We start from the raw sequence: 229,870 nt of genomic DNA, 5'->3' as shown, positions 1-229,870 counted from the left end.
AGCCTGATCGTCAACAGCAACAACACGATCATCGACCACATCTGGGCCTGGCGGGCCGACCACGGCAACGCGGGCACCATCGGCTGGACGACCAACACGGCGGACACCGGAGTGATCGTCAACGGCGGAAGCGTGCTGGCGACCGGGCTGTTCGTCGAGCACTACCAGAAGCACGAGGTCGTCTGGAACGGCCAGAACGGCAAGACGATCTTCTTCCAGAACGAGATGCCGTACGACGTGCCGAACCAGGCCGCGTGGATGAGCGCGGCAGGGGTCAACGGGTACGCGGCGTACAAGGTGGGCGCGGGCGTCACCACGCACGAGGCGTGGGGGCTCGGCAGCTACTGCTACTTCAACGTCAATCCGGCGGTGAACAGTTACCACGCCTTCGAGGTGCCCAACACCCCGGGTGTGCGGTTCCATGACGCGCTGACCGTGTCGCTCGGCGGCGTGGGCACCATCACCCATGTCATCAACGACACAGGGGCGTTGACCGCCTCGAACACCACTCCCAGCAATGTGGTCGCCTACCCGTGACCCTGCGGCGGTGACCTGACACGGAACCCGGCCCCGGGGCCCTTCGCGGATGCGCGAGGGGCGCCGGGGCCGCTTTCGCGTCAACCGACCGGATTTCGACCCGGACCGGAAGGAGCTGGCAGATCGTGGTGAGGGGCGCTACGATCACCGCGATGATGACTCACTCTGTTCACAGATTGGGGGACCCGTCCGCGCAAGGTGAGTGCTGATGCTCACTGAGACCGCGAACAGGGATTCCCGCCTTACCCTCTGGCTGCGCGTGCGCGAGTTCGCCGTGCCGCCGTCCATGATCGAGACTGCGACCGCCCGCCGTCGTGCCGGGGACTGGGCAGGCGCCTGCGCTGCCGCAGGCATCGATGTCGATCTCCGTCTGCGTTCCTTGGCGCGCACTCATGGCCACGAACTCGCGGCACGGGTCCGTTCCGATCTCCGCCATCTGGCCCCTGACCTGCTGCGCTGGCACCTGCCGCGGATCGCCCCCAACGGGCTGCTGCGCCCGGGCCTGACCATGGCCCTGGCTCGGTACGACGACCCGGGGCGCAACGGCGCACGGCCGCTGTACCTCGTGGCCCGGACTCCGCCGGCCTGGGCGGACGCGGGTCAGCGGATCAGCCTCGCGCTGTGGGACGGATCCCACTCCGGGGCCGGTGCCGCCCGCCATCCGCATCCCCATCCCAACCGGCGGTTCCGCCTCGACCTGCACCGCCATCTGTGGGACGCGCGCAGGACCGGTGAACTGCGGATCCGGTCCGGGGCCGACCGGTGGACCTCTGACGGCCGCCCCGTACCGGAACTCGACGTACTGGCAACGGAGTTGCCGGAGGCCGTGTTGCCTCCGCGGCACTGCGCCGTCGACCGGTGGGCAGCCGAGGCCGGGATCCTGCTCCACGCCGACGGGAGACCCACAGGTCCCGTCGCCGTGCGGTTCAGGGGCCGGCACCGGTTGGTCCTGGACCTGGTCGCCGACAGGGACCGCGGCGGGCCGCCCGCACTGCGGATCGCGGCGGCGTCCCTGGACGGCGGGGATCCGACGCTGCCGGTCCTGCCCGACGCGGCGGCCTGGGTGCCACCCGACCTGGAACTGATCCGCAGCGGTTCGATCGAGGTCGACCGGCTGCATCCGCTGGTCGCCTCGGCACTGGTACCGGATCATGCGCCGGCCGGGCCGTCCCCGTCTCCGCACCGGCCGGGACGACCGCGCCTCGTGGAGTGCCGGGGAACTCAGCACCGGATCGCCCTGGTCGACGGGGTACTGGCCCCGCTGGATCACGACCCGGCCGAGATCCGGCGGGAGGAGCTGCTGGTCGCCCTGACCGGCACCCCGCTTCCCTGCCTGCAGGCCATCGATGCGGCGCACCGCCGTCCTGACTGCCTCACCGGAGTCCGCGAACGCCTGGACCACGGCGACACCGCCGGTGCGCTGGCCGTCGTCGAGGGCCTGTTGGGCCCCGACGCACTGCTGCGGGCCGGCGCGCTGCGCGACGAACTGGAGACGGCGGCGCAGCGGCGGATCACCTACGGGCTGTACAGGTCAGGGCTGATCGGCCCCGGTCCCGGCCGCATTCCGCCGAACCCGGAACGTCCCCGTGACAACCGCTCCCACCCGCGGCACACGACCCCCCGCTGACCTCGGGGATCGCCCTCCCCGTCCCCGCTCGACCCCTCACGAACCCAAAGGTGATCCACCATGCCCACATCCACGCCGTTCGCTGCCACCGACACCCTCTCCGACCCGGTTCGCACCCCCCAACTCGACGTCGCAGGCGACCTGCTGACGCTGCTGCGCGACGCGACCACCGAACCGCGCCCCGACAACCAGCTGGAGGCCCTGACGCTTGCGGTGGCCGCCGACCTGCCCGTCCTCCTGTGGGGTGAGCCGGGGATCGGCAAGACCGCGGCCCTGACGCAGCTCGCCGCGGCGCTGGACCTGCCGCTGACCACCGTGATCGCCAGCGTGCACGAGCCGTCGGACTTCTCCGGGCTGCCCGTCATCGGAGATGATCCCGCGGAGCAGGGGGTCCCGATGGCCCCGCCGGACTGGGCCGTACGCCTGGTCCGGGCGGGCCGGGGACTGCTGTTCCTGGACGAACTGTCCACCGCGCCGCCGGCCGTTCAGGCCGCCCTGCTCCGCCTCGTGCTGGAGCGGCGGATCGGCTCCCTGCAACTGCCTCCCGGGGTCAGGATCGTGGCCGCCGCCAATCCGCGGTCCTCGGCCGCCGACGGCTGGGAGCTGAGCCCGCCGCTGGCCAACCGTTTCGTCCACCTTCACTGGACCCACGACCACGAGGTCGTGGTGCGCGGTCTGGGCGGGACCTGGCCCCGGGCGACCCTGCCGCTGCTCGACCCGGAAAGGCTGCCGGAGGCCGTGGACTTCGCCCGTCGCGCGGTGTGCGGGCTGCTGTCCGCCCGCCCCGCGCTCGTGCACCGGCTGCCCAGCAGTGAAACGCGCCGTGGCGGTGCCTGGCCGTCACCCCGGAGCTGGGAGATGACGCTGTGCCTCATCGCCTTCGCGACCGCGGCCGGCTCCTCCCGGGAGGTGCTCTCCCTGCTGGTGAGAGGCACCGTGGGAGACGGTCCGGGGCTGGAGCTGCTGGCGAGCCTGGACCGGATGGACCTCCCGGACCCCGAGACGCTGCTCGCCGACCCCGCGAGTGCCGTGCTGCCCGAGCGGGGAGATCTGCGCCAGGCCGTGCTCGACGGCGTGGTGGACTCGGTCCGCAAGCGCCCCGAGAAGTCCCGCTGGAACGCGGCGTGGGAGATCCTGGCCCGGGCGGTGGAGACCGGGGCCCCGGACCTGGTGGTCGTCCCCGCTGCCACGCTCGCGGCCTTGCGCCGGGAGGACTGGGACGTTCCGGCGTCGATCGAGGGGCTCGCCGGAGCGGTGACCATGTCCCGGCGGGCGGACGAGGCGGCGGCCCGGGCCTCGGTCACCACGAAGGTCGGCCGGTGATCCCGGACGCGACGGGGACCCTGGACCTCGACAAACTCTTCACGGCCCGGCTGCACGCCGCCCGGGCCCGGCCGTACCTGGCGACCGCCCTGTTCGCCCTGCACCCCGTCGAGTCGCAACGGGTACCCACCATGGCCGTCGACCGGCACTGGCGGTGCTACATCTCGCCGGGGTTCGTGGACCGGACGCCGGTGGAGGAGCTGGCAGGGGTGTGGGTGCACGAGGTCTCGCACCTCCTGCGCGACCACCACGGGCGCAGCGACCGGGTCGCGCGGGAGCAAGGACTCACCGGCCCCGGGGAACGGCTGCGGATGAACATCGCCGCGGACTGCGAGATCAACGACGACGCGTTCGGCGACGGACTGGTCCGGCCCGAAGGTGCCGTCGAACCGGGCTCCTTGGGGCTGCCGGAAGGCAAGCTCATGGAGGACTATCTCCCCCGGTTCAGCCTCGGGCCGCTCACCCTGGCCGCGGCCTGGCTGGACTGCGGCAGTGGCGCCGACGGGCTGGACCGGGAGTGGGACCTGGGGCCGGACGGCGCGCACGGCCTCAGCGAGCAGGAACGGGACGCGGTCCGGTTCCGGGTGGCGCAGGGCATCACCGGCCGTCCGGGGAACACCCCGGAGGGGTGGAAACGGTGGGCGGAGGAGGCTTTCCATCCGCCGCAGCCGTGGCGGGAGTTGCTGGGAGCGGCGGTCCGCTCGGCCGCCTCCGGTACCGGCGCGGGCGAGGACTACAGCTACGGCCGGCCGTCGCGGCGCTCGACCGCGGTCCCCGGCACCGTGCTGCCGAGCCTCCGGCGCAGACCGCCCAGGGTCTCCGTGGTCATCGACACGTCCGCGTCGGTCAGTGACGCCGAGCTGGGCAGCGCGCTCCTCGAGGTCTCCGCGATCTCCCGTGCCGTGGGCGGCCGTCGCGACCTGATCACCGTGGTGCCGTGCGACGCGGCGGCCCGCATCGTGCACCCGCTGTGCCAGGGCGAGGGCATCCCACTGCTGGGCGGTGGGGGAACGGATCTGCGCACGGGTTTCGCCAAGGCGCTCCGGGCGCAGTCCCGGCCGGACGTCATCGTGGTCCTGACCGACGGCCAGACGCCCTGGCCGAGCACCCGGCCGCCGTGCCGGACGGTGGTGGGTCTGTTCCCCCGGCAGCGTTCGGTCCGGTCCTGGGACCGGCAGGACGATCCCGACTACGTACCGGACACCCCGCCCGACTGGGCACGCGTGGTGAACATCGGGGCTGCCTGACGTCCCGCCGAGTCCCGCCGCGCTCAGCTTCTGCCCGCCGCCTCCGCGCAGGCGGCGTGGCCCCAGCCGCCCGCCACCTTGGCGATCAACTCGCCCTTGGCGTAGGAGCCGGAGCAGTGGCACCGTCCGGGGTACCTCGCCTCGATGGTGCCGGAGGAGGCCTTGCCGGTCCGCGGCTTCGACGCGGCGGCCTTGCGACCGGAGCGCGGACCGTCCGGGGACTGGGCCGCGGCATCCGGCACGGGGAGTTCGGCGCCGGTACCGCTGCTCGCCTGCTGGCTGATCGCGGCGTCGCTGGCGGCCTTGTCGGCGATCGCGTTGAGCGGATCCCCGTTCACCTGGTGCGCGGGAACGTACACGAACTCGACGTCGCGGCCGGTCAGCAGGGCGTCGATGCGCTGAATGATCTCCCGGTTCGCCACCGGCTTCCCGGCGGCGGTCTTCCAGCCGTTCTTCTTCCAGGCGACCAGCCACTTGGTGGCGGCGTCACGGGTGTAGGTGGAGTCCAGCCGGACCTCCAGGGGCACGGCCGGATCCGTCGCGGTCAGGAGCTGCTCGAGCGCCGTCAGCTCACCGACGTTGTTCGTCGAGTGCCCCAGCGGCCCCGCCTGCCAGCGCTGCGGCCGTCCCTGGGCGTCCGCGACCACGAAGGCCCACGCCGCCGGGCCCGGGTTCCCCTTGGCGGCTCCGTCACATGCTCCAATAACGCGTTCCATCCCCTGATGATGTCAGGTGTTCGCCGCCCGCCGAGCACGGCGCATACGGCCGGCCGGCCGAGTCCTCCCCGCCACGGCCCCGCCGGCCCTGCCCGTCCCGGAGAGAGTCCCGGAGGAGGACCCGGCGTTCCGGATCCTCCCCCGGGGACCGGCTACTCGGTGCGCAGCGCCGTCGCGGTGCGGGTCCCGGCGGCCCATCCGGCGGGGAGCAGCGCGCCCGCGGTCGCGATGACCAGTCCGCCCAGGAAGAGCGGGACCAGCACCGGAAGGTGATAGACGGCGAGGTCCTGCGCCGGGAACCTCGTACCGGCGGCGTCACCCATCACCGGCAGCACGTAGTCGTGCAGCGCGATGCCGACCGGGACCCCGACCACACCGGCGACCAGTCCGATCCCGGCGACCGAGGTGATGACCATCGTGACCGTCTGCCGCGGCGACATGCCCAGGGCCTTGAACACCCCGAAGTCATGGACGCGTTCGCGGGTGTCGAGTACGACCGTGTTCAGTACGCCCAGGCCCGCCACCGCGACGAGCATCAGGGTGAGCAGCGCGGCCAGCGTGTCCATGGCGATCACCGTGCTGCTGGTCTGTGTGGAGTTGCGCTCGGCGGTGGTTCCGAGCGGCTGCAGGGCGGTGTTGAGCGCCCGCAGATAGCCCTGCGGGTCGGTGCCCGGCGCGAGGTCGATGTGGAACTCGACCGACTCCGGGGCGACGACGGTGCCGAGACCGGCCAGGGACGCGTTGTCGGTCAGGATGCTCATCCCTTCGTCCCGCAGGTCGAGGGCCTCGCCGACTATCCGTACCGGGGCCGTGCGGCCCTCGTTGGTCAGGTTCCCGGCCCTGTTCGGCCCCGTTCCCCCTCCGGCGTCGTCGGGGGGCGGACCCATGGTCCGGACGAGGACGTCGCCGGCCGTTCGCTGGTCGAGGCCGCTCTCGATGCCGTTGAGCGACAGGGCGAGCCCGACGCCGAAGGTGACCCCGACCGTTCCGAAGATCACGGCCGCGGCCATCGTGCCCGACCGCCCGGGCCGGGCGAAGGGGTTGGCCAGGCCGAGGCTCACCGGGCGCGGCAGCGGCAGCCGGCCGAGCAGCTGCCGGACCAGCCGCCCGCGCCCGGCCCGCGGAGCCCGGCCGACGGCGATCGCCTCGACCGTACGCAGCCGCCCGGCGCGCAGGGCGGGGGCCAGCGCGGTGGCGACGACCGCGGCGAGGGCGACGGCGGGCACGGCGATGTCGATCCACGGCGCGACCGTCATGGTCCCGGTGCCGTAGGCGCTGCCCTCGATGCTCATGACCGGGATCGCCAGCAGATTGCCGAGGACGACGCCCTGACGGCGCGGCCGGCCTCCGCTGCAACAGAGCCCGGCAGTTCCCCTGTTGACGAGTGGCAACGGCCGGGGTCAGCCATGAAAAACGACCGCTGTCGGCCTCCGGCACCCACTCGGGTGCCGCACAAGGCATTGATCCGGTGGAACCGGATTCAGCGCGGTCTCATCAACAATGTCAGCAGATCATTTTGCTTCGCGCAAGCCCTTAACCACTTGGATGCCGCCGTCGAGCAGGTCGGCCGATATACGTCACGCATGCCCACCATCCCCTGCGACCTGGGGTGTTGGCGGTTCGATCGACGATCCGCGGTCATGCGTGGCTGAAACACCCCTCTTCGGACTCGGGGATCGGCGTCAATTCGCGATATCCGGTGGACGGCTCTTTCCCCGGCGCCCCATTCTTCTGAGAAGCCCTACGGGCGGAAGGCTGCAACCTTCCGTCCGACGTATTCAGGGCCGACGAGTGGCAACGAGCCATGGAGGTAACCGCCGAGTGCCAATACACAGGCACACTGACCAACAGACCTGCGAACACCGCCACCAGCCCCACCGCGGATTCCGGCTGCGAGGAGCACTCGTCCTGCTTCTCGCCGTCGCCATCCTCGGCGCCGAGCTGGCACCCCGCATCCACATCGACATCGCCTTCCCGGCACCGACCCTGCCGGCCCTGATCGCCGCCGAGCTGATCCGCCGGTTCGTCGGCGCATTCCTCACCAAGGACCACTGATCACGCGGGACCACGCGAAACGCCGGCCGGGACCGATCCCCCGGCCGGCGCCGCGTCCAGGTCTCGCCCCCTCAGACCGGAGGGACACCGTAGGATCCGAACATGGTCACGCCCGGTACATATCAGCTTCTCGATCCCGATCGGCCGAGCTGGGAGTCCGACGGTCCACGTCCGGTCCGCGCCTACCGCTGGGAACCCTCGCAGCGTCAGCAGACACCGCCACCTGTGGTGTTGCTTTCCCATGGCACCGGCGGCAGCGCTCTTGACCTGGCCTGGCTCGCGGAGCCGCTGGCCGAGGCGGGATATCTGGTCGCGGGTGTCGATCACCACGGCAACAACTCCGTGGACGGCTACCTGCCCGAGGGGTTCGTGTTCGCCTGGGAACGTCCGCGCGACCTCGCTTTCCTGTTGAGGGAGCTGGAGCGGGAACGGGATATCGGCCCGGTGGGAACAGCGGGATTCTCCCTCGGCGGTTTCACCGCAGCTGCCATGGTCGGCGCGCGGCTCGCACCGGATCGGCTGCGCGCGGTCGTCCGGGGACTCGTCCCGGTGCCTCCGCTGCCGGAGTTCCCCGACCTGCTCGCGGCCCTGCACACCCGGGTACCGGACGACATGTTGGAGCGGCTGCTCGAGCAGTCAGGCGTGGACACCTCGCTCCCGCAGGTCCGCGCGGCGTTTCTGATCTGTCCCGCCATCGGACAGCTGGTCGACGAGGAGAGCCTTGCCGGGATCGACCGCCCCGTCGCCATCCGCTGGGGAGGCGCGGACGACAACGCCCCAGGACCGGAGAACGCCCTGCGCTACGGAGAGTTCATCCCGGGTGCGGACGTCCGCTCCGCCGGCGAGGACGTGGGGCATTACGCCTTCGCCAACGACGACGCGGCGGACGCACCCGTACGTGCTCGGGTCGCGGCCGACGCCGTCGAGTTCTTCACCCGTCACCTGCCGACGGGTCCTCAGTTCTGATCACCGCCGAGCCCGGCTCGGACCGGCGGGGGCCCGGGGATCAGGTCGGGTGTTCGACCGGCGGACCTGGAAAGGGCTTTCTCCGCGCTCGAACGCCCATGCCGGTCCGAACACGGCGGGATCCTGAGAATATCCGACTGTTCCCATAACTTCCGGATGAGTTTTGCGGGACACTCTGAGCAACCACGACGGCGGGGCGCGGACTGCCTGTGGCGAGCCAGGGACGGAAGCCGTGAACAGGGGGCGGAGTGCGGACTCCGATAAGTGATCCGCTAATGGTGGGGCCTTACCGCATTGTCGGTCGGCTCGCCTCGGGCGGCATGGGGTGGGTGTACCTCGGCAGGTCTGCGAGCGGCAGGGCGCTGGCCGTCAAAGTGGTGCGTCCCGAGTTCGCCTCCGACGCGGAATTCCGCCTCCGTTTCGCCCGGGAGGTCGAGGCGGCGCGTGCGGTCAGCGGGGCCTTCACCGCGGCCGTCGTCGACGCCGACACCGAGGGCGATCCACCGTGGCTGGCCACACTGTACGTCCCCGGCCCGTCACTCGCCGAGGCGGTGCGGGCGGACGGGCCGCTGGCCGAGTCGGCGGTCCGGCTGATGGCTGCCGGCCTGGTCGAGGCGTTGCAGGCGATCCACGCCGCGGGCGTCGTGCACCGCGATCTCAAGCCCGCCAACGTCCTGCTGGCCGAGGACGGCCCCCGGGTCATCGACTTCGGGATCTCGCTGTTCGGCGCGGCCGCGAACACGATCACCCAGGTGGGAACGGTGATGGGCACCCCGCCGTTCATGTCGCCCGAGCAGTTCAGGGGCGAGGTGGCGAAGCAGGCCAGCGACGTCTTCTCCCTCGGGGCGGTGCTGGCCTTCGCCGCGACCGGGGTCGCACCGTTCGGCTCGGGCGTCGGCGTGATGTACCGGATCATCCATGAGCGGCCCGCGCTGGACGGCGTCCCGGAGGCGCTGCGCCCCCTGCTGGAACGCTGTCTCGCCAAGTCCCCGCAGGACCGGCCGGGCCTTGCCGAGCTGCTGGACGAGGTCCTCCCCCGCGAATCGGCACCGGAAGCACCGGAGCCGGCACCGGCACCCGTCCCCTCGTGGCCGCCGCCCGCCGTCGCCGAGGGCATCCGGGTGCGCACCGACGACCTCAACGCCCGGAACCACAGCCGGGGATCGGTGCTGTCCGTACCCTCCTGCCTGCTGCTCCACGCGCAGACCCTCCTCGATGCCGGGCTGACCGACCGCATGGTGGCAGAGGCGGTGGGCCGTGGCGGATTCTGAGTCCACGCCGACCGGCGAGATGGAGCTCGGGTCCAGCTGGCGGACGTTGGTACGCGGCTGGGCGGTGCGCAGCCACTACCGGTCGACCGAGGACGCTGCCGCGATCTCGCTGGAGTTCGACCTGGCGGGCTCGGACCACCCGGTGACCGTGCGGTTCATGGCGACGAGGGATCTGCTGGTCGCCTTCATGACGGACGGTCATATCCTCAAGCCCGACCAACTGGCCCTGGCCGCCGCGGCGTCCAACGCCTGGAACACCGAGCAGCTGATCCCCATGCTCTCGGTCTGGGACGTACGGGGGCCCGGCCCGTGCCTCGCCGGTGTCTGCACCCTTCCACTCACCTGCCGGATGACCCATCAGCAGTTCGGCGTGCTGGCCACCAAGTGGACCGAGCACGCACGCCAGATGTTCACCCGGTGCCACCGCGTCTTCGAACTGTAGATATCCGCGAGCAGAAGGAGCTGGGGAGCCTCTCGTGCCATCCGACACGGCGCAGCGCGGTCGTCCGATCGCCATGATCCTCACAGCGGTGCTGCTGCTCGGCCTCTCGGCCGCCGTGCCGGCGGCAGCGGCACCCGCCGACCCGCCGGCGCCCTGCACGACGGCCCCGGCGAAGCCCGGCGACCCGAAGGCGCACTGCCCGGCCACCTCGCCGACGTGCGTGACGCCGTCCGCCGGTGTGACCGCACCCAAGACGACGCCGCCCGCCGGACAGCCGCCCGGCGGCAAACCGACGACCGGCAAACCGGCCACCACCAAACCGGCTTCCGGTGCCACGAGCCCCTGCCCGGGCGAGAAGAAGTCGGCCGGCGAGCACACCAACTGGCTGCTCATCGGTTCCATCACCGCCCTCCTGGGGGTGCTCCTCGCCCTGCTCGCGGTCGCCGTCCGCCGTTCGGGCACCGGACGCCACTCCGCCCACGCCCCGGCACACCGCGACGCCCCGGCATCCGGCCACGACGCCGACCTGACGGCATCCCACGCCCCCACCGTGCCCACGCACCTCCCGGGCGGCCGCCGGGCACCTCGGCCGGGAAACCTGCGGCGCGCCACGGTCGCCACCGACCTGCACCCGCAGGGGTACGTCGAGATCGACGAGTGCCTGTTCCGCGCGGTGTGGTCGGAGCCCGCGGAGCCCGCGCCCGGGGCGGGCGAGCCCGTCGACGTGGCACGCCCCGGCCCCCATGACGATTCCCACAACCCGCACGACCCGCACGTCCTGCTCGCCTTCCCGGCCGACACCCGACGGAGAGACCATGCGCGATAACACCCACCCCATGACCGTGCGCGTGAACCAGCAGGCCAGCACCCTGCCGTACCAGTACGCGGACATCGAGATCGAGAACAACGCGCAGCGCCTCCCGCTCGTCCTGTGTCTGGACACCTCGCACTCGATGCTCGGCGCGCCCATCGCCTCCCTCAACGAGGCGCTGCGCGACTGGACCCGGGAACTGCACGACGACGTCAGCCTCAGCTACAGCGTCGAGGTCGCCGTCCTCACCTTCGGCGACGCCGGGGTGAGCGCCTGGCAGGGCCCCAATCTGCTGCCGTACAACAGCCCGGTCAGCCCGTTCGTCCCCGCGCACCTGTTCCAGCCGCCGCATCTGAAGGCGGCCGGGGTCACGTTGATGGCCGAGGCGCTGGAGCTGTCGATGCAGATCGTCGCCGCCCGCAAGGCCGAACTGCGCCAGCTCGGCCTGCAGTTCTACCGTCCGCAGATCTGTCTGGTCACCGACGGCCTGCCGACGGACGCGACCGGGCATCCCACCGATGCCTGGCGGCGCGTCGTCCCGGTACTCACCGAGGAGCAGCGGGCGCGGCGGTTCCGGCTCTACGCGATCGGCGTCGGCGGTATCACCGACCGGGGCGAGGAGGTCCTGCGGGCCTTCGCCCCGACGTTCAACGCCCGGCTCCACGGATTCCCGTTCCGCGAGCTGCTGCAGATGATGTCGGCCAGCGCCAACGCCGAGCAGAGGGGTGCGGGGGACGAGGTTTTCGAGAAGATCTTCAGTCAGTTCAAGACCCAGCGGCCCGCCTGGGAATCCTGATCCCGGCAGAACCGACGGGATCCGAAGAGTACTGACGGGTACTGGGAGACGACACATGGACGATGACAGCAGCGGCGGCCCCGGCGCGCAGTGGCGGGTCCGCGGCGTCAGCGTCGAGGGCTACCGCCACCGGCGGACCGGCACCCCGTGCCAGGACGCCTGGCTGTACACGGTCTCCGGACCGCCGGAGGATTCGGTGACGGTACTGGCGGTCGCCGACGGAGCAGGCAGCCGCGCCCGCTCCGACGAGGGTTCGGCGCTCGCGGTGCAACTGGCCGTCGAGTGCTTCACCCGGCGTTCCGCCGAGTTGCCGCCGACCGCCTCGGGCGTGCGCGAGGCGCTGCGCGATGCGTTCCTGGACGTCCGCGAGGAGTTCCTGCGGCGCACCGGCGACGAGTCGAACGACTTCGCCACCACGCTCACGGTGGCGGTGCTCACCCCGCGGTGGATCGGCTATCTCAGTGTCGGCGACGGTTTCGTCGTCCTCAGGGCCGGGACCGTGGACGGTGTGCGGCAGTTCCATCTGCTGCCCCAGCCGGCCGCGGCCAGCGAGTACAGCAACGAGACCGTGTTCCTCACCTCGACGGACGCGGAGCGGTGGGTGCGTACCGCCTGTGTGCGCGACCCCGAGGTGGACGGTGTGCTGCTGTCGACGGACGGACTCGCCCAGATCGCCCTGACCTGGGTGGACGGTCAGCCGCAGCAGCCCAGGGCGTCCTTCGTCGCCGCGATGCTGCGAACGCTGGACTCCCCCGGTGAGGACCCCGACGAGGACGACGAGGCGCTGGCCGCACTCCTGCGGTCGGACAAGCTGACCGCGGTCAACGCCGACGACAAGACGCTGCTGAGGGCGGTGCGCCCATGACCGGGCACAGGATCCTGCTGAACGGCCTGCCGGTGGAACTGTCCGAGCAGCCGCTCAAGAGCGGCGGCGAGGCCGCCGTGTACACCGTCGTCGGCAACGACGGGATCGTCGTCAAGCTCTACCGGGACACCCCCGGGCCGGAGCAGGAACGACGGCTGGCCCGGATGCTGACGATGACCCCGCTGGGCGGCCGGCCCACCGACCGCGCCCAGCCGTCCGAGCTGGCCTGGCCGACGGCTCCGGCGCGCAGCCCCGGCGGGGAGTTCCTCGGCTACGCCATGAACCGGTTCGGCGAGCCGGAACACATCCGCCTGGTCGGGCTCTTCACCCGCGCGCAGCGGCTGCGGCTGTTCCCCGAGCGGGTGGACTGGCGATTCCTGCTGGGCGTCAGCTGGAACCTGGCCTTCATGACCGCCCGGATGCACCATGAGGGCCTGGTCGTCGGAGACTTCTCCAGCAACAACGTGGTGGTCGACGCGAACGGCTTCGTCACCTTCCTGGACTGCGACTCCATCGCCTTCACCGATCCCGCCACCCAGGAGTACTTCCCCTGCCTGATGCAGACCGCCGACTACTGCGCCCCGGAGCGGCAGAAGGGCGGGCCGGCCACCCCGGCCAGCGACGACTTCGCGCTCGCGGTGCTCGTCTACCAGCTGCTGACGGTGGGGAACCATCCCTTCGGGGGTGTGCCGCACGACAGCGACTCGCAGTCGACGGTCAAGGACAACATCGCTGCCAGCTGCTCGTACGTGGTCCAACCGGAGCGGATCATCGTCCCGCGCGGGGTCATCGACCCCGCTGTACTGCCTCCCACTCTGCTGAACCTGGCCCGTGCCGCCTTCGGCCCCGGTGTGTCGAACCCGCAGGCCCGCCCCTCCGCCGAGGACTGGCTGCGGGCGCTGGACCACGAACGCGGCCGGGTCCAGAGCTGCCCCGTCCGGCCCCGCCACACCTACAGCTCGCATCTGTACGCGTGCCCCTGGTGCGAGCGCGCGGGGCGGACCGGCCAGGACGACTTCAACGTCGTTCTGCCGCCTCCACCGCCGCAGCCGATTCCGAAGGAGTCGCACGCCCTCCGCACCTCCATGATCATCGTGGCGGCGCTGATCATCCTCCTGATCCTGCTGGGAGCGCTCGCCAACTGACCTCGTGATGTGATGTGGCACAGCAGCGAGGCCGCGGGAGCGGGCCGGGATGATCGCTGCCGTGCCGTTCGCAATGCGAGGAGAGTCGATGGCCAGCCGGGTCCACCAACCGATGGAGAACGAGGAGTTCGACTTCATTCTCGCGAGGGCCGACGGACCGGTGCTCGCCTACTTCTGGGGGATCTGGTCCGAGGCGTGCAAGGAGCTGGACCCGCTCGTGCGTGAACTGGCCGGCGTCTACGGGGACCGCCTCACCACCGTGAAGACCGACATCACCCGCTGCCCCGCGGCCACCAAGCGCTACGGCGTGACCGGCGCGCCCACCTTTCTCCTGCTCGTCCAAGGTGAGGTGACGGCGACGGGGACCGGGCCGATGACCCGGGAGCAGCTCACGACGTTCCTTGACGCGCACCTCTGAGCGCTCCACCGCCGGGCCATACTGGCCGGACGGGAATCGCCGGGTCCACCGCCGGGCACACCGGCAACGAAACGGGAGGGCGACGCGTGTCGCGCTATCGCGAGCTGAAGTTCCGGACCGTCACATCGCTCCAGCGGCGGATCGGCAACCCGGTCCTCGTCCGGCTGCCGACCCAGACCGTTCTGGAGACGACCGGACGGACGTCCGGGGTCCCCCGGCGGACACCGGTCGGCGGGCGCCGTATCGGACAGGAATTCTGGCTGGTCTCGGAGTTCGGTGAGAAGTCGCAGTACGTGAAGAACATCCAGGCCGATCCGCAGGTACGGGTCCGGATCAGGGGGCAGTGGCACACCGGCACCGCGCATCCGATGCCGCAGGACGACGCTCGCGCGCGGCTGAGATCCCTGCCGCGGCTCAACAGCGCCGCGGTGCGAACCGTCGGCACGCAGCTTCTGACGGTGCGGGTCGACCTCACCGGCTGATCCCCTGTGGGAGGCCGGGAGATTCGGCCCGTCCGCCCGGAGCGCTCAGCGCATCCGGGCGGACTTGATCCGACGCTCTCCTCGGCACCGCTCAGGCGGTGCCGAGGGACGGCGGCCGGCTAGCGCTGACGGCGCTGGCGCCGGGTCGCCACCACGAAGACACCGCCGGCGACGAGGCTGGCGGCCGCGGCGATCTCCAGCCCCAGCTCGTTGCCGCCCAGACCCGTTTCCGCGAGCCCTCCGGTGGTCCCACCGTGGCTGCCGCCGGTCGTGCCACCGTGGCTGCCACCGGTCGTCCCACCGTGAGTGCCACCGGAGGTACCGCCCGTGGACGTGCTGCCGCCGGTCGTGCTGGTGCCGCCCGAAGAGGAGGAGGAACCGCCGGAGGTCGAGGAACCGCCGGAGGTCGAGGTGCCGCCCGTGGACGTCGTGCCACCGGAGGAAGAGGAACCACCCGAGGACGTCGTGCCGCCGTGCGTCCCGCCGGTCGTGCCACCGTGGGTGCCACCGGTCGTCCCACCATGGGTGCCACCCGTGGTCCCACCGTGGGTACCGCCGGTCGTCCCACCATGGGTACCGCCGGTGGAACCGCCCGTGGACGTGCTGCCACCGGTCGTTCCACCGTAGGACCCACCGCTGGTGCCACCCGAGCTGCTACCGCCCGAGGACGTGGAGCCGCCGGTCGTTCCACCGTGCGTCCCGCCGGTGGTCCCACCGTGGGTCCCGCCCGAGGATCCGCCGTTCGACCCGCCGGAAGAACCGCCGGACGAACCGCCCGAGGTGCTGCCGTAGCCGCCGGTGGTCGAGCCGCCCGTGCTGTGGCCGCCGGAGGACCCGCCGGAACCACCCGACGAACCGCCGGAGGAACCGCCGGAGGTGCTTCCGTAGCCGCCGCCCGAGCTGGAGCCCCCGGTACTGCCACCGGAATCGCTGCCGTAACCGCCCTTCGCGTGCTCGTCCTTGTGAGTGTCACCGGCGTGACCGGTGGGACCGCACGGACCGTGGCCGCAGTCCTTCCAGAGGTTCCAGTCGCTCCACCCGTTCCAGTCGGTCCAGGAGGTGTCGCCATGGCCGGAACGCGGGAGCACGCTGCTGTGATGGGAGGAGCCGGAGTCGGTGACCAGGGGTACGGCGATGGCCACGGTGGGGGCCATCGCCGCGGCGGCAGTGAGACCCAGGACGAGGGCACTTCGAATTTTCTGCATGCCAGACCTTTGCTGTCGTGCTGTATGGGCTTCGGCTCGGGACGGTCGCATCGACACGGGCCGTCGAGCGGGCAACGTTCCACCGGCACGCACACTCGGACCGCTCATGGGGCAAGGCACACCCTCATGCAGGGCAGATTTCACCCGGACAGGCCAGCCTTCGTGACATTCGGCGAAGCCACGGGCGCACCCCGGTCACACATCCCTATTGCATGACAGGGCCCTTCGGCCTGCCTGCGCCGAAGGGCTCACTACGGGCGCGGACCAGTCACCGCCGATCCCGCGTCAGGCCGTACCGTCCGGATCCTGCTCCGCCTCGGCGAGGAGGCGGTCGATGTCCGCGGGTGTCCCGGCAGCCGTGCCGGAACGGGCCGGCCGCGCGGTTCACCGCCCCGGCCGCTGGGGTCGTGATCGTCGAACGCGGAGTGCAGCCCGTCGACCACTGCTCCGGCTCGCGGCCGTCCGCACGGCGGAGCCAGCCGGGCGCTGTCCGCTCATCGGGCGGGGACCCATCGGCGTCGGCCAGCGGCCCACGCTGCCGGACGGGAGGACGGCACCGCCCACGGTAAGAATATCGGCCGCATTCCGCGCCCCTGACCAGTGACGATGCGTCCCGCGGCCTGGCGGCGGCCGGATGGCGCCCCCAACCTCTGTGCGCGGCGCGGAATCTGCGGCAGGCTGATGCCATGAACTCTGCCAGACATGCCAGGGAACAGCTGATGAGCTGGCCTGGTCTCACCGGTGGCCGGGCCAGTTGCGGCAGTGAGTACTGCGTGCGCACGGGCGCCCAGGAGATAGTCCATTTCCACAGCGAGCAGGAAGCCGAGGTGCACCTGTCCCGCACCATGGTCGCCAAACTGCTGCCGGCTCTGAGCGAGTCCACCGCGCTGAGGGTGCACAACGGTTCCGGCTGGGTGACCGTCCGGCTCGACTGCCGCACCGACATCGACCTGCTCATCACCCTGGTCAGCGCCGCGCTCCAGGCCGGCCCGGCCGTCGCGGAGGAAGAGCTCACGGGTCTGGCCGCGGATCCCTGTACCCATCAACGTCAATACGCCGCCTGACAACGCCTCAGCACGCAGGGCCCCCGGGGCCCCTGGGACTTGGATTCCAAGTCCCAGGGGCCCCTTTCGTTTGCCTCCATACGGGTGAAGCCCCATAACCAAATCCGCGCGGGACAGTTGATCAGGCAGACCCGGTACCAGGTCAATTTCGCACAAAAAGGACTTGTGATGATCAAGAAGTTCCTCGCCACGGCCGCGGTGGCCGTCACCGTCGTCGGCGCCACCGCCGCGATGGCCGCGCCCGCGATGGCGATCGGCGACTCGGGCGGTGCCAGCACCACCAACGGCAACGGCGCCGAGCAGTCGTACGGCAACACCTACACGAGCGGCTACATGAGCCCCTCGTTCGGCCTCATCCAGGGCTCGCTCAACAAGCCCTGCATCGGTCTGCCGGCGAAGGCCAACGTCGGTTCGCTCGTCGGCCTGGTGCCGATCAGCGTGCAGGACATCAACGTCCTGTCCTCGCCGCAGAACCAGCAGTGCACCGAGAACTCCTCGCAGATCAAGGGCGACGAGCCGCTGTCGCACATCCTTGACCAGATCCCGGTCCTCTCGGGCAACGGTGTCGAGAACCACTGACACACCCCGCTCGAAGGTTCTGGCCGCCGGTGACCACCGGCGGCCAGTGCCGTTTTGAGGGGCTGTCAGGGGCTGGGGGCCAGGTTCCGCGCCGGCCGCAGGCCGAACCGGGAGAGGAATCGCCGCAGGAGGAGCCCCGCGATCCCGAGGGGGACCATGACGGCCGAGATGACCAGCAGCACCACGTCCAGCGAGTTCCGGACGAGTGACTTCCAGTAGCCGAGATCCGAGGGGCGGGCGACGACCGACGTGTCCTCCGGGTCGTACACGATCGTCATGGCCGTGCCGCCGCCGACCCGCTCCGTCTTGAACGCGAGGGGCGATTCGACGGAGTGCCCGCCGGACGGGGTGAACCGTACCCAGCAGGTGACGGGTTGCTCCACACCGTTCTCGTCGGTGGTGCCGTGCTGGCACCTCGTCACCGCACCCTGCGTCTGAACTCCGCGACTTTTCAGGGACGATGCCACCTTGGCGTGGCCGGGGATGGTGAACACCAGGGTCAGGACGAATCCGCCCAGCCCCACGACGATCATGACGACGGACATGACGGTCAGCTGGCGGAAGGCCTGGGGCGGACGTGCCGACCGCGCATTCATCGGCTCCCCGTCGTGCTTGGTATCAAGACGAACACCCCTCCAGCCGGTCCGGGGCATCAGCATCGCAGGTGTGATCACTTCGATGCCAGGTTCGGCCAGGCGACCTGGGCACGGCGCCGCCAACAGGTGTCAGGTTCGGCTCCCGCCAGGGTCAGGTCGAAGGCGGCAGGTGCCGAACCATGGCCGAAGGCCATCTCGCGGGCGACCTCGGCGTCGCCGTCCGCACCGCCGCGAGCACCGCGCGCTCGGCCTCGGTGCGCCGCGTGGACTGCTGCGAACGGGGACGGGTGATCGAGGCCATCCGCCGCTCCTTCCGATCCTTCATTCCCCTAGGCCGGATATTTCCCACGTCAATGGCGGTCGGACAGAGCGTCCAACATCATGTCGGACACACTGTCCGAATAGGGCCGTCGGCATGGCACAGCAGAACCTACACATAACGGCAACTTAGGCGCACAATGGACTCGCGGTAGATACCGCAAACGCGGTCAGACTTGCACAAGCCGAAGGAGGCGAGTCGTATGGCCGACGTGTCACACCGCTCAGGGGATATCGCGGCACACCCGGACGTATCGGAAATGCGTGATCGCTACGCCCGCGTGCTCGGAGGCCGGGGAATCGTAGGAGTCGACGGACTGCTGCTCCTGGCCGGGCTGTACGCAGCCATCTCGCCCTGGACGGTGCACTTCGCGCCCACGTCCCCGCAGTTGGCACAGAACAACCTGATCATGGGCATCGCGGTCGCCGTGCTGGCGCTGTGTCTGACCATGGCCCCGGACCGCATGCAGGGCATGAGCATGGCGTGCGCGGCGATCGGCGTCTGGCTGATCGTCTCCCCCTGGGTGGTCACCCGCCACCCCGATACCGGCGCGATGTGGAACAACATCATCACCGGCGCCGTCATCTGCCTGCTCGGCCTCGCGGCGGCAGGAATGATGATGAGGAACAAGAGAGAGTCCTGACGCCGGGACCACATCCGACGCGGACAAGGTACTGATGGTCGTCCGGGAGGGGCCGGCGAAGGCCGGGGCGGCCATCCGTGCGCGCGGCGGAGACCGACCTGAGCGACGAATGGACGCCCGGCCCCGGCCGGGCGTCCATTCGTGGGGACGTGGTGTCCGCGGCGGCGTCCGCTCCTGGATTGCGGGTACCAGGACAGCGTGAGTGGATGCAACCAGGAGGTGTCGCCCACCATGACCGCTTCGGATCAGGACCACGCGTCGCAGAACCGCCCGTCGCAGGACCACCCCCAGGGTCCGCACGAGATCAACCAGCACGGGGCGGAATTCAACGCCAACGCCGAGAAGCGCCGGCACGACGAGGCGCAGGCGCACGAGATTCACACCGCCGCGACGGACGCTCTCATCGCCCGCAGCCGCGCCCTGCGCGCCACCCTGCAGGACCTGCACAGGGTTCCCACGGGCGCGCCGGAGGGCCTGCCCGCGTTCCGGGAGGCGTTCCAGGCGCACTACGCGGCGAAGCAGGCGACCGTCCACCCGCTTCTGGAGCGGCACGACAAGGCCTCCGTGGCGGTGGTGCGCGACCGCGAGGACGGCGCTCAGCTCCTGCGCCGCCTGGACGACGTCATCGCCGGCAAGGTGGCCGTCGAGGGCATGACGCTCACCACGCAGCTGGTGCTCGGCGAGGTCGACCAGTACCTCCTGCACGAGGAGCGCGACCTCGTGCCGTGGATGCAGCGCAGCCTCCACTAGGGCCTGTCCGGGTCGGACGCGGCCGCCCGGGGGCACCGCCACCGGTCTCCCCCGGCGAGCCGGCGGGCCGGCCCACCGGCGCCCCGGGACCGCCGCGCGAGAAAACATCGGCGCGACCGATGAGTTCCACTGGGCCACGCCGTCTACCTCTTCGTTGCCACGCATACTGCGAACACGCGCCGAAGGAGTCCTCCCATGACAGCGATGCTCGACCTCGGTCCCGCGGCCCAGCGACTGGCGGACCTGCTGGGCGCCATCCCCGACGAACAGCTCACCGCGCCGACACCGTGTGCCAAGTACACCCTCGGCGACCTCCTGGACCATGTCGACGGCCTCTCCCACGCCTTCCTCATCGCCGCCCGGAAGACACCGCTCAGCGAGGGTTCCCAACCGCCTTCCCCCGACGCCTCGCGGCTCGGCGCGGACTGGCGCACCCGCATCCCCGAGCAGCTCACCGCCCTCACCGAGGCCTGGCGCGACCCGGCCGCCTGGGAAGGGATGACGGAGGTAGGCGGCGTCACGATGCCCGCGAGCATGATCGGCAGGGTGGGCCTCAACGAACTGACCATCCACGGCTGGGACATCGCCCGCGCCACCGGCCAGCCGTTCACCGCCGACGTCCCAACGCTCGAAGGCTGCCGCGAGTTCGTTGAGCCCCTCTCCGCACCGGGACAGACCACCGCCCGCCAGGGCATCTTCGGCCCCGCCGTCGACGTCCCCACCGACGCCCCCCTCCTCGACCGCATCGTCGCCCTCACCGGACGCGACCCGGCCTGGGCCGCCGCCTGACGCGGCCACTGCCTGCCCGCCTCCGCGGTGGACCGGCTGAAGCAGAACCCGGGCAACCGTTATTCGACCCGGGCACATACCCGGCGACGATCACCGACTCCTGGATCGCGCTCGGCGCCTGGGTGTGGGTGTCGGTGGTCGTCGCCATCGTTGTGGTGCGGCGCCGGGACGTGTGAGCGGGTTCAGCGGCGAGGCGCTCGAGCGTGGACGGACCGGACGCCACTGCGCGAGTCCAGCTGTCTCGGTGCGTCCGGGCGCATCAGTCCCGTTGTCTCCGGCAAATTCATTTACGGATCGATCCGTTTCGTTTATGCTCGGAGCATGAACCGAGGGCGCCCGAGGGACGGCAAGGTCGATGAAGCGGTCAGTGCGGCCGTGCGGGCGATCCTGGACGAGGTCGGGTACCAGCAGCTGAGCATCGACCGCGTCGCGGCCCGGGCGGGGGTCGGGAAGGCGGGGATCTACCGGCGGTGGCGGTCCAAGGCTGAGATGGTGTTCGTCGCCGTGGTGCACGGGACGGAGATCGCTCCGCCCGCCGACCTCGGCTGTGTGCGGGCCGATCTGACCGCTCTCGTCGAGCAGATCATCGTGCTGCTGTCCGCGCCGCACGCACGGAAGGCGCTACCGGGCCTGATCGCCGACATCGCCGCCGACCCGGAGTTGGCGACCCGGTTCGCCGGCACCTTCATCGACCGGCAGCAAGCGGTACTGGCTCGGATCCTCGAACGGGCCGCCGGGCGGGGTGAGATCCGCGGTGGGTCCGATCCGGTACTGGCGCACGCGCAACTGCTCGGCACCGTCTTCGTCCATCTCTTCATGCTCGGCGGCACACCGCCGTCGGATCTGCCCCGGCGGCTGGCCGACGCGTTGGCCGCCGGGCTCGACACTCCGGAGTGACCCGATGGAACTCGACCGTCTGCTTCCGGCCTACGACTTCCGCTCCTGTTTCACCCGGCGCATCGCGGCGGACCCGGCCACCGTGTGGCGGGCCCTGCTCGACGTCACCGTCGAGGAACTCCCGCTCTCGCGCCGGCTGGTGCTGCTGCGGTCGGGCGGCCGGATCCGGCTCGAAGGCCCGCTTCTCGCCACGTTCCCGATGCCGACCTTGAGCACCGTGGAGGGAGCGGAGCTGGTGAAGGGCAAGGTCGCCAAGTTCTGGCGGCTTCGGCCCGAGTCCGCACCGATCGAGCCGGGCGACGCCGATGCCTTCACCCGATTCGCGGAACCGGGGTGGGGGAAGGCGGCGATGAGCCTGCGTGTGGTGCCCGACGGTGACACCACCGTCGTCTCCTTCGAGACCAGGGTGCAGGCCACCGACGCCCGCTCGCGACGCGTCTTCCGCCCCTACTGGCTCCTCATCCGGCTGGGCGGTGCCGCGTTCATCCGGATCGAAGTGCTGCGCGCCGTGGCGCGCCGGGCCGAGCGCGCTGCCGCCGATGCCGGCGAGACCGGCGAGACCGCCTAGAGGAATGATGCGAAGGGTTAGTGGTCATAGGCGGTCAGCGAGCGCATGACGGGCTGGCCGGAAGGTGCGGCCGTAGTAGTGCCGGTCGGCGATGGGGGTCTGTCCTGGGCGGGAGGCTACGAGGTCGGGCTCGGCCGCGAGGGAGTCCAGGTCTGGCGTCACAACCGACCCTTGGACTCCCTCGCTTCATGTCATGCGCGCCAGCGAACCCTTCCGTGACGTGCCGAGGTGGCTCAGCGGTCGCGCCACTTGTCACCAGATGGTCGGCCTTGTTGCCACCAGATGTGTGGGCGCAGCGGCATCGGCCTGGCGGGTGATGGCCGCCGTGCACATCACCAGGGCACTACGCCGGCGTCGTCGAAGAACTGTCCGGTGGGGCCGTCGTCGGGCAGGGTCGCGAGTTCGATGGCGATAGCCGCGCCCTGTTCGGGGGTGCGCACGCCGCGGAAGCCGTTGAGGTCGGTGGCGACGTAGCCGGGGCAGCCGGTGTTGATCAGGATGTTCGTGCCGCTCAGCTCCCGGGCGTATTGGAGGGTGACGGCGTTCAGGAACGTCTTCGACGGCGCGTACGCCGCGGACACCGGACCTGCCGTCTGCTCGGCGGTGGGTCCTGACTGCCGGGTGAGGGAGCCGACGCTGCTGGACATGTTCACGATCCGTGGTGCGGCGGAGCGGCGCAGCAGCGGCAGCACCGCGTTGGTGACGCGGATGACGCCGATCACGTTGGTGTCCACGACCGTGTGGATGGTGGCGGGGTCGATCCGGGTGGGCTCCTGTGGCATGTCGCCTGCGATGGCGGCGTTGTTGACGAGCACGTCGAGGCGTCCGGCCCGTTCGTCGATCAGCCGTGCGGCGGCGGTCGCGCTCGCGTCGTCGGTCACGTCCAGCGGTACGGCGAACGCGTCGATGCCGGCGGCGCGCAGTTTCTCCACCGCGGTGCTTCGGCGCTGGTCGTCGCGGGCGCCGACGCCGATGCTCCAGCCGAGGGCGCCCAGGCCTGCGGCGATCTCGTAGCCAATTCCCTTGTTCGCGCCGGTGACCAGCGCGATCGTCCGTTCAGTCATAGGGACGATGCTGCCTTGGGGCCTCGGCGGGGGTCCAAGACCGATCGGGTGCGCAACGATACCGTCAGGGTATTGATCCGGGATAGCGTGGCCGGATGGAGACCCGGGAACTGCGGTATTTCGTCGCTGTCGCTGAAGAGCTGCACTTCGGGCGTGCCGCACAGCGCCTCGGGATCGCGCAGCCACCGTTGTCACGGGCGATCCAGCGGCTCGAACGCCGGCTCGGTGCAGTGCTGTTGGATCGGACCAGTCGCGCTGTCACGCTGACCGAGGCCGGCTCGGTGCTGTTGGTCGAGGGCCGGGCGGCTCTCGACGCGGTCGAGGCCGCCGAGCATCGGACCCGCCGCGCCGCCCTTTCCGTGACCGGCCGCCCCGGCCTGGTCCTGGTCACGAAGGCCAGCGCGTCCAGGGAACTGCTGGCGAGACTGCTCGACGCGTACGCCGCCGAACCCGGCGCGGTCCCCGTCGACGTCATCCTGTGCGGTCCGGCCGAGCAGGAACGACTCCTGCGCGATGGCCGGGCCGACGTGGCGCTGCTGCACCGGCCGTTCGACTCGACGGCCGGATTCCACACCGAGGAGCTCAGCACGGAGAGTCAGGTTGTGGTCCTGCCGGCCGGGCATCCGCTCACCGCCCGGGCCCATGTGCACATGGCCGACATCACCGGGCTGCCGGGCCTGCCCCTCCCCCGCTGGCCCGACCCCGACGGCACCTACCCGCCCGGCCCCGGCCCGCAGGTCCGCGACCATGCGCAGTTGTTGCAGCTCGTCGCGCTCGGCCGTGCCTGTGCGGTCTCACCGGAGTCGTGCCGAGCCCAACTGCACGGTGACCTCGCCGCCGTGCCCGTGCTGGACGCGCCGACGGTCACCACCGTGATCGCCTGGCCACCGCACAGCCGGTCCAGAGCCGTCGCCGACCTCATCCGGACCGCGACAGGTCTCCAGTAGCCCCCACCCGCCCGGCCAGCTGCCGTGGCGGCTCGCTCGCGAACGCTCAGGGTGAGGTCGAAAACCCGCCGGATCGCAGCGGGCGGCGGCTGTTCCATGGGCCCATGGCCTTTCGAACGAACAACACTCAACAGGGCCTTGGGCCCGTCACGGCATCATCGGTTCCGGTTCCGGCTCCAGCTCCAGCTCCAGCTCCAGCTCCAGCTCCAGCTTCGGCTTCGGCTCCGGCTCCGGCTCCGGCTCCGGCTCCGGCTCCGGCTCCGGAAAGCACTGCGGTAGCAGGACGGTCGTCGCTCGTGAACCGGCTCGCCGTCCTGGCGGTCACGATGGGGATCTTCTCCATCGTCACCACCGAGATCCTGCCGATCGGTCTGCTGACACCCATCGCTTCTCGCTTCCATGTCTCCGAGGGCGCGGCGGGTCTGATGATGACGATGCCGGGCATCGTCGCCGCCATCGCGGCTCCGGTCGTCACCGTGACGACCGGACGGTTGGACCGGCGACTGATGCTGGGTGTCCTGATGGGGCTGCTGGCCTTCGCCGACTTCCTCGCCGCCGTCGCGCCCGCCTTCTGGGTCATGCTGGTGTCCCGGGTGCTGGTCGGCATCACCATCGGCGGGTTCTGGTCGATCGGAGCCGGCCTCGCACCGCGGCTGGTCCCGGCGGCGTCCGTCCCCCGCGCGACAGCCGTGATCTTCTCCGCGGTTCCGCTGGGTTCCGTGCTGGGCGTTCCGGCCGGCACGCTCATCGGGAATCTGGCGGGATGGCGGGCGTCGTTCGCCGTGATGGGCGTCCTGAGCATCGCGGTGCTGATCGCGCTGACCGTCCTGCTGCCGCCGCTTCCCGCGGTCCAGGTGACCCGGCTGAGCGCACTGCGCGGCATGCTGAGCGACCGGCACATCCGCATCGGGCTGCTCGCCACCTTCCTCGTGGTGATCGCCCACTTCGCCGCTTACACCTACGTCGAGCCGTTCCTACGGCAGGTCACCCACGTGAAAGTGGGCCTGATCAGCGTGTTCCTGCTCGTCTACGGTGCGGCCGGGGTCATCGGCAACTTCGTCGCGGGGTGGGCGATCACGCGTGGTCTGCGGGCCACCTGGATCGTGTGCACCGCCCTGCTCGCCGCCGCGACCCTGCTGCTGCCCGTCATCGGTGGCGGGTCGATCGGCGCGCTGACGCTGCTCGTCGTCTGGGGGCTCGCGTACGGTGCGGTGCCGGTCTGTTCGAGCACGTGGTTCGCCCGCTCGGCCCCTGACACCCCGGAAGCGGCCACCGTCCTCTTCACCGCTTCGTTCCAGGCGACCCTGTCGCTCGGCGCACTCGTCGGGGGCGTGATCGTGGACCGCACCTCCACCGCGACGGTCATGACGCTGAGCGGGTCGGTGGCGGTCGTGATGGTCGCGGTGTTGTGGGGTGCCGGCGGCGGGGAGCGCCCGGTTCGGCCCGCACGATGAGATCACCGACGCCCCCACGCGGGCGGACGGAAACCCACTCGCCTCGCCCCGTCGGCAGCATCCGACGGGGCGAGGCAAGTCCTACGGGCAGGGGTTCACTGCGCCAGGCGCCGGAGCTTGAGGGTGTTGTCCGTGCGGGTTGCGGGCTGCCCGTCGGGGCCGGTCAGCCCGCTCTCATGCACGTCGGTGAGGAGTACCTCCCACTGTCCGGCGGGGAGATCGAGGTCCGCGAAGACCTCCTCGGGCGTGGGGAAGTGCAGGTCGTGACGGTGGTCGGCCACCTCGGTCACCCAGGACGGGGATCCGGCGTGCCCGACGACCAGCAGCACGCCGCCCGGGGCGACGGCCGCCGCGGCGCTGCGCAGGATCTGCTCCCTGGGCATCGTGACGGGCGAGTGCAGGAAGTGGGCGGAGACGAGGTCGAAGGTGCCGCCGGGGAACGATGCCGCCAGGTCGCACCACTGCCAGTCGATCCGGTCGGCCACACCCGCGGCCACCGCATGTTCTGCCCCGCGCTCCAGTGCCTTCCGAGAGATGTCGACGGCAGTGACGTTCCACTTCTGCTGCGCCAGCCACAGCGCGTCGGCTCCCTCTCCGCATCCGAGGTCCAGGGCGCTGCCGGGGGTCAGGCCGACGGCTTCACGAACCAGGGCGGCGTTGGGGTTGCCGCTCCAGATCCGGTCGCTGGAACCGTAGCGGGCGTCCCAGAACTCTTGGGCGGAGGCGTGGTCGAGGTGGTCGGTCATCGGAGCATCCTTCGTCAGATCTGCGGTGTCGTTGAGGGTGGTGCGCAGCCGGGCCGAGTGAGTTCGGATCCGGTGGGGCCGGATCACAAGCCGTGCCGGCGGTCGCCGAGAACGCGTTCGCACACCTCGCGCTCCACGTGCGGGGAGAAGGGGGCGCGGCGGGCGGCGACGGCCCGGTCGGTGTCCTCGGTCGTCAGGTCGGCGTTGATCGCCGAGCCGGCTCGCACACCCGCGGCGGCCGAGCCGATGACCTGCTCGAACAGGGTGGTGACGTTGCCGGCCACCCACACGCCGGGCACCGCGGTGGCACCCAGGGGATCGGCGGCGACGTAGCTGCCGAGTACGTGGCCGTTCATCTCCTGATCGGTGATCTCGAGGCCGAGGCCGGCGAGGATCCCTGAGCGGGCGGTGAATCGCGGAGCGATCACGAGCGCCTGACACGCGACCTCCCGGCCGTCGGCCATCCGCACGCCGGAGAGCCGGTCGTCGAAGGGACGGTCGCCGGACGGAGGACCGTCGGACGGACGGTCGCCGGACGGACGGTCGCCGGAAAGCCGGTCGGCGCCCGTCACCAGACCGGACACCTCGCCGGTGACGACCGCGATGTCGCGGGCGGCGAGCTTCTCGTACTCCTCCGCACCCGGTTCCGGCGCGGTGTGCAGGAAGAGGGTGATGCGGCTGCTCCACTGCCGCCACATCAGAGCCTGATGGACGGCGAGGGGACCGGTCCCCAGAATGCCGATCCGCTGGTCGCGTACCTCCCAGCCGTGGCAGTACGGGCAGTGCAGCACCTCACGCCCCCACCGTTCGGCGACGCCGGGGACCGTGGGCAGTTCGTCGACCAGGCCCGTGGTGACGAGGAGCCGCGCCCCCAGAACCGCGGTCCCGTCGGCGAGGACGACCCGGAACTCCCCGCCCGGGCGGCGCTCGGCGGTCGCCGCGGTGCCCGACACGATCTCGCCGCCGTAACCGGTCACCTCCGCGCGGCCGGCCGCCAGGAGTTCGCCGGGTGGTGTGCCCTCGCGCCCCAGATAGCCATGGATGCCGTCCGCCGGGGCGTTCCTGGGCTGCCCTGCGTCGATCACCAGGACCGACCGCCGTGCGCGCGCCAGAGTCAGCGCTCCGCTCAGTCCCGCGGCCCCGCCTCCGATGATCACGACGTCGTAGCGCTGTTCCCCGTCCATGGCAGCGGCGGTCGTCGTCTGCTGTGCGTCTGTCGTCATTTCGCTCGCCTCCGTTCACCGCGATCGTCACCCCAGCGCCGCCCGCTTGACAAAGTTTCTTGCCAGGATGGCAAATAGAAACATGGCAGACGACGACATTCCCGGTGTGCTGACCGCGGTGGGACCGCGACTGCGGGCGCTGCGGCAGGACCGCGGTACCACCCTGGCGCAGCTGAGCGAGATGACCGGCATCTCGCTCAGCACCCTCTCTCGCCTGGAGTCGGGGAAGCGCAAACCGACCCTGGAACTCCTGCTGCCGCTGGCCAAGGCCCACGGTGTGGCGCTGGACGAACTGGTCGGCGCACCGGACACCGGCGACCCCCGCATCCGTCCCCGCCCCTTCACCCGGCACGGCCAGACCTTCGTCCCCCTGACCCGCCACCTCGGCGGTCTGCACGCCTACAAGCAGATCCTCCCGGTGGGGACCGGGAGCGACGTCCGCCCCGAGCAGGGGACGCACGAGGGCTACGAATGGCTCTACGTCCTGTCCGGCAAGCTACGGCTGGCCCTGGGCGAACACGACCTCGTCCTCACCGCCGGCGAGGCCGCCGAATTCGACACCCGCACCCCGCACGGCTTCGCCAACGCCGGAACGTACCCGGTCGAGTTCCTCAGCCTGTTCGGAGCGCAGGGCGAACGCATGCACGTACGGGCCCGCCCCACGATCACGTGACGCGACAGTGCGTTGGCGGGTTGGAAGACCGGCTGTCCGACCCGTCCCGAACTCCGAAAATAACCTCCCAGTAGAGGGCTGATGCCTGAATATCCGCCTTCTTCCCTACCTTTCCCGGTTTTTTGTGTCACGGACTCGCAACTATGAGTACTGGGTGACATGTGGGGCGAGATGCTTCAATCCTCAACTTTTTGAGACCTTGGGGGCATCGTGTCGTATCAGCAACCACAGGGCTGGGGCCAACCTCAACAACCGCAGGCACCGCAGGCGCCACCGGCCAAGCGCAAGAGAAGCGGCTGCCTGACCGCCTTCATCGCGGTCGCGGCGTTCTGCGTCGTGATCGGCGTGATCGCCGCGGTGGCCGGCGGGGGCAAGAAGGACAGCGACGACAAGGCCGGCACTCCGACCGTGTCCGCACCTGCCGCAGCGCCCGGTTCGCAGAAGGCCGCGACGACCGGGCCGGCGACAGAGGCGACGCCGAAGGCTCCGGCCGCCGAGACGAAGGCGGCCGCGGAGACGGTGACGTACGTGGTGGAGGGCAGCACCGCCGAGGTCACCTACGGTCCCGCCGGATCGAGCTTCTCGGGGAAGGTGCCGTTGAAGGTGACGAAGCCGCTGGGGACGCCCATGTACTACTCGATCACCGCGCAGTTGCAGGGCGGGGGCCACGTGAAGTGCTCGATCCTCGTCAACGGCAAGGTGATCTCCAAGGCTGAGGCGTCGGGCAGCTGCAACATCGCCATGTGTCAGATCAGCCAGGACTTCGGGGGCGACGGCTGGGTCAACACCAACGGATGATCGGCACGCGACGCGGCCCCCGACCGTGCTGCACGGTCGGGGGCCGCGTGGCGTACGGGCGGGAGCGCCCGGCGGCCGGGACGGTCAGCTGAGAATGTCGTCGAGCTCCTGGAGGAGCCGCCGCTTCGGGCGGGCTCCGACCATCGACTTCACCGGCTGCCCGGCGCTGAAGACCATGAGTGTCGGCATCGACAGCACGCCGTACGCCGCCTGCGTCTCCGGGTTCTTGTCCACGTCGAGCAGCACCACCTTGAGCCGGCCCGCCTGCTCCTCGGCGACCGCCTCCAGGACCGGGGCGATCATGCGGCACGGCCCGCACCAGTCGGCGGTGAACTCCACGAGCACCGGCCCCTCGGCCGCCAGCACCTCCTCGGCGAACGTCGCATCCGTCACCGTGGCCACTCCTGTCGCCTGCGCCATCTCAGCTCCTCATCCCCTCGTCGTCCGGGTATCCGGCCCATTCACACCGCGGCGGTGAGCTCTCCGGTGTCTGCGCGGTGGCCTCCACCTCCGCGCGCGCCAATTGCGCCCCGACCTGCTCGCGCACCTCGCGCAGCCGCGCGATGACGTCGTCGAGCTCGGCGAGCTTGCGCCGGTAGACGTCCAGCGAAGCGGGACACGAGTCCCCCTCCGGATGCCCGGCACGCAGGCATTCGACGAACGGGCGGGTCTCCTCCAGCCCGAACCCGAAATCCTGCAGCGTGCGGATCTGCGCCAGAAGGCGCAGATCGTCCTCGCCGTAGGACCGGTATCCATTCCCGGCGCGCCGCGCGGGCAGCAGCCCGAGCGACTCGTAATACCGCAGGGCACGGGTGGTCACACCCGCCCGTTCCGCCAACTCACCGATCCGCATACCCAGACGGTAGACCTTGACCCTGACGTCAACGCCAGGCACTCGTCACGACCGCTCCAGCCGGCCTTGCCGGACCCGGCACAGCGCTCCCCACTCCTCTCCGGCCCGGCGGGCAACTGCTTGACCTGCGGACTTCCGCCCCATAAATTCATTTCTTTGGCTTGGTCCGCACGGACAGGCGCCATCGCTGTCCTTGGAGGACCCCATCAACTGGTACCTGGAAGCACTCCGGAACCATCTGAATTTCCGCGGGCGGGCACGCCGCAAGGAATTCTTGCAGTTCTACCTGGTCACCATGATCATCAGCTTCGCATTGCAGGTCGCCGAGTGGTCGCTCGGCGCCGGCCCGTACTTCTCCACGGCGTACGGCATCGCCACGCTCCTGCCCTGCATATCCGTGATCTGGCGCCGACTGCACGACACCGACCGGTCGGGCTGGTATCTGCTCGCGGGCGTCATTCCGCTCGTCGGCTGGATCTTCGTGACCATCTACCTGGCGAGTGACAGCAAGCCCTACATGAACGCCTACGGCCCGTCCCCGAAGCCCGTCCCGGCGTCGGACCACGAACGGTTCGAGCCCGCGCGATAGACGCGACAAGAGCGCCACCCGAACGGGGAAACAGCCCCTTCGCAAAGGCGGCGGCAATTCCCCGCCGCCTCGAATGCGCCGCCCCCTTTTGTTACTCCGATTGCCTGGCAGCAACGTCCACGGATAGGGCCAACCACCGCCCTGACATGCCCTCTTGACTGCCGCGCTTCTGTACGTTCTGCACCGAATGGGTGTACGCGCGCGCCCTATCGGCGCCCCGCCCGTGACCCGACTCCGTTGGCGACAGGCCTTGTTGACTTTCCCTCAGAGGGCGGCTTCACTATTTGTTGATCCGGTCTGACAACGTTGTCAGTCGGTGGATGGACCGCTCTGAAACAGTTCACGACTCTGCCTTCGGCAAGTGCGCACGTATGTCACCTAGAAGATCCTCAATCGTCTCCTGGAGCCACGTGATGACACGATATGGGCGCACTGGCGCGCCCGTCCTCCGTACCGCTGTGGCCGCGTTCTCCGCGGCCGTTCTGGTGGCGCTGCCGGTTCAGGCGCTCGGCGCCCCCGCGGCCCATGCGGCCGGACTCGTCGACGATCCCGCCTCGCTGGTGAACCCGATCATCGGAACCTCCGGAGCGGTCGACACCTTTCCGGGCGCCGACGCGCCGTTCGGGATGGTCCAGTGGAGTCCGGACACGACCCCGCACCGGCCCGACGGCGGCGGCTACGAGTACACCGACAAGAAGATCTCCGGCTACAGCCTGACGCACCTGTCGGGGCCCGGGTGTCCGGCCGCCGGCGATCTGCCCATCCTGCCGTTCACCGGTGCGCTGACCGGCGATCCGGCCGCGACCTCCGTCGGCTTCGACCACGCCGAGGAGACCGCGCGGGCGGGCTACTACGCGCTCACCGACGGCGCCGGGGTGAACACCGAGCTGACCGCCACCGCCCGTGCCGGCATGGGCCGCTTCACCTTTCCCAGCGGCTCCGACGCCCATCTCCTGCTCAAGCTGAGCGGCGGCGCCACCAAGATCGACGGCACCCGGGCGCAGATCGTCAACGACCACGAGGTGACCGGCGCGATCGACAGCGGCCACTTCTGCGGCGCGAACAACACGTACACCCTGCACTTCACGATCAGCTTCGACCAGCCGTTCAGCAGCAGCGGCACCTGGGTCGGCAGCACCATGAACCCGAACGCCAAGGCGCTGAAACTGGGGGCTCCCCAGCAGCAGCTGTCCGCCGCCACCACCCGGGCGGCCACCCCCGAGGCGCACTTCACCCTCCCGTCGAAGCAGCAGCCGACGACGCACGGCGGCGCCGGCGCGTCGAAGGCGAAGGCTCCCGCCGGTCCGCCGGTGGTCGGCGCCAACGGCGTCTATCTCGGATTCGACACCTCGAAGTCCGCGACCGTCACCGCGAAGGTCGGCATCTCGTACACCTCGGACGCGAACGCCGCGGGCAACGTCGCGAGTGAGATCCACGGCTGGAACTTCGACACCGTCAGGCAGGCCACGCACAACGCGTGGAACCGGACGCTCGGACGGATCAGGATCGGCGGCGGCAATGCCGACCAGCAGACGCAGTTCTACACCGCGCTCTACCACTCCCTGCTGCACCCCAATGTGTTCTCGGACAGCAACGGGCAGTACATGGGCATGGACCGGCAGATCCACAGGACCGCCAAGGGGCATGTCCAGTACGCCAACTACTCGGGCTGGGACACCTACCGGTCGCAGACCCAGCTGATGGCGCTGGTCGCCCCGGCCGTGGCCTCCGACGTGGTGACGTCGATGCTCAACGGCTACCACCAGATCGGGATCCTGCCCAAGTGGGCGCAGAACAACGGTGAGAGCTATGTGATGGTCGGCGACCCCGCCGACGGCATCATCGCCGGCGCCTACGCGTTCGGTGCCCACGGCTTCGACACCGGGGACGCGCTGACCGCGATGACGTGGCAGGCCACGCACCCCAACGGCGACCGTCCGGGCCAGGCCGTCCGCGATGCCAAGGGCTATCTGCCGATCGACAACGGCACCTGGGGCTGCTGCAACTTCTACGGGCCGGTCTCGACGCAGCTGGAGTACGACAGCGCGGACTACGCCATCGCCGCCTTCGCCAAGTCCCTCGGGAAGAAGGACCTCTACTCCACCTTCGCCGGCCGGGCGCAGGACTGGCAGAACGTCTTCAACCCGCAGACCGGCTACCTGCAGGCGAAGCTGGCCAGCGGTGAGTTCGCCGCCGGCTTCACTCCCGGCACGTCCAACGGGTTCGTCGAGGGAACCTCGGCGCAGTACACCCCGATGGTCCCGTTCAACCTCCAGGCGCTCATCCAGTCGCGCGGCGGGGCCGCCGCCTACAGCAGCTATCTGGACGGCCTGCTGTCCGCTCTCACCGAGCCCGACAGCACCCACGCGGATCTGAGCAACGAGCCCAGCGTGGAGATCCCCTGGGAGTACGCCTACCTGGGCCAGCCCTGGAAGACGCAGAAGGCGGTGCGGGACGTGCAGCATCAGCTGTACTTCAACGCCCCCGTCGGTTCCTTCGGCAACGACGACCTGGGCGCCATGTCGTCCTGGTACGTCTGGTCCGAGCTGGGCATGTACCCGGAGACCCCCGGCACCGACACCCTGGTGCTCGGCAGCCCCGTCTTCCCGACCGCGAAGGTGACCCTGGGCAACGGTCGCACCGTGACGATCAACGCCCCCGCCGCGGCCACCGGCAGCCCGTACGTGCAGGGACTCAAGGTCAACGGCGCGGTGTGGGACAAGCCGTGGACCAGCTTCGGCAAGCTGTCCGGCGGTGCGACCCTCGACTACACCCTCGCGGCCACCCCGAACACGTCCTGGGGCGCCGCGGCCTCCGCCGCACCGCCCTCCGACAGCACCGGGCAGCGCGACGTCATCGCCGCGACCGGGCCGTCCGGCGCCGGACTCGTCCTGGCACCGGGCGCGAGCGGGACCGGCACGCTGAACCTGGCCAACATCTCCGACCGCCCGGTGACCGTCGGCTGGACCGCCACGCCGCCGAGCGGAGTCACAATGGCGACCACCAACGGCACCCTGACCGTCCCGGCGCACTCCCCGGCCGAGCAGCAACTCCAGGTGACGGCGGGCAGTACCGAAGGCGCGTACTCGATCCCGATCAGCCTCACCGGCAGCGACGGCGGCTCCCTGCCGTCGACCGCGCTGCACGTGGCGGTGGCCGCACCGGGTGCGCTGTGGCCGTACGCGACCGGGACCGGTGTGTACCCCGACGGCAAGACCTTCGGCAGCGGCTTCGACGAACAGGGCTGGGCCTACTCGCAGAACGCGCTGGACGCCGCCGGAGTGAAGACGGGCGGCAGCGTGACGTCCGACGGCATCGCCTATCCCTGGCCGGCCGGCAGCGGCAAGCCGGACAACATCGCGGCGGCGGGCCAGACCATCCCGGTCGCCGCCCCGGCGAACGCCACCGCGATCGGCTTCCTGGGAGCCGCGATCAACGCCCCCTCGACCGGGACCAGCGGCGCCGTGACCGTCACCTACACCGACGGCTCCACGGAGAAGGTCACGCTGGCCATGTCCGACTGGACGCTGAACGCCGGGGGGAGCACACCGCTCCCGGGGACCACCACGGTCGTCAGGACCCCGTACCGGAACGTCGGCGACGGATCCAAGGACACCGTCGGAACGTACCTCTTCAGCAGCAAGCTCCCGCTGACCGGAGGCAAGCAGATCGCCAGCGTCACCCTGCCGGTGACGGCCGACGGCACACTGCACCTGTTCGGGATCGGCTTCGCCGGCTGACCGGGCCGGAGCGAACGACCTGAGGAGGGGCGGACGGCGAGCACTCTCGCCGTCCGCCCCTCCTCACTTCCCGTTGATCGACTCCCAGCAACGCACATCGATCTACCAACTCGAACACACATGTGTTAGAACTGTCGGCATGAGTACTGCGAACCGCCTCGACGTCACGCTGCGCCTCGTCCAGGGGGCCGAGCGGATGGGGGTCGCCGAGCTGGCCCGGCGGCTGGGCGTGTCGGAGATGACCGTGCGCCGGGACCTGGACGAGCTGGAACGCCAGGGGATGGTGCGGCGGGTGCACGGCGGCGCGGTCGCGGTGGGTCTGCCCGAGCAGGGTTCCGGCTTCGCGGCGCGCGAGCCCTGGCAGGCCGCCACCAAGGACCGCCTGGGTGCGGCCGTGGCCGAGCTGGTGGAACCCGGGCAGACCGTACTGCTCGACGCGGGCACCACCACCGTGCACGTCGCCGGACATCTGATCGCGCGCGCACCGCTGACGGTCGCGGTCCTCAGTCTGCAGGCGGCCGTACGGCTGGCGGACCAGCCCGGTATCCGGCTGCTCGTGCTGGGCGGGGAGTCACGTCCCGGCGAGCGGTCCCTGATCGGACCGCTGGCGCTGCGGGCCGTGGACGGACTGGCCTTCGACTGCTTCATCATGTCGATCGGCGGCGTGCACGCCGATCACGGCTGGTCGGAGTTCTCCCTGGACGACTGCGCGGTCAAACAGACCGCGCTGGCCCGCGCCAGCCGCACCGTCGTGGTGGCCGACGCCACCAAGCTCGGAGTGCAGGCGTTCAGCCGGGTCGCCCCGCTGAACGCCGTGGACACCTTCGTCACGGACGCGGCCGGCGACGACCCGGACACCCACCCCGCCGGACCCGCCACCCTCGCCGCCCTGAGCGACGCCGGCGTCCGCACCCGCCTGGTCTGACCGGGCCGAACCGACCAGGTCCGACCGAACCGACCAGGTCCGACCGGTCCGACCAGGCCCGATCCGACCGGGTCCGCCGCTCGCCCCTGCCACCCAACGGCCGCCGCACCGCCCCTGCCGTGGCAAACGCACCCCACGCACCACACGCACGGACCGCACGCACCGACGAAAGGCGCCCGATGCCCGCCCCGTTCCACCCCTTGATGATCCTGGTCGCCGGCCCCTACCGATCCGGCACGGGAGACGACCCGGCGAAGCTCGCCGCCAACGTCGACGCCATGAACCAGGCCGCCCTGACGTTGTTCCGGGCCGGCCACCTGCCCGTCACCGGTGAGGCGCTGGCGCTGCCGCTGATCGAGACCGCGGGTTCCGCCGGGATCGGCGACCCGGCGTTCGACGAGATCTTCCATCCCGTCGCGGAGCGCCTGCTGGCCCGGTGCGACGCGGTCTGGCGCATCGGCGGGCCTTCGGCGGGAGCGGATCTGATGACCAGTCAGGCCGAAGCGCTGGGCAAGCAGGTCTTCCACCACCTCGACGAGATCCCCGCGGCCCGATGACGGCCGGCATCGACGTCCCCGACCGCCGTGGCCGGACCCGGCTGGACCGGGACGGCCTCGACCTGACCGGCAATCCCCGGGTCGTGGTCCGTGACGTCACGCTGCTGTCCTGCCACTGGTACGTCCTGCGCACCACCACGTTCGACTACCGGCACTCGGACGGCCACTGGAGCACCGAACAGCGCGAGACCTACGACCGCGGCAACGGCGCGACCGTGCTGCTCTACGATCGCGACCGCGCCACGGTGCTGCTCACCCGCCAGTTCCGCTACCCCGCCTACGCGAACGGCCACCCGGACGGCATGCTCCTGGAGACCGCCGCCGGTCTGCTCGAGGAGGACGACCCCGAGACGGCGATCCGGCGCGAGGCCGCCGAGGAGACCGGTCACACCATCGGTGCCGTGGAGCATGTCTTCGACGTCTACATGAGCCCCGGATCGGTCACCGAACGGCTGCACTTCTACGCGGCGCCGTACAGTTCCGCGACGCGCGACACGGGCGGCGGCGGGCTCGCGGAGGAGGGCGAGGACATCGAGGTCGTCGAACTCCCTTTCACCCGGGCCCTCGGCCTGATCCGGTCCGGCGACATCGCCGACGCCAAAACCATCATGCTGCTTCAATGGGCCGCGCTGGACGGGCCATTCGCTCCGGACCAGCCGAAGGGAAGTTAATGCCAGGGTCGCCCGTCCGGCTGTCGCTCATTTCAAGAGGGCTTCTCCGGCGGGCTTCTCAGGAGGGCTTCGCGCCCTTGAGCTCGAACCAGACGGATTTGCCGCGGTCGGTGAGGTCCACACCCCAGTCGCTGGCGAGTTGGTCGACCAGGGCCAGGCCCCGCCCGAATTCGTCGTCGGGACGGGCGTTGTGCAGCCGGGGAAGCAGCCGGCTGCCGTCATCGATGTGACAGCGCAGCGCGTGGCCGCCCCGGGCGGTCAGATGGATGGGGCCCGGCGCGTAACGCACCGCATTGGTGACCAGTTCGCTGACGAGGAGTTCCGCGGTATCGGTGAAATGCTCCATCCCCCATTGCCGCAGCACCTGACGGAGCGCGGACCGGGCCTGGCGACACGCCGTCGGCGTACGCGGCAGCGGCCAGGGGCCGCCGGTCAGGAGATCCTGCCTCGGCACCATCGGCAGGGACTGGTCCCGGTGCAGGGCTGGACCTTCATACTGCCGCCCGCTACCCAGCTGCCCCGGCAGATCTGCCTCGGCGGGGGCGCCCGTGAAAGGGCGAGGTCGGCGCATAGGGGCCTCCACTTGGCCCGGGTCACCCTCGCTCAAGGACGGCCGGGACACGGGATGGGGCCACTTCCCAAAGGGGAGTGGGTCGTGCCGAGTACGGGATACCTGTGCGCACTCGAATGATCTTGACGGCTTTACCGCACAGGGCAGCATTACCGCGAAGTAAAGCCTATGTCGACTTTACCGTGGAGTAAAGTGCCATTCATGATCGATGCGGGGAGCGCCACGCCATCACCTGAAGACCTCTCCGTAACCGGACGGCCACGCCCGCGCGCGGCGTCCCATTCCAGAGAAGCGCACATGCTGGACGCCGCATGCGCCATCTTCGCGGAGGCAGGCTATCTGGCCGCCACCATGGAGGCCATCGCCGCGCGCGCCCATTCCACCAAACCGACGCTGTACGCGCATTTCGGAAGCAAGGAAGACCTCTACAAGCACTGCAGCGAACGGGCCGCCGAGAGCCTTGCCCGGCAGCTCTTCGCTGCCAACGTCGCGGCCGAGGGCCTTTCACTGGAACACCAGGTGCGGGCGGGAACCCTCGCTTTCTTCGACCATGCCGCCGCGCACCCCCATGAGTTCCGCCTCCTGTTCGGCTCGGAGGCCTCGGGCACCGTGCCGGCCGCCCGGCACCGGCTGATGACCGCCGCCACCGACCGGATCGCCCACCTGATCAGGGAATTCGCGGCATCGCACGGGCAGCCGCCATGGGGGGCCAGCGCGACCTTGTGCGCTTCCTTCATCGTCGGCCTCGCCGTGGAGGGCGCGCGGTGCGCTCTCGGCACCGGCTCGCTCAGTCCGCGGCTGGCCGGCGAGTTCGCGACGTCGTTCACGGTGGCCGCACTGCGGCACATCGACATCTCCCTGGCCGCCGCCGTCGACACCGGGTGACCGCCTCGGTGCGGCCCGCCGGTGAGTGCGGGCCGCACCGGCGTGTGCACGGGGGTCAGGCCCCGGGCCGGGCGCGTTCGGGAAGCCGGAAGGAGAGCAGCAGGGCGCCGGCGAGCAGGGTGACGGTCAGGGCGGCGGTGCCCGCGAGTGCGGTGGTGGGTGACCGGCCATGGTCGGTGAAGGCGGAGTAGGCCGTCACCAGCAGGGCGACGCCGATGGCGTTGGCCAGTTGCTGCACCGCGTTGAGGACGCCGGAGGCGGAGCCGACCTCGGCCGTGGACACGTCGGCCAGGATCACGTCGAACAGCGGCGGGATGACCATTCCCATGCCGAGTCCGGCGACGAAGGTGCCGGGCAGCAACTGCCAGGTGTCGACGGCCGGTCCCGACCACAGAGCGGTGCCGCCCAGGACGGCCAGGCCCACCGAGGTCAGCACGATGCCCGTCTGGATCACCGTCCGTCCACGCCGCTGGGCCAGCGCTCCCGCCGGGCCGGCCGTGATGGCGATGCCGAGGGCGAGCGGTGCGATGGACAGGCCCGCGTTCTGCGGGGACAACCCCAGCGGCCCCTGCAGGAAGACCGACAGCACCAGCATCAGCCCGGTGAACGAGGCGAAGAACGCCACGGCGACCAGGATCCCGCTGGTGTAGCCACGGTTGCGCAGCAGGCTGGGGTGGACCAGCGGTGACGGCCGGCGGAGCTGGTACCGGGTGAACAGCCAGAAACCGGCGGGTCCGGTGGCCGCCAGGACGAGGCTCCAGGCCGGCCAGCCCAGTTCACGGCCCTGGACCAGTGGGTACACCAGCGCGGCCGAGGCTGCTCCGACCAGCAGCATGCCGGGTATGTCCAGCCGCTGTCCGGCGGTGGGTGTGTCCCGTGGGATCCAGCGTGCCGCGCCGGCCCAGGCGGCGAGCCCGAGCGGCACGTTGACCAGGAAGATCAGCCGCCATCCCGCGCCGAACGCGTCCGCCTGGGTGAGCACTCCGCCGACGACCGGGCCGCCGACCGCGCACAGGCCCATCACCGGGCCGAACAGGCCCAGCGCCTGCGGCAGTTCCGCCGCAGGGAAGACCTCCTTGAGGATGCCGAACCCCTGCGGGATGAGCAGCGCTCCGAGCGAGCCCTGGAGCACGCGGGCGGCGATGAGCCAGCCGGGCCCGGGAGCGAGCGCGCACAGGCCCGAGGCCAGGGTGAATCCGGCGGCGCCGAGCAGAAACAGCCGGCGCCTGCCGAACCGGTCGCCCAGCCGGCCGGCGGTTACCAGCAGGATCGCGAAGGGCAGGGTGTAGGCGGCCTGGAGCCATTGGGTGACATCCCGTCCGCCGCCCAGGTCAGCCGCGATGGCGGGGGCCGCGACGCTGGTGATGGTCGCGTCCAGCAGGTCCATCACCTCGGCGAGCAGCACCACCGCGAGCACCAGCCAGCGGTACGGATGCGGGGTCGGCGCCTCAGCCGGTGACGGATCCGGGAGCCGATCCGGTGACGAATCCAGTGACGGATCCGGCGACGGGATCGGTGACGGGATCGGCTGCGCTGCCGCGTGCGGTTCGGACGGCGGCATGGAGAGTTCCACGACGGGGGCCTCCTCGGGTTCGCCGGGCCGCCATCTCCCGGCCCGGAACATGATGACGAACGCCGTTCGTCGCGAACAGTGTTCGTAACGAACTGCGTTCGTGTCAAGTGTTAGCCTGGGTCCCATGACCGCCCCGCACCGCAGCACCAGAGCCCGCCCGGCCAAAGCCCCGCTGAGCGCCGAGGCGGTCGTCACCGCCGGGCTGCGGGTGCTCCGCCAGGAGGGCCTGGCCGCCGTGACGATGCGCCGTGTGGCGGCGGAGCTGGACACCGGGCCGGCCTCGCTCTACGTGTACGTGGCCCATCGCGAGGATCTGCTCCTCCTGCTGCACGACGCCGTCATCGCCACCGTCCCGCTGCGGCCGGTCGACGCCGGCCGCTGGCGCGCGCAGTTGGCGAGCACCATCACCGCGGCCGTCCACGCGTTGAACGAACACCCCGGCATCGGCCGGGTCTCACTCGGCCGCATTCCGACGGGCCCGGCGTGGGCGGAGATGTTCGACCGGATCCTCGGGCTGCTGCTGGCCGCCGGCCTGCCCCGGCAGAAGGCCGCCTGGAACTGCGACCTCATCGCCATGTACATCGGCGCGGTCGCCTACGAGGCGAGCATCCACGACTCCCCCGCCGCACCGCCGGACCCCCTGCAGCAGGCGCAGGACCGCCGCCACGCCGACTCCGGCATCGAGGCACGACTGGCCGCCCTGGACCCCGGCCGCTACCCCCATCTCGCCGCCAGCGTCACCGAGTTGACCTCCGGTTCGGCCGCTGAGCGGCTCGCCAACGGCATCGACGTACTGATCACGGGCATGGTGGGCGGCTGACGCGGCCGGCCGGATCCGTCCGGCGGTGAGCACCGGCACGCCCGGAAAACTCCGTGCGCCGGCGCGGGGGCTGGGATACCGTCGACGCCCATGACTCCTCCTCCCCGTACCCGCCCTCCCTACGACGCCGACGAACGCACCCAGCTGGTCGGCTGGCTCGACATGCAGCGCGCGATCATCCGCTGGAAATGCGAAGGCGTGTCCGAGGAGGACGCCCACCGGTCGGTCCTCCCGACCTCTCCCTACATGACGATCGCGGGCATCGTCTCCCACATGCGGTGGGTCGAGCACTGCTGGTTCGAGGTCCTGCTGCTCGGCAGGAAGGCCGAGGGTCCGCAGTTCGACGACGGGCCCGAGGACGCCGACATGATGGTCGACGGCACCCCCCTCGCACAGCTCCTAGAGGAGTACGAGCGCAGTTGCGAGGTGTCCAACGAGATCATCGCGTCCCTTTCGCTGGACACGGTCGGCAAGCACCCGGACTTCGGCGCCGCCGCCGCGTCACTGCGCTGGATGCTCCTCCACATGATCGAGGAGACGGCCCGGCACGCCGGCCACATGGACACCGTCCGGGAGCTCGTCGACGGCGAGAAGGGCTACTACTGACCGGTGTGACGGCCGGAGCGGCGGGCCGAAGCGCGCCAGGCAGTGCCAGACCTTCTTGAGTGCCTGCGCGTCGTAGCGGCCGGTGCGTGCCGCGTCGCCGATGATGCGGGGATCGAGCCGGCCGCCGACCGCGATGGCGGCGCCCAGATCGACGTACTCCTGGCCGCGGAAGTCCGGGTGCCGCCGCAGGTTCTCGACGGTGAGCCGGAAGCCGCCGTGCCACTCGACGGGGCACGGAAGCCGCGCGGCCTCGGCCTCCACGTCCGTGCCGCGGTAGCCGGGATCGAGGACCAGCGCCTCCACATCCCGGTCGAGCCGGACCGGCCCGTGGATCTGCGCCTCGACATGGCCGTCCAGGGCGTCCAGGCCGCCGGCCGTGGCCAGTTCGACGAGTGCGCAGCGGGTGGCGACGCCGAAGTCCGACGGCTCCGTCGAGCTGTCCGGATAGCAGAACGTGGACCGGGCCACGGCCTCGGCGGTCAGCCGGAAGTGCGAGGAGCCGAACCGCGGTGCCGCACCGATGTGCTCGTGACGGAAGTTGAGCGCACCGTAGACCGGGCGCTCGTGCGCGGCGGCATCATCGTAGGCGCCGCCGAAGATCCGGCTCTCCCAGCGCCACCGGTCCCCGCCGGGGTGGGCGGTCAGACCGCCGTTGCTGGTGCCCGTCACGAACTGCGAGGAGTAGACGCCGTCCCGCGCCAGTCGCCGCAGGATCGGCAGGCCGCCCGTCCAACGGTCGGGGTGGAAGTTCATCGTCACGCGCAGCCCGGCGTCGAGCGGTCCGCCCGCGGACCGGGCAGCGACGTGCCGCAGTGCTCTCGCCTGCGGCGATCCGGAGGTGTCAGCGCTCATCCGTGAAGTCTGCGCGAAGGCCGGCCGCCGGCGCATCCGGATTGAACGGGCTGTCGGCGAGCAGGCCGTAGAGGAGATCGTCCGTCCACTCGCCCTTGATCCAGGTGAACGCGGGACGCCGCCCCTCCAGCTGGAACCCGAGCCGTTCCAGCAGGTGCGCCGAACTCAGGTTGCGGGCGTCGCACTCCGCCGACATCCGGCGCAGTCCGCCGGCGAACCGGTCCTTCAGCACGGCGCTCACGGCCTCGGTCGCATATCCGTGGCCCTGCCGGTCGCGAGCGAGGGTGAAGCCGAGGTCGGCCTGCATGCGGTTGTCGTTCAGGTTCACCCCGACGTCGCCGATCAGACAGCCGTCCTCCTTGAGCTCGATCGCGTACTGGAACCAGCCGGGCCGGGTCGGATCGTCGCTGAAGTTTGCGATGAGCGCGGCTGCCGAGTCGACGGACACCGGGGCGGACCAGCCCTGATAGCGGGCCACCTCCGGGTCCGAGCGGTACGCCGAGAGCGCCGGCGCGTCGGCGGGCCGGAAGTGGCGCAGGCGGAGCCGGGGCGTGTCGAGAAGCATGCGAGGAGGATCCCACGGGGTGCCCACGCGTCAGGTGGCGAGCCGAGTGCTGAGCGCGTCAGCGCTGTGGATGCAGCACTGCCTCGGCGATCTGCCGCACCCGGTCCATGGTGATGCCGGTGCGCTGTTCCACCGCCAACGGGTGCTCCGTGGGCTCGAGTTCCACCCTGGGTCGCCGGCCGACGGGGCGCGTGTGCGCGTTCGTCTTGAGGTCGGTCGTGCTCTCCGGGTACAGGCTGAGCTCCGTCGACAGCCAGCCGAAGTACGGCCGTTCGGTCTCCCGGCCCGGCGTCTCCCACAGCTCGCTCGCCCGCGCGAAGCTCTCACGGCTGAGGGAGATCCACACGCCCCAGGCGAAGACGTCCGTGCGTCCGATCACGGGTATCTCGATCAGCCCCCGCACGAAGAAGGCCTGATTCCTGATCACGCACTGGTCCAACGACAGGATGCTGTCCGGGTCGTTGGTGAAGGCAGGCTCCCAGATGTCCGGGGCCATGGTGGAGTAGCTCATCGGGAGCTCTTCGTGGTGCTCGCCGCAAGTGGAGCAGAGGAATCCGAGATCGACTGACATGGCGGAGACAATATCCGCTCCACCATGGCCCGGATCCGCGCAGGGTGCCGGTACGGCTCGGCAGCCGCTGGGCACCGTCGCCGGTGAAGGGGCGTAGGTTCGCCGTAGATCTTCGGTGCGGTGGAAGGGGCGGTGCTCGCGGATGCGCTCGACGGACGACGTGAACGACGTGAACGACGGGGCGGGCACCGTACGGCCGGCCGTTCTGCTGGGCCATCTCGGCTACGGACTCCGGGCGTCGAAGGCCGTCGTGGCGGTCCTGCCCGACGGCCGCGCTCCGCGACGGGTCGAGCTGCTGACCGCCGACGCGTCCGTCGTCCGCCGGCTCACGGCCGGTCCCGTCCAGGCGGTGCCCGGATGGCGGTGCGGCCCCTTCGCGCGCGTGGAGCTGCCAGAGGATCTGGAGCCGGGCCGCTACGCGGTCCGTGTCGTCGGCGGCGGCGGCCGCCCGACCGTCTCGGATCCTTTCGAGGTCGCGGAAGACCGGCTGCAGCGCGCAACGATGTCCGACGTGCTGGCGTACTTCAAGGCGATGCGATCCAGCGGCGAGATCGACCGGAAGGACCGGCACGCCGCGCTGTGGGGCGATGACACCGGCCGGGAGGTCGACGCGCGCGGCGGCTGGCTCGACGCGAGCGGCGACACCAGTAAGTTCCTCAGCCACCTCACCTACACGCGCACGATGAGCCCGCAGCAGATGCCGTTGTGCGCGTGGGCCATGATGGCCGCCCGCGACGCGATCACCGAGCACCACCCCGCCCTGGTCCGCTCCCTCGGCGCCCGGCTGCGTGACGAGGCGCTGTGGGGCGCCGACTTCCTCGTCCGCTTCCGGGCGCCCGAGGGGTACTTCTACACCGGTGTCTTCGACGCGCTCACCAAGGAGCTCGACGAGCGCGTCGTTTCCGCGCCACTGGCGGAGTGCGTGCGCACCGACCGCTACCAGGCCGCCTACCGGCAGGGCGGTGGCCTGGCCATCGCGGCCCTGGCGCGCGCCGCGGCCCTGGACGACCACGGGGACTTCACCGGCCCCGACTACCTGTCGGCCGCGGTCCAGGGCTTCGTCCACCTCGAAGCCCACAACCTGGAGTATCTCGACGACGGCACGGAGTCGATCGTCGACGACTACACGGCGCTGCTGGCCGCGACCGAACTCGTGGCGGCGGGCGCGGGCGGGGAGGACGGGGCCCCGGGGACCGGTGCCCGGGAGGCGGCCCGGCGGCGCGTCCGGTCGCTCCTCTCCCGTTACGTACGGCCCGCCGACGGCCCCGGATGGTTCACCGGGGACGCCGAGGGACGCCCGTTCTTCCACGCCGCCGAGGCCGGACTGCCCGTGCTCGCGCTGACCCGGTTCGCCACCGTTCTGCCCGGCTCCCCCGAGGCCGGTCCGGCCCGGGCGCTGGCCCTGGAAGCCATGCTCGACACGGTGCGCCGCACCCACGCGGTCCCCAACCCGTTCGGCTATCCGCGCCAGCGGGTGCGGCCCGCCGACGCGTCGGCCAAGGACGCGTTCTTCTTTCCCCATGCCAACGAGACGGGCTACTGGTGGCAGGGCGAGAACGCCACCATCGCCTCGCTGGCCGCGGCCGCCTCCGCGTGCGCCGCCCTCGACGACGCCGGCGAGGACGACCGCGCCCGGCTCGGCGCGTTCGCCGACGACCAGTTGGCGTGGATCACCGGCCGCAACCCGTTCGACGCGTCGATGGTCCAGGGCCGCGGCCGCAACAACGTCGACTACACCTCGGACTTCCCCAACATCCCCGGCGGGATCGTCAACGGCATCACCTCGGGGTGGTCCGACGAGGAGGACATCGCCTTCCTTCCGCCCGACGCTCCGCCGGGGGACGTCTGGCGCTGGGCGGAACAGTGGATCCCGCACACGGGGTGGTTCCTGCTCGCCGTCGCGTCGGCCCGCTGAGCGCCGCGGCGACCGGTCTCCTGATGACGAGCCCCATGGTCACCGCTCCTCGGATCCGAGGAGCCCCAGGACCAGTTCACGCGGCAGCCCATGGGTCTCGTGCAGATAGCTGTAGTCCTCCTCGCGCAGCGGCCCGTCGAAGCCCTGCCGGGACAGCACCAGCCGGCCCCGCTCCAGCAGCTTCGAGAAGCGGCGTTCCTCGTCGAGCAGCACCTCGCGCACGGGTCCGACCTCGCCCGGCTGCCGGAAGTGGTCGAGAGTGTGCTCGAAGAGCTCTGTGGGGAGGTCGGTCAACGTGCGCGAGGGGTCGTCCCGCCACAGGGTGGTCAGCACCCGGCGGGTCAGCCGGCGCAGGACGTAGCCGCGGCCGGTGTTCGACGGGAGGACGCCGTCGCCGATGACCACGATGCTGGACCGCAGGTGGTCACAGACGACACGGAGCGAGAACTCGTCCAGGTCCCACAGACCGGGGATCGTGCTCGTCCACGGGCCGAAGATGTCGCACTCGTAGACCGACGGCTTGCCCTGCAGCACGGTCAGGAGCCGTTCCAGGCCCAGGCCGGTGTCGATACCGGGCCGGATCAGGGGTTGGAGGCTTCCGTCGTCGTGGCGGTGGTACCGCATCTTCACGTGGTTCCACACCTCGACCCACCGCGGATCGCTGCTCGGGGTGCCCTGCGGTGGGGTGTCGCCGGTCCACACGAAGATCTCCGAGTCGGGTCCGCACGGCCCGGTGGGGCCGTTGGACCACCAGTTGTCCTCGCGTGTCAGCTCCACCGGCACCCCCAGGTCGTTCCAGGTACGGAGGGATTCGGTGTCGGGGCCGATCTGGTCGTCACCGCCGAAGACGGTGACATGCAGCCGGCCGGGCTGGATGCCGAAGCCGTCGCGCAGCAGTTCGTACCCCCAGCGCAGGCTCGGCGGGCCGCCGTAGTCCCCGAGCGACCACGAACCCAGCATCTCGAAGACGGTGAGGTGCGTACGGTCGCCGACCTCGTCCAGGTCGGTCGTGCGCAGACAGCGTTGGAGACCGACCAGACGCTGACCGAGCGGGTGCGGGCGGCCGAGCAGGTACGGGGTGAGGGGGTGCATCCCGGAGGTGGTGAACAGCACCGGGTCTCCGGGTGGCCGGAGCAGCGAGTCGCCGGTGATGCGCTGGTGTCCGCGGTCGCGGAAGAAGTCGATGAACGTGCTGACGGTCCGGTCGGTGTTCATGGCGGCGGTTCCTTCGGGTCGTGGGGACCGGAAAGGAACCGTGGGCACGGACTGCGAAACAGGAGTCGTACAGCGCACCGGCGGCCGTTTCCGGTCGCCGGGGGTGAGGAGTGGGGTCAGGCGGCGGCAACCGACGAGCTGGTAGCTCGCGCGGTCGCGGTGGTGCTGTGCCTGGTGATCTCCATACGTCAACGGTAACAGGGGTGCCCGCCGAGGTGCCCGGCATTTCCGGCGGCGCGGGCCCCTGAGCTCGGTTGGTGCGCGGGAGGAACGGGCTCGGTGATGTGGGCCACCACGCGGCGGTTCGCTGTCACACTCCGGGCCGCCGGGGGCTCTCGGGAGGGACAGGGAAACAGCTTCCCCCACCGACTCACCAGAGGACGACACATCATGATCATGGTCACCGGTGCCACCGGGAACTTCGGCCGCCCGCTCGTCACGGAACTGGCCGCGCAGGGACGGAAGGTGCGGGCCCTGACCCGGACGCCCGAGCACGCGGAGCTGCCGGCCGGAGTCGAGCCGTGCGACAGCGCCGCGCCCGACTTCGCGGGCGTGAGCGCGCTGGTGCTGAACATCGCCGGGGCACCCGGCAGCACCCCGGCCCTGCTGGGTGCCGCGAAGGCGGCCGGCGTGCGCCGGGTCGTCACCCTCTCCTCGTTGCTGGTGGCGACCGACGGCGAAGCCGCGGCCGAGGGCAGCACCGCCGCGATCCACCGGGACCTGGAGGAGGCCGTGGAGGCGGACTTCGAACAGTGGACGCATCTGCGTCCCGGCGCCTTCGCATCGAACGCCCTGCAGTGGAAGGCGCAGCTTCAGGCCGGCGATGTCGTGCACGGGCCTTACGCCGGTGCCTGCACCGCGCCGATCCATGAGGCGGATCTCGCCGCGGTCGCCGTCCGGGCCCTGCTGGGGGATGAACTGCTGGGGCTGGCCCCGTCGTTGACCGGTCCGCAGGAGCTGACCCTCGCGGAACAGGTGGAGATCCTCGGTGCGGTACTGGACCGGCCGCTGCGGTACCAGGAGATCAGCCCGGAGGCCGCGAAGGCGGCGATGCTCGCCCACAACTCCTGGGTCCAGGAGGAGATGATCGACTCACTGCTGAGTTTCCTCGCGGACACGGTCGGGCGTCCCGCCCTGGTGACCGGTGAGGTGGAGCGCATTCTGGGCCGCCCCGCCCTGACCTACGCCCAGTGGGCCGAGGCGAACGCCGCCGCCTTCTCCGCCATGGCCTGACGACCCGACAGGTGTGCCCCAGGACCGGGGTCCCGGGGCACATCGGCGCGCCTACAGCCGGGCACTCGGCACGGGACTCAGCAGGGACCAGCTTCTGCCGTCTCCCCAGAATGACGACTCATCGACATACGGTCGCAGCAGCGCGGTGAGCTCCGCATCGCCCCGCTGATTCAGTTCGTCCGACGCGATCTTCCGCGCCACACCGGCGAGGAAGTCGGCGAGTTGAATGCGGGCGTCCGAACGGGAGCTGACGAGCGTCACGCTCGTCAGCCGGCCGCGCGGCCCGTACCCGGGGTCAGCGGGGTGGGGCTTGCTGAAGATCGCCTTCAGCTGCGCGATCCGCTCGTCCGTCAGCGTGTTGTTTCTGTCGTGAACGATGGAGACAGGCCTGGTGCCGTCGCTCCAGTGCGCCACGGTCCGGACGATCGAGGGGATCAGCGGGTCCAGCGCGGGGATCACCGTCGGGTCGTCGAGGAGCCGGGCGCGGAAGGAGTCCGCGGGCGATCGGGCCGCCGCGAGCTGTTCCATGATGGCGTCGACCGGCTCGGCAGCGCCGGCCCCGCGCAGGTTGTCGATGGTGCGGAAGAACGAGTCGACCGGGGTCCGGGTGCCCCAGAGGTTCTTGGTGCGCATCAGATTGTTGGACGACTCCAGGAACTCCCGCCACAGGTCCGGCCCGAAGGACCGGGGGCCCTCGCGGTACAGGGCGACGGCCAGCGCATGGGCTTCCTCGTCCCGGCTCAGACCCGCGCTGGCCGCGTGCGTGGCATTGCCGACGAGCAGGTCCACCGCCCGGCCGACGACGAAGAACGCCTTGTCGGTCAGATGGACGTGCGCGTTGCCTTGGATCGGTCCCAGTGGCCCGAGCAGCCAGGTGAGAACCGGCCGGTGTTTCTCGCGGAGCAGATGGTTCGCCTTGTACTCCTGCGCGGGAGAGCGAATTCTGTTCCGTATCTCCTGGATGCTGTCCGCGGCGACCTCGACGTCCAATCGCACGCTGGCATGGGCGAACACATCCGTGTTGCCGCCCAGGAGATTCTCACCGTCGGAACCCGACTCGTCGCAGGCGATCTCGACGAGCCGGCCGGCCGGCGCCGCCTCGAGGGATTCCTCCCGCTCGCCTGTCACTGCCTGGTCCTCCCACGGATGGACATGCCAGCCATCATCGGTGATCAGCCCGGGATCCACCACGAATTATCCGGCTGCCGTCACTCCGGAGCACCGTCCGGAGTGACGGCGGCCGGGCGGGCGGCGCCGCGCAGCTCCTCGGTGGCCTCGTGGTACGCCGCCGCCGCCTGCTCGAAGTAGTCGTAGAGGACCTCGAGTTGCTCCGGGGTGTAGGAGGCGAGAACCGCTCCGACCCGGCGGCGGGCGGGCCCGGCCACCGCTTCGACGTCCACCCCACCGGTGGCTCCGGCCACCGGCTCGATGATGACCTTGCGCCGGTCGGCCGGGTGCACCGCCCGGCGCACCAGACCCCGGCGCTCCAGACGGTCGATCAGCCGGGTGGTCGCGCCCGTGGTCAGTCCGGTGCGCTCGGCGAGTTCGCCGGAGGTGAGGCTGCCGGCCAGGTCGAGAACGCTCAGGGCACGCAGGTCCGTGGTGTGCAGCCCGGCGGCCTCGGCGCTCGCCTGCCCGTTGAGCACCACCGCGTCCACGTAACGGCGGTAGATCCGATGAGCGTCCTCCCGGCGAACGGTTGACATCCCGGGCAGCCTCCCCTTCAATTATATCTGCACGCATGCAGATACTTCAGTCGTGCAGATTCTTTGACAGTGTAGCCAATCAGGAGGCCCGAGATGGACGCCAACAGCATCGACCGCACCGCCGACCTGCTCGACATCACCGCACTGTTCGAGGGCATGAACACCGCCTGGGGCCGCGGAGACGCCGACGCCTACGGCGAGCACTTCACAGCCGACGCCACCTACACGACCTACGTCGGCACGCTCTACCAGGGGCGGACCGACATCGTGGAGGCACACCGCGCCCTGCTGGCCACGTTCCTCAAGGGCACACAGCTGGCCGGCCAGACCACCGACATCCGCTTCATCGGTGCCGACACCGCGGTGGTGCTGTCCCGGGGCGACGTCCACAAGGGCAACAAGCCGCCCAGAAAGCTCCGGAAGGTGCAGACGTCCACGGTGGTCCGCGATGCCGACGGGCAGTGGCGGGTGGCCGCCTTCCACAACACCAAGCGGCACACGGTCATGGAAGCGGTGTCGTTCACCTTCGCCCCCGCCACCCGGCCACTCGCGCACCAGTAGCCGAACGCGTGAGTGCCGTGACCCCGAGAACCCGCCGGTTTGATCCCGGCGGGCAGCCGTCCCGGTTGGCATGATGACCCGATGCAAGATCACGAGAGAACCGAGCCGCCGTGGACCGCGGACGAGCGCGCGAGCCTGACGGCGTTCCTGCAGTACCAGCGCGAGACGCTGGAGATGAAGTGCACCGGACTGACCACCGGGCAGCTGCGGAAGAAGGCGGTTCCGCCCTCGGAGCTGTCGCTGCTCGGACTGGTCCGGCATCTGGTCGAGGTCGAGCGGGGCTGGTTCCGGAAAATACTGAACGACGAGAACGTCCAGCCCTACTGGCCCCGTCCGGAGCCCGGCCCGTTCAGCGAATGGGACGTCGGCTCGGCCGATCCCGACGAGGCGTTCCGGGCCTGGCACGAGGAGTGCGCCCGGTCCCGCGCGATCGTGGACGCGGCCGGATCCATGGACGACACGGGGCACTACGGCGACGAGGTGTACTCGCTGCGCTACATCCTCACTCACATGATCGAGGAGTACGCGCGGCACAACGGTCAGGCCGATCTGCTCCGGGAGTGCATCGACGGCACCACCGGAGAGTGAACCGAGGTGCCCTGCGGGTGGGCTCAGACCGCTCCCGGCTCATCCGCCGCCTGACCCGTGGCGGCGACGGGGCGGCCGTATCCGGGGAGGTCCGCATGATCCTTGCCGTGCGCGTCCCAGGAGTAGAGGTGCAGGGCCAGGCCGTCCGGGTCGTCGAAGACCAGGAGCCAGCCGATGGACGCCTCGATGACGGGCGAGTGCGGGATGTCCAGCCCGTCGAGATGGGCGGCCCATGCCTCGATGTCGGCCAGGCCCCGGACGGCGAAGCTGACCGGGTCGAACCCCTGGCAGCCCTTCGCCGCCTCCGCGTTCTCCCGGAAGGTGATCATCGTGTCCCCCAGTCCGGCCATCTCCCCTCCCACCCCGCGGACGACTCCGTCGGCGTCGGCGAACTCGATGGTCGTCCTGAAACCGAAGACCTTCTCGTACCAGCGCAGCGAGCGGGGAAGGTCCGTCACGGGGAGCTTCACATGATGGATTCCGGCGAGTTCCGGCATGGCCTCGGCCCTCCTACATTTCACCGCACCTTCACTGCGGCTAATAAGTTCTAGACTGCTCCCCATGGCCGACTCCGTCAAGCACAACCGGCAGTACCGCTCGGCGAAACGCGCCGCGGCGGCCGCCGGCACCCGTGCCCGTATCCGCGAGGCGGCCGCCACGCTCTTCGCCGGGCAGGGATACGTCGCCACCCGGATGAAGCAGGTGGCGGTGCTGGCCGGGGTCGGCGAACGCACCCTCTACGACGCCTTCCCCACGAAGGCGGCCCTGTTCGGGCACACGCTGGGGATCGCGATCGCCGGCGACGAGGAACCGGTGAGCATTCCCGAACGGCCCGAGACACTGGCGATCCGCGCGGAACCCGACCCCGGGGTGGCGATCGGCCGTTCCGTCCGCCAGATCGCCGAGCTGCTGGAACGGGCCGGTGACCTGATCATGGTCAGCGTCGAGGCGGCGGGGGCCGACCCGGACATGCGCGCCGCGGCGGACGACGGGGCGCAGGCCACCCACCGGGTGCATCTGCTGCTCACCACCGCGCTCCACGAGCGCGGCGCCTTGCGGCCCGGCCTCGACGCCGTCACCGCGGCCGACATCTGCTACGCCCTGGCCTCACCGCACATGCACCAGCTCCTGCGCAGGCACCGGGGCTGGACGCCGCAGCAGTACCGCACCTGGGTGCAGCGGGTCATGACCGAGGAGCTGCTGGGCGGGCCACGCTAGGGGCCATGGTGCCGCTAGGGGCCGTGGTGCCGCAGGTGGGTGTCGCCGCCTCGGTCCGGCCGGTACGGCGGGACGTCCCGGCCCGGCTGGTAGTGCGCCCCCTGGTGGATGTGCCGGCCCACCACGAGCATGTCCGCGACGGCCACCACTCCCACCACCACGAACGTGACCGCCCACGCCGTGTGACCCGCCACCGCGAACCCCACCGCGCCCACCACCGCCCAGGCCAGTCCGAACGCGGCCAGCCCCAGCCGCAGGCGCAGGGCACTGCGCGCGGTCAGCGGTTCACTCCCGGTACGCATGGCGACGCATCTCCTCCCCTCCAGCATCCACCTTCGGAGCGCTGAGCGGGGCGGGGGTGCGGACGGGATCGCACCGTTCGCCCTGCAGGACCGTCAGACCAGCCGCCGGACTCCGTCAGGCCCGCGTGGCCGAGACCCCGCGGGCCGTCAGCCGTCGGAACCGAAGACCGTGTTGGCGCAGGTGTCCTGGTCCGCGGAGCGGGCGTCGGCCACGACGGTGGAGGGGAGCGCGGTGGGCGTTCCGGTCGGCTCCGCGGTGTCCTGGCCGAGGGTGTAGTTCTTGCCGAGGACCAGCCTGATCCCGGCGGTGGAGACCGGTGACAGGGTGGCGCCGGGGAAGAGGGCGGCGACCTTCCGCGCGTCCGCGCGCCCGCCGGCCCCGTACTCGACGACCGTCGTGTCGTACTCCTGGGAGGTGGCGGTGACCGTGCCGCTGACGCTGAAGCCGGCCTTCTCCAGGGTGCTCGCCGCCTTGCCGGCGAGACCGGTGGTCGCGGTGCCGTCGAGCACGACGAGCTTGACGCCCGCGCCCTGGGTCCCGGACGGCGATGCCGGAGCGGACGGTGCCGACGCCGCGGGAGGCGTGGTCGGCGACCCTGCCGCGTTCTGCCCGTCGATGGTCCGGTCGGCCTTGAGGGTGGCCCACAGGGTGTCGACGGCGGGGTGGACCAGCTCGACGCGCTCACCGCTGAAACGCCAGGGGGTGGTCAGGAACTTGAGGTCGTGCAGGTCGATGTTCTTCAGCGACGAGCCGAACTCCAGCAGCTTCGCGACCGAGGCGAGTCCGGGGTCGACGATCAACGACCTGGTCGCGGCGTCCGCGAGCGGCAGCAGCGTGGTGGGGTTGATGCCCTGCCCCTTGATCTTGGACACCAGCGAGCCGAGGAAGGCCTGCTGGCGCAGCATCCGGCCGATGTCGGAGCCGTCGCCGATGCCGTGCCGCAACCGCACGTAGTCCAGCGCCTGCTGGCCCTGGACGTTCTGCTTGCCCTTGCTGAGGAGCAGATTGCCCCTGGCGCCCAGGTTCGGGTTGACGTCACCTTGGTAGATGTCGTTCGGCAGACAGACCTCCACCCCGTGGACGGCCTTCGTCATCGCCGCGAAGCCCTCGAAGTTCGCCACGATGGTGTGGTCCACCCGCAGGCCGGTGAGCTTCTCGACCGTGTTCTGTGTGCAGGCCGGGTTGCCCGCGTCGGTCTCCCCCACCGAGAACGCCTCGTTGAACATGGTGTGGGTCCGCTCGCTGGTCCAGCTCCCATCCGGCAGCCGGCAGGCGGGGATGGTGACCAGGGTGTCGCGGGGGATGGAGACGCCGATCGCGTGCTTGTGGTCGGCGTAGACGTGCAGCAGGATCGTGGTGTCCGAGCGGGCGGTGCCGCTCTCTCCGCCGCCGAGGCCGCTGTTGGCGCCACCGCGTGAGTCGGAGCCGATGAGCAGGACGTTGACCGGGGTGTTCCCGGTGGCGTCGGGTACGGCGGCGGGCGGGCGCTCGGCGCTCATCGCCTCGGCGGGGAAACTCTTGATGTTGCTGTTGAGGCGGTAGTAGATCGCGCCGCCCGAGACGACCAGCAGCACCAGGGTGCCGACCGCCGTCCAGGCGACGATCTTCTTGGTCCGGCGGCGGGTTCCGCGCGCTGCCGCGGCGGGCGGGCCGTCGACCGTGGCCTCGGGTATCTCCTCGGGTGCGGCCCCGTCGTGTTCGTGCGTCTCGTCCCGCGCGCCTGACATCTGCGTCCCTCTCCCCTGGTGTGCGGATCCTGAGTCGCACAGGGATGAGCGTCGCAGACAGTTATGAGGAAAATGTTAGATCTCTCGAACAGTTCCGAACAGTGACATACGGCTGACGCCGGGCCCGGTCGGGCCCGGCGTCGGAGCGTCGGATTCCGAGTTCGGCACCGGCTCAGGACGGCGCCGGCCCGGCGGAGTTCAGCGGGTGCACCGCAGGCCCGTCAGGTCGACCGAGTCGGCCATCGCCTGCATGCCCTTGTCGTTGGGGTGCAGATGATCGCCGCCGTCGAAGACCGGAAGCAGCCGCTCCTGGTCGTACGGGCTGCGCAGCAGTTTGTCGAAGTCGGTGACGGCGTCCAGTGCGCCGCCGTTCCTGATGAAGGAGTTGACGCCCTGGCGTACGGCCTCGCCGGCGGGATCGAATTCGGACCACCCCTTGAAGGGCAGCACGGTCCCGCCGACGACGCAGACGCCCGCCGCGTGGGCCCGGTCGATGATCTGCCGGTAGCCGGCGATCATGTCGTCGACCGTGACGCCGCTGTGCGCCTTGATGTCGTTGATGCCCTCGAAGAGGAACACCGTGCGGATCCCGGGCTGGGAGAGCACATCGCGCTGCAGCCGGTTGAGGGCGCTCTGCCCGGCGCCGTCGGCCAGCACCTTGTTGCCGGAGATCCCCTCGTTGGCGACGCCCTTGATGCCGATGCCGGACGCGCCCTGCAGCCGCCGGGAGAGGTAGTCGGGCCACCGGCGGTCGGTGTCGGTGCTCGACTGCCAGCCGTCGGTGATCGAGTCGCCGAGCGTGACCACGGCGCCGGTGCCCGCCGCGGTCTCCACGCTGACCGCGTCGAGGTAGAACCAGGATCCGATCCGCTCGTTCCAACTGCCCGCGCTCTCCTCGCCGGCGTGGTCGCCGCCCGCCGCGTAGGACGTCTGCATGGCCATGCCGTGGCCGGTCGCCGGACCCTCGGCCGTCACCACATGGAGGCTGACGACGAGATCGCTCTGCGCCGCCAGCGATCCGGACAGCGGATCGCTGTACACGGTGGCGCCCGGCGCTACCGTGACGGCCTGCCCGCCGCCGAAGGTGATGCGGCGGTTGCTGCCGGGCAGCAGCTGGGCGCCGTCCTTCTGCTGCCCGGCGTAGACGCTGTCGAACGTCACCGGGTGGTCGCCGAAGGCGTTGGAGAGCCGGATGCGCGGGCTGCCGCCGCCGACGCTGGTGCGGACGACGAGCCGGTAGCTGTGGTCGGCGACCGCCGTTCCCATCCGGTCGGCGCTCGCCCCCCAGGTCACCACCTGATGGGCGGACGTGCGCACCGGAGGAGCTGCCGCGGCCGAGGACAGGGCGGCCGGTGCGCACAGCGCGACGACGAGGGCGCCGACGACTCCGGCCGTACGGCCACCGTGCGCGAACCACGGACGGCGGCTCACCGGCTGAAGTCCCGCAGTGTGACGGAGCCGCCCGGCTTGAGGCTCAGAGCACGGGACACTCCGCCGTACGACACCGTTGTGCTGCGGCCGCCGACGCTGCGCAGCCGCGCCTCGGTGACCTTGCCGTCCCGCCAGCGCAGGTCGATGACGAAGCCGCCGCGTACCCCGACGCCGGTGACCGAGCCGGAGCGCGCCCAGGCCTCGGGGAGCGCGGGGAGCAGTTCGACGTGGCCGGGGCGGGAGTAGACCAGCATCTCGATCATGGCGGCCGAGGTGCCGAAGTTGGACTCGATCTGGAAGATGCCGCGGCCCGTCGACACCTCGTAGATGTCGAACAGGTTCATCGCGGTGCCGTTGGTCCCGCCGATGGAGGGCCGCAGGTTGTTCACGACCAGTTGGTACGCCTTGTCCGCGTTCTTCAGCCGGGCCCAGCACAGGCTGCGCCAGGCGTTCGCCCAGCCGAAGCTCTCCATCCCGCGCGCGGTGAGCAGCGCGGTGGCGCCGTCGACCACGGCCTTCGGGGTGGAGCCGTCGGGGCGGATCCGGTCGCCGGGGAAGAGCCCGATCAGCGGCGAGAGATGCCGGTGGGTCGTCTCTCCGAGGTTGTCGGGTGACATCCACTCCTCCAGCCAGCCCGTCTTCGGGCTCACCTGCGGCAGGTACAGCCGCTCCTGGAGCGAGGCGATGGTCTTGCTGTGCCCGGTGTCCCGGCCGAGGACGGAGCACGCGGTGCGGTAGTTCTCGAAGAGCGACCGCACCAGTTCCTGCGCGTAGGTGATGCCCTTGGCGTCGAGCGGGCCGTGCTCGGGCGACCAGTCGCTGTCGGCGATCAGGACCTCGCGGTCCTTGCCGGTGGCCGGGTCGGTGACGGTCGTGGTGAGCAGCCGGGCCTCCCAGAACTCACAGGCGCCCTTCAGGAGCGGGTGGATCCTGGCGAGGTAGGCCGCGTCCTGGGTGTACTCGTAGTGCTCGAAGAGCGAGTTGGACAGCCAGGCGTTGCCCGCCGGGTGCCACCACCAGCCGCCTCCGCCATGGATGTTGGTCGAGATGGCGACGGTCCAGCCGGCGATCTTCCCGCTGGAGTTGCGGTAGCGGTTGCGCGGGTCGTTGAAGAGGGTCCGGGTCAGCTCGGTCCAGGACGGGAGCTGCGCCAGGCAGTAGTCGGCGTAGGCGTCGAAGCTGCTGGACAGGCCGGCCCGGTCGGCCATCCAGTAGTTCATCTGGATGTTGATGTCGGTGTGGTAGTCACCCATCCAGTCCGGGTCGTTGCCGTCCAGCCACAGCCCCTGGAGGTTGAGCGGCAGACTGTCACGCGATCCGGCGATCATGAGATAGCGTCCGAACTGCAGATAGGACGCCTCGAGTTCGGGGTCGGCCTCGCCGTCCCGGGCGCGGGCGCGGATCCGCTCCCAGGTGTCGAGCCCGCGCTGCACGGAGGACGACTCGCCGAGCGAGATGCCCATGCGGTCGAACAGCGCCCGGTGGTCGGCGACATGGGAGTGCAGGAGCGAGGTGAACGGGTGGCGGGCCGCCGTGAGGACCTTGTTCCGGGCCAGTTTCTGCGGGTCCAGGGCGGGGTCGCGGTACCCCGCGGCGGCGTCGGGCGCGTAGTTGGTGCCGCCGCTGACGACGACGGTGAGGTCCTTGCAGCCGGCGAAGGAGATCCGCGCACCGTCGGTGGCCACCGTGCCGGTGGAGCTGTACGCCGTCACCGCGGCGCCGTAGCGCAGTCCGCCGTCCGGGAAGGCGGCACCGAACGACGCGTACGTACGGGCCCGGTCCGCGGTCGTGGTCTCGTCGTGCGTGCCCGCCAGGGTGACCGTTCCGCTGTACCGGCCGCCGCCTCGCTGGGAGAAGTGCAGGACGATGGCGTCGTCCGGGTGGCTGGCGAAGATCTGGCGCTCGTACGTCACTCCCGAGCGGACGTAGGACGAGGAGACGATCCCCTGGCTGATGTCGAGGTCACGGCGGTAGTCGGAGACCGCCGAGAGGTCGTGGTCGGGGATGTCGACGGTCAGCCGGCCCAGGAGGGTGAAGGAACCGAAGTTCTCCCGGGCGTAGGGGAACTGGCCGTCCGCGTCGAGCACGGCGTTGCGGCCGCCGGTCCACAGGGTGGCGTCGGTGAGGAGCAGCAGCTCGCGTGACGGGTCGTTGCCGGTGAGCGCGCCCAGCCGCCCGTTGCCGATGGGCAGCCCCTGTTCGATCATCGCGGTGTCGGACGCGGGCGCCGGGTACCGGAATCGGGTGGTCGACGCCTCGGGAAGCAGGGGGGACTCGGACGGTCGCACCGCCGGCGTGGTGGCCGCGAAGGCGGGCAGGCCGCCGAGTGCGGTGAAGGCGCCCGCCGCGGCGGCGAGGGAGAGGATGTCCCGCCGGCTCGGCCGGCGGGGGGATGAGTCGGTGTTCTGGTCGTCCACGGTGCACTCCGTTTTGTGGCGGGACGTTGTGTGGGGGGTGCGGACGGGGGTGCGGGGTCCGGAGGAGGTCGGACCCCGCACCCGGTCGTCACGACAGCTTCGGCACGTCGATCCGGTCGATGTCCGGGGCGTAGCCGTCGCCGCTGTCGAAGGTGACGGTGTTGGCGCCCGCCTTGAGCGTCACGGGCACGCCGACGGTCTCGACGGTCCCCCAGTCACCGGTGGAGGGGAACTTCAGCCCGGTGGCCCCGTTGCCGTTCGCGGAGACCTGGGCCGGGCGCGCGTCACCGCTGATGTAGGCGACGTTGATGACGTAACGGCCGGCCTTCTGCACCACGATGTTGTTGAACTGGAGCTTTCCGCCCTGGTAGAGGTTGCCGACCTTGTGGCCGCCCGAGCAGGCCGCGCAGTCACCGATCCCGGCGTTGCCGCTGAGGGTGTTGGCCGCCGACTCGGCCTCGTAGCCGGTCATCCGCTGCGCGGGGCCGTGCGGGGTGACGGTGAACAGGCGTGAGCCGTGGGCCGGCAGTGCCTGCGTCACCTTGTCCTTGTAGGTGCCGAGGTTCTCCTTGTTCCACAGGTCACGGACCGCGCCCTGGCCGGAGAAGCCGAGGGACGACCAGTCGGCGGTCACGGCGGCGGGCCCGTTACCGAGGTTGAACAGGGCGACGGTGTAGCTGCCGTCGGCGTTCTTCGCGCTCCAGACCTGCTGGTCCCCGGAGGCGGTGATGGGCCGGGCGGGCGGGGTGCTGCCCTGGTTGAGCGCGATGACCTCGCGGTTGGTCAGCAGCGAGACGCCGTAGTCGTCGAGGCGGGTGAGGTCGTCACCGGTGTAGAGCGGGGACTTGGCGATGGCCCACAGGGTCGCGTAGCTCTGCCGTTCGGCCTTGGTCAGGCCGTCCATCGCGCCGTTGCCCACGTCGAGGGAGTCGAGGTCGTTCCAGCCCCCGGGGCCGGCGTGCCGGGTCCAGCCGGCCACGTCGTCCCACCGGTCGTCGACCGAGTTCTCCCACGACACCAGGGTGTTGCAGTAGCACTCGACGTCGGTGTCGATCCGCCAGCCGTTGGAGTACTTCTTCCAGTCGGCGGCGTGGTTGATGTCCAGCGACCAGGACAGTTCGAGGTGGATGGGGCGCCCGGCCGTGGCGATCGCCTTCTGCCAGGCGGCGGTGTCGGCGACGTTGTCGTAGTTGTCACCGCTCTTGAAGGAGCCGGGTCCGACGCCGTCCAGCTTCAGGAAGTCGTAGCCCCAGTCGGCGAACGTCTGCGCCTGCGAGTCGATGTACTTCTGCGCGCAGGGCCGGGAGAAGTCGAGTTTGTAGGCGCTGTCCCAGCCGTTGGTGGTGCGCAGGTCGCCGTAGACGATGTCGGCGGTGGTGCAGCCCGGTGCGTTCCAGACCGGGACCTTGCCCGCGCCGTACGCCTCCTTCTCCAGCCCCGCGGGCAGGTAGATACCGGCCTTGAGACCCTTGGCGTGGATGTCGTCGGCTACCGGCTTCATGCCGCGCGGGAACCGGACGGGGTCGGGTGCCTGGCGGCCGTACGCGTCGAACTCCGGCTTCCACGTCGTGTCACGCCACCAGCCGGCGTCGATGTTGACGTACTCGTACCCGTACTTCTTGAGCTTCGACGCCAGCGCGCCCGCCTGCGTGAGGACGTTCTTCTCGGTCAGGTAGCTGTAGTCCCCGTCGGGGTTGAGCCCCGGGTACTTCGAGGACTGCATGCTCCAGCTGGACCAGCCCATGAACGGCTTCTGGGCGGGCGCGGCGGGCGCGGCCTTGGCGGTGGTGGGAGCGGCGGAGGTTCCGGCGGCCGCGGGAGAGGAGGCCATCGCGGCGGGGACGGTCGCCGTCAGGCCGCCGGCGAGGGCCAGGACGAGCAGGGCCCGGGTGGCACGGCGGGCCGGCCGCGTGGTGACGGGTATGGGGGGCGTGGAGGGGTACGAGGATGACCGCATGGGTCGGACCTCCTGTTGTGAGGGCATGGGCGTGCGCAGGGCGTTGCGGAGCGGCTCGGTGGTCTGAGGTGCGTGGGGGTCATGCGTGGGTGGGGGGTCATGCGTGGGGGCATGCCGTGGGGGTCGGGGGACGTGCGTTACGTGTCGATGCCGATGAAGGACTGGATCGCGGTGGCCGCGGCGCCGCGCGCCCACTCCTCGAAGGGCAGTGGACGTGTCATGACGTCGCACTGGGCGGCGGTACCGAAGGCGGACGCGGTGAAGGCGTCACGGATCTGCTCGGCGAACAGGTCGTACGCCGCCAGTCCCTCGCCGGAGATGATCACTCGTTCCGGTCCGAGGACGTTGACGACGGCCCCGATGGCCCGGCCGATCGCCTCTCCGGCCCGGGCGTACACCTCTCGCGCGCCGGGGTCGCCCTGGTGCGCGAGCTCCAGGGCCTGTGCGGAGTCGGTGACCGGCAGTCCGGTCACCTCACGGACCCGGCGGATGATGGCGGCGTCACCGGCGATCGCCTCCACACACCCGGTGTTTCCGCAGTGGCACAGCGGCCCGAGCGGATCGATGGACAGATGGCCGATCTCACCGGCGACGCCGTGCGCGCCGGAGACCACGCGTCCGTGCACCACGAGTCCGCAGCCGATGCCCGCACCGACGGTCACCAGCGCGAAGTCGGACACTCCGGCCCCGGCCCCGAACCACTGCTCGGCGACGGTGAGCGCGCGTACGTCGTTGTCGACGGTGACCGGCAGGCCGGTCACCGTGCCGGCCAGTTCCGCGAGCGGCACGTCGCGCCAGTCGAGGAACGGTGAGTAGCGCACCACTCCGGCCACCCGGTCCACGTCACCGGAGACCGCCAGCCCCAGCCCGCTGACCTGCACACCGAACCCTTCGGCCTCCGTGAGGAGCTCCTGCACGAGTCCGCCGATGGAGGCGAGCACGGCGCCCGGGTCGCGGGCGGTGAGCCGGACGTGACGGGCCACCCGGATGCGGCAGCACAGATCGGTGAGCACCGCGATGATCTCGTCCCCGGTCACCTTGACGCCGATGAACAGCGCCCGGCCGCCGTCGACGCGGACGGGATTGGCGGGCCGTCCCAGCGAGGCCCGCGCCTCCTCGTCCACGCCTTCGACGAGATAGCCGGCCGCCATCAGCGGCCGTACCGCCTTGGTGACCGCCGCCGGCGACAGTGCGGTCCGCCGGCCGATCTCGATCCGGGTGAGCGGGCCGTGGGACAGCACGGTGGTGAAGACCAGGGAGGCGGCCGGCGTCGCTGCCGGAACCACGTCGGTACGAGGCGACGAGTGCATGGCCGAAACGTAAGGGGGTTCTTTTCCGCTGTCAATGAAAGAAGTAAGCTCCTTTCAAGATGTCGCTCCAGTGGGATCACGGCCTCCAAATACAGCCTCCGTCATGAGTATTGACAGGTGATCGCAAGCGGGGTTGGCTGCCGACTGCTCTCAAGGCGCTATCTGAACGTAAGGATCAATGCCTGTGATCTCCTTCGCCCCCGGCACCGGGGTCTGGCTGCTCCGCACCCCGCGCACCTCGTACGCGCTACGCGTCGGCGGAACGGGAGCGCCCTGCCACCTCGCGTGGGGACCGCGGCTGACCCTTGCGGAGGCCGAGGAGCTCGCCACTCCCCCACCCCCGCCGGCCAGCAGCTTCGAGGGGCCGCCACCCGTCGGCGAGGAACTGCCCGTCGACGGCGGAGCGCGGTTCGGGGTCCCCTCGCTGCAGGTCCGCTTCGCCGACGGGACCCGCGCCTTCGAGTGGCTCGCGACGGGCCACCGCGTGGACGAGCCGGCGTCCGGCGCCGCCGAACTGGTCCTGGAGTTCCGCGACCGCCACTACCCCCTGGAGATCGCTCTCCACTACCGCGTCCACGACGACAGCGATGTGATCGAACGCTGGACGGTGCTGCGCAACACGGGCGACGACACCGTCGCGCTGCCCCGTGCCGACTCCGCCGCGTGGACCGTTCCGGCCCGGGAGGACCACCGGCTCAGCCATGTCACCGGCCAGTGGTCGGCCGAGACCCAACTGCACCGCGACCGCGTGCCGTTCGGGGAGACGACGCTCACCAGCCGCCGGGGCATCACCAGCCATCACAGCAACCCCTGGGTGATGCTCGACGCGGGTGACGCGACCGAGGACCACGGGCAGGTGTGGAGTGCCGCCCTCGCCTGGAGCGGCGGCTGGCGCATCACCGTGCAGCGGTCCCCCGATGGCCGGGCGGGGTTCACCGGCGGCGCCGGGCACGACGGTACGGTCCTGCCGCTCGGCCCCGGCGAGGAGTTCACCACGCCCCGCTTCGCCGGGCTTTACGCGGACGGCGGCTTCGGCGCGACCAGCCGGGCCTGGCACGCGTACACCCTGGCGCACGTGCTGCCGCACCCCGACGAGATCCGCCCGGTGCTCTACAACTCGTGGGAAGCCACCGCCTTCGACGTCGACGAGCCCGGCCAGCTCAAGCTGGCCGCCCGCGCGGCGGCGCTGGGTGTGGAGCTGTACGTCATGGACGACGGCTGGTTCGGCGCGCGCCGCAGCGAACACGCCGGACTCGGCGACTGGACCCCGTCCCCCGACCGTTTCCCCCAGGGCCTCACCCCGCTGGTCCGTGAGGTGCACCAGCTCGGCATGCGCTTCGGCCTGTGGGTGGAGCCCGAGATGGTCAACCCGGACAGCGACCTCTACCGGGCGCACCCGGACTGGGTGCTGCACTTCCCGCACCGCGCCCGGACCGAACTGCGCAACCAGCTGGTGCTGAACTTCGCCCGCCGGGACGTCGCGGACTGGGCGTACGACTGGCTGACCCGGCTGGTCGGCGAGCACGGCATCGACTTCCTCAAATGGGACATGAACCGCGCGTTCAGCGAAGCCGGCTGGCCGGCTGAGCCGGACGGCGCCGACCGCGTCGGAACGGCGTATGTCCACCACCTCTACGAGGTCATCGACCGCCTGCGCGCCGACCACCCCGGCCTGCGGATCGAGACCTGCAGCGGTGGCGGCGGCCGGGTGGACCTGGGCATCCTGTCCCGCACCGACCAGGCCTGGACCTCGGACAACACCGACGCCGCCGACCGGATGCACATCCAGCACGGCTTCGGCCAGATCTACCCGGCCCGGACCATGGCCGCCTGGGTGACCGACGTACCCAACCAGCTCACCGGCCGCACGGTGCCGCTGCGCTTCCGCTTCCATGTCGCGATGGCCGGGGTGCTGGGCATCGGAGGCGACCTCACCCGCTGGTCGGACGACGAACTGACCGAAGGCGCGGCCCTGCTGGCGCGGTACAAGCGGGTACGTCATCTGGTGCAGCACGGCACTCTGCACCGGCCGCGCGGTCCCGTCGACGACGGCCCGGCCGCCGTGCAGTACACCGCGGCGGACCGGAGCGAGGCGCTGCTGCTGGTCTGGCGGCGCACCCCGCGGCACGGCGGTCCGCGGCTGCCGCTACGACTGGCCGGGCTCGACCCCACCGCCCGCTACCGCGACGCCGACAGTGGCTCCGTGCACTCCGCGGCGGTGCTGACCGGGTACGGCCTGCTGCCCGACCTGCCGCACGGTGACTGGGCGAGCACGGCGGTCCACCTGGTCCGGATGCCCTGAGCCGCGAGCGGCCCGGGGCTCACCGGCGTCCGCTCCGCGGTGGTCAGGCGTTCCGCAGCGGTCAGGCGTTCCGCTCGCCGTTGCGGCCGCTGCCGCCGTCGGCACCGTCCTTCTCGACCCAGTAGTCGCCGTACGCGAGATTGCGGGACGGGGTGTGCTTCCCGCTGGGCGTGGCCGCCGCCGTCCGGTCGCCGTCCTCGCGGGGCCGGGTGGGGGCGCCGGGCAGCCATTCGTCGCCGACCTCGCCGAGCGGGTGGCCCATGGGCAGGCTGAAGGGGGCCTCTACGGCTCCTTGGCGACGGCTGCGCTCCGACATGACCATCCGCTCCTCACAGCAGGGGCTACCGAGCCGATCCTGACCCGGGTGCCCCGGTCGCGCCACACCGGCAGGCCAATCGAGGGACGCGGACCACCCGGGCGGCGGACACCGGCGGAGCGGACAGCGGCGGGCGGACAGCGGCGGGCGGACAGCAGCGGGCGGACATACTGATGGGCCCGGAGGGAGCCCGGGCCCACAGCTGGACCCAGTGTACGGAAGCACATCGCGGCCATCAGGGATCCGGTGGAGGATCTCCGGCAGACACGGCCTAGCCGGGTACCAGATCCACCCACACCCGCTTGCCTCCGGCCCGGGGGACCACACCCCAGCCGCCGGAGAGCCGCTGCACCAGGTTCAGACCGTGCCCACCGGGCAGGTCCGGCCGCGCCGGCCGCACCACGGGCAGGACCGTGGAGGAGTCGTCCACGGCGATCCGCAGCCGCCGCTCGTCCCACATCAGCCGCAGGCCCACGGCGCCGGAGGCGTGCCGCACCGCGTTCGTCACCAGCTCCGACACCAACAGCGCCACCACGTTGTAGTCCGGCCGCCAGTGCGCGGGCCAGCCGAACCCTTCCAGCTGTGCACAGGCCCAGGCCCGCGCCTCCGCGACGCCGCCCTTCCCGCAGGAAACCTTCAGAAACCGCTCAACCATCATCGAGAATCACCCTCGTCAGCCTTCCTTCCTGGGACCGGCGACCCCACCACCCAGCGCCTCCCGGCCGATTCACGCCTGTCCTGCGCCTGCCCGCCCCGGCGCGATCCACCACCCCCGCACTCCCCCCGATTGCCCCGGACGCTTCCCTTCCGCTCCGGAACCGGTGGGACGGGAACAGGTGATCGAGCCCAGTGGGGCCGAATGCCGCCCCTAAGGTGTGCCCATGACAGCAGCGATCGCGGCCGAAGGCCTGCGCAAGCGGTACGGGGACGTGCAGGCCGTCGACGGCGTCGACCTGGAGGTGAGGTCCGGGGAGTTCTTCGGGGTGCTCGGGCCCAACGGGGCCGGGAAGACCACGACCCTCGAAATCCTGGAGGGGCTGCGCAAACCGGACGAGGGCAGCGCGCGGGTACTGGGACTGAGCCCGTGGCCGCGCAACTCCGCGCTGCTGCCGCGCATCGGGGTGCAGCTGCAGGCGTCCGCGTTCTTCGAGCGGCTGACCGCGCGCGAGCAGATCGTCACCTTCGGCTCCCTGTACGGGGTCGGGGCGGCGCGGGCGGACGCGATGCTGGCCCGGGTCGGGCTCGCCGACTCGGCGGGCACCGCGGCCGAGAAGCTGTCCGGCGGCCAGGCCCAGCGGCTGGCCATCGCCTGCGCCCTGGTCCACGACCCGGAGCTGCTGTTCCTCGACGAGCCGACCACGGGTCTCGACCCGCAGGCCCGCCGCAATCTGTGGGATCTGCTGCGGGAGATCAACGCCGGGGGCCGGACCGTCGTGCTGACCACCCACTACCTGGACGAGGCCGAGATCCTCTGCGACCGGGTCGCGGTGATGGACCACGGGCGAATCCTGAAGACCGATCCGCCGGCCACCCTGGTCAGGGAGCTGGACGCACCGACCCGGCTGACCGTGGAGTCCGGCCGGCTCACGGCCGACCGGGCACGTGAGCTGCTGGCCGGGTCCGGAACGCGGGCCGATGTCGCCGACGACGGCGTGACCCTGACGATCGCCACCCGCACCCCGGCTCCGGTGCTCGCCCTGCTCGCGGAGCAGGACGCGCTGCGCGGCCTGGAGGTGCGCGGGGCCACTTTGGAGGATGTGTTCCTGCAGCTCACCGGACGGGAGTACCGCGCATGACCGCCTTTCGCTCCCTCGCCAGGGCCCAACTGCTGGGCTGGAGCCGCGACCGCGCCGCGGTCTTCTTCACGGTCCTGTTCCCGCTGCTGTTCCTGCTGCTGTTCGGCTCGCTGTTCAAGGGTGCCTCCGCACCCCACATCACGCTGCTGCAGAGCGGCCCGGTCGCCCTCTTCGACTCCATGACGCCGGACCAACGGGCCCAGCTGAACGAGGAGGTGACCCTGGTCCGGGACGACGACCAGGCCGGCGCCCTCGAAAAGGTCAGGAACGGCGACGACGACGGTCTGGTCGCGCAGGGGCCCGACGGCCGGCTGGTGCTCCGCTACTCCGTCGCCGACGCCACCCGCGCCGCGACCGTGCAGGGCGTCGTCAACGGCATCGTCCAGCAGGCCAACCAGGAGGCGAGCCACGCTCCGCCCACGTACGTCCTCCAGGCGTCCCAGGTCGAGGATCTGTCGACCAAGCCGATCCAGTACCTCACACCGGGCCTGCTGGGCTGGGCCATCGCCACCTCCGGCACCTTCACGGCCGCGCTCACCCTGGTGGTGTGGCGCAAGAAGTTCATCCTGCGCCGGCTGCGGCTGGCCCCGGTGCGGCTGCCCGCCGTGGTGGCCGCCCCGGTCGCGGTGACGCTCCTGGTGGCGCTCGTGCAGACCGCCGTGTTCCTCGGGGTGGCGACGCTGCCGTACTACGGACTGAAGCTCACCGGACAGTGGTGGATCGCGCTGCCGCTGGTGCTGTCCGGGTCGTTGGCGTTCATGTCGATCGGCCTGCTCGTCGGATCCTGGGCGAAGACCGAGCAGACGGCCACGGCGGCCGCGCAGTTGATCGTGCTGCCGATGGCCTTCCTGTCCGGATCCTTCTTCCCGCTGGACAGCGCTCCCGGCTGGCTCAAGACGGTCTCGACCGTGCTGCCGCTGCACCATCTGTCCACCGCCATGCAGAACGTGCTGACCAGGGGCGGCGGCTGGGGCGACGCACTGCCGACGATCGGCGGGCTGCTGCTGTTCACCGCGGTGCTCACGCTGCTGGCGGTGCGGCTGTTCCGCTGGGACGACGCGTGAGCGGCGACGCGGCGGACGGGCCGTGCCGGCTGCTGCGGAGCGCGACCGTCAGCGGATGACGCCCGCGGCCGTCGCGGCGGTGATCCAGGAACCGAACTCCTGCGTGAGCCGCTGATAGAGCTCGGCGTCCGACAGCGCGCGGGGATCGTCGCCCGCGGGGAAGAACCCGGCGTTGTCGACCACGCGCTTGGCCGGTACCGGCAGGTCGTCGAGCTTGCGCAGGAAGTCGAACTGGCTGTCGTCGGGGTCCCCGAAGGCCACGAACTGCCAGAAGATCGGCAACCGGGCGGCGGTGCACAGGACATGCTCGGCGGCGGTCCTGGAACTGGGGCTGCCGTCGGTCTGGAAGATGACGAAGGCCGGATCGGTGGCGCCCGAGTCGGCGTAGTGGTCGATGACCGCCTGCATGGCCAGGTGGTAGTTGGTGCGGCCCATGCGGCCGAAGCCCGCGTGCAGGGCGCCGATCCGGCCCTCGTAGTCGGTCAGGCCGAGGTCGGCGACACCGTCGACCTCCGTGGAGAAGAAGACCACCGGCACCACACCGTCGTCGTCGAGGTTCGCGGCCAGGCCGAGCGCCTGCTCGGCGAGGTGCTGGACGGTGCCGTCCTTGTAGTAACGGCGCATGCTCCCCGAGCGGTCCAGGACCAGATAGACCGCGGCGCGCTGCCCGGCCATCCCGGCCTTCTCCAGCGAGACCCGGGCCGACTTGTACAGGTCGACGAGCCGGGGCGCGCTGTCCCGCACCTTCACGAGATCGATCGCCGGGCCGGCGGCGGGGCGCTTGACGTAGTCGATGGCCATGAGATTCCCCCGTGCGAGCTGCGAAAGCGACCTTGGGAGAACGGTACGTCCAACCCGCCGGGCACCGGACCCCGTTGGGATCCTGCGCGGCTCGGCGCCGCAACAGGTCGTTGGTCCAACGCGAGCTCCTGCACGGAGTGCCGCGGCGAACAGCTACGCCGTGTGACGAGCGTCAGCCAAGCTCCTCGAAACGTTCACCCAGAGTGACGTCTCCTATCACCTGAACAGGTGAATCAACCCCGCAAAGGGTGTTCCCACCAATCCGGGCAAACAGACTGCAACGAACACCTATTGGTGATCGAAGCGGCGATCGGCCCCTTGTGCGCGGACGCCGCGCACGGCGGGCGCTGGGCGTTCGCTCTTCGTCACCGGGCCCTCCGCCGACTCCTCTCGGGTCACGTCATACAGGCGGAACGGTCCGGACGCCGTTCCCGCCCGCCGCGGACGGGGACGGCGTCACACCGCCCTCCCTGAATTCTGGAGCCCTTCATGTCCACCGACACCGCACCTCCCCAGGACCGTGGGGCGGACCGGCTCGGCGCCACCGCCACCCTCCCCGGACAGGCCCAGGCGGCCTACGGAGTCCTGGGGGTCCAGGGGACGATCCCACCCGTCCGGGTGGAGGAGCGGGATCTGACCTTCGACGGCTTCCGCTTCACCTGCCGCATCGTGCGCCAGGGCACCCCGCGCACCGAGCCGGTCCTGGTCCTCGGCGGATCGTCCCAGGACCGCAACTCCTGGGTGCGCCACGAGAAGTGGCTGGCCCCCCTGGGCCAAGTGATCACCGTCGACCTCCCCGGCTACGGCACCGCCGACTTCCTGCCCGCCAAGTACGGGGTGGACTTCCTGGCGGCGGCCGTCCGCCACCTCGTCGAGGAGCTCGGCCTGCCCCGGATCAACCTCGTCGCCGCCTGTTACGGCGGGGCCATCGGGCTGCGCTTCGCGCAGCACTACCCCGCACTCGTCAAGCGCCTCCTGCTGGTCGGCATGACCACCCGCATCCCCGCCGGCTACGCCGAGGCGATGGAGCGCTGGTCCGTCATGATCGAACGCGGCGAGACGGAGCCGATCGCACGCGAACTCGCGGACCGCTTCATGTCCCCTCCGGGCACCGGCCACGTCCGCAAGCACGCCGCCGTCGCCCGGCTGGTCTATCAGCAGATCGTCGGCCAGAGCCCCGAGGAACTGCGCAAGTCCGCCGAGCACAACACCCGGTTGATGCGCCACGAGTGGTACCGCCCCGAACCGGCGCCCGCCATCCCCAGCCTGGTGGTCACCGGTGAGTACGACACGCTGACCACCCCCGAGATGGGCCGCGAGGTGGCCGCCCAGCTGCCCGCGGCGTGGTTCACCACCATCAAGGAGACCGATCACCTGGCGCCCGTCGAGCGCATCGCGGACTTCGCCGACCTCGTCACCCGTTTCTGCACCGATCTGTCGCTGACCGACCTGCCCTACGGGAACACCACGGAGCGGCTCGGGACGAGCCTCACGCCACGCTGAACCGCGGGTCGTCGCGCATGACGAGGAGCCCGGCCCCCCCGTGCGGGCCGGGCTCTCCGCCGGGTTCTGCACCTGACACTTCCCCGGCCACCGGCCGGTCACATCACCGGCCCTGTCGGCCGGCGCACTCAGCCGGCGATGCCGATCGCCCGGCCGGCCGTCTCGGGGCGCTCCAGGACGTCGAGCATGCAATGGGCGACGTCGGCGCGCGAGACCGACCAACCGCCCCGTACGTTCTGTTCGTACGCGGTGCGGTAGGTCCCGGTCAGGGCCTTGTCGGTCAGCTTCGGGGGCCGGATCACGGTCCAGTCCAGCGTGCTCTCGCGCAGGATGTCCTCCATCCGCGCGAGGTCGGCGTAGTGGTCCCGCAGTGCGGCCTTCACCAGCCGGCCGAACACCTGACGCATGAGGAATCCGTCGCCGGGATCGTGCTTCGGCGGGTTCGGGATTCCGGGTGACGGCACCGTGCCGATCGGGGCCGCGCTGACGACGACGATGCGCCGGACGTCCGTCGCCCGCATCGCCTGGACCATGGCCCGGGTCCCCTGCCAGGCGACGCCCGCCTCGGACTTCGAGCGGGCCCCGAGGCCGGAGAGAACGGCGTCCGCGCCGCCGATCGCGGACTGGAGTGTCGCCGGGTCGGCGGAGGCCAGGTCGGCGGTGACGATGCGGATGGGTCCGGACACCTTGTCCGGGTTCCGCACGACCGCGGTGACGTCATGGCCCGCCCCGACGGCCTGGTCGAGGATCTGCCGGCCGATCCCGCCGGTCGCGGCGAAGATGGTGAGCTTCACTGGGTGCTCCCTGTGTCGTGGTCACCATCTGAGAGCGGCCCGGCCACTCGCGATGTGACATCCACGCCAGGGATGTGGCCCACGTCTCGTCCGCTGCCCGGGACGGCCCGCGGGAGAGAGCGGGGGTTCCGGGAAGAGGCCGGGCCGGCGGGGCGCCGGCCTCCTCCCGCACCCGGGGTGTCAGCCGCGGACGATGTTCTCCGCCTGCGGTCCCTTCTGGCCCTGCGTGACATCGAAGGTCACATGCTCGCCCTCCGCGAGCTCGCGATAGCCGGTGCCCGAGATGTTGGAGTAGTGGGCGAAGACGTCGGCGCCGCCGCCGTCCTGGGCGATGAACCCGAAGCCCTTTTCCGAGTTGAACCACTTCACCGTGCCGCTGGCCATCGTTTCTGCATCCTTCGTCCGTGACAGTGCCGCCCGCAACGGGCGCCGCGGACACCCCGGATCAGGATGTCCGCCACCGTTCTACCCCACCTGCGGCCCGCTTATACGACCGCTTCGGTGCGTGATCACGCCGCCGCGGACGGCCCGCGACCGCCGCGTCCGACCGGTACGGTGACCGAGCGTTCTCACCTCACCGGAAGGCGTCCGCGTGGGTGCGGGGACGCCTCACCGCTGGTCGAGGGTGCCCATGGCGACGCGGTGTTGGTGGACGCGTAGGTGCAGGGTGGCCAGGTCGAGCAGGGGGGTGCCGATCTGAAGGGCGCGGGCGTGCACGAGGAAGTCGCCGAAGAGGTGCTCGACCTCGGTCGCCCGGCCGGCCACGACATCGCGGTACAGGGAGGGCGCGAACGGCCCGTCCTGCTTCACCATCCCGGTGATCACGCCGAGTTGGCTCTCCGGAACGGGGAAGCCGGCGGCGTCCGCCACCGCGGCCGTCTCGGCCAGGACGGCGAGCGCGAAGTCGGATCCTCCGGGGACGGCGTTGACGTCACCGACCGTGCCGCGCATCAGGCAGGTCACCGCACCGACGGTGGTGATGAAGACCCACTTGTGCCACATCGCCGCGACGATGTCCTCCGGGACGCCCACCGTGATGCCGGCGCCGTCCAGCAGGGCGCGGACTTCGTCCAGCCGGGCCGAAGGACGGCCGTCCTGTTCGCCGATGTCCAGGTTAGCCAACGGGGCCAGCCGGACGATGTCCCCTTCCGCGTTCAGAGTGGTGATGACCTTCGCCACCCCGCCGAGCACCGGCTGCGCGCCGAAGCGCGCGGTGAGCTCTCCGAGATGGGCCATGCCGTTGAGGAGGGGCACGATCGTGGTCTCCGGGCCGATCGCCGGGGCCACGTCGTCGATGGCCTGCTGGAGAGCGGTGGACTTCACCGACAGCAGGACCAGGTCGTAGGGCGTGGTCAGTTCGGATGCGGTGATGAGCCGTGGCGTGATCACTTCTTCCTCGCCCAGGCCGGTGATCCGCAGACCCCGCTCCCGCAAGGCGGCGGCGCGGTCGGCGCGGACGAGGAAGGTGACGTCACGGCCCGCCTTGACGAGGAGGGCGCCGAAGAAGCCTCCGGTGGCTCCGGCACCGACGACCAGGATCTTCATGAGGAGCAGCCTTTCCTTGACGGCGATCAGGCGACCAGTCTCACAGCGGGGCGCACCCAGCGGTGAAAGGGGGTGCGGGTGTGGCGCCTACGAGGATCGCCGGCGCAGGCGCGGGATCCGGTCGAAGACGGCGGCGATCCGGGCGGCCTGGTCGAAGAGGGCCGCCGGACGCGACCGGTCGCCGTCGAGGTGGGTGAGCGTCTCCATGCCGAGGTAGAACGCCACGGCCGCGCTGGCCACCACGGGCACCCGCACCACGGATGCAAGCGGTTTGCCGCGCAGCAACGTGGTCAGCAGCTCCTCCGCCAGTTCCTCCCATCGCCGGGTCTCCAGCGACAGTTGGGCGGCCAGCCGCGACCCGGGCCGCGCCCCGGCGTAGATCTCCTGGACGGCGGCGATGTGCCCCACCGCGGTGTCCTCGTCGTAGAGCGTCCGCAGCATCTCGACCGCGCGCCCGGCGCGGTCCACGTCCGACAGCTCGGCCCGGTACCGTTTCGCGCGCGCCTCGCAGGTGTGCGCCAGCGTCGCCACCAACAGGTCGTCCAGATCGGTGAAGTGGTAGTAGATGACGCCGGGCGCGAAGCCGCCCGCCTGCGCTATCGCCCGCGCGGTGGTGCCGCCGAAGCCGTGCGCAACAAGGCAGGACAGGGCGGCGTCGAGTACCCGGCCACGGGTGTCAGACAACGCGCACCACCCGGACGCCGTTGGCGGCGAGGTACGTCTCGAGCCGGCGCGCCAGCTCCGGCAGCTGATGACTCGGCACCTGCGGGTACAGATGGTGTTCGAGGTGGTAGGTGAGCTCCAGGAAGACCGCCGGGATGATCCGGCCCCGCAGCGTACGGGTCTGGGTCAGCGGCGTGTCGCCGTAGTCGTGGTGCGGCAGATACACCGTCAGCAGTGGGTACACCCAGCTTCCGGCGATCATCATGACCGCGTAGGCCAGCACTCCGGGCGTGTACGGCCAGAGCCATACGCCGCCGCCGAGCACCGTGACGGGCACGGCCGCCTCCGCGAGCAGCCAACCGCGGTCGCGGCCGCGCCGGTAGGACCAGAACCAGAGGCGGACCAGGAACACCGGTCCGTGCAGCAGCGCACCGAGGAACGACAGGTCGGCGGGGTGTCCCTCCGGGTCGTCGGGGTGCGGGAAGAGCCGGTGGTGCTGGGTGTGCGTGGCGCGGTACGCGTGCCCGCTCTCCAGCAGCACCAGCCCGGTCGCGAACAGCGCCCAGTCGGTGGCCCGCGCCGACAGGCCGATCGTGCGGTGCACGACGTCGTGCGTGACGGTGACGACCGAGACGAAGACACCGAAGACGATCACCGGTGTGAGCCACCACCAGCGCAGCCACGCCGCGACGGCGAAGAGCGACACCCCGGCGAACGGACGGCACAGCGCGATCAGCCGCCGCCTTCGCGAGGTGACCAGCAGGTCCGCACCGAGGTCGGCCAGGCTGGGCTGGCGGGTGGCGTCGGGCTGGTCCACGGGGTGGGACTGCTTCACCGGGTCGGTCCCTTCTCGCGCAGCATGCCCTCGGCGACGATGCGGCTGCCCAGCACACAGGCGACGGTGCCCAGCCCGGGCCAGGTCGAGTCCCCGACGAGCCAGAGGCCGGGTCCGCCGAGATCGTGCGGGACGGCGTGTTGATTGGTGTTGCGCAGGTGCTGGCGCGGGCCGCCGACCGCGCCGCCCGGACGGAACCCGAAGCGTTCGTAGCTGCGGGGTGTACCGGTCTGGGCGATCACCGCCCGTTCCCCCAGCCGCGGGTAGGCCCGCCGCGCACAGCTGACGAGCCGTTCGCCGATCTCCTTCTTGCGCTGCTCGTACGCGGTCGCGTCGAGCCCGGCCCAGTCGGCCAGATCCGTGTGCGTGGAGATCATCACCGCCCGGTGGCCCGGCGGGGCGCTGAGCGGGTCCCCCGGCTCGGAGACGGAGACGAACATGTTGTTCCCGTCGCCCAGCGGCCGGTCGTACGACTGCAGCAGTTGATGGTGAGTCAGTTCCTGGCCGGACACCTCGGCATCGGGCACCCCGAGGAACACCACGCAGGCACCGCCGGATGCGTCCGCGTCGCGCTCCAGGAACGGCCGCAGCCTGCGGGCGACCGGCAGCGTTGCGCAGATCCTGGCGGTGGTGACGGCGGGTATCGCGCACACGACGCGCCGGGCCAGGAGATCGCCCTGCCGGGTCGTCACCCGATAGCTCCCGGCCTCGCCGTCGACGCGGGACACCTCGCACCCCGTGCGGAGCCGGCCGCCGAGTCCCCGGTAGTGCGCCACCAGGACCCGCCAGAACCCGTGCATACCGCCGGCGTGCCGGCTGAGTCCCGCGCCGCGGATCGTCACACCGAGCGCCGCGTTGATCAGCGGCGCGTCGTCGACACCGGTGTGCACGGTGTCCTCGACGAGCATGCCGAGCAGCCCGACCAGCGCCGCGTCGTCCCGCAGACCGTGGGCGCGCAGCGCGTCCCCGAGGGTCCGGTTCACATGGCGGGCGAGCGGTACCCCGGCGAGGCCGATCGCCCGCAGGTCCCGCAGCGCGTCGGCGGGACCGCGGACCGGCAGCCGCACACCCGACCGGCTCGCCCGCCAGAAGGTGCCCGCCAGCCGGTCGAGCAGGTCCCAGAAGCGCCGGTGCCGGTCGGTGTCACCGAGCATCCGCAGCCGCTCGGCATGCCAGGCGGCCGGATCCCGGTGCAGCACGACCTCGCGGTCGGGCAGGAAGGCCCGGTAGCCCGGCAGTTCGTGGGCGTCCAGTGGTGCGATGCCGGTGCTCTCCAGCAATTCGGAGCCGACCCCGCCGGGTGCGAAGTCGACCAGCGTCGTCGCGCCGACGTCGAAGGAGAAGCCCCGCTTGCGGTAGTAGCCGGCACACCCGCCGGCGTGGCCGTGCGCCTCCAGCACCACCGTGGACCGTCCGGCGGCCTGCAGTCGCAGCGCCGTCGCCATTCCGGCCATACCGCCGCCGATCACCGCGACGTCCACCGGCCCGAGTTCGTTCTGAACGTTCGTTCTGAACATGCGTTCAGGATGGTGGGCAGCACTGCGCGGGTCAATACCCGGGCACGGGAGGTTCTTCAGGACAAGGGTGGCCGGCGGGTCCGGCAGGCAGAGTCCCGCGAAAGCCGGGGGCGGGAGATAGGTACACTGGCCACGTATCCGGTGAGCGAGGTCAGAGCGAGTGGTCAGTGCCTCAACCCGCCCTCTGGGAACGGTTGATGGCATTGCGCCGGCGCCTCCTGCGCACACCTCCTGACCCCGACAGGAGACCACGTGGCGTCCCTTCCCCCGAAGCAGTCCTCCGAGCGACCCGACAGCTCCGAGCCCCGCTTCTCCGACACCTTCGCGCGCCGCCCCACGGTGCCCCGGCGCGGGCTGCTGCCCGGCCGGCGGGTCTGGGCGACCACCGTCGCCGCGGCGGCGGTGGTCGGCATCGCCGCCCTGACGGTGCCGCTGATCAGCCATATCGATCTCACGATGGAGACGGCGGCAGCCGACCGTCCGGTGGTCACCGCATCGTCCAAGGGGACCCCGACCACCCCCGCCGCGACCCCGTCGCAGACGTCCTCCGTGACGCAGCCGCGGTCCCAGGCGACGGCACAGCAGCCCGTCGCCCCGAACGGGCCCGGTTCGGTCGCGGCCCCGCCGGCCCCGCCCGCGGGTCAGCCGCAGAGCAGGCCCCGGACGAACCCGCCCGTCGCGGTCCCGCCCAAGGCCCCCGCGCCGAAGCCCAAGCCCTACATCGCTCCCGGCTCCGCCGTGGTCGGCACGGGTTCGGGCCGCTGCATCACCGTCCCCGGCGGCAAGGGGACCGACGGCCTCGCTCTGCAGATCGGCACCTGCAACGGGGCCAACAGCCAGCGTTGGGACTTCCAGTCCGACGGCACGGTCCGGTCGATGGGCTACTGCATGGACGTGGCCTGGGGATCCCATGACGACGGGGCCCTCATCCAGCTGGCCCGGTGCAGCGGCAACCCGGCCCAGCGCTTCATCATGAGCGGCGCCGGCGACCTGGTGAACCCGCAGGCCGACAAGTGCGTCGACGTGGCGAACAACGCCACCGCGAGCGGCTCCAAGGTGCAGTTGTGGACCTGCAAGGGCACGCCCAACCAGAAGTGGCGGCTGCGCTGACCCGAAAGGGGCAGCCGCCCGGCCGCTACGTCGCGGGCTGGGTGTCGAGTTCCGGCAGGTCGAGCTCGGACAGCGTCACCAGATCGTCCTCGGTCGGTTCGTCGATCTCCGCGACCCGGTAGGCCTGCCGCTCCGTCATCGCCTGGAACGCCTGGCGGGCGGAGCGGCCGTTGCCGAACCGGCCGTCCCTGGGCACATGGGCGAAGTAGGTGTCGAGCATCGCCCGTGCCGCGTCCGTGAGGTCGTACTGGTGCGAGGCGGCGTGCTGTTCCACGATCCGCACGAGTTCGGCGGTGTCGTAGTCCTCGAACAGCAGCGTCCGGTTGAACCGCGACGCCAGCCCGGGGTTGGAGTCGATGAAGTGCTCCATCTCGGCCGGGTAGCCCGCCACGATCACCACCACCGAGTCCCGGTGGTCCTCCATGAGCTTGACCAGGGTCGCGACGGCTTCCTGGGCGAAGTCGTTGCCCGCGCTGCCGCCGACCGGGGCCAGCGAATACGCCTCGTCGATGAACAGCACACCGCCCATCGCCTCCTGGAACACCCGCTGCGTCTTCGGCCCGGTGTGGCCGACGTACTCGCCGACCAGCGCCGACCGGTCGGCCTCGACGAGGTGGCCGCGCTCCAGCAGCCCGACCGCGGCCAGGATCCGGCCGTACAGCCGGGCCACGGTGGTCTTGCCGGTCCCCGGGTTCCCCGCGAAGACCAGGTGCCGGCTCAGCGGGGGCGCCGCGAGTCCCGCCGCACTGCGGCGCTGCACCATCCGCATCAGTTTGACCAGCGACGCGACGTCCTGTTTGACGCGGGCCAGTCCGATGAGTTCGTCGAGTTCACCCAGCAGGCTGTCCAGGCTCTCCTCGGTCTCCGCGGCCGGCTCGCTCTCCCCCGAGCCCTCCCCCGAGCCCTTCACCTCCGGTGCTCCCGACGGTCCGGACGCCATCACGCCCGGAAGCGAGGCGGCGGGCCAGAGGGGGGACTTCACCCGGACCGAGACACAGTCCTCCACCACGGGATCGGCGCCGGGGTCGGCGCTCAGGTCCTCGCCCGCGTCATGGACCCGGATCCGCCGCAGCACGGGGGTAGCCCCGGCGCCGAGGTGCACCGCGGGAAACCCGGGTCCTGCGATGTCGCAGTCCTCGAACAGTCCCGCTCCCCCGGCCTCGACGATGAGGCCGTTCTTGCCGGGCCGGACGATGCGGACCCCGCTCAGCCGCGGCTCGGCGTCCCCGGCCACCACCACACCGGAGCCGGCCGCCTCCCGGACCTCCAGATCCGTCACCCGTGGCCGCGCGCCCGCCTCGACGACGAGCCCGGCGGTGCCCGGCCGCAGCAGCCGCCCGCCCGTCAGCTCGATGTCGCCGGGCCCCAGCACGACGGCGGCCCGCTCCCCGTCGGTAACCTCGCAGTCGAGCAGCCGCACCGGGCCCCGGGACGCGGACGTGATGCCGTTCCGGCAGCGCAGCACGCTCAGTCCGCGTACCTCCGCACGCGACTCACCGGCGACGTCGAGACCGGACATCCCGCACTGGGCGATCGACCCGTCCGTCATCTCCACGGTCGCCTCGCCGACCACGTGCACACCGTGCTCCGGGGAACCGGACGCCCGCAGCCTCGTGAGCACGACGGTGGCCCGCCCTCCGATGTGCACAGGACTGAACCGGCACTCGCCCACCTCGCAGTCCTCCAGCCGTACCGTCGCGTCGTCCGCGGCGAGCAGGCCGTTGGCGGCCGAGTCCCGTACGGTGCTCTGCCCGGCGGTCAGCCGGGCGGAGCCGTGCACCCGGAGCGCGGCGGCGGACGTGCGGGCGATCCGCGTGTCGGCGAGCCACACCCGGGAGTCGTCCCCGGCGCTCACGCCCGAACCGCCGCTGTCGCGCAGCACGCACGCGGTGAGCAGCACATGGCCCTGGCCGGTGACGCTCACCGTGTCGGTGCCGGAGTCCGTCAGTTCGCAGCCGTGCAGGCGTACGCCGTCGTCGGCGCGGACCGTCCGGTCGTCGGCCCCGGCGGGGTCCGCGGGGGCGGGCGAACTGCCCAGGACGCGCACCGCCTCGGCGCCGCAGTCCCGGATCCGGCAGTCCGTCAGGAGCGCGGAGCCCTGGTCCTCGACGAGCAGACCGCTGCGGCCCGCGCGGTCGATCCGGCTGTCGCGCAGGAGGACCCGGGCACTCTCGCGGATGCGCAGCGCCGAGCCCGACGCTCCTCGTACCGTCGTGCGTTCCAGTTCGAGGTGGGTGGAGCCGCCGGCCACCAGTCCGGTGCCGTCGGTGTCGGCCAGCACGCAGTCGGTCAGGTGCACGGTGCCGGTGGTGCGCAGCAGGGCGCCGGTGAGGGTGGCTCCGGTGAACGTCGTGTCACTCAGCCGGGCCGCCGCGTCACCCAGGACTTCCAGCCGGCCGCGGGTGATGCCGCCGCCGGACCATGTGGTGCTGCCGCCGGCGAGCCGCACGGCGGGACGGTTCGCCGCGCCGCCGCGGACCGTCAGCCCGCGCAGCACCACTGTGGTGCCGGCGGCGACTTCGAGGCCGGGCCGGTCCTCGTCGGGGGCGGTGACGGTCACCAGGTCGTGGTGGCCGGACGGGTGCTGCCCGTCAGCCGTCCAGGCCAGCAGCGAGACGCTCCGTTCGACGCGCAGTGCCTCGGTGTACCCGCCGGGGGCGATCCGGATCTCGTCGCCGTCCGCCGCCGCGTCCAGGGCCGCGGCGATCGTCGGATGCGCCGCCGGCCGCTGTTCCGGATCGGCGACGTAGTGGATCGCCGGTGGGGCGGGGGGCGGGGTCACGGGGCGTCTCCGGAGGGCGGTGGCGGGCGGTGGCGGCCGGGGTTGATGGTGAGATTGTGCATGGCGGCCTGCAGGTCGATACCCAGTCTGCCGAGTTCCGCCTCGGCCCGGTTCAGGGCCGCGTTCGCCCGGCGCACCAGGTCCATCGCCTGGTGGTAGGCGTGCGACCCGCTGGAGGAGCCGCGCGAACCGCTCGCGCCGGTGTTCCCGGGCCCGGGCTCCAGCGCCTGCAACGCCCGCTGCGCCCGGTTGAGTTCGCCGTTGGCCTCGGTGTAGGCGTCCCAGGCGGCGGTCTCGGCCTCGACGCGGGTGACCTGGGGAGCGGCGGGAACGGATCCGCCCGGCCCGAAGCCCCGGGTGGAGGACGAGGCGGTGGTCGCTGCCTTGCCCTTTCCCTTGACCGTCGTGCCGGGGTCCGTCGGAGGGGTTCCGTGGTCCGGCCGGCCGGGGCCGTGCGGTGTCCCGCCGCCGGGCGCGTCGGTGCGGGGTCGCTTGGTGGGCCCGCGTCCGTCGGCACCCGGCGGCGGGCCGCCGCGCTCAACGGGCGGCACCGGTGCGTCCGAGCCGTCGGACAGCCGCGCGTGCCAGCCGCCGTTCCCGGGGCTGTCGTGCCAGGTGATCTCCAGGAAGTCGCGGGCGCGCTTGCCGCCGGTGGGGCCGTTGATCAGATGGGGCACACCGTCGCCGCCCGTCACCCGGATGTCCCGGCCCACGGCGTGCGCGTAGAAGCTGAGTACGTGCAGACTGCCCTGGTCCATGGCGAAGTGCGCGCCCATATCGGCCCCGCGCAGGCCCTGCAGGGTGTCCGTGGGCGGGTGGATCCGTCCCTGGACGAGCCGTACGAAGAAGTCCTCGACGCCGATGTTGTGGGCGTTCAGCCCGTCCGTGAACAGCTTGAGCCGCTTCTGCGCGGTCGCCGCGGTCACCCCGCCGACACTGTCGATCCGGTCGAAGACCCGTTGCAGCATCCGGGCCGGGTCCAGGTCGCCCGCCGAGACGGCGGCGCGGTCGAGCGCCGCGAAGAGTGAGCCGGGCGACAGGTCGATGGCCCGGGTCGGCAGGTGCTCGGCGGCGAAGTACCGCAGGTGGCGCAGGAAGTGCGTGGTGTCCGCGCTGAGCGCGAGGCCGTGCGAGACCAGCCGCAGCTCGGCGGGGTTGATCCCGGCGAACACCGACGCGCCCCCGCCGGGCAGCGGGGTGGAGACCGCGGTGCCCACCGGGTGCGTTCCCGGGGTGCCCAGCCTGGGGTCGAGGTCGCGGGAGAGGTCCGCGGCGGTTCCGGTGCGCGGCAGGTCGCCCGCGCCGTGGTGGACCGGCCACAACGGGTCGAACGGATTGCCGTTGTTGAGGTCCGGCGGCAGCTTCGCGTAGTCCTTCGCGATCCAGCTGTCGCGGTGCGGGGCGAGTTCGAGCCCGCTGCGGCCCGCCTGCGCGTTGCCGCCCGACGCGTCGGTGTTGAAGAGCCGGTCCAGCGGCTTCTTGATGTGCGCGTGGTCCTGCGGGAGGGTGCCGTCCTTCCACAGGTCCTTGAGCAGGCGGGACACGTCGGTGGGGATCGCGGCGCCCTGGAAGTCGGTGAGGAACGCGGTTCCGCGTTCCGGCAGGACGTGGTTGGCCGCGTTGAGCTCGCGCAGGGTCAGCCGCGCGTCGAGGGCTTCCTTGGTGTGCCACAGGATCTGCCGCGCCTCACGGGCCATGGCGGCCGGCACACCCGGCAGATGGGCGCCCTGGCCCAGCGCTTCGGCGAGGCCGTGCAGGACCACCGGTGCCCGGTCGGCCCTGAGCCCACCGACCAGCGGGTCCCCGTTCCGCACGGCGTTCGCCAGGTCGTTGAGGACTCCTTGTGCGTGGTTGATCTCCACCTGGTTCAGCGGTGGGCGATCCGTCCGGAAGGCATCGTCGATCCGGCTCAGGATCTCCGGCAGCTGGGTGTGGTGGAGGCCTCCGAAGGCCGGCAGCGGCAGGTTCCGGTCCAGCTCCCAGGCGTTGAGCAGGTTGAGCCGCTCGCTGAGGGTCTGGAACTCGGCGCCCCCGTTGCCGAACCGCACCGGCGGCAGGCCGGGGCGGTTCAGCAGGACGGCGGACGCGTCGACGAAGAGGTTGGGCTCCGGGGAGTAGGGCAGCTGCGGGTGCATGCCCGCCAGCCGGTCGCGGATCCGCATGTCCAGGCGGATCCGGGCATCGAGGGTGGGCAGGAAGTCCTCGCCGACATCGCCCTTGACCTTGACAACCCGCGGCCTCTTCACGGCCCCGGCGGCAGCCGCCTTCACCGGCTTCGGCGCCTTCGCCGCGTCCCCGGCGAGCCGCTCGTTGGTGACCTTGATCAGGTCCTCCGAGACGCCGGCCACGGCCATGTCGGGCATCCGGTAGCCGCCCGACATCATCAGTGGCCGCAGCGGCGGGAAGTCGGGCGAACCATGCGCGCCGAGGGCCTCGTCGAAGTGCCGGAAGACGTGCTCGCCGCCGGGCACCGTGTGCGGGTGGGCGTCGAAGTCCATGATGGAGAAGTAGGGATGGTTGCCCTGTTTGATCATCGTCTCCGCCAGATGGGTGCTGGCGGCACTGGTCATGGTGGCGTTGCGGGCCGTGCCGTACGCGAACTTGGCGGCGGCGGGCATCGGGGTGGCGACCAGGGCGAGCGGGTGCGGGAACGACGCCCCGCCGAGCGCGCTGTCTATGGCGCCGCGGATCGCGGCGACATCCTGGCCGTTGACGCCGATGACGACGGCGACCCGGCCGTCGAAGCCGGTCAGGTTGTGCGTGACCGAGTCCAGGAACGACTGCAGGCCGCCCAGTTCCCGGTAGTTGACGATCGCGTTCACCACGTACGCGATGGGCCGGGAGTCCTCGACGCTCCCGTGCACCAGGGCCGTGTAGCGGTCGGCGGTCATCGGCCGGGCGGTGCGCGCGCCCAAGTGCGCGAAGGCGTCGTTGACCGCGGTGTGCGGAGAGGCCGTGACGCCCGCCGGCGGGGTCGGCGGGGTCCAGGTGTGGACGCCGCCGGTGGGGGCGGGCGTGTCGACCCGCATGGCGTCGTCGCCGTGGCGGGTCGGCGGGGTCATCGTGACGTCGTGGCCGGGCGGGTGCGGCACGGTGTGCGGCACCGGCCCACCGGCGGTCTGGCCGGGAACATGCGTTCCCGTGGCGGGCACGTCGATGTCCATCGCGTCGTCGGCGGCGGTGTGCGAGGCGGCCGGTGACGGTGTGTTCAGGTCGGCGGCGCCGGGGCGCGGCGCGCGGGGGCGGGTCGAGGGGGCGCCGCCGAGCAGGCCGCCGCGGTCGGTGAAGATCTTGCCGGTGACGGAGCGGATCTCCATGCGGGTGGCACGGGCGTCGATGCCGAGCGCGATCAGGGTGTCCTCGGCCTTGTCGACGGCCGCTCCGGTCCGCTCGACGTCGGCCAGCGCCGTCCGGTAGGCCGCGGTGGGCCCGGTGGAGGCGCCCTGGCCGGGCGGCGGGGTCACGTGGTCGAGCTGTTGCTCGGCCTTGCCCAGCTGCGTCGTGGACCGCTCGTACCTGGCCCAGGCGTTGAGCTTCGCGACGGCCTCGGAGCCGCTGGAGCCGCCGATGACGATCTGCCGGGCGGCGTGGATCCGCTGGTTCATCACCAGCTCCGCGGCACGGCCGCCCCGCCCGCCGGGCGGCAGCGGGGTCACCACTGCGGGCTGATCGACCGCTATGCCCTTGCCCTTGTCCGCGCGCACGGGAAGGTGCGGCACCGGGACCTCGGCCGCCGCCACGTGCAGGGAGCTGCCGGGCACCGGCACCCCGTCGGCCTTGACCGGGGTACCGGGCCGGGCGACCAGGTCGAGCGCGCCCTTCTCGGAGCCCGGGTGGCCGGCGCCCGCGGCGTCCAGTCCCGGCTTGGCGGAGACACCGGCCGGGGCGCCGGTGTGGGCGCTGAGCCCGGTGGGAGCGGGCGCACGGAGCTCGTCGTCACCACGTAGCAGGCTCATCGCCAGGTCGTGCGTGGACAGGGTGGGTTTCGGGAGCGGCCCAGGGGTGTTGAGCACGCGCGGCGCGGGGGCGGGGTGCACCGCGGCCCCGGTCGTGACGGACGGCGCCGGGCGGTCCAGCAGACCGGTGGGCGTCGTCCGGACGCCCGGCTGCGTCGGCACCGTGAGCGCGTGCTCGCCCTGGACGCCGTGGACCCCGGCCGGCGGCACGCCCGGCACGGAACCGGTCGTCACATGGGCGACGGGCGCCGGCGGGACCGGCGCCGTGTTGGCCACCGCGTGCGCGTCGATCGTCTTCGGCGCGGAGTCCCCGATGCGCAGGGTGATGCCGTCGGCCCGGATGCCGGTCACGGCGACGTCCCCCGAGGCGAGGGCGCGCAGTTCGGGGAAGGTCAGGTCGTTCAGCGCCTCGGCGTGGCCGACGGCGCCGCGGGCCATGGTGACGCCCTCGCCCATGCCGACGGTGTGCGGCACGCTCGTCGTTCCCGGGTGCACCCCGGAGACCGCCTGGTCCACGTGCACCATCGGGGACGAGCCGTGCGCGTCGCGCAGCAGGTCGATGGCGGTGTGGCCGGGCAGCAGCAGATTGCTGTCCAGCCGTACGTGGCCGGCCGCGAGGTCCGCGTTGTGGACGAGCTGCGACCCGGCGGAGATGCCGGCGCCGTGGGTGAGCGGCACGCTCAGACCGCCCGGCAGTGTCGTCATGCCGTGCGGCAGCGGCGGGGTGACCAGGGACGCCCCGCCGACGCTCAGACCGCCCGGATGCGGCGCCCCGAGACCGGTGACGTGCAGGCCGGGCGCACCACCGGCGTGCCCGACCACCGAGGGGGCGCCGATGCCGTGCGGACCGCCGATGCTGAGCGCGCCCGAACCGGGGTTCACGGCGGTGGGCACGCTGAGGGAGGCCCCCGGCGCGTGCAGGCCGTCGAGCCCGGCACCGCGGATGGTGCCGATCGAACCGATCCCGAGGTGGCCGAGGTTGACGGTGGGCATCGAGCCCAGCGCGAGGTGGACGAGGTTGGTGGTGCCGGCCGAGCCGAATCCCGTGCCCGGCCGGAAGAGCGCGCCCAGCGAGGAGTTGGGGCTGAACGTCCCCGGCGAGAAGTGCAGTCCGCCCGGCGACACCATCGGGGACGGCACCATCGTGCCGTGGCCGCCGCCCGCCAGCGGCGAGCCGAAGTGCAGCGCGGCGTCCGTGCGGCCCGCGTTGACGAGCAGTTCGTGCAGCTCGGGGTGGGGAATGCCCAGGACGCGTTCGCCGAACGCGAGCCGGGCCGCGCCACCGAAGCCGAGGACGCCGATCTCGGTGGCGTTGAGCGGCACCAGGGCGGCGATCCCGAACCGTCCCATCCGCTGGATGTTGACCAGCCCGTACGTTCCGGCCTTCGCCCAGTCGCCGACGACGTTTCCGGTGAACTTGGCCCAGTCGCTGTGGATGGCGGTGACCATTGTGTTCCAGCCGCCCTTGGCCCCGTTGCCGATGCCGCGCAGCAGACCGGCCAGGTCGATCTTGAGGGCCGGGCCGAGGTGGGCGCCGATCACCATGGGCGCGATGACGAACTTCGGCAGACCGGTGAGCGTGGAGAAGTGGCCGATCTGCGACCAGATGTTCTTCCCCGCCATCGTCAGCCCGTTGATGCCGCCCTTGAGGCTGTTGCCGAGCCCCTTGAGCAGCGCGCCGACGTTGATGCCCTTGGTCGTCGGGAAGAGCACCCCGAGGAAGGCCAGGCCGAGCTCCAGGCCGCTGGCCTTGCCCTGGCTGAAGGCGACGATCGTCTTGATCAGCAGGACGGCGTTCATGCCCCAGGCGATGACGGCGAGGATGCCGCCGGTGAAGACCGCGAGCACGGACAGGATGATCGTCAGCCACTGGAAGACTTCCCAGAACAGGTCGCAGTCGCTGACCGGTTGGACCATCAGCTCGCCGGCCGTGTGCAGCTGCTTGCGCAGTTCCTTCGCCGCGGTGGACACGTCGCCCTGGGCGTCGCTGGCACGCTGCTTGAGGCCGGGCAGCTGCGCGTCGTCCTGCGGCAGCCCCTGCGCCGCGGACAGCGCCTGGTCCGCCTCGGCCTGGGCGTTGGTGACGACGGTGCTGTAGGTGCGCAGCGCGGTCTCCGCCGTGTGGAAGGACTCCTCCACCCGCCCGACGAACTTGAACAGGTGGTCGTCGACCTTGTCGCGCAGCGCGTCGGCGGTCTTGCCGATGAAGCGCTGGCCGTCGCCCGCGGTGACCTGCAGTTCCTTCAGGCCGGTATTGATGGTCCCGGCCGAGGTGGCGAGATCGCGCATCGCGTCGGCGACGACGATGAGGGTGGCGGGGTCTCCCGGGGTGGGATCGCCGTCCAGGCCGAGCGCACTCCAGTCCCCTGGACGCGTTCCCACGTTCAAGCACCCCCTGGCGGCGACCGGCCGTAGGCAAGAGCCGGGCTCCGCACGGCCCGGACATCATGTCTACGCAGAGCGCGACTGATCGGTTCACTCTGTGAACGACGTCACAGGCCGCGAAGACGGGTGTAATCCGGATCACTGAACCGTTCGGGTCCCGGGTGCGTTTGATCTTACGTACGCGTCCCGTCCCCGACTCCGTCCCCCGGGAGTGACTGTGCCCGACATCGCGGTCGACTACGAACTGCTCAACCAGGTCGCCCAGAAGGCCCGCACCCTCAAGGGGCAGGTCCAGGCGGCGCGCGAGGGCAAGCAGGACTACACCGTCAACGAGACCGGGGCGGCCTCGGTCTCCACGGCCATCCGCGCCTACTACTCCGTGTGGAAGAGCTCCTTCAAGCGCTCCGAGGAGAAGCTGGAGAAGCTCGGCAACCTCTACGACGGGGTGGCGCGCGGCTGGGCGGACTGGGACTTCCGGCTGGCCGGCGAGGCGAGCAAGCAGGAAGCCTCCCTCGCCGCGGACCTGTACACGACCCAGAAGAAGATCTGGGACGACTGGCAGGCGGCGGTCGCGGCCGGCAACGCCGACCCCAACGACCCGCACGCGCCCAAGCCGCCCGCGGACCGGCCCGGCACCTGGACCACCGACGACGGACACGGCAACACCACCACGACCACGTACGAGTACGGCCCCGACGGCAAGCCGACGAAGATCACCACGACGCAGCACACGAACACCGGCCTGACCAGTACGGACACCACGAACTACCACGCCGACGGCACGTACGACTCGTCCGCCACCGATGTCTACGGCAACGTCACGTCCACGACCGGCAACAGCCAGACCACCGAGTCGGGGAACACCAAGAACACCAACGACCACTTCACCAGCACCACCAAGGATCCCGACGGCAAGGAGAGCACGACCACGGGCACGACCACGTCGGTCTACGACACGACCACCGGTCACCGTGACTCGGACACCACCTACACCACCGTCGGCCCCGACAAGGACGGCAACCAGGAGACCGTGAAGGGCACTACGCACTCCTCGGTGGACCTCAACGGCCACGAGGTCGTCACGACCGTCGAGGTCAAGGAGGACGGCAGCGGCACCAAGACGGTGGTGACCGACGGCCGGACCGAGGAGTGGAAGAGCGACAGCGCGGATCACGACAGTGGCTGGACGACGTCCGACGACGACTAGCACCCAGGGCCGGAACCGGCCCGACCCGTGAGCCGGCAACGGCACCACGGTCACCCCACAACCAAGGGAGCGCACCATGCCCGCAGGCAACATCAACCTTGATTACACCGAGATCCTGCGCGTCTCAGGCGTGATGAACCAGGCGGTCAACGACATCAACCCGCACCTGCTGTCGACGAAGACCTCCGTCGAAGGGCTGCTGGACAACGGCCTTTTCATGCAGCAGAGCAGCCCCGCGATGAAGGCCGCCTACGAAAAGCTGACCGCCTCGCTGCAGCAGGCCGTGGAGAGCATCAACAGCTTCGCGATGCAGTTCACCAAGATCAAGGAGTCCGTCGAGAAGATGGACGCCGACATCGCCGCGAGCACCAACCAGGCCTGACAGCGACTGCCGCGCCCGCGGCCACCTCTTCCGGTGGCCGCGGGCGCGCGCGTTTCCCGCGACGAGCCGGACGACGGGTCAGACGTCGTCCGCCCGCAGCACCGTCTCCGGGACGAGCACCGACACCAGCAGACCCGACACCGGGTCGACGGTCAGCCCGCGACCGGGTGTCGGCCGGCCGCGCAGCAGGTCGTACGGGACGCGGATGCCCAGCAGGTCGCCCTCGGCCGGGGACTGCGGGGACAGCAGGACGCCCTTGCGCACCCGTCGTACCTGGCCCAGCCAGCCGATGCCCGCCGAGGTGAGGGTCTCCGCGGTGGCGGCCACCGCCAGCCCGTAGCCGCGGTCGCGTCCGGTGGCCGCGATGTCGCGGAGCACCGAGTCGGCGGCCGGCATCTGGGCGAGCAGGTCCGCGTCGTCCACCAGCACGACCGCGGGCCCGGTCCCGGACTCCAGCGCCTCGCGGACCTCGTCGGCCATCGGGTCGGGCGACTCCAGCACGACGGCCTGCGGGTGCCTGCGCAGCCCGCGCAGCGGCGACTCGCGCGGGGTGATCGCCACCACCCGGGTCCCGCCGGCCAGCAGCGAGACCGCGAGACTGGCCAGCGCGGTGGAACGGCCCGCGCCGGGAGGACCGCTGATGAGGAACGACGGCGAGTCCGCCGCGAAGTCCACCCCCACCGGCTCCAGATCGTCGCCGCCGATCCCCAACAGCCCCCACAGGGGACGCCGCTGGGCCGCTGGCACCTTCGCATAGGCATCGGTGAACGTCACCTGCTTCGGCAGCGTCATCACCCGGGCCGGGCGCCGGGCGGCCGGGACGTCCCGGTCGCGGCGTGTCGCCTCGGCGCCGATGCGCTGCAGCGCCTCCGCCTGTTCCCGGCCGGTGGGCACGCCGCCCGACACCTCGCCGAGCAGCGCCACCTGCACCTCGGAGGCGCTGCCGCCGCGCCAGCCGCGCCCCGGCGGGACCACGGCCGGGATCAGCTTCGCCGGGATGCCCGCCAGCATGTACTCGCTGCGGTCGGTGAGCCGCAGCAGCAGCCGCTCGTCGTTGAGGGAGGCGACCTTGCCGGACAGCAGGGCACGCTCCGAGGTGGCGATCACGTGCACGCCCATCGGCGCGCCCTCGCGGATCAGCGCGGTGAGCTCCTGGACGGGCCGGCCGCCGTCGTGGTCGCCGAGCAGGGCGGTCAACGAGTCCCAGCCGTCGATCAGGACCACCAGGTGGGCGGGCCGCTCGGCCGCCGGCAGCAGGGTGCGCAGCTCGGCGAGGTTGGCCACGCCGTACTGCGTCAGCAGCTCCTGACGGCGGCCCATCTCCGCGAGGAGGCGGGCCAGCAGCCGGTTGAGGCGTTCCAGGTCGGCCCGGGGGACGACCGCACCGCAGTGCGGCAGCGCGCTGAGCGCCGCGAGCGCGCCGCCCGCCGCGTCGATCCCGTACAGGTGCACATCCGCCAGGGAGTGCCGGCGGGCGAGCGCGCCGCCGATCGTCCGCAGCGCCTGGGAGCGCCCCGACCGCGGGGTGCCGATGATGTACAGATGCCCGAACTGGGAGAAGTCCAGCTCCAGGGGCTCCTGGCGCTGGATGCCCGGCAGGTCGGCGAGCGCCCAGGGGACGGCGGCCAGCCGGCCGTTGGGCAGGTCGGGGCGGTCGGGCAGGTCGTGCAGCGAGACGGCGTGCTCGAGGGCGGGCAGCCACGGGCTGGGCTGGTGCGGCACGTCCAGTTCCTCCGCCGCCTCCCGGATCGCTTCGACCAGGGCCGTCAGATCGGTCGGTGCGTCGGGGTCGTCCGAGTGGTCCGGGGCGTCGGCGTCCGAGGCGTGCTCGGGGCCGGGCTCGGCGGCCGTGCGCCCCAGCAGCGACCAGTTGACCTCGCTGGTCCAGACGGGAGGCTCCGCCGCCGGCTGTGCCTCCGCCCCGGTACCGGCCGCCGCGTCCGGACGCGGCGGCTCGCCGTCGGCGTCCTTCCCCGCGCGGGGCGCTCCGACGAAGGCGGTCTGGAACGGCAGGACGGAACGGTGTCCGATCCGGGCCAGGGCACGGCCGGGGGTGGCCGCGGAGATGGTCACCGCGTCGTTGACCTCGAGGACGTCCTGGCTGTCCATGCTGTCCGTGACGCGCAGCGAGATCCGCAGGTTGGTGTTGGCGCGGATGTCGGCGGTGACGACACCGGCGGGCCGCTGCGTGGCGAGGATCAGGTGCAGGCCCAGGGAACGGCCGCGCTGGGCGATGGAGACCAGGCCGGGGATGAACTCCTGGACGTCCCGGGCCAGGGTGGCGAACTCGTCGATGATCAGCAGCAGCCTGGGCAGCGCGGCCAGCGACGGATCGCGCCGCCGCATGGCGCGGTACTCGATGTGGTCCTTGGCGCCCACACCGGCCAGGATCCGCTCGCGCCGGGTGAGTTCCGCGCCGAGGGACGCCAGGGCGCGCTCCACCAGGTGGCTGTCGAGGTCGGTGACCATGCCCAGGACGTGCGGCAGTCGCACGCAGTCCTGGAAGGCGCTGCCGCCCTTGTAGTCGACGAGCACGAACGTCATCTCGTCGGGCCGGTTCACCGCGGCGAGCGAGGCGACCAGCGTCTGCAGCAGCTCGGACTTGCCGGCGCCGGTGGTACCGGCGACCAGCCCGTGCGGGCCGTCCTTGACCAGGTCGAAAGTGACGGGGCCGGTGTAGCCGACGCCCAGCAGTGCCGCGGTGGAGGCCGGCCGGTTGGACCACCTGCGGGCGAGTTCCTCGCCGCGCGGCGGCTCCAGCTCCAGCAGGCCGAGCAGTCCGACCCGGTCCGGCAGACCGTCGGAGCCGTCGGGAGTGACGTCACGGACGGGCGCGAGGGCCCGGCCGATCCGCTCGCACCAGTCGGTGTCGACCAGGTCGGGACGGATCTCGGTGAGGTCGGCGCTGCCGGTGCGGCGCAGCGTCACGTCCCGGGCGTTGACGACGCAGACCGAGACGCACTCCTCGGGGAGCATCCGCTCCTCCTGGTCGATGCAGATCAGGAAGACCCGGACGGCCGGGCCCTCCTTCAGCACCTGCACGACACCGGGAACGTCACGCAGCCGCCGCGCCCCGTCGAGCACCACCACGAGGTCGGGTTCGCTGAGCAGCGCCCCGCTCATCGCGGAGTTGCGGGCGCGCATCCGGGCGCGGACGGCCGAGACCAGTTCCGAGACCCGGTTGGCGACGGTCTCCGGGTCGTTGCCGAGAGTGACGGCCGGGCCGCCGGAGTTCTCCGCGGAGACGCCGCCACGGCCTGGCCGGGCGTGCGGCAGCCAGCGCACCCACTCCCAGGCCGGGGCTCCCGCCGTGTCGGTGAGGACGGTGATCCGCACATCGCGGGGGCTGTGCAGGATCGCCGCCTGGGCCACGGCCCACCGGGCGAGCGCCCGGGCCGCGTCGCGCTCGCCGGCGATGCCGAGCACACCGTCACCGGCCAGGTCGACGCCGACCGGCATGTCGGGGATCCGCCAGTTGACGGAGCGGTGGTTGTCCTCACGGGAGGTGTCCTCGACGGTGAGCAGCGAGGACTGGCTGACCGTTCCGACCCGCAGGACGAGATGGTCGGGGTGACCGCGGCGGCGCTCCCACAGGCGGGCGCCGGGGCCGACCGCCCACAGTCCGGCGTCGGCCGGGTCGGGCCCGCCCGCGACCCGCAACCGCCGTTCCCGGTCGACCTTCTGCTGGATGTCCTGTTCCAGGGAGGCGCGCCGGGCCCGGTAGCTGGCGACGCCGTCGGTGTACTCCCGGCGTCCGCTCTTGCGGCCGCTCATCCAGTTGCCGATGGCCAGGACCGGACTGAAGACCGCGAACATCAGGTAGAAGTACGAATGGAGGATGGTGACCATGGCGACGCCGAGAAGGAGCGGCGCGAACACCACCAGCAGCGGGACCGGGCGCTTGGTGGGCGGGCTCGGCGGCGACGGCAGGACGAAGCGTTCGGGCAGCAGCGGCGGAATGATCCGCGGCGGCCGGTTGAAGTCGAGGAACGCGCCGTCGGCGGAGACGGTGACGGCCGCGTCCGCCTCGGTGGGCTCGGCGACCCGCAGCAGGTACTCCCCCAGCACCAGTTCGGCGCCGAGCGGCCACTCCTGCCAGCCGCGTGGCAGCGGCTCATGGGCGTCGGCGTACGGATCGGGCAGTTCCGGGGCCGGGGCGGGGGGCAGCGGGACCGCGTCGGCACGCGGCCGGGCCGGCGGCGGCTCGGGCGCGGACAGCGCGACGCCCTCGGCCTGATGGGTGTTGAGCAGGACGGTCCCGTTGGGACGGACGGTGATCCTGACTCCCTGGGACGGAACGTCCCGGCCCTCCAGGAATACCGCGCTGCCCGGCAGCGGGCCGGCACCGTGCGTGCCGGGCTCCAGCAGCCAGACCCGCCCGGCGTCCCGGCCGCCGACCAGCTGGACCTCCACCCGGGGGCCGCGCGGCAGCCGTTCGCCGTCCGCGGACCGGGACGGCGGCGGCAGCAGGTCGCGCAGCGGCCCGTATCCCCCGTTCTCCGGCGCGGCAGGTCCGCCGAGGCCGAGCCTGGCACCGTCGCGCACCCCGGCGGCGGACAGCGGGAGCTCGGCGGGAAGCCGGCGGTCCCCCAGATACAGCGGGGGCGGTTCATCGCCGCAGGCCGCACCCGTCGACTCCCGGTCGGCAGCGGCCAGCCTGGCGACGAGCGCGCCGACGGTGGTGGCGCCGGTGGCGTCGATCATGAGATCGCGGCCCTGATCCGGCGTTTCGGCCGGAGTGATGCTGAGGAAGAGTCTCACGGGGTGGAAGAAGTCCGATCCGGGATTTCGCCGGGGGCGGCGGGCAGGGGACGTGACGCGGCGGAGATGCCCGCGGACCGCGCGGGCGCGGCGGCGGGCTCGGGCTCCGCGAGGTCGAGGTCCGGGTCCAGGGCGAGCGCCGGGACGGCAGCGGGGACGGGGACGGGGGTCGGCGCGGCGTCGGGGGTTCGAGCGGGTTCCGGGTCCGGGTCCGGGTAGGAGTCCGGTGCGGGCGCGGGGGCGGGCACGACGGCCGTCGCGGGGAGCTGAGCGAGCCCGCCCCGGGACGGGTCCGCGGTCCGGGGCGAGGAACCGGAGGTGACAGCGGGTGATACGGCGGGCTCGGTGAAGTCCGGGTCGCCGGCACCGACCGCCGCTTCAGCGGTCGCCACCGGCGCTGTCTCCGCCGTTGCGGGCGGCGCGGTGACGGAGCGGATCGTCGCAGGAGCCGTGGCACGAGCACGCGACCGGAGGCGCCGGATGGCGCGGCCCACGGCCCGGCCGAGCGAGGCCGCCTCGACGTCGATCTGCATGCCGGGACCCAGCAACCGACCGTCGGACTCCGCGTGCAGGGTCCAGCTGGAGCCCGGGAGGCTTCCGCCGACCAGTACCCGGGCCCGGCCCTCGGCGCTCAGCAACGCCAGCCGTTCCGCCTGCTCGGGCGTCGGCATCCAGCACGCCAGGACCGGCGGCAGCCCGGCGTACGGACCATTGTCCACGTCCGTCTCCAGGTCCGGATCGGCTTCCGGCGGAGCTTCCGTGCTCTCGCGAACGGACAACTCGTCGATGAGTTCGTCGAGTTCAGGACCGGGAAAGCGCGGGTGCAGACCCCGTGCGACGAGGACCTCCGGACCGTCCGGGAGGCTGTCGAGCTGCGCGGTCAGCGCGTGCACGACGCTGCGCGCCACCCGCCCGTCGCCTTCGACCACCAGCGAGGGCGGGCCGCTCAGCCAGTCGACGAGGACGACCCCTGGCACTCTGCGGTCGACACCGACGACGAGCAGCAGCCGGTCCCGGTCCTCCTCGATCGCCGCGGACGCCGGCGGCTCCGCCTGCGCCGGGGCGGACCAGGTCCACTCCCCCGGCCCGGCGGTGGCATCCGCCCACTCCCCGGACGGGCCGAGCGGATCCCGGCCGGCGATGACCACCCGCGTCCGGTCGCGCGACGGCCCGATCCACACGGTCGGGGCGTAGCAGCCGACGCCCTGGGCCGCGTCGGCGCGGTCGAGCGCCGCGCCGGCGAGGACCCGGGCCTCCGGGTCGGCGAGGAAGGACGTCAGCATCCGCGCGCAGCGGCGGTGCAGCCGGTAGGCGCGGAACGGCTGGGAGAACGCGAGGCGGGTCATCCGGGTCTCCCAGACGACGCGCCGGCACGTTCGCCGGAACCCGCCCTGGGACTTGATGATCCGGGCGGCCACCCAGATCAGCAGGACCAGCGCGATCAGCAGGCCGATGATGGTCAGCCAGGAGTTCCGGTCCGGCATCGGGAGGGCGAGCGGCCGCCGGCCGGCGACGTACCCCGTCCGGCCGGTCACGCGCACTCCCGCGAGTAGGCGGCCGAACGTCGCAGGTCGCGCATCGCGTGGTGCAGACGGGACTTGACGGTTCCGGTCGGGATCCCCAGGGCGAGTGCCGTGTCGGGGCCGGAACATCCGAGCAGGTACGTGTACACCAGAACCTCACGGTGGGGGCGGGAGAGTGGGGCGAGCAGCTCGACGAGGTGGGTGCGGTCGACGACCCGGGCCTGGTCGTCCGCGACGGCGGCGGTCTCGGGCAGATACGCGGTGGGCAGGGCGGGGCGGACACCGTCCCTGCGACTCCAGTCGATGACCACGTTGCGGGCCACGGTGCAGAGCCAGGGCAGACCGGGCTGGAAGCCGTCGGCCCGCCGCGCCCCCGATCCGGTGGGGGACGCCAGCCAGGCCCGCAGCAGCGTTTCCTGCACGGCGTCCTCGGCCCGCTGCGGGTCGCTGGGGAGCAGCGAGCGCACGTAGCGCAGCAGCGGTTGGCGGTGGGGTCCGATCAAAGCGGTGAACCGCTCGTCCGTCTCGCGTGTCGCAAAGCGCGGAGCGGAGAGTGCCGCTGAACTCATGGTGCTGCTGCCTCGGAGTGTTCGGGGTGATCGGGGCGCCTGGCGCGCGGGGAACCGGGCAGGGAAGGGAGCTCCGGATAGGTGGATCCACCACAGACCGCCCACCCTAGTCACCGGACGCGCGCGGAGGCAAAGGCGCCAATTGGCCAAATCACCCTTGAGGACGGCAGTTTGCGCCATCTTCGCGTGATGCGTCACCCGGCCGCGCGAGGCCGCTCAGCAGGCGTCCGGCCGTGGCCCACACCCCTTCGGGCCAACGGACACAAGGCCTCGGAAGCAATCACCCGGCCCGCGACGGCTTCGCCCGGGAATGAGTCGGCCATCACACTCGGTAGCCGCGCGGGCGGGGAGCGAATTCCCTGACCCGACCTGCGGAAAGGCGCGGGAATAGACCCGCGGGCGCACCCGTTCACGGTGATAGTTGAATCAGCAACTACATGGATGTGGTGAGCACAGTGCAGTTCGGGATCTTCAGCGTCGGCGACGTCACCGCCGATCCCACCACGGGGGCGACGCCCACGGAGAACGAGCGGATCAAGGCGATGGTCGCCATCGCGCTCAAGGCCGAGGAGGTCGGTCTCGACGTCTTCGCGACCGGCGAGCACCACAACCCGCCCTTCGTGCCCTCGTCGCCGACGACCATGCTCGGCTACATCGCGGCGCGTACCGAGCGGATCATCCTCTCCACCTCGACGACGCTCATCACCACCAACGACCCCGTGAAGATCGCCGAGGACTTCGCGATGCTGCAGCACCTCGCCGACGGCCGCGTCGACCTGATGCTCGGGCGCGGCAACACCGGCCCGGTCTACCCCTGGTTCGGCAAGGACATCCGCCAGGGCATCCCGCTCGCCGTCGAGAACTACGCGCTGCTGCATGAGCTGTGGCGCAACGAGGTGGTCGACTGGCAGGGCACGTTCCGTACGCCGCTGCAGTCCTTCACCTCCACGCCCCGGCCGCTCGACGGCGTTCCGCCGTTCGTCTGGCACGGCTCGATCCGCAGTCCGGAGATCGCGGAACAGGCCGCCTACTACGGCGACGGGTTCTTCGCGAACAACATCTTCTGGCCGAAGGAGCACTACGTACGGCTCATCGAGCTCTACCGGGAGCGGTTCGCCCACTACGGCCACGGCACGCCCGAGCAGGCCGTCGTCGGACTCGGCGGGCAGGTCTTCATGCGCAGGAACTCGCAGGACGCGGTGCGGGAGTTCCGCCCGTACTTCGACAACGCGCCCGTCTACGGCCACGGCCCCTCGCTGGAGGAGTTCACCGACCAGACACCGCTGACCGTGGGCAGCCCGCAGGAGGTCATCGACAAGACCCTGACCTTCCGTGAGACCTTCGGCGACTACCAGCGCCAGCTGTTCCTGATGGACCACGCGGGCCTGCCGCTGAAGACCGTCCTGGAACAGCTCGACCTGCTCGGCGAAGAAGTCGTGCCGGTCCTGCGCAAGGAGTTCGCCTCGGCACGGCCGGCCGAGGTACCCGCCGGCCCCACCCATGCGGCCCTGGTCGCCCGCGCCCAGGCAGCGGACGCGGCCGGCGCCGCCCGAGCCGTCTCAGCCGACTGAAGCGCTCAGGCCGCCCGAAGCGCCAGGCGGCGCCCGGGCGGCCCGAGCCGTCGAACCCGCCGGACCCCTGTTGACCCTCCGGAGAGAAGGAGCCCATGAACACCGTGCATCTCGTCGTCGTCTCGGCCGGCCTGAGCCAGCCGTCCTCGACCCGGCTGCTGGCCGACCGGCTCGGTGAGGCGACCCGGCGCGCCCTGAGCGACCGGGACGAGGACCGTACGGTGACGGTCCGCGTCATCGAACTGCGCGAACTCGCCGCCGACATCGCCAACCACCTGGTGACCGGATTCCCCGGTCCGGCACTGCGGGACGCCATCGAGGCGACGGAACGGGCCGACGGCCTGATCGCCGTGACCCCGATCTTCAGCGCCTCGTACAGCGGCCTGTTCAAGTCGTTCTTCGACGTGCTCGACAACGGGGTGCTGGCCGGAAAACCCGTACTCATCGCGGCCACCGGCGGTACCGCCCGGCACTCGCTCGCACTGGAGCACGCGATGCGACCGCTCTTCGCCTATCTGCGGGCGCTCGTGATGCCGACCGCGGTCTACGCCGCCTCGGAGGACTGGGGCTCGGGCGGGGACGCGACGACGGACGGTCTCGCCGCCCGGATCGCCCGTGCGGCGGGAGAACTGGCCGACCAGCTGGCCGGCCGGCCCGCCGCCGCCCCGGCCGCGTCCGAACAGGTGGTGCCGTTCGCGCAGCAGCTGGCGGCACTCCGGCCGGCCGGCCGCTGACGGCATCCACCCCCTCGATGAACCCACCGCCGGCCGCCCTCTCCAGGGCGGCCGGCGGTCGGGATTCCTCAGGCGGACGGCAGCAGCTGGAACACCGGATGAAGGACGGACTCGGCGGCGAACTCCGCATCCGCCGAATCCTGAGTCACATCGAAGTACGCACGGGTGACCGGGACTTCACGCAGGTACTGGCGCAGCACCGGGACGCTCTCCGCAGGACCCAGCTCGACGGTGCGCAGGTGCTCGGAGCGGCCGCCCCGACTGATGGTGACCTGCCCAGCGGCCCGGGTGTTGTGCACCCAGTTGGTGACTCCGTACGCGGCGACCAGCCAGCGCCGGCCGTCGGACGCCATCACATCGACGGGCGTCGAACGCGGCTCGCCCGACTTCCGGCCCCGGACGGTCAGCAGGTACCGGTACCCCTTGCCGATCCCGAAGCGGGTCATCACCGTGAACACCCGGTTCACCGCCCGCGTACCGGTACCGACCCGATAGCTCTTCGCCATCACCGCTCCTGCTCTCAGCAGAGGTCCAACCGGTCCCGCAGCACTGCGGAACAGACCCCATCACGTTCCTGGATACAAGCACATCCGCGGTCGTGGCATGTCCTGGCGGGTCCCGACGGGTGCGCTGAGCCGTGGTTCAGCCGGCCGCGGGGGTGTAGGTGCCCACGACGGCACTGAGATCGGCCGCGAGTCGCACTTCGGCCGCCCGGAGTTCCGGGTGTTCCAGCCAGTGCAGACGGGCCAGGTCGGGCGCGCCGCCGAACAACGGCGGCCAGGTGCCGGCCGGGGTGAAATCGTCGATGACCACCGTGCCGCCCGGGGCGAGGAGTTGCGACGGCTCGGCCGCGTCGCCGTTCTTGCCCTGGCCGCCGCCATCGAGAACCAACAGGTCGTAGGGCCCGCGGTCCGCGATGCGGCGCCAGTCGGCGTGCAGGATCTCGACCTGATCGCAGCCCTTGAAGACCCCTGCGGCGATACGCGCCCGCTCCAGGCCGCGTTCCACGCTGACGAGCCGGACGCCGTCGGCGGCGCCCGAAGCCAGCCAGGCCAGTCCGACGCCGCACCCCGTCCCGGTCTCGCCGATCGACCGCTGCGCTCCCCCGGCCAACACCTGCAGCAGTCGGCCCTGTTCCGGTCTGCACGAGTACGCGAAGCCATGGCGCCTGGCCGCTGCCACGGCCCGTCGGACGAGCGGTGGCAGGGCGTCGATCTCGTCGTACCCGTCGGTGCCCCGGAGAGACATGGCACGACTATCGCAGCTATCGCGGTGCGTTCTCCGGTTCCTGATCGAAGTCGCCGTCCGACTCCGCAGCGGTGAACGGAAGAAGGGCCGGGGAGAGGAACGGATCCGTCGACGGTCCCGGGGACTGCTGGTTCGGGCTGGATTCCGGGCGGAGCGTTTCGGAGAACAACGAAGACATGGGCACCTTCTGACAATCGGTCCCGTCCGCTGAGGCGGACGGGCAGCGCTACCAGAAAGGTACACGCGTACGAATCGACCGAGATCACACCACGCCGCCGTGGCCGGTCCCCGTCCATTCATGGATCATCGTGTCCGGCCACATTGAAGCGCGGAGGCGACAGCCACGGCGGCTGGACCGACCGCGGGCGTGTCTTCGCGGGAATCCCCATCGGCTGACCTGCCGGAAACGGCCTTCTGACCCCTTGTTCGCCTCGGTGTTTGCCTTGCTGTTTGCCTTTGCGGTCCCTTTGCATTCGCCTTTGCGATCACCAAGTTGACAGGAGCCGCGCAGGCGTTGACGATGAGTGACGCCCCCAAAGCCCGCGTGCCCGAGACCGGTTTCTGACGGTCTCGACGTTCACGCGATGGCGCGGGGCACCGTGCGGACACCGTTGCCTTTGGCGCGCCCGCCGTCATGAACTGTGTGGAGGAATCTGTGATATCCAAGCGCGGACTGGTCGCCGCCACCGCAGCCGGGGCGGGCGCGCTTCTGCTCGCCACCGGTCCCGCCGTCGCCTGCAGCATCGGTGACTTCACTGCGAACGCCGTAGCGGCGTGCGACACGAGCACCGGTACGCCGATGGCTGCGATCACGGTCACGGACAAGGACCCTTCCGGTACCCCGGCCGACATCTCCGTAGTGCTCCGCATGGCGGGACCGGTGGTCGGCACCGTGCACATCGCCCACCCGACCGCCGCGGGTGTCACCAGGAAGATCCTCGTGGAGTGGGCTCCCGGGCGTCAGTGGTACGTCCAGGTGACGGCCGGGAACCTGGTCGCGCAGAACCTGGACGTTCTCCCGGTGTCCCCCGACACCGCCTGCACACTCCCCACGAAGCCGACGACCACGCCGGCGAAGCCGTCGTCGACCCCGACGAAGGCCACGCCCGTCTCCGCGGGGCCGTCCACCACGCGTCCCGCCACACCGTCCCCCGCGGACTCCCCCAGCGCAACCGTCCTCGCGACGACCGGTGGTGGCGGTGACAGCACGACGATCGCGGCGCTCGCCAGCGCGTTCCTCCTCGTCGGCGCCGGCGGCCTGTTCGTCCTGCGCCGCCGTGCCGACACGGGCCGGCACTGACACAGCACCTTCCGAAGCTTCCGACGACACGGCTCGCGGACGGCACCTTCCCCCAGGCCTTCCGGGCGGTGTCATCCGCGAGTGGTTGACTGGTCACTGTCCGTGACTGATCAGTGAGCGGCCGTCAGGCCCTGTCGTCGAGGAGACTCGTATGTCGACGCCTGGGCCGAGACGAACATGGCCGACCCGGTCTTCCGCGCGCAGAACACTCCGGCGGACCGGTCCGTGCGCTACGAGGGCAGCGGAGCCGGCCACGCCACGGTGGTCGTGACCGAGTACTGGGGCGCCGGCTCCCCCACCGAGGTCTGGTACCGGGCGCCACTCGACGGCTCCCGCATCTCCGACCTCACAGGCCCGCCTTCCGCCTGACCCGGATACCCCAACGGCTCTTCGTCAGGTCCCCGGAAGCTGTTCCTGCTCGACGTCATTGACCCCCGGCCGGGGCGCACTGCGGGTATCGAGCTTGTTCCGGCACCCCTCGCCCAGCCCCCACAACCGGGATTCCGGATCGTTCAACGGCCGCCCACAGAGCCGGCACAGCACCCGCGGCCGCCCGGCGACCGGCTCGTCGGAGGTGGCGAAGCCGGGCAGGGTCGCGGAGTCGGAGTCCGGTTCGTGAAGCATGGAAGCAGGTCTATCAGCTCGCGCCCCGGGCCACCCGCAGCAACTGCTCGAAGGCGGTGGGGGTGAGCCGCCGCGGCAGGAAATCCTTGATCTGCCGGGCGCAGTCGAGCGGACCGGCCGCACTGGTGTCGCACTCGACGTCGTAGATGCCATGGGCGTGGACCTGGGCGATCTGGCCTGCGGCAAGACCCGGTGGGCGGTCACCGCGCTCCTGCTCACGTCGTTCCAGTTCCTGCACGGGGCAGTGCACCCCGACCAGGACGACGTCCTCGGGGCGAACAGGTCGAGGCAGTCGAGCAGCCGCCACCGGGCGCTCAGGACGTGGTCCACGACCACGTTGTTCCCGGCGGCCGCCATGCCGGCGACAGCGCGGTGGTACCCCTTCCAGGTGCGTTCGAGCATGGCCGGCAGATGTTCCGGGCCGAAGTTCCGCCGCGATCGCATGGCGTGGAAGGCATCCACCGGCATGTGGAAATACGTTTCGTCAAGGATGGCCAGAAGCTCCTTGGCGATGCTCGTCTTCCCTGAACTCGACGTGCCGTTCAAGAAAATGATCAGCCCGCCGGGCGTCCTCGACACTCCGACCGGGTCGGCGGTCACCTGGGGCCGGGCCTGTGGTGGAGCCGCCATCGTGTCTTCTCCCCCGCTCCGTGCGCTGCTGACGTCCGATCATGATGCCGGTCGGCGCCCCCGGAAGGACAGCGGCGTCCACGATGGATGCCGGCGAGAGCTCGCGGCGACGCCCGAGCGGTCCGGTGACGTGATCACTGGTCACTACTATCTGGCCTATGTCCAGTGACAGCGGGATCGTGGGCGCCGAAACCGGCCTTCCGGCGAAAAGGGTCTCCTGGGTCGAGCTCTACTTCGACCTCGTCTATGTGTACGTCGTCTCCCGGTTGGCGCTCGGCATCGTCAAGCACCCCGACGTCGGCGGCGTCTGGCTGACGGTCTTCCTGTTCGCCGTTCTGTGGTGGACGTGGATCGGCTTCGCCGTGCTCTACAACCGTCACGGCGACGAGGAACGCCGCGGGGAACGCCTGGTGATCCTCGCCGGGACGCTGCCCTGCGCCGTGGCCGGCGCCCAGGTTCCCAACGCGGTGGACGGGCACTATCTCGGCTTCGGCCTGGCACTCGCGGCAGCCCGGTTGCTGCTCGCCGGCGCCCATCTGGCCGAGACCGACCGCGCCCTGAGATGGCGCCCGCTGGACGTGTGGAGCGGTTACGTCGTCTCGGCCCTGGCACTCACCGTGTGGGGGGTGTGGGGCGAGGACCACGTCTGGCTCTTCTGGCTCGTACTGTTCTCGCTCGGCTACGAGGCCGCGCGCCTGCTCGCGCCACGGCACTCGGCCACCGAGCAGCCCGGCGCCGACATCGAGCCGCGGCATCTCGCGGAACGCTTCGGCCTCTTCATGATCATCATGCTGGGGGAGGTCGTCGCCGTGGGGGCCGGGGCGGATCCCGGCACAGGAGAGGACTTCGGCTACTGGTGCGGGCTGGTCGGCGGCCTGGTGCTGGCGGCCGCGCTGTGGTGGATCTACTTCGACGCCGTCGCCGAGGCCGTCGAGCACGCCCTGACCTCGACCGACCGCGTGCTCTCCACCGCCCGCACCCTCTACGCCGGCGGACATCTGCGCCCCGCGTTCGGACTGCTCCTGGTCGCCGCCGGGCTGGAACTCAGCCTGGCGGAGCAGCCGCACGGGCATATCGAGTCGACCGGCTCCTGGCTGCTCACCGTGGGGGTCGCCCTCTATCTCTCCGGCAACCTGCGCTTCTTCCGGCGTCGTCCCGGGAGGACCCGGCGCTACCTCATCGGCGCGTCGGTGACCGCGGCGACCGTCTGCCTCGCCTTCCTCGTCGGCCCGGAGAGGCTCACTCCACGGCAGCTGATCCCGCTGCTCGCCCTGTGGACGATCCTGACGGCCGTGTTCGTCAGCCACCGGCAGCGAACGCACTCTCCGGCGGCGTGACGGCGCCGCCGACCCGACGACCCGCCGACAGCGACAGCCGCAGCCGCAGCCGCAACGAACCGCCGCCCGCCCGGGGGCTTCCGGGCGGGCGGCGGTACTGCGACGACAGGATTCAGGACCGGGCCTAGGGTCTGTCGTCTGGATCTCCGTGGGGGAAGGAGCGGTGTCCGGTGCGTGCAGCTGCAAGGCGGAGGAGGGAGGCGACGCGGAGCGTCGTCGACCGACGACAACGCGGCAGATGTGCGTGCTGGACACCGCGACGCCGCGGAGATCCAGACGACAGACCCTAGTTGAACGGGTCCAGAGTGATGTACGCCTGCTGCGGGTTGGAGTCGTTCACCAGCGACTCGTGGTTGCCGACGTCGTCGAAGGCGAAGGCGTACGCCTTGCCGTCGACCATCTGCGCGTGGATCTTCCGGGCGAAGTGGTTGGTCACCGCGTCCTGGTAGAAGCTCGCCGAGCTCGTGTCGGGCTGGTTCGCGTTGACGAGCAGCGTCGAGCGGTTGTACGCCGCGCACAGGGTGCGGGAGATCGGGCCGCGCACCAGGTCGTTCGGTGCGTCCAGCAGCTTGTAGCAGCCGAAGATGCTGTCGGCGTCGGGCTTCTGGAAGGTGGTGACCACCGCGCCGGAGCTGTTGGTGAAGTTCATGACGTTGCCGGAGACCTTGCCGAAGTACTTGGTGTTCGGCTGGTCGGCGAACGGCGTCACGGTCAGCGTGGAGCTCGCGTACTTGCTCCACACCCGGTTGATGTAGTCGTTCATCACGGTGGCCGGCAGGGCGCCGGACTCGATGCCGTGGCCGGGTGCGAGGGCGCGCAGCACGGTGCCGTCGGAACGGGTCTGGATCAGATTGGCCCAGCCGCCCGGCTGACCGCGCAACGCACTGTAGAAGCCGTTGTATCCGCCGGGCTTGAGGTGGCCGGTGGACTTGGTCGAACCGTTGGGGAGCTTGACGCCGACGGCGTAGGGGGCCGAGAACATGTCGACCTGGGTGCTGTTGATCCACAGCCCGGAGTCGTTGAGCGTGTATTCGGACCAGTTGAAGAGAATGTTGTGGTTCGGGTCGCTGGGGTTCTGCACCGCGGGCTGCACCAGCCCGCCGAGGGCCAGTTTGAAGACGAGCTTCTGCCCGTAGGAGAAGTAGACCCGTCCGGAGAACTTCGGCATCTGGAGCGTCATGGACTTGCCGTTGGCCGGTCCGGTGATCGCGGCGTCCGGCGCCGGGGCGGGGGGATTGGCGCCGCCGGGCCAGGCGTGGAACGTACCGTTCGCGTCGGCCCAGCCCTGCCGGCCCGTCGAGAGCTGGGTCCCGAGGTTGTAGATGTAGATCTGCTCGCCGCGGCCGGAGTTGTTCGTAAAGGTGAGCGGAATCGTCGCCGGTATCGCGGCTCCGGCGGGCGCGATGGGCCCGATGGTGGCGATACCCGTGCCGATGACCGCCGCCGATATCAGCGACACCAACAGCTTCCATTTTTTGGCGAACACGCTTGCTCCTAGCTCTGCATACCACGTGGGGGGAGGTGGGGGGGTCGGGGCCGATACGGCCGGCCCGGGGCCGGCTCCTGGCCGGATGGTCCGGACCATCCGGGCTGAGAGCGCTCTCAGAATGCGAGTGCGGCAGTGCCCTGTCAATGGTCCAGACAGAAACTGCTCCAACTCCGACAAGCCCACCGGGGTTGGATCCCGGTTTGACGAACTGCCCGCCCGGACCGTTAGGTCGACACGGTCGTCGACCCGATCACCAACGCGATCGCCGACGCGATCGACACCCTGCCGAGCATCTACGAAGGAGCCTCACCCGTGGCCAAGCCGATCGTCGGGATCCTCCACCCGGGCAGCATGGGCGCGGCCGTCGCCGCCCAGGCCGCGACCCACGCGGCGACCGTGCTGTGGTGCAGGGCCGGCCGCAGTGAGCGGACCATGGCCCGCGCCACCCGGTTCGGGCTCGAACCCGTCCCGACACCGGCCGAGTTGCTGGACCGGGCCGACATCGTCATCAGCCTGTGCCCGCCGGCCGCGGCCGAGGACGTCGCGCGGGAGGCCGGTACGCACGGGTTCGAGGGCCTGTACGTGGAAGCCAACGCCATCTCGCCGGAGCGCATGGAGCGGATCGTGGGCCTGCTGCCGGAGGCGCTGGTTCTCGACGGCGCGGTGACCGGGACTCCCCCGTCCGGCGGTGAGGCACCGACGCTCTACCTCGCAGGGCTCGCGCCCGCGGCGGCCGTCGTGGAGAAGCTCTTCGCCGGAACGGACGTGACGACCAAGGTGCTCGGGACCGAGGTCGGCCAGGCCTCCGCACTCAAGCTCGCCTACGCGGGGCTTCGGAAGACGTCCCAGGTGCTGGCCGCACTGTCGCTCGGGATGGCGCAGGAGCACGGCGTCGGGCCGGAGCTCATCGCCCTCGCGTCGGGCCTCACCGACTCCCGGCTCGCCGAACCGGGGCACATCGCGGGTACGGCCGCCCGTGCCTGGCGCTGGGGACCCGAACTGGAGGAGGCCGCCGACCTGGCGGCCGCCGCCGGCCTGCCGGACGACATGCTGCGGGCGGCCGCCCGTACCCTCGCCCGCTGGAACGACAGCAAGGACGACGACTCCCTCAGCACGGAGGAGGCCCTGCGGCGGCTTCGCCACGCCTGACCGCCGTCACAGCACCAGGGAGCGGACGCGCGGGTGCGCGGGCGGGCACGAGCACCCCGCCGCCGTCCGCACCGTCAACTGCCCGCCGGCCGCGCCGTTCAGTGGAGTGGGATCGTGAAGTCGTCCTCGACCGGCGGGGCGACCTCCTGCTCGCGGTGGCCGGTGGCCGCGAAGCACCGGATCCTCAGGTCGTGCGGGGTGACGTCCAGGCACAGGAAGCTCTTGAAGAACGGCGGGGTGTAGGTCACCGAACCCGGCGAGAGAACCTGCGTGTAGATCTTGCGGACCGGGAGCCGGAACCACGACCTGCCGTGCGGACGGGAGGGCACCCCGAGAAGGGTGGCGACCAGTCGGGTCCGCAGGGTCACCGCCGCGTTCGTCGTACGCGTCGGGGGAATGCCGAGCCTTTTGGCGATGACCGCCGCCGCCTGCTCGGAGGTCAGTGCGAAGAATCGTTTCATCCGCAACCGCCGACCGTAGAGCCCGCTGTAGAAGGCCAGCGAGTCCCCTCGCAGCGGATAGCAGCGGAAGTCCTGCTCGGTGACTCCGGCGACCGTCACCCGCGGAATGATGTGGGTGGCGTGCATGAACGCTCCGCCGCCTCCGGAGACGATGTACTCGATGGTGCGGCCGTCCACATCCACCGGATAGTGCTGGTAGTTGTGGATGTCACCGCCGATGGCCGCCACATAGTGGCAGTCCGCGTCGCGGACTATCTCATCGACGGTGCCGCCGCCCTCGATGGCGCACGGATGGTATTGGTCGTCCACGTATATCGGTGAACCGGTCACGAGGATCTTGGGCCTGGGGCCCTGGGAGACCCGGCGCAGCCACTCGCCCTGCTCCCGGTCGATCCCGCCCAGCAGCCCGGTGTCGATGCCGATGATCCGCAGCGGCCCCGAGTCGATGGCCCAGTACGGTCCGGGCTGCTCGGACTGTTGCGCGGGGGCGGACCGCAGCGACCGCGCCGCCGCCAGCCGCTGCTCGTCGGCGGCCGCCGGGCTCTTCCACAGCAGCGTCCGCCACCAGCCGGCCGACAGGACCTTCGGGCGGGCGGCCCCGGGCAGCGCCAGTGCCTCGCAGAAGACCCGCATGAATCCCGTCAGGCCGTCGTACCAGTCGTGGTTGCCGGGTATCGCGTAGATCGGCGCGTTGTAGTCCTGGTAGGGCCGGAAGAACTTCGGCCCGTAGTCATTCGCGCTGCCGACGGGGTAGATCACGTCACTCGACAGCACGGCGAACCGGGAGCCCTCGCCCGCCTCCAGCAGCCCGGGAACCACGGCGTACTGGGGCGCGTCGCCCTCGCCGGTGTCCGCGATGAGCATGAAGGAGTACGTCTCCGGGTCGTCCCGCTCGATGACGAGATCCGCCGGGACCCCGCGATCGCGCTGCCCGGCCACCCAGCGCCGTCGTTCGTCGTTGGTCGGGTCGCCGAAGAGGGCGGCCAGCGGTCCGTTGCGGGCGCTCCACAGGGTCGCCGGGTTCAGCCAGGAGAGCTTTTTGACCCGATCGGTCATCAGACTCTCGAAGTGGCCGGGCTCCTGGCCGTGCCATCCGGCACCGGTCGCTGAATCGCGCGAAGAAACTGACACCGGCGCACCCTAGCAACCCCCCCGTCCGGCACACAGATTTGGAGCCGCTACCCGGTTCGGGCGCACGGAGTCGGAGGGTGCGGATGCGGGCGCACGGAGTCGGAGGCGGTCGGATGCTGGCTCGGGGAGTCGCCGGCGGCCGGAGCGACGGCGGGCGCGTGTCCGGACGACGTCCGGCCGGGCCCGCGCCGCGGCTCCCGCGGTTGTCACCGGTCGCGGCTACGCCTCGTCCGCGGCGGCGTAGATGGCGGCCACGTCGAGCTTCTTCATCCCGAGGACGGCCGACATCGCGCGCTGGGCGCGGCCGGGGTCCGAGTCGTTCAGCAGCTCGTCCATCCCGCCGGGGACGACCTGCCAGGACAGTCCGTACTTGTCCTTCAGCCAGCCGCACGGGCCCTCCTCGCCGCCTTCGGAGAGCTTGCTCCAGTAGTGGTCGATCTCCTTCTGGTCGGCACAGTTGATCATCAGCGAGACCGCTTCGGTGAAGGTGAACTCCGGACCGCCGTTGATCGCGATGTACTCCTGGCCGTCGAGCACGAAGGCGACCGTCAGCACCGTGCCCGCCGGCCGCGGACCGGCGTCGTTGTAGTGCGTGATGCTCTTGATCTCCGAATTCGGGAACACGGAGACATAGAACTCGGCGGCCTCCTGGCCCTTGGTGTCGAACCAGAGGTTGGGGGTGATCCGCGGCATGGGACTCTCCTCGCTTCGTCGGTGTTCTGCCCTGCTCCTGTATTGACCGTCGCACCGGTCGAAAGTCATCGCTACTCAGGAAGGAAGAGCGGGAGCACCAGTGGCGGGGCGCGGCCCGCCCCCGACGGGCCGGTCCTCGCCGTTCCCTGCCGCGGCGCCCGATAGCGGCGAGGATGGAAGGACGACCTCGTCAGGAGATGCCATGACCGATGCAGCACACCGTCATGCCGGCCTTCGCCGGTCCGCCGCCGCGCTCCAGGCCGAGCTGGTGGCACTGCGCCGGGCGCTCCACCGGGAGCCGGAGATCGGACTGGACCTGCCGCTGGCGCAGGCCAGGGTGCTGGCCGCGCTGGAGGGACTCCCGGTGGAGATCACCCTCGGCAAGCAGCTCAGCTCCGTCACAGCCGTGCTGCGTGGAGCGCTGCCGGGACCTGTGGTGCTGCTGCGCGGGGACATGGACGCGCTGCCGGTGCAGGAGTCCGGCGACGTGCCGTACGCCTCCGCCGTGGCCGGGGTGATGCACGCCTGCGGCCATGACCTGCACACCGCGGCGCTGGTCGGCGCCGTGCTGCTGCTCTGCGAGCGGCGCGACGAGCTGGCGGGGACGGTGGTGTTCATGTTCCAGCCCGGCGAGGAGGGCCTGGGCGGCGCCCGGCTGATGATCGAGGAAGGTGTGCTGGAGGCGGCGGGGAGCAGGCCCGTCGCCGCGTACGCCCTGCATGTCGCCGCCTCGCAGCTGCCCAACGGCTGGGTCGCCACCCGGCCCGGCCCGATCATGGCGGCGGCCGACACCCTCACCGTCACGATGCACGGACGCGGCGGGCACGGCTCCAGCCCCCATCTCGCCCTGGATCCGATCCCGGCCGCCTGCGCGGCCGTCACCGCACTGCAGACCATGGTGACCCGCCGTTTCGACGCCTTCGATCCGGTCGTGGTCAGCGTCGGCAGTTTCCACGCCGGTACCGCGGAGAACGTCATCCCCGACGAGGCGGTCTTCGGTGCCACCATCCGCTCCTTCTCACCGGAGGCGCGGGCCCGCGTCCTGGAGGAGGCGCCCCTGGTCGTGCAGGGAATCGGCCGGGCACACGGGCTGACGGTGGAGGCGGTCGTCACCGAGGGCTATCCGGTCACCGTCAACGACCCCGAGGAGATGGCCTTCGCGGCCGAGACGGCCCGCCAACTCCTGGGAGCGGACCGCTACCTCGACATGCCACGCCCGGTCGCCGGCTCCGAGGACTTCGCCGTCGTCGCCGAACTCGTCCCCTCGGCCTATCTGATGCTCGGCGCCTGCCCCGCCGACCGCGACCCGTCCACCGCCGCGTACAACCACTCCCCGCAGGCCGCCTTCGACGACTGCGTCCTGGGCGACGCGGCGGCACTCCTCGCGGAACTCGCGCTGGGCCGGACCGTCAGAGGCTGAGCGCCCGAGTGGCGGATTCGGGTGACGGATCGTCCGCGGCCCGGCAACTCGCCGACGACCGACGGGTTTCGGTTCCCGTTGTCGGGGACACGGAATGGCGACTGTCCGGGCAACGGGAGCCGTGACAACGGACGACGACGGCCCCGCAGCTCCAGGAGAGCGGCGGGGCCGTCGTAGGACGAGACGAGTACGGGTTTCAGTGCGCCTTTTCGTACGCCTCGCGAACCGCCGCGGGGACGCGCCCGCGGTCGTTCACGTCATAGCCGTTCTCCTTGGCCCAGGCCCGGATCTTGGCGGTGTCCTCGGAACCGGCGCCGGCGAGCTTGCGCGGTCCGTTCGCGCCCTTGTTCCGGCCGACCTTGTGTCCGGCCGCAATGAAGGGGTTCAGCGCTTCGAGAAGAGAGTCGAAGCTGTCAGGGGCGAGGTCGATTTCATAGACAACGCCATCAACGGCGAACGTGTGAGTGGCCGCCTCCGCCGACTCTTTGCCGGTGAGGTCGTCGGTGTAAATGGTTACGATTTTCTGAGCCATAGGCCGCAGATTAGCAGTAGTGCGGGGGGTCGTATAGAAATCACTTACCGTCCGCTCGTGTGTACGGACGGGTAGCACGACCGAGCGATCCGGCGCTCCGCCCGGGCCGCTATAAGGGCTCGCTCCGACTCCGCATAGCGCCCCACCGGGAGTTCACGGACGGCCGGCCGAACTATGCGGGAAGCGCGGGGAGTACGTAGGCCCGCACAAAGTGCGTTTCCACCCGAGCATGGAGCAGATGCCCAGCGACGGCCTTATCGCCTGCTACCGCCAGAACGGCGTGAATGTGAACGTCGCCGTTCCGGATCTCCCCCGTTCCGCCCAGTTCGGCGGGACAGGTGTAGTACGTGCGCTCATCCTTCGTGGCGTCGGTCCCGGACATCGTCGAGACGGTAAAAGCGTCCACCGCGCCGATCAGGGACACGATGGCCCCGTCCGCGATGCCCGCGGATGCCGCCTGGTCCGCTATCGACTCCATCAGCTCGCCGCTGCGTACCTCGAATACGTGCATACGATCACTCCCCAGCGCAATGCGGGCTCAGGACCCGGAGCCTATCGGCGCGTCCCGCGGCCGCGGGTGGATTTCCTCCGGCAACGTGGCCGCACCGCTTCAAGGCTTCTTCCCGCCTCCTCTTGGCCTCCTCCCGGCCTCTTCCCGGAGAATCGACGGCTCACGCGATCGGATCGGCATCCCTTTCCGGGCGGTCGCTCGGAGCGCCGGCCGATTCCCGCCACTCCGCGCGCAGCATCCCGAACAGCACGTTGTCGTACCACTCCCCCGCCACCAGCACGGCTTCCCTTCGCCGGCCCTCCTCCCGGAACCCGGCCTTCGCGAAGGCGCGGACGGCCCGCTCGTTGCCGCTCCAGGTGTCGAGTTCGACCCGGTGCAGCCGGCAGGTGCCGAAGAGATGCCGCACGAGCAGGCGCAGCGCTTCGGTCCCATGTCCCCGGCCCCAGCAGTCCCGTTCACCGATGGTGATGCCGACCGTGGCCCGTCCCGCGAAGGGGTCGAGGTCGCGGTAGTCGGCCATGCCGATCGGCCTGGCGTCGACCAGGTCCTCCACGGTGAAGACCCGTGAGTCGGCGGGGTCGAGACCCAGCATCGTGTCGAAACCGCGCTCGACGGCGGCCCGGGTGACGGGGCCGAAGCGCGGATTGCCGCCGGTGGCCCAGTGCACCACCTCGGGGTCGTTGCGCCAGCGGACGTGATGGTCCAGGTCCTCCGCGTGCAACGCGCGGAGTCTCACCAGGTTTCCCTCGATCATCGGGGAATCCTAGGTCGTTCGTGGAAGCCGGGCACCGACCCTGGACAGATAGTCGTCGCGCAGATAATCTATGGATAGATTAACCAGTCGAGGAGGCCACCATGTGGGAATACGAGAGCAGCATCGAGACCGGCGCCACCCCCCAGGCGGTCTGGCGGCTCTGGGCGGACGTCGAGAACTGGGGCGCCTGGAACGCCGAGATCGAGAAGATCGAGATCAGCGGCCCGTTCGCACCCGGCGCGCGGATCACCATGACGCCGCCCGGGGACGACCCGGTACTGCTGGTCGTCGCCGAGGCGGTCGAGGACGAGATGTTCGTCGACGAGGCCCGGTTCGGCGATCTGTTGCTGCGGACAACACACCGGATCGAGCGGCTCGGCCAGGACCGGATCCGTGTGGTGTACCGGATGGAGATCAGCGGCGCCGGCTCCGACGCGGCGGGACCGCAGATCGGCCCGGGCATCACCGCCGACTGGCCCGACACGCTGGCGTCGCTGGCCGCCCTGGCCTCGCGGGGCTGATGGCGCCACGACGGAAGGACTCCGCGACCCCGGCCGGCGTCCGACCCCGTGCCCGATGGAAACCGCGACCCCGGTCCGTCCCGCCGCTCCGCCGGAGCGGCGGGACCGCGCCTCGTCCGCCCGCCGCCCGGCGGCCTTCAGACGGCGGGCAGCAGGACGGGGAGGGCGGGCATCAGGCCTGCGAGGTGAAGACGTCGTACGCGCCCTGGTCGAACAGCACGAACCTGGCCTCGGTCACCGCCGTCTCCGCCGCTCCGACCGTCGCCAGCGCGATCCGCGCCCCGTCGTCCATGGGCCACCCGTAGACCCCGGTGGAGATCGCCGGGAAGGCCACCGTGCGTGCTCCCAACTCGTCGGCCACCCGCAGCGACTCCCGGTAGCAGGACGCCAGCAGGTCGGAACGGTCCGCGTCCGGCGACCAGACCGGGCCGACGGTGTGGATCACCCAGCGTGCGGGCAGCCGTCCGGCGGTGGTGGCCACGGCCCGGCCGGTCGCCAGCCCCTTCCCGTAGTGGGACGCCCGCAGCGCACGGCACTCCGCCAGGATCTCGGGCCCGCCCTTGCGGTGGATCGCCCCGTCCACTCCCCCGCCGCCCAGCAGCGAGGAGTTGGCGGCGTTGACGATCGCGTCGACGTGTTGCCCGGTGATGTCGCCGAGGGCGAAGGTGATGGTGATCATGAGGCATCCTCCCATCGGTGTCGACGCCCGGACCGGCCGGCCAAGCGTCCCTGGCGGAGTGCCTGGCGTGACCCGTCCGGCGTGTCCACCGAGACGGGCGGGCGACGTCCCCAATTCGCCAGGCAGTGCCAGGGTCTCGGCCCTTGTGGTGCCTGTGCTTTGGCATGATCCTGGCTGGTGACAACGCGGGGTGCACAGGTGATCTCCCTTGGTGATCAGCGCGATTGCAGCCCGCCAGGGCCCGGCCCTGGCCCGGACGGTGTGATCCGCCGGGCCCGGCCGCCCTGGTGACGAGCCGTCTCCGACGGCCTCGCCCGTTGTGAGGTACCGCGCCGCGGTGGATCCAAGGGCCCCTCCGGTGCCCGCCGCCACGGGGCGGAACGAGGGGGGAGATCCGCATGTACACGTTTGTCCGCGCCAGAGATTCGCATCCCGGCAGGCGCCAGAGGTTCACCGCACTGGCCGCGTCGGCCGCCCTGGGCCTCACCGGCCTCACGGCGCTCGCCGCCCCAGCCCACGCGATCCCGGCGGGTGCCACGACCGCCTACGTCGCCAACGCCAGTGACAACACGGTGTCGGCGGTCGACACCGCCACCAACACCGTCATCGCCACCATTCCCGTCGGGTTCGGCCCCCAGGGCGTGGCGGCGGCACCGGACGGTGCGCATGTCTACATACCCAACGTCGGTTCCAACAACGTGTCGGTCATCGACACCGCCACCGACTCCGTCGTCGCCACCACGCCTGTGGGCTCGAGCCCGACCGCGGTGGCGGTCTCACCCGACGGCGGCCATGTGTACGCCGCCAACCTGAGTTCCAACTCGGTGTCCGTCATCGACACCGCCACCAACACCGTCACCGCCACGGTCGCCGTCGGCACCGGCCCTGACGCGGTGGCGATCACCCCGGACGGCGCCCACGCCTACGTCACCAACAGCGGTTCCGGCGGCAGTGTGTCCGTCATCGACACCGCGACCGACACCGTCACCGCGTCCATCGCGGCCGGCGCCTTCCCGATCGCCGTGGCCATCACCCCGGACGGCGCCCACGCCTACGTCGCCGCCCTCGGTGACAGTGCGCTGGCGGTGATCGACACGGCGACCAACACCGTCACCAGCACCCTCCCCACCGCCGCCGCACCGTTCGCGGTGGCGATCTCAGCGGACGGCGCGCACGCCTACATAGCCAACGCCAACGCCAACTCCGTGTCGGTTCTGACCACCGCGACCAACACCTTCACGGGTGACATCCCCGTCGGCTCCGGCCCGCAGTCGCTGGCGGTCACCCCGGACAGCGCCCACGTGTACGTCGCCAACCTCGGCTCCAACACCGTCTCCGTCATCGACACCGCGACCGCCGCGGTCACCACCACCACCGCGGTCGGCCGCAACCCGATCGGCGTGGCGATCGGTACGACCGTCGCGCCCGTTCCCCCGCCCGTCGTGACCGGGGTCAGCCCCGACACGGGCCCGCCCGCGGGCGGCACCAGCGTCACCATCACCGGCACGGCCCTCTCCGACGCCACCGCGGTCACCTTCGGCGCCGGGCACAACGCCACCGCCGTCACCTGCTCGCCGACCTCCTGCACCGCGGTCGCTCCGGCCGGCACGGTCGGCACGGTGGATGTACGGGTGACCACCGCGGCCGGCACGAGTGCCGTCGGTGCCGCGGACCACTTCACCTACGCCGCCGCCGATGTGAGTGTGGCCCTGGCGGCCAGCCCGGCGCCGGGACTGCTCGGCGGGAAGATCAACTACACGCTGACCGTCACCAATCACGGTCCCTCCACACTGACCTCCGCCGCCGTCACCGCGGCTCTGCCCACTCCGATGACCGCCACCTCCAGTGACTGCGGTGTCAGCGCGGGCCACATCAACTGCACCGTGGGAACGCTGGCCTCCGGCGCCGCCACCACGCGCCACTTCACCGTCCCCGTCGGCCTGTTGTCGCTCAACCTGCCCTACAGCGTCACCGCGACCCGCACCGCCAGTGCGCCGGTCGACCTGAACTCCGCCGACAACAGCGCCACCCGCACCTGCACCGTCATCACCTCGCTGATCATCAGCTGCTCCTGATCAGTGACGCACGACCCGGCCGGCCGGCCGATCGTTCAGCCGGCCGGCCGGGTCGTGCCCCGACCGATCACCCGGGGAGATCGGTGTGGTGTCGTTGGTAATGGCGCGCGACGCGGGCGCGGTTGCCGCAGTTCGCCGAGCACCATTCCCGGCGGGGGTGGGCCCGTACGAAATACAGCACGCAGCCGGGAGCCCGGCAGGCCCGCAGTGCTTCCCGGTCCGGTCCGGCGAACAGCTGGACGGCCTGTTCCCCGATCCGTGACAGAGCTGCCGCCGCCGCGGTGCCATGTGCCGGTGCACCGGCTGTGGTGAGGGACGGCGTTCCCCCTTCCGGCCACACCAGCCGCGACCACTCGGGCGCGTAGGCGCAGGCCCGGTTGACCGCCTCCACCGCCGCCGCGAGATCGGGGGCCGCGGCGGCCGCCGCCGGGCGTGGGTCCTCGGTGACGACGGCCGCCATCCTGCGCAGCGCGTCGCGCAGCCGCTGATAGCGGTCCACGAGCGGCGCCAGCGGCGACGGCCCGGAAGCCGCGGCCCGCTCGTCCAGGGCGAGCGCGGGCTCGAAGCGCGGGGCCACGGCTCGCAGCCATCGCGCCAGGTCGTCGGTGTCGGCCAGCGCGTCATGGAGACCGTCCCGGTCGGCCCAGACGGTGTTCATCAGCTCGACCGGCAGCGGCTCACCGAGCAGCGGCGCGCCGGGCTGCGGATCCGAGGTGTCCATGGTCCCGACTGTAAACCCCTTCCTAATGGTTTTCCAAGCCATCAGCCATTTGGAAGGACGGGTCGCCGGAGAGGGTCCGCGTCTGGCGTCCGCTCCCGGTCCCGCACCTGGTGTCCGCTCCTGGTCCTGCGCCTGGTCCCGCGCCGGGTCCCGCGCCGGGTGTCCGCTCCTCGTCCGCCTCCGTCACAGGCCGTAGACGCGGGTGGCGGTCCCGGAGAAGACCGCCTCGCGCTCGGCCGGGCCGAGGGTGCCGGTCAGCTCCCGTGCGGTGTCGACGACCTGGGCGTACGAGCCCGCCAGCCGGCACACCGGCCAGTCCGACCCGAACATCAGCCGGTCCGGACCGAACGCGTCGAGCACCGTGTCCGCGTACGGTGCGAGACCGGCGGTCGTCCAGGTGCCCCAGTCCGCCTCGGTGATCATGCCGGAGAGCTTGCAGACGGTGTTGGGCAGGGTGGCCAGCTGCCGCACGGCATCGGCCCAGGGGCGCAGTTCACCGCTCGCGATCGGCGGTTTGCCGAGATGGTCGAGGACGAAGGTGAGCTCGGGCCGCAGCTCGGCGGCCGTGTACGCGGCGGGCAGCTGGTGCGGGAGGACCACCAGCTCGTAGACGAGTTCCGCGGCGGCGACGGCCGCCAGCCCGTGCAGGACGTCCTGGCGCAGCAGCCACCGTGGATCCGGCTCGCTCTGCACCTGGTGCCGGATGCCGACGAGGCGGTCGCCTCCCGGCAGGACCCGCAGAGCGGCGAGGGTGTCGGCGATGCCCGGGTGGGTCAGGTCGGCCCAGCCCACCACCCCGGCGACCAGGTTGTCGCCGTTCGCGAGCGCCAGCAGCTCCGGCGTCTCCCCCGGGACCGTGACCGTCTGGACCACGACCGTCGCTTCGACTCCAGCGGCACGGGCCTCGGGCTCCAGGTCCGCCAGGACGAAGTTCCGGCGCAGCGGGGCCAGCGCGTCACCCGTGATCCAGTCCTGATCGCGGACCGCCAGGTCCCACAGGTGGTGATGGGAGTCGACGATGCGCATCCGGGTCACAGCTCCCACACGACGGGCAGCGACGCGTCGGAGCCGCCCGCCGAGTAGTCGTGCGCGATCTCCGTCAGCTCGCCCATCCGGGCCTGCCAGGCGACGTTGACCGGGAGTTTGGCCAGTTCGGCGATCATCGCCGCGTAGTCCCCGACCTCCAGGACATGGAAGAGGTCGGTGCCGCTGCGCCAGATCGTCCAGGAGGTGGCACCGGCCGCGCGGATCGCGGTGACCAGTTCCTCCGGCACCTGCCGGTGCGCGGCCTCGTACTCCTCGATCCGGTCCTCGCGGACCTTCGTGTGCAGCGCGACTCTCATGGCGGGTCTCCCTCCGTGCCTGTTCCTGGACAGGCCTGTTCCCGACTGTGCCTGTTCGCGGCCGTGTCCATCCCCAGCTCTGTCTATGCCCGGCTGTGTCTGTTCCCGATGGAAAGGTCACTCATGCCGCGGTCTCCCGGGTGACGAGGTCGGCGGCCCAGAAGGATCCGTCCGGATAGGTGTACTCCTCGATCGACGCCGCCCGCATCCCGGCGGAGAAACCGGGTGCCAGGGGCGCGGCATAATGCCCGCGACGCATGACGACCGGGTTCTCGAAGTGCCCGTGCAGATGGTCGACGTACTCGATGACCCGGTCCTCGGTCGTACCGGACAGCGCGACGTAGTCGAACATCGACAGATGCTGCACCAGCTCACAGAGTCCGACCCCGCCCGCATGCGGACACACCGGGATCCCGAACTTCGCTGCGAGCAGCAGGATCGCGAGATTCTCGTTGACGCCGCCGACCCGGGCCGCGTCGATCTGCAGGATGTCGATCGCTTCCGCCTGCAGCAACTGCTTGAAGACGATGCGGTTCTGGACGTGCTCCCCGGTGGCGACCTTGACCGGCGCCACCGCGGCGCGCACCGCCGCGTGGCCGAGGATGTCGTCCGGGCTGGTGGGCTCCTCGACCCAGTACGGATCGAACTCGGTCAGCGCCTTCGTCCACTCGATCGCCTCACCGACGTTCCACCGCTGGTTCGCGTCGATGGCGATCCGGAAGCCGGGACCGACGGCGGCACGGGCGGCCCGCAGCCGCCGGATGTCGTCGCCGAGGTCGGCGCCAACCTTCAGCTTGATCTGGGTGAAGCCGTCGGCGACGGCCTGCCGCGCGAGCCGCGTCAGCTTCTCGTCGGAGTAGCCGAGCCAGCCGGGCGAGGTCGTGTATCCGGGGTAGCCGCGTCGCAGCAGGTCGGCCTCGCGCGCGGCCCGGTCGGGCGCGCCCCGGTGCAGCAGGCCGAGCGCCTCCTCACGGGTGAGGACGTCGGCGATGTAGCGGAAGTCGACCTGGGAGACGAGCCACTCGGGGTCGGCGTCGGACAGCAGCTTCCACAGCGGCTTGTCCGCACGCTTCGCGGTGAGGTCCCACACCGCGTTGACGACGGCGCCGATCGCCATATGCATGACGCCCTTCTCGGGGCCGAGCCAGCGCAGTTGGCTGTCCCCGATCAGGTCGCGGTTCAACGAGCCCGGGTCGGCGCACAAGGCGTCGAGCGGCCGGCCGACGATGTGCCCGCGCAACGCGTCGATCGCGGCGACCTGGACGTCGTTGCCCCGCCCGATGGTGAAGGTGAACCCGTGGCCCTCCAGCCCGTCACCGGCGTCCGTGCGCAGGATCAGGTACGCGGCGGAGTAGTCGGGATCCGGGTTCATCGCGTCCGAGCCGTCCAGCTCGCGCGAGGTGGGGAACCGGATGTCGTACGTGTCGACCGCGGTGATCCGGGCGGTGGTCGGCGTCATGAACGGGCCTCTCACGCTTGGGCGAACGTCTGACGCTGCGCGCCGAGACCGTCGATGGCGAGTTCCACGGTGTCGCCGGCGCGCAGGTACGGGGTCCCGGGCAGTCCGAGGGCGACACCCGCCGGAGTGCCGGTGTTGATGACGTCGCCGGGCTCCAGGACCATGTACTGACTCAGGTACCAGACGAGATGCGCCACGTCGAAGATCATGTCGCCGGTCGCGCTGTTCTGCCGCAGCGTGCCGTTGACCGACAGCCGCAGGCCGAGCTTCTGCGGGTCGCCCGCCTCGTCCGGGGTCACCAGCCAGGGGCCGAGCGGATTGAACGTCTCGCAGGACTTGCCGAGGTCCCACTGCGGGGAGAACTCCAGCTGGAACTCGCGCTCCGAGACGTCGTTGCTCACCGCGTAACCGGCGACGGCGTCGAGCGCCTGCAGCGGCGATTCCAGGTAGCGGGCCCGGCTGCCGATGACGACCGCGAGCTCGACCTCCCAGTCGGTCTTCGACGATCCGCGCGGGATCAGCACCTCGTCGTACGGGCCGATCACCGTGCCCGGATCCTTCATGAAGACCACGGGCCGCGGCGGGATGGGCGCGCCGGTCTCCTCGGCGTGACCGCGGTAGTTGAGGCCGACGCAGACCACCTTGCCGGGGCGCGCGACGGGGGCTCCCACCCGCAGCCCCGTGACGTCCACCACGGGCAGGGTGCCCGCGGCGAGCGCGGTGCGGACCCGGTCCGGGCCGCCGGAGACGAGGAACGCCCCGTCGATGTCGGAGGTGAGCGCGGACAGGTCGAGTACCGCACCTTCGTCGGTGAGGACGCCCGGCCGCTCATGGCCGGAGGCGCCGAAGCGCAGCAGTTTCACGGAGCTTTTCTCTCTGATCGGCCGGGGGTACGGGAAGCCGGAGCCGTCGAATACATCCGATGTCTCGACTGTCATCGGACTCTACGTCGCTCCCGAACCTCAAGGCAAGTGGCCAATGTCGCTTGTCCCATGCCATCTTGAGCGTGAGTTTGCGTGGCTACTTTCGACCCGATGCAAGACGCCAGATCGAGACATCCCATGTCTTTGGGGTGCGGATCCCGGACCGGGCGGGCCCGGGGAGCCCGGCCCGCGACGAGCGCCCCCTTGACCACCCCGCGCCGGCGGGTGCACCGCTATCGGCCCGCCACTTCGGGGTAGCCCTTGGGTATGGCATCGGACGAGCCCGCCCCATTCCCGGACATCTGCGACTTCTGCGGCCAACGCATCGGTGCTCAGGGCCGTCTCGATCTGGTGCCGGACTCTTCGGCGGTGCATGCCCGGGATCCGGGCAAGGACGGGAAGCGGCTGATCGTCGTCTGCTCGCCCCAGCACCTGGTCGCACTGCGGGACGAGTACCGGAGGCGCCCGTTCGTGCCCGAGGAGTTGTGGGCGGGAAAGATCAGCCGCGCGCTGCAGGACCGCCCCGAGAACCTCATCGGCCCTGACACCCTGTCGGCGGCCACGGGACTGAGCGTGGAGGAGATCGACCGGGCGGTGATCTGGAAGATGGAGCGGATCCGGCGCTGGTACGAGCAGCACGGCGACGGCGCGGAGGGTGATCCGGAGCCCACGCCGCCCGGCCCCTGAGGACCGGCCCCTGAGGATCGGCCCCTGAGGATCGGCCCCTGACGACCCGGCCGGTGCGTCAGGGGTTGTGCGTCAGAGGTTGTGCGGGCGGCGGGCGGGGATCAGGCGTCCGGCTGCGAGCCGTCGCCCAGCGGGCGCCGTGTCGATGCCGGTTCCGGCGGAAGCTGCTCCTCCACCGCCGCTCGCGCCGCTTCCGCGGCCGCGCGTTCGGCGGGCGTCATCGCCCGTTGGGCCCGCCCCTCGTCCGGATCGGTGTCGGGGAGCGGTCCGGTGCCCAGCGGGCGGCGTTGAACTGTCATTCGTGCAGTGTCCTCCCCCTGAGCTCCACCCCGCACCCGGACCCCCGGCCACCGCGATCACCACCTACGGGTGCGCTTCTTGACTACGATGCTCGGCCTATGACGTCATCAACGAGCGACTCCGCACCGGACACCTTCGAGCTCGGCGACACGACTACGATCCCGCGTCTGGGCTTCGGCGCGATGCAGCTGCCGGGCCGGTGGAACGGGCCCGCCGTTGACCCGGCGGCGGCGGTGGCCGTCGCGCGCCATGCCGTCGAACTGGGCGCCCTGCACATCGACACGGCCGCCTTCTACTTCTCGGGCGCCACCCACGCCAACGACATCCTGCGCGAGGCGCTGCACCCCTATCGCGCGGGCGTCACGATCGCCACCAAGGTCGGTCCGATGCGCGCGCCGACCGGCGAGATGACCGGTGAGGCCGCACCGGGCCAGTTGCGCGCCGCCGTGGAGCAGAACCTGCGGGACCTCGGCCTCGACGTCCTGGACCTGGTGTACCTACGGGTGGGCCGCCTCGGAACGGGCGGCGATGTCCCGGTCGGCGACCGGTTCGCCGCCCTGGCCCGGTTGAGGGACGAAGGCCTGATCCGGCACCTCGGGGTCAGCAACGTGACCAGCGGGCAACTCGCGGAGGCCCGTTCGATCGCACCGGTCGCCGCGGTGCAGAACCGCTTCGGTGTACTCGATCAGGAGGACGTCGCGCTGGTCGACGAGTGCGCCGACGCCGGGATCGCCTTCATGCCGTTCTTCGCGCTCGGCGGCGGTCACAGCCCGCTCTCCGACGAGAACCTGCACAAGGTCGCGGCGCGGCACCGTGCGACGGCGATCCAAGTGGCCATCGCCTGGGGCCTGGCCCGTTCACCCTCGATCGTTCAGATCCCCGGCACCGGATCGCTCTCCCACCTGGCGGAGAACATGGCGGCGGGCGACCTCGTACTCGACGACGCCGACATGGCGCTGCTCGGCCGGCGGTAGCCCGCTGCCCACCGGCTCCCGCGGTCGGGCCTCAGTCCTCGGTCCGGGCCCGGCCGGCGGCGAAGGCGGCGTCGAGCCAGTGGCTCACGGCGAGCGCGGCGGCCGGGTCGGCCTGGACGATCCGGGCCACCACGGACTCGTTCTCGCTGCCGGCTCCGTCCCGTACCCCGGTACGGGCCAGCGCGCGCAACAGGGTGTCCCCGGCGTCATCGGCACCGGCACCGTCGGCGTCCGTGCCGCCGGAGGCATCGCCGTCGGCTTCGGTCCGCCGGGCCGCCTTCCGGTTGGCGTGGGCGGTCAGTTCGCCCTGCACGAACGGATCGGAGTCCGGATCGTAGGGGCCGGCGTGCGTGGTGAGCAGATCGACGATGCGCTCCCACTCCTCGACCGCCGGGCTGATGGGACCGTCCTCGCCGTCCTCACCCTGTTCCCCGCCCTGTTTTCCGCCGTCCTCCTCGGACTGGGCCTTCTCCAGCTCTTCCTCGGCCTCGTGATGCGCCATGCCCCGCGCGGCCCGGCGGACCGAGGACCGGACGGCGTGCGCCTCGTCGAAGGAATCGGTTTCGGAGCCCGTGGTGCCGGGCGTGTGGGGGTGCTGATCGGCGGTCATCGGTCTGCCTCGCATTCATGGACTCAGGCGTACGTCGTCCCGCCCAGCGGCTGTGCGGCGGCCGCCATGGCGGCCCCGTTACGACACCGGAGTCTACGGAATCGGCGCCGGTCCTCCCCAGCCGGCCCAGGGCGGGCGCTGAAGTCCCCCTGGTCGATGACCGGTTGCCGGCACCCGGCGGATAGGATCTGGCCCGGCCGCCAGAAGCCGACCATAGGAGTGCGCGCGTGACCGGGATATCCGTCCGACAGGCCGTCATCGCCGAGGAGGAGACCGTCGCCCGGCTCCTGGCGACCGTGTTCGACGAACTGCCGCTGCACAGCTGGCTGGTCCCCGTGCGCGAACGGCACCCGGCGATCTTCCCGCACTTCTTCCGGATCCTGGTCGGGCACGCGCTGCGCCACGGCACAGTCCATGTGACCGACGATCTGCGGGCCGCCGCGGTATGGCTGCCGGAGCCCGCCCCCGCCATCGAGGGCTACGACGCGCTGCTGTCGGCCGCGTGCCAGGAGCACGTCGGACGGTTCCACGAGCTCGACGAGGCCATGGAGCGCGCCCATCCCACCGGTCTCGGCGATTACGAGCACCTGGCGTTCCTGGTCGTCCACCCGGACCTGCAGGGCAACGGCATCGGCTCGCGGCTGCTCCGGCTGCACCACGAGACGCTCGACCGGGCCGGCCGCCCGTCCTATCTGGAGGCGACCAGCCCCGCCAGCCGCCAGCTCTACCTGCGGCACGGCTACACCGATCTCGGCGAGCCGCTGGCCCTGCCCTTCGACCCCGCGGCGATGTACCCGCTCTGGCGGCCGGTCCACGGCACCGAGTGACGCCGCCTCCGCAGACGTAGCGGACGGGCAGCCGACGGGCAGCGGCGTCAGGCGATCCAGGGCCGGGTGGAGCGGACCTGGAAGGCCGCCACCGCCACCAGCGCCGCCAGCGCCAGAACGGCGATCAGCAGCGGCAGCGCCGGATCCGAGTTCTGGATGAGCAGCCCGCCGGCCAGCGCCCCCAGGAACATCGCGATCGCCGACAGGGCACGGGTCCCGGCCTTGCTGGCGGTGCCTCCCGCGAGCCGCCCGTCGGCGGCGATGCCGGTGATGGTGAGCGTCAGGACCGTGGTGGTGAGATCGGGGACGCCCAGCCGGCGGGCGGCGGCGTTCTGCCCGCCCATCGCCAGCCCGAGCAGGACGATGAGCAGATAGCGGACGGCCGTCGACGGTGGATCGGCGGTCAGTTCACTGCTCAGGTAGGCCGCCAGGACGAGGACGCCTTCGAGGGCGGTCGCCGCGAGCAGCAGTCGTGCGCGGTGGTCAGGGAAACGGTTGGCGCTCCGCCCGCCGACCACCGCCCCCACGACGAAGGAGACGAGCGACATCAGCGAGGCCATCAGGGAGAAGCCTTCGGCACCGGCCAGCGAGAAGGCCATGAAGACGACGTTGCCCGTCATGTTGGCCACGAAGACATGTCCCAGCACCAGATAGCTGAAGGCGTCGACGAGCCCGGTGACGACGGTCAGTGCGAGGAGCAGCGGCGGCAGCGGCCCATGGCGGCTGTCGAGGTCGGGGACCAGGGTCTTCCAGGCATCGCGCAGGACGGTGCTCACGGCGACGGCTCCCTTCGAGTGAGATGGAGACGGCGTCCGGACGGCATCGGATCCGACCTCCACGCCAAGGCATACACCACCCCACCGCCGGGCCCCGGCTACGACGCCCACCGCCGCCGCCCGCGCCCGCGTGCCGTCTGCGGTGCGGTGGCACGCCGTGGGCGTCAACACGCCGTTCCGCCATTCGGCTGTACCGCGGTCGGCGACACACGGGCGCCGTACGGGATTTAAGCCCGGCTTCAACCATTCTTCCTACTCTTCCCGCATCGGTACCTCCCTTTCTGCCGTAGGAGACCCCCCATGCGTTTCTCCACTTCACGGACGTCGGCCGCCCTCGCGCAGGAGCAGGTGCTGGCGCTGTTCCGTATCGTCGTCGGGCTGCTCTTCGCGTGCCATGGCGCCGCTTCGCTCTTCGGTGTCCTCGGTGGTGCGTTCGGCGGCGGGACCGTCGCGTCCGGTACCTGGCCGGGCTGGTACGCGGCGGTGATCCAGTTCGTCGGCGGCGGGCTGGTGATGCTCGGCCTCGGCACCCGCTACGCCGCGCTGATCTGCTCCGGCTCGATGGCCTACGCGTACTTCACGGAGCACCAGCAGCACGCCCTGTGGCCGATCCAGAACGGCGGCGAGCCGGCCGCGATGTACGCCTGGACGTTTCTGCTGATCGTCGTCGCCGGGCCGGGCCGCTGGTCGCTCGACGCGCTGTTCGGGCGGATCGCGGCCAACAGGACCGCGACGTCCGCCGCACCCGCCGCGGCGGCATTCTCCTCCGGCCCGCACGACGGGGACGACACCGCTTCCGTGAGCCCCGCACGATCCGAGGTCCCCGCCTCCTCCTCGGTGTAACGGGCGGAACTCAGCCGGTCGTACGGAGGGACGGACACGGTTCGGGTCCGTCCCTCCCGAGATCTTCACGGGGGCGGCGGAGCCGGGGACAATCGCGTCCATGAGCGAAGAGTCACCACGAAACTATCTGGCCGCGGTGGAAAGCCGGCTGGCGGCCGACGGCTGCAATCCGCAGTGGCAGGACTGGTCCGGCGTCCGTGTGCTGGCCGGCCGGCGGTCCGACTTCCGGCTGCGCTGGATGGCCACCAACCTGCACGTGTTCACGATCGCCGCGGCCGTCCCCGAGATAACCGCCGCCACCGTCGACACGTTCACCACGCAGACCCTGAGCTTCGCCAAGAAGAACAAGGGCGGCCTGCCGGTGGGGATGCAGACCGGGGTCGCCGTCTTCCCCGTCCTCGTCAGCGAGCGCGTCGATCCGGCCGCGATGGCGTGGGCGGAGGAGAAGCAGCGCAACCAGTTCGCCTGCTTCGCCCGGCCCGTCGTGGTCGACACCGCACGGCACTACGTCGGACTCTTCCGCGGCAAGCCCGCACTGGGCTGGATCTACTCGTCGCATCTCATCGAGAAGGGCGACCGCTACTTCAACCACCCGGCCTGAGGGGTCCTCAGGCGTTCCCCGCGGCGACGAGCCTCCTCAGCCAGTCGAGGTCGATCCCTTCGAGACTGCCGCGCACCGTCCGGCCGGGCGCCGCGGGGATGGGTGCGAGTGACGGCACCGCGAGCACGACGCAGCCCGCGGCCTCCGCCGAGGCCACTCCGACCGGGGTGTCCTCCACCGCGAGGCAACCGGCGGCCGGCACGCCGAGTGACCTGGCGGCGGCGAGATACGGGTCGGGGGCGGGCTTCGTGGCGGAGGTCTCGCCCTCGGCGACGGTGACCTGGAAGCGGTACGCGCCCAGGGTCTTCAGTACCGCGTCCACGACACTTCGCGGCGACGCCGACACCAACCCGATCGGAACGCCCTCGCGTTCCAGCAGGTCGAGGAGTTCGACGGCGCCGGGCCGTGCGACGGTCCGCTCCTGGACCGCGGCGAGGAACCGGCGGTCGAGTTCGGCCGCGAGCCCGCCCGGCTCGCGGCCGGTGCCACTACCTGTGCCGGTGCCGGTACCTGTGCCGGCGCCTTTGCCGGTGATCTCGTGCAGATGGGCGGCGGTGTCGTGGACGCTCCGGCCCAGGACGGCCGGCAGGTCCGCGTCGCCGAGGTGGTGGCCGAGCTCCTGGGCGAGCGCCGCGACCGTCTGCCACCACAGGGTTTCGGTGTCGACGAGGGTGCCGTCCATGTCGAACAGCACCGCCTGCGGCGCCGCGGTGAAGGGTCGTCCGTCGAGCGTCCAGTGCCGGTCGGCGGTCCGGCCCAGGGCCGCGTACACATGCGCCGCCACGTCCTCGTGCCGTACCCGGTCCGGGGTGCGGCCCGCGATGACGTCCGGTCCTGAGCAGGCCACCCAGGCGGTGCGTTCCGCGCCCGACCGGCCGCCGTGGCCGCCCGCCCGGACATGGCCGTGGTCCGTCACCACGATCACCGTCCAGTCCTCGCCGTCGTAGCCGGCCCGGTTGCGAACGGCGGCCAGAATGCGGCCCAGCCGCTCGTCGGCCCGGACGACGGACCGCTCGTACTCCTCCCTGCAGCCGAGCAAGTGAGCGGTCTCGTCCGGGGCGCCGAGGTAGACGAACGAGGCCTCGGGGTCGTCGGTGCCCAGCACCCGCACGGCGTCCTCGGTGATCTGCTCGTCGCAGTCCTCCCACGCCTGTGGGGTGTCGGCGGCCGGGGCGCTGTAGCTCAGCCGGGACGGGTGCGCGAAGAGCGGCCCGCCGTTCGCCACGGTGACCAGGGGGTCCCAGCCGGCGGCGACATACGTGCGCCTGCCGTCCTGCCGGGCGAGGCGGGTGGCGAAGTCGGGAAAGACCCCGAGCCGGTTCCCGGAGAAGTCGTTGCTCCAGACCGCGTGCTTGTCGACGGTGACCCCGGTGGTGATGGTGGCCCAGCACGGCCCGGACATCGTGGGCGTGCCGTCGGCGACCTCGACGGCGGCCAGGAAGCCGGCGGCCGCAACCGCGTCGATGTGCGGGGTCGGAAGCGCGAGGAGGACGTCGTGCCGGACGCCGTCGATCCCGACGACCAGGACACGGCGCGCCTTCTCCGGCGTGGATGCGGACTGGGACGGCTCGGACAACGGGGGTTCCTCTCGGGCGGAACGGACGCGGACGGTGGTGACGGGCGAGGCGGTTCAGGCGGAGTGCACGAGTGCGGCGGCATGCACCGGGTGCGCGAACGGCAACCCCTCTGCGTACCGCTCCAGTTCATCGATGGCGGTATCGGCGAGCCGCCGCAGCTCGCCGCCCAGCGAGCCCGCCATGTGCGGGGTCAGCAGAACGTTCGGCAGGTCGTAGAGCGGGGAGCCCGCCGGGAGGACGTCGGGGACGGTGATGTCCAGGACCGCGTGCAGGCGGCCGGAGACGAGTTCGGCCGTGAGCGCCTCGGTGTCGACGAGCGAACCGCGCGCGGTGTTGACGAGCGTGGCGCCGTCGCGCATCAGGGCGATCCTGGCGGCGTCGAACAGGTTTCGGGTCTCGGGCAGTTCGGGGGCGTGGATGGTGACCACGTCGCTGCGCCGCACCAGGTCGTCGAGTTCGACCGACGTCGCGCCCAGAAGGGCCGCCTCGGATGGTGCGAGATATGGGTCGTGGACGAGGACGCTGAGGTCGAACGGCCGCAGGAGTTCGATGACGCGGCGGCCGACGGCGGAGGCGCCGACCACGCCGATGGTGCGTCGGTAGTTGCCGACCGTGGGGAAGCGTTCGAGGAGCCGCACCCGGTCGCGGGTACGCCGGTAGGCCTCGGCACCCGCCAGGACGCGCTTGTTGGCGAAGAGGACGGCGGCGAGCGTGTACTCGGCGACCGGCAGCGCGTTGGCGGCCGCGGCCGTCGAAACGGTGATGCCGCGTTCCCAGGCCGCCTCCGTCATATGGCCCTTGACGGAACCCGCCGCGTGCACCACGGCGCGCAGCCGTGGCATCGCGGCGAGCGCCTGCCGTGTCAGGGGCGGGCAGCCCCAGCCGGTGAACAGCACTTCCGCCTCCCGCAGAGCGGTGGTCAGCGGGGCGTCACGGGGGCTGAAGTCGACGGCCAGCAGGCCGGTGTCGATCAGCGCGGTGCGTTCGAGGCGGCGCAGGGCGGCCGGGTCGAGCACGGAGTCCCGGGTCTCGGCGCTCATGGCCAGGACGGTGCGGGGACGGTTCACTTGACGGCTCCGGCGGTGAGGCCGGAGCGCCAGAAGCGCTGCAGGCCGATGAAGACGGCGATCAGGGGCAGTACGGCGACGAGGGCTCCGGTGATCGCCAGGCTGTAGTACTCGGGGTTGTTCACGACGACGGTGTTCCAGTTGTAGATGCCGAGGCCGACCGGGTAGAGGCTCTGGTCGTTGAGCATCATCAGCGGCAGGTAGAAGCTGTTCCAGCTGCCGGTGAACGAGAACAGGAAGATGGTCATGAAGCCCGGCGCCAGCATGGGCAGCGAGACGGTACGGAACGTCTTCAGCTCGCTCGCGCCGTCCATCCGGGCCGCTTCCAGCACCTCGTTCGGAATGTAGCCCTCGGAGAAGACCCGGGCCAGATAGACCCCGAACGGGTTGACGAGGGACGGGATCAGCACCGCCCAGTAGGTGTTGACGAGGCCTGCCTCGGAGGCGAGCAGGTACATGGGCAGCGAGATGACGGTGCCGGGCACGAGGATGCCGGCGAGGACGACACCGAAGAGCTTGTCCTTGCCCGCGAAGTGGTACTTGTCGAAGGCGTATCCGGCGGCCACGCAGATGAGGGTCGAGACGAGCGAGCCCACGAGCGAGTACAGCAGGCTGTTGAGCAGCCAGCGTCCGTAGATGCCGCCGTCGGCGGTGAACACGGCCCGGAGGTTGTCGAAGAGGTGGAACGCGCCGAGGGTGAAGCCGCCGGTGCCGAACAGATCGCCGTGGTCCTTGGTCGCCGCGATCAGCAGCCAGGCCAGCGGCATCAGGGTGTAGAGGGCGGCGACGGCGAGCAGGCCGTTGACGGCCGCCCGGGACAGCAGGGCGCCGGTGGGCCGCGGGCGCCGGGAACGTCCGGCCGGGCGGCGGCGATCCGGCTCGGACGTCTCGGGAACGAGTGCCGGAAGTGTGTCGGGGACGGCCTGGCGGCCGTCGAGATCAAGGGTGCTCATGCCGTCTTCCCCCGGTTTCCGATCCTGGTGACGATGAAGGAGAGCGCGGCGGCGGCCAGGGCCAGCAGCAGCGAGGACGCGGCGGCCAGACCGTAGTCATGGCGTTCGAAGGCGGCTTTGAAGATGTACATCGTCGGTGACCACGTCGAGCCGAGGGAGGAGGCCCGGCTGGAGAGGATCTTGGGCTCGTTGAAGAGCTGGACCGCGCCGACACAGGTGAACAGCAGGGTCAGCACCACGGACGAGCGGATCACCGGCACCTTGATCTGCCAGGCGATCCGCAGTTCGCCCGCCCCGTCGACGACCGCCGCCTCCAGCGTCTCGCGCGGGACGGCCTGCAGCGCGGCGTAGAAGATCACCATGTTGTAGCCGATCCACTGCCACACCGCGATATTGATCATCGAGGAGAGCGCGTGGTCGGCGGAGAAGAAGGCCCAGTTGCCGCCGAGGCTCTCGATCCAGCCGGTGACCGGGCTGAGTCCGGGCGTGTAGAGGTAGATCCAGACGATCGCCGCGATCATGCTGGGCACCGCGTGCGGCAAGAACAGGGCGAGCTGCAGGAAGCGCTTCGCCCTGCTGAGGGCGGAGTCCAGCAGCAGCGCGAGGACGAGCGCGCCACCGATCATCACCGGGATGTAGGCGACGCAGTAGACGGCGATGTGCACGAACGAGGTACGGAACGCCGGGTCGGACAGGGCTCTGGAGTAGTTGCCCAGGCCCGAGAAGACGCGTTCGGTGCCGCCGAAGCCGAGGCCGGAGGAGCGTTCCTGGAACAGGCTCATCCACACCGCGTAGCCGATGGGCGCCACCATCACGAGGCCGAACAGGGCGAAGAACGGGACCAGGAGCACGGTCACGGCGCCGCGCTGGCCCGGCCGGGCGGCGGCGCGGCGGCGCGGGGTCCGGGCGAGTGGTACTGCCACGGGGGACTCCTTGGGAGCGGGGTCGTGGGGAGTGAGGGCCCGCCGGGCACGTCATCGCGTGCCCGGCGGGCGGTCGGAGGACCGGACGACGGGGCCGGCGGGCGTGCCCGCCGGCCCGGCGGTCACTTGACCAGGTTCAGCCCGCGCTCCTTGATGCCCTTCTCTGCGGACGCCTGACCGGCCGTCAGCCCCTGGGTCAGGTTTCCCTTGGCCGCCGCGTCGGTGATGGCGGTGTTGGTCGCGATCTGCACGGGGCCGAACGTCCAGCCCGGGACGATGGTGTCGACCTGCGCGCCGGCGATCCTGTAGACGTCGAAGCCCGCGTAGTAGGCCCCGCCCTTGAACGCCTTCGCCGCCACGTCACGCATCTCGACGTTGGCGGGCAGGGCGCTGCTCGGGGAGGTCAGCGAGCTGAGGCGGGCGGTGACGGCGGCCGCGTCCGTGGTGACCCACTGGGAGAACTCGGCCGCCTCCTTGACGTGCTTGCTGCCCTTCGGCACGGCGTACGTGGTGCCGCCGTAGCCGCCGCTGGCGGGCTTCCCGTCCCAGGTGGGCAGCGGGGCGATCCCCCACTTGCCGCTCAGCTTGGGCATCGCGACGGTCATGCCGCCCGCGCTCCAGGAGGCGCCGATGAAACTGGCGACGGTGCCGGAGGTCCTGGCCTTGGTCTCGTCCTCGCTGCCGGCCGGGATGGAGTTGACGACGCCGCTGTCGACGAGTCCCTGCCAGTAGGCGGCGACCTTCTGCGATGCGGCGTCGTCGATGCCGACCTTCCAGGCGTCGCCCTCGGTGCTGAACCACTTGCCGCCGCCCTGCCAGGCGAGGGCCGCGAGCAGCACGGCGTCGTTGTCGGCCCAGGACGCGATGTGCACGTTCTTGTCGGCCTGCTGGAGCTTCTCGCCGGCGGTCTTGAACTCGGCCCAGGTCTTGGGGACGGCTATGCCGTACTTCTGGAACAGGTCCGTGCGGTAGTAGTACAGCTGGGGCGCGACGTCGTAGGGCACGGCCCAGGTCTTGCCGCCGAAGGTCACCAGGTTCTGGATGGAGGCCGGGAACTTCTGCTTGACGGTGTCGCCGGCCTGCTCGGTCAGGTCCTCGAGCAGTCCCTGGCTGGCGAACTCCGGAAGCTGGGTGTACTCGATCCCCGCCACGTCGGGGGCGTTGCCGGCCTTGACCGCGTTGGTGATCTTGGAGTATCCGTCCGGACCCCCGGCGATCTCCGAGTACTTGACCTGGATGTTCTTGTGGGTCTTGTTGAACGCGTCGACGGTCGCCTGGGCGCCCTTGGCCCACCCCCAGTACGTCAGGGTGACCGGCTTGGCGTCCGGCGCGGCGCCGCCGGCCGCGGCCTTGTCCCCGCCGCAGGCGGTGGTGGCCAGCGCGAGGGAGGCCACAGCGGCCGCGAGCGCGAGACGGGTCGTACGGGAGGTGGGCTGGGAGTTGGGCTTCATTGCGCGTGCTCCTACGGTGACCCCGACAGATGAGGTGAATGCAGGCCATCATTTGCGCAACATCGATCGCCGTCAAGAGCGAATGAGTGATTCGATCGTCTAGAGCGGATATCGATCAGATAACTGCGATCACTCGCTCACCGTACTACCGGCCGCCGCACCGCAGGACTGCCGTACCCGCAGCTCCGGCAGCAGCTCCACATGCCGGCGCGGCTGCGCCGGGGACCCCTGGGAGTGCTCCGCGAGCCGGTCCAGCAGCAGGTCGGCGGCGAGCGCCCCGACCACGCGCTTCGGCGGGGCGACCGCGGTCAGCGGCAGGTCCGCGAGACCGGCGACCTCGTCGTCGTACGCGATCAGGGCCAGGTCCTCGGGCACCCGCACACCGCGCGCCTGCAGCCGTGGGATGAGCACGATGGCGTCCGCGTCGCTGTGCACCAGCGCCGCCGTCACCCCGTGCTTGCCGACCGCGTCGCACAGGTACTCCAGCGTCCGGTCGAACCGGTCCGACTCGTCCCGCGACGGCTCCAGTTCCAGCGGCGACCGGGGGGCCGGTTCGAGGCCCAGCGCCTCGACGGCCGCCGCGTGCCCGATGGCCAACTGCACGGCGGTCGGGCTCTCCTGGGCGGCCAGCGCGACCGTGCGGTGCCCGAGCGAGGCCAGATGGCGCACGGCGAGCGCGGCACCGTGCGCGTGGTCGGTACGCACCCGGTCCAGCGCCGCCGCCGGGCTGCCCAGCGGCGCCCAGCGCTCCACCAGCACGGCGGGAACGCCCTGCTGCGCGATCCACTCCTCCTGGCCGGGCTCCGGCACGCCGTGTCCCCAGCTCGGGGTGAGCAGCAGTCCGTCGGCACCGGTCGACAGCAGCCGCGCGGCCTGCGCCCGGTCCTCGTGCGGCAGGTACTGCGACAGGCCGATGACCAGGCGCGCGCCACGGGTGGCGGCGGCCTCACGGGCGCCGGCGACGACGGCCGCGAAGTAGTAGTCGGTGGTGGGCACGACCATGCCGATCACGGGCCCCTGGCCGCCGCCGGCCGGGCCGGCGGGAGCACTCGGCGCGGCCCGGTCCGCGGCCTGCGGATCCTGCGGCCGGACGACCGAGCCGTGCAGCCTGCGCACCCGCCCCTGCGCGGCCAGCGTCTCCACGTCCCGGCGCAGGGTGACGGCGGAGACCCCCAGCTCGGCGGCCAGGTCGGCGACCCGGATACTGCCTCGTTCGCGGACGAGCTTCAGCACCAGTTCATGACGCTGGTCGACGTGCATCCGCATTGGATTCCCCCTGGTCGCGGCAGCAATGGCCGGCCGTGTGCGATCCGCTCACGACACTGACCGCACTCTACGCCTCTATCATATCGATCGCTTTCCGATCGTTACGATCGATCGCCCGCAGAGAGGCCGCCACGACACCAGCTTGAGGAGAGCTGTGCTCACACCACCATCGCCGTGTGGATCCAGCGCTGGATCCGGTACGGCAGCCACCACGCCAGCTCGCCGACCTCACCGATGAGCCGCTCCTCGCGGAAGTCGGCCAGTACCTCCGCGGGGAGCTCCGCGGCCGGTGCGCCGTGCTCCAGCAGGGTGATGGCCCGGTGGTAGTGCGGCTCCTCCGCGGTGAAGCGGTGCAGTTCGCCCCAGCGCCGGTCGCGGATCTGCACGAAGCCGGGACCGTTGCGCCAGATGCACTTGCACAGGTAGTGCCCGTCGCGCCATTGGCGCACCACCTCCTCCGGGTCCGGCGGACCCTCCACCTCCAGGGGCGGGTGCAGATGGTTGAGCGGCAGCCAGGCCTCCGGATCCGGGCCGGTCCGCAGCCGCCAGTCGACGTAGACGGCGCGGGCGGTCAGATCGCGGATCAGGCACAGCGTGCGGACGGTGTCCACGGCCGCGGCGGGGTCGGTCAGATCGACGACGCCCGGCAGTTCGACCCGGCGCGCGCCCTGGTCCCACAGCTGCCGGACCGCCGCCGATCCGCCGCCCTGCACCTCCAGCTGGCCCAGCAGCATGCCGGGCAGCTCGCAGGCGGCCGGATCGTGGTCGCGCCAGGCGGTGATCGTCAGCGTGGCCGGTGGCCGGGTGGTGTCGGTGGTGATGCTCAACGGAGTCTCCTTCGCCTGCGCGGAAGCTGGTGCTGTTGTGTGCCGGGCCGACGCCGATGCAGCGACAGAAGGGTGCCGGGGCCGGTCACACCAGGGCCGGGGGCTGAACCTGCCGGACCTGGTGGGCGTAGCGCATGAAGTCCAGCCGCAGCATGTCCTCGTTCACCGCGGGCGGCGCCACGTGGACGTACTGGCCGCCGTCGGTGAACACCATGCCCAGCCGGCGCCATTCGAGCAGCAGCTCCAGGACCGACGCCTCGGTGACGGCCACCCCCGGGTTGCGGGCGGCGATCTTGCGGGTGAGGGCGGCCGGCGCGTGCGGCTGCTCCAGCAGCCGGAACGCGGACACCTGGACGGGGTCGGTGAGTTCGAGGGTGGTCCAGTCGAAGGCGCGCCGGCGGTTGACCAGGATGACGCGGTCACCGAGGTCCGCGTGGGTGAGACGGCTGCTGCGGTAGTTCGTCTTCCAGGCGGCGAGGGCGTCGTTGAGCGGCTTGACCGTCTCGTCGCCCACGCCGCGCGGCGGCACGTCGAAGACGTACGCCAGGTCGAGCATCTCCGACTCCGGCAGGTCGTACGTCAGCCGGTAGGGCTCGGCGGGACGCAGTTCGGAGAAGCCCAGTTCCGGCTTGTTGAAGTAGGGGCTGAACCGTTCGATGGCGATCCGGGCCGACAGGTCGACCGGCGGGTTGAGGTGCTCCAGGGCCGGGATCTGGGCGATGACGTCGTCGTAGTCGGCGGCGGTCTCGCCGGGGAAGCCGTGCAGGTAGTTCCAGGAGATGGACAGCCCCACCGCGGCACCGTCGCGCAGCATCCGCACGTTCTGGGTGCCGCTGACCCCCTTGTCCATCAGGTCGAGCACCCGGCTGTTGAGGCTCTCGATGCCGGGCTGTACATAGATCAGTCCGGCGTCGGCGAGGATCTGCAGCTGGTTGACGCGCATGTTGGACTTGATCTCGATGTGCATGCGCAGGTCGTAGTCGCTCTCGATGATGCGGGGCAGGACGGTGCTGAGGTAGCCCATGTCGAGGATGTTGTCGACGACGTACATGTCCAGCACCTTGTGCTTCTCGGCGAGGCCGATGATCTCCTCGTAGAAGGTGTCAGGGCTCTTGCTGCGGAACTGCATCGACGAGCCGTTGAGGCCGCAGAACGTGCAGTGGTGCTTCTCCCCCCACCAGCAGCCGCGGGCGCCCTCGACCACCAGCTTCGGCTCCACCCAGGACCGGGCCTTCGACGCGGCCAGCCGCTCGAAGTAGCCGGTGTAGTCGGGCGGCAGGATGGCGGCCGGCGGCATCGGCACGGTGCTCATCGGGTTGGCCACGCTCCGCCCGTCCACCCGGTGGCACAGACCGGGGACCTTCGTCAGGTCGGTGTCCTCCTGGAGCGCGGTCAGGAGCGCGGGGAACGTCTGCTCGCCCTCGCCGCGGATCACGAAGTCGACGAACGGGAAGTTGCGGTGCACCGACTCGCCCTGCGCGCCGTCGCAGTTGGCGCCGCCCATGACGATGCGGATGTGCGGAGCCATGCGCTTGACGTACTTGGCCGCGGCCAGCGCCGCGGTGTTCTGCTGGAACGTCGAGGTGAAGCCGACGACGTCGGGCTCGGCGGCCACGATCCGGTCGGCCATCAGCTGGACGAACTCGGCCGCGTTCTCGTGCAGTTCGAGGGTCATGGCCATGCGCTCCTTGCGCAGCCGGCCCTTCATCGCCTCGGTGAACTCGGCGACCCGCCACTGCGGGTCCTCGTACAGGGCGGCGGAGAAGACCCAGTCGCCGCATCCCATGAAGTAGGAGGAGAGCGAGAAGTACTCGTAGTCCTCCAGGGTGAACTCCCGTCGCCGGGTGATCCAGTCGACGTATTCGAGGTTGGCGTGCAGCACCTCCGCACTCGCGCCGGGTGTCTTCTCGTCGACGCTGCGCTTGAGGATGCCCAGCGCGAGCGACGGAAGGTCGATGGGGGACCAGGGCATGTTCACCAGGAGTACGCGCACGGCTTCTTCTCTTCCTCGTCGCACAGGGGTCCAGCACAGGGAATCGGTAACGGGGTGCATCGGGTGGCGCGGAGTGGGCCGGCCCGGCGCCTTGAGCCGGGCCGGCCTCCGGACTCAGCTGTTCTCCGGCTCGTCGGCGTTACGGAAGGGGATCCTGATGACCACCCCCACGCCCGGCTTCCGGTTCTCCGCCTCGTCCTCGAGCGGATCGTTGTGGATGACGTCCTTCTGCATGGTGGTTACCTCCTCTCTGCGTTCCGGCGGGTGGGAACGGCGGCGTCTGCCGCCGGCCCCCTGGCCCCCACCCCTGACGGGGCGGGGAGCTCTTCGTACGCGGCGCGCGGCGGCCGGCGGGGGCCGCGCAGATGCCGGTCCAGGAAGACCAGCGCCCGGTGCAGCACCTGTACGTGGTCGCCGCCGTCGTGCCCGTCATGACCGCTGTCCAGCCACAGCGCGTCGTGCCGGGCGCCGGAGGCGCGCAGCGCCGCGAGATACGTCTCGACCTGTTCCGGCGGGCACTTGGCGTCCTGGGTCGCGGCGACCACCAGCAGGGGCGCCCGGACCGCGGCGGCGTAACTCGACGGGGACGAACGCGCGTAGAGCTCGGGTACCTCCAGCGGGGTGCCGCCGAACAGCTCGGTGTCCAGGGCGCGCAGCGCCGGGGTGCCGGCCGCGAACGCCGTCGCGCAGTCGGCCAGCGGTTTGACGGCGACGGCCGCCTGCCACAGATCGGGACGGGTGCCCAGCGCCAGCAGCACCAGGTAGCCGCCCCAGGAGGTGCCCCACAGGCCGATCGCGTCCGCGCGGGCGATGCCGCGGCGCACCAGGTCGGCGCGGACCAGCGCGAGATCGGCGACCTGGGTCAGTCCGACGCCCTGCCCGTACGCGGCCCGCCAGCGCGGTCCGTAGCCGGTGGAGCCGCGGTAGTTGACGCGGGCGACGGCGAAGCCGGACTCCACCAGCGAGTGCACGGCCGGGTCGTAGGCGTCCCGGTCGTGCGCGGCGGGGCCGCCGTGCACCAGGAGGACCAGCGGGTACGGGCCCGTCGTGCCGCTGGGCACGGTGAGCAGGGTGTGCACGGGTCCGTCGGGGCCCGGGGTCCACACGTCGTCGGCGCGGCCGGCGATCGGCGGCGGTACCGCCTCGAGACCGGGCAGCGGCGCACCGAGCAGGGAGCGGGTGCGCGGCGGGGTGAGGGCGTCGGTCCACAGGTAGTGCACGTCGCCGCCGGGCTGCGGGGCCGCGTCCAGCACGGTGCCCACGGGGACGGCCACGGGCGCCAGTTCCCGCCGGTCCAGATCCGCGGTGACCAGCCGGCTGCGGCCGTGCCGGTCCTGGCGGACGAGGACGGTGCGGCCCGCCGGGCACCAGCGGGCGGTGATCTCGGTGTCGAAGGAGCACCAGCGGTGCAGTTCGAGTCCGGTGTCGGCGCGCCAGGTGGCGATGACATACCGGCCGTCGCGCTCCGCGACGAGCAGCAGTTCCGGGGTGGTGCGTCCGGGGGCGAAGCCGAGCGCCCACAGCCGGCCGTCGGTGCCCGGCAGGGTCTCCACACCAGCACCGTCCGGGGTCAGGAGGGTGACCGCGTCCTTGCCTGCCGCGCCGCGCGCGACGGCCAGCAGGTCGCCCGCCGGGGCGAGATCGACCAACAGGCCGTGACCGTCGGTGCGCAGCACCTCGCGTCCGGCGCCGCCGCGCGGGCCCACGTGGACGCGCAGTCCGTACTCGTCCCCGAGCCCGAGCGCGACGGTCCCGCCGTCGCTGACGGCCAGCCCGCAGGGGCGGCCGGGTCCGGTGCCGGTCAGCCCCGGGGTGTCGGGACCGCCGGCGAAGGGCTGGATCCGCCAGCTGCCGCGGCCGTTCCGGTCCTCGTCGAACCACCAGATGACGGCATCGGCGTCGATGGCGTACAGCAGGGTGCCGTACGGGCGGTCGGTGACCTGGCGGGCGGCGCCGGTGGCGGCGTCCCACGCGAAGACCTCGCAGCGGCCGTCGACGTCCCCGGTGAGCACCATCAGACCGGGCGAGCGGCGGCAGGTGGCGGGCAGCACGGGCCGGTAGACCTGGTAGCCCAGTCCGGAGTCCCGGCCGACGGGGGTGGCGGGGACGGCGGGCAGATCGCTCATGAGGGCTCACCGGCTTCCAGCGGCTGGGTACGGGACAGCAGGGCGGGGTCGTTGTCCGGGTCGTTGTCCGGGTCGTTGTCGAGGCCGGGGTCACGGTCGGGGCCGCCGCCGGGACCGTGATCGGAGGGCACGAACCGGCGGGCCGCGGTCGCGGTGGCGTAGGCGGCGAGGAGCGCCAGTCCGGCCGCGCAGACGAGTGCCGTATCGGTGGACCCGATGCGGTCGGTGAGCAGTCCGGCGGTGGCCGGGGCCAGTACGGAGGCGACTCCGCAGGCGGTGTCCAGTGCGGTGCCGACCCGGGACTGCAGCTGATCGGGGGTCACCAGGACGGCCCGCGAGTGCAGGACGACCGCGACCGCCGGGACGGTCAGCGACACGGAGCCCAACAGCAGGCCGTAGACCCAGGCGTGGGTGGCGAAGGCGAGTCCGGCGGCGACCGGCACCATCGTCCAGGAGGCGGCGATCACGATCCGCGCGGCGGGGATCCGCCGTGCGAGCCGGGGCGCGGCGGCGGCGCCGACCAGCCCGGCGGCCCCGGACAGGGCGAGGACGAGACCGGTGGACGCGGTGCCTGAGCCATGGCCGCGGATGCTGAAGACCGCGCCGTAATACAGCGCTGTCAAGAGCCCGTTGACGCCTGCCGTCCACAGCAGCACAAATCGAAGAAATGATTCGTTGCGTACGAAACGTAAACCGGCGAGGAATTCAGCGGTAAAGCGCGGAGGCGATTCCTCCGATTTCTGGTGCGGATTGAGATCGGCCCGGATGGCCCGTATGCAGAGAGCGGAGAACACATAGGAAAGGGCGTCCACGAGAAACGGCAGCCAGCGGGCCAGCGGGAACAGCAGGCCGCCGAGCGCGGGGCCGGCCACCAGCGCGCCCTGCTCCCCCGCCTCCAGCCGCGCGATGGCTCGCGGGTAGTGGACCGGCGCCACCACGGTGACCAGCGTCCCGCGGGCGGCCGCCTCGTAGCACGCCGTGGCGACCCGTTCGACGAGCGCGGCCGAGCACAGAAAGAGCAGCGAGGGCCGGCCCCAGGCCGCGGCCGCGGCGATCGCTCCCATCGCACCTGCCGCCACCAGCGCGGATCCCACCATCATCTGTCGTCGCCAGCGCCGGTCGGCCAGTACCGACGCGGGCGGCCCGGCCAGCAGCCCGCCGATCGCGGAGACCGAGGCCAGTACCCCGACGGTGCCGGGCGACGAGCCGAGACCGAGCAGCAGCAGCGGGAGTACCAGGCCCGAGGCCTGGGTGCCGAGCGCGTCGGAGGTGCCGGCAGACCAGTACAGCCAGAAGTCCCGGGACGGTCCGTCGGGCGACGTACGACGTGCAGCGGTCATGGCGAGGCCGTCCTACGTCCCGGGCGGAATAACCGCAGAGATGGGAAAAGGGAGGTGTTTCCTCTCGAATCCCCGGAAGCGTAGCGAGGCGGATTCCGGATCCGCAATATGAACATACGATCCATTACTTCGAGTTGACGTGCCATTGAGAAAGAATTGGCCACGATTCGACCGGAATTCGAGCACAGCTCGAGTTCTGTCCGGCATTTTTCTGCGGACTTCTCTTCCCCGGTGGAACGGCCGCGCCCTGCCGCCCCTCCATGACCTCGGCCTTTGGCCGGCGCGGGGCGGCAGGGGGCGGCGGGACCCGCCGCGTCACCCGTTCGGCAGCACGAGGGGCTCCTCGCGGTGCCGCCGGGCCGATGTACCTGTCGAATGGGTCAAACGTGAGTCGGAAGCGGGTGCGCCGACACGTCGTCACGCCGGCACACCGCAGTACCGGCACCGCGACGGGGAGCGGGCCCACGCGTCGGAAGGGCTGGACCGATGGCCGATACGACAGGTGCTCCCAAGGTGGTGGGCCGGCTGGCCTCGCACCGGCTGCTGGGCGAACTGCTCGCAGAGTTCGTCGGCACCTTGGTGCTCATCCTGTTCGGCGTGGGAGTGGTCGCCCAGGTCGTCGCCGCCGGACTGGGCGACCACGACAGCATCGCGTGGGCGTGGGGGTTCGGCGTCACCTTCGGTGTGTACGTCGCGGCACGGCTGTCGGGCGCGCATCTCAACCCGGCCGTGACCCTCGCGCTGGCCATGTTCCGCGGCTTCCCGTGGGCCAGGGTCGCACCGTACGCGCTGGCGCAGACGGCCGGAGCCTTCGTTGCCGCGCTGCTGGTGCGCTGGAACTCCTCCGAGGTCCTCGCCAAGGCCGACCCGGGTCACACCATCAAGACCCAGGGGGTGTTCTCCACCCTGCCCGGCAACGGGGTCTTCCCGATCAGCGAATGGGGCGCGCTCCGCGACCAGATCATCGGCACGGCGATCCTGCTGCTCGTCATCATGGCGCTGACCGATGTCCTGAACACCGCTCCCAAGGCGAACCTGGGCCCCTTGCTGATCGGGTTCCTCGTGGTGGCGATCGGCATGGCCATCGGCACCGACGCCGGGTACGCGATCAACCCGGCCCGCGACTTCGGTCCGCGGCTGGCGAGTTACATCACCGGCTACCACAGCGCATGGCGCGACCAGTACGGCGACCTGTACTTCTGGGTGCCCATCGTCGGCCCGCTCATCGGGGGCCCGATCGGCGCCGCCGTCTACCACTACGTCATCAGACCGTTCCTGCCGGAGCACGCCGAACAGCCGGCGGGCAGCATCCTGCCCGAGGACGAGTGACACGGCCGCCGTCTCCGGCAGTTACCCGGATCCCGTCCCCGGCACGGGGCCGTCGCACCGGCCGTCCCGGCCGGCCGGCCGTCAGCAGCGATCACGCGTGGAGGAACCGACATGGCGGACTACGTCGCCGCGATCGACCAGGGCACCACGAGCACCCGCTTCATGATCTTCGATCACGGCGGTAACGAGGTCGGCCGCCATCAGCTGGAACACGAACAGATCCTGCCCAGGGCCGGCTGGGTGGAGCACAGCCCCGTGGAGATCTGGGAGCGCACCCGCTCGGTCATCGCCACCGCGATGAACCAGCACCATCTGGCGGCGAGCGACCTGGCGGCCCTCGGCATCACCAACCAGCGCGAGACGACCCTGGTGTGGAACCGGCACACCGGGCGCCCGTACTACAACGCCATCGTCTGGCAGGACACCCGCACCGACCGGATCGCCAGCGCGCTGGAGCGCGAGGGCAAGGGCGACGTGATCCGCGCCAAGGCCGGGCTGCCGCCGGCCACCTACTTCGCCGCGGGCAAGGTCCAGTGGATCCTGGAGAACGTGGACGGTGTCCGCGCGGACGCGGAGCGCGGTGACGCCCTCTTCGGCACGATGGACACCTGGGTGCTGTGGAACCTCACCGGCGGCCCGAGGGGCGGGGTGCACATCACGGACGTCACCAACGCCTCCCGCACGATGCTGATGGACCTGCGGACGCTGGCCTGGGACGACGAACTCCTGTCGTTCTTCTCCATCCCCCGGGCCATGCTCCCGGAGATCAAACCCTCCAGCGAACCGGCCGGGTACGGCCTGTCTCCCGACGTCAGCCCGCTGGCCGGAGTACCGATCAGCGGAATCCTCGGCGACCAGCAGGCCGCCACCGTGGGCCAGGTCTGCTTCGCGGAGGGCGAGGCGAAGAACACCTACGGCACCGGCAACTTCCTGCTCCTCAACACCGGCAACCGGCCGGTGCGCTCCGAGCACGGGCTGCTGACCACCGTCGCCTACCAGTTCGCCGGCCAGGACGCGGTCTACGCGCTGGAGGGTTCCATCGCGGTGACCGGATCCGCGGTGCAGTGGCTCCGGGACCAGTTGCACATCATCGGGGACGCGGCGGCGAGCGAGACCCTGGCCCGCCGTGTCGAGGACTCCGCGGGCGTCTACTTCGTGCCCGCGTTCTCCGGTCTGTTCGCGCCGTACTGGCGCTCCGACGCGCGTGGCGCCATCGTCGGCCTGGCCCGCTTCCACAACGACGCGCACATCGCGCGCGCCACCCTGGAGGCGATCTGCTACCAGAGCCGCGACGTCGTCGAGGCCATGGCCAAGGACTCCGGCGTCGACCTGGCCGTGCTGAAGGTCGACGGCGGCGTCACCGCCAACAGCCTGTGCATGCAGACCCAGGCGGACGTCCTGGGCGTGCCCGTGATCCGCCCGCAGGTCGCCGAGACCACGGCGCTGGGCGCGGCGTACGCGGCCGGCCTGGCCGTGGGCTTCTGGCGCGACACCGACGAGCTGCGGGCCAACTGGAACCAGGCCCACCGCTGGGACCCCGAATGGGACGAGGACCGCCGCGAGTCGGGTTACGCGGACTGGAAGCGCGCGGTGGAACGCACCCTGGACTGGGTCAAGGTCGACTGACCGCGGCCGACACCCCGCGGGCGCGTACCCGGCATCACGGATCGGCCCGGGAGAGGCGCGGGCCCGCGCCCAGCAGGCGCCGCTTGAAGGCGTCGAGGCGCGGGAAGCGCTCGCGCTGCTCCCGGGAGTAGCGGTCGAGTTCCTCGACCAGCCGGACCGAGCGCTTCTCCACGTCCAGCTCGTCCAGGATCCGGTCGATCTCCGCCAGCAGCGCCCCGTGCAGCTGCCATTGGCGCGGGTGCTCGCGCACCTTGTCCAGCAGCAGGTGCGCCACCGTTTCGCGGTGCACGGCGCTCTGCTCGAGCGCCCGGCTGAGCTCTTCCTCCGCCTCCTCCGCGTTCGCGCTCACCTGTGTGGTGATCAGTACGGCGAAGTTCTCGACGGCGACGGCCACATGGCGCAGCAGATCGTTGAGTGCGACCGCCACGTCGGCGGGGAACAGCGCCTCTTCGGTGCGTTCCTTCGCGAGGTCCGTCAGTGTCCGGGTCAGGACCCGCAGCACCACGGCGCAGATCTCCAGCGTGTCCAGGCCCGTCCGCAGGACGACCCGGGACAGCAGCCCCTCGCGGACCCGCGGGTTCCACCGCAGGCTCTCCTCCGCCTGCCGCAGCGAGGCGTCCACCTCGACGATGTCGTGGTCGAGACGGCGGGCCTCGTGCAGCCGGCCGGCGGCGCGTTCGACGGGGGTGTGCCCGGACAGCTCACCGCCGATGTCGCGGAAGAGCCGGCCCATGCGGCGGGCCAGCCCCTCGATGGACTCCCCCGCGGACTCCACCCAGACGGGTGGCGCGAACAAGAGGTTGAACAGGAGGCCCACCCCGGCGCCGATCAGGGTCTCCAGGATGCGGTCCCACGCGGTGTTCGCCACCTGGCTGACGCCCAGGACGAGCATGGCGCTGATCGCGACCTCGGGGACGAATTCATCCACCCGTACGAAGCGTCCGATGACCAGCGAGGTGAGAATCGTCAGGCCCAGGGTCCACCAGTTCAGCCCGACCAGGGAGCTGAAGGCGCTCGCGATGAGGACGCCGGCCACCACCGCGTTGACGCGGCGGATCCCCGTCGTCAGCGTGGCGTACAAGGTGACCTGGACGACGAGGAGCGCGGTCAGCGGCGCCGTCAGAGGGGCCGGTTGGGGGTGAGCCACACCGCGGCCTGATAGGCGATGACCGCTGCGGCGGTGGAGCGCAGGGTCTGGGCGACGACCGGTTCGTTGGACTTCTGGACGAGTTTGACGACGGGATCAGGTACGACGGGCATCTCCCACCCCTTCCCGATCATGGAGCGCTCAGGCGTCGGACCTGAGCCGGAGACCGGAACGGGGCTTCGGGCGGACCGGCGTGGGTGTGAAGTTACCCGCGCCGGTCCGGGCCGCGACGCATCCTCCTGGTGTCGCCGGCAGCGTCACCCGGTCGCCGACCGGGTGATCAGGAGGACCGGGAGACGGCGCCCGAACTGCGGGTGCGCTCAGCTGACCAGTTCGTGGCCGGCCTTCATCGCGTCCTTGCCCGCCTTCACGGTGTCCTTGACCGCTCCCACCTTCTTGTCCAGCTTGTCTCCGACGACGCTCTGCGCCGCTTCCTTGGCCTGCTGGCCGGTGGTCGCGGCGGTCTGCGCCGTGCCACTCAGGGTTCCTCCGAAGTCAAGAGCCTGGGCACAGGGGGCGGCGGCGGCAAGGAGCGCGGAACTTGCGGCGGCGGCGGTGAGAAATCGACGAACGTTCATGATCGATGTAACGCGCGGGACGGCGAGAGGGCACGCAAACCGTGAACAACCCACCCTCCAGGACGCGAAACCGGAGCACGGGCGGCCGGTGCCCTGGGGGACTACCCCGGCGGCCTGGTGCCGATGACGACGGTGGCATACAGCTCCTCGGAACGTGCCACCCGGGGGATCAGTCCGTCGCGGGTGACGATGGCGACGGCCTCCGGAACCTGCCGCTCGCTGGTCTCGAAGAGCAGCCGGCCTCCCGGGGCCAGCCACCGGAGCGCTTCCGCGGTCACCCGCCGCAGCACGTCCAGTCCGTCCGTACCGCCGTCGAGTGCCACCCGGGCCTCATGGAGCCGGGCCTCCGTGGGGAGCAGTTCGATCTCTTCGGTCGGTACGTACGGCACGTTCGCGAGCAGGATTCCGACACGGTCCCGCAACGCGGCGGGCAGCGGCTCGTAGAGGTCCCCTTCGTACACCCGGCCACCGACGGCGTCGACGTTGCGCCGGGCGCAGCGCACCGCGGCGGGGTCGATGTCGGCGGCGTACAGCTCGACCGGGCCGTGCCCGGCGCCCGGGTCCCGGCCGGCCACGAGAGCGGCGCCGAGTGCGCCGGATCCGCAGCACAGGTCGACGACCACGGAATCCGGCAGGAGAAGGGCCGCCGCCTGATCGACGAGGAACTCGGTGCGGCGGCGGGGCACGAAGACCCCGGGGTCGACGGCGTACCGGCGGCCGTGGAACTCCGCCCAGCCGAGGACGTGTTCGAGGGGCAGACCGACGACGCGCCGTTCCACCATGGCGGCGAGTTCGGCGGGGGTGCGTGCGGTGGAGACGATCAACTCCGCCTCGTCCTCGGCGAACACACAGCCGGCGGCGCGAAGCCTGGTGACGATGGCGGGGAACGGAAACACTGATGATGAAGCCGGCACGATGAGCCTTTCGGAACGCCTCTGGGCGCTCCCGCGGGTCACCTATGCCTGACGGTGAGCCGCACGGCCGCGAAGGGGGAGCACCCGACCTGATACAGCGGTGATGGGTCCCACCTCCTCAGTTGATCATTGGTAACGACGGCAACACTGTACCTGACCCGGGCCGGGCGGCCGGGGTGTCCCGGTGGACGCGACGGCCCCGCCCGGTACGCATCCGGGGCGGGGCCGTCGCGCACCGTGGTTCAGGCCGCGATGGCGACCTCCAGCTGGGCGGGCTTGCGGGCCGGCAGCCGGGAGGCGATCAGGAGCGCCAGCGCCATGATCCCGGCGGCGGCGAGGAAGACGACGTCCATCGAGGTGACGAAGGCGTGCACCGCCACCTCGTGCTGCCGGCCCGTCAGCGTTCCGATGGTGCTGGTGTTTCCGCCGGGCATCCTGGCGGCGAAGACCCGGGTGAGCAGGGTGCCGAACAGCGCGGCGCCGAGCGCGCTGCCGAGGGTCTGGAAGAAGCGGATGCCGGTGGTGGCCACGCCGAGCTGTTCACGCGGCGCCGAGTCCTGGATCAGCTGCAGCAGTTGTCCGACGAGCTGGCCGAACGCGACTCCCAGGAGCAGCAGTTCGGCGCGGATGACCCACAGGCCGGTGCCGGCTCCGGTGGTGGCGAGCAGCAGCATCGCGACCACCGCGCAGGCCGTGCCGCTGATGACGAAGGTCTTGTGCGACCAGCCGGCCACGGCGAGTCTGCCGGAGGCGATGCCGACCACGGTCATCCCGAAGGCCATCGGCAGCAGGAAGAGCCCGGCGGAGGTGGCGGGCAGCCCGCGCACGACCTGCAGGTAGATCATGATGTAGACGATGGAGCCCATCAGGGCCATCCCCACCAGGCCCTGCACCGCGAAGCCGATCCGCAGGTTCGGGTGCCGGAACATCGTGAGCGGCAGGACGGGCTCGGCGGCGGTGGCCTGCCGCCAGAGGAAGAGCCCGAGGGCGGCGACGGATCCGCAGATCAGGCCGAGGACGAGCGGCGAGGTCCAGGCGTACTGCTTGCCGCCCCATTCGGTGACGAGCAGCAGGGACGTCGAGAAGGCGGCGGCCAGTCCCGCGCCGAGGAAGTCGATGCGGTGACGCCGGGTGTGGTGCGGGAGCTTCAGCGTGCGGGCCGCGAAGAAGAGCACCGCGAGGCCGACGGGCAGGTTCACGTAGAAGATCCAGCGCCAGTCGGCGTGGTCGGAGAGCAGGCCGCCGACGAGCGGACCGAGTGCCATGCCCACGCCGGCGACGATGCCGCCGAAGCTGCCGCTCTTTCCGGCGCCCGCCTTCTCCTGGGGGCCCTTGAGGTGGGCCATCACCACCATGGTGACGCTCATCAGACCGCCGCCCCCGATCCCCTGCAGCGCACGGAAGGCGATCAGCTGTCCCATCGACTGGGCCGCGCCGCAGAGCGCGGAACCGGCCAGGAAGACGGTGACCGCCCCGAGGAAGACCCGCTTGGCGCCGAGGACGTCGCAGAGCTTTCCGTACAGCGGCAGCGCCGCGGTGGCGGCCAGCGCGAACGCGCTGATCAGCCAGGGAATGAGGTCGACGCCATGGTCCGGATCGAGGTCGCGGACGATCGGGACGGTCGCCGCGGACACGATGTTCTGGTCCAGGACGGCGAGCACGATCGTGGCGAGGCAGAGGAAGAAGCCGGTCTTGCGCTGGCGTTCGGTCATCAGCGGTGTCGTCATGGGCAACACCATGGCGCAGAAATATGTACTGAGTCAAGACTTAATCTCGGCACATATTTCATCCTGGTACAGTGATTCTCATGACTCAGGAGTTGGGACTGCGGGAGCGCAAGAAGCTCCAGACCCGCCGCCGGCTGTGGTCGGTGGCGATCGACCTCTTCAGCGAGCGCGGCTTCGACCAGGTGTCCGTGGCAGAGATCGCGGCAGCCGCCGATGTGTCGAAGATGACGGTCTTCAACTACGTGGCCACCAAAGAGGACTTGGCGCTCGGCCCGATGGAGGAGCACATCGGCGACCCCGCGCGCGTCGTGCGTGAACGCGCCGCCGGCGAGTCGGCGGTCGCCGCGCTGCGCCGGCATTTCATCGAGGCCCTCGGCGCTCACGACGCCTCCGTCGGCCTCAACGACGACCAGCACGTGGTGCGGGTCCGCCAGCTCATCCAGGACACCCCGGCCCTGCTCATCCGCGCCCACTCCTTCGGCGCCCGCAGCGCCGACCTGCTCGCCGCCGGACTGGCGGAGGAGACCGGCGACCCGGTCATCGCGCAGGTCGCCGCCGCCCAACTGCTCGGCGCCCGCAACGCCCTGATCACCGAGAACCACCGCAGGCTGCTCACCGGCGAGACCCCCGACGCCATGTACGAGGACGCGGTGGCACGGGCCGAGGCCGCGTTCGATCTCGTTGAGAACGGCCTGCGCGGCTACGCCGTCCGCTGACCGGCGGCAGGGTGACGTCTCATCGGTTCAGGGGTCGGCCGCCATCCGGGATGAGACGCGCGAAATACCGCGCGTAAAGGGCCACGCCAAGACCGATCCAGGCCGCGGCCAGCAGCCACCCGGCGAGCACATCGCTCGGCCAGTGCATCCCGAGATAGACCCGGGTACCGCCGACGGCCGCGGCCCAGCACAGCAGAACGGCGCAGCACGTTCGCGCGACCGCCGGGCGTCCGCGGACGACCACGGCCCAGGCCAGCAGACCGGCGGCCATCGCCGAGGTGGTGGCGTGCCCGGACGGGAAGGCGTAGCCGGCCGCGTGGCCGGCCCAGTCGCCGACCGGCGGCCGGGCCCGGCCGATCGCTTCCATCAGGCCGTACCGGACGGCCTGCCCGACGCCGAGGAAGGCGGCGGCCGCGACCACCGCGTACATCCGCTGCCGGCTCCCGCGGCCCACGATCAGCCCGGCGGCCACCGCCATCGCGTACGGCCAGAACCCGGTACCGCTCGCGGTGACCCGGCGCGCCACGGTCAGCGCGAAGTGCGGCCGGTGGGCCACCGACCAGGTGTGCGCGGCCCGGTCCCCGGGGAACGGCGCCCCGTGGCGGACGCCGACGAACACCGCCAGCGAGACGAAGAGCCCGGCGCAGACCGCGGCGACGGCGAGGGAGACCGGGAATCGGGCGCGTGGGCGCGTAGCGCGGGGGTCGACCCGGTTCGCGACCATGTCGGCCTGTCTCCTTGCCTGGCGAGCGGCGCGCACCGTCCGTTGCCGGTCGGCCCGTGACGGGATCTGTTCGTCTACAGCACTGTAGACGAACAGAACGGCTGAACCGTTCCCGGGGAACGATCGACACGACACTCCCGTCCATGGCCCCCCGCCTGCGGGAACGACGCCCGCGGGCCGGCGCGCACGCTGTGCCCCGTCCGGGCGCTTCACCCGCACCGGCCTGGTGGGAAATGCCCGGCAGTGGGTAGTCGACGCTCATGAGTAATTTCGTCGTCTCCCTGCCGGGCACCCTGAAAGCGCCGCTCACCCCCGAGACCAGGGGGAAGATCCTGGCGGCTCTCCAGGGCACCGATCCCCATGAAGTCGCGGAGGGCGAGTCCGCGGACCTCGACGCGCTGAGCCTGAACCCGGACACCTCCACGTTCACCCTCCGCCTGGAGGTGGAGGCGGAGAACAGCGGCACGGCACGTGCGGAGGCCCTCGCCCTCGCCGAGAGCGCGCTGCGCGGTGCCGGTCTGGACGAGCAGTCCGCGCCCTTGGGAAATCCCGTGATCACGGCGATCGATGTGAACTGAGACCGGCTCCTCCGCGAACCCGCTACCGGAAACCCGCTGGTGGAGCCGGAATCGCCGCGGCTAGCATCCGGTGATGACGACCCCGGCGGACGAAGACTTCCACGATGCGCTCCGCCGGGCCGACTTCGGTCAGCTGGCGGACCGGTTGGACGTGCGGGCCTGTTCGCCGGACGTCTTCGGACGTCTCGTCCGGCACGAGAACCTCCGGATCCGGTACCTGGGGCTGACCCTGCTGACCGAGCGGCTCGCCTCGGACCAGCTGCCCGACGACGTCGAGTCGGCCGCATTCGCCGCGCTGCTGCCCGGATCGGCGGCCGGACCGCCCGAGGCGGCGCTCGTACTGTCAGGACTCTACGAACGGCTGGGGCCGCACCTCGACGGTCGGCCCTGGCCGTTGTGGCGTGCGGCGCCACTACCGGTGCGGGTGCGGATCGCCTGGCTGCGCGCCGAGCTCCTCAACGATCCGGCGATGCTCCGCAAGGAACCGCCGGGAGAGCTGCTCTATCAGGCCGTACGGGGAGCCTCCGTCGCCGACGCGCACCGGCCCGGGCAGCTCGTGGACGAACTGGCGCGCAGCGGCGACCCGGTGCTGACGGCCGCGGCGCTGCGACTGGCCCGGCAGGGGCTGCACGCCGGGCTGCTGGCCCCGGCGCTGGTCCGGGAACAGCTGGTGCGGCTGCTCGGTACCGGAAACACCGACGTCACCACCGAGGCGCTCAAGGCGCTCGCCGAGCCGTGGGCGGCGCTGGATCCGTTGCCGGCGGGGCGGCTGGCCCCCTTTCTCGGCCCGGTTGCGGCGAACGCCGAACCGGCCGTGGCCGAGGCCGCGCTCACGACCGCGGCCCGGCACGGGCACCGCCACCCGCTGCTGCGGGTCGTCGACGATCCCGACCTGCCGCCGGGTCTCCGGCGGCGCGCGATGGAACTCCTCGGCGACCTGGCGGACCGTGCTGACATCGCCTGGTTGACGGCGAGCGCCGCGCGGGACCCGCTGCTGTTCGCCGCGCCGGTGGTGACGTGTCTGCGTGGTCTCCACCGGCGCGGGCACTTCCCCACGGAGGCGGACGTGCCGGCCATCGTCGGCCTGGCGCTGGCCGATCACTCGATTCCGGCCGGTCAGGTCGCGACGATCCTGTTCACCTGCCGTCGGACGATGGTTCACGTCCTGCTGGAGCGGGAGACAGCCGCCGCCGACCTCGACCGGCCACGGAGGATGGACCTGCTCGTCGCGCTCTCTGAGCAGGGGTCCGGGAGCGAGGAGCCACGGATCGGGGAAGCGATCACGCGTCTGCTTCCGTCCGCTCCTGACCCCGCACCGCTGCTCGACGCGATCCGCAGGCTGCGGCACACCGACGCTGAGGACACGGTGATCGCGCTCCTGCCCTCGGTGCCCGGGACCGCTCTCGACGCCCTGGAGGCCATCGGCGGGCACCGGACGGTGGCCGCGCTGTGGGAAGGGCTCGGTCTGGCTCAGCCGGAGAACCCGGCCGAGAACGCGGCGGAGAAAGCGGGGGAGAAAGCGGGGGTCATCGCACCTCATCTGCGCGCCGTACGCGACCGCGCCCTGGAACTCCTCTGGCTGCTGACGACCGATCCGGAACAGCGGCGCGCGCTCCTCGGCCGTCTCGACGCCGCCGATCTCCCCCGCCGCATCGCGGCCGACCTCGGCGGCCCGGACGAACAGGAGTTGGCGCTCCTGAGCTCTCATCTGGACCCGGACGAGCCGGTCGCTTCCCTGCGCCGGCTGGCAGCCCACGCGGCCGCCGGCACACTGCCGGTCATCGCGGACCTCCTGCTGCGCGTCGTGGCCGACCTCGCGGCCGAGGAGGCGAGCGGCGCGGCGCGGCCCGTCCGCGACTGGCCGCCGGCCGGTGAGCCCGCGGTGCCCGATGAAGTCCTCGATGCCGTGCATGACCTGGGCGTTCGGCTCCACGAACGCGGAAGGATCCGGCCGTCCTGTCTGCTCGACGCCGCGACCGCGCGGGAGGCCGGTCATGCGCTCGTCGCGAGCACGGCGCTCGAACTGCTGGACCGGCCGGGCGTGTCGGACGGCGAGCGGACGATCCTGCTCGAACTGCTGCTGCGGACGCCCTACGCGCGCACCCGCCGACGGGTGCACCGCCTGCTGCGGAACCGCGACCCGCAGGTGCGCAAGCACGTGATCGCGCTGCTCGCCCGTGACACCACCGGCGGCGACGCCCAGGCGCTGTCCGCGTCCTTGATCGCACTGACCGCCACCCGGGACGTCCAGGACGTCCAGACCGTACGGCAGGCGCTGCTGGCCCTGGGCCATGCGCGGGCCCGCTGGGCCGCCGCCGCGGTCGCCGCGTGTCTCGACCATCCGAACATGAACGTCAAGAAGACCGCCGCCGGGGTCCTGGCACTCGCGGGCACGCCGGCGGCGGTGCCGAAGCTGCTGTTCTGGCTCGGGCACCATGCCAATCCGGGGCTGCGCGACGCACTGGTCGCGGCGCTGCGCGCCATCCTCGGCGACGCGTACGCGGCGACCGTCCTCGCCGCCGCAGAGCACACGCCCGAGAACACTCCCGAGCACAGTCACGGGGGCGACTCCGGACATGACTCCACTCCCCCATCCGGTCATCACGGGGAGGACCGGATGGGGGAGGACCGCGTTCGCGGACTGCTGCTGGCGGGCCTCGACGGCGAGTTGTCCGCACGCGCGGTCCTCGCGCTGGAGCACCAGGCCTCCCCCGTCGCACCAGCTCTGCTCGCCCTGGTGGCGGCCGGCCGGGTCCAGCTCACGGCCGGAACCGTCAAGAATCTGGCAACGTCCATGGCCCGGCACGGAATCGCCGTACTCCCCGGCAGCCGGCCGGCGGAGGACGATCAACCGGACCACGACGTCCGGTCATTGACGACCCGGGGCTGGGACCGTTCCATCGCCCTCCGTATCGCCGAGCGGCCGGAGCCGCCGACCGCCGGGCAGTCGGCGGCGCTGCGCCCGCTGCTGGCGGACTGGCTCCGGCTGGCCGCCGCGGAACCCCGCGCCAGAGGCCCTGTCCTGCGGCTCACCCTGCGCCTGTGCCCGGCGCCGTGGACGGACGACGAGCTGACGGTCCTGTCCCGCTCCACCGGGGTCGTGCTCGACGAACTCGCCGGCGGACCCGCGGGCCTCGCGGCCGCCGACCGCGACGGCCTCCTCGCCGTTCTCGAAGCAGTCGCGCCGAAGCTGTCCGCCGTCGGGGCGTCGGATCTCGCCGACGCGGTACGCGCGCTGCCGCCGGCACCGGCGGGCGACCGCTGCACGCTGACGCTGCTGCGCCGGTGCGGGGCGGTGCTGGTGCGCGCCGACCTCGACCAGGCGCTCGCCGCGGCCCGGCTCGGCGCCGACGCCTGGCAGGCCGAGTCCGCCGTCCTGCGGGAGGCGTTCACCATCCTTTCGGTGCCGCACTCCCCCGCCTCCACCGACGCTGCGGCATGGCAGGACGCGCTGGACTCCGCGGTACGCACCCCGGGCACCGTGGCGCTGACGGAGCTGCGCCGCCGGACCGGCGACGTCCCCGGCTCCCGGCGGCGGCTGGCCGCGCTGATCGACGCGTACGCCGCCGCCGACCCCGGCGCGCGCGTTGTGCTCCTCGGCTGGATGACGGATCTCCAGCCGCTCGACGCACCGGCCTGGACCCTCGCCGAGACCGCCCGCGAGCCCGTCCCCGCACCGCGCACCGTACGGGTCGACGACCTGGACCAGCCGCGTTCGACCGCCCTTCGGGAGCGTCTGCTGACCCTGCTGGACTCCGCCGACCGGGACCGCCGGGACACGGCCGCGCTCGCGCTCCTGGCGTGGCCCGAGCCGGAGACCCGGCTTCTCGTGCTGCGGGCGTTCCTCCGTGGCCGCGTCACGGTGCCGGTGGGCGGTGAGGTGGCCCGCCTGCTGACCGGCATCGGTCCGACCGCACTGCGCGACCCGGAGATTCTGCCCGACCGGGTGGCTCGCGTGGCCGGGCGGCTCGACGAGCGGGATCTGGTTCCGTTGGCGCCGCTGCTGCTGGAGTACTGGGAGCACGGCCCGCCCGCGTTCCGTCCGACCGCCCGGGACCTGCTGCGCCGGGTACCCGCCGATCCGCTGGCGGAGCACCTGGCCGACCGTCTGGACGCCGGTGCCTGGGGATTCCTCGACCTGCTCACCGGCCGTGAGCTGCTGCGCACCCCCGCGCTGGAACGGGTCTGCCGGCGGCTGCGCGCCGAGGGCCACGACGCTCCCGCCGACGGGCTCCTTCTCGTCGAGGGTCCGCTGCGCGGCCCGGACGCCGGGCGGCGGGACGCCGCCGCCCTGGCGGCCCTGCGCGCCCGTCCGCACGACGCACCCGGAGGAGCCGCGCCCGGTCCGTCCCGGGACGAGTTGCTGGACCTGGCCCGTACCGGTACCCCCGACCAGATCCGCCGGGCGCTCACCCGACTGGCCGCGGCACCCGCCGGTGGTTCCGAACTGACGGAACTGATCGGTGAGTTGCTACGCCATCCCAGGCCCGGAGTCCGTCTGCACGCCCACCGGACCTCACGGTCCGTGCTCGACCGGCGGACGTATCTGCTGCACACCTCCGTGCTGCTGGACGACCCCGAGCCGAACGTCGTCCGCACGGCGATCCTGGCCCTGAGCCACGCGCGCTGGGAGCCCGCGATCCCCGCCATCACCGGCCTGCTGGAGCACGCCCATCCCGTCGTACGGAAGACGGCGGCCGAGGGGCTGATCGGCATGGGCGCGCCGGCGGTCCCCGCTCTGCGGTACGCGGCCGACCACGCCCGGCCTGACCGACGACCGCGTTACACCGGTGTGCTGGAACGGATCCTGGCGGCCGGCAGATAGCGCGTGACCTGGTCGTGAACCTTTGCCGTACCGCGGGGATCCGAGTGCTGGACCGCCGCCCCGTCCGCCGCCCACCTCCGGTAAATTGGTCTACACCACGACGTGTATGCCTCAGAACGGTGGAATCAGCATGGAAGTAGTGATCGTTCCGGACGCCGAAGCGGGCGGCGAGCTCATCGCCTCCGCGATCGCCGGCCTGCTCGCCCGCAAGCCCGACGCCCTGCTCGGCGTAGCCACCGGATCGACGCCGCTGCCGATCTACCAAGCGCTGGCCGCCCGGGTCCGCGCCGACACCCTCGACGCCTCGCGGGCCCGCATCTGCCAGCTCGACGAGTACGTGGGCCTCCCCAAGGGCCACCCCGAGTCCTACCGCTCGGTGGTGCTGCGCGAGGTCGTCGAGCCGCTCGGGCTGACCGAGGCGTCCTTCATGGGCCCCGACGGCACCGCCGAGGACGTCGCCGCCGCCAGCTCCGACTACGACCGCGCGCTGGCCGCCGCGGGCGGCGTCGACCTGCAGCTGCTCGGCATCGGCACGGACGGGCACATCGGGTTCAACGAGCCCTGCTCCTCGCTCGCCTCCCGCACCCGCATCAAGACGCTCACCGAGCAGACCCGCGTGGACAACGCCCGGTTCTTCGACTCGCTGGACGAGGTGCCTCACCACGTCATCACCCAGGGCATCGGCACCATCCTGGAAGCGCGTCACCTGGTGCTGCTGGCGACCGGCGAGGCCAAGGCCGAAGCCGTGGCGCTCTCCGTGGAGGGCCCGCTGTCCGCGATGGTGCCCGCCTCGGCGCTGCAGCTGCACCCGCACGCCACCGTCGTCATCGACGAAGCGGCCGCATCCGGCCTCAAGCTCGCGGACTACTTCCGCGCCACGTACGCGGCGAAGCCCACCTGGCAGTTCCTCTAGAACTCTCTGGAACTCTCCTGCTCCAGCGGCTGCTGTCCGACAGCAGCCGCTGGAGCGGGCGTGACCCGGAGCGGCCCTCAGGCCTTCGGCTGGGTGAAGCGGATGTTGTTGCCGAAGGGGTCGCGCAGGCCGCAGTCGATTCCGTACGGACGGTCGGTGGGCTCCTCGGTGAACTCGACGCCCCGGCTCAGCAGCGTCTCGTACGTCTTGCGGCAGTCGTCCGTGCTGAAGATGAGGTGGCCGCCCATCGCGCCCTTGGTCACCAGCTCGCGGACCTGCTGTGCCGTCTCCTCGGACATCGCCGGAGTGCCCGGCCTCTCCAGCAGGATCTGCCGCTCGGGGTGACCCGGGACGCCGACGGTGAGCCAGCGCATGAAGCCCATGTCGATGTCGGCGTTGACCTCCAGGCCGAGCTTGCCGACGTAGAAGTCGAGGGCTTCGTCCTGGTCGAGGACGTAGATCTGTGAGTGCGTGATCGCTGTGAACATGTGCATCACGCTACCGAGCGGTCCGGACGAAAACTTATCCAAAACTGCTCAGTCGCCGAGCGGGACGCGCAACGCCGGGCGGTGCCCGTCGTCAGGCGCTCGGTCGCGTCCACGCCATCGTGAAACACGTCGGTACGTTCGCGGCCGCCGCCTCCTTGCGGTACGTCCTCGGGGACCGGCCGACGATGTCGCGGAACGTGCGGCTGAAGGTCCCCGGGCTGCCGAAACCGACCTCGAAGCAGATGTCCGTCACGCTGTGGTCGGTCTCCCGCAGCAGGAACATCGCGCGCTCGACACGGCGGCGCTGCAGATAGCGGTGCGGCGTCTCGCCGAACGTGGCCCGGAAGGTGCGGGCGAAGTGGGCCTGCGACACATGGGCGATCCGGGCCAGGGCCGGGACGTCGAGCGGCTGCGCGTAGGCCCGGTCCATCGCGTCCCTGGCCCGAAGCATCCGGCGGTTGCTCTCTTCTACGGCGCTGCTCACGGCGCCATCACACCACGGTTCCGCGCCGTCCGGAGAAGATCCGGCGGCTCGTCCGCGTCACCTCCTCATGGCGCGGTGTCGCGCACCCAGGAGTGTCAGTGCCCCGCAGTAGCATCCGGTGTATCCGGATCACCGGCGGCCGCCCCGGGCCGGCGGTTCCGGGGCGGCCGCCGAGCCAGTATGCCGGCCCGACATGCCCTGCCCGACCCAGCAGCCCCGAGGACAGCCCGTGAGCGCAGCGACCGCCGGTACCGTGACCCGTTGCGCCTGGGCCGAAGGCTCCGAGCTCATGGCCGACTATCACGACACCGAATGGGGCGTCCCGTCCCATGACGACGCCTACCTGTTCGAGCTGCTGCTCCTGGAAGGCGCCCAGGCGGGTCTGTCCTGGTCCACGGTGCTCAACAAGCGCGAGAACTACCGCAAGGCCCTCGACGGCTTCGACTACCGGAAGATCGTCCGGTACGAGCAGGCCAAACTGGACGATCTGCTGACCGATGCGGGCATCGTCCGCAACCGGCTCAAGGTCGCCTCCACGGTGAAGAACGCCCGCGCCTTCATCGCGACGCGCGAGGAGTTCGGCTCCTTCGACACCTACCTCTGGCAGTGGGTCGACGGCACACCCGTGGTGAACCGTCCCCGGCCGACGGATCCACTGCCCGCGCGCACCGATCTCTCCGACCGGCTGAGCAAGGACCTGAAGCGGCGTGGCTTCACCTTCGTCGGCACCACCATCACCTATGCCTACCTCCAGGCGGTCGGCGTCGTGAACGACCACGCCACCACGTGCACGGCCCAGGGCCGGCCCACGTCGCGCTAGCCGCGCATTTCCCCCTCGGCGTCGAGCGGGCAGGCCGTCGGCCGGCCGTCGTCGTCGCCGTGGTAGATCTGCCACTCGTCCTGGTCGGCTTCGCCCCCGCTCGGGACGCCGATGTTGTCGCCGCAGTGACACACGATGGTGATCATCGCTTCTCCTCGGATGTGCTCTGGAACTGTTCCGGGACGTGCTCCGGGAAAGGCTCCCGGCGGGCCGGAGGGCCACTCACCACTCCAACCCACTCCCCGGCGCCGGTCCTGTTTTGCTGGTCCGGCCGGGTTCCATCGGCACGCGAGGGCACAAGTGTGCGAAGCGCCTGACCGGAGGCGGACCGCCCTGGCAGAATGACGGCACGGGGCAGTCGATCTTCGAGTGGGAGTGCTCCATGACGCGCTTGCAGGCGCGACGGATACACCGTCATGACGGCGTGGCCGTCCTGGCGGTCGTCGGTGAACTGGACCTGGACAGCGAGCAGGTGCTGGCCGATGCCACCGCATCGGTGCTGGACACCGGCCAGGTGCGGCTGATCCTGGACTGCGGCCAACTCAGTTTCTGCGATTCACGGGGACTGGGGCTGCTGCTCACCCTGCGGCAGACCCTGGACGACCGCGGCGGCTCCCTCGTCCTGGCCGCGCCGAGCGATCAGCTGCTGCGCACCCTCGAACTCACCGGCGCCGACCAGGTCCTCACGCTGACCGAAGGCGTCGAGGAGGCCGCCGGCCTCCTGCTGCCTCCCGGCGCCACCGGCATCACAGGAAACGCCGGATCGGGATGACCGCGACTTCCTGGAGCCGCTGCAGGGAGGAACGCCGGTTCCACGAGCCGGACTCGATCAGTTCGCTGACCGCCCGGTCCTCCTCGAAGTGCCCGTCGAGGGTGGCGGTGAAGGTCTCGTCGAGAACGGCCAGCATGACCTCTTCGTCATGGTCCAGCGAGCGGCGGTTGAAGTTCGTGGACCCGATGAGCGAGGCCACATGGTCGATGGTGATCACCTTGGCGTGCATCATCGTCGGCTGGTACTGCCAGATCTTCACTCCGGCCGCGACCAGTTCCTCGTAGAAGTTCTGCCCCGCCAGCTGGCACACCCGCTTGTCGGTGTGCGGTCCCGGCAGCAGGATCTCCACCTCCACCCCGCGCCGGGCCGCCTCGCACAGCAGATGGATGAAGTAGGCGTCGGGTGCGAAGTACGCGGTGGCCAGGCGCAGGCGTTCCTGGGCGGACTCGATGACCACCCGGATCAGGGTCTGCATGTCCTGCCAGCCGAAGCTGGCGGAGCCGCGCACCACCTGGACGATCGCGTCGCCCTGCGGGGTGTGTTCGATGAAGCGGTCACGGTCGTCGAAGAGGTCGGCGTGGCACTCGGCCCAGTTCTGGGCGAACGCCGCCGCGATGCCGTCCACCGCCGGGCCGCGCACCTGCACATGGGTGTCGCGCCACTCCTTCTCGTCGCGGGCGTCGCCGCACCACTCCTCGGCGATGCCCACACCGCCGGTGTACCCGGTCGACTCGTCGACGACCAGGACCTTGCGGTGGCAGCGGTGGTTCTGCTTGAGCGGTGAGAGCCACAGCGGCTTGCGGAACCAGGCGACCTGCACGCCGGCCTGCTCCATCTCGTCCAGCAGTTCCTGCTCGATGAGCCGGCTGCCGAAGCCGTCCAGCAGCAGCCGGACCCGCACTCCCTCGCGGGCCCGGCCGGCGAGCGCGGCGGCGAACTCCCGGGCGATCGCACCGCGCCAGTAGACGAAGGTCATCATGTCGACCGTGTAGCGCGCCGTCCGGATGCTCTCCAGCATGGCCGCGAAGATCTCGTCGCCGTTGCGCAGCGGCACCAGGGCGTTGTTCTCGGTCGCCGCGATGCCGATCAGCCGCTCCAGCCGGCGCCGTATCCGCTGCTTCCGCTCCGCGTACGACAGCTCGCCCGGCGCGGTTCGCGCACCGGCCCCGGGCAGCGTCTGCTCGTGGTCCTCGACGGTCGTCATGCGGATTCTCCTGCGTAGAGAGCTGCTGAGGTGTTTGCTGCCCCGTCGTACGGCACCGATGTCCGGATCTCGGAGCGAAGTGAGCCGTTTGGACTGGGCCAACGTACACACCTGCCGGTGCTGCCGCCGAAGTTGGCCGTGCCGTGGCGCGTCCGTGCTCCCGCGAAGCGGAGGCCGCCGGCGCGCGGCGCACGGGTATCGTGCGGAGGTGTCGTCCTACAGCATTGGCCAGGCAGCGAGAGTGCTGGGTGTGAGTCCCGAGACGGTCCGGCGGTGGGCCGACGGTGGCCATATCCGGATGGACCGGCACGGCCCGGGGAACCGGGTCATCGACGGGGTGAGCCTGGCCGCGTTCGCCAAGGAGCGTGCCGCCGGGGTTCCGACCGGGCCCGACGCGGTCGCGACGTCCCTGCGGAACGCGTTCAGCGGGATCGTGACGGGCGTGACGCTCGACGATGTGGCCGCTCAGGTGGAGATGCAGGCCGGGCCGCACCGGATCGTGTCGGTGGTGACGCGGGAGGCCGTGGAGGAGCTGGGGCTGGCGGTCGGGGTGACCGTCACCGCCCGGGTGAAGTCGACCGACGTGCACATCGACAAGCCCTGAACCGACGGCCGGCGGTCACCACGCGAAGGGCCCGCGGGTGAAGGGCCCGCGGGTGATGGGCCCGCGGGTGAAGGGTCGCCACGGGAAGCGTGAGCGGGTGGGCCCTCAGCGGCACAGCAGCGCGGCGCGCAGGTCGAGACGGTGGTCGAGGCGGGAGAGGTCCCGGCCGGTGATCCCTTCGATGCGCTGGATGCGGTAGTGGACGGTGTTGACGTGCAGGTGCAGGGCCTCGGCGGCCCGCGCCCAGGAGCCGTTGTGGGCGAGGAACGTCTCCAGGGTCTCCAGCAGCGCGCTGTGCGGCGGGTTGTTGTGCCCCGCCAGCGGTCCGAGAATGCGGGAGCTGTACGCCGCGCGGACCTCGGCGGGTATCCCGGCGAGCAGTGCGTCCAGGGTCGTGAGGTCGTCGGTGGCGGTCACCCGCGCGCCGTGCGGGTGGGTGGTCCTGGCCGCGGTCAGTGCGAACCGGGCCTGGGCCAGGGCTCCCTCCAGGGCGTCCGCCGTCGCGGCGGGCGCGCTCACCCCGGCGTGGATCGCGACGCGCGGACTGCAGGCGTGCAGCGCCGGCCACACCTCCGCCAGCCGGGCGCGGCCGTCAGGGCCGCCGGGAGCGGCGGCGGTGGCGGCGATGGCGACGGCCTGGCCGTCGGGGAGGTGTCCGACGGCGAACGGCCCGTCGCCGGCATGGCCGAGCGCTTCCTCCAGCGCCCGCGCCGCCCAGTCCCCGCGCCCCGAGTTCAGCGTCGCGGCGATGACGAGGAAGGGGCCCTCGACCGGCAGCCCGCAGGTGCGCAGCGCGGCGCGCAGCCCCGGGGCGTCGGTGCCGGGCGCGTCCAGCAGCGCGACGAGCTCGTCGGCGGACGACCGGGCGGCCGCACGGGGGCGGTCGAGGTTGTCGTGGTGCTGGGCGATGACGTCGGCGATCTCGTGCAGCAGCCGGGGCGGGGCCCCTCCGACGCCGGCAGATGGAGATACCAGGTGTCGTACGGGGACGTTTCCGAGTTCACGCGCAGGCTGATCCCGGCGTCCCGCCGCAGGCTGTCGGCGAGGTGGTGCGGCGGCAGGGCCGGGGCCGCCGGGGTGCGGGCGATGGTGCGGCCCGTGGCGGTGACCAGGTAGCAGGGCAGATCGCCGAGGTGGGCGAAGGCCCGGTCGAGCAGCTCTTCGGGGGACGCGTCCTGGGCGAGCAGATGGCTCAGCTCGTGGCGCACGTTCTCCGGCAGCAGATAGTGCGGAGAGGGGCGGCGGCTGAGGTCGCCCCACTGCCGGAGGTACACGGCCTCGGTGATGGCACGGAAATTGGTGCGGGCCGGGACGGCGAGCAGCGCGATGCCCTGCTCGCGGCACGCGTCGAGAACGTGGCCCGGGACCTCGCCGTGCGTCTCCTCCCCCGCCAGCAGCGCCGCCGCGCCCGAGGTGCGCAGGGCGGAGACGAAGCGGTCGGCCTTGGCCCTGCCGCCCTCCGCGCTCCACCAGACCAGTCCGCTGAGCACGATCTCCCCCGGTTGCAGAAACCGGGCCGGGTCCTCCAGGTCGGTGGCCGTCACTCCGCTGATCTCCTGCTTGAGGAGTGCGGCGTCGCCCCAGAGGAGGGTGAGATCGAGGGATTCGAGCTGGAGGAGATGGTCGACGTGCATGCTCTGGCTCCTTGCGCGGCTGCCGGGCACATCACCCAGCATCTCCCACCCACCAGGTGAGTACGAGTAGAGGCATAGTAAATGCAAGGTGAACCGGCACGTAAGCCTCTTGGTTGATCCTCCAGTCCCGGGCTGTCCCATGCTGGATATTCCGTGCCCGGCACCAGTCGTGCGGGCCGCCTCCGCGTTGCTTCACTGGCCGCATCAACCGGCGAGAACGGTGGCGGAGCGCATGGATCTGAACACGGTGGTGGACGTACGGGACGCCCGCCGGCCCGCACCCTGGCGGCCCGGTGACGCCTGGCTCGGCGGAGGCACGTATCTGTTCTCCGAGCCGCAGCCGCATCTGCGGCGGCTGGTGGATCTGAGCCGGATGGGCTGGGAGCCGCTCCGGCAGCTGCCGGACGGCTCGCTGGAGATCGCCGCGACCTGCACGATCACCCAGCTCTCCCGTTTCGGGCGGCGGTTCGGGGCGGTGGCGGCGCCACTGTTCGAACAGTGCTGCCGGGCGTTTCTGGCGTCGTTCAAGATCTGGAACATGGCCACCGTCGGCGGGAACCTGTGCAACGGGCTGCCGGCCGGGCCGATGATCTCCCTGACCGCCGCGCTGGACGGGGAGTGCCTGCTGCAGGCCCAGGACGGATCACGGCGCCGCGTCAAGGTCGCGGACTTCATCACCGGGGCGGGCCGCAAGGACCTCGGCGAGGGCGAACTGCTCCGCTCGATCACCCTCCCCGCCCGTGCGCTCGCCTCGACGACCGCCTTCCGGCAGGCGTCGCTGTACGGCCTCGGCCGGTCCGGCGCGCTGGTCATCGGCGCCCTCGATCCGCAGGACGGCTCGCTGGCCGTCACGATCACCGCCGCGACCGTGCGCCCCTTCCGGCTCTGGTTCCCGCTGCCGCCGTCCCAGGACGAGCTGCGCGACGCGATCGGGTCCGCCGTCACGGACGCCGACTGGTTCGACGACATCCATGGCCTGCCCGCCTGGCGCCGGCACATGGGCTTCCGCCTCGCCGAGGAGATCCGGCGCGAACTCACCAGGGACGGTGTGCGATGAGCTTTCTCATGCAGGTCAATGAGCAGCCCTTCGACGCCGAGCCCCGCGCCGGGCAGTGCCTGCGCACCTATCTGCGCGACTGCGGCTGGTTCGGGGTGAAGAAGGGCTGCGACGCCGGTGACTGCGGGGCGTGCACCGTCCATGTGGACGGCGAGCCGGTGCACAGCTGCATCTACCCGGCCGTACGGGCGGCGGGCCGGAGCGTGACCACCGTCGAGGGCCTCGCCGCCCGGGGCGGCGAACTCCACCCGGCCCAGCAGCAGTTCCTGGACGCGCAGGGCTTCCAGTGCGGGTTCTGCACCGCGGGCTATCTGATGACCACGGCCGCCCTCCAGACGGAGCAGGGCACCGTCCACGACGACGGCAAGCTGGACGACCTGCCGCGCGCCTTCAAGGGCAACATCTGCCGCTGTACGGGCTACCGGGCCATCGAGGACGCGGTGCGCGGGGTCAAGCACACCGAGCGCCCCGAGGCGGGCCAGGCCGTCGGCAAGTCCCTGGGCGCCCCCGCCGGCCCCCTCGTCGTCACCGGCACGGCCCGCTACACCTTCGACGTGGAGGTGCCCGGGCTGCTGCACATGAAGCTGCTGCGCTCCCCGCATCCGCACGCCCGGATCGTCTCCATCGACACCAGCGACGCCCTGCGGGCGCCCGGGGTGCACGCGGTCCTCACCCACCACGACGCCCCCGAACGGCTGTACTCCAGCGCCCGCCACGAGCACCCCACCGAGGACCCGATGGACACCCGTGTCCTGGACGACGTGGTCCGCTTCGTCGGCCAGCGCGTGGCGGCCGTCGTCGCCGACAGCGAGCAGGCCGCCGAGGAGGGCTGCCGCCGTGTGGTCGTCACGTACGAGGAACTGCCGTACGTGATCGACCCGGAGCAGGCGATGCTGCCGGGTGCCCCCGTCATCCACCTCAAGCGACCCGAGTCGGGCATCTTCCGCGCCGAGAACAACGTGTGCGGCGAGGTCCACAACACCCTCGGCGACATGGCGAAGGGGTACGCGGAGGCGGACGTCGTCCACGAGGAGACCTTCCAGACCCAGCGCGTGCAGCACGCCAGTCTGGAGACCCACGGCAGCGTCGCGTACTTCGAGCCCAAGGAGGAGGGCGACGGCGAGCGCATCACCGTCCGCTCCTCCACCCAGGCGCCGTTCCTGACCCGGCGGGCGCTGTGCGCCCTCTACGACCTCAACGAGGACGAGGTCCGCGTCGTCGCGGGCCGCGTGGGCGGCGGGTTCGGTGGCAAGCAGGAGATGCTCACCGAGGACATCGTGGTCCTCGCCGCCCTGAAGCTGCGGCGCCCGGTGAAACTCGAGTTCACCCGGGCCGAGCAGTTCTACGGTGCCACCACCCGCCACCCCTTCAAGGTCACCATCAAGATCGGTGCCAAGGCCGACGGCACCCTCACCGCGCTGCGCATCCGCGTCGTGTCCAACACCGGTGCCTACGGCAACCACGGCCCGGCGGTCATGTTCCACAGCGTCGGTGAGTCCTTCGCCGTCTACAAGGCGCCGAACAAGGAGGTGGAGGCGTACTCCGTCTACACCAACGGTGTACCGGCGGGCGCCTTCCGCGGCTACGGCCTGGGCCAGGTCCTCTTCGCCCTCGAATCGGTGATGGACGAGCTCGCCGTCCGGCTCGGCATGGACCCGCTCGTCCTGCGCGAGAAGAACGTCATCGGCCCCGGCGACCACATGGTGACCCCGATCGGCCACGAGGAGGACCTCTTCATCGCCTCGTACGGGATGAAGCAGTGCATGGAGGTCGTCCGCAAGGCCATCGCCGAGGACCGCAGCCACGAGGACGTCCCGGAGGGCTGGCTCACCGGGACGGGCACAGCGGTCGCGATGATCGCGACCGGCCCCCCGGGCGGCCACTTCGCCGACGCGCGGGTCAGCCTGCTGCGCGACGGCACGTACGACATCGCGGTGGGCACGGCCGAGTTCGGCAACGGCACCACGACCGTCCACAAACAGATCACCGCCGGGGCGCTGAACACCACGGTCGACCGGCTCACGGTCCGCCAGTCGGACACGGACGTCGTCCGCCACGACACCGGCGCGTTCGGCTCGGCCGGCACGGTGGTGGCGGGCAAGGCCGTCATGCTGGCGGCCGACTCGCTCGCGGAACGCCTGCAGAGCTTCGCCGCCCGGCACACGGGCGTGGCCCGGCATCTGTGCAAGCTGCAGGCCGAGTCCTTCGACTGCGCGGGCCGCGTCGTCACCCTCAAGGAGCTGTACGAGGCCGCGCACGACCAGGGCAGGCTCGACGAGATCGCGGCGGACGGCCACTGGGGCGGCTCCCCGCGCTCGGTCGCCTTCAACGCGCAGTGGTTCCGGCTGGCCGTCGACCCGGGCACGGGCGAGATGAAGATCCTGCGCAGCGTGCACGCGGCCGACGCGGGCAAGGTCATGAACCCGATGCAGTGCCGCGGCCAGGTCGAGGGCGGGGTGGCCCAGGCGCTGGGAGCCACCCTCTTCGAGACCGTACGGGTGGACGAGCGCGGGGAGGTGACCACCGCCGCGTTCCGCCGCTACCGCCTGCCCCAGTACGCGGACGTCCCGCGCACCGAGGTCCACTTCATGGAGACGTCGGACGCGATCGGCCCGCTGGGCGCCAAGTCGATGAGCGAGAGCCCCTTCAACCCCGTCGCCCCGGCCTTCGCGAACGCGCTGCGCGACGCCACCGGTATCCGCTTCACCGAAATGCCGGTCACCCGGGACCGGGTGTGGGCCGCGATGGACGAACACGCCCGGACGAAACCATGACGTCCACCGGATCCTGGGGGTCCTGTCACCCGGAGTACGGTCCTGCCATGTCTTCTTCATCCGACGCCGCACCGTCACCTTCCGCCTCCCCGTCACCGGCAGAGTCGCCGTCGCCGTCCCGGTCGCCTGCCACCGTGGCCGCGGACGATCTCGACCGGGCCGTCCAGCTCTCCGTCGCCGTCCTGCGCCAGGCGCCCGCGGCGGCCTGGGACGGCAAGGCCGGTTCGCTGGAGTGGGACTGCTGGGAGACCGTCGAGCACCTGAGTGACGATCTGTTCGCCTACGCCGCCCAACTGGGCCCCAGGAAGCCGCCCCTGGAGGGTGAGGTGCCCTTCGTCTGGGAGAGCCGGCGGCCCGGCGGCCCCGCGAACGCCGTCCACGCGGACCGTACGGCGGGATCCGCCGGTCTGCTGCAGGTGCTGGAGGCGTGCGGCGCCCTGTTGATCGCCATGGTGCGTACGACGCCGTCGCAGACCAGGGCCTACCACGGCTTCGGGGTGTCGGATCCGGAAGGCTTCGCCGCGATGGGGATCGTGGAGACCCTGGTGCACACCCACGATCTGGCCGAGGGACTCGGTCTCGACTGGACCCCGCCCTCCGGCATCTGCGCGCGGGTGCTCACCCGGCTGTTCCCGGAGGCGCCGACGGGCACCGACCCCTGGACCACCCTGCTGTGGGCGACCGGACGCGCCGAACTGCCCGGCCACCCCCGGGTCACCACATGGCGCTGGTACGGCGAGCCCCGGCCGTAGCTCCCCCGCCACCGGCCGGCCGCGGTGGGACCGGCCCCACCGGCGTTCACCAGGCACTACGTGAGATCGACGATCGCAGTCGGACCCCGCGGAACCACCGGGCGCGTACTGCGGAAACGCGCGGCGTAGGCGGAGGGAGTGGTTCCCAGGTGACGGGCGAAGGTCCTGCGGAGGGTCTCGTCGCTGCCCAGTCCGCTGCGCCGGGCCGCGGACGTCACGCTCTCGCCGCGTTCCAGCAGCATCCGGGCGGCTTCCAGCCGCATCGTCTCCACATAGGCGGCCGGGGTGCTGCCGGTCTCCTCCCGGAACAGCCGCGACAGATGACGGGCGCTCACACCGGCCTGGCCGGCCAGCGCCTGCGGGCTGTGGTCGGACGCCGGGTCGGCCGCGATGGCGTCCAGCAGCGGACGCACGACCGGGTGCGCCGTCACGGTGGTGCGGGAGGCGGCGGAGAACTGGGACTGCCCTCCCGGCCGTTGCAGAAACACCACCAGGTCACGGGCGACCCGGCGGGCCGCTTCCGGGCCGTGGTCCTGTTCGACCATCGCGAGGCAGACGTCGATGCCGGCCGTCACCCCGGCCGAGGTGAGGACCTTTCCGTCCTGGACGTAGATGGCGTCGGGCGTGACCTGGACGTCAGGGTGGCGGCGGGCGAGTTCCGCCGCATGTTCCCAGTGCGTCGTCGCCCTGCGCCCCCGCAGCAGACCGGCCGCCGCGAGGGCGAAGGCCCCGGTGCAGACCGCCGCCACCCGCTGCGCCCCCGCCGCCAGCCGGGCCACCTGGTCGACCAGGGCGGGCTCCTTCCGGAGCGTCTCGAGGTCGGCGGGGCCGGGGACGATGAGCGTGACCTCCGGCCACTGCTCGCGCTCGGCCTGCTCGGCGGACAGGTCGGCGACGATCCGCAGGCCGGTCGAGGTGATGACGTCCCGGCCGCCTGGGGTGCACACCCGCACGGCGTACGCGCCCGTGTCCCGCGAGGCGGTGGCGAAGACCTCCAGCGGGGCGGCGACATCCATCAGCCGCACCCCGTCGAAAGCGAAGACGATCACTTGACGCTGCACCCGTCCACGGTAACCGCATGTCCGTATGTGTGGGGTACCTGTCTCCAGGGACATGGCGGGAGGTCCGTACCCGCGGGCAGGCTGGAAGCGTCATCAGGGCCGGTCGGCCCGTTCCCCGAGGAGAGGAGCCGTTCCATGACGATCCAGGGGCAGGAAGCCGGTGCCGCCGCCGGAGTGTCCGTGCCGGACACCAAGCTCGCCGCCGAGGCCACCGAGCTGGTGCGCGACACGGTCGGCGACTTGATCTACCACCACTCCCGCCGCGTCTACTGGTTCGGCAGTCTGCAGGGCGCCAACCGCGGTCTGCGGTTCGACCCGGAACTGCTCTACATCGCCGCGATGTTCCACGACCTCGGCCTCGGCGAACCCTTCCGTAGCAGCGGCCGCCGCTTCGAGGTGGACGGCGCCGACGAGGCTCGCCGGTTCCTGCTGGGCCACGGTCTGCCCGAGGACGGCATCCGGCGGGTGTGGACGGCCATCGCCCTGCACACCACCCCCGGCATCCCGGCCTTCATGGAGCCGGAGGTCGCGCTGCTCACCGCCGGGGTGGAGTACGACGTCCTGGGCATCGGCTACCAGGACATCAGCGACGGCGACCGTGCCGAGATCACCGCGCTGCACCCCCGCCCGGACTTCAAGCGGCGCATCCTGGCGGCGTTCACCGAGGGGATCGCCCCGAAGCCGGAGACGACGTTCGGGAACGTGAAGGCCGATGTCCTCCAGCACTTCGTCCCGGGTTTCACCCGTGGTGACTTCGTGGAGACCATCCAGAACTCACCCTGGCCCGAGTAGACGGGATGCCCCGGGCCGGGCGCGTGGCCCACCGCGCGCCGCCGCCCCGCCCGGTGCTGGCTGGCGGAAGCCGTCCGCGTGGTCCTGGGCCCAGGAGGCGAAGTCGATGGCCCGCAGAAACGTCCAGGCGACCCCGGACTCCCTGATCTGCCGCTCGATCTCCTCATGGAACGAGGTGGCCTGCTCGCCGTCCGGTCGCGCCCGTCACAAGAATCCTGGTCAGGTAGGGGCCAACCCCGACCGCGGCCGGACCATGCCGTCCGGCCGCTTCAGGTCGGTGTCCGCCCTGTCGTCAGGCGTGGAACTCGGTGAGGTCGATGCTGTGCACGCGGAGCCGTCTGCCGTACACCGGGTCCACGGTTTCGCGCTCCAGGACCATGCCGAGTTTCCGCATGACGTTCTCGGAGGCGTCGTTGCCCACCTGGTGAATGCTGATGACGCGGTCCAGACCGCGGTCCTGGAGGGCGAACTCCAACGTCGCGTGGGCGGCCTCGGACGCGTACCCCTGGCCCCAGAACTGCCGCCCGAGCCGCCAGCCGATCTCCACGGCCGGCAGCACCTCCGGCAGGAACTCGGGCACGGACAGCCCCGTGAACCCGGCCAGTTCACCGGAAGCGAGCAGCTCGACGGCGAAGATCCCGAAGCCCTCGTCGTCCCACTCCTCCTCCCAGCGCTCGATGGACTCCGCGGTGTTCTCCAAGTCCCGGACCGAGCCGTCCCGGATCCAGCGCATCACCTGCGGGTCGGCGTTGATCTCCGCCATGGGCGCGAGGTCGTCGTCATGCCAGCGACGGAGGAGGAGGCGGGGGGTACGGATTTCGGTCATACCCGCATCCTGCCGAACGAGAACCCCCAGCGGAAATCGGCACCACCGCGGCCCCGGGTCCGGCGGATCGCGGCCTCGCACGCCGCGATCTCCCGCCGGAGTGAGCCACGTGGTCCAAGGCCCCACTCCGCCGGCTGCGCACCGGACCCGACATAGCCCCTCGCCAGGCCGATGACGGACTACCGCGCCGCGTCCAGCCGCTCGCGCTGCTCCGCCGTCAGCTCCAGGTCGACCGCGGCCAGGCTCTCGTCCAGCTGTGCCACCGAGGAGGCGCCGACCAGCGGGATCGACGGGATGTCGGACCCGATCAGCCAGGACAGCACCACCTGGTTGGCGGTCGCCCCGGTCTCCTCGGCCACCTGCCGCAGTGCGGCGAGCCGGACCGGCGTGCCCGAGTGGTCGAACTCGGAACCCAGCGGCTTGTCCTCACGGACGTAGGCGCCGCCCAGCAGCGGCGAGTAGGCGACGAGCGCGAGCTCGGGGTCGGAGCGCAGATAGCTGAGGTGGTCGCCGCTGAGCACGCCCTCCTGGCCGTCCGGGGAGCGCCGGCTCGGGAAGTCGGTGCGCTGCCGCAGATAGCTGTGGTGGTACTGCAGGACCTCGTACCCCGGCAGGCCGGCCGCCGCGGCCAGACCGCGGGCCTGCTCCACCCGCCACGCATAGTGGTTGCTCGCCCCGAGCAGGCCGACCGTGCCCTCGGCGACCAGTTCGGCGAAGCTCTCGACGATCTCCCGCGTCGGCACGCTCGTGATCTGGGTGTGCGCGTACAGCAGGTCCAGCTTCTCCATACCGAGCCGCTCCCGGCTGCGCTCCGCGGACTCCCGGATCGTCTTGGCCGACAGGCCGTCGATGTCGAGGGCCATGGTGGCGCTGGGGGCGAGCGGCCGTCCCCCGAGCTTGGTGGCGATGGTCAGCTCGTCGCCGGCGCCGCGGCTGCGGCGCCAGCGGCCGAGCAGTTCCTCGCTCTCGCCGCCCTGGGTGCCGTTGACCCAGTACGCGTAGTTGTTGGACGTGTCGATGAAGGTGCCGCCGGCTTCGACGAACCGGTCGAGGATCGCGAACGACGTCGCCTCGTCGGTGATCGTGCCGAACAGCATGGCGCCGAGACTCAGCACGCTCACCTCGCGGCGGGTCGCCGGGTCCTTGCCGATCGTGCGGTACCGCATGTGCGTTCCCCTCGTCGAGCCCCTCGGTGCCGGGCTTTGAGCAGGAGTCTGCATCCTGGAGAGCGCTCTAAGTCAACCCCCTCCGACCAGGGCGGTCAGGTGTCCAGGGAGCGGATGACCCGGGCCGGATTGCCGACCGCGAGGACGCCGGCCGGCAGGTCCTTGGTGACCACCGCACCGGCGCCGACCACGGTGTTCTCGCCGATGGTCACTCCGGGGCAGACGATCACCCCGCCGCCGAGCCAGACGTTGTCGCCGATCGTGATCGGTACCGCCTTCTCCCAGCCGGCCCGCCGCCGCTCGGTGTCCAGCTCATGGGCCGGCGTCAGCAGCTGGACGTTCGGGCCGATCTGCACATCGGCTCCGATGGTGATGGGCGCCGCGTCGAGGAAGACCGCACCGAAGTTCACGAACGTCCGGGCGCCGACGGTGATCTGACGGCCGTAGTCGCACTGGAACGGGGCACGGATCACCACCCCTTCGCCCACCGCGCCGAGCAGCTGCTCCAGGATCCTGCGGCGCCCGGCCGGGTCGGGCCGCCCACCCGGGTCGACCGAGTTGTAGGCCGCGCACAGCTCGGCACGCCGCTCCGAATCCGCGCCCAGGCCGGGGTCGACCGGGAGGTACCAGTCGCCGGCCAGCATGCGTTCCTTGTTCTCGCCCACAGGGGTCCTCTCTCCGGGAGCAGCCACGATAGCCAAGAGCGCGGGCGGGCAGGCGGGCTCGGCGGCTCCGCCGGATCCGGCGGGCGCGCCGACTTGCGCGACACCCCCCACCGCGGGCCGGGCGGCTCTACTCTGATCGTGGGCCGGACGCTTCGCCGGCGGGGGAGCTTGCGGCGCCCGGCCGGCACGGGTTCCGGAGGGGGTGCGGCACGGTGGAACAACTGGGGCCCGGGGATCCGCGGCAGGTCGCGCAGTACCGGATCAGTGCACGGCTCGGCGCGGGCGGCATGGGTCAGGTCTATCTGGCGCGCTCACCGGGCGGCCGGTCCGTCGCGGTGAAGGTGGTCCGGGCCGATCTCGCCCAGGACCCGCAGTTCCGCGTCAGGTTCGCTCGTGAGGTCGAGGCGGCGAGACGGGTCAGCGGTGTCTTCACGGCACCGGTCATCGACGCCGATCCGGACGCGGACCCGCCGTGGCTGGCCACCGGCTACGTTCCCGGACCGTCCCTCACCAGCGCCGTGACGGAGTTCGGCCCGCTGCCAGAGGACTCCGTGCGCCTGCTCGTCGCCGGGCTCGCCGAGGCGCTGGTCGCCATCCACCGCGCGGGGCTGGTCCACCGGGACCTCAAGCCGTCGAATGTGCTGCTCGCCCTGGACGGTCCCAAGGTCATCGACTTCGGCATCGCCAAGGCGCTGGAGTCCGTCGGGCTGACGATGACCGGATCGGCGATCGGCTCACCGGGGTTCATGGCGCCCGAACAGGTCACCGGTGGCGAGGTCACCTTCGCCACCGACATCTTCGCGCTGGGCGCGGTGCTGGTCTTCGCCGCGACCGGCCGGTCCCCCTTCGGCACCGGCCCCACCCCCGCGCTGCTGTACCGGGTGGTCAACGACGAGGTCGAGGTGGACGACCTGCCGGACGGACTGCGCCGGCTGGCTCGGAGCTGTCTGGCCAAGAACCCGTGGGAACGGCCCAGCGCGGCGCAGATCCTGGACGGGCTGGACTCCCCCGAGCTGGCGCCCACCGAGGCGTTCACCTCGGGCGGGCGCTGGCTGCCCGCGCCGCTGACCCGGGCGATCCTGCGGCAGTCGGGGATGCTCGACGAGGACCGGACCGTACTGGACCCGCCGCCGGCCCCCACGGCCACGCTCACCGCACCGGCCCCGGCACCCGCGCCGTCCGGCTACGGCTATCCCGGTCCTGCGGAGGGATCGGGTCCCGCGGAGGGAGCCGGCCCGCCCGCGGGGTTCGGCCCGCCGCCGTTCGTCCCGGCCTCCGGCGGGACCGCGTACAGCGGCCCCGGCAGCCACGGCGCGTACTCCACGGTCCCGGCCCCACAGGCCCCGCAATCCCCGCAATCCCCGCAGCATCCCGGAGCCCCGCGCCCGCCGAAGCGCCGCCGCGCGATCCTCGCGGTGGCCGTCACGGTGCTGCTGATCGGCGGAGGTGTGGCGATCGCGCTGAACCAGCTGGGCACCAAGGACGACACGGGTGGGGACGGCAAGGCCTCGGGCGCGCCGAGCACGGCCGCGCCCACCCCGGCCGGGCCGGCCACCGCGCTGCCCTGCGGCGGGATCAACGACCCCTTCACCTCTAACGTGAGCGCCGCCGGCTGGCATCCGATCAACAAGCTGGAGGACACCGTCGCGCTCCCCGGAGGCCGGCTCGACATCACCGCCGCCGACGGCGCCGATCTGCGCGCCGACATCCCCTCGGTCGGCGCCAAGGCGCCCATGTTCTACCGGGAGGTGAACGGGAACTTCACCGCCGAGACCGAAGTGAGCGCGTCCCCGCACTACACCTACCAGGGAGCCGGGCTGTTCCTCAGCGCGGTGAACTACGGGTACATCCGGCTGGAGCGCGGCTACGGCGACACCGGCGGCATCACCTTCGAGTACTTCAGGGACGACGAAAAGTACGTCTCCGTCGACTACGCCTTCACCACCGCGGCGGCCAAGGGCAGGACGCTCGTCAGGACGGACGCCACCAGCGTCCAACTGCGGCTGCGGCGCACCGGCGACACGGTGACCGCGTCCTGGCGGGCGAGCGGTGCTGCGGCCTGGCAACAGCTGGGGCAGGCACCGACTCCGGGCGCGTCGGGCGGCAAGGGGACACCGGCACTCCGGATCGGCCTCTCCGTCGTCAACCGCGCCCAGCCGCCCCAGGGCGATCCGCAGAAGCAGCGCTTCACGGCGTCCTTCGACTACGCCAACATCACCTGCGGCTGAGCCCGTCCGACTCCGGGCCGCCGTACCGCCGGCGTCACTCCGGGCGCCCGCGGGGTGCGCGGGCGCAGGCGGCCTCCACCGTCGCGACGGGGCGCAGGTTCATCGTGAGGCCGGCCAGCCGCAGGATCCGCAGATGCCAGGGGTGGGTGCAGACCAGTCCCATCCAGCCGTCGTGCTCCAGCAGCAGGCGGTGGGTGCGGACCAGCAGCGTCAGGGCTGCGCAGTCGAAGAACTGGGCGGGCCGCAGGTCCACGACCACCAGGGCACCCGGCGACTCCGTCACGGCGGACACCCCGGCGCCCACCTCTTCGATCGTGGACAGGTCGATCTCCCCGCGTAACTCCACCACGGTGAACTCGCCCCACTCGTAGGTGTGAACGAGCCGGCGCCGCGGCGGCACGGCTTCCAAGCGGAGGGAGGCGTGGCCCAGGGTGGCGGGCGGGGTGTCCTCATCCATGCGCGGTCCCCTGTCCAACAGCTTCCGGATCGACGGAAGCACTCAGCCATACGGACTACCACCGGGGTCCCGGGCGACATCCCTGAACTCTAGGGACAGTGGGAAAAGCAGAAACGTGCAGGCAGCTGGCAGTTCAGTCCTGTGGGTGAAATTCGCCGAACGCCTTGCTGATCGACATATTTTGTGCAGGTACGCCTTGTGTCACGGCGGCCGGCAACACCCCGGCGCCGCCCCGGACAGGGCGCTCCCACTCGTTCGGCGGTGCGCGCGGCAGCGGCCACCCCTGATGCCCCTGATGCTGTGACCTGCCGGATCGTTGCCCAGGACGACGCCCGGTGCCGCCGTCTGAGGGACCCTCAGGCCCCGGCGAGGATGCGCGGGCCGATACATATCCCCTTTGGATGGATCTCACGGCATGGAGTCGACTGCGTGCACATGGTGCGCTCCCCGTGTCGGTGAACGGAGATCCCACCATGCGTATAGCCACGGTCCTGGCCACCACCGCCCTCGCCTCGGTCGCGATCGGAGCCGGGGCCAGTGCCGCGTACGCCGCAGACCAGCCCTCGCTGAGCGTCACCCCGAGCCCGGCCATGCCCGGCTCCTCCGTCGTGATCTCCCTCAGCGGCGGCTGCACCGCCTCCTCGGCCTCGGCAACGTCGGAGGCCTTCACCGGCAAGGTGGAGCTCTCCACCGGCTCGGCGCGCATCTACACCGGCACCGCGACGATCAAGTCCGCCATCAAGGCCGGCACGTACTCGATCGACGTGGCGTGTCCCGGTGGCGCCACCAGCACCTACCAGTTCGAGGTCGGCACGGCGAGCAAGGGTGCCAAGACCGGTCTGGGCGGCTCCGTCGGCGGGATGAACACCGGTCGGATCGCGGGCGGCATCGCCCTCCTCGGCGTCGCGGCCGGCGGCGTCGTGATGCTGCGCCGCCGCCGGGCCGACACCAACTGACCGCTCCTCCCGGCGTGTGATCGCGCCCCGCAGCCGCGGCTGCCCCGGTTCATGGGCCCGGGGCAGCCGCTTCGGTCCGTCCGGCCGGTCACAGACTGACGCGCACCGCCAGGGGTCCGGCGTCCTCCCGCTGTTCCACGGCGCCGATCCGGCCGGCCGCGCGCACATCGGCGTCGACGAGGGCGTAGCGGTCGAGCACCTTGCGCGGACCGGAGACGACGGCCTGTGTCACCTCGGCGCGCATGGACACCTTCGCCTCCGACTTGGCCTTGCGGACCGCCGCGATGACCTCGGCCGCGGTCGCCAGCAGCTCACCGTCCCCGTCGGCGGCCATGGCGCGGATCTCCGCCGCGGCGGGCCAGTCCGCGCGGTGGACCGAGCCCTCGGCGTGCCAGGACCACACCTCCTCCGTGACGAACGGCAGCACCGGGGCGAAGAGCCGCAGCAGCGTGTCGAGGGCGGTGGCCAGGGCGGCGCGGGCCGAGTGCGTCGCGGCGGTGTCCCATGATCCGTTGGCACTGCCCTCGGCGCCGTAGGCGCGGTCCTTGACCAGTTCGACGTAGTCGTCGCAGAAGCGCCAGAAGAAGTGTTCGGTACGCTCCAGGCCGCGTGCGTAGTTGAAGTCCTCGAACGCGGCGGTGACCTCCCCGACGGCCACCGCGAGTTCGGCGAGCATCGCGCGGTCCAGGGGTTCGGTGACGGGGGTCCCGTCGGGCACCTCGCCGAAGCCGCGGACGAACTTGCTGGCGTTGAGGATCTTCACCGCGAGCCGGCGGCCGATCTTCATCTGGCCGGTGTCGAAGGCCGTGTCGGTGCCGGGACGGCCGCTGGCCGCCCAGTAGCGGACGGCGTCCGACCCGTGCTGGACGAGGAGGTCGGCGGGGGTGACCACGTTGCCCTTGGACTTCGACATCTTCTTGCGGTCCGGGTCGAGGATCCACCCGGAGATCGTGGCGTGCTTCCAGGGCAGTACGCCGTGCTCGGCGTGCGAGCGGACGACGGTGGAGAACAGCCAGGTACGGATGATCTCGTGGGCCTGCGGTCGGAGGTCCATGGGGAAGACCCGGGCGAACAGATCCGGGTCCTTCAGCCACCGGCCGGCGATCTGCGGGGTGAGCGACGAGGTGGCCCAGGTGTCCATGATGTCGGGGTCTCCGGTGAACCCGCCGGGCGTGCCGCGCTGTTGCTCGGTGTATCCGGCGGGCGCCTCCGCGCTGGGGTCGACCGGCAGCGCCGCCGGGTCCGGGGCGATCGGCCGGTCGTACTCCGGGTTGCCCTCCTGGTCCAGCGGATACCAGACCGGGATCGGGACGCCGAAGAACCGCTGGCGGCTGACGAGCCAGTCACCGTTGAGTCCGCTCACCCAGTTCTCGTAGCGCACCCGCATGTGTTCGGGGTGCCAGTGCAGTTCGGCGCCGCGCCGGAGCAGTTCCTCACGCAGCGGGACGTCGCGTCCGCCGTTGCGCAGGTACCACTGGCGGGTGGTGACGATCTCCAGCGGCTTGTCGCCCTTCTCGAAGAACTTCACCGTGTGGGTGACCGGCCGCGGGTCGCCCTCCATCTCGCCGCCGGCCCGCAGCATCTCCACGACGCGCTCGCGGGCGGTGTGCGCGGTGGCTCCGGCCAGCCGGCCGTAGGCGGCGCGCGCCTGTCCGGAGTCGAGGCCCGGGGGCGGATCCGCGGTGAAGCGGCCGTCCCAGCCGATCACCGGGCGGGTGTCGAGCCGCAGTTCGCGCCACCAGGTGACGTCCGTGGTGTCGCCGAAGGTGCACACCATGGCGATGCCCGAGCCCTTCTCCGGGTCGGCCAGCTGGTGCGCCAGCACGGGCACGGCGACATCGAAGAGCGGGGTGCGGACCGTCGTGCCGAACAGGTCCTGGTAGCGGGCGTCGTCGGGGTGGGCGACGAGCGCCACACAGGCGGGCAGCAGTTCGGGACGGGTGGTGTCGATCATGACGCGGCGGCCGCCGGCGCCGTGGAACGCCAGCCGGTGGTACGCGGCCGGCCGCTCGCGGTCCTCCAGTTCGGCCTGGGCGACGGCGGTGCGGAAGGTGACGTCCCACAGCGTCGGTGCCTCGGCCATGTACGCCTCGCCACGGGCGAGGCAGTTGAGGAAGGCGAGCTGCGAGGTGGCACGGGCCTCGTCGTTGATGGTCTGGTACGTCCGCGTCCAGTCCACCGACAGGCCGAGCCGGCGCCACAGGTCCTCGAACGCCTTCTCGTCCTCGACGGTCAGCCGCTCGCACAGCTCGATGAAGTTGCGCCGGGAGATCGGGAGCTGCTGCTTCCCGGGGTTCTCCGGCGGGGTGAAGTCCGCGTCGTACGGGAGTGCCGGATCGCACCGGACACCGAAGTAGTTCTGCACGCGCCGCTCGGTCGGCAGGCCGTTGTCGTCCCACCCCATCGGATAGAAGACCTCCTTGCCGCACATGCGCTGGTACCGCGCGATCGCGTCGGTGTGCGTGTACGAGAAGACATGGCCGACGTGCAGCGAACCGCTGACGGTGGGCGGCGGGGTGTCGATGGAGAACACCTGCTCGCGCGTCCTGGAGCGGTCAAATACGTATACGCCTGACGTGTCCCACCGTTGAGACCACTTCTCTTCCAGCCCGTCGAGGACGGGCCTCTCGGGAACGCCGCTCGGGCGGTGGGTGAACGTCATGCTCCGACATGCTAAAGGACGTGCGGTTCGCCGCCCCGGGCCGGGTGCCCCGGCGTGCGCCAGGCCGGAACCCCAGGCCACCGGGGCCGGGCCGTACACGACCACTCGAAGGGAGTGAAATACATATGAGCCATAACCCGAATGCCGCCGGTGCGTTGTGACGGGTGCGGACGTTCGGTCCGCGTGGAATTCCGGAAGGCAGGAAACCCATGAAACAGGTCGCCAGAAAGGGACTGTTCACCGCCATGGTCGCCGGCGGAGCACTGGCCAGCGCCGGATACGCGCACGCCGACGCGGGCGCCGGTGGTGACACGGTGGGATCCCCCGGGGTGCTGTCGGGCAACTCGGTGCAGATCCCGGTGCACGTTCCGGTCAACCTGTGCGGGAACACGGTCAGTGTGGCCGGCCTGCTCAACCCGTCGTCCGGCAACGGCTGCGCCAACGTCTCGCCCGGCGGCGGTCCTGCCGCGGGTCCGGCCGCCGGCCAGGGCACCGGAGGCACCCGGTCCACGACCACGGGCGGCTCGGCCTCGCACGGCGAAACGAAGGGCTCGCCGGGGCTCCTGTCGGGCAACGGCCTGCAGCTGCCGATCGATCTGCCGGTGAACATCACGGGGAACTCGGTCAGCGTCGTGGGCATCGGGAACGCGTCGAGCGGAAACGTCTCTTCAAACCGGCCCGACACGCCTCCCGTCCGCACCCTCCCCGCGCCTCCGCGGCTGTCCGTGCCGGTACCGGCGGGCCATCAGGCCCCGCTCGTCCAGGCCGAGGCCGGAGAGTCGCTCGCGCACACGGGCACGGACTCCCTGGGCTTCACCGTACCGGCGGGGGCGGCCCTGCTGATCGGCGGCACCGTGCTGTACCGGAGGTCACGTCCGCGGACGTGACGGGTTCATGGGCGCGGCCGGGGGCCGGCGGCCGAACTCCCCCGGCCCCCGGCCGCGCCACATCGGTCGGCCGACGGCCCATCACGTCGGTGAATGACATCATTTGGGTGCATACAAGGCGTTTCCCCGCGTGGGACACCGCGGGAGCGTGCATCCACCACCAGTGTCGTCTCACGGTCTCGCGGGGCCGTGCGGGCCTCGACTCCCGCGGCGGCGGGACCGGGCGCCGCGCACCGATATCTGAGCCACACTGCGAGAGCAAGGTAAGTGAAAGCACCAGAACAACGTGGCGAAGTCCCAGCCCGAACCGGCACCGGCGGCTTCGGTGACGGCGCCCCGGGACTCGCGGCCGGGGCGGTGTGGCCGGTGGCCGGGGCGGCACCGGCCAGAACCCTGCTCGATGTGCTGGAGGCGTCCGCCCGGGCACATCCCGACGCTCCCGCCCTGGACACGAGCACGATCACGGGAGCGGGCTCGGGCTCGGGCCTCACAACCGACGCCGGTCCCGGACTGCTCGACTACCGCGCGCTGACGGCCCGGGTCACGGAACTGGCCGACCGGCTGGCGGCCGCGGGCATCGGCAGGGGCGACCGGGTCGGGGTGCGCGTCCCGTCGGGCACGGCGGAGCTGTATCTGGCGATCCTCGCGGTGCTGCGCACCGGAGCGGCCTACGTACCGGTGGACGCCGACGATCCGGCCGAACGCGCGGAGCTGATCTGGTCGGACGCCGCGGTGTGCGCGGTGATCGGCGCCGGCTGCGTGATCGTGCCGCGCCCCGCGCAGCGGCCCGGTGGCCGGCCGGGCCGCCCGGGACCCGACGACGACGCCTGGATCATCTTCACCTCCGGCACCACGGGCCGTCCCAAGGGAGTGGCGGTCAGCCACCGTTCGGCTGCCGCGTTCGTCGACGCCGAGGCGCGGATCTTCCTCACGGAAGCGCCGCTGGGCCCGGGTGACCGGGTGCTGGCGGGGCTTTCCGTGGCGTTCGACGCGTCGTGCGAGGAGATGTGGCTGGCCTGGCGGCACGGGGCGTGCCTCGTCCCGGCTCCGCGGTCGCTGGTGCGGGCGGGCGTCGACCTGGGGCCCTGGCTGGTCGAACGGGGCGTCACGGTGGTCTCCACCGTCCCGACGCTGGTGGCGCTGTGGCCCGTGGAGTCGCTGGCCCGGGTGCGGCTGCTGATCCTCGGCGGTGAGGCGTGCCCGGCCGAACTCGTCGACCGGCTGGCCGCGCCGGGCCGCGAACTGTGGAACACCTACGGGCCGACGGAGACCACCGTGGTGGCCTGCGCCGCGCTGCTGACGCCGGGCCGGCCGGTCAGGATCGGCACCCCGCTGGACGGCTGGGAGATCGCCGTCGTCAACGGCGAGGGCAAGCCCGTCGCCTGGCACGAGACGGGAGAACTGCTGATCGGCGGCGTCGGCGCCGCCCGGTACCTCGACCCCGCCAAGGACGCCGAGAAGTTCCGCCCGCACCCGTGGCTGCGCGGCCCGCGCGTCTACCGCAGCGGCGACCTGGTGGTGGCGGAACCCGAGGGACTGGTCTTCGTCGGGCGCGCCGACGAGCAGGTGAAGCTGGCGGGCCGCCGGGTCGAACTCGGGGAGATCGACGCGGCGTTGCGGGCGCTGCCCGGAGTGCGCTCCGCCGCGGCGGCCGTGCGGAACACGGCGGCGGGCGGCCAGGTGCTGGTCGGCTACCTCGTCCTGGACCCACCGGAGGGGAAGAAAGGACTGGACTCGACCGCCCTGCCGGATCCGCGGTTCGACCCGGGTGCGGCGCGCGCCCTGCTGCTCGAACGGCTTCCGGCGACGCTGGTCCCCGTCCTGGCCGTGGTGGACGAACTGCCGACCCGTACCTCGGGAAAGGTCGACCGTGCAGCCCTGCCCTGGCCGCTGCAGACGACCGCCGACGCCGGAGCGGACCCGGCGGGCGACGCCGCCGCGCTCGGGGAGACGGCCGCCTGGCTCGCCGGCAAGTGGCGCGAGGCACTCGGCCTGCCGGTCACCGGAGACAGCGACTTCTTCGCGCTCGGCGGCACCAGCCTGGCCGCCGCCCGGCTCGTCTCGGTCCTGCGGGAGCGGTACCCCGGGGTCTCGGTGGCGGAGGTCTACGGCCGCCCCCGGCTGCTCGACCTCGCCGCCCACCTCGACGAACTCGGCGGCGGCCCGCGCGAGGAACGGCGGGTGCGGCCGACCCCACGACGCGCCGGAGCCGTCCAACTGCTGGTGCTGTCGGTGCTGTACACGCTCGGCGGACTGCGGTGGATGCTCGGGCTCGCCACGGCCGACAACCTCATCGGGCCGCTGCCCTGGGCGCCGCACACCTCCTGGTGGCTGATCCTGGGCGGCTGGCTGGCGCTGTCGAGCGCCGCAGGGCGGGTGGCCATCGGCTCGGCGGCGGCCCGGCTGCTCACCGCCGGGATGCGTCCGGGTTCCTTTCCGCGCGGCGGCCGGGTCCATCTGCGGCTGTGGGCGGCGGAGCGGACGGTGGCCATGTTCAACATCGCCTCGCTGCTCGGCACTCCCTGGGCCCGGCACTACGCCCGCGCGCTGGGCTGCCGGGTCGGACGGGACATCGATCTGCACACCGCGCCGCCGGTGACGGGCATGGCCCGGTTCGGCGACGGATGCGCCGTCGAGCCGGAGGCCGACGTGGCCGGGTGGTGGCTGGACGGCGACGTCCTGCACCTGGGCGCCGTCGAGATCGGGGCCGGCGCCCGCGTCGGCACCCGGAGCACCCTGATGCCCGGCGCCCGGATCGGCGAAGGCGCCGACATCGCGCCCGGCAGCTGCGTACTCGGCGACGTTCCGGACCACCGGCAGTGGCACGGCTCCCCCGCCCGCCCCGTCACCGGCGCACCGCCGGCCGGTGACGGCTGGCCGCTCCCCGACCACCGCCGTGCCCGCCGCTGGGACCTCGCCTACGCGCTCGCCCTGCCGGTCTTCAACCTGCTGCCGCTGATCGCGGCGGCGCCCGCGCTGTGGATGACGTACCGGGCGGTCCGCGGCGAGGGGACGCTCACCGGAGTCCTGGTGCGGCTGCTGGTGCTGACCCCGCTGCTCATGGTGGTGGGCGTCGCGGCGTACGCGGGCCTGATCGTCGTCCTCGTCCGGCTGTTCGGCATCCCGGTGAAGCCCGGCCACCATCGCGCGCACGGCGGTGTCGCCTTCTGCACCTGGATCGTGTCGGGTCTGATGACCACGGCGCGCGGCTCGCTCTTCCCGTTCTACGCCAGCCTGTTCACCCCGGTCTGGCTGCGGCTGCTCGGCGCCCGGGTGGGCCGCCGGGTCGAGGCGTCCACCGTGCTGGCGCTGCCCGGCCTGCTGCGCGCCGACGACGGCGCGTTCCTGGCGGACGACTCGCTCGTCGCCCCGTTCGAGATCCGTGGCGGCTGGTTGCGGCTCGGCGCCGCACGGGTCGGCCGCCGGGCCTTCGTCGGGAACTCCGGCATCGTCGGCCCGGGGCGGGAGCTGCCCGACCACGCCCTCATCGGGGTGCTGTCCGACGCCCCCGAGCACGCCGAGCCGGGCTCGTCGTGGACCGGACGGCCGGGCTTCCCGCTGCCCCGTGTCGCGGACCACGCCGACCCCGGCCGTACCTACGACCCGCCCCGCCGGCTGGTGCTGGCCCGCTCGGCGGTGGAACTGTGCCGGGTCGTCCCGGTGTTGATCTCCGCGCTGCTGGGCGCCGGGTCCCTCGCGGCGCTGCAGGCCGTGTTCAACGCGTACGGGCTGCTGGCCGGCGCGGCCGTCAGCGGACTGGTGAGCGTGGGCGCGGGCATCGTCGCGCTGCTCCTCACGACGGCGGCCAAGTGGATTCTGGTGGGCCGCTTCCGCACGGGCGAGCACCCGTTGTGGTCGTCCTTCGTCTGGCGCAACGAGCTGTACGACAACTTCGTGGAAGAGCTGGCCATGCCCTGGCTCGGCACGACCCTGACCGGCACACCGTTCCTGAACGTCTGGCTGCGCAGCCTCGGTGCGCGCATCGGCCGCGGGGTGTGGTGCGAGAGCCACTGGCTGCCCGAGGCGGATCTGGTGCGGCTGGACGACGGTGTCAGCGTCAACCGCGGGTGTGTCCTGCAGACGCATCTGTTCCATGACCGGCTGATGCGTCTCGACGCGGTCCACGTCGGGGCGGGCGCCACGCTCGGCCCGCACTCCATCGTGCTGCCCGGCTCGGTGCTCGGCGCCGGAGCCTGCGTCGGCGCCGCCTCGCTGGTCATGCGCGGCGAGGGCGTGCCGGCGGGGTCCCGGTGGGTCGGCAACCCCGTCGCTCCGTGGCCGCGGCAGGCGCCGGGCACGGCGCCCGTCGACGGCGTGGACGCGGGGCGCCTCCGGATCCCGGGGCGGCCCCGTGATCCGGAGGACGGAACGTCCGGCTACGAGGCGAGCGTCTCGGTGGACACCCGCCACAACCGCTCGGCCGCTTCGGGGTCGAGGGCGTAGGGGGCGACGCCGCTGCGGCTGCCCGGCTCGTTGGGCGCGGCTTCGTTGCAGTCCTCGAAGTACCGGCCGCCGATGCCGTCGAGCAGCGGTGACGTCGCGACGAGCACGGAGGTGGCGGCGCCCTGCTCCGGCGTCTTCCACCGCATGGCGCCGCCACCGCTCTGGGCACGGAGCCGTTCGAGCTCCTCGTCGGTGATGTGCCGCTGCAGGTTGGTGCGGATCGCGCCGGGCATCAGGGCGTTGACGGTGATGCCGTCGTCCGCCCAGCGCTGCGTGGCCTCGACGGCGAACAGCACGTTGGCGGTCTTGGACTGCCCGTACGCGGCCCACGGCTCGTAGGCGCGCTCACGGAAGTGGATGTCCTCGAAGACGACCGGTGAGCGCAGGTGGGCACTGGAACTGACGGACACGACGCGGGCGCCGCCGGCTGCCGCGAGCGCGCCGTGCAGCCCGGTGGCGAGCGCGAAGTGGCCGAGGTGGTTGGTGGCGAACTGCATCTCCCACCCCTGCGGCGTACGCATTTCGGGGGAGGCCATCATGCCGGCGTTGTTGACGAGGATGTGCAGCGGGCCGTCCCACGCGGCGTTGAAGGCCGCGACGGACGCCTGGTCGGCGAGGTCGAGCGGCGCGACGGAGAGCTGCTTGTTGCCGGTGGTCGCGATGACGTCCTGGACGGTGCGGTCGCCCGCCGCCAGGTCCCGGACGGCCAGCGTCACCTCGGCACCGGCGCCGGCGAGCGCCCGGACGGTCTCGATGCCGATGCCGGACGCCCCGCCGGTCACGATGACCCGGCGGCCGGTGAGATCGACACCGGCCACGACCTCGGCGGCGGTGGACTCGAAACGGAACGGCGTGGCGAGGGGGGCGGGGGTGGCGGAAGTCATGATCATTCCCGTTCGCTCGGGGGTGCGGAGCGGGAGGCCCAGCCAGTAGGATTGGAAACGGAGGAGCCTCCACTAAGCACCACGATAAGCGGAGGATCCTCCGCTTCGCAAGTCGACCCACCGAGGAGGAACCGTGCCGGCCACCGGACCCCGCCCCCTGCGCGCCGACGCGCAGCGCAACCGCGACCGGGTGCTCGCCGCCGCCGTGCGTGCGTTCTCCCAGGACGGGCCGGAGGTGACGCTCGACGCCATCGCGAAGGACGCGGGCGTGGGCATCGGCACGCTCTACCGGCACTTCCCCACCCGCGAGGCGCTCGTCGACGCGGCCTATCACAACGAGCTCACCAAGCTGTGCGACGCCGCCGAGCGGCTCCTCGCGACGATGGCGCCGGACGAGGCGACGCGGACCTGGATGGATCACTTCGTCGACTACATGACGGCCAAGCGCGGCATGGCCGACGCCCTGCGGGCGCTCATCGCCTCCGGCGGCAACCCGTTCGCCCACAGCCGTGACCAGCTGGTCGCCGCCCTCACCACCCTGCTGACGGCGGGCGCCGCCGCCGGGACCGTCCGCTCGGACGTCGACCCCGGCGATGTCCTCGTCAGCCTGAGCGGGGTCTCCCTCGCGGCCGGCGAACCCGCCCAGCGCGAACTGGCCCGCCGGCTGCTCGATCTGCTGATGGACGGCCTGCGCTATCGCTCCGGCGCCCCCGCCTGACGGCCTGATCGCCTCAAAGCCCGACCGCCTGACGCCTGACGCCTGACCGACTGACCGCCTGTCGCCTGTCGCCCGACGCCCGACGCCCGACGAAACTCGTCCGCGGATTTCTGTTATCGGCCTCCGCCCGCCGGATCTCCTGTGTGTGCACCCGCACCCAGCAGACCCCGCACCGGAAAGTGAAGCCGCGTGAACCGTGAGACCCAGCCCCCGACGTCCACCCCGGAACCGGGCGCGAGCAGCGCCCCGTACCAGCAGCTCCCGGAGGGCCGGGGCACGCACTCCGCCGCCGGCCGGGGCCGCAGCGCCGGGCGGCACAGCGGGCGGAGCGGTCAGCACCGGGGGCGCCGCTCACGGTGGGCGGCGACCGTCGGCGGCGCCGCCGCGCTGATAGCCGTCGCGGGCGGCGGGTACACCGTGGTCCAGTCGACGACGGACCGGACCGACGAGACGCGTTCGGCCGCGGGCCCCGCTCCGGTCACGGACGCCCCCGATCCGGCGGGAACCCCGGGCGGCGCCTCGGCGGCCACGGGCTCGGCGGCCCCCGCCGCTCCTACCCGGAGCGCCTCCGCCACGACAGCCCCCTCCGCGCAGCGGCCGGGCACCCACCCGGCCACCACCGCGCCGCACACCACCGGAGCGGGCACCACCGGAACGGGCACCGGTACCGGGGGGACCAGCACGGGGGCGGGCTCCCGTAAGGCACCGTCCTCAAGCACGTTGTCCGGCGGCGGGACCACCGCCCAGTACGCGCGGCAGGTCGTGGAGATGGTCAACGCCGAACGCGCCCGGCAGGGCTGCAAGCCCGTCACCGTCAACGCGAAACTCCAGGCCGCGGCCCAGGCGCACTCCGACGACATGGCCGCCCGCAACTACTACGAGCACGACACCCCCGAGGGCGTCGGGCCGGGCGCGCGGATGACGTCCGCCGGCTACCACTGGAGCACATGGGGCGAAAACATCTACAAGAGCCCCAAGGACGCCCAAACCGCGATGGACGGCTGGATGAAGAGCCCTGGACACCGTGACAACATCCTCAACTGCGCCTTCAAAGAGATCGGCGTCGGCATCAACATGAGTTCGAACGGTCCGTGGTGGACCCAGGACTTCGCCGCGGCCTCCTGAGGTCACGGACGGTGCGAGGCAACACGGCACGAGACGGTGGACGGGAGCGGTCGGACGTGGAGCGGGACAGCGGGGCCGCGCTGGTGACGGCCGCCAGGGCCGGGGACGAGACGGCTCGCGAGGAGCTGGTCGCGGCGTATCTGCCGCTGGTCTACAACATCGTGGGCCGGGCGCTGGACGGGCATGCCGACGTCGACGACGTCGTGCAGGAGACGATGCTGCGGGTCCTGAGCGCCCTGCCCGACCTCCGCGATCCGGCGTCCTTCCGCTCCTGGCTCGTCGCCATCGCCATGAACCAGGTCCGCCGGCTGCGGTCGGCGAGCGGCACGCCCCGGGCCGACGGGCTCGACCAGGCGCGGGAGATCGCCGACCCGACCGCCGACTTCACCGACCTGACGATCTGGCGGCTCGGCCTGTCCGGGCAGCGCCGGGAGGTGGCCGAGGCCACCCGCTGGCTCGACGCCGACGACCGGGAGCTGCTGTCGCTGTGGTGGCTCGAGGCGGCCGACGTCATCACCCGCGAGGAGCTGGCCGCCGGGCTCGGGGTCCCGGCACGGCACGCGGCGGTTCGCGTCCAGCGGATGAAGGAGCAGCTGGAGACCGGCCGGCTGGTGGTGCGGGCGCTGGCCGCCGTGCCGCGCTGTGCCGAGCTGGCGGCTCTCGTCGCACCGTGGGACCAGGTGCCGTCCGCACTGTGGCGCAAGCGCATCGCCCGGCACGCCCGCGACTGCCCGGACTGCTCCGGGCGCGCCGCCGACCTGGTGCCGGCCGAGGGGCTCCTCGCCCGGCTCAGCCTGGTGCCCGTCCTCCACTCCCCCGGCCTCGGCTCCCCGTCCGGCTCACCGACCACAGCGCATGGCTCGGGTGGTTCCGGCAGTTCCGGCAGTTCCCATGGTCCCGGCAGTTCCCATGGCCCCGCCAGTGCGCACGGCTCCGGCGGATCGCACCGCTCCGGTGGCGGCTCGGGAGGCTCGCGCGGCTCGGGCTCGCGCGGAAAGCCGCCGCGCTCCCGGCTGCCCCGTACGCCGGTCGTCGTCGCCGGCGTGCTGCTGGTGACAGGTATGGCGGTGGTGGCCGTGCTGCGACTGGGGCCCGATCGGGCGCCCGCGGCACCGGCCGCCGCGCCGTCCCGGCCGGCCACCGCACCCGCGACCACCGCGCCCGCCCCCGTGTCCCCGGCGCCGACCGCGACGGCCGCTCCGACGACGAGGCCCGCGGTGCCGCCGCCCGCCCGTCCCCGGCCCACCCTCGAACAGCAGGTCACCGAGCTGGTCAACGCGCAGCGGGTGCTGCACGGCTGCCGCCCGGTGCGCGCGGACCCGAAGCTGCACGCCGCGGCGCAGGGCCACGCCGACGACATGGCCGCCCGTGGCTACTACGAGCACGACACCCCGGAGGGGTGGGGCCGGACGGGCGGATCACCGCGGCCGGATACAGCTGGAGCAGGTGGGGCGAGAACATCGACCGCGGGCCGTCGAGCGCCTCCCGGGCGGTCGCCGACTGGATGAGCGATGCCGCGCACCGTGACAACATCCTGAACTGCGGGTTCACGCACATCGGGGTGGGCGTCAACCTCGGCTCCGGCGGCCCCTGGTGGACCCAGGACTTCGCCGCCCACTGACTCCGGCGTGCGCTGGACACCGGGTCGTACGCTGGGCGGATGGAACTGACGGTGGCGGAAGAGCTGTTGTTGCTGGGCCGCGGCCCTGACGGCAGGAGCACCATGTCGGGACTGGTGGCCACCCGCGGCGTCGCGGGCGCCCTGCTCATCGAACTGGCGCTGCGCGAGCACGTCATCGTGCGGGACGGCAAGCTCGTCGCCGCCAAGGGCGACACCGGCGGCCCGGCCGACCCGGAACTCGACGCCCTGTACGAGCAGATCCGCGACGAGCGGCCGCGCAGCCCCAAGAGGTGGGTGCAGAAGGCGGAGTCCCGCCGGGTGAACGCACGGGTGCTGGCGGGGCTCGCCGCCAAGGGTGTGCTGCGCGAGGAGCCGCACCGGGTGCTCGGCCTGTTCCCGTCCACACGGTGGTCCGGTCAGGATCCGGCGCTGGCGGACGGTATCCGGGGGCGTCTCACCGCGGTCGTCCAAGGCGAGTCGCCGAACGCCCGGGACGCCGCGCTCATCGCCCTGGTGGATGCCTGCGGGCTCGCCAAGAAGCTCTTCCCAACCGTGGACGCCCACACCCGCAAGGCCCGCATCAAGGAACTGTCCCAGGCCCAGTGGGCCGCGGCGGCCGTCCGGGACGCGGTCGTCGCGGTACGGGCCGGTGTGGCGGCGGCCATCGCGTCCGCCAGCTCGGCGAGCTCGGGCGGCTGAGGTTCCCGCCCGGGCGGTCCGCCGACTCCTCTGACGAACCGTCAATCACCTCTTGACAGAGGTGATCCCGTACGTTGCACTGGCCTGGCTTGGATCACCCGTACGGCCCTCCGGCCGTACGCAGCGACGCCGGCGCGCACCGCCCGGTGGCGGACCACCCCGGGCTGGAGTTGGCGATGCGCGTCCGATCACTTCTTGTCGCGGTGCTGTGCGTACTGGGTGGTGCGGGGCTGACGGCCGCCCCTGCCGACGCCACCCCGGCAACCGCCCCGGCCGCCGCAACCGGCACCGCGTACTACGTGAACTGCGCGGGTGGCAACGACACCGCCGCCGGCACCTCACCCGCCGCCGCATGGCGGTCGCTGGCCAAGGTCGGCGCGACCGTGTTCGCGCCCGGCGACCAGATCCTGTTCCAGCGCGGGACGGCCTGCGCCGGGACGCTGGCACCGCAGGGCTCCGGGTCCGCGGGCAGCCCGATCACCGTGGACGCGTACGGCACGGGTGCCAGTCCGCTGATCGCCGGTGGCGGGGCGGCGCGGGCGGTGCTGCTGCGCAATCAGCAGTGGTGGGAGATCCGCAATCTGGAGATCACCAACAAGGGACCGGCGGCGGGCAACCGGCGCGGTGTCTCGGTGGAGCTGACCGACTTCGGCACCGCCCGGCACTTCGTGCTGGAGAACCTCGACATCCACGACGTCAACGGCGACGACACCAAGGACCTCGGCGGCAGCGGCGGGATCTACTTCGCCGTCAGCGGTGTGACCACGCAGACCGCGTTCGACTCCGTCACGATCAGGAATAACACGGTGCGCGCGGTGGACCGCGAGGGCGTCTTCTTCGTCTCCACCTGGAACCGGTCCGGCTTCGAGGCGCACAGCGCCGGCGTCTTCGTCCCCTGGACCGGCGTCGTGATCAGCGGCAACCGGCTGGCGGACCTCGGCGGTGACGGGATCGTCCCCGGCAACACCACGGGCGCGCTGATCGACGGGAACACCGTGGCCGGCTTCCAGCGGCGGTCCGCCGGCTACAACGCGGGCATCTGGGCGTACGACACCGACGACGCGGTGTTCCAGCACAACGAGGTCAGCGGCGGCGCCACCACCCGCGACGGCATGGCCTACGACGTGGACCAGGGCTCCGTCGGCACGGTCTTCCAGTACAACTACAGCCACGACAACGCGGGCGGATTCTTCCTGCTGTGCAACGCCACCGGCATCCTGCGCACCGCCGTCATCCGCTACAACATCAGTCAGAACGACTCCTACCGCGGCTTCGAGAACTGCTCGGGCGGCATCGAATCCGCCGACGTGTACAACAACACCGTCTCCATCGGTCCTGGGATCAGCCAGTCGGTGATCCAGGAGAACAACACCACCCGGCGCAACGTCAGATTCCGCGACAACACGGTGGTCAAAACCGGCTCCGGCACCGCGTCCATGACGCTGCGCGGCGGAGGCTACGTCCTGGACCACAACGACCTCGTCAACGTCTCCGGTGCGCCGGCCGGCGCGGGTCTGTCCGCCGATCCGCGGCTGCGGGCGGCGGGCACCGCCACGGACCGGTCCCACGCGGACGGCTACCAGCTGTGCGCCGGCTCACCCGCGCTGAACGCCGGTACGGCGATCAGCGGGAACGGCGGCCTCGACTACTTCGGCGGCCCGGTCGCGGCAGGCGCCCCGAACATCGGCGCCTACGCCGGTGCCGGGGTGAACTGCGACGGGCCCATCGTCTCCGGCGCCGCCTACGAGATCGGCCGCACCGGCGGCGCGCAGGCCGTGGACGTGCCCGGATCGTCCACGACGCCCGGCACCCAGCTGATCCAGTGGACCTGGCACGGCGGACCCAACCAGCGCTGGACCCTCACCGCGAACGCGGACGGCAGCTACACCGCCAGGAACGCCGGCTCCGGCCAGTGCATGGACGTCAACGGCGGATCGACGGGCGCCGGGGCCGCCGTCATCCAGTGGACCTGCACCGGCAACGACAACCAGCACTGGCGTATCGCCGCGGCCCCGGGCGGCGGCTTCACCCTCGCCTCGCAGCACAGCGGGCTGCTGCTCACCGCCGCCGGAACCGCCGACGGCGACGCCCTCACGCAGCAGCCGGCCACCGGCGGGGACGCCCAGCGCTGGAGCCTCACCCCGGCCGCGGCCTGACCGGATCCGCCCCGCCCGGTCCCGGCCGGCACGGCACTCGTACGCGCCGGCCCGCGGCCCCGTGGCGGACCGGCCGTGCCTGGAGTGGACAATGGAGGGAGCCGACCTCTTCACGCGCATCGCGCAGGGCCGGGATCCGGGATTTCTCGCGGGCTTAGAGGAGCACGGCCGATGGGCGCACCGCTTTTGCAACTCACCGGCGTGAGCCGCTCCTACGGAAAGCGCACGGTGCTGCATCCGGTGGACCTCTCGCTGGACGGCGGCCAGTGCGTCGCGCTGCTCGGCCACAACGGGTCGGGCAAGTCCACACTGCTGCGGATCGCGGCCGGTCGGGACAAGCCCACCAAGGGCAAGGTCACCTTCGACGGCCGGCCCATGACGGAGAACGACGCCCGGGTGCGGGCCCGGGTCGCGGTGGTCGGCGACACCGTGGCCTGCTACCCGGACCTCACCGTGCGGCAGCACCTGCAGCTCGTCGCGGTCGCGCACGGGGTGGAGGGGGCGGACGCGTGGATCGATCACGTACTCGCCGACCGGCTGCTGAGCGAGCACGCCAAGTCGCTGCCCTCGGGTCTCTCCTCGGGCCAGCTGCAGTCGCTGCTGCTGGCGTCCGCTCTCGTCCGGCCGCGGGATCTGCTGCTGCTGGACGAACCCGAGCAGCGGCTCGACCCCGACGCGCGGCGGCGGCTGGGCGACCTGATCGCCGCGGAGGCGGCCGACGGGGTGGGCGTCCTGCTGGTCACCCACCACGCCGAGCTGGCGCGGGCGGTCGCGGACCGGGTGCTGGTGCTGCGCGAGGGCAAACTGGTCGCCGACGGCACACCCGATGAGGTGCTGTCCGACGACGCGGCCGACACCACCTGGCAGACCGGCGTCGCGGGCGCCGCCCGGTGAGTACGACGACGCGGCACGCCGGGGAACAGGCCGGAAACGACGGGGCCGACGACGATCTCGACGACGGGCGGGACGCCTCCTGGGACGAGGAGGACGACTGGACCGCCGAGGCGCTGCTGCTGTTGCGCAATCTGCGCTCCCCGCACCGCCGCAAGCGCGCCGGCCAGGTCGGCTTCGCCGTCTACTGCGTACTGCTGATCCTGGTCGTGTGGGGCGTGCTCCCCGGCTTCAGCCTGTTCATCAAGAGCTCCATGGGCGCGGACTACACCGTGCACGGCGCGGCGATCCTCGCCGCCGTCCCGTCCGGGGTCTGCGCGCTGGCACTCGGCGCGCTGCTGGTCGCCGCGCGCGACGCGCTGTGGCGGGGACCCGTGGTGCCGCCGCGCGACACCGCGGACTGGCTGCTGACCCAGCCGGTGCGGATCTCCCGCATTCTGCTGCCGTGGTTCTGGCTGTCCTGCGGGGTGTCGCTGTCGGTCGGGCTGCTGGCCTCCATGATCGGCATGGTGACGCTGGGGCTGACCGTCAAGACCGGGCTCGCGGCCGCTCTCGCCTGGTGCGCGGTCGGCGGGGTGTGCGTACCGCTGCTCGCCACCGCGCTCGGCGTGGCCGTCGAGGCGCATGAGTCCGTCGCCCGGTGGGTGCGGACCGCGACCCCGTACGCGGGTCTCCTCGTCCTGGCCCTCGCCACGCAGAGCGGGCTGGCGGCGGCGGGTCACCGGGTGACCTGGCTGGAGCGGATCGAGCTGTGGTCGGGCCCGTGGGGCTGGAGCGGCATCGCCGCGCTGTCACCGACCCCGGCCGCCGTGCCGGGCGGCCCGGTCGCGGCGCTGCTGTCGCTGGCCGCCACGGCGGCGGCCGTCGAGCTGGCGCGGCGGGCGGCGGGTTCGCTGCCGCTGGCCACCGTGCGGCAGCGGTCCCGCACCACGACCGGTGTGCTGGCCGCCCTGCAGACCGTGGAGCTGCGCACCGCCCGCCAGGTCGCCGCGGGGGCCTCCGGGACGCCGCGCCCCGCACGGCTGCGACTCCCCGCGCCACGCCACGCCGCCCTGGCCGTGCCCTGGCGCGACGCGCTCGCGCTGCTCCACGCCCCCGGCCGGCTCGGGCGTTCCGTCCTGCTGTCCGTACTCGCGGTCCTGAGCGCGGTCGTGGCCGCCGACTCGCGGCACGCCGGAGGCGTCGCGGCCACGGCCGCCGCGCTGGTCTTCGGCTACTGGGCCGTCGCACAGCTGCTGGAGCCGGCCCGGCTGGAGACCGACGACACCCGGCGCGGTTCGTGGTCCCCGTATCCGTACGGCGGTCTCATGCTGCGGCACACCATCGTGCCCGTGGCCCTGGGGCTGCTGTTCGCCCTGGTCGCGGGGGTCTGCGTGGCGCTGCTCGGCGGCGGGGTGCGCGTCGCGCTGGCGCCGGCCGTGGTGCCGGCGTTCGTCGCCGCCGGCCTGGTGAACGCCTGCCGGGGCGTGTCCAAGCAGCATCTGCTGCTCTCACCCGCGCAGAGCCCGACCGGCAGCGTCGGCCCGGTGCTCTTCCTGGCCTGGTACCTGTCGGGCCCGCTGGTGGCCATCGCCGCGCTGATCGTCCCCTTCGTACTGGCCCTGCACGCACCGACGGCTCAGCATCTGCTGCTCACGGTGTCCGTGAGCGCGGCCGTCACCGCGGGTCTGCTGCAGTGGGCGTACGCACGGGCCGGGAAGCTCCTCGAATGACCGGTGGGGTGGTGCGCCGCCGGTCGGCCGGCGCACCGCGTCCGGCAGGCTGGGCGGCATGAACGTTCCCACCCGCGCCGCGTGGCTGCGCGCCGGGATCAGCCGCGACGGCGGACCGCTCCGCGAGGACCGCCAGGTGGTGTGGCTGCAGGCGGGCGCGTACTACGCCGACAGCCGCGGCTTCGCCGGCCGTACCTCGTACGACGGTGAGCAGGTCCGCTTCCACCACGACGTGGGCGAGGCCGGCGACGACACCGGCACGCTCAGGCAGGACGGCGAGCACCTGACCGAGACCGGCACCAACCCCGACGGCAGCACCTTCCGGGAGATCTGGGGGCCTCTCCCGGACGGTGGCGGCCCGTGCGGGGCCTGGCGGGCCGGACCGGTCCAGGTCGTCCGGGTCGGCGCGCACGTCGTGCACGTCGACGACACCGGCGGGACCTATCTGCTGCTGCCGTCGCCCCGCTCCCGCTGAGCGTTCACTGCGAGGAGAACGCCGCGTCGAACGAGGCGGCGGGCGGCTCGATCGCCGCCAGGCGGCGCACGAAGGCCAGGGCCTCGGGGGCGCCGAGCAGCCGGTCCATGCCCGCGTCCTCCCATTCGACGCTGAGCGGCCCGGTGTAGCCGATGGCGTTCAGCGCCCGGAAGCTGTCCTCCCAGGGAACGTCGCCGTGCCCGGTGGAGATGAAGTCCCAGCCGCGCCGGAGGTCGGACCACGGGAGGTGCGAGGAGAGCCTGCCGCGCCGCCCGTCCCCGGTGCGGACCTTGGCGTCCTTGCAGTCGACGTGGTAGATCCGATCGGCGAAGTCGAGGATGAAGTTCACCGGGTCGAGGTCCTGCCAGACGAAGTGCGAGGGGTCCCAGTTGAGGCCGAAGGCGGGCCGGTGGCCGATCGCCTCCAGGGCGCGGACCGTTGTGTAGTAGTCGTAGGCGATCTCCGACGGGTGCACCTCGTGGGCGAAGCGGACGCCTTCGGTGTCGAAGACGTCGAGGATCGGGTTCCAGCGGTCGGCGAAGTCCTGGTAACCCGCCTCGATCATGGCGGCGGGCGCGGGCGGGAACATGGCGACGGTGTGCCAGATCGACGAGCCGGTGAACCCGACCACGGTGTCGACGCCCAGCAGCGCGGCGGCGCGGGCGGTGTCCTTCAACTCCTGTGCCGCACGGCGGCGCACCCCTTCGGCGTCGCCGTCGGCCCAGATCCGGGCGGGGAGGATGCCCTGGTGGCGCTGGTCGATGGGGTGGTCGCAGACGGCCTGGCCGACGAGGTGCGTGGAGATCGCCCAGACCTTGAGGTGGTGCTTCTCCAGCATCTCCAGCCGCCTCGGCACGTAACTGCTGTCGGCGAGGGCGCGGTCGACCTCGAAGTGGTCGCCCCAGCAGGCGATCTCCAGGCCGTCGTAACCCCAGCCGGAGGCGAGCGCGCAGACCTCCTCGAAGGGCAGGTCCGCCCACTGGCCGGTGAAGAGGGTGACGGGACGGGGCATGGCGGTCCTCCGGCAGGAAGCGGGTCGGTCCGGTCGTCGGCTGTCGGACGGCCGGTGGGAAGCGGGGCGGCGGCGCCTGTCGGCGGCAAGAGCCACCACCCCGCGCTGAGGGGGGCGGTCGGGCGGGGCCCAGGGTCAGCCGACCGGCGTCCACCGGCTGTCGTCGCACGCGCTGGCCTCGACCGCGGCCAGCACCCGCTGCACCTGCAGTCCGTCGGCGAACGACGGCGCGGGATCGGAACCGTCCCCGATCGCCTGCACGAAGTCGCGGACCTCATGGGTGAAGCTGTGCTCGTAGCCCAGGAGATGGCCGGGCGGCCACCAGGCACCGGCGTAGGGGTGGTCGGGTTCGGTGACGAGGATGCGGCGGAAACCGGCGGTCCGCGCGTTCTCGGTGTGGTCGTGGAACCAGAGGTCGTTCATCGACTCGAAGTCGAAGGCCAGTGACCCCTCGGAGCCGTTGAGTTCGATCCGCAGGGCGTTCTTGCGCCCCGCGGCGAACCGGGTGGCCTCGAACGAGGCGAGCGCGCCGGCCGCGGTGCGCGCGGTGAACAGGGCGGCGTCGTCCACCGTGACCGGACCCGTCCCGCCGGACGCCGCTCCCGGCGCGAGCCCGTCCGAGCTTCCGGCGAGCGGGCGCTCCCTGACGAACGTCTCGGTCACCGCCGAGACGCCGGTGATCCGGGACCCGCCGACGAACTGCGCCAGGTCGATGATGTGCGCGCCGATGTCGCCGAGGGCGCCGGAGCCCGCCCGTTCCTTCTGCAGCCGCCACACCAGCGGGAACAGCGGATCGGTGATCCAGTCCTGGAGGTACTGGGCGCGGATGTGCCGGATCCGCCCCAGTCTGCCGTCGGCCACCAGCCGGCGGGCGAGCGCGATGGCCGGCACCCGCCGGTAGTTGAAGCCGACCATGGAACGGACACCGCGGGCAGCCGCCCGTTCCGCGGCCGCCGTCATCGCCTCGGCCTCGGCGACGGTGTTGGCGAGCGGCTTCTCGCACAGCACGTGCTTGCCTGCCTCCAGCGCGGCGACGGCCAGCTCGGCGTGGCTGTCGCCGGGGGTGCAGATGTCCAGGACGTGGATGTCGTCGCGGACCAGCAGCTCCTTCACATCGGTGACGGCCTCGGCCCAGCCGAGCTGTTCCGCGGCGCGCGCGACGTCGGGACCCGACCGGCCGGCGACAGCCACCATCGCGGGGCGGCGCGGCAGGTCGAAGAACGCGCCCACGGACCGCCAGGCCTGGGAGTGGGCGCGCCCCATGAAGGAGTACCCGACCAGGCCAACGCCGAGGGCCGGTGGCTGCGCTGAGGACATCGTCGTCGATCCCTTTCCGTCGTTCGTTTCTGTCGTTCGTTGCCGTGGTTCGTTTCCGTCGTTCGTTCTTTCCGGAGCGGCCGCGCCGCCGTCCGGCCGGGGTGTTACGAGAAGCCGACGGCCATGTACTGGTCGACGTTCTCCTTCGTCACCACCGCCGAGAAGGTGGTGACCGAGGCGGGGACCTCGTGCTCGACGAGGTCGGCCATGCCATGGCCCTGGGCGATGAGCCGGGCGACGGTGATCGAGGACGACGCCATGCTCGGGCTGTAGAGCACCGTGGCCTTCACCGGGCTGTCGTCGGCCTTGATCGACTCCATGGCCTTGCGGGAGCCGGCGCCGCCGACCACGACGAACTCCTTGTCGCGCTGCGCCTGCTTGATCGCCGCGAGCACGCCGATGCCCTGGTCGTCGTCGTGGTTCCACATCGCGTCGATCTTCGGAGTGGCCTGCAGCAGCTGTGCGGTCACCCGCTGGCCGGTGGCGGCGGTGAAGTCGGCGGCCTGCCGGGCGGCCAGCCGCAGCCCGTTGGCGGCCAGCGCGTCCTTGAAGCCCTTGCTGCGCTGCTGGGTGAGTTCGAGGTTGTCGATCCCGGCGACCTCGACGATGACGGGGTCGGTCTTGCCCGCCGCCTTCATCCGGCGGGCGATGAAGGTGCCGGCGTTGACGCCCATGCCGTAGTTGTCGCCGCCGATCCAGGTCCGGTAGGCCAGTCCGCTGGCGAAGATCCGGTCCAGGTTGATCACCGGGATGCCGGACGCCATCGCCTTCTTGGCGATCTCGGTGAGGGCCTTGCCGTCGAAGGGCAGGATGACGAGCGCGTCCACCTTGGCGTCGATCAGCGACTGCACCTGCTGGATCTGCGCGGCGACGTCGTTGGTGCCCTCGGTCGCCTTGAGCGTGACGTCGGAGTACTGCTGGGCCTGCGCCTTGGCGTTGATGGTGATCGCGGCGGTCCAGCCGTGGTCGGCGGCCGGGGCCGAGAACCCGATGGTGACCGCCTTGCCCGCGGTCGCTCCCGACGAGGACGCGCCGGCCTTCACCTGCGGGGCGCTCTTGTCGTTGTCGCTGCTGTTGGTGCATCCGGTGAGGAAGGCGCCCGCGCCGATCGCCGCCCCGCCGAAGAGGACGTGTCTGCGGTCCAAGCTGGTGCTCATATCGGTCTCCCAATCAGGTGGTGACGGACCGGCCACGGCCCCAGCGCTGGATGAGCAGGACGGCGATGATGATCGCGCCCTGGGCGATCTCCTGGATGGGGGTGGTGAGGTTGTTGAGGATGAACAGGTCGGTGATGGTCGTGAAGACCAGGACGCCGAGGATCGAGCCGAGCACGGAGCCGAAGCCGCCGGTCAGCAGCGTCCCGCCGACGACGACCGCGGCGATGGCGTTGAGTTCGTAGAGCATGCCGTGGGTGCTCGCACCGGTGTTGGCCTGCGCGGTGAGCATCACGGCGGCGATGCCGCAGCAGAAACCGGAGACCACGTAGAGCAGACAGGTGTGCAGCCGGACGTTGATGCCCGCCAGCCGGGCGGCCTCCGGGTTGCCGCCGACGGCGAAGGTGCGGCGCCCGAACGTGGTGCGGTTCAGCACCAGCCAGCCCAGCACGACGACCGCGGCGAAGATGTAGACCAGCAGCGGCATGCCCAGCCAGCGGGTCTCGGCGATGGACAGGAACGTGTCCGCGGTGACGATCTGCGACTTGCGGTCGGAGAGCTGCTCGGCCAGACCACGGGTGGCCACCATCGTCGCCAGCGTCACGATGAACGCGACCAGCCGCCCGTAGGCGATCAGCAGACCGTTCAGCAACCCGCAGAGCGTGCCGACCAGTACGGAGGTGAAGATCATGACGGCCGGGCCCTGGGCCTGGCTGCCGGTGGTGGTCGACCACACCGACGCCAGCGCGATCAGCGCGCCGACCGAGAGGTCGATGCCGCCGCCGATGATGACGAACGTCATCCCGACGGTGACCACCCCGATCACGGCGGCGAGGCTGAGGATCAGCACCATGTTGCTGGTGGTCGCGAAACTGCTGCCTTTGGTGACGGCCCCGATGGCGCACAGGATGCCCAGGGCGATCACCAGCGCCAGGTGTCGCAGCGCCCCGGCGCCCCGGCCGCCGCCGGCTCCCCCGCCGAGGCCCCCGATGCCGCCGATTCCGCCGATCCCGCCGAGCGAGGCGAAGGGCCCAGTGCGTACGCCCTCCTTGGCGGCGTGCGCGGCGAGCTCCTCCACCCGGCGGTGCTCGTCCGCCTCGGGAACGGCGGCGGGAACGCTGGCGGGAGTGGAGAGGTCCGGGGCGGGGGCGTGTGGTGTGTCGCTCATAGCGCGCTTCCTTCCATCACCAGGTCGAGGACCCCGTGTTCGTCGATGTCCACCGCGTCGCAGGCGTGGATCACCCGGCCTTCGCGGAGTACGAGGATCCGGTCGGCAAGCCCGAGTACCTCCGGCACCTCGCTGGACACCAGCACGATCGCGAGACCCGCGTCGGCCAGCGCTCTCATCTGCGTGTACAACTCACTGCGGGCGCCGACGTCGACGCCCCGGGTCGGTTCGTCCAGCAGCAGCACCTTGCAGCGGCGCAGCAGCCAGCGGGCCAGCACCGCCTTCTGCTGGTTGCCGCCCGACAGGGTGCGCACCGGCCGCTCCGGATCGTCGGGGCGCAGCTGTACGGCGGCGATCTGCCGGACCGCGTCGGCCGATTCGCGGCGGCGGTCGAACCAGCCGTAGCGGGTGTAGCGGCCGAGCGAGGCGACGGTGATGTTGCGTCCGACGCTCTCCAGCATGAGCAGCGCCTGCGACTTGCGTTCCTCGGGGGCGAACCCCATGCCCCGGCGGACGGCCGCCGTGGTGCTGCCCGCGCGCAGGGGCGCACCGTCGAGCAGGACCCGGCCGGCCAACGGGGTGCGGGCGCCGTAGATCCCCTCCAGGATCTCGGAGCGGCCGGAGCCCACCAGTCCCGCGATACCGACGATCTCGCCGGCCCGGACGCTGAACGAGACGTCGTGGACGCGGCCCGCCACCGACAGCCCCTCGACGCGCAGCACTTCGGGACCGCCCTTGCGCATTCCCGGCGCGGGCCGGCGGGGGAAGGTGTGCTCCACGGCGCGGCCGGTCATCAGGGCGACCACGTCGGCGGTCGGGGTGGTGCGGGCGGGCAGCCCGACGGCCCGGGTGCGGCCGTCCTTGAGGACGGTGATGCGGTCGCCGATCTCGCGGATCTCCTCCAGCCGGTGCGAGATGTAGACGACGGCCACCCCGGTGGCGGCGAGCTCGCGGATGATCCGGAAGAGGTTGGCGACCTCGTCGTGCGCGAGGGCGGCGGACGGTTCGTCCATCACGATCAGCCGGGCGTCGTGCGACAGCGCGCGGGCCATGCTGACGACCTGCTGCGCGGCCGCGGGCAGTTGGCCGACCGGTCGCGACGGCGGGATCTCGGCGTGTCCGAGGCGTCCGAGCAGCGCGCGGGCGCCGCGGTGCGTCTCGCCGCGCCGGGTGACACCGAAGGAGGCCGGTTCATGGCCGAGGAAGATGTTCTCGGCCACGCTGAGGCCGGGCACGAGGTCGAGTTCCTGGTAGATGGTGGCGACGCCGAGCCGCATGGCGGCGGTGGGGTGGGAGAGCCGCACCGGCTCGCCCTGCCAGAGCAGTTCACCCGCGTCGGGGTGGTGGGCGCCGGACAGCACCTTGATCAGCGTGGACTTGCCGGCCCCGTTCTGCCCCAGCAGACAGTGCACTTCGCCGGCGCGGACCTCGAGGTCCACCCCGTCCAGAGCGCGGACACCCGGGAACTCCTTGACGATTCCCCGCATCGCGAGCAGGGGTGGATCTGCGGTGGCGGTCACGGAGACCTCCTCGGTGGCGCCAGAAAGCGGCGGTACGTAAGCGGCTGTGGTGCTGAGCGGCGGTACGTGTGCGGCTGTGCGGCGGAGCGGCACCGGTCCTGGCGCACCTCTGTGACCTGCGATTACCGGTCGATTAAGGTGGCGTGAGGGGCAGTCGGAACCTTGACTCCCCGGTGCGGTGCGACTTAGTTTGTGGTCGCGACTAACGACTGTCAATGCTTCGCACAAAGGGGTGTGCCATGCGGCCCGTCAGCAGCGGAGCTGTCGACTTCATCGATGTCCGGGAGACCAATCTCGCCGTCGTTCTGCGCTTCATCCGCCGCGAGGCACCGTGTTCGCGGGCCGAAGTGGCCGCCGGTACCGGGCTGAACAAGGCCACCATCTCCAACATCGTCGCCGAGCTGATCACCCGCGGCATCGTCGTCGAGGTGGGGGCGAGCGAGGAGCGGCGGATCGGCCGGCCCGCCGTCATGCTCACCCTCGACGGCCGGCGCTTCACCGCGCTCGGCCTGGAGGTGAACGTCGACTACCTGTCGGCGGTCATGGTCGACCTGGCCGAACGTGACGTCCTGACCTGGCACGAGCCCGTCCAGGCAGCCGAGTTGGGCGCTGAGGGCTGCGTCGTGCGGCTGGCCGATCTGGCCCGCCGGGCGATGGGTGAGATGGCGCGCCAGCACCGCGAGGTGCTCGGCATCACGATCGCGGTCCCCGGTCTGATCGGCACCTCGGACGGCGAGGTGGCGGAGGCGCCGAACCTCGGCTGGCACGAGTTCCCGCTCGTCGACCGCTTCCGGGAGCAGCTCGACGACAGCAGCGTCGCCCTGTCGCTGGACAACGACGCCAACCTCGGGGCGGTCGGCGAGTACCGGCGCGGGGCGATGGCGCACACCCAGAACCTCGTCTATCTGACCGGTGAGGTCGGGGTGGGCGGTGGCGTGATCATCAACGGCGCGCTGATGCGCGGCTCTTCGGGGTACGGCGGCGAGGTCGGGCACATCACGCTGATGCAGGACGGGCCGCTGTGCGGCTGCGGCCGCAGGGGCTGCTTCGAAGCGCTGGTCGGCATCGGCTCGATCATCCAGCAGGCGGCGCCGGACCTGGCCGGCAGTACGGCGCAACCGCTGACCGACCTGGCCGCGAAGGTCGCCGAGGTGGCCCGCCGGGCCGAGGCCGGCGACCCGCGGACGACCGCCGCGCTGGTCCGGGTCGGCGAGTGGCTGGGCCGCGGATCGGCGATCCTGCTCAATCTGTTCAACCCTCAGGCCCTGATCCTCGGCGGCTACTTCGTGACGCTGGCGCCCTGGATCATGCCGCCCGCCCGGCGCACGCTCGCCGCGCACACCATCGCGCCGAACCTCGGCGGCTGTCAGGTCGCGCTGTCCACCCTCGGCTTCACCGCGGCGGCCAGGGGCGGAGCGTCGTCGATCATCGACGCCATCGACACCGCGCGGCTCCCGCTGCCGCGCGGCGGCTCCGCGGCACACCGATAACCGGTGCGGGACCTCTTGACGACGGCCCTCACCCCACTTACTTTCTCCCCTCAACTAACGAACACCTCCTGAGAGTTCAGGAGGCCCGGTCACCGGACGCCTCGGCGGGGCGTCCTTTCCGCAAGGCGGCTTCGCGCTGCCCTGGAAGGGGAACCCCGTGCGTTCAGTCCTGCCCGCAAGCCTCCTGCCCGCAAGGCCCGCGAGACGTCCACGTCCACACCGCGTCCGGTTCCGCACCCTGTTCACCGCTCTGCCGGCCTCGGCGCTGCTCCTGCTGGGCGCCACCGGAGCCATCGCCCCGGCGGCCGCCCACGACGGCCCGCACCCTGACGCCGCGGCCGCCGCGGCCGCCTTCCAGCAGGTGCAGCTCGCGCGGGGCACCGCGCAGACCGGCGAACCGATGAGCCTGGCGGTGCTCCCCGACCGCACGGTCCTGCACACCGACCGGCGCGGCACCATCTTCAAGACCGACGCGGCCGGCACCACCTCCGTCGCGGGCACGCTGCCCGTCTACACCCACGACGAGGAGGGCATCCAGGGCATCACCACCGACCCGGCCGTCGCCACCAACCACTGGATCTACGTCTACTACTCACCCGTCCTGAACACCCCGGCGGGCGACGCCCCCTCCGACGGGACGGCGGCCGGCTTCGCGCCCTTCGCCGGGCACAACCAGCTCTCGCGCTTCACCCTGCGGGCCGACGACACCATCGACCCCGCCAGCGAGAAGCAGCTCCTGCAGATCGCCACCAACCGCGGCATGTGCTGCCATGTCGGCGGCGATCTGGACTTCGACGCCGCGGGCAACCTCTTCATGACCACCGGCGACGACTCCAACCCCTTCTCCTCCGACGGCTACAGCCCGCTGGACACCCGCGCGTCGCGCAACCCGGCCTACGACGCCCAGCGCTCCGCCGCCAACAGCAACGACCTGCGCGGCAAGCTGCTGCGTATCCACCCCGAGGCCAACGGGACGTACACCGTCCCGGCCGGGAACCTGTTCGCGCCGGGCACGGCGAAGACCCGGCCCGAGATCTACGCGATGGGCTTCCGCAACCCGTTCCGCATGAGCGTCGACCGGCCGACCACCGTCTACATCGGCGACTACGGGCCGGACGCCGGAGCGCTGAGCGCCACCCGGGGACCGGGCGGCCAGGTCGAGTTCGACCGGGTGACCTCACCCGGCTTCTACGGATGGCCGTACTGCACCGGCACCAACACCACCAACGAGACGTACAACGCCTTCGACTTCGGCACCAACACCTCGGGCGCGAAGTTCGACTGCGCGGGCGGCCCCGTCAACAGCTCGCCCAACAACACCGGGATCAGCAAACTCCCGGCCGCCCGGTCGTCCTGGATCAAGTACGACGACTGCAGCATCACCCAGTTCGGCTGCGGCAGCGAGTCACCCATGGGCGGCCCGGTCTACCACTACGACCCGAACCTCGTCTCCTCGGTGAAGTTCCCGCAGTCCTACGACGGGCATGCCTTCATCGGCGAGTTCGGCCGCCGCTGGATCAAGGACGTGCAGGTCAACGCGGACGGCAGCGCGGGCACCATCACCGACTTCCCCTGGACCGGCACGCAGGTCATGGACATGGCCTTCGGCCCGGACGGCGCGCTGTACGTCCTGGACTACGGCACCGGCTTCGGCGACGGCGACTCCTACTCCGGCCTGTACCGCATCGAGGCGATCGGCGCCGACGGCCGCGCGCCCATCGCCCAGGCCGCCGCCACCCCGTCCTCGGGCCAGGCGCCACTGGCGGTCACCTTCTCCTCGGCCGGCACCACCGACCCGGACGGCGACGCGCTCACCTACGCCTGGGACTTCGACGGCAACGGCAGCACCGACTCCACCGCCGCCAACCCGGCGCACACCTACCCCGCCAACGGCCAGTACCCGGCGAAACTCACCGTCACCGACACCCACGGGCTGACCGGCACCGCGAGCGTCACCGTCACCGTCGGCAACACCGCACCGGTCCTGACCATCACCGCGCCCGCCAACGGCCAGATCTTCCACTTCGGCGACGCCGTCCCCTTCCGGGTCAACGTCACCGACGCCGAGGACAGCGCCGTCGACTGCTCCCGGGTCCAGGTCCAGTACCTGCTCGGGCACGACAGCCACGCGCACGCCATGACCGACGCGACCGGCTGCTCGGGCACCATCCAGACCGTCGTCGACGGTGAACACGCCGGCTCCGCCAACCTGTTCGGTGTCTGGCGCGCCTCGTACACCGACAACGGCGCGAACGGCCAGCCCGCGCTGACCGGCACCGCCACCAACATCACCCCCACCGCGACCAAGCAGGCCGAGTACTACACCGGCTCCAGCGGCGTCCAGCCCGCCAGTCATGACGCGGCGGAGGGCGGCACCACCGTCGGCTACATCGAGAACGGCGACTGGATCTCGTTCACCCCCTACAACCTGGCCGGCATCACCACCTTCACCGCCCGCGCCTCCTCGGCCGGTTCCGGCGGCACCCTCGAACTGCGGGCCGACTCCCCCACCGGCACGCTCATCGGATCCGCCACGGTTCCGGTCACCGGTGACTGGAACACCTTCACCGACATCACCGGAGCCGTCACCGCTCCGAGCGGCACCCACACCCTGTACTGGGTGTTCAAAGGCGGCGCCGGGAACCTCTACGACCTCGACCAGTTCACCTTCGGCGGGTCCGGCAGCGTTCCGGGCACCGTCCAGGGCGAGGCGTTCACCAGCTCCGCGGGCGTCCAGACCGCCCCGCACGCCACCGCGCACGGCGGCCAGACCCTCGGCTACGTCGACAACAACGACTGGGCCGGATACGCCGGAACCGACCTCAGCCACGCCAACGGACTGACCGTGCGGGTCGCCTCCGGCGGCATCGGCGGCACCCTCGAAGCCCGTGCCGGATCGGCCACCGGACCGCTGCTCGGCAGTGTCGCCGTCCCCGTCACCGGCGGCTGGGAGAACTACACCAGCCTGACGCTCCCGCTGACCCCGTCCACGACGAGCGGACTCTTCCTGGTCTTCCACGGCGGCACCGGCGGTTCGCTCTTCGACGTCGACGACTTCACCGTCACCAACGGCGCCGCCCTCACCACCGTCACCCAGGCGGAGAGCTGGACCGCCACCGGCGGGCTGCTGCCCGCCGACCACGTGGCCGCGCACGGCGGGAGGACCGCCGGCTACATCAACAGCGGCGACTGGGCGACCTACGCGGGCACCGACCTGTCGAAGGTCACCCGCTTCAGCGCCCGGGTCGCCTCCGCAGGGGCCGGCGGCACCCTGCAGATCCGGGCCGGATCGGCCGCCGGAACGGTCCTGGGCACCGTGGCCGTCACCGGCACCGGCGGCTGGGAAACCTTCGCCGACGTCTCCACGACCCTCACCGCGAACCCCGCGACGACGCTCTGTCTGACCTTCACCGGCGGCAGCGACTACCTCTTCGACGTGGACGACTTCACCCTCACCCGCAGCGCCTGATGGCGCGCACGCCCGCACCGCTCCCCCCTCGAACCGCGGAAAGGCACTCCATGTACCCACCCATCCGGTTCCGCCGCAGGCACGGCGCGCGCCGCCGGCCGCTGCTGCCGACCCTGGCCGCCGCGCTGCTCGGCCTGCTCGCCCCCTTCGCCCTGACCTGCTCCGCCCAGGCCGCGCCGTCCTTCAAGGTGCTGGTCTTCTCCAAGACCGCCGGCTTCCGGCACGACTCCATACCGGCCGGGATCGCCGCCATCCAGAAACTCGGCCAGGACAACGGCTTCGGCGTCGACGCCACCGAGGACGGCGCCGCCTTCACCACCGCCGACCTCGGCCAGTACCGGGCGGTGATCTGGCTCAGCACCACCGGCGACGTCCTCGACGCCGCCCAGCAGTCCGCGTTCGAGCAGTACATCCGCTCGGGCGGCGGCTACGCGGGAGTGCACGCCGCGGCCGACACCGAGTACGACTGGCCCTGGTACGGAAGCCTGGTCGGGGCGTACTTCGACTCGCATCCCGCCATCCAGCAGGCCGCCGTCACCGTGGAGGACCGCACCGACCCGGCGACCGCCCACCTGCCGGCCCGCTGGACCCGCACCGACGAGTGGTACAACTACCGCGCCAACCCCCGGCCGCAGGTGCACGTCCTGACCGCACTCGACGAGAGCAGCTACTCCGGCGGCACCATGGGCGGCGACCATCCCAACACCTGGTGCCACCCCTACGACGGCGGACGCGCCTGGTACACCGGCATGGGCCACACCCAGGAGAGCTGGGCCGATCCCGCGTTCACCACGCTGGTGCTGGGCGGCATCCGCACCGTCGCGGGAGCCGTCGCCTCCGCCTGCAACAACCCGGTCGGCTCGCCCGGCGGCACCACCGTGCAGGGCGAGGCCTGGAGCAGCCAGAGCGGAGTCCAGGCCGCCGCGCACGCGGCGGCGCACGGCGGAGCGACCGCCGGCTACATCGACAACGGCGACTGGAGCGGTTACGCCGCCCTCGACCCGCGGACCGCTTCGACGGTGAGCGTGCGGGTCGCCTCCGCGGGCGCGGGAGGCACCATCGGATTCCACTCCGGCTCTGCCACGGGCCCGCTCCTCGGTTCCGTCGCCGTGCCGGTGACCGGCAGTTGGGAGACGTTCACGAACGTGTCGACGCCCCTTGCCGCCGGCACCGCACCAGGCCTGTACCTGACCTACTCCGGAGGGCAGGGCGCGCTGTTCGACGTCGACGACATCACTCTCACCCCCGGCTCGACGGCCCCCACGACGACCACGCTCCAGGCCGAGAACTGGACGAGCCAGAACGGGGTCCAGGCCGCGGACCACGCGGGGGCCCACGGTGCCCGCACCGCCGGCTACATCGAGGCCGGCGACTGGATCGCCTTCGCCGGTGAGGACACCTCCCACCTCACCCGGATCTCCCTGCGGGTCGCCTCGGCGGGCTCCGGCGGCACCACCGCCGTCCACGCCGGATCGCCCACCGGCCAGCTGCTGGGCACCGTCACCGTCCCGGTCACCGGCAGCTGGGACACCTTCGCCGATGTCGCGGCGTCCCTCACCCCGAGTGCGGGCACCGGCCTGTACCTCGTCTTCAACGGCGGCGGCGGGTTCCTGTTCGACGTCGACGACCTCACGCTGACCAGGACCGGCTGACCGGGTGGCCGACTTGACTGCCCGGACCGGCTGACCGGTCCGGGCGGGCGGGAGGGAGTGCGCACGCTCCGGGAGGTCCGGGGCGTGCGCATTTCCCGTTGCGGCGGGCTGGGCGCGGCCGTTACGTTCTCCTGGCCGTCCACGACCGCGGACCGGCGCCGTCGGCAGGAGGTGTGCAGCGGATGCGTACGAGCTCTCAGCAGCCGGACCAGTGTTCTGCCCCCCTCCACCCCTCTCCGACGGAGTCACCTTGCCCATCAGCATCACCCCACTGACCGACCCCGACAGCACCCCGTCCGGTTACCGGCTCGCCTGGCTGGCCGCCGACGCCACGGGCACCCCGGTCGGATCCGCGTTCCTGCGCGTCTTCACCCGCACCGGCCAGGAGCATCTCGCCGAGCTGGAAGTGCGGGTGCATCCGGCCGAGCGCCGCCACGGCACCGGCTCCCTGCTGCTGGAGGCGGCCGTGGCCGCCGCACGCGCGACCGGCCGGCGCTGCGTCCTCGCCCAGACCGAAGCCGACTCCCCCGGCGACCTGTTCCTGCCGGCCAGGGGCTTCCGCAAGGTGCTGACCCTGACCTACACCCGGCTCCCGCTGGAGCACGCGGACCTCGCCGCGCTCACCGGCATCACTGAACGCCCGCACCCCGGCTACCGGTTGGTCTCCTGGGCCGGAACCGTCCCCGACGACCTCGCCGGGACGTTCGCCGCGTCGCGCCGGGCCATGGACGACATGCCGATGGACGACACCGACTACGGCACGGTCGTCTGGGACGTGGAGCGGGTCCGGTCCGTGGCCGAGGCGGTCGCGAAGCGCGGGGACCTGCTGCACACGGTCGCCGCCGTCGACGTGTCCGACGGCTCCATCGCCGGATTCAGCGAACTGGTCGTCCCCGGGGACGGTAAGGGCGACGGCCAGCACTACGGCACGGGCGTGTTGCCCGAGCACCGCGGGCACGGCCTCGGCCGCTGGATGAAGGCCGAGTCGATCCGGCAGGCCCGGCTGGGCCATCCCGCGCTCGCCGGTCTGCTGACCGACACCGCCGACAGCAACCGGCACATGCGGGCCATCAACGACGAACTCGGCTACACAGCGACACACCGGTCGGCCGAGTACCAGCTCGACCTCCAGGGTTTTGGCGACACGGCGGAGAAAGTGATATTTACTCAGTCGATCAACGCACCGCCGGTCCTGATCCGCTCCGCCCCGCCCACCTGTTGAGGACTCCGTGTCGAACCGCCGTCAGCCCAAGCAGCGCCGCTACATAGCGCTGTCCGTCGCCAGCCTGATCCTTCTCGCGGGCGGCGGCGCCATCGCGGCCGAGGCCGCGTCCTCCCGGGGGAACGACGACACACAGCAGTCCAAGAACGTTGCCGACGGAACCGGGCCGGACGGCGCCGCCGGGACCGGCGCCACCGCCGGAACCGCCAAGCCGTCCGTCTCAGGTGCGGCCAAGCCGGCGGCGGGTGCCTCCTCGCCGGGGAGCACCACGCCGCCGGCCGGAGCTCCGGGCGGCGCGTCCGCCCACGCGACCCCGGCCGCCACCACCGCCGCAGGCACGCGTGCCGGTGGGCAGCCGGCGGCGGGGCAGTCGAGCACCGTGGTGCGGTTGCCGGCGGCGCGGGTCTTCACCGGTCAGGCCTTCGACACCTGCACCGCCCCGAACCTGACCACCATGAACGCCTGGCGCAAGACTTCGCCGTACGGCGCCGCCGCCGTCTACATCGGCGGAAAGAACCGCGGCTGCGCGCAGCCGCAGCTGACCAGCTCCTGGGTCCGGTCCGTGCACACGGCCGGCTGGCAGCTGATCCCGCTGTACGTCGGGGCGCAGCCGCCCTGCCAGACCAGCAGGAACCCCGAGCGGATCACCGCCGCCAACGCCGCCTCGCTGGGCACGGCGGACGGCGCGGACGCCGTCGCGAAGGCGTCGGCGCTGGGGATGCGCTCCGGCAGTGCGATCTACCTGGACATGGAGGCGTACGACATCGGCAACGCCTCCTGCGTCCAGTCCGTGCTGACCTACGTGCAGGCCTGGGACCGGGCAGCGCACGCGAAGGGCTACTGGGCCGGCTTCTACGGGTTCAGCCAGTCCAGTGCCGCCGCGATCGCCACCGCCGCCGGCAGCCACAAGGCGGACCTCCCGGACGCCCTCTGGTACGCCCGCTACGACAACAACGCCGACACCACCACCGGCTTCCCCTTCGCCTCCGGCCTGTGGACCGGCCACCGCCGCGGCCACCAGTACGCGGTGAACAAGAAGGAGACCTTCGGCGGAGCCACCGTCACCGTCGACCACAACGCCTGGGACGCCCCCGTCGCCGTCGTGAACTGACCCGCCGACCGCGATGGCGGTCAGCCGCCGGCCGCGGGCTCCTGTCCGTCGGCGAGGGCGTCCAGCGCCTCCGGTGACCAGGACAGCCGGCCGGCCCGCAGATCGTCCACCACCGAGCGCACCCACTGAACCTCCGCGGCCGTCACGGCGCGGAGGTATTCGGTTTCCAGCAGGGAGATCCGCGGCAGCCCGCGGGCGCTCTCGGCGGCCAGGCTCGCGTCGAGGCCGGCCAGGGTGTCGGTGAGCGCGTCTGCGCGGCGCTCCAGCGCGGCCAGCATCTCCTGCGGGGTGAACAGCAGCAGCAAGGACAGCGCCGCCGGGAACTCGGGGAACTCCTGCTTGGGCGCGGCGAGCATCGTGTCCAGCCATTCGCGCGCGGTCGCGCGCCCGGCGTCGGTCAGCTCGTACACGGTCCGCTCGGGGTACTGGTGGTCGCGTTCGGTCTCCCGGACCGTGATCAGCTCCGCGGCGAGCAGCCGCTCGATCGTCCGGTAGAGGCCCGCACGCTGGCTGACGTTGACGACCTGGTCCTTGCCCCACTGCTTGATCAGCCGCTGCACGCCGTACGGGTGCAGCGGCTTGTAGTGCAGCAGGCACAGGACGGTCAGGGCCAGCGGGGAACTGCGAGGGGGAGCGCTCATGCCCTGATACTACCCACACATTTACTAGTTGACTCCAGACTAGTTGCACTGCAACTATCGATCCATCGAGAGTTCGGCCGACCCGACCGGAAAGGATCGTGTTATGTCCTCCACCACGCCCTCCTCCACCACCCGCAGCGCCCTCGTCGTCGGCGGTGGCATCGGCGGCCCGGTCGCCGCGCTGGCCCTGCACCGGGCCGGTATCGAAGCCACCGTGTACGAGGCCTACGCCGGCACCGCGGACGGTGTGGGCGGCGGGCTGGGACTCGCCCCCAACGGTCTGGCCGCCCTCGACGTCATCGGACTCGGCGACCTCGTGCGCGCGATCGGCACACCCACCACGGCCATCGTCCTGCAGAGCGGGAACGGCAAGCGGCTCGGCGAGTTCGGCAGCCCGCCCGGCGTGGAGCCGGCGCGGTTCGTCTGGCGCGCCGATCTGTACCGGGCGCTGCTCGACGAGGCGGCCCGTCGCGGGGTCCGCACCGTGCACGGCAAGCGGCTGGTCGCCGCGCGGGAGACCCCCGGCGGTGTGACCGCGCACTTCGCGGACGGGACGACGGCCGAGGCCGATGTGCTGATCGGGGCGGACGGCATCCGCTCGACGGTGCGTGCGCTCATCGACCCGGACGCGCCGCGGCCCCGCTACGGCGGCCTGTTCAGCTTCGGCGCCCCGGTCAAGGACACCGGGCTGCCGTCGACCGGCGGAATGATGTACATGGCGTTCGGCAGGCGCGCCTTCCTGGGTTATCAGGTGCACGACGACTCCTCGGGCGTGTGGTTCGTGAACCTGCCGCATCCGGAACCGATGACCGTGGCCGAGGCCGCGGAGACCGGCGCCGAGGAGTGGCTGCGCGTCCTGGCCGCGGCGTTCACCGGCGACCGGGTCCCCGCCGCGGAGCTGCTGCGCAGGACCGACCCCGCCGATCTGCTGATCGCCGGCCCCATGGAGAACATGCCGCGGGTGCCGGCCTGGAGCCGGGGGCGGATGGTGCTCATCGGCGACGCGGCGCACGCCGCCTCCTCCAGCTCGGGACAGGGCGCCTCACTCGCCGTCGAGAGCGCCGTCCAGCTGGCCCGCTGCCTGCGCGACCTGCCGCACGAGGAGGCGTTCGCCGCCTACGAGGAGCTGCGCAGGCCCCGCGTCGAGCGGATCATCAAGGCGGCCGACCGCACCAACAGCGACAAGGCCGCGGGCCCGGTCGGGCGGGTGCTGCGGGATCTGCTGCTGCCGCTGGTGATGAAGCTGAACAAGCCGGAGAAGTCGGCCTGGCAGACCGGCTACCGCATCGACTGGGACGCCCCGGTCAGCGCCGCCCCGCACCCGGACGGCGCCCCCGCGTAGGACCACCGTCCCCTTCGTGGTCCGCGGCCCGCGCGGCCGTGGGAAATCGGGGGCGTCGATTCCGGGTACCTTTGAGGGCGGCAGCCGCGTCTGCCTGTTCCGAGCCCGGACCGCGCTGGTGGGTCGTGAGGGCGAGGACAAGGGTCATCGACTCACGCCATCGCCTCAGTCCGGTCTTCCCGGCCTTCTGCGGGACCGCGTGGAAAACCGCTGGAGGACTGTATGACGACGAACCGTGCCCGCAAGGACGTGATCCGCGACCGGATGACCGCGACGGGTGAGACGTACAACGTCGCCGCCCGCAACATCCTGGCGATGCGCCACACCTCGCAGACGTCGGAGGCGTGCCGCGTCCAGCGCTGGCAGCCCCCCGTCCGGCTGGACCTGCCGTGTCCGTGCGGCAGCACCTGCGAGCCCGGCGAGAAGTGCGGCCGCTGCCACGCCCTGCACAAGCACGTCGCGCGGAACCCCGGCAGCCTGGTCGACGTGGAGGTCTGGGAGGACCGGTACGAGTGCATGGGCTGCTCCGCCTCGTACGTCGTTACGGTGCTCCTGCCGGACAGCCCCTGGGGCGTCGTCGAGATGGTGCCGCAGGGCGGCGTCGCGGAACCGGTGGCCAAGGCGCGGCTCTACCCCGGGGTGCTGCACCCGCGGATGGCCTCCGAGGTCAACCACGACCCGTCCTGAACCCCTCCGCCTCGTCACCGCCCCTCCGGGCTCCCCGGCGGGTCCAGGTGCGCGAGGGCGGCTGACGTCAGGGCCGTGATGCCCGCGGGGACGGTGAGCCGCGGGTCCGGGCGGAACTCCGGAGCGTGGTTGGGCGGCAGCGCGGCCAGTTTGGCGGCCGCCGAGTCGCCAGGAGCCTCGGCCCACTGCCTGGGTCCGACCGAGCCGAGCATCCAGTAGGCCGTCCGAATGCCCTCGACGCCGTGCAGGGACGCCCCGGCGGGCCCGTAGAGCGGGAAGTCCTCGGTCGCCAGCGACGGCGGCCAGACCGCCACCCGCTGCGGCCCGAAGGCGCGCTCGTGCGCGCGCAGCACCGCGGCGGCCGTCCCGTGGTCGGCCTGGGTGGGATGGGACCGGGACACGGTGCTGATGACGGGCTCCGCCGGGCAGTCCGATGCCGCGCACTCGGCGCGCACCACCCGCCGCACGGCGCCGGTCGCCCGGTCGAGGGACTCCTGGGTGAAGGCGCGGACGGAGATGTCCAGGGTGGCGTGATCGGGAACGACATTGCCGCGGGTGCCGGCGTGCAGCGATCCGACGGTGATCACGACCTGGTCGGCCGGGCTGGTCTCCCGGGCGACGACGGTCTGCAGCCGCAGCACGATGGCCGCCGCGGTGACCACGGGGTCGACCGTCAGATGCGGGGCCCCCGCATGACCCCCGCGCCCGTGCACGATCACCTGCAGCATCGCGCTGCCCGCCAGCACGGGCCCCGCCGCGTGCGCGACCATCCCGGCGGGCAGCGGGACGGTGTGCTGGGCGAGCACCACGTCGGGAGGGGCGAACCGGGTGTAGAGGCCGTCGTCGAGCATGGCCCGCGCACCGGTCAGGGTCTCCTCCGCCGGCTGGCCGACGACCATGACCGTGCCGGACCAGTGCCCGGCGGTCCGGGACAGCAGCGCGGCCGCGCCGGCCGCGCAGGCGAGGTGCATGTCGTGGCCGCAGGCGTGCATGACGGGGACCGGCTGCCCGTCACCGCCGGGCGCGATGACGTCGCTGGCGTACGACAGGCCGGTGCGCTCCCTGACAGGCAGGGCGTCGAGTTCGGTGCGCAGCAGCACCACCGGGCCGGGGCCGTTGCGCAGCAGCCCCACCACGCCGTGGCCGCCGATGCCGGTGGTGACCCGGTATCCCGACGCACCGAGCCGGTCCGCCAGCCGCCCGGCCGTGCGCTCCTCGGCCCCGGACAGCTCGGGGTGCCGGTGGACGTCGAGGTAGAGCTCGACGGCGGGCCGCAGGACGTCCGGCACTCCGGCCAGTACAGGGGCCGCGTCGACGGCGGTCGGGGTCATGGGCGGCACGCTCCGGTCCGGGTAGGGGTGGCCAGGGGTGGCCTGCCCGACAGTGAGGTGACAGCGGTACGCGCGGCGATCTGCCAGCGGACCCGCGTAGAAAAGAAGCAGGCGCAGCGCACGGAACCTCGTGAGGCTCGCGGATCCCGCATGATTCGTGATTCCTCCGCGCACGTTCCCGCGCAGGCGCCGTTCCCCCCGGATGGACCGCTGGGTCCGGCCGGCCCGGCCAGTGTTGACAAGGAGTCACAATGTCGAACAGCCCCCTGGAGTCGCTCGCCCTGGAAATCCTGGAGCTCGAGTCGGAGACCTTCGAGATCACCGACTACTCGGACGCCAGCGAGGTCATGCTCGGCTCGTCCACCAGCTGCAGCAGCACCAGCACGTGCAGCAGCACGACCAGCACCACCAGCTGCACCGCCTGACCGAGGCGAACACCCGCCGCGCGACCGCGAACACGTCCTGTCCGTGTCGCGTTCGCGCGGCGGGGCCGTACGTCTCCGCGCCGGTACGAGCGGCCGTACCGCCACCCGTTTCCGGCTCACGGGAACGGGTGCGGCACCCGGCGCAGTTCGCCGTCCGCCAGATCCGTGTCCCGCAGGCCGGCGCGGCGGAACGCCGACCGCAGCCGGGGCATGTTCAGGGCACGCTGCCGCGTCCAGCCGAAGTCGATGGGCAGCAGCCCCGGCACCAGCGTGCAGACCGTCCGCAGTCCCAGCCGTTCCTGTTCCGGAGTCGTCTGGTCGACCACGATCACATCGAAGCCCGCTCCGACGAGTGCGTCACGGCACAGCGCCACGTCGTCGAGCAGATCGCCCGAACCCGAACGCGTCCGCTCCCACCCGCTGTACAGCTCCGCCAGCGGCCGGACGGCCGTGGGCCGGAGATAGCTGTCGGCGTGGGCGGCCATCCGCTGCAGTCCGAACAGCGCGGCGTGGTCCGGCAGCCGCCGTACGAGGTCGAAGTCCTCGGCCATCGCGTCCAGTTCGGCCGGCCGGGCCCGTACCTGGCCCGGCAGGTGCGGGATGTACGTGAGGATCTCGGAGAGCGCCGACTCCACGGCCGTCTCCGGGTCGAAGGCGGCGCCGGCCGCGAAGGCGAGCGTGCCGGGACCGCCGTCCCTGCGCACCGCGAGCCCCGTCGCCACCGGGACCGGCAGGTCCACCCGGTTGTCGAAGACATGGACGTCATAGCCCTGCAGTGCCGCCCGGTCGACCATCGCCCGGGTCACGCCGCGGGTGCAGGAGTCCAGGTCGATCTCGGTCAGTGCGGCGTTCCCGTACCAGCCGAGCAGGAACGCGTCGCGTTCGATGAGCTCCAGCAGCCCGAAGAGGACCGCTTCCTCCAGACAGCTGCCGATGGCGCAGCCGTTGGAGCACTCGAAGACGAAGTTGTCGGCGGCGAGACCCGCGCTGTAGTGGGACAGCCGGGCCGGGACCAGGACCGGCCGCTCGTCGCGCAGGGAGTAGCCGGTGACCCACGGGATGGGCCGCTCCGGCGCGAACGGGCTCAGCATCGGGTCGTCGCGGTAGGTCCGCGGGTCGTAGAGTCCGCAGTCGCGCGGGTCCAGGGCGCGGTCGCCCAGGACGTCGTACGACTCGGTGAGCAGCGGTCCGAGCCGGCGGCGATGGGTGCCCGCGTAGCGTTCGAGCCCTTCGAGGAACGCGAGATCGCGGCTGGACTCGAAGGAGTTGGACTGGCCGCTCCACGTCACGTCGGTCAGGCCCGCGTAGCCGCGCATGAAGACGCTGCCGGCGACGGGCGCGGTCGTGGGCGAGGTGATGTCGGTCCAGGTCGCCGCTCCGAGCACACCGCAGACGGGATTGGCCAGCGCGGCGGCCGGCAGCTCGTAGGACCGCGGTGACCGCAGCCGGTACGCGTCGGGGGACGGTTTCGGGCGGGACGTCAGCGGCGTGAACGGCACCTCGCCTGCGGCACTCGCGTCCGGGCCGGGCGCGGCGCAGTGCGGGCACAGCGGCTCGGCCAGCAGGGGCACGGTGGCGACCTGGAGGGTGGCCAGGTCCAGCCGGGTGACCTGCGGGAGCCGGTGCTCCCCGGCGCGCTCGACAGCGTCCCGCGCGACCGTGTGGGCGTGCACGGACCGGACGGCGTCGGCGACGTATCCGGGGAGCGCGGGCCACTCCCCCGCCGCCCGGGTCGCCGTCCCGGTCTCCCAGGCGTCGCGTTCCGAGCGGGTGCGCAGCCGCTGCCAGCGCATGGCCAGGCACTGGCCGCAGGCGCGCCCGGCGGGGTCCGAACCGCCCCAGGGGCCGATCAGCACGGCGTCCCAGGTGAGGTGGACGGTGGCCGACGGGCGCCGGTCGGCGTGCGGATCGCGGCCGGGACGCAGCACGTCCGCGGCGCCGAGCGGCACCACGACCGGCGGCGTGGCGCCGTCGGACCCCTCGGCCAGGGCCTGTTGGAGGTTCCGGCAGGCGGCGGCCATGAGGGCGGAGCCGGTGAGTGCCGGTGGCGTGGGAGCGAGGTCGGTGGTCATCCCCGGTTGCTCCAGCGGAAGGTCTTGGCGGCGATCAGCGCGAACACCGCGGTGAAGCCGATCAGACCCGCGCAGGCCACGGCGAGGTCCGTCGAACTGCCGCGGTTGGACAGCACGCCGATGATGCCGTCGTTGAAGTACCGCAGCGGCAGGGCCCGCGAGAAGGTGCGCAGGAAGCCGGGCATCAGATCGCTGGGGTAGAACGAGCCGGAGAGGAACGCCATCGGCACCATGATGCAGTTGGCGATCGCCGCCACCGCCTCCGGAGTGTCCGCGATGCTGCCGACGACCAGCCCCAGGGCCATGAACGTGGTGATGCCGAGCACCAGCACCGGCACGGCCAGCGGCCAGGTGTTCGCCAGGTGCAGTCCGAACAGCGGCAGCAGGGCGATCCCGACGAACAACGCGGCCTGCACCAGGCCCACTCCGACCGCGACGGCGTAGCGGGAGCCGAGCACCGACGGCAGGGACGTGGGGGTGCGCCAGATCAGCCGGAGGATGTCGTCACGGCGCCAGTGCATGAGGGTGAAGGCCACCCCGAACATCGCGGCGTTGCCGACTCCCCAGGACAGCACTCCGGGCGCGATGTAGTTGATGTACGGCGGGCCGCCGTCCTCCACCGTCTGCCCCTTGAAGATCAGCCCGAACACGACGAGGAAGAGCAGCGGGAAGGCGAAGGTGAAGAAGACGGTCGTGCGATCCCGGACGTAGGCACGGTAGTTGGCCCTGGTCAGTGCGGTGTACGCGCTCACAGTCGGTGCTCCGATCCGGTCAGTTCGAGGTAGGCGTCCTCCAGGGTCGCCGTGCGGGTCTGCACGGCGTCGAGCCCGGCGATCTCCCCCACCGCGATGAGGACCCGGCCCGCGGACCGGGTCTCGATGACGACCTCGCCGCCGTCGAGCACGGCCGTGTCCGCGCCGTCGATGGCCCGGGCCCGTTCGACGGTGATCCGGTCGGCGGGGACGAGCACCCGGGTCGGTGCCTTCAGGTCGCGGATCAGGTTGGCCGGGCTGTCCAGCGCGATGATCCGGCCCTCCGCCATGATCGCCACCCGGTCGCAGAGTGCTTCCGCCTCGTCCAGGTGGTGGGTGGTGTGGACGATCGTGCGCCCTTCGCTCTTCAGGGTCCGCAGCACGCCCCACAGGGCCCGGCGGGCCTCCGGGTCCAGGGCGGCGGTGGGTTCGTCGAGCAGGATCAGCTCGGGGTCGTGGATCAGCGCGGTAGCGATGGCCAGCCGCTGCCGCTGGCCCCCCGACAGGTCGTCGACCCGTACATCGGGTCGGTCCGTCAGCCCGACCAGCCGCAGCGCCCGGTCGGCGGCGTCCGGCAGCAGCCCGTAGAGCATGCCGACGGTCCGCAGGTGTTCCATGGCGGTCAGCCGGGTGAAGAAGGCCGACGCCTGGGTCTGCACTCCCATCCGCTGGAGCAGTGCGGTGTTGCGGGGCCAGGGCGCGGAACCGAGGACGGTGACCGAGCCCGAGTCGGCCTGGCGCAGCCCTTCGACCATCTCGATGAGGGTGGTCTTGCCGGCGCCGTTGGGTCCGAGGATCCCGAAGAACTCCCCTCTCCGCACCGTGAGCGAGACACCGTCGACGGCATGGACCGGGCCGTAGCGCTTGTGTACGTCCTCGATCGCCACGGCCGCGCCGGGGGCGGCTTCCACTGAGGTCATCTCACGTTCCCTTGCCTGGGGATGTGCCGGGGTCTGCGTCGGGGATGGGGCGGGCGGGGCCGCCGGGGGACGTTCGTCTGCCGGGACGTCGGCGGCGGCCTTATCAGGATCGGACTTCTCAGGCCCGCCCTTGTCGCGCTCGGCCTTCTCCCGCTCGGCCTTCTCCCGCTCGCCCTTGTCGCGCTCGGCCCTGCCGCGCGCTGCCAGACCCAGCCGCCACAGCACGACCGCAGCGGCCAGCAGCAGGACCGGGGCCAGTGCGGCGAGGATTCCGTAGTGGTCGGCCAGGAACCAGGTGCAGCCGCCGAGGAGGGCGATCGCCGCCCCGACCGTCAGGGCGCCGGCCGCGAGTCCGTAGCCGGCATAGACGACGCGCGCCCGTACCGGGTAGGCGCGGGCGCCCTCGCCCGGCCGGAACAGCGCGGTCGCCGACTCACGCAGGAAGGTACAGCTGTCGGTGGCGAGCCGGCTCGCGCCCAGCCCGTAGCCGAGCAGTTTGTACCCGTCCAGCGGCGGCAGCGGCAGCAGGTTGGCGGCCGCGATGGCGCAGCCGAGCACCATCATCCCGCCGAGCGCGTAGTGCGCCGGGTCCTCCTTCGGCAGCAGCGTCCACACCGGCCAGAAGGGCAGCAGGAACACCACGTTCATGGCGGGTCCCGCGGCCGCGGTCGCCATCTGGTGCCGGCGCCTGGCGAAGAACGGCACGTCCTGGACCAGGCAGTACAGGTACGTCGCCGGCAGCCGCCAGCGCAGCCCGATCTCGGAGACGGTGCCGCCGAAGGCCCGGCCGACCAGGCCGTGCGCCAGCTCGTGCAGCGCCAGGCTCACCCACAGGGCCACGCCCACCGCCAGCAGCAGCACCGGACGGCGGTGGAGCTCCGTCAGATCGTGCCGCAGCGTGCCGGACTCGGTGCCGAGCTGGACCAGCATCACGGTGCTCAGGGCCAGCAGCGAACCCAGGAACAGCCGGGTCCGCGCGAAGCCGGTGCGCCGGTGCAGCCCCTCGATCAGCGCTCCCGCATCGGCGACCAGCCGCGTACGCCCGCTGAACAGCGTCGACCTGGCCGGCGCGGGGTCGTCGGCGGTCCGCGGCGCGGCCGCTTCCGGCGGCCGCTGGTCGCCGGCGAGCAGCCGCCGGGCGTGCAGCAGTCCGAGGAGCTGCTGCCAGTGCGCGTCGCCGAGCCGGGCGCCGAACCGCCGGGCGTACTCCTCGCCGATCTCGTCGAGCGTCCGCACCCCGTCGAGCCGGGTCAGCACGAAGTGCTCCTTGGCGCGCAGCTCGAACCGCCGTCCGCCGACCGGGTCCTTGACCGGGTGGATCTCGGTGCGCCCGCGCAGCACCGGCGGGCCGACCAGCAGGTCGGGACGGCTCCGCGGGCGCAGGTCCCGCAGTACGGTCGCGGTCACCGCTCACCCTCCGGCGGCGCGCCCGACTCGCGCAGCGCGCGGGCCAGGACGTAACTGAGGAACGCCTCGTCCCGGATGGTCACCGACATCCGGTTGTTGGTCATATGCATGTACGGGGACATCAGGATCGGCAGCGCGCGGACCGGGTCGGTCACCCGGAAGTCGTCGCCGCCGCTCCAGGACTGGAACTCCAGCTCCCCGCGCACCGCCAGCTCCCGCACCCGGCCCGCGAGTTCACGGCAGTGGGCCGCCCAGCCGCGCAGGAAGCCCGGCAGCTCGTCGTCCGTTCCCCGGGCGATCGCCGCGCGGATCTCGCCGAAGCGCCGGCCGAGTTCGGGGCCCATCTCCGTGTAGGCGCGGTCGTAGCCCTTCCTGGCGGTGAAGTTGGTGTCCGAGAAGGCACCGTCCCAGAACGCGTGATAGTGCTCGAGGAACCGGGCGATCTCCTCCTCCTCGCCGAGGAAGACCGCGGACATCACCATCATCAGCTGGGCCGAGACACCCAGGAGCACGGTCCGCAGGTGCAGGTTCATCGACCGCAGCGACTCCACGACCAGATCGCTGGAGTGCTCGAAGTGCCACTCGGCGAGTTCGACCCCGGCCGGGCCGCCGTACTTGCCGTACTCGGGCTCGTACTCCTCGAAGCTCGCGGAGTTGTTGTCGCGCAGCAGCATCCGGCCGTCGGGGCCCATCAGCAGCTCGCGCTGGTCCTCGGTGTACTCGAGCTCGAACAGCGTGTTGTACAGGTCGGCCAGGAAGCCGGCCTTCACCTCGTACAGGGCCGGGCGCCTGCGCAGGAACGCCCCGACCGCCTCGTAGGCGCGCTCGCGCACCTGCTGGGTGGCGGCGGCGCTCGACGGCTTCAGCCGCAGTCGCACATGCGGCCCCTGCAGCCAGTAGTTGATGAAGAAGTGGCCGGACAGCAGCCCCTGCTCGGTCAGTTCCTCCACCAGCGGCTTGACGCACTCCAGCAGCAGCGGGCGGGGGCTCGCCGCGTAGAAGATGTGCAGTGCCTGCCACTCACCGGGCGCGGTCTCCTGTGGTGTGGTGCGGGCGGTCTCCAGCGCGGGTGAGGTCATGTCCGCTCACCGTGTCCTTCCCGGTCGGTGGTGGGGTGGGGCGAACGGCCGGGGAAGATCTCCACGGCGAGCTCCGCGACGTGCCGGCCGCGTCCTGATCTGACGTGCAGCTGGTCCTCGGCGGGCAGCATCTCCTCCAGCAGCACCCGGGACTTCCGGTCGCCCAGCAGGGCTTCGAAGGCGACCAGCGACAGGGGGCTCTCGAAGTCGACGTAGTGCGGTTTGGAGCCACCGCTCCAACCGGCCGGCTGCCCCGTCCCATCGCCCGCCAGCACCGTGGCGAAGACCTGGCCCGGTATGCGGTGGGTGTGCCGCCAGCGCTGCCAGCCGAGGAACCAGTCGGCGTCGCCCTGTCCGGTCGGGCGCTGCGGCAGGGTGGCCGACAGGGCGGTCCAGCCCCGGCGGCTAAGCACCACGGACCCGTGCCGCACCCGTGGCCGGAGCGTCACCCCCTCGTGCGCCGCCGCGGCCGGTACGCCCGTCCAGACGTCCAGGCCGGTCTTGGAGGTGGGCGAGAGCAGGAGCAGGGTGCGGGGGATCTCCGGCAGCACCATCGGCACCAGATAGCCCAGATAGAGCGGGATGATCTCCTTGCCGAGCCGCCGGGAGCGCACCACCAGCCGGTCGGCGGCGGCATCGTGCTCCACGTACAGGTCGTCGAGGTCGATGCGGCTGTCGGGCGGGGCGGAGCTGGTCTCCCCGGGGCACAGGATCTGGTGGTCGGTCAGCCGGCCGTGCAGATTGAGGTTGGTGGTGGCCGAGCCGGCGGTGATCTCGGCGAACAGCGCCCCGTCCGGCCGGACCCCGCGCAGCGTGCCGAGCAGCCGCTCGGAGAGTCCCGGGTCGTCGGCGGGGGTGTCGAAGCAGTGCGTGAAGCGCGTGAACGGGAAACACAGCCCGCCGAAGGACCCGTTGAGGACGACCAGCGGGTCCTCGTCCCTGCTGACCAGTTGCAGGAAGTGGCTCTGCGGGTCGAAGTGCCGGGAGAGCGGCCCGAGTTCGGCGGCCACCGCGTCGACGAAGGCGTCGTCGAGGCGGAGTTCCTCCGCGTCCCGTGCGCGCTCCTCCCACAGCACCCGCATCCGGCGGACGAACTCGGCCCGTGCCGCGTCCAGGGCGGTGATCTGCGGCAGTTCCAGCCAGTTCTCCTCGGGCGGGTGGCCGTCCTTCGGGTCGTGTCCGCTCTGCTGGGAACTGAAGCTCAGGTACTGGTCGAAGATGTCCTCGTGGAAGTCGTGCACGAGCTTCAGCAGGTCGTCGCAGCGCGCTCCGCGGCCGTGGCGGGCCAGGAAGAAGCCCTTGAACGTCAGCCGCTGGGCGAGCGAGACGTCGAAGGCGGGCAGGATCCGGGCCAGTGAGCGCAGCGGATCGGCGGCCAGCTCGGTCCAGGTCCGCAGATCGGCGCCGGTGACCTGCTCCGCCGCGCGGGAGTCCTCGTAGAGCAGGGTCTGCGGCAGTGTCCGGTGCGGGTTCCGCTCCCCGGCCGGGCCGTCCGGGGCCAGGGACTCCAGCACCCCGAGCAGTTCGCGGCGCAGCTCGGCGAGCAGCGCGCGACGGCCGGCCAGCGGCGCCGCCGCGTACCGTGCGACGCAGGACGCGGGCCCGTCCAGCCGCGCGGCGGCGGTGTCCGCCCAGGGACGGCCGACCGACCGCAGCGCGGACTGGAAGGCCCGCAGCGGATCCTGGCTGTGCACCTCCGGGTACAGGCCGGACAGTTGCACCATGCCGAGTTGCAGCAGCGCGGACAGATAGCGGCCGGCCTCCTCGGCGGTGGCTCCGCGTTCGGCCGTCAGCCAGTGCGCCAGTTCCCGGTACCGGATGCCGGGCCGGTCCCGGAAGAGGGTGAGCATGGCCTCCAGGGCGCCGCTGCGGCGCAGGAAGAACAGCCGGTCGCGGGCCGCGTCGAAGCTGATCGCGGCGTCGTCGTCGCCTGCGGTCACCGAGCGGCGGACGAAGCGGACCCGCTCCTCGTCCAGTTCCCAGCCGGAGGCGAGCGATACGTGCAGGTCCCCGCGGCGCTCCTCATCGGCGGCGACGGCTTCGGCGAGCCGCCACAGGACCACGACGTTCAGCCGCGGATGGCTCGACCACTGCTCGGCGACGTCCGTCGTGCCGTCGGAACGGACACCAGGTGCTCCGTCCGGCGCGGCCCCGTCCTGGAACTCCCCCAGCGCGACGCCGGTGAAGGTGCTGAACGGGCTGGTCTTGCACGCGGTGCGGTAGAGGTAGGCCAGCAGGGACCGCTCGATCTTGCGGCCGCGCTTGCCCGCGGTGGACGACGCGCCGCGGATGTAGGCGTCCAGCTGCCCGTCCAGCGTGGGAGAGGCCAGCAGCAGTCCCAGCCGCAGCTGGTCCTCCGCGGCGAGCTTCCGCAACGCTGCGCGCCCGCGGTCCAGTTCCGCGGTCAGCAACTCGGGGCCACGGGCGCGCAGCGACTCCAGCTCCGCCCGGTCCCGCAGCCAGCCGGCGAGTTCCCGCGCGGTCGGGTCGTCGAACCGGGCGGCCAGGGTGAGGGCCGCCGGCACGTCCTTCGGTAGCCGGTTGTTGAACACCTGGCGGCGCAGCTCGAGCACCTGGCGGCGCGAGCGGTCGTCGGTGTTGTCGGTGACGAACGCGGCGAGCGGTCCGCTCAGCAGCGCGCCCAGCTCCCGCAACCGGTTCTCCTCGGCCAGCACCTCGTCGGCCCACCGCCGGGCGGCGGGGCTGCGCAGGCTCTGCACCGATTCGACGGGCAGACCGGCGAGCCGGAGCATGAAGTGACGGGAGAGGCGGCCCGGTTCGGGGGCTGCGGCGGGTTCCGCGGTACGTTCCAGCGAGGTGCTCATCGGGTCCCCTGTCGGCTGCGGACGTCCGGGTCCGGGGACGGGGACCGTGGTGCGGGCCGCGGGTCCGGGTTCGTGGACGACACCAGGTCGTAGCGGAAGTCCGCGGGCCGCTCCCGCTCGTTGCCGATCATCATCAGCAGCAGCGGCAGTTCGCCGGTCGCGGCCAGTCCGAGTTCCTCGGCGAAGGAGACGCTGTCGAAGCCGAGTGCGACCCCGCAGGCCGCGCCGGCGGCGGCCGTCGCCGTGTACACCGCCTGGGCGGCGGCTCCGATGGCCGCGCTGACCAGCCGGTAGCCGCGGTCGCCGACGGCGTCCAGGACGGCGTGGGTCCTGACGGCCGGCACGATGACGGCGGCCGCGTGCTCCAGGTTGTAGTTGGCCAGGAAGTAGTTGGCCTGCAGGAACGATCCCGGCGGGCCGGCCGTCAGCAGCCGCAGTTCACCGGCGGCCGCGTCATGGACGTAGATCCCCGGGTCGATCCCCTCGACATGGTTGACGAAGACGTACAGCGAGGTGAGCGGCGCACTTCCCGGTCCGACCGCGTCGCTGGTCAGACCCGCTCCCGCGACCGCCGCCCGCAGTGCCGCGGCGAGCTGCGCCGCGGCCAGCGGCCGCTGGCCGGTGAAGCGTCCGAAGCTGCTGCGCCGCGCTCGCAGCGCCCGGCGCACGCTCAGCGTCATGGGCGCGGCGGGCGGCAGCGGGCGGCGTTCGCCGCCGGCCGGCACGGGCGGCGCGGCGGCCGCGTCCAGCGCTCCGGGGGCCGGGCGTTCACGCGCGGCCCGGGTGGTCGCGTCGTGCATCCTCAGGACGGTGTCGAAGGAGATGACCTGACGGGAGCGCTCCTCCGTACGGCGCTGGACGCCGCCGCCGTACGCGCCCTCGCCGGGCGCGCCGGCCGGATGGGCCCGTTCGGCCGGGGCTCCTTCCCAGCGCAGCGGGACGACGGCGAAGACGCCCTCCTCCCCGGCCGGGAACCCGAGCAGCCGCCCGAGCCGCTCCTCGTCGAACCACAGGGCGGGTTCCATCCGCAGTCCCCGGGACCGCGCCCACATCCGCCAGGTCTGCAGCAGTGCGCCGATGTCCATCGTCACGGCGTGGTAGCTGAAGCTGTTGTATTTGAACGCGTTCTGCCAGAAGCGGATCCCGAGCACCAGGAACTGGTCCGTGTTTCCGTCCGGCAGTTCCCCGTCCGGCCCCGCCCCGCCCAGCGCGGCCCGCACCTCGCCCGTCACATCGCCCGACAGCAGGCGCTGCATGGCGTGGTGGGCGGGCGAGTAGTGGTAGACGCCCGGTGTCAGCGGCCCGCTCGGGCCGCTCACCCAGTGCACCCCGACGGGGTAGAGGCCGCCGCCCGACGCGGTACCGCGTGACCAGTTGGCGTGGGTGTACAGCGGCAGCGAACCCAGGTCGGTGTTGGCCTGTACGGCCAGCCGCCGTCCCACCAGGCCGTAGGAGTCACGCAGCATCCCGCCGAGCAGCGGCAGGCTGAACTCCGCGTCGCCCCCGGTTCCTGACAGACCGCGCTCGACGGAGGCGTCCTCGGGGAAGTCGCCGTCGGGCAGCGGGAACCGCTCGGCCCCGGGGTAGAACTTCTCTTTCCTGGGCCGGTCGTCCCAGTCGGGTACGAAGTCGACGGGCTCCATCGCGACCCTGCCGCGCCGCATCACCGCGGTCGCGTAGTCATGGGCGTAACCCACGTCTGGTCCTCTCTGTGCTGCCGCTGTGCAAGGCGGGTCCGCGGATTCACGGGAACGGGTGGGGGGCGGGGTTGAGGTCGGCGGGGTGCAGATCGCGGTCGAGGCGCCCGGACTCGCGCAGCGCGGTGCGCAGCCGTGGCATGTGCAGGGCGCGCTGGCGCTGCCAGCCGAAGTCGATCGGCAGCAGGCCGGGCACCATGACGGACACGGTGTGCAGCCCCAGGTCCCGCTGCTCCGGCATCGTCTGATCGACGACCACGACGTCGAATCCCTTGCCGGTCACCGCCTCGACGGCGGCGTCGAGGTCGTCCCGCAGATCGGCGGCGGGCGGCCGCCCGGTGGCGAGGTCCGCCACGCCGCGCGGCGGCGGACGGCCGGTGCCGTCCTCCTCGTCCAGCAGGAACGCGGCGTGCCGGGCCATCTCGGGCAGCCCGTACACCAGCGGGTGGTCGTGCAGCACCAGGACCTTGTCGAAGTCCGCCGCCATCGCGCTGAGCCGGTCGTGATCGCGTTCGGTGCGGCGCCGGACCTTGACGGCGTCGGTGGCGATCTCGCACAGGCCCGCGCTCAGCGCGGCCTCCGGGTCCCAGCTCGCGCCGGCGCCGAAGCACAGGGTGCCGGGGCCGCCGTCGACGCGCTGGGCGACGGCCGTCACCACCGGGATCGGGAAGGTGATCCGGGTGTCGAAGAACCGCGCCCGGTAGCCGTACATGGCCAGCCGGTCCGCCATCTGCCGGGTCCCGGGGCGGGTGCTGGTCGCCGGATCGATCTCGGGCAGCGGCACCTGCCCGTACCAGGCGATCAGGAAGGCGTCCCGCTCGACGGCCTCCATCAGGCCGAAGTACACCGCCTCCTCCAGACAGCCTCCCGAGGCGCAGCCGTTGGAGCTCTCCTGCACGAAGCGGTTCTGTACGCCGCCCGGTGCGTGGTAGTAGGCGAGCACCTCGGGGACGAGCAACGGCCCGTGGTCGCGCAGCGAGTACCCCCACACCCAGGGGATCCGCCGCTGCGGCGAGAACGGCCGGACGGTCTCCTGCGCGCGGTGGAAGGCGTCGGAGTAGAGGCCGCAGGTGCGGGGGTCGAGGGCGTCCGCTCCGAGTTCCGCCAGTGACGCGACGACGGTGGTGCGCTTGCCGCGGGCCCGCATCCCGGCGAACCGCTCCATGCCCTCCAGCACGCCGACCCGGACGCTGCGCGCGTAACTGTCCGTGTGGCCGCCCCAGTAGGACTCCCGCAGATACACGCCGGACCGCAGGGTGAAGGCCCCCACCGTCGAGGCGGTCGACGCCGAGGTGAGATCGGGGGCGACGGAGGGCCCCAGCATTCCGGCCACCGGGTTGACGAAGGCTTCGAGCGGCAGGTCGTACGCGTCGATCCCTTGGCGGCGGAACCCGGCCGGGTCCTCCTTCGGGGCGCTGCGCAGGACGATGCGCGCGTCCTCGGCCGTGTCGTCGGTGCGGCGGTCGCAGCGCGGGCACTCGGCGTCGGGGATCAGCGCCGCCCGGTTGACCCGCAGGGTCTCCAGGTCGAGCAGATGGACGGACGCGAACAGGCCGGTGTCCGTACTCTCCGCCCGCTCGCGGTGGGCGGCGGTCAGCGCGGCGACGGCGTCGGCCGCGAACGCCGTCACGAAGGGCCACTCCCCCGCCGCGCGGGTGCCGGAGCCGAGTTCGAGGGCGTCGCGCAGCGCGGCGGGACGCACCGCCTGCCAGCGCCTGGCCAGGCAGGTCGGGCACGGGGCGGCCGCCTGTCCGGTCCGGGGGGACGGTCCGACGACGACCTGGTGGCCGTAGACGTGCACGGGTGTGGTCCGGTCGCCGCCGAACGCGGCTTCCTCGGGGGCCGGTTCGTCGGCGAGTTCGTCACGGACGCCGAGTGCGATGACCCGGACGTGCCCGTCCAGGCCCGGATGGCCGCGCAGGCTGCGCGCCAGCGGCCCCTCCAGGGCGTGGCCGCCGGTACCGGCCGGAGCCCCGGGGCCCACCTCCTGGGGCGGGTCCGGCGGGACGGATTCGGCCGCCCGGACCGGCGGTTCAGAGCGCATCTATCGCCCCGTGCACCAGGAGGATCCGGACCACATGGATTCCGCCGGTCCGCAGATCGGCGGATCCGGTGGGTACCGCGAGTGCGGTGAGACCGCGGGCGCGCAGCCCCGCGGAGAGCGTGACGCCGTCGGCCGCCGGTCCGGCCTCCGTCAGGGAGCCCTCCCCGGTGACGCCGAGTGTCCCGGCGTCGAGATCGCCCAGCAGCGGATCGCCGGTGTCGGCGGGCGTCGCGTCACCGGACCGCCGGGCGAGCTGCACCTGGCCGAGCAGATCGCGCAGCGCGTCCACGGCGGCCTGCCGCCGGGTACCGCCTCCGGCGGCCGCCCACCAGGTACGTCCGGTACTCGGATCAGCGGCGCGGGCGAGCAGCACCGCGGCTGTTCCGTCGACGGGACCGAGCGCGAGCAGTTCCGCGTCCAGGCCCAGGTTCGCGGCCGAGCGCCGGAGGAAGACCAGTTCGCGATCGTCGTCCGCTGTGCCGGCCGGTACCAGGGTCACCGGGGTCCGTGCGCGCAGCGCCTGCGTCAGCGCGTGGAAGGCCAGCGCGGACAGCAGCCCGCGGGCCGCGGCCACCGCCGCGGACGGTCCTGACCCGGATCCCGCGGACGTCGGCACGAAGATCCGGTCCTGGTTGTACCGGCCGAAGGTGCGTACGGCGCCGGCCGGTACGAGGGCGGTCCGCGCATCGGTGAGCGAGCTCGCCCGTACCCAGGTGCGCACCTGGTCGGCGGCGGCGCCGGTCCCGGCGGCGGTGTCGAGCGAGGCCGGGGCGACCAGCGACCACTTCTCGTTGGCGGCCTCCAGCGCGGCCCCGTCCAGGGTGTGCGCCTGCGGGACCACGTGCTCGGTGTACACCTCGGCGGCCCGGTGCAGCGCCCGCAGCCGCGCCCCGGCGACATGGTGGACGTCGAAGGCCGAGATCTCCCGGTGCCCGGCATGGCCGACGCCGATGCGGACGGTGCCGACCTTGAGCGGCGTCTGCTCCCAGCTGTCGTCGGCGTAGCCGCCGAACACTCCCGCGTGGGGGTGCACCAGGCCCGCGCGGGCGTCGAGTTCCGCCAGTACGCCGTCCGCGTCCTCCTCCGGCGCGACATCCCCGTCGGACCGGGGTCCGTCCGCCATGAGGCCGGCCGCCAGGTCTGCCATCAGTCCTGGTTCCGTGAGCTCCGCGGTCGGTTCCGCCGGAGCGGCCGGCTCGTCGGAGGAGGTCCGGCAGTACGGGCAGGCCGGGTGCGGCAGCAGCGGCTCGGTCGCGACGTCGAGCGAGTCCAGGTCCTGGAGGACCAGCCGGCCTTCGGTCTCGGCGGCCAGGGCGCCGGTCGTCAGCCGGAACACCTCGTATCCCAGCAGGTTCCCGAGCATCGCCGCCGAAGGACCGGACACCTGGCGTCCGGAGGACTCTCCGTCCCGGCCGAGGCAGGCGGCGCTCCACACGTCGGCCGCGGCGCCGGGCTGCCCGTTGGCTCCCAGTCGCAGGGCGGCGCAGGCCCAGCAGCCGGCCGAACCGGCCGCCATGACGGGGCCGACGACGGCCTGGCTGCCGAACATCCACGCGGGGAGCAGCCGGGTGCCGTCCGGGATCCCCGCTTCCAGCAGACCGGTCAGGGTGTGCGGTCCGGCGCTCGCCACCACGATGTCGTACCCGGCCAGGCCCTCCCAGCCGGGCGCCGCCGGCCCGTCGAGCCGGACGACGTCCACCGGGCAGCCGTCCGCGGCGAGCGCCGCGGCCTCCGCCATCGTCCCGGCGAAGGGGTCGTCGGCACCGGAGGCCGCCTGCACCGCGACGGTCGCGACGCCGTTGCGCACCAGGCTCAGCGCGCACCAGCGCGCGACGTCGTCCTGGCCGAGCACGGCCACCCGCGTCTCACGGAACCGCCGGAACCTGCCGCCCGCCTCGCCCGTGTAGTGGTCGATGTACGCGATCTGCGGCGCGAACCGCCGAGTGACGTCCGCGGGCAGTTCGTCCAGGCCGTCGCTGCCGGGCGCCACGTCGCGGGCGAGGCCCCGGCCGTACAGCGCTCCCACCAGCTCGGCCACCATGGCCCGCTGCTTGTCGCCCAGACCGTTGCAGATGTCCTCGACCCGGCTCGCCCCATTGAGATGGGGAACGATGAGGGAGGCGAATCGATAGGCCGATCTGCCACTGAGGTTGAATCCTCCGTGGGCGTTGTGGAAGACAACTCCTGAGGGAGTCTCGGTGAACAGGACATCACGGCGGATGCGCGGGCGGGTGTCCGCGACTTCTTCGTACGATGCGGTCATGCTGGTATTACCCCCTGTCGGGCGCGGAAATCGGGTAACGGGGCAGGGCATTTCTTTCCCGCGACGCCCTTTCAGGCTCCGGAGGAGGTGTCGGAACCGGCTGCGTCACTGCGGAAGGCCACCGCGCCCCTGGTGAGTGTGCGGAGCAGGTCGTGCATGCGGTACCGGCCTTCCGGCTCTTCTTCCAGCAGGCCCGCGCCGACCAGCGTTTCGAGGACGTCCTCGGCGACTTCGGACGGGAATTCCCTTCCGCCGGATTCGAGCGCCGGGGGAATCGCGGGCGGCGGGGAAAGACCGTGCCGGTTGCCCGGCGGCAGCAGTGTCAGGCCGGGCCCGGCGGCCGGGGCGGAGAGGTCGTCGCCCCGCAGTACCGCGAGCTCCAGCTGCTGCAGGGCGGGCCCCGGGTCGACGCCGAGCTCGGTCTGCAGGTACTCCTTCACCACGCGGTACTCGCTCAGCGCCTCGGCCCGCCGGCCGGTCCTGTGCAGCGCCTCGACGAGCTGGGCCCAGAAGTGTTCGTGCGCCGGGTGGGAGCGGGCCTCGGGCCACAGCTCCGCGAGTACCTGACGACATCGGCCCAGCGCCAGCTCGATGTCGAAGACCCGTTCCAGGGTGCGCAGCCGCTCCTCGGTCAGCCGGGGGACGACCTCGCGCCGCAGGATGTCGGAGTCGATGTTGACCAGCAGCGGCCCGTGCCACAGGGACAGCGCGGCCCGCAGGGTGCGCAGCTCGCCGTCCGGATCCGGCTCCGCCTCCGCTCTCCTGAGCAGCTCGCGGAAGGCGATCAGGTCGAGCGTCCTGGCGTCCGCGGCGATGCGGTAGCCGCCGGGCACGGCCTCGATGAGGTTGCCCGCGATGCCGTACTTGGTGAAGAGCTGCCGCAGCCGCTGCACGCAGGTGTGCAGGGCCGCCTTCGCGGTGACGGGCCGCTCCTCGCCCCACACGACCCGCTGCAGAAAGTCCACCGACACCACGGAGTTCGGATGCAGGAGCAGTGCGGCCAGGAGATTGGCGGGTTTCGACGGCTGCAGCACGATGACGTCCCGGCCGTCCGTTATCCCCACAGGGCCCAGCAAAAGGAATCGCGGATAGGTCTCCCGGGAACTCGGGGCGGCACTCGTTCCCGGTTCCCAGGAATCGTCTTCCCTGATGTCGACAGATTGCTCTCTACGCATTTCCGCCCGCTCCCAACTGATGCCCGAGAAAGTATCAGCGGCGAGAACAGGCCACAAGGGAGTGGGAATGCGGAAAGGGGCCCCTATCAATGACAGGAGCCCCACCCCTTAACCCTTGGAATTCCTAAGGGTTGACGTGCACTGCGAATTCGCTTGCGGCCCCTTTACGCAACGTGCAGGGTGAGCTTGCCCCGGGTACGGCCCTCCTCGCCGCGGCGGTGCGCCTCGGCGGCCTCCGCCAGCGGAAGGACGTCCTCGACCTCGACGGCGATGCCGCCCTTGTCGATCAGCCCGGCGATCGTGGCCAGCGAGTCGCCGTCCGGCTCGACGAGGTAGGCCGAGGCCCGCAGGCCGCGCTCCCGTGCCCCCTCCATCAGTTCGGGCGAGACACCCGACGGGACGGCGACGAGGATCCCGCCGGCGCGCAGCGTGTCCAGCGAGCGGGTGCTCGTACGGTCGTGCTCGTCGCCGATCAGGTCGAGGACGACGTCGATGTCGCGCACCTCTTCCTCGAAGCGGACCGCGGTGTAGTCGACCAGCTCGTCGGCGCCCAGTTCACGCAGCCAGGCGTGCTTCGGGGCGCGGGCGGTGCCGGTGACGTGCGCCCCCAGGTGCTTGGCGAACTGCACGGCGAAGTGCCCCACCCCGCCCGCCGCGCCGTGGATCAGCACCCGCTGCCCGGCCGTGACCCCGGCGGTGACGGTCAGGGCCTGCCAGGCGGTCAGGGCGGCGAGCGGTACCGCGGCGGCGTGGTCGTGGTCGAGCGTGGCGGGCTTGCGGGCGAAGTGCCGGGCCGGGGCGGTCACGTACTCCGCGTACGCGCCGGCCTCCCGGGGGAACGACGGCATCCCGTACACCTCGTCACCGACCTCCAGGGTGTGGACGCCGAACCCCACCTGCTCGACGACGCCGGAGACGTCCCAGCCCAGCACGAACGGCGGCGCGCTCAGCGCACCGGCCATCCCGCCGCCCTCCCGGGTCTTCCAGTCGACCGGGTTGACCCCGGCGGCACGCACCCGCACCAGCACCTCGTGCGGCACCGGCTCCGGGCGGGGGAGCTCGGTGAGACGCAGCACTTCCGGGCCGCCGAAGGTGTCCTGGGTGATCGCGCGCATGGTCGGCTTCTCGTTCATCTGGTGGCTCCCGGTGGGGGGTGGGGCCGGCGCGCCCGCGGCGCGCCGACCGGTTATCGTCAACACCGTGGACGCTACCTATGGGGTAGTGGTTACCTGCAAGGGCTACTACTATCTTTTGGAAAGCATCACAGGTGGGAGCCGTGAGCGGCAGCGCAACCGGCGTGTCGCCCACCCTCCACGACCAGGAAAGGCAGTGGCCATGACCATCGCGTGCACGACAGGAAACCACGCACAGCACGACGTCTACGCCGCGCTGTGTCCGTGCCGCGACGTGCTGGACCTGCTCGCCAACAAATGGACGGCGCTGGCGATCGGAGCGATGGAGGAGGGGCCGCAGCGCTTCGGCGCGCTGCAGCGCCGCCTCCAGGGCATCAGCCCCAAGGTCCTCACGAGCACCCTGCGGCGCCTGGAGGACAGCGGGTTCGTCGACCGCACCGTCTACCCGGCCGTCCCGCTGCACGTGGAGTACGAACTGACGGATCTGGGGCGCGGCGTCGCCGTGCCGCTGGGCGTGCTGCGCGCCTGGGTGGAGACCCACCTGGACACCGTCAAGCCGGACGCGCCGGCCGGGTGCGCCTGACCGCCGGACGCACCTGTCGAGCCGGACGGGATATCGTCCCCCGCCCGGGCACACATCAGCGGCACGGGAGGGGACATACGTACAGGTATGAGCTTCCCCAGAGCAGAGCCGCACAAGGAAGGGACCATCGGCACCAGGTCACTGGCCGAGGTCGAGGACGCGTATCACGCCCTGGAGGCCGTCGGGGCGGGGCCTGCCCAGCAGACGCAGCTCTCCCGGGGCGCGCTGACGGGCTACCTGTGGGCGCTGGGCCGGGGGGACCCGGCCCCGGTCACGGGCGCCTCGTGCGAGGGCGCACCGGATCTGCCCCTGCTGACGGCCGAGGCGGACGCCGCGGTGGTGCAGCTGGCGGACGCCACCCAGCGCACGATCCCGCGGGACTACATCCAGGGCGTGCACGACGCGCTGGCCTGGGTCTGCGGGCACAGCGACATGCGGCCCTGACCCGCGTCAGGGCAGGGTGAGGACGCGGGGGCCGTCCGCCGTGACGGCGACGGTGTGCTCGATGTGGGCGGCCCGGCTGCCGTCGGTGGTGCGCAGTGTCCAACCGTCGGGATCGGTTCGGTAGTCGTCACGTCCGCCCGCCATCAGCATCGGTTCGATGGCGAGCGCGAGACCGTGCCGCAGCGGGAAGCCGCGGCCGGGGCGGCCGCGGTTGGGCACTCCCGGATCCTCGTGCATCCGGCGGCCGATGCCGTGCCCGCCGAAGTCCGCGGGCATACCGCAGCCGGCCGCCTCGGCGACGGTGCCGACGGCGTGCGAGATGTCCCCGATCCGGTTGCCCGGGACGGCGGCCGCTATGCCGGCGTCCAGCGCCCGCTGGGTGGCGTCGATGAGCCGCAGGTCGGCGGGGCGGGGGGTGCCGACGATGAAGCTGATGGCGGCGTCGCCGGCCCAGCCGTCGAGCTCCGCCCCGCAGTCGATGCTGACCAGATCGCCGTCGCGCAGCCGGTAGTCGCCGGGGATGCCGTGCACGACCGCGTCGTTGACCGAGGCGCAGATCACCGCCGGGAACGGCACCGGGGCGAATGCCGGCTGATAGCCGAGGAACGGAGAACGCGCCCCGGCCGCACGCAGGACGTCACGGGCCACGACGTCCAGCTCCCGCAGCCGGACCCCTACGGCCGCCGCCCCGCGGACGGCTCCGAGCGCCTGGGCCACGACGCGCCCGGCCTCGCGCATCGCCTCCAGCGCCGCGTCGGTCTTGATCTCCACCATGCTGCTGACTCCTGACTGATGACCTCGATGATGCCCAATACTTATACCGGTATTAGTATCACGGTCATGGTGAGAACTCCTTTGACCCCCTGGGAACGTGACCGCGGTGAGCGCTTCGGCGCGCTGCTGCGCCGGGCCCGTGGCGACCGCAGCATGGTGGAGGTCGCCGCCGCGGCGGGACTGTCCGCGGAGACCCTCCGCAAGATCGAGACCGGCCGGGCACCGACCCCGGCCTTCTTCACCGTGGCGGCCCTGGCCGCCGCGCTGGACGTGTCCTTGGACGAGCTGGTCACCGCGTGCGCGGAAGGCGCCGAGGACGCGCCGGAGGCGCTGACGGCCTAGGCCGGTCCGACCGGATCGGCAGGAGCCGCGGCGGGTCGGCCCGGCGGCGCCCTCCGGCATGCCCTGCCGCAGGCGCCCGGAAGCGGGCGGGGATCATGGACGGCGGCAAACCGCCGACCCGTGGCCCGTTCGGACCGCGCCCGCGACCCATCGGACCCGAGGATTCATGCACTCCCTGCTCGCCGGCTTCGCCCCGATCTGGATACTCACCGCGGCCGGCTACCTGGTCAGCCGCACGGGTCTGCTGGGCGAGCAGGCGGAGACCGTCCTCGGCCGGTTCGTCTTCCATGTGGCCATGCCCGCCGCGCTGTTCGTCATGATCTCCAAGGCGCGCCTCGACACCTTCGCGAACACCTCGATGATCGCCTTCGCCGCCGGCACCGTCGTGGTCTGCGCCCTCGGCCTCCTGGCCGCTCGCCGGTTCTTCCACCACAAGCTCGCCGACCAGGCGATCAGCAGCATGGCGGCCGGCTACGTCAACTCGGCCAACCTCGGGATCCCGGTGGCCCTGCAGGTGCTCGGGGACGCCTCGTTCGTCGCCCAGATCCTGCTCTTCCAGGTGCTGCTGATATCCCCCGTCATCCTGACCCTGCTCGACGCCGGCACCGGCGCCGGCTGGCAGAGCGGCGGCCTCACCAGGATGCTGATGATGCCGGTGCGCAACCCGATCATCATGGCCTCGGCCCTCGGCGCCGTCGTCTCCGCCGCCGGCTGGCAGCTTCCGACGGCGCTCGGCCACTCCTGCGAACTGCTCGGCGCGGCCGCCGTTCCCACCGCCCTCGTCACCCTCGGCATGTCGCTGCACGGCCGCCCGGCCGCCACCGGCGCGGGCCGGCTCACCGAGGTCGGGGTGACGGTCCTGCTCAAGACCCTCGTGCAGCCCCTCGTCGCCCTGGCGGTCGGCGGCCTCCTTCTGCACCTGCCGCAGCACCAGTTGCTCGCCGTGGTCCTCTGCTCCGCGCTGCCCACCGCCCAGAACGCCTTCATCTACGCGCGCCAGTACGACCTGGACACCGATCTCGCCCGCGACTCCGTGATGGTCTCCACCCTCGTCTCGATGGCCACCCTCTCCGTCGTCTACTGGACCCTGGGCCCGACCCACCCGTAGAAACCGCTGGCGCGCCAACGGCCGGTGGCCGCACCCTGTATCCCGTGGAAGAACTGAAACACCTCGCAGGACCGACGCACCTCGCAGAGCCGAACCACCTCGTGGACGAGCCGAAACACCGGATCCGCGCGCTGCACACGGAGACCACCGTCACCGTCTACCAGGCCTACTCCCCGCACATCGGCCTCCTCGCGGCGAGCACCGGCCGGTTCCCGGCGGCCTGGCAACGGGACCGGATGACGTGGATCAAGCCGAGCTTTCTCTGGATGATGTATCGCTGCGGCTGGGGCGTGAAGGAGGGCCAGGAGACGGTACTCGCCGTCGAGATCGCCCGTGAAGGCTTCGAGTGGGCGCTGCGGCACGCGTGCCTCTCCCACTACGAGCGTGGGCTCCACCCCGACCGGGCCTCCTGGAAGCGCGATCTCCGACGCTCCCCCGCCCGCGTCCAGTGGGACCCCGAACGCGACCTCCAGCTCCAGCCGCTGCCGTACCGATCCCTCCAACTCGGCCTCACCGGCGACGCTGCCCGCCGGTACGCGGACGAGTGGACGGTCGCCATCACGGATGTGACCCCGCTCGCCCAGGAGATCCACACCCTCGTACGCGCCGGCGACCTGAGCGCCGCGGGCCGGCTGCTGCCCGCCGAACTCCCCTACCCAGCGGACGAGGAGCTGCTGGCACCGCTGCTGCCATGAGACGGGACGGCCCGCAGTCACGGCTCCGTCGAACGGGGCTGGGTCGTCGGGATCCGTGAGGTGAAGAACATCGCCAGGAGAAATACGTCGTCGCGACACCGCCGATGAGCGGCCCGACCGCGATCGCCACGGCCCCTGCGGCCGCGACGAGACCGTAGGCGGCGGGACGGCGCTCGGCGGCGAAGTTGCTCGCCACGAGTGCCACGATCGCGGGCAGGATCAGGGCCGCCCCGATCCCCTCGAGGAACGCCCAGCCGAGCAGCAGCACGGCCGGGTTCGGTGCGAGTGCCGTGGTCAGGGAGCCGCAGCCGTAGATGACGCAGCCGATCATGAACGCGCGTCTGCGGCCGATCAGCGCGCCCACCTTGCCGCCGAGGATCATGAACATCGCCATCACGAGGGTGTAGGCCGTGATGGCGCCCTGGATCCCCGTCACCGTCGTGCCCACGTCCTCGGCCACCGTCGCGATCGAGACGTTCATGACCGAGCTGTCGAGCGCCATCAGGAACTGGCCCGCCGCGAGTGCCAGCAGGACGATGCGCGCCGTTGCCGGACTCGCGGCGGTTCCTGCCTTGGATCCCATGGGCGAATCGTCCCAGTTGCCCAGGAGGGCGGACCCGCGACCCGCCACGGAGGTCAACCGGTTGATGGACCCGGGTCGGCCGAGTCACTTCGGACGTCAACTGCATCTGCGGCAGGACGAGCAGACGGGGATTCAGCCCTGGGCGTCCATCTCGGCGTCGGCGACGGCGATGGCGATGCCGAGCGCCGTGGCGATGTTGCCTGCTGCCGTCATGACACGGGCGGTGCCGACGATGGGGGCGATGGCCACCAGGACGTCCTGCACCTGTTCGGCGGTCAGGCCGGCTTGGAGTGCGGGGTCGATATGCGCCACGTAGGAGATGGGCGGGGCATCCGAGGCGGCGAGTGCCGCGATACGCGTGACGATGAACATGTCCGGTGCCATGCCGCATCGCTCGATCGAGTCGACAGTCATGGCGGCAAGGGTGTCCAGGACAGGGGTTTCCGACGCAGTGGACATGGCGCATGGCCTCCTGGTGAGTTGCAAGCTCCAGGGACATATCTCGAGGGAGGGAGAGAGAAGGAGATATGAGGCGGAGAGAACCGAGTTCCGCGAGCGTGAAGCTTCCCCAATCCTAGAACCCATCCCGGGCTCCCGCATGGGGGCGCATGGTCCGCCGCGCCATGGGGGCAGGCGGCGCTGCCGGTGCGGCACCCCGAGGTGCGGAGTGATCCCGGTGGGTCGACATTGGAAGTAGGCCGAGCGGCCGAGCGGGAGCGCGCGGTAATGATCTTCGCGGGTATCGCCGCCATCGCTGAGGACGACGTGTTGCCTACGCGCCCGCTCACGCACGGCCTCGATGCGGCGCCCGATGCCCATGCCGTTTCCGGATCGGAGACACCCATGAAGGACCTCAAGTTCGAGCAGAAGCGCTCACTGACACGCCTTGAGGCGGCTGATCAGCTCACAGCCCTCGCAGCCGCGCTGAGGGAAGGTGAGGATGCCGAACTTGAACTCAACCCGGGAACGCTGAGCCTGCGGATCGCCGACGACCTTCGCAGCGAGATCGAGGTCGAGATCGGCAATGGGGAGATCGAGCTCGAGATCGAGTTCAAATGGTCGACCGGGCCGACCCGGACAGAGCCGTCGCGGAAGGCCGCAGGCAAGGCGAAGGCCGCAACGCGGAAGAAGGTGCCCGCAAAGCCGGTACGCGGCAGAACGGGCACCAGCGGACGCAAAGGCGCGAAGCGGTCCGCTACGAAAACGACGTGACCGTCGACGGGAACGGGAGGCCGTGGCGTCCCGCGCGTTCCAGCGTCTCCAGCAGGTCGGACGGCGGTACGGCGATCACCGGGCACTTGGCGTGGGCCAGGCAGTAGCGGGCCACCGAGCCGTGGAACATCCGGTTCAGCGGGCCGCGGCGGCCCGCGCTCACCACGAGCAGGTCGTCCGGCCGGTCGGCGATCTGCACCAGCGCCTGACCGGGCGCGGCGCGTACGACGAGCGGGCGGATGCGCAGGCCGTTGGGGTAGCCGCCGAGGGCCTGTTCGAAAGCGATGTCCAAGCGTTTGCCGGCCGCGCGCTCCCATTCCTTGAGCAGCGGCGGGCAGGGCGTCCTGCGGTACGCGATCTCGCCGCCGACCGGTGCCCAGGCGAGCACCGGTACGAGGAGGGCGTCGTGGCGGCGCGCCTCGGCGACGCCGCGGTGCAGTGCGGCCAGGCTGCTCAGCGATCCGCTGACTCCGACGATGATCCGCGTGGCCTCAGCCAT

Annotated in this window: 199 protein-coding genes and 5 pseudogenes (1 of these 204 cut by a window edge); 98 read left to right on the top strand and 106 right to left on the bottom strand. The window is 71.7% G+C overall.

Annotated features, from left to right (window positions below; translation table 11 throughout):
* From LNW72_RS37490 to LNW72_RS37475, 4 genes are all read left to right on the top strand, one after another.
* Positions 1-537, top strand: the final stretch of a protein-coding gene (locus LNW72_RS37490; RefSeq protein ID WP_250979490.1) for a chitobiase/beta-hexosaminidase C-terminal domain-containing protein. 1,818 nt of this gene lie to the left of the window's left edge; 537 of the gene's 2,355 nt are visible here — the last part of the coding sequence; its start codon lies off the left edge, out of view; it ends in the stop codon at positions 535-537.
* 208 nt (positions 538-745) lie between these two features.
* Positions 746-2,164: a hypothetical protein gene (locus tag LNW72_RS37485; RefSeq protein ID WP_250979489.1), complete on the top strand. Its 1,419-nt coding sequence runs from the start codon at positions 746-748 to the stop codon at positions 2,162-2,164.
* 60 nt (positions 2,165-2,224) lie between these two features.
* Entirely contained in the window at positions 2,225-3,487 is a 1,263-nt protein-coding gene (locus LNW72_RS37480) for a MoxR family ATPase (RefSeq protein ID WP_250979488.1), read from the top strand.
* Positions 3,484-4,734 carry a VWA-like domain-containing protein gene (locus LNW72_RS37475; RefSeq protein ID WP_250979487.1) on the top strand — a complete coding sequence of 417 codons (1,251 nt, stop codon included), beginning with the start codon at positions 3,484-3,486 and terminating at the stop codon, positions 4,732-4,734. The genes LNW72_RS37480 and LNW72_RS37475 overlap by 4 nt, the downstream gene beginning before the upstream one ends.
* Before the next feature lie 23 nt (positions 4,735-4,757).
* Here LNW72_RS37475 and LNW72_RS37470 read toward each other — a convergent pair whose 3' ends face one another.
* Both LNW72_RS37470 and LNW72_RS37465 read right to left on the bottom strand, forming a co-directional pair.
* The gene (locus LNW72_RS37470; protein WP_250979486.1) at positions 4,758-5,450 is read right to left on the bottom strand and encodes a ribonuclease H; all 693 of its coding nucleotides are present in this window, start codon (positions 5,448-5,450) and stop codon (positions 4,758-4,760) included.
* A 152-nt stretch (positions 5,451-5,602) separates the two neighbouring features.
* Complete coding sequence (locus tag LNW72_RS37465; RefSeq protein ID WP_250979485.1) at positions 5,603-6,742, bottom strand: ABC transporter permease; 1,140 nt, start codon at positions 6,740-6,742, stop codon at positions 5,603-5,605.
* A gap of 529 nt (positions 6,743-7,271) precedes the next feature.
* On the opposite strand from LNW72_RS37465, the gene LNW72_RS37460 reads away from it, so the two are divergent.
* The 10 genes from LNW72_RS37460 to LNW72_RS37415 all read left to right on the top strand — a co-directional run bounded on the left by LNW72_RS37460 (position 7,272) and on the right by LNW72_RS37415 (position 14,701).
* Positions 7,272-7,505 carry a hypothetical protein gene (locus LNW72_RS37460; protein ID WP_250979484.1) on the top strand — a complete coding sequence of 78 codons (234 nt, stop codon included), beginning with the start codon at positions 7,272-7,274 and terminating at the stop codon, positions 7,503-7,505.
* A gap of 225 nt (positions 7,506-7,730) precedes the next feature.
* Positions 7,731-8,471: a serine aminopeptidase domain-containing protein gene (locus tag LNW72_RS37455; protein WP_250979483.1), complete on the top strand. Its 741-nt coding sequence runs from the start codon at positions 7,731-7,733 to the stop codon at positions 8,469-8,471.
* Positions 8,472-8,746: 275 nt separating this feature from the next.
* Entirely contained in the window at positions 8,747-9,742 is a 996-nt protein-coding gene (locus tag LNW72_RS37450; protein ID WP_285369880.1) for a serine/threonine-protein kinase, read from the top strand.
* Positions 9,729-10,184 (top strand): hypothetical protein, encoded by a 456-nt coding sequence (locus LNW72_RS37445; RefSeq protein ID WP_250979481.1) that lies wholly within the window; start codon positions 9,729-9,731, stop codon positions 10,182-10,184. The genes LNW72_RS37450 and LNW72_RS37445 overlap by 14 nt, the downstream gene beginning before the upstream one ends.
* A 34-nt stretch (positions 10,185-10,218) precedes the next feature.
* Positions 10,219-11,010, top strand: coding sequence for a hypothetical protein (locus tag LNW72_RS37440; RefSeq protein WP_250979480.1), 792 nt, complete (start codon positions 10,219-10,221; stop codon positions 11,008-11,010).
* Complete coding sequence (locus LNW72_RS37435) at positions 11,000-11,791, top strand: hypothetical protein (RefSeq protein ID WP_250979479.1); 792 nt, start codon at positions 11,000-11,002, stop codon at positions 11,789-11,791. Before LNW72_RS37440 ends, LNW72_RS37435 begins: the two co-directional genes overlap by 11 nt.
* A gap of 55 nt (positions 11,792-11,846) precedes the next feature.
* Positions 11,847-12,656 carry a PP2C family serine/threonine-protein phosphatase gene (locus LNW72_RS37430; protein WP_250979478.1) on the top strand — a complete coding sequence of 270 codons (810 nt, stop codon included), beginning with the start codon at positions 11,847-11,849 and terminating at the stop codon, positions 12,654-12,656.
* Entirely contained in the window at positions 12,653-13,801 is a 1,149-nt protein-coding gene (locus tag LNW72_RS37425; protein WP_250979477.1) for a hypothetical protein, read from the top strand. Before LNW72_RS37430 ends, LNW72_RS37425 begins: the two co-directional genes overlap by 4 nt.
* A gap of 88 nt (positions 13,802-13,889) precedes the next feature.
* Positions 13,890-14,219, top strand: a complete 330-nt coding sequence (locus tag LNW72_RS37420) for a thioredoxin domain-containing protein (protein ID WP_250979476.1) — start codon at positions 13,890-13,892, stop codon at positions 14,217-14,219.
* Positions 14,220-14,305: 86 nt separating this feature from the next.
* Entirely contained in the window at positions 14,306-14,701 is a 396-nt protein-coding gene (locus LNW72_RS37415; protein WP_250979475.1) for a nitroreductase/quinone reductase family protein, read from the top strand.
* Between the two features lie 119 nt (positions 14,702-14,820).
* Here the strand turns inward: LNW72_RS37415 and LNW72_RS37410 are convergent, their stop codons facing one another.
* The gene (locus LNW72_RS37410) at positions 14,821-15,906 is read right to left on the bottom strand and encodes a hypothetical protein (RefSeq protein WP_250979474.1); all 1,086 of its coding nucleotides are present in this window, start codon (positions 15,904-15,906) and stop codon (positions 14,821-14,823) included.
* Between the two features lie 686 nt (positions 15,907-16,592).
* Between LNW72_RS37410 and LNW72_RS37405 the strand changes: the two genes are divergently transcribed.
* Positions 16,593-16,970 (top strand): luciferase family protein, encoded by a 378-nt coding sequence (locus tag LNW72_RS37405; protein WP_250979473.1) that lies wholly within the window; start codon positions 16,593-16,595, stop codon positions 16,968-16,970.
* A gap of 168 nt (positions 16,971-17,138) precedes the next feature.
* A complete protein-coding gene (locus LNW72_RS37400) occupies positions 17,139-17,549 on the top strand; it encodes a rodlin (protein WP_250979472.1) in 411 nt (136 codons plus the stop codon).
* A 65-nt stretch (positions 17,550-17,614) separates the two neighbouring features.
* Here LNW72_RS37400 and LNW72_RS37395 read toward each other — a convergent pair whose 3' ends face one another.
* Entirely contained in the window at positions 17,615-18,145 is a 531-nt protein-coding gene (locus LNW72_RS37395) for a DUF3592 domain-containing protein (protein WP_250979471.1), read from the bottom strand.
* A gap of 521 nt (positions 18,146-18,666) precedes the next feature.
* On the opposite strand from LNW72_RS37395, the gene LNW72_RS37390 reads away from it, so the two are divergent.
* The 5 genes from LNW72_RS37390 (at position 18,667) to LNW72_RS37370 (ending at position 22,111) form a co-directional block, all read left to right on the top strand.
* On the top strand, positions 18,667-19,107 hold the full coding sequence (locus LNW72_RS37390) for an SPW repeat protein (protein WP_250979470.1): 441 nt from the start codon (positions 18,667-18,669) through the stop codon (positions 19,105-19,107).
* Positions 19,108-19,338: 231 nt separating this feature from the next.
* Positions 19,339-19,857: a hypothetical protein gene (locus LNW72_RS37385; RefSeq protein ID WP_250979469.1), complete on the top strand. Its 519-nt coding sequence runs from the start codon at positions 19,339-19,341 to the stop codon at positions 19,855-19,857.
* Positions 19,858-20,052: 195 nt separating this feature from the next.
* Positions 20,053-20,646, top strand: coding sequence for a TIGR03086 family metal-binding protein (locus LNW72_RS37380; protein WP_250979468.1), 594 nt, complete (start codon positions 20,053-20,055; stop codon positions 20,644-20,646).
* Between the two features lie 321 nt (positions 20,647-20,967).
* On the top strand, positions 20,968-21,543 hold the full coding sequence (locus LNW72_RS37375; RefSeq protein WP_250979467.1) for a TetR/AcrR family transcriptional regulator: 576 nt from the start codon (positions 20,968-20,970) through the stop codon (positions 21,541-21,543).
* A 4-nt stretch (positions 21,544-21,547) separates the two neighbouring features.
* Positions 21,548-22,111, top strand: a complete 564-nt coding sequence (locus tag LNW72_RS37370) for a hypothetical protein (RefSeq protein WP_250979466.1) — start codon at positions 21,548-21,550, stop codon at positions 22,109-22,111.
* Positions 22,112-22,443: 332 nt separating this feature from the next.
* Here LNW72_RS37370 and LNW72_RS37365 read toward each other — a convergent pair whose 3' ends face one another.
* Complete coding sequence (locus LNW72_RS37365; RefSeq protein ID WP_250979465.1) at positions 22,444-23,175, bottom strand: SDR family NAD(P)-dependent oxidoreductase; 732 nt, start codon at positions 23,173-23,175, stop codon at positions 22,444-22,446.
* A 95-nt stretch (positions 23,176-23,270) separates the two neighbouring features.
* Between LNW72_RS37365 and LNW72_RS37360 the strand changes: the two genes are divergently transcribed.
* Both LNW72_RS37360 and LNW72_RS37355 read left to right on the top strand, forming a co-directional pair.
* Positions 23,271-24,122: a LysR family transcriptional regulator gene (locus tag LNW72_RS37360; RefSeq protein ID WP_250979464.1), complete on the top strand. Its 852-nt coding sequence runs from the start codon at positions 23,271-23,273 to the stop codon at positions 24,120-24,122.
* A gap of 296 nt (positions 24,123-24,418) precedes the next feature.
* Positions 24,419-25,576, top strand: a complete 1,158-nt coding sequence (locus tag LNW72_RS37355) for an MFS transporter (RefSeq protein ID WP_374117381.1) — start codon at positions 24,419-24,421, stop codon at positions 25,574-25,576.
* Positions 25,577-25,671: 95 nt separating this feature from the next.
* Here LNW72_RS37355 and LNW72_RS37350 read toward each other — a convergent pair whose 3' ends face one another.
* The gene (locus LNW72_RS37350) at positions 25,672-26,322 is read right to left on the bottom strand and encodes a class I SAM-dependent methyltransferase (protein ID WP_250979463.1); all 651 of its coding nucleotides are present in this window, start codon (positions 26,320-26,322) and stop codon (positions 25,672-25,674) included.
* Positions 26,323-26,405: 83 nt separating this feature from the next.
* Positions 26,406-27,545 carry an NAD(P)/FAD-dependent oxidoreductase gene (locus LNW72_RS37345; protein ID WP_250979462.1) on the bottom strand — a complete coding sequence of 380 codons (1,140 nt, stop codon included), beginning with the start codon at positions 27,543-27,545 and terminating at the stop codon, positions 26,406-26,408.
* An 82-nt stretch (positions 27,546-27,627) separates the two neighbouring features.
* On the opposite strand from LNW72_RS37345, the gene LNW72_RS37340 reads away from it, so the two are divergent.
* Both LNW72_RS37340 and LNW72_RS37335 read left to right on the top strand, forming a co-directional pair.
* The gene (locus LNW72_RS37340) at positions 27,628-28,218 is read left to right on the top strand and encodes an XRE family transcriptional regulator (RefSeq protein WP_250979461.1); all 591 of its coding nucleotides are present in this window, start codon (positions 27,628-27,630) and stop codon (positions 28,216-28,218) included.
* A 210-nt stretch (positions 28,219-28,428) separates the two neighbouring features.
* The gene (locus LNW72_RS37335) at positions 28,429-29,016 is read left to right on the top strand and encodes a hypothetical protein (RefSeq protein WP_250979460.1); all 588 of its coding nucleotides are present in this window, start codon (positions 28,429-28,431) and stop codon (positions 29,014-29,016) included.
* Positions 29,017-29,100: 84 nt separating this feature from the next.
* On the opposite strand, the gene trxA is transcribed toward LNW72_RS37335, so the two are convergent.
* Together trxA and LNW72_RS37325 are read right to left on the bottom strand one after the other, a co-directional pair.
* Entirely contained in the window at positions 29,101-29,436 is a 336-nt protein-coding gene (gene trxA / locus LNW72_RS37330) for a thioredoxin (protein WP_285369879.1), read from the bottom strand.
* Position 29,437: 1 nt separating this feature from the next.
* Positions 29,438-29,869, bottom strand: coding sequence for a MerR family transcriptional regulator (locus tag LNW72_RS37325; RefSeq protein ID WP_250979459.1), 432 nt, complete (start codon positions 29,867-29,869; stop codon positions 29,438-29,440).
* A 193-nt stretch (positions 29,870-30,062) separates the two neighbouring features.
* On the opposite strand from LNW72_RS37325, the gene LNW72_RS37320 reads away from it, so the two are divergent.
* From LNW72_RS37320 to LNW72_RS37300, 5 genes are all read left to right on the top strand, one after another.
* Positions 30,063-30,458 (top strand): DUF805 domain-containing protein, encoded by a 396-nt coding sequence (locus LNW72_RS37320; protein ID WP_285369878.1) that lies wholly within the window; start codon positions 30,063-30,065, stop codon positions 30,456-30,458.
* A 413-nt stretch (positions 30,459-30,871) separates the two neighbouring features.
* Positions 30,872-34,198, top strand: coding sequence for a lectin (locus LNW72_RS37315; RefSeq protein ID WP_250979457.1), 3,327 nt, complete (start codon positions 30,872-30,874; stop codon positions 34,196-34,198).
* Positions 34,199-34,217: 19 nt separating this feature from the next.
* Positions 34,218-35,123 carry a DeoR/GlpR family DNA-binding transcription regulator gene (locus LNW72_RS37310; protein ID WP_285371096.1) on the top strand — a complete coding sequence of 302 codons (906 nt, stop codon included), beginning with the start codon at positions 34,218-34,220 and terminating at the stop codon, positions 35,121-35,123.
* Positions 35,124-35,302: 179 nt separating this feature from the next.
* Positions 35,303-35,680, top strand: coding sequence for a DUF4406 domain-containing protein (locus LNW72_RS37305; RefSeq protein WP_250979455.1), 378 nt, complete (start codon positions 35,303-35,305; stop codon positions 35,678-35,680).
* Positions 35,677-36,351 carry an NUDIX domain-containing protein gene (locus tag LNW72_RS37300; protein ID WP_250979454.1) on the top strand — a complete coding sequence of 225 codons (675 nt, stop codon included), beginning with the start codon at positions 35,677-35,679 and terminating at the stop codon, positions 36,349-36,351. Before LNW72_RS37305 ends, LNW72_RS37300 begins: the two co-directional genes overlap by 4 nt.
* 58 nt (positions 36,352-36,409) lie before the next feature.
* On the opposite strand, the gene LNW72_RS37295 is transcribed toward LNW72_RS37300, so the two are convergent.
* A complete protein-coding gene (locus tag LNW72_RS37295) occupies positions 36,410-36,808 on the bottom strand; it encodes an ATP-binding protein (protein ID WP_250979453.1) in 399 nt (132 codons plus the stop codon).
* A 315-nt stretch (positions 36,809-37,123) separates the two neighbouring features.
* On the opposite strand from LNW72_RS37295, the gene LNW72_RS37290 reads away from it, so the two are divergent.
* Entirely contained in the window at positions 37,124-37,807 is a 684-nt protein-coding gene (locus tag LNW72_RS37290) for a TetR/AcrR family transcriptional regulator (protein ID WP_250979452.1), read from the top strand.
* 55 nt (positions 37,808-37,862) lie between these two features.
* On the opposite strand, the gene LNW72_RS37285 is transcribed toward LNW72_RS37290, so the two are convergent.
* On the bottom strand, positions 37,863-39,380 hold the full coding sequence (locus tag LNW72_RS37285; RefSeq protein ID WP_250979451.1) for a DHA2 family efflux MFS transporter permease subunit: 1,518 nt from the start codon (positions 39,378-39,380) through the stop codon (positions 37,863-37,865).
* Between the two features lie 124 nt (positions 39,381-39,504).
* Between LNW72_RS37285 and LNW72_RS37280 the strand changes: the two genes are divergently transcribed.
* Together LNW72_RS37280 and LNW72_RS37275 are read left to right on the top strand one after the other, a co-directional pair.
* The gene (locus tag LNW72_RS37280; protein WP_250979450.1) at positions 39,505-40,200 is read left to right on the top strand and encodes a TetR/AcrR family transcriptional regulator; all 696 of its coding nucleotides are present in this window, start codon (positions 39,505-39,507) and stop codon (positions 40,198-40,200) included.
* A gap of 90 nt (positions 40,201-40,290) precedes the next feature.
* On the top strand, positions 40,291-40,806 hold the full coding sequence (locus LNW72_RS37275; protein ID WP_250979449.1) for a DinB family protein: 516 nt from the start codon (positions 40,291-40,293) through the stop codon (positions 40,804-40,806).
* Here the strand turns inward: LNW72_RS37275 and LNW72_RS37270 are convergent.
* From LNW72_RS37270 to LNW72_RS37260, 3 genes are read right to left on the bottom strand one after another with little or no spacing between them, the layout of a single operon-like run.
* Positions 40,702-41,658 (bottom strand): DUF3626 domain-containing protein, encoded by a 957-nt coding sequence (locus LNW72_RS37270; protein ID WP_250979448.1) that lies wholly within the window; start codon positions 41,656-41,658, stop codon positions 40,702-40,704. The genes LNW72_RS37275 and LNW72_RS37270 overlap by 105 nt on opposite strands.
* On the bottom strand, positions 41,648-42,223 hold the full coding sequence (locus tag LNW72_RS37265; RefSeq protein WP_250979447.1) for a GNAT family N-acetyltransferase: 576 nt from the start codon (positions 42,221-42,223) through the stop codon (positions 41,648-41,650). Before LNW72_RS37265 ends, LNW72_RS37270 begins: the two co-directional genes overlap by 11 nt.
* Positions 42,224-42,281: 58 nt before the next feature.
* Positions 42,282-42,794 (bottom strand): DUF2199 domain-containing protein, encoded by a 513-nt coding sequence (locus LNW72_RS37260; RefSeq protein WP_250979446.1) that lies wholly within the window; start codon positions 42,792-42,794, stop codon positions 42,282-42,284.
* Between the two features lie 142 nt (positions 42,795-42,936).
* On the opposite strand from LNW72_RS37260, the gene LNW72_RS37255 reads away from it, so the two are divergent.
* Entirely contained in the window at positions 42,937-44,709 is a 1,773-nt protein-coding gene (locus LNW72_RS37255; protein ID WP_250979445.1) for a glycoside hydrolase family 9 protein, read from the top strand.
* 39 nt (positions 44,710-44,748) lie between these two features.
* Here LNW72_RS37255 and LNW72_RS37250 read toward each other — a convergent pair whose 3' ends face one another.
* Positions 44,749-45,924 carry an alanine--tRNA ligase-related protein gene (locus tag LNW72_RS37250; protein WP_250979444.1) on the bottom strand — a complete coding sequence of 392 codons (1,176 nt, stop codon included), beginning with the start codon at positions 45,922-45,924 and terminating at the stop codon, positions 44,749-44,751.
* 390 nt (positions 45,925-46,314) lie between these two features.
* Between LNW72_RS37250 and LNW72_RS37245 the strand changes: the two genes are divergently transcribed.
* Positions 46,315-47,157, top strand: coding sequence for an NAD(P)H-binding protein (locus LNW72_RS37245; protein ID WP_250979443.1), 843 nt, complete (start codon positions 46,315-46,317; stop codon positions 47,155-47,157).
* A gap of 51 nt (positions 47,158-47,208) precedes the next feature.
* Here the strand turns inward: LNW72_RS37245 and LNW72_RS37240 are convergent, their stop codons facing one another.
* Positions 47,209-48,285 (bottom strand): DUF3800 domain-containing protein, encoded by a 1,077-nt coding sequence (locus LNW72_RS37240; RefSeq protein ID WP_250979442.1) that lies wholly within the window; start codon positions 48,283-48,285, stop codon positions 47,209-47,211.
* Between the two features lie 80 nt (positions 48,286-48,365).
* Entirely contained in the window at positions 48,366-48,863 is a 498-nt protein-coding gene (locus LNW72_RS37235) for a MarR family transcriptional regulator (RefSeq protein WP_250979441.1), read from the bottom strand.
* A 93-nt stretch (positions 48,864-48,956) separates the two neighbouring features.
* Here LNW72_RS37235 and LNW72_RS37230 point away from each other — a divergent pair, with 93 nt between their 5' ends.
* Positions 48,957-49,424 carry an SgcJ/EcaC family oxidoreductase gene (locus LNW72_RS37230; protein WP_250979440.1) on the top strand — a complete coding sequence of 156 codons (468 nt, stop codon included), beginning with the start codon at positions 48,957-48,959 and terminating at the stop codon, positions 49,422-49,424.
* Between the two features lie 81 nt (positions 49,425-49,505).
* Positions 49,506-50,012 (top strand): DinB family protein, encoded by a 507-nt coding sequence (locus LNW72_RS37225; protein ID WP_250979439.1) that lies wholly within the window; start codon positions 49,506-49,508, stop codon positions 50,010-50,012.
* A 23-nt stretch (positions 50,013-50,035) separates the two neighbouring features.
* Here LNW72_RS37225 and LNW72_RS37220 read toward each other — a convergent pair whose 3' ends face one another.
* Entirely contained in the window at positions 50,036-50,509 is a 474-nt protein-coding gene (locus LNW72_RS37220) for a VOC family protein (RefSeq protein WP_250979438.1), read from the bottom strand.
* A gap of 64 nt (positions 50,510-50,573) precedes the next feature.
* Here LNW72_RS37220 and LNW72_RS37215 point away from each other — a divergent pair, with 64 nt between their 5' ends.
* Positions 50,574-51,230 (top strand): TetR/AcrR family transcriptional regulator, encoded by a 657-nt coding sequence (locus tag LNW72_RS37215; protein ID WP_250979437.1) that lies wholly within the window; start codon positions 50,574-50,576, stop codon positions 51,228-51,230.
* A gap of 14 nt (positions 51,231-51,244) precedes the next feature.
* Here LNW72_RS37215 and LNW72_RS37210 read toward each other — a convergent pair whose 3' ends face one another.
* The 6 genes from LNW72_RS37210 to LNW72_RS37185 all read right to left on the bottom strand — a co-directional run bounded on the left by LNW72_RS37210 (position 51,245) and on the right by LNW72_RS37185 (position 60,375).
* Positions 51,245-51,532 (bottom strand): DUF6343 family protein, encoded by a 288-nt coding sequence (locus tag LNW72_RS37210; protein WP_250979436.1) that lies wholly within the window; start codon positions 51,530-51,532, stop codon positions 51,245-51,247.
* Between the two features lie 147 nt (positions 51,533-51,679).
* Positions 51,680-53,260, bottom strand: coding sequence for an LCP family protein (locus LNW72_RS37205; RefSeq protein WP_250979435.1), 1,581 nt, complete (start codon positions 53,258-53,260; stop codon positions 51,680-51,682).
* Positions 53,261-53,458: 198 nt separating this feature from the next.
* A complete protein-coding gene (locus tag LNW72_RS37200) occupies positions 53,459-54,691 on the bottom strand; it encodes an SGNH/GDSL hydrolase family protein (protein WP_374117380.1) in 1,233 nt (410 codons plus the stop codon).
* Positions 54,688-57,108 (bottom strand): glycoside hydrolase N-terminal domain-containing protein, encoded by a 2,421-nt coding sequence (locus LNW72_RS37195; RefSeq protein WP_250979434.1) that lies wholly within the window; start codon positions 57,106-57,108, stop codon positions 54,688-54,690. Before LNW72_RS37195 ends, LNW72_RS37200 begins: the two co-directional genes overlap by 4 nt.
* An 88-nt stretch (positions 57,109-57,196) precedes the next feature.
* The gene (locus LNW72_RS37190; RefSeq protein ID WP_250979433.1) at positions 57,197-59,065 is read right to left on the bottom strand and encodes a CBM35 domain-containing protein; all 1,869 of its coding nucleotides are present in this window, start codon (positions 59,063-59,065) and stop codon (positions 57,197-57,199) included.
* A gap of 137 nt (positions 59,066-59,202) precedes the next feature.
* Positions 59,203-60,375, bottom strand: coding sequence for an ROK family transcriptional regulator (locus LNW72_RS37185; protein ID WP_250979432.1), 1,173 nt, complete (start codon positions 60,373-60,375; stop codon positions 59,203-59,205).
* A gap of 178 nt (positions 60,376-60,553) precedes the next feature.
* On the opposite strand from LNW72_RS37185, the gene LNW72_RS37180 reads away from it, so the two are divergent.
* The gene (locus LNW72_RS37180; protein WP_250979431.1) at positions 60,554-62,677 is read left to right on the top strand and encodes an alpha-galactosidase; all 2,124 of its coding nucleotides are present in this window, start codon (positions 60,554-60,556) and stop codon (positions 62,675-62,677) included.
* Positions 62,678-62,738: 61 nt separating this feature from the next.
* On the opposite strand, the gene LNW72_RS37175 is transcribed toward LNW72_RS37180, so the two are convergent.
* Both LNW72_RS37175 and LNW72_RS37170 read right to left on the bottom strand, forming a co-directional pair.
* Complete coding sequence (locus LNW72_RS37175; protein WP_250979430.1) at positions 62,739-62,993, bottom strand: hypothetical protein; 255 nt, start codon at positions 62,991-62,993, stop codon at positions 62,739-62,741.
* 271 nt (positions 62,994-63,264) lie between these two features.
* On the bottom strand, positions 63,265-63,651 hold the full coding sequence (locus LNW72_RS37170; protein WP_250979429.1) for an ATP-binding protein: 387 nt from the start codon (positions 63,649-63,651) through the stop codon (positions 63,265-63,267).
* Between the two features lie 223 nt (positions 63,652-63,874).
* On the opposite strand from LNW72_RS37170, the gene LNW72_RS37165 reads away from it, so the two are divergent.
* On the top strand, positions 63,875-64,789 hold the full coding sequence (locus tag LNW72_RS37165) for an ABC transporter ATP-binding protein (protein WP_250979428.1): 915 nt from the start codon (positions 63,875-63,877) through the stop codon (positions 64,787-64,789).
* Positions 64,786-65,853 (top strand): ABC transporter permease, encoded by a 1,068-nt coding sequence (locus LNW72_RS37160; protein ID WP_250979427.1) that lies wholly within the window; start codon positions 64,786-64,788, stop codon positions 65,851-65,853. The genes LNW72_RS37165 and LNW72_RS37160 overlap by 4 nt, the downstream gene beginning before the upstream one ends.
* A 48-nt stretch (positions 65,854-65,901) precedes the next feature.
* Here LNW72_RS37160 and LNW72_RS37155 read toward each other — a convergent pair whose 3' ends face one another.
* Entirely contained in the window at positions 65,902-66,654 is a 753-nt protein-coding gene (locus LNW72_RS37155) for a VWA domain-containing protein (RefSeq protein WP_250979426.1), read from the bottom strand.
* Positions 66,655-67,143: 489 nt separating this feature from the next.
* Between LNW72_RS37155 and LNW72_RS37150 the strand changes: the two genes are divergently transcribed.
* Entirely contained in the window at positions 67,144-68,157 is a 1,014-nt protein-coding gene (locus LNW72_RS37150; RefSeq protein ID WP_250979425.1) for an alpha/beta fold hydrolase, read from the top strand.
* Between the two features lie 128 nt (positions 68,158-68,285).
* Here the strand turns inward: LNW72_RS37150 and LNW72_RS37145 are convergent, their stop codons facing one another.
* From LNW72_RS37145 to LNW72_RS37120, 6 genes are all read right to left on the bottom strand, one after another.
* Positions 68,286-68,951: an NAD(P)H-binding protein gene (locus LNW72_RS37145; protein ID WP_250979424.1), complete on the bottom strand. Its 666-nt coding sequence runs from the start codon at positions 68,949-68,951 to the stop codon at positions 68,286-68,288.
* Between the two features lie 180 nt (positions 68,952-69,131).
* Complete coding sequence (locus tag LNW72_RS37140; protein WP_138354363.1) at positions 69,132-69,335, bottom strand: cold-shock protein; 204 nt, start codon at positions 69,333-69,335, stop codon at positions 69,132-69,134.
* A 225-nt stretch (positions 69,336-69,560) separates the two neighbouring features.
* A complete protein-coding gene (locus LNW72_RS37135) occupies positions 69,561-70,496 on the bottom strand; it encodes a 2-dehydropantoate 2-reductase (RefSeq protein ID WP_250979423.1) in 936 nt (311 codons plus the stop codon).
* Between the two features lie 87 nt (positions 70,497-70,583).
* The gene (locus LNW72_RS37130) at positions 70,584-71,180 is read right to left on the bottom strand and encodes a TetR family transcriptional regulator (protein WP_250979422.1); all 597 of its coding nucleotides are present in this window, start codon (positions 71,178-71,180) and stop codon (positions 70,584-70,586) included.
* On the bottom strand, positions 71,173-71,994 hold the full coding sequence (locus LNW72_RS37125) for a fatty acid desaturase (protein WP_250979421.1): 822 nt from the start codon (positions 71,992-71,994) through the stop codon (positions 71,173-71,175). Before LNW72_RS37125 ends, LNW72_RS37130 begins: the two co-directional genes overlap by 8 nt.
* Positions 71,991-73,511: an NAD(P)/FAD-dependent oxidoreductase gene (locus LNW72_RS37120; RefSeq protein ID WP_250979420.1), complete on the bottom strand. Its 1,521-nt coding sequence runs from the start codon at positions 73,509-73,511 to the stop codon at positions 71,991-71,993. The genes LNW72_RS37125 and LNW72_RS37120 overlap by 4 nt, the downstream gene beginning before the upstream one ends.
* 252 nt (positions 73,512-73,763) lie before the next feature.
* On the opposite strand from LNW72_RS37120, the gene LNW72_RS41850 reads away from it, so the two are divergent.
* Complete coding sequence (locus LNW72_RS41850) at positions 73,764-74,621, top strand: RICIN domain-containing protein (protein ID WP_308402102.1); 858 nt, start codon at positions 73,764-73,766, stop codon at positions 74,619-74,621.
* A gap of 25 nt (positions 74,622-74,646) precedes the next feature.
* Here the strand turns inward: LNW72_RS41850 and LNW72_RS37110 are convergent, their stop codons facing one another.
* On the bottom strand, positions 74,647-77,403 hold the full coding sequence (locus tag LNW72_RS37110) for a right-handed parallel beta-helix repeat-containing protein (RefSeq protein ID WP_250979419.1): 2,757 nt from the start codon (positions 77,401-77,403) through the stop codon (positions 74,647-74,649).
* Entirely contained in the window at positions 77,400-83,741 is a 6,342-nt protein-coding gene (locus LNW72_RS37105; protein ID WP_250979418.1) for a putative T7SS-secreted protein, read from the bottom strand. Before LNW72_RS37105 ends, LNW72_RS37110 begins: the two co-directional genes overlap by 4 nt.
* A gap of 220 nt (positions 83,742-83,961) precedes the next feature.
* Between LNW72_RS37105 and LNW72_RS37100 the strand changes: the two genes are divergently transcribed.
* On the top strand, positions 83,962-84,951 hold the full coding sequence (locus tag LNW72_RS37100) for a hypothetical protein (protein WP_250979417.1): 990 nt from the start codon (positions 83,962-83,964) through the stop codon (positions 84,949-84,951).
* Positions 84,952-85,027: 76 nt separating this feature from the next.
* Complete coding sequence (locus tag LNW72_RS37095) at positions 85,028-85,333, top strand: hypothetical protein (RefSeq protein ID WP_138354356.1); 306 nt, start codon at positions 85,028-85,030, stop codon at positions 85,331-85,333.
* 78 nt (positions 85,334-85,411) lie between these two features.
* Here LNW72_RS37095 and LNW72_RS37090 read toward each other — a convergent pair whose 3' ends face one another.
* Genes LNW72_RS37090 through LNW72_RS37080 form a run of 3 tightly spaced genes read right to left on the bottom strand, consistent with a single transcriptional unit; the run spans position 85,412 to position 92,186 of the window.
* A complete protein-coding gene (locus LNW72_RS37090; protein WP_285371088.1) occupies positions 85,412-90,037 on the bottom strand; it encodes an FtsK/SpoIIIE domain-containing protein in 4,626 nt (1,541 codons plus the stop codon).
* Positions 90,038-90,090: 53 nt separating this feature from the next.
* Positions 90,091-91,629 (bottom strand): hypothetical protein, encoded by a 1,539-nt coding sequence (locus LNW72_RS37085; protein WP_250979415.1) that lies wholly within the window; start codon positions 91,627-91,629, stop codon positions 90,091-90,093.
* A complete protein-coding gene (locus LNW72_RS37080) occupies positions 91,626-92,186 on the bottom strand; it encodes a sigma-70 family RNA polymerase sigma factor (protein WP_250979414.1) in 561 nt (186 codons plus the stop codon). The genes LNW72_RS37085 and LNW72_RS37080 overlap by 4 nt, the downstream gene beginning before the upstream one ends.
* 455 nt (positions 92,187-92,641) lie before the next feature.
* Here LNW72_RS37080 and LNW72_RS37075 point away from each other — a divergent pair, with 455 nt between their 5' ends.
* Positions 92,642-93,757, top strand: coding sequence for an LLM class flavin-dependent oxidoreductase (locus tag LNW72_RS37075; protein WP_250980457.1), 1,116 nt, complete (start codon positions 92,642-92,644; stop codon positions 93,755-93,757).
* 95 nt (positions 93,758-93,852) lie between these two features.
* On the top strand, positions 93,853-94,491 hold the full coding sequence (locus tag LNW72_RS37070; protein WP_250979413.1) for an FMN reductase: 639 nt from the start codon (positions 93,853-93,855) through the stop codon (positions 94,489-94,491).
* A gap of 68 nt (positions 94,492-94,559) precedes the next feature.
* Here LNW72_RS37070 and LNW72_RS37065 read toward each other — a convergent pair whose 3' ends face one another.
* Positions 94,560-94,997, bottom strand: a complete 438-nt coding sequence (locus tag LNW72_RS37065; RefSeq protein WP_250979412.1) for a nitroreductase family deazaflavin-dependent oxidoreductase — start codon at positions 94,995-94,997, stop codon at positions 94,560-94,562.
* A 136-nt stretch (positions 94,998-95,133) separates the two neighbouring features.
* Entirely contained in the window at positions 95,134-95,739 is a 606-nt protein-coding gene (locus LNW72_RS37060) for a class I SAM-dependent methyltransferase (protein ID WP_250979411.1), read from the bottom strand.
* Between the two features lie 655 nt (positions 95,740-96,394).
* Between LNW72_RS37060 and LNW72_RS37055 the strand changes: the two genes are divergently transcribed.
* Both LNW72_RS37055 and LNW72_RS37050 read left to right on the top strand, forming a co-directional pair.
* Positions 96,395-97,039 (top strand): hypothetical protein, encoded by a 645-nt coding sequence (locus tag LNW72_RS37055; protein ID WP_250979410.1) that lies wholly within the window; start codon positions 96,395-96,397, stop codon positions 97,037-97,039.
* A gap of 177 nt (positions 97,040-97,216) precedes the next feature.
* The gene (locus LNW72_RS37050; RefSeq protein ID WP_250979409.1) at positions 97,217-97,408 is read left to right on the top strand and encodes a hypothetical protein; all 192 of its coding nucleotides are present in this window, start codon (positions 97,217-97,219) and stop codon (positions 97,406-97,408) included.
* A gap of 24 nt (positions 97,409-97,432) precedes the next feature.
* Here LNW72_RS37050 and LNW72_RS37045 read toward each other — a convergent pair whose 3' ends face one another.
* Positions 97,433-97,663 carry a DUF6011 domain-containing protein gene (locus LNW72_RS37045; RefSeq protein ID WP_250979408.1) on the bottom strand — a complete coding sequence of 77 codons (231 nt, stop codon included), beginning with the start codon at positions 97,661-97,663 and terminating at the stop codon, positions 97,433-97,435.
* Positions 97,664-97,676: 13 nt separating this feature from the next.
* Positions 97,677-98,293 (bottom strand): annotated as a pseudogene (locus tag LNW72_RS37040) (chloramphenicol phosphotransferase CPT family protein).
* A gap of 158 nt (positions 98,294-98,451) precedes the next feature.
* On the opposite strand from LNW72_RS37040, the gene LNW72_RS37035 reads away from it, so the two are divergent.
* Complete coding sequence (locus tag LNW72_RS37035; RefSeq protein ID WP_250979407.1) at positions 98,452-99,630, top strand: low temperature requirement protein A; 1,179 nt, start codon at positions 98,452-98,454, stop codon at positions 99,628-99,630.
* Between the two features lie 286 nt (positions 99,631-99,916).
* On the opposite strand, the gene LNW72_RS37030 is transcribed toward LNW72_RS37035, so the two are convergent.
* Positions 99,917-101,083, bottom strand: a complete 1,167-nt coding sequence (locus tag LNW72_RS37030) for a glycoside hydrolase family 64 protein (protein ID WP_285371086.1) — start codon at positions 101,081-101,083, stop codon at positions 99,917-99,919.
* Between the two features lie 348 nt (positions 101,084-101,431).
* On the opposite strand from LNW72_RS37030, the gene LNW72_RS37025 reads away from it, so the two are divergent.
* Positions 101,432-102,268 (top strand): DUF1932 domain-containing protein, encoded by an 837-nt coding sequence (locus LNW72_RS37025; RefSeq protein WP_250979406.1) that lies wholly within the window; start codon positions 101,432-101,434, stop codon positions 102,266-102,268.
* Positions 102,269-102,366: 98 nt separating this feature from the next.
* Here LNW72_RS37025 and LNW72_RS37020 read toward each other — a convergent pair whose 3' ends face one another.
* Positions 102,367-103,860 (bottom strand): metallophosphoesterase, encoded by a 1,494-nt coding sequence (locus tag LNW72_RS37020; RefSeq protein WP_250979405.1) that lies wholly within the window; start codon positions 103,858-103,860, stop codon positions 102,367-102,369.
* Positions 103,861-104,079: 219 nt separating this feature from the next.
* On the bottom strand, positions 104,080-104,553 hold the full coding sequence (locus tag LNW72_RS37015) for a VOC family protein (protein WP_250979404.1): 474 nt from the start codon (positions 104,551-104,553) through the stop codon (positions 104,080-104,082).
* 202 nt (positions 104,554-104,755) lie between these two features.
* Here LNW72_RS37015 and LNW72_RS37010 point away from each other — a divergent pair, with 202 nt between their 5' ends.
* Positions 104,756-105,973 (top strand): M20 family metallopeptidase, encoded by a 1,218-nt coding sequence (locus tag LNW72_RS37010; RefSeq protein WP_250979403.1) that lies wholly within the window; start codon positions 104,756-104,758, stop codon positions 105,971-105,973.
* Between the two features lie 196 nt (positions 105,974-106,169).
* On the opposite strand, the gene LNW72_RS37005 is transcribed toward LNW72_RS37010, so the two are convergent.
* The 3 genes from LNW72_RS37005 to LNW72_RS36995 form a co-directional block, all read right to left on the bottom strand.
* Positions 106,170-106,505 carry an Lsr2 family protein gene (locus tag LNW72_RS37005; RefSeq protein ID WP_250979402.1) on the bottom strand — a complete coding sequence of 112 codons (336 nt, stop codon included), beginning with the start codon at positions 106,503-106,505 and terminating at the stop codon, positions 106,170-106,172.
* Between the two features lie 172 nt (positions 106,506-106,677).
* Positions 106,678-107,016, bottom strand: coding sequence for a PCC domain-containing protein (locus LNW72_RS37000; protein ID WP_250979401.1), 339 nt, complete (start codon positions 107,014-107,016; stop codon positions 106,678-106,680).
* A 160-nt stretch (positions 107,017-107,176) separates the two neighbouring features.
* Positions 107,177-107,770 carry a GNAT family N-acetyltransferase gene (locus LNW72_RS36995; RefSeq protein WP_250979400.1) on the bottom strand — a complete coding sequence of 198 codons (594 nt, stop codon included), beginning with the start codon at positions 107,768-107,770 and terminating at the stop codon, positions 107,177-107,179.
* 101 nt (positions 107,771-107,871) lie between these two features.
* Between LNW72_RS36995 and LNW72_RS36990 the strand changes: the two genes are divergently transcribed.
* Positions 107,872-108,291 (top strand): SRPBCC family protein, encoded by a 420-nt coding sequence (locus LNW72_RS36990; protein WP_250979399.1) that lies wholly within the window; start codon positions 107,872-107,874, stop codon positions 108,289-108,291.
* Positions 108,292-108,463: 172 nt separating this feature from the next.
* On the opposite strand, the gene LNW72_RS36985 is transcribed toward LNW72_RS36990, so the two are convergent.
* Entirely contained in the window at positions 108,464-108,970 is a 507-nt protein-coding gene (locus LNW72_RS36985) for an O-acetyl-ADP-ribose deacetylase (RefSeq protein WP_250979398.1), read from the bottom strand.
* A 398-nt stretch (positions 108,971-109,368) separates the two neighbouring features.
* On the opposite strand from LNW72_RS36985, the gene LNW72_RS36980 reads away from it, so the two are divergent.
* Entirely contained in the window at positions 109,369-111,045 is a 1,677-nt protein-coding gene (locus LNW72_RS36980) for a beta-propeller fold lactonase family protein (protein WP_250979397.1), read from the top strand.
* Between the two features lie 67 nt (positions 111,046-111,112).
* Here the strand turns inward: LNW72_RS36980 and LNW72_RS36975 are convergent, their stop codons facing one another.
* From LNW72_RS36975 to LNW72_RS36955, 5 genes are all read right to left on the bottom strand, one after another.
* Positions 111,113-111,766: an ABATE domain-containing protein gene (locus LNW72_RS36975; RefSeq protein WP_250979396.1), complete on the bottom strand. Its 654-nt coding sequence runs from the start codon at positions 111,764-111,766 to the stop codon at positions 111,113-111,115.
* Positions 111,767-111,949: 183 nt separating this feature from the next.
* The gene (locus tag LNW72_RS36970; RefSeq protein ID WP_250979395.1) at positions 111,950-112,792 is read right to left on the bottom strand and encodes an amidohydrolase; all 843 of its coding nucleotides are present in this window, start codon (positions 112,790-112,792) and stop codon (positions 111,950-111,952) included.
* Between the two features lie 5 nt (positions 112,793-112,797).
* Entirely contained in the window at positions 112,798-113,109 is a 312-nt protein-coding gene (locus LNW72_RS36965) for an L-rhamnose mutarotase (protein ID WP_250979394.1), read from the bottom strand.
* A gap of 121 nt (positions 113,110-113,230) precedes the next feature.
* Entirely contained in the window at positions 113,231-114,568 is a 1,338-nt protein-coding gene (locus LNW72_RS36960) for an enolase C-terminal domain-like protein (RefSeq protein ID WP_250979393.1), read from the bottom strand.
* A gap of 11 nt (positions 114,569-114,579) precedes the next feature.
* A complete protein-coding gene (locus tag LNW72_RS36955) occupies positions 114,580-115,431 on the bottom strand; it encodes a fumarylacetoacetate hydrolase family protein (protein WP_250979392.1) in 852 nt (283 codons plus the stop codon).
* Positions 115,432-115,758: 327 nt separating this feature from the next.
* Between LNW72_RS36955 and LNW72_RS36950 the strand changes: the two genes are divergently transcribed.
* Entirely contained in the window at positions 115,759-116,178 is a 420-nt protein-coding gene (locus LNW72_RS36950; protein ID WP_250979391.1) for a hypothetical protein, read from the top strand.
* A gap of 101 nt (positions 116,179-116,279) precedes the next feature.
* On the opposite strand, the gene LNW72_RS36945 is transcribed toward LNW72_RS36950, so the two are convergent.
* Entirely contained in the window at positions 116,280-116,477 is a 198-nt protein-coding gene (locus LNW72_RS36945; RefSeq protein WP_250979390.1) for a hypothetical protein, read from the bottom strand.
* A 99-nt stretch (positions 116,478-116,576) separates the two neighbouring features.
* Between LNW72_RS36945 and LNW72_RS36940 the strand changes: the two genes are divergently transcribed.
* A complete protein-coding gene (locus LNW72_RS36940; protein ID WP_250979389.1) occupies positions 116,577-117,452 on the top strand; it encodes an oxidoreductase in 876 nt (291 codons plus the stop codon).
* A gap of 31 nt (positions 117,453-117,483) precedes the next feature.
* Here the strand turns inward: LNW72_RS36940 and LNW72_RS36935 are convergent, their stop codons facing one another.
* Positions 117,484-118,062, bottom strand: a complete 579-nt coding sequence (locus LNW72_RS36935) for a hypothetical protein (RefSeq protein WP_250979388.1) — start codon at positions 118,060-118,062, stop codon at positions 117,484-117,486.
* A gap of 227 nt (positions 118,063-118,289) precedes the next feature.
* On the opposite strand from LNW72_RS36935, the gene LNW72_RS41845 reads away from it, so the two are divergent.
* On the top strand, positions 118,290-118,889 hold the full coding sequence (locus LNW72_RS41845; protein ID WP_250979387.1) for a GNAT family N-acetyltransferase: 600 nt from the start codon (positions 118,290-118,292) through the stop codon (positions 118,887-118,889).
* A gap of 47 nt (positions 118,890-118,936) precedes the next feature.
* On the opposite strand, the gene LNW72_RS36925 is transcribed toward LNW72_RS41845, so the two are convergent.
* The gene (locus LNW72_RS36925; protein WP_250979386.1) at positions 118,937-119,665 is read right to left on the bottom strand and encodes a YoaK family protein; all 729 of its coding nucleotides are present in this window, start codon (positions 119,663-119,665) and stop codon (positions 118,937-118,939) included.
* Positions 119,666-119,965: 300 nt separating this feature from the next.
* Here LNW72_RS36925 and LNW72_RS36920 point away from each other — a divergent pair.
* Together LNW72_RS36920 and LNW72_RS36915 are read left to right on the top strand one after the other, a co-directional pair.
* Positions 119,966-120,418, top strand: a pseudogene (locus LNW72_RS36920) (DoxX family protein); the annotation flags it as partial.
* A gap of 190 nt (positions 120,419-120,608) precedes the next feature.
* The gene (locus LNW72_RS36915) at positions 120,609-121,109 is read left to right on the top strand and encodes a levansucrase (protein WP_250979384.1); all 501 of its coding nucleotides are present in this window, start codon (positions 120,609-120,611) and stop codon (positions 121,107-121,109) included.
* Positions 121,110-121,116: 7 nt separating this feature from the next.
* Here the strand turns inward: LNW72_RS36915 and LNW72_RS36910 are convergent, their stop codons facing one another.
* The 10 genes from LNW72_RS36910 to LNW72_RS36865 all read right to left on the bottom strand — a co-directional run bounded on the left by LNW72_RS36910 (position 121,117) and on the right by LNW72_RS36865 (position 134,632).
* Complete coding sequence (locus LNW72_RS36910) at positions 121,117-122,685, bottom strand: HAD-IA family hydrolase (RefSeq protein WP_250979383.1); 1,569 nt, start codon at positions 122,683-122,685, stop codon at positions 121,117-121,119.
* A gap of 54 nt (positions 122,686-122,739) precedes the next feature.
* The gene (locus LNW72_RS36905) at positions 122,740-123,726 is read right to left on the bottom strand and encodes a hydroxyacid dehydrogenase (protein WP_250979382.1); all 987 of its coding nucleotides are present in this window, start codon (positions 123,724-123,726) and stop codon (positions 122,740-122,742) included.
* Positions 123,727-123,749: 23 nt separating this feature from the next.
* Positions 123,750-124,706 carry a carbohydrate ABC transporter permease gene (locus LNW72_RS36900; protein ID WP_374117379.1) on the bottom strand — a complete coding sequence of 319 codons (957 nt, stop codon included), beginning with the start codon at positions 124,704-124,706 and terminating at the stop codon, positions 123,750-123,752.
* The gene (locus tag LNW72_RS36895) at positions 124,703-125,518 is read right to left on the bottom strand and encodes a carbohydrate ABC transporter permease (RefSeq protein WP_374117440.1); all 816 of its coding nucleotides are present in this window, start codon (positions 125,516-125,518) and stop codon (positions 124,703-124,705) included. Before LNW72_RS36895 ends, LNW72_RS36900 begins: the two co-directional genes overlap by 4 nt.
* A 233-nt stretch (positions 125,519-125,751) precedes the next feature.
* Positions 125,752-127,080 carry a sugar ABC transporter substrate-binding protein gene (locus LNW72_RS36890; protein ID WP_250979380.1) on the bottom strand — a complete coding sequence of 443 codons (1,329 nt, stop codon included), beginning with the start codon at positions 127,078-127,080 and terminating at the stop codon, positions 125,752-125,754.
* Positions 127,081-127,209: 129 nt separating this feature from the next.
* Positions 127,210-128,346, bottom strand: coding sequence for a substrate-binding domain-containing protein (locus LNW72_RS36885; RefSeq protein ID WP_250979379.1), 1,137 nt, complete (start codon positions 128,344-128,346; stop codon positions 127,210-127,212).
* Positions 128,347-128,504: 158 nt separating this feature from the next.
* A complete protein-coding gene (locus LNW72_RS36880; RefSeq protein WP_374117378.1) occupies positions 128,505-129,173 on the bottom strand; it encodes a DUF5825 family protein in 669 nt (222 codons plus the stop codon).
* A gap of 85 nt (positions 129,174-129,258) precedes the next feature.
* Entirely contained in the window at positions 129,259-131,166 is a 1,908-nt protein-coding gene (locus LNW72_RS36875) for a RiPP maturation radical SAM C-methyltransferase (RefSeq protein ID WP_250979378.1), read from the bottom strand.
* Between the two features lie 239 nt (positions 131,167-131,405).
* Entirely contained in the window at positions 131,406-133,292 is a 1,887-nt protein-coding gene (locus LNW72_RS36870; protein WP_250979377.1) for an alpha/beta fold hydrolase, read from the bottom strand.
* Complete coding sequence (locus tag LNW72_RS36865; RefSeq protein WP_250979376.1) at positions 133,289-134,632, bottom strand: MFS transporter; 1,344 nt, start codon at positions 134,630-134,632, stop codon at positions 133,289-133,291. Before LNW72_RS36865 ends, LNW72_RS36870 begins: the two co-directional genes overlap by 4 nt.
* A gap of 486 nt (positions 134,633-135,118) precedes the next feature.
* Between LNW72_RS36865 and LNW72_RS36860 the strand changes: the two genes are divergently transcribed.
* Together LNW72_RS36860 and glpK are read left to right on the top strand one after the other, a co-directional pair.
* Positions 135,119-135,961, top strand: coding sequence for an MIP/aquaporin family protein (locus LNW72_RS36860; RefSeq protein WP_250979375.1), 843 nt, complete (start codon positions 135,119-135,121; stop codon positions 135,959-135,961).
* A 111-nt stretch (positions 135,962-136,072) separates the two neighbouring features.
* Complete coding sequence (gene glpK, locus LNW72_RS36855; protein WP_250979374.1) at positions 136,073-137,587, top strand: glycerol kinase GlpK; 1,515 nt, start codon at positions 136,073-136,075, stop codon at positions 137,585-137,587.
* 34 nt (positions 137,588-137,621) lie between these two features.
* Here the strand turns inward: glpK and LNW72_RS36850 are convergent.
* From LNW72_RS36850 to LNW72_RS36835, 4 genes and pseudogenes are all read right to left on the bottom strand, one after another.
* Positions 137,622-138,847: pseudogene (locus LNW72_RS36850) on the bottom strand (aromatic acid exporter family protein).
* Between the two features lie 207 nt (positions 138,848-139,054).
* Positions 139,055-139,312 carry a hypothetical protein gene (locus LNW72_RS36845; RefSeq protein WP_250979373.1) on the bottom strand — a complete coding sequence of 86 codons (258 nt, stop codon included), beginning with the start codon at positions 139,310-139,312 and terminating at the stop codon, positions 139,055-139,057.
* A gap of 101 nt (positions 139,313-139,413) precedes the next feature.
* Complete coding sequence (locus LNW72_RS36840) at positions 139,414-140,208, bottom strand: putative protein N(5)-glutamine methyltransferase (protein WP_250979372.1); 795 nt, start codon at positions 140,206-140,208, stop codon at positions 139,414-139,416.
* Between the two features lie 260 nt (positions 140,209-140,468).
* A complete protein-coding gene (locus LNW72_RS36835; RefSeq protein ID WP_250979371.1) occupies positions 140,469-141,953 on the bottom strand; it encodes an MFS transporter in 1,485 nt (494 codons plus the stop codon).
* Between the two features lie 80 nt (positions 141,954-142,033).
* Between LNW72_RS36835 and LNW72_RS36830 the strand changes: the two genes are divergently transcribed.
* On the top strand, positions 142,034-142,669 hold the full coding sequence (locus LNW72_RS36830; protein WP_250979370.1) for a TetR/AcrR family transcriptional regulator: 636 nt from the start codon (positions 142,034-142,036) through the stop codon (positions 142,667-142,669).
* A 19-nt stretch (positions 142,670-142,688) separates the two neighbouring features.
* Here the strand turns inward: LNW72_RS36830 and LNW72_RS36825 are convergent, their stop codons facing one another.
* Entirely contained in the window at positions 142,689-143,393 is a 705-nt protein-coding gene (locus LNW72_RS36825; protein WP_250979369.1) for a phosphatase PAP2 family protein, read from the bottom strand.
* A 260-nt stretch (positions 143,394-143,653) separates the two neighbouring features.
* On the opposite strand from LNW72_RS36825, the gene LNW72_RS36820 reads away from it, so the two are divergent.
* The 3 genes from LNW72_RS36820 to LNW72_RS36810 all read left to right on the top strand — a co-directional run bounded on the left by LNW72_RS36820 (position 143,654) and on the right by LNW72_RS36810 (position 149,709).
* A complete protein-coding gene (locus tag LNW72_RS36820) occupies positions 143,654-143,971 on the top strand; it encodes a hypothetical protein (protein ID WP_138355633.1) in 318 nt (105 codons plus the stop codon).
* A gap of 73 nt (positions 143,972-144,044) precedes the next feature.
* Positions 144,045-148,796 (top strand): HEAT repeat domain-containing protein, encoded by a 4,752-nt coding sequence (locus LNW72_RS36815; RefSeq protein ID WP_250979368.1) that lies wholly within the window; start codon positions 144,045-144,047, stop codon positions 148,794-148,796.
* Between the two features lie 130 nt (positions 148,797-148,926).
* Positions 148,927-149,709: a glucosamine-6-phosphate deaminase gene (locus LNW72_RS36810; protein ID WP_250979367.1), complete on the top strand. Its 783-nt coding sequence runs from the start codon at positions 148,927-148,929 to the stop codon at positions 149,707-149,709.
* 77 nt (positions 149,710-149,786) lie between these two features.
* Here the strand turns inward: LNW72_RS36810 and LNW72_RS36805 are convergent, their stop codons facing one another.
* Together LNW72_RS36805 and LNW72_RS36800 are read right to left on the bottom strand one after the other, a co-directional pair.
* A complete protein-coding gene (locus tag LNW72_RS36805; RefSeq protein ID WP_250979366.1) occupies positions 149,787-150,197 on the bottom strand; it encodes a VOC family protein in 411 nt (136 codons plus the stop codon).
* A gap of 91 nt (positions 150,198-150,288) precedes the next feature.
* Positions 150,289-150,681 carry an AraC family transcriptional regulator gene (locus tag LNW72_RS36800; RefSeq protein ID WP_250979365.1) on the bottom strand — a complete coding sequence of 131 codons (393 nt, stop codon included), beginning with the start codon at positions 150,679-150,681 and terminating at the stop codon, positions 150,289-150,291.
* A gap of 229 nt (positions 150,682-150,910) precedes the next feature.
* Between LNW72_RS36800 and LNW72_RS36795 the strand changes: the two genes are divergently transcribed.
* Positions 150,911-151,501 carry a DNA-3-methyladenine glycosylase I gene (locus tag LNW72_RS36795; RefSeq protein WP_250979364.1) on the top strand — a complete coding sequence of 197 codons (591 nt, stop codon included), beginning with the start codon at positions 150,911-150,913 and terminating at the stop codon, positions 151,499-151,501.
* On the opposite strand, the gene LNW72_RS36790 is transcribed toward LNW72_RS36795, so the two are convergent.
* Entirely contained in the window at positions 151,498-151,647 is a 150-nt protein-coding gene (locus LNW72_RS36790; RefSeq protein WP_250979363.1) for a hypothetical protein, read from the bottom strand. The genes LNW72_RS36795 and LNW72_RS36790 overlap by 4 nt on opposite strands.
* Positions 151,648-151,883: 236 nt before the next feature.
* Here LNW72_RS36790 and LNW72_RS36785 point away from each other — a divergent pair, with 236 nt between their 5' ends.
* Complete coding sequence (locus LNW72_RS36785) at positions 151,884-152,273, top strand: STAS domain-containing protein (protein WP_250979362.1); 390 nt, start codon at positions 151,884-151,886, stop codon at positions 152,271-152,273.
* Here the strand turns inward: LNW72_RS36785 and LNW72_RS36780 are convergent.
* Positions 152,248-153,477 carry a phospholipase D-like domain-containing protein gene (locus tag LNW72_RS36780; protein WP_250979361.1) on the bottom strand — a complete coding sequence of 410 codons (1,230 nt, stop codon included), beginning with the start codon at positions 153,475-153,477 and terminating at the stop codon, positions 152,248-152,250. The two genes, LNW72_RS36785 and LNW72_RS36780, sit on opposite strands and share 26 nt — an antisense overlap.
* A gap of 208 nt (positions 153,478-153,685) precedes the next feature.
* Here LNW72_RS36780 and LNW72_RS36775 point away from each other — a divergent pair, with 208 nt between their 5' ends.
* The gene (locus LNW72_RS36775) at positions 153,686-154,081 is read left to right on the top strand and encodes a TOBE domain-containing protein (RefSeq protein WP_250979360.1); all 396 of its coding nucleotides are present in this window, start codon (positions 153,686-153,688) and stop codon (positions 154,079-154,081) included.
* A 105-nt stretch (positions 154,082-154,186) separates the two neighbouring features.
* On the opposite strand, the gene LNW72_RS41840 is transcribed toward LNW72_RS36775, so the two are convergent.
* A complete protein-coding gene (locus LNW72_RS41840; RefSeq protein ID WP_308402154.1) occupies positions 154,187-154,858 on the bottom strand; it encodes a helix-turn-helix domain-containing protein in 672 nt (223 codons plus the stop codon).
* Entirely contained in the window at positions 154,816-155,715 is a 900-nt protein-coding gene (locus LNW72_RS41835) for a PucR family transcriptional regulator ligand-binding domain-containing protein (RefSeq protein ID WP_308402098.1), read from the bottom strand. The genes LNW72_RS41840 and LNW72_RS41835 overlap by 43 nt, the downstream gene beginning before the upstream one ends.
* A gap of 232 nt (positions 155,716-155,947) precedes the next feature.
* Between LNW72_RS41835 and LNW72_RS36765 the strand changes: the two genes are divergently transcribed.
* From LNW72_RS36765 to LNW72_RS36755, 3 genes are read left to right on the top strand one after another with little or no spacing between them, the layout of a single operon-like run.
* Complete coding sequence (locus tag LNW72_RS36765) at positions 155,948-156,772, top strand: xanthine dehydrogenase family protein subunit M (protein ID WP_250979359.1); 825 nt, start codon at positions 155,948-155,950, stop codon at positions 156,770-156,772.
* A complete protein-coding gene (locus LNW72_RS36760; protein WP_250979358.1) occupies positions 156,769-159,546 on the top strand; it encodes a molybdopterin-dependent oxidoreductase in 2,778 nt (925 codons plus the stop codon). Before LNW72_RS36765 ends, LNW72_RS36760 begins: the two co-directional genes overlap by 4 nt.
* 47 nt (positions 159,547-159,593) lie before the next feature.
* Entirely contained in the window at positions 159,594-160,298 is a 705-nt protein-coding gene (locus LNW72_RS36755; RefSeq protein WP_250979357.1) for a hypothetical protein, read from the top strand.
* Positions 160,299-160,354: 56 nt separating this feature from the next.
* Here LNW72_RS36755 and LNW72_RS36750 read toward each other — a convergent pair whose 3' ends face one another.
* Complete coding sequence (locus LNW72_RS36750; RefSeq protein ID WP_250979356.1) at positions 160,355-161,359, bottom strand: GlxA family transcriptional regulator; 1,005 nt, start codon at positions 161,357-161,359, stop codon at positions 160,355-160,357.
* Positions 161,360-161,494: 135 nt separating this feature from the next.
* Here LNW72_RS36750 and LNW72_RS36745 point away from each other — a divergent pair, with 135 nt between their 5' ends.
* On the top strand, positions 161,495-162,151 hold the full coding sequence (locus LNW72_RS36745; RefSeq protein WP_250979355.1) for an HD domain-containing protein: 657 nt from the start codon (positions 161,495-161,497) through the stop codon (positions 162,149-162,151).
* Between the two features lie 292 nt (positions 162,152-162,443).
* On the opposite strand, the gene LNW72_RS36740 is transcribed toward LNW72_RS36745, so the two are convergent.
* From LNW72_RS36740 to LNW72_RS36730, 3 genes are all read right to left on the bottom strand, one after another.
* The gene (locus LNW72_RS36740; RefSeq protein ID WP_250979354.1) at positions 162,444-162,977 is read right to left on the bottom strand and encodes a GNAT family N-acetyltransferase; all 534 of its coding nucleotides are present in this window, start codon (positions 162,975-162,977) and stop codon (positions 162,444-162,446) included.
* Positions 162,978-163,156: 179 nt separating this feature from the next.
* Entirely contained in the window at positions 163,157-164,143 is a 987-nt protein-coding gene (locus LNW72_RS36735; RefSeq protein WP_250979353.1) for an aldo/keto reductase, read from the bottom strand.
* A 95-nt stretch (positions 164,144-164,238) separates the two neighbouring features.
* Positions 164,239-164,808, bottom strand: coding sequence for a sugar O-acetyltransferase (locus LNW72_RS36730; RefSeq protein ID WP_250979352.1), 570 nt, complete (start codon positions 164,806-164,808; stop codon positions 164,239-164,241).
* A 212-nt stretch (positions 164,809-165,020) separates the two neighbouring features.
* Here LNW72_RS36730 and LNW72_RS36725 point away from each other — a divergent pair, with 212 nt between their 5' ends.
* Entirely contained in the window at positions 165,021-167,036 is a 2,016-nt protein-coding gene (locus LNW72_RS36725; protein ID WP_250979351.1) for a protein kinase, read from the top strand.
* A 34-nt stretch (positions 167,037-167,070) separates the two neighbouring features.
* Here LNW72_RS36725 and LNW72_RS36720 read toward each other — a convergent pair whose 3' ends face one another.
* Entirely contained in the window at positions 167,071-167,493 is a 423-nt protein-coding gene (locus LNW72_RS36720; protein ID WP_250979350.1) for an STAS domain-containing protein, read from the bottom strand.
* Between the two features lie 473 nt (positions 167,494-167,966).
* Between LNW72_RS36720 and LNW72_RS36715 the strand changes: the two genes are divergently transcribed.
* Positions 167,967-168,449, top strand: a complete 483-nt coding sequence (locus tag LNW72_RS36715; RefSeq protein ID WP_250979349.1) for a hypothetical protein — start codon at positions 167,967-167,969, stop codon at positions 168,447-168,449.
* 88 nt (positions 168,450-168,537) lie between these two features.
* On the opposite strand, the gene valS is transcribed toward LNW72_RS36715, so the two are convergent.
* Positions 168,538-171,111: a valine--tRNA ligase gene (gene valS, locus LNW72_RS36710; RefSeq protein ID WP_250979348.1), complete on the bottom strand. Its 2,574-nt coding sequence runs from the start codon at positions 171,109-171,111 to the stop codon at positions 168,538-168,540.
* Between the two features lie 209 nt (positions 171,112-171,320).
* Here valS and LNW72_RS36705 point away from each other — a divergent pair, with 209 nt between their 5' ends.
* Positions 171,321-171,998: a chaplin gene (locus LNW72_RS36705; protein WP_250979347.1), complete on the top strand. Its 678-nt coding sequence runs from the start codon at positions 171,321-171,323 to the stop codon at positions 171,996-171,998.
* 357 nt (positions 171,999-172,355) lie between these two features.
* The gene (locus tag LNW72_RS36700; RefSeq protein ID WP_250980453.1) at positions 172,356-176,441 is read left to right on the top strand and encodes a Pls/PosA family non-ribosomal peptide synthetase; all 4,086 of its coding nucleotides are present in this window, start codon (positions 172,356-172,358) and stop codon (positions 176,439-176,441) included.
* On the opposite strand, the gene LNW72_RS36695 is transcribed toward LNW72_RS36700, so the two are convergent.
* Positions 176,375-177,325, bottom strand: a complete 951-nt coding sequence (locus LNW72_RS36695) for an SDR family NAD(P)-dependent oxidoreductase (protein WP_250979346.1) — start codon at positions 177,323-177,325, stop codon at positions 176,375-176,377. The two genes, LNW72_RS36700 and LNW72_RS36695, sit on opposite strands and share 67 nt — an antisense overlap.
* A 133-nt stretch (positions 177,326-177,458) precedes the next feature.
* Between LNW72_RS36695 and LNW72_RS36690 the strand changes: the two genes are divergently transcribed.
* The 8 genes and pseudogenes from LNW72_RS36690 to LNW72_RS36655 all read left to right on the top strand — a co-directional run bounded on the left by LNW72_RS36690 (position 177,459) and on the right by LNW72_RS36655 (position 186,722).
* Entirely contained in the window at positions 177,459-178,043 is a 585-nt protein-coding gene (locus tag LNW72_RS36690; RefSeq protein WP_250979345.1) for a TetR/AcrR family transcriptional regulator, read from the top strand.
* A gap of 189 nt (positions 178,044-178,232) precedes the next feature.
* Positions 178,233-179,168, top strand: a complete 936-nt coding sequence (locus LNW72_RS41830) for a CAP domain-containing protein (RefSeq protein ID WP_250979344.1) — start codon at positions 178,233-178,235, stop codon at positions 179,166-179,168.
* Positions 179,135-180,789 (top strand): annotated as a pseudogene (locus LNW72_RS36680) (sigma-70 family RNA polymerase sigma factor). Before LNW72_RS41830 ends, LNW72_RS36680 begins: the two are co-directional and overlap by 34 nt.
* Positions 180,790-180,828: 39 nt before the next feature.
* Positions 180,829-181,488: a GPP34 family phosphoprotein gene (locus LNW72_RS36675; protein WP_250979343.1), complete on the top strand. Its 660-nt coding sequence runs from the start codon at positions 180,829-180,831 to the stop codon at positions 181,486-181,488.
* Positions 181,489-181,577: 89 nt separating this feature from the next.
* Positions 181,578-183,644, top strand: a complete 2,067-nt coding sequence (locus LNW72_RS36670) for an RICIN domain-containing protein (RefSeq protein ID WP_250979342.1) — start codon at positions 181,578-181,580, stop codon at positions 183,642-183,644.
* Between the two features lie 171 nt (positions 183,645-183,815).
* Positions 183,816-184,538: an ABC transporter ATP-binding protein gene (locus LNW72_RS36665; RefSeq protein ID WP_250979341.1), complete on the top strand. Its 723-nt coding sequence runs from the start codon at positions 183,816-183,818 to the stop codon at positions 184,536-184,538.
* Positions 184,535-186,247 carry a hypothetical protein gene (locus tag LNW72_RS36660; RefSeq protein WP_250979340.1) on the top strand — a complete coding sequence of 571 codons (1,713 nt, stop codon included), beginning with the start codon at positions 184,535-184,537 and terminating at the stop codon, positions 186,245-186,247. The genes LNW72_RS36665 and LNW72_RS36660 overlap by 4 nt, the downstream gene beginning before the upstream one ends.
* Before the next feature lie 58 nt (positions 186,248-186,305).
* Positions 186,306-186,722, top strand: coding sequence for a hypothetical protein (locus LNW72_RS36655; RefSeq protein WP_250979339.1), 417 nt, complete (start codon positions 186,306-186,308; stop codon positions 186,720-186,722).
* Positions 186,723-186,726: 4 nt separating this feature from the next.
* On the opposite strand, the gene LNW72_RS36650 is transcribed toward LNW72_RS36655, so the two are convergent.
* The 5 genes from LNW72_RS36650 to LNW72_RS36630 all read right to left on the bottom strand — a co-directional run bounded on the left by LNW72_RS36650 (position 186,727) and on the right by LNW72_RS36630 (position 192,860).
* Complete coding sequence (locus LNW72_RS36650) at positions 186,727-187,734, bottom strand: sugar phosphate isomerase/epimerase family protein (RefSeq protein ID WP_250979338.1); 1,008 nt, start codon at positions 187,732-187,734, stop codon at positions 186,727-186,729.
* Positions 187,735-187,869: 135 nt separating this feature from the next.
* Positions 187,870-189,051: a Gfo/Idh/MocA family protein gene (locus LNW72_RS36645; protein WP_250979337.1), complete on the bottom strand. Its 1,182-nt coding sequence runs from the start codon at positions 189,049-189,051 to the stop codon at positions 187,870-187,872.
* Between the two features lie 104 nt (positions 189,052-189,155).
* Positions 189,156-190,208: a substrate-binding domain-containing protein gene (locus LNW72_RS36640; protein ID WP_250979336.1), complete on the bottom strand. Its 1,053-nt coding sequence runs from the start codon at positions 190,206-190,208 to the stop codon at positions 189,156-189,158.
* Positions 190,209-190,221: 13 nt separating this feature from the next.
* Complete coding sequence (locus tag LNW72_RS36635; RefSeq protein WP_250979335.1) at positions 190,222-191,373, bottom strand: ABC transporter permease; 1,152 nt, start codon at positions 191,371-191,373, stop codon at positions 190,222-190,224.
* The gene (locus LNW72_RS36630; RefSeq protein WP_250980452.1) at positions 191,370-192,860 is read right to left on the bottom strand and encodes a sugar ABC transporter ATP-binding protein; all 1,491 of its coding nucleotides are present in this window, start codon (positions 192,858-192,860) and stop codon (positions 191,370-191,372) included. Before LNW72_RS36630 ends, LNW72_RS36635 begins: the two co-directional genes overlap by 4 nt.
* A gap of 272 nt (positions 192,861-193,132) precedes the next feature.
* Here LNW72_RS36630 and LNW72_RS36625 point away from each other — a divergent pair, with 272 nt between their 5' ends.
* From LNW72_RS36625 to LNW72_RS36600, 5 genes are all read left to right on the top strand, one after another.
* Complete coding sequence (locus LNW72_RS36625; protein WP_250979334.1) at positions 193,133-194,383, top strand: ROK family transcriptional regulator; 1,251 nt, start codon at positions 193,133-193,135, stop codon at positions 194,381-194,383.
* Between the two features lie 184 nt (positions 194,384-194,567).
* Positions 194,568-197,852: a carbohydrate-binding protein gene (locus LNW72_RS36620; RefSeq protein WP_374117439.1), complete on the top strand. Its 3,285-nt coding sequence runs from the start codon at positions 194,568-194,570 to the stop codon at positions 197,850-197,852.
* A 50-nt stretch (positions 197,853-197,902) separates the two neighbouring features.
* Positions 197,903-199,504 (top strand): ThuA domain-containing protein, encoded by a 1,602-nt coding sequence (locus LNW72_RS36615; RefSeq protein ID WP_308402094.1) that lies wholly within the window; start codon positions 197,903-197,905, stop codon positions 199,502-199,504.
* Positions 199,505-199,754: 250 nt separating this feature from the next.
* Complete coding sequence (locus tag LNW72_RS36605; protein ID WP_250979333.1) at positions 199,755-200,726, top strand: GNAT family N-acetyltransferase; 972 nt, start codon at positions 199,755-199,757, stop codon at positions 200,724-200,726.
* A 379-nt stretch (positions 200,727-201,105) separates the two neighbouring features.
* A complete protein-coding gene (locus LNW72_RS36600; protein ID WP_250980449.1) occupies positions 201,106-201,837 on the top strand; it encodes a glycoside hydrolase domain-containing protein in 732 nt (243 codons plus the stop codon).
* Positions 201,838-201,857: 20 nt separating this feature from the next.
* On the opposite strand, the gene LNW72_RS36595 is transcribed toward LNW72_RS36600, so the two are convergent.
* A complete protein-coding gene (locus tag LNW72_RS36595) occupies positions 201,858-202,478 on the bottom strand; it encodes a PadR family transcriptional regulator (protein WP_250979332.1) in 621 nt (206 codons plus the stop codon).
* A 103-nt stretch (positions 202,479-202,581) separates the two neighbouring features.
* Here LNW72_RS36595 and LNW72_RS36590 point away from each other — a divergent pair, with 103 nt between their 5' ends.
* Positions 202,582-203,820, top strand: coding sequence for an NAD(P)/FAD-dependent oxidoreductase (locus tag LNW72_RS36590; protein ID WP_250979331.1), 1,239 nt, complete (start codon positions 202,582-202,584; stop codon positions 203,818-203,820).
* A gap of 222 nt (positions 203,821-204,042) precedes the next feature.
* Complete coding sequence (locus LNW72_RS36585) at positions 204,043-204,507, top strand: hypothetical protein (RefSeq protein WP_250979330.1); 465 nt, start codon at positions 204,043-204,045, stop codon at positions 204,505-204,507.
* Positions 204,508-204,521: 14 nt separating this feature from the next.
* Here the strand turns inward: LNW72_RS36585 and LNW72_RS36580 are convergent, their stop codons facing one another.
* The gene (locus tag LNW72_RS36580) at positions 204,522-205,838 is read right to left on the bottom strand and encodes an amidohydrolase (RefSeq protein ID WP_250979329.1); all 1,317 of its coding nucleotides are present in this window, start codon (positions 205,836-205,838) and stop codon (positions 204,522-204,524) included.
* 251 nt (positions 205,839-206,089) lie between these two features.
* On the opposite strand from LNW72_RS36580, the gene LNW72_RS36575 reads away from it, so the two are divergent.
* Positions 206,090-206,263 (top strand): thiazolylpeptide-type bacteriocin, encoded by a 174-nt coding sequence (locus LNW72_RS36575; protein WP_250979328.1) that lies wholly within the window; start codon positions 206,090-206,092, stop codon positions 206,261-206,263.
* Between the two features lie 116 nt (positions 206,264-206,379).
* Here LNW72_RS36575 and LNW72_RS36570 read toward each other — a convergent pair whose 3' ends face one another.
* The 10 genes from LNW72_RS36570 to LNW72_RS36525 all read right to left on the bottom strand — a co-directional run bounded on the left by LNW72_RS36570 (position 206,380) and on the right by LNW72_RS36525 (position 223,630).
* Positions 206,380-208,335, bottom strand: a complete 1,956-nt coding sequence (locus LNW72_RS36570) for a TOMM precursor leader peptide-binding protein (RefSeq protein ID WP_374117377.1) — start codon at positions 208,333-208,335, stop codon at positions 206,380-206,382.
* Entirely contained in the window at positions 208,332-209,087 is a 756-nt protein-coding gene (locus tag LNW72_RS36565; protein ID WP_250979327.1) for an ABC transporter permease, read from the bottom strand. The genes LNW72_RS36570 and LNW72_RS36565 overlap by 4 nt, the downstream gene beginning before the upstream one ends.
* Positions 209,084-210,007: an ABC transporter ATP-binding protein gene (locus LNW72_RS36560; protein ID WP_250980447.1), complete on the bottom strand. Its 924-nt coding sequence runs from the start codon at positions 210,005-210,007 to the stop codon at positions 209,084-209,086. The genes LNW72_RS36565 and LNW72_RS36560 overlap by 4 nt, the downstream gene beginning before the upstream one ends.
* A gap of 1,403 nt (positions 210,008-211,410) precedes the next feature.
* Positions 211,411-212,493, bottom strand: coding sequence for a lantibiotic dehydratase C-terminal domain-containing protein (locus LNW72_RS36555; protein WP_250979326.1), 1,083 nt, complete (start codon positions 212,491-212,493; stop codon positions 211,411-211,413).
* Positions 212,490-215,318, bottom strand: coding sequence for a lantibiotic dehydratase (locus tag LNW72_RS36550; protein ID WP_250979325.1), 2,829 nt, complete (start codon positions 215,316-215,318; stop codon positions 212,490-212,492). Before LNW72_RS36550 ends, LNW72_RS36555 begins: the two co-directional genes overlap by 4 nt.
* Positions 215,315-217,015 carry a nitroreductase family protein gene (locus LNW72_RS36545; RefSeq protein ID WP_250979324.1) on the bottom strand — a complete coding sequence of 567 codons (1,701 nt, stop codon included), beginning with the start codon at positions 217,013-217,015 and terminating at the stop codon, positions 215,315-215,317. Before LNW72_RS36545 ends, LNW72_RS36550 begins: the two co-directional genes overlap by 4 nt.
* 46 nt (positions 217,016-217,061) lie before the next feature.
* Positions 217,062-219,059 carry a TOMM precursor leader peptide-binding protein gene (locus tag LNW72_RS36540; RefSeq protein WP_250979323.1) on the bottom strand — a complete coding sequence of 666 codons (1,998 nt, stop codon included), beginning with the start codon at positions 219,057-219,059 and terminating at the stop codon, positions 217,062-217,064.
* Complete coding sequence (locus LNW72_RS36535; protein WP_250979322.1) at positions 219,049-221,322, bottom strand: TOMM precursor leader peptide-binding protein; 2,274 nt, start codon at positions 221,320-221,322, stop codon at positions 219,049-219,051. Before LNW72_RS36535 ends, LNW72_RS36540 begins: the two co-directional genes overlap by 11 nt.
* 71 nt (positions 221,323-221,393) lie before the next feature.
* A complete protein-coding gene (locus LNW72_RS36530; RefSeq protein WP_374117376.1) occupies positions 221,394-222,386 on the bottom strand; it encodes a BTAD domain-containing putative transcriptional regulator in 993 nt (330 codons plus the stop codon).
* A gap of 275 nt (positions 222,387-222,661) precedes the next feature.
* Positions 222,662-223,630 (bottom strand): NADP-dependent oxidoreductase, encoded by a 969-nt coding sequence (locus LNW72_RS36525; protein ID WP_250979321.1) that lies wholly within the window; start codon positions 223,628-223,630, stop codon positions 222,662-222,664.
* 202 nt (positions 223,631-223,832) lie between these two features.
* Here LNW72_RS36525 and LNW72_RS36520 point away from each other — a divergent pair, with 202 nt between their 5' ends.
* The gene (locus LNW72_RS36520) at positions 223,833-224,213 is read left to right on the top strand and encodes a helix-turn-helix domain-containing protein (protein ID WP_250979320.1); all 381 of its coding nucleotides are present in this window, start codon (positions 223,833-223,835) and stop codon (positions 224,211-224,213) included.
* Between the two features lie 87 nt (positions 224,214-224,300).
* Entirely contained in the window at positions 224,301-224,657 is a 357-nt protein-coding gene (locus LNW72_RS36515) for a hypothetical protein (RefSeq protein ID WP_250979319.1), read from the top strand.
* A gap of 6 nt (positions 224,658-224,663) precedes the next feature.
* Here LNW72_RS36515 and map read toward each other — a convergent pair whose 3' ends face one another.
* Positions 224,664-225,431 (bottom strand): type I methionyl aminopeptidase, encoded by a 768-nt coding sequence (gene map / locus LNW72_RS36510; protein WP_250979318.1) that lies wholly within the window; start codon positions 225,429-225,431, stop codon positions 224,664-224,666.
* 66 nt (positions 225,432-225,497) lie between these two features.
* Between map and LNW72_RS36505 the strand changes: the two genes are divergently transcribed.
* The 3 genes from LNW72_RS36505 to LNW72_RS36495 all read left to right on the top strand — a co-directional run bounded on the left by LNW72_RS36505 (position 225,498) and on the right by LNW72_RS36495 (position 227,576).
* Positions 225,498-225,773 (top strand): helix-turn-helix transcriptional regulator, encoded by a 276-nt coding sequence (locus tag LNW72_RS36505; RefSeq protein ID WP_250979317.1) that lies wholly within the window; start codon positions 225,498-225,500, stop codon positions 225,771-225,773.
* Positions 225,774-225,939: 166 nt separating this feature from the next.
* Entirely contained in the window at positions 225,940-226,881 is a 942-nt protein-coding gene (locus LNW72_RS36500; protein ID WP_250979316.1) for an AEC family transporter, read from the top strand.
* A 101-nt stretch (positions 226,882-226,982) separates the two neighbouring features.
* Positions 226,983-227,576 (top strand): DUF4291 domain-containing protein, encoded by a 594-nt coding sequence (locus LNW72_RS36495; RefSeq protein WP_250980446.1) that lies wholly within the window; start codon positions 226,983-226,985, stop codon positions 227,574-227,576.
* A 70-nt stretch (positions 227,577-227,646) separates the two neighbouring features.
* Here LNW72_RS36495 and LNW72_RS36490 read toward each other — a convergent pair.
* Both LNW72_RS36490 and LNW72_RS36485 read right to left on the bottom strand, forming a co-directional pair.
* Positions 227,647-228,159, bottom strand: a pseudogene (locus LNW72_RS36490) (MFS transporter); the annotation flags it as partial.
* Positions 228,160-228,291: 132 nt separating this feature from the next.
* On the bottom strand, positions 228,292-228,618 hold the full coding sequence (locus LNW72_RS36485) for a carboxymuconolactone decarboxylase family protein (protein ID WP_250979315.1): 327 nt from the start codon (positions 228,616-228,618) through the stop codon (positions 228,292-228,294).
* A gap of 267 nt (positions 228,619-228,885) precedes the next feature.
* Here LNW72_RS36485 and LNW72_RS36480 point away from each other — a divergent pair, with 267 nt between their 5' ends.
* On the top strand, positions 228,886-229,371 hold the full coding sequence (locus tag LNW72_RS36480; protein ID WP_250979314.1) for an amphi-Trp domain-containing protein: 486 nt from the start codon (positions 228,886-228,888) through the stop codon (positions 229,369-229,371).
* Here LNW72_RS36480 and LNW72_RS36475 read toward each other — a convergent pair.
* Entirely contained in the window at positions 229,355-229,870 is a 516-nt protein-coding gene (locus tag LNW72_RS36475; protein WP_250979313.1) for a universal stress protein, read from the bottom strand. The two genes, LNW72_RS36480 and LNW72_RS36475, sit on opposite strands and share 17 nt — an antisense overlap.

The organism is Streptomyces sp. RKAG293 (genome assembly GCF_023701745.1).
GTDB lineage: Bacteria > Actinomycetota > Actinomycetes > Streptomycetales > Streptomycetaceae > Actinacidiphila.
The sequence above is the reverse complement of the archived record's forward strand: the minus strand, read 5'-3'. Positions and strand labels throughout refer to the sequence as shown.

Coding starts and splice junctions, on each gene's coding strand:
- LNW72_RS36865 (WP_250979376.1), bottom strand. CDS start 134,632: ATGACCGCTGCACGTCGTACGTCGCCCGACGGACCGTCCCGGGACTTC.
- LNW72_RS37365 (WP_250979465.1), bottom strand. CDS start 23,175: ATGACTGAACGGACGATCGCGCTGGTCACCGGCGCGAACAAGGGAATT.
- LNW72_RS37235 (WP_250979441.1), bottom strand. CDS start 48,863: ATGTCAACCGTTCGCCGGGAGGACGCTCATCGGATCTACCGCCGTTAC.
- LNW72_RS37395 (WP_250979471.1), bottom strand. CDS start 18,145: ATGAATGCGCGGTCGGCACGTCCGCCCCAGGCCTTCCGCCAGCTGACC.
- LNW72_RS37150 (WP_250979425.1), top strand. CDS start 67,144: ATGTCCACCGACACCGCACCTCCCCAGGACCGTGGGGCGGACCGGCTC.
- LNW72_RS37080 (WP_250979414.1), bottom strand. CDS start 92,186: ATGAGTTCAGCGGCACTCTCCGCTCCGCGCTTTGCGACACGCGAGACG.
- LNW72_RS36915 (WP_250979384.1), top strand. CDS start 120,609: ATGAGCGAAGAGTCACCACGAAACTATCTGGCCGCGGTGGAAAGCCGG.
- LNW72_RS37380 (WP_250979468.1), top strand. CDS start 20,053: ATGACAGCGATGCTCGACCTCGGTCCCGCGGCCCAGCGACTGGCGGAC.
- LNW72_RS37045 (WP_250979408.1), bottom strand. CDS start 97,663: ATGCTTCACGAACCGGACTCCGACTCCGCGACCCTGCCCGGCTTCGCC.
- LNW72_RS37255 (WP_250979445.1), top strand. CDS start 42,937: ATGCGCTCGACGGACGACGTGAACGACGTGAACGACGGGGCGGGCACC.
- LNW72_RS37465 (WP_250979485.1), bottom strand. CDS start 6,742: ATGAGCATCGAGGGCAGCGCCTACGGCACCGGGACCATGACGGTCGCG.
- LNW72_RS36475 (WP_250979313.1), bottom strand. CDS start 229,870: ATGGCTGAGGCCACGCGGATCATCGTCGGAGTCAGCGGATCGCTGAGC.
- LNW72_RS36905 (WP_250979382.1), bottom strand. CDS start 123,726: ATGAGCGCCGAGACCCGGGACTCCGTGCTCGACCCGGCCGCCCTGCGC.
- LNW72_RS37470 (WP_250979486.1), bottom strand. CDS start 5,450: ATGGAACGCGTTATTGGAGCATGTGACGGAGCCGCCAAGGGGAACCCG.
- LNW72_RS36575 (WP_250979328.1), top strand. CDS start 206,090: ATGTCGAACAGCCCCCTGGAGTCGCTCGCCCTGGAAATCCTGGAGCTC.
- LNW72_RS36515 (WP_250979319.1), top strand. CDS start 224,301: ATGAGCTTCCCCAGAGCAGAGCCGCACAAGGAAGGGACCATCGGCACC.
- map (WP_250979318.1), bottom strand. CDS start 225,431: ATGGTGGAGATCAAGACCGACGCGGCGCTGGAGGCGATGCGCGAGGCC.
- LNW72_RS36825 (WP_250979369.1), bottom strand. CDS start 143,393: ATGGTCGCGAACCGGGTCGACCCCCGCGCTACGCGCCCACGCGCCCGA.
- LNW72_RS36895 (WP_374117440.1), bottom strand. CDS start 125,518: ATGGTGGCGCCCATCGGCTACGCGGTGTGGATGAGCCTGTTCCAGGAA.
- LNW72_RS36580 (WP_250979329.1), bottom strand. CDS start 205,838: ATGACCCCGACCGCCGTCGACGCGGCCCCTGTACTGGCCGGAGTGCCG.
- LNW72_RS36820 (WP_138355633.1), top strand. CDS start 143,654: ATGAGTAATTTCGTCGTCTCCCTGCCGGGCACCCTGAAAGCGCCGCTC.
- LNW72_RS36740 (WP_250979354.1), bottom strand. CDS start 162,977: ATGACCGAAATCCGTACCCCCCGCCTCCTCCTCCGTCGCTGGCATGAC.
- LNW72_RS37090 (WP_285371088.1), bottom strand. CDS start 90,037: ATGATCGACGCCACCGGCGCCACCACCGTCGGCGCGCTCGTCGCCAGG.
- LNW72_RS36500 (WP_250979316.1), top strand. CDS start 225,940: ATGCACTCCCTGCTCGCCGGCTTCGCCCCGATCTGGATACTCACCGCG.
- LNW72_RS36535 (WP_250979322.1), bottom strand. CDS start 221,322: ATGACCGCATCGTACGAAGAAGTCGCGGACACCCGCCCGCGCATCCGC.
- LNW72_RS36935 (WP_250979388.1), bottom strand. CDS start 118,062: ATGACCGCCGATCAGCACCCCCACACGCCCGGCACCACGGGCTCCGAA.
- LNW72_RS37135 (WP_250979423.1), bottom strand. CDS start 70,496: ATGAAGATCCTGGTCGTCGGTGCCGGAGCCACCGGAGGCTTCTTCGGC.
- LNW72_RS37035 (WP_250979407.1), top strand. CDS start 98,452: ATGTCCAGTGACAGCGGGATCGTGGGCGCCGAAACCGGCCTTCCGGCG.
- LNW72_RS37005 (WP_250979402.1), bottom strand. CDS start 106,505: ATGGCTCAGAAAATCGTAACCATTTACACCGACGACCTCACCGGCAAA.
- LNW72_RS37295 (WP_250979453.1), bottom strand. CDS start 36,808: ATGGTGCCGAGGCAGGATCTCCTGACCGGCGGCCCCTGGCCGCTGCCG.
- LNW72_RS37485 (WP_250979489.1), top strand. CDS start 746: ATGCTCACTGAGACCGCGAACAGGGATTCCCGCCTTACCCTCTGGCTG.
- LNW72_RS36900 (WP_374117379.1), bottom strand. CDS start 124,706: ATGAGCACCCTTGATCTCGACGGCCGCCAGGCCGTCCCCGACACACTT.
- LNW72_RS36615 (WP_308402094.1), top strand. CDS start 197,903: ATGTACCCACCCATCCGGTTCCGCCGCAGGCACGGCGCGCGCCGCCGG.
- LNW72_RS37345 (WP_250979462.1), bottom strand. CDS start 27,545: ATGACGACAGACGCACAGCAGACGACGACCGCCGCTGCCATGGACGGG.
- LNW72_RS36945 (WP_250979390.1), bottom strand. CDS start 116,477: ATGACAGTTCAACGCCGCCCGCTGGGCACCGGACCGCTCCCCGACACC.
- LNW72_RS36965 (WP_250979394.1), bottom strand. CDS start 113,109: ATGAGAGTCGCGCTGCACACGAAGGTCCGCGAGGACCGGATCGAGGAG.
- LNW72_RS37325 (WP_250979459.1), bottom strand. CDS start 29,869: ATGCGGATCGGTGAGTTGGCGGAACGGGCGGGTGTGACCACCCGTGCC.
- LNW72_RS36655 (WP_250979339.1), top strand. CDS start 186,306: ATGAACGTTCCCACCCGCGCCGCGTGGCTGCGCGCCGGGATCAGCCGC.
- LNW72_RS37180 (WP_250979431.1), top strand. CDS start 60,554: ATGCCTGTGATCTCCTTCGCCCCCGGCACCGGGGTCTGGCTGCTCCGC.
- LNW72_RS36980 (WP_250979397.1), top strand. CDS start 109,369: ATGTACACGTTTGTCCGCGCCAGAGATTCGCATCCCGGCAGGCGCCAG.
- LNW72_RS36630 (WP_250980452.1), bottom strand. CDS start 192,860: ATGCGGGGAATCGTCAAGGAGTTCCCGGGTGTCCGCGCTCTGGACGGG.
- LNW72_RS37170 (WP_250979429.1), bottom strand. CDS start 63,651: ATGATGGTTGAGCGGTTTCTGAAGGTTTCCTGCGGGAAGGGCGGCGTC.
- LNW72_RS37015 (WP_250979404.1), bottom strand. CDS start 104,553: ATGCCGCGGATCACCCCCAACCTCTGGTTCGACACCAAGGGCCAGGAG.
- LNW72_RS37305 (WP_250979455.1), top strand. CDS start 35,303: ATGCCCGCCCCGTTCCACCCCTTGATGATCCTGGTCGCCGGCCCCTAC.
- LNW72_RS36590 (WP_250979331.1), top strand. CDS start 202,582: ATGTCCTCCACCACGCCCTCCTCCACCACCCGCAGCGCCCTCGTCGTC.
- LNW72_RS36695 (WP_250979346.1), bottom strand. CDS start 177,325: ATGACTTCCGCCACCCCCGCCCCCCTCGCCACGCCGTTCCGTTTCGAG.
- LNW72_RS37155 (WP_250979426.1), bottom strand. CDS start 66,654: ATGGCCATCGACTACGTCAAGCGCCCCGCCGCCGGCCCGGCGATCGAT.
- trxA (WP_285369879.1), bottom strand. CDS start 29,436: ATGGCGCAGGCGACAGGAGTGGCCACGGTGACGGATGCGACGTTCGCC.
- LNW72_RS37205 (WP_250979435.1), bottom strand. CDS start 53,260: ATGTCAGGCGCGCGGGACGAGACGCACGAACACGACGGGGCCGCACCC.
- LNW72_RS36735 (WP_250979353.1), bottom strand. CDS start 164,143: ATGCGGTACCGCACGATCGGCAAGGACCCGGCGACCCGCCGCGAGGTG.
- LNW72_RS37185 (WP_250979432.1), bottom strand. CDS start 60,375: ATGCACTCGTCGCCTCGTACCGACGTGGTTCCGGCAGCGACGCCGGCC.
- LNW72_RS36845 (WP_250979373.1), bottom strand. CDS start 139,312: ATGAACGTTCGTCGATTTCTCACCGCCGCCGCCGCAAGTTCCGCGCTC.
- LNW72_RS37190 (WP_250979433.1), bottom strand. CDS start 59,065: ATGCGGTCATCCTCGTACCCCTCCACGCCCCCCATACCCGTCACCACG.
- LNW72_RS37450 (WP_285369880.1), top strand. CDS start 8,747: ATGGTGGGGCCTTACCGCATTGTCGGTCGGCTCGCCTCGGGCGGCATG.
- LNW72_RS37405 (WP_250979473.1), top strand. CDS start 16,593: ATGAACTCTGCCAGACATGCCAGGGAACAGCTGATGAGCTGGCCTGGT.
- LNW72_RS36805 (WP_250979366.1), bottom strand. CDS start 150,197: ATGTTCACAGCGATCACGCACTCACAGATCTACGTCCTCGACCAGGAC.
- LNW72_RS37340 (WP_250979461.1), top strand. CDS start 27,628: ATGGCAGACGACGACATTCCCGGTGTGCTGACCGCGGTGGGACCGCGA.
- LNW72_RS37230 (WP_250979440.1), top strand. CDS start 48,957: ATGGACGCCAACAGCATCGACCGCACCGCCGACCTGCTCGACATCACC.
- LNW72_RS37435 (WP_250979479.1), top strand. CDS start 11,000: ATGCGCGATAACACCCACCCCATGACCGTGCGCGTGAACCAGCAGGCC.
- LNW72_RS36830 (WP_250979370.1), top strand. CDS start 142,034: ATGACTCAGGAGTTGGGACTGCGGGAGCGCAAGAAGCTCCAGACCCGC.
- LNW72_RS37245 (WP_250979443.1), top strand. CDS start 46,315: ATGATCATGGTCACCGGTGCCACCGGGAACTTCGGCCGCCCGCTCGTC.
- LNW72_RS36995 (WP_250979400.1), bottom strand. CDS start 107,770: ATGATCGAGGGAAACCTGGTGAGACTCCGCGCGTTGCACGCGGAGGAC.
- LNW72_RS37060 (WP_250979411.1), bottom strand. CDS start 95,739: ATGTCTCTCCGGGGCACCGACGGGTACGACGAGATCGACGCCCTGCCA.
- LNW72_RS37390 (WP_250979470.1), top strand. CDS start 18,667: ATGGCCGACGTGTCACACCGCTCAGGGGATATCGCGGCACACCCGGAC.
- LNW72_RS37140 (WP_138354363.1), bottom strand. CDS start 69,335: ATGGCCAGCGGCACGGTGAAGTGGTTCAACTCGGAAAAGGGCTTCGGG.
- LNW72_RS36485 (WP_250979315.1), bottom strand. CDS start 228,618: ATGTCCACTGCGTCGGAAACCCCTGTCCTGGACACCCTTGCCGCCATG.
- LNW72_RS37300 (WP_250979454.1), top strand. CDS start 35,677: ATGACGGCCGGCATCGACGTCCCCGACCGCCGTGGCCGGACCCGGCTG.
- LNW72_RS36960 (WP_250979393.1), bottom strand. CDS start 114,568: ATGACGCCGACCACCGCCCGGATCACCGCGGTCGACACGTACGACATC.
- LNW72_RS37290 (WP_250979452.1), top strand. CDS start 37,124: ATGATCGATGCGGGGAGCGCCACGCCATCACCTGAAGACCTCTCCGTA.
- LNW72_RS37385 (WP_250979469.1), top strand. CDS start 19,339: ATGACCGCTTCGGATCAGGACCACGCGTCGCAGAACCGCCCGTCGCAG.
- LNW72_RS36650 (WP_250979338.1), bottom strand. CDS start 187,734: ATGCCCCGTCCCGTCACCCTCTTCACCGGCCAGTGGGCGGACCTGCCC.
- LNW72_RS36635 (WP_250979335.1), bottom strand. CDS start 191,373: ATGAGCGACACACCACACGCCCCCGCCCCGGACCTCTCCACTCCCGCC.
- LNW72_RS36950 (WP_250979391.1), top strand. CDS start 115,759: ATGGCATCGGACGAGCCCGCCCCATTCCCGGACATCTGCGACTTCTGC.
- LNW72_RS37220 (WP_250979438.1), bottom strand. CDS start 50,509: ATGCCGGAACTCGCCGGAATCCATCATGTGAAGCTCCCCGTGACGGAC.
- LNW72_RS37265 (WP_250979447.1), bottom strand. CDS start 42,223: ATGCTTCTCGACACGCCCCGGCTCCGCCTGCGCCACTTCCGGCCCGCC.
- LNW72_RS36715 (WP_250979349.1), top strand. CDS start 167,967: ATGCGTATAGCCACGGTCCTGGCCACCACCGCCCTCGCCTCGGTCGCG.
- LNW72_RS36625 (WP_250979334.1), top strand. CDS start 193,133: ATGCGGCCCGTCAGCAGCGGAGCTGTCGACTTCATCGATGTCCGGGAG.
- LNW72_RS36640 (WP_250979336.1), bottom strand. CDS start 190,208: ATGAGCACCAGCTTGGACCGCAGACACGTCCTCTTCGGCGGGGCGGCG.
- LNW72_RS37250 (WP_250979444.1), bottom strand. CDS start 45,924: ATGAACACCGACCGGACCGTCAGCACGTTCATCGACTTCTTCCGCGAC.
- LNW72_RS36860 (WP_250979375.1), top strand. CDS start 135,119: ATGGCCGATACGACAGGTGCTCCCAAGGTGGTGGGCCGGCTGGCCTCG.
- LNW72_RS36765 (WP_250979359.1), top strand. CDS start 155,948: ATGGATCTGAACACGGTGGTGGACGTACGGGACGCCCGCCGGCCCGCA.
- LNW72_RS37370 (WP_250979466.1), top strand. CDS start 21,548: ATGGAACTCGACCGTCTGCTTCCGGCCTACGACTTCCGCTCCTGTTTC.
- LNW72_RS37065 (WP_250979412.1), bottom strand. CDS start 94,997: ATGGCGAAGAGCTATCGGGTCGGTACCGGTACGCGGGCGGTGAACCGG.
- LNW72_RS36480 (WP_250979314.1), top strand. CDS start 228,886: ATGATCTTCGCGGGTATCGCCGCCATCGCTGAGGACGACGTGTTGCCT.
- LNW72_RS36870 (WP_250979377.1), bottom strand. CDS start 133,292: ATGAGCGATCTGCCCGCCGTCCCCGCCACCCCCGTCGGCCGGGACTCC.
- LNW72_RS36815 (WP_250979368.1), top strand. CDS start 144,045: ATGACGACCCCGGCGGACGAAGACTTCCACGATGCGCTCCGCCGGGCC.
- LNW72_RS37270 (WP_250979448.1), bottom strand. CDS start 41,658: ATGAGCGCTGACACCTCCGGATCGCCGCAGGCGAGAGCACTGCGGCAC.
- LNW72_RS37280 (WP_250979450.1), top strand. CDS start 39,505: ATGACCGCCCCGCACCGCAGCACCAGAGCCCGCCCGGCCAAAGCCCCG.
- LNW72_RS36970 (WP_250979395.1), bottom strand. CDS start 112,792: ATGCGCATCGTCGACTCCCATCACCACCTGTGGGACCTGGCGGTCCGC.
- LNW72_RS41835 (WP_308402098.1), bottom strand. CDS start 155,715: ATGCACGTCGACCATCTCCTCCAGCTCGAATCCCTCGATCTCACCCTC.
- LNW72_RS37120 (WP_250979420.1), bottom strand. CDS start 73,511: ATGTTCAGAACGAACGTTCAGAACGAACTCGGGCCGGTGGACGTCGCG.
- LNW72_RS36780 (WP_250979361.1), bottom strand. CDS start 153,477: ATGACGACCGTCGAGGACCACGAGCAGACGCTGCCCGGGGCCGGTGCG.
- LNW72_RS37410 (WP_250979474.1), bottom strand. CDS start 15,906: ATGCAGAAAATTCGAAGTGCCCTCGTCCTGGGTCTCACTGCCGCCGCG.
- LNW72_RS36975 (WP_250979396.1), bottom strand. CDS start 111,766: ATGGACACCTCGGATCCGCAGCCCGGCGCGCCGCTGCTCGGTGAGCCG.
- LNW72_RS36520 (WP_250979320.1), top strand. CDS start 223,833: ATGACCATCGCGTGCACGACAGGAAACCACGCACAGCACGACGTCTAC.
- LNW72_RS37275 (WP_250979449.1), top strand. CDS start 40,291: ATGACTCCTCCTCCCCGTACCCGCCCTCCCTACGACGCCGACGAACGC.
- LNW72_RS36705 (WP_250979347.1), top strand. CDS start 171,321: ATGAAACAGGTCGCCAGAAAGGGACTGTTCACCGCCATGGTCGCCGGC.
- LNW72_RS36720 (WP_250979350.1), bottom strand. CDS start 167,493: ATGGATGAGGACACCCCGCCCGCCACCCTGGGCCACGCCTCCCTCCGC.
- valS (WP_250979348.1), bottom strand. CDS start 171,111: ATGACGTTCACCCACCGCCCGAGCGGCGTTCCCGAGAGGCCCGTCCTC.
- LNW72_RS37210 (WP_250979436.1), bottom strand. CDS start 51,532: ATGCGTACCGGGAGTGAACCGCTGACCGCGCGCAGTGCCCTGCGCCTG.
- LNW72_RS36990 (WP_250979399.1), top strand. CDS start 107,872: ATGTGGGAATACGAGAGCAGCATCGAGACCGGCGCCACCCCCCAGGCG.
- LNW72_RS36885 (WP_250979379.1), bottom strand. CDS start 128,346: ATGCGGATGCACGTCGACCAGCGTCATGAACTGGTGCTGAAGCTCGTC.
- LNW72_RS36835 (WP_250979371.1), bottom strand. CDS start 141,953: ATGACGACACCGCTGATGACCGAACGCCAGCGCAAGACCGGCTTCTTC.
- LNW72_RS37095 (WP_138354356.1), top strand. CDS start 85,028: ATGCCCGCAGGCAACATCAACCTTGATTACACCGAGATCCTGCGCGTC.
- LNW72_RS37400 (WP_250979472.1), top strand. CDS start 17,139: ATGATCAAGAAGTTCCTCGCCACGGCCGCGGTGGCCGTCACCGTCGTC.
- LNW72_RS37480 (WP_250979488.1), top strand. CDS start 2,225: ATGCCCACATCCACGCCGTTCGCTGCCACCGACACCCTCTCCGACCCG.
- LNW72_RS37375 (WP_250979467.1), top strand. CDS start 20,968: ATGAACCGAGGGCGCCCGAGGGACGGCAAGGTCGATGAAGCGGTCAGT.
- LNW72_RS36645 (WP_250979337.1), bottom strand. CDS start 189,051: ATGTCCTCAGCGCAGCCACCGGCCCTCGGCGTTGGCCTGGTCGGGTAC.
- LNW72_RS37160 (WP_250979427.1), top strand. CDS start 64,786: ATGACCGCCTTTCGCTCCCTCGCCAGGGCCCAACTGCTGGGCTGGAGC.
- LNW72_RS36585 (WP_250979330.1), top strand. CDS start 204,043: ATGACGACGAACCGTGCCCGCAAGGACGTGATCCGCGACCGGATGACC.
- LNW72_RS36890 (WP_250979380.1), bottom strand. CDS start 127,080: ATGAAGCCCAACTCCCAGCCCACCTCCCGTACGACCCGTCTCGCGCTC.
- LNW72_RS37010 (WP_250979403.1), top strand. CDS start 104,756: ATGACCGATGCAGCACACCGTCATGCCGGCCTTCGCCGGTCCGCCGCC.
- LNW72_RS37070 (WP_250979413.1), top strand. CDS start 93,853: ATGAACACCGTGCATCTCGTCGTCGTCTCGGCCGGCCTGAGCCAGCCG.
- LNW72_RS37430 (WP_250979478.1), top strand. CDS start 11,847: ATGGACGATGACAGCAGCGGCGGCCCCGGCGCGCAGTGGCGGGTCCGC.
- LNW72_RS36665 (WP_250979341.1), top strand. CDS start 183,816: ATGGGCGCACCGCTTTTGCAACTCACCGGCGTGAGCCGCTCCTACGGA.
- LNW72_RS37420 (WP_250979476.1), top strand. CDS start 13,890: ATGGCCAGCCGGGTCCACCAACCGATGGAGAACGAGGAGTTCGACTTC.
- LNW72_RS37425 (WP_250979477.1), top strand. CDS start 12,653: ATGACCGGGCACAGGATCCTGCTGAACGGCCTGCCGGTGGAACTGTCC.
- LNW72_RS37360 (WP_250979464.1), top strand. CDS start 23,271: ATGGAGACCCGGGAACTGCGGTATTTCGTCGCTGTCGCTGAAGAGCTG.
- LNW72_RS37350 (WP_250979463.1), bottom strand. CDS start 26,322: ATGACCGACCACCTCGACCACGCCTCCGCCCAAGAGTTCTGGGACGCC.
- LNW72_RS37315 (WP_250979457.1), top strand. CDS start 30,872: ATGACACGATATGGGCGCACTGGCGCGCCCGTCCTCCGTACCGCTGTG.
- LNW72_RS36785 (WP_250979362.1), top strand. CDS start 151,884: ATGACGCGCTTGCAGGCGCGACGGATACACCGTCATGACGGCGTGGCC.
- LNW72_RS36760 (WP_250979358.1), top strand. CDS start 156,769: ATGAGCTTTCTCATGCAGGTCAATGAGCAGCCCTTCGACGCCGAGCCC.
- LNW72_RS36790 (WP_250979363.1), bottom strand. CDS start 151,647: ATGATCACCATCGTGTGTCACTGCGGCGACAACATCGGCGTCCCGAGC.
- LNW72_RS37260 (WP_250979446.1), bottom strand. CDS start 42,794: ATGTCAGTCGATCTCGGATTCCTCTGCTCCACTTGCGGCGAGCACCAC.
- LNW72_RS37175 (WP_250979430.1), bottom strand. CDS start 62,993: ATGTCGGAGCGCAGCCGTCGCCAAGGAGCCGTAGAGGCCCCCTTCAGC.
- LNW72_RS36555 (WP_250979326.1), bottom strand. CDS start 212,493: ATGACCTCACCCGCGCTGGAGACCGCCCGCACCACACCACAGGAGACC.
- glpK (WP_250979374.1), top strand. CDS start 136,073: ATGGCGGACTACGTCGCCGCGATCGACCAGGGCACCACGAGCACCCGC.
- LNW72_RS36595 (WP_250979332.1), bottom strand. CDS start 202,478: ATGAGCGCTCCCCCTCGCAGTTCCCCGCTGGCCCTGACCGTCCTGTGC.
- LNW72_RS37000 (WP_250979401.1), bottom strand. CDS start 107,016: ATGCACGTATTCGAGGTACGCAGCGGCGAGCTGATGGAGTCGATAGCG.
- LNW72_RS36745 (WP_250979355.1), top strand. CDS start 161,495: ATGACGATCCAGGGGCAGGAAGCCGGTGCCGCCGCCGGAGTGTCCGTG.
- LNW72_RS36540 (WP_250979323.1), bottom strand. CDS start 219,059: ATGCGCTCTGAACCGCCGGTCCGGGCGGCCGAATCCGTCCCGCCGGAC.
- LNW72_RS36525 (WP_250979321.1), bottom strand. CDS start 223,630: ATGAACGAGAAGCCGACCATGCGCGCGATCACCCAGGACACCTTCGGC.
- LNW72_RS37225 (WP_250979439.1), top strand. CDS start 49,506: ATGCAAGATCACGAGAGAACCGAGCCGCCGTGGACCGCGGACGAGCGC.
- LNW72_RS37215 (WP_250979437.1), top strand. CDS start 50,574: ATGGCCGACTCCGTCAAGCACAACCGGCAGTACCGCTCGGCGAAACGC.
- LNW72_RS36755 (WP_250979357.1), top strand. CDS start 159,594: ATGTCTTCTTCATCCGACGCCGCACCGTCACCTTCCGCCTCCCCGTCA.
- LNW72_RS36560 (WP_250980447.1), bottom strand. CDS start 210,007: ATGACCTCAGTGGAAGCCGCCCCCGGCGCGGCCGTGGCGATCGAGGAC.
- LNW72_RS37165 (WP_250979428.1), top strand. CDS start 63,875: ATGACAGCAGCGATCGCGGCCGAAGGCCTGCGCAAGCGGTACGGGGAC.
- LNW72_RS36810 (WP_250979367.1), top strand. CDS start 148,927: ATGGAAGTAGTGATCGTTCCGGACGCCGAAGCGGGCGGCGAGCTCATC.
- LNW72_RS37050 (WP_250979409.1), top strand. CDS start 97,217: ATGGCCGACCCGGTCTTCCGCGCGCAGAACACTCCGGCGGACCGGTCC.
- LNW72_RS36675 (WP_250979343.1), top strand. CDS start 180,829: ATGGAACTGACGGTGGCGGAAGAGCTGTTGTTGCTGGGCCGCGGCCCT.
- LNW72_RS36940 (WP_250979389.1), top strand. CDS start 116,577: ATGACGTCATCAACGAGCGACTCCGCACCGGACACCTTCGAGCTCGGC.
- LNW72_RS36570 (WP_374117377.1), bottom strand. CDS start 208,335: ATGACCACCGACCTCGCTCCCACGCCACCGGCACTCACCGGCTCCGCC.
- LNW72_RS36550 (WP_250979325.1), bottom strand. CDS start 215,318: ATGAGCACCTCGCTGGAACGTACCGCGGAACCCGCCGCAGCCCCCGAA.
- LNW72_RS36985 (WP_250979398.1), bottom strand. CDS start 108,970: ATGATCACCATCACCTTCGCCCTCGGCGACATCACCGGGCAACACGTC.
- LNW72_RS36505 (WP_250979317.1), top strand. CDS start 225,498: ATGGTGAGAACTCCTTTGACCCCCTGGGAACGTGACCGCGGTGAGCGC.